The following is a 227682-nucleotide window of genomic DNA, read 5'->3' on the forward strand; positions in this document are numbered from 1 at the left end:
GCTGACAATAGCCACAACGTCCGAATAGGGTCTCGGTTTTTCACATTTCGACTCCTTATTCGGATGTTGTGGCTATTTCGGTCTAATGATGGACGTCCCACGGATCGTCGCGCGTACTAAACCACCGGTGCCACTGCCGGACCGGTGTGTGGACTTTCGCCTCCAAGTCGGGATTCAGCGCCGTCGAGATTTGCCGGAGGATATCGTCGCGGTGGTACGTCACGCAGCTTCCCGTATAGCGCAGCGGACGCCAGCCGCGCAGCACTGCGTCGTTTGTCTTCCACGCGTCGCGAATGGTCTCGGGTTTCCGGGAGTGGTACTCGAAGCCGTCGATTTCTACGGCACATCCCAATTTGGGCAGCACGATGTCCCAGAGATAGGGTCCGATGAAAGCATTGGATTCAGTGTGCAGGCCGAGCTCGCGCAATCCGCGAACGATACTTCTTTCTGCGCCCGAGTCGGTCCCGAGTGCCGCGCGATCGAGGAGCGCCCGCGAGCGTTTCGGGAGGCGAGCAATCGACTCCATATGCTCTTCGAGCCGGATTTTTCCGGGCTGACCGGCATATGCGCGCTCGAGGTATTTCAGGCCCAGCTCGTCGTCATCTATGCATGCGACCGCGAGAATTGGGTAGTGAATGCGTGCCTTGCTGTGGACGTCGTTCGCAAGCTGCGTTGTGCGGTGCGCAACGAAGAACTGCGAGTGGGGAAGAGTTTCTGAATACGCGACGTGGAGCGGCAGCGTCAGCGGCTTTCCATGAGCTATCTGTCCTGCGGTGATCCCAGTGAGAACGAGGTCCGGCGTCCGGTCTTGAAGGATGACAGCTAACTCCGCCGCTGTGGGCGTGCGGCTCAGATACAAGCCTCTGCAGATGGGCACGGCCTTGCCGTTCTTGACAAGCGTGCGCAGCTTCGAGCGGCTGAGCTCCGAAAGGACGAGGTCATCCATGATAATCCCCCTTGAATGTGTGGTCCCCGTCCCGGAGCTTAACCTACTCGGCGGGATCGCGCAGTGCGTCCGTCCCCTTGAAAAATTTCCGGGTCCAGCGTTCGTCCTCGTAACGCGCGGGCACGGCGCCGGCGAGCAGTGGTTTTGTAAGCGCCGCAAACTCCGGTGAGCCCTCTACAGGAAGCTCAGTATCGGAGGCGATGAGAATGATGTTCCCGTAGCGGCGGCCCTTGAGCATCGGCGGATCCGCGATGACGGCCACATGAGAGAAGACCTGCGCCAGGCCGGCCAGCTCCGCCTTCGCCACCCGCAGCGAGGAGTGGTCGCCGCAGTTCGCGACATACAGGCCGCCCGCGCTCAGTGCCGAGTGAGCCGCCTCGAAGAACTCGACCGTGGTGAGAGGACGCGGGGTTGTGGAACCCGCGAAGACGTCGCGGATGATGACATCGCAACGCCCCGGCGGGAAGCCGAAGGTCACCGCGCGCGCCTCCCCGGCGCGGATCTTGACGGTGGGGGCAGACGGGATATCGAAAAGCTCACGCACCAACTGTCCGAGCTTGGCATCAAGCTCTACCACGGTGTTGTGCGAGTTAGGCCAGACGGAAGCGAAATAGCGCGCCAGCGAGCACCCCGCGCCGCCCAGGTGGACGAGTCGGCGACTAGGAGCCAGCGACTCGACAGCCGCAGCGATCCAGCGCATGTACTCGAACTCAAGCTCCTTCGGTTCATCGATCACGATGTGCGAGGACGGCACGCCGTTGACGTTGAGGATATACGCGCCCTCCCGGAATGGGTCGGCTTCGACGGAAGCCGAGCCCGTGGAAATCTCGTAGGTGCCGACCCGAGGGTCGGAGGAGTGCGCGCGTTGTCTACCCATGCGCTATACCTTACTAAGGGCAGGCTCGTCGGACGCATGTTAGGTTAGGTTTTTAAGCCTAGACCAGCTCTTATAGGTCGCGCATAATGAATGCATGGTCACTGTTAATTCCTTGCGCGCAGCGGTGCTTGGCGCGAACGACGGCATCATCAGCAATGCCGCGCTTCTCCTCGGCGTTATAGGCTCCGGTGCTTCCGATGCCGCCATTCTCACCGCCGGCATCCTCTCCGGCTACGGCATTTCGGATAGGACCGCGCACAAGGCGGCGCAGGAGATTGGAGAGGGCGACCCGCTCACCGCGCACCTGCAGATTGAGTACGGCCTCGATGGCGAGAAACTCACTAATCCCTGGGAGGCAGCCGCGGCTTCGGGCGCTTCCTTCCTGGCCGGTGCGGCGCTGCCGTTGGCATCAGTGTTCTTCTCCTTCAACTCTGCCCTCGTCGTCTTCGCGACGACGTTGCTCGTGCTGGTGATTACGTGCTTTACCTCGGCCAAACTCTCTGACACGGGTCCCGTGCGCGCGGTACTCCGGCTCGTGCTGGGTGGCGCGCTCGGCCTGGCGGTCACCTACGGCATCGGCGCAGCGTTTGGTGGGGTCGTGGGATAATTTGCCTTAAGGGATAAACTGACCTCCATGCGAGTTCTAGTAGCAATGTCCGGCGGCGTCGATTCTTCTGTGGCGGCCGCCCGCGCCGTGGAGGCCGGCCACGAGGTCGTGGGCGTGCACCTCGCGCTGCACAAGGACGCACAGCAAACCCGTGAGAAGGCCCGCGGCTGCTGCTCGCTTGAGGACTCCGCGGATGCTCGCCGCATTTGCGACAAGTTGGGCATTCCCTTCTACGTGTGGGACTTCTCGGAGGAGTTTAAGGAAGCCGTCATCGGCGATTTCGTGGACTCTTACGCCCGCGGCGAGACCCCTAACCCGTGCCTGCGCTGCAACGAGAAGATAAAGTTCGCAGCCCTCCTGCGCAAGGGCATGGCGCTGGGCTTCGATGCCGTCGCGACCGGCCACTACGCAACCATCGACTCGGACGGCTACATGCGTCGCTCCCTCGACGAAAACAAGGACCAGTCCTACGTCCTGGGTGTCATCACGAAGGACGAGCTCGACCACTGTTTCTTCCCGATTGGGGACACACCCAAGCCGCAGATTCGCGAGGAGGCTAAGCGCCACGGTTTCTCCACCGCGACGAAGCCGGATTCCTACGACATTTGCTTCATCCCGGACGGCAACACTCAGGCGTTCCTGGGCTCCAAGATCGGTCTGCGCCCGGGCATGATCATCGACAAGGAAGGGCACGAGCTCAAGGAACACGACGGTGCGTGGAACTTCACTATCGGCCAGCGCAAGGGCCTCGATATCAAGGCCCCCGCTGCCGATGGTCGCCCGCGCTACGTCACGGACATCGATGCCGCCACCGGCACCGTCACGGTCGGTTCCCGCGAGGATCTTAAGGTCACGCGCATCACCGCGGACCGTCTTAAGTACCTGCACCCGGCCATGGACGGCGAGTTCGACTGCGACGTCCAGGTCCGCGCCCACGGCTCCGTCGTGCGCTGCCACGCCGTCGTCGATCGCGCGAATGACACGATGACGCTCGAACTCGACGAGCCGCTCGACGGCGTGGCCCGCGGTCAGGCCGCCGTACTCTACCTGCCCAGCCCGGACGAGCTCGGCGACATCGTTATCGGGTCTGGCACCATCAACGGGACTAACTAAGCTCCCAGCACGCAGCGGCTGATCAGCTGGTCCAAGGCGCGGACATCGACCTTTTTCCCAACGCTGACCTTGATGCGCCCGGCACGGGTCCACAACTCGAGTTCCGCGTCGAGGTCGATCTTGCCTGCATTCTCAGATGACCACATCGTGATGGAGGAGTACGGCAGTGAGTAGATTTCCTTCTTCTTGCCTGTTAGGCCTTGCGCGTCGCGCACGATGAGCCGCTTCGTGGTGAAGACAGCGACGTCGCGCAGCGTCGTATACGCGGCGATAGCTTCTTCGCCGGGCACGAGCGGCACGTCCGCTGGAATGTCGGTTTCGTCGTTGAACCACCATGTTGCGATACTGTCGTAAGCCATAGCCACCAACCTAACAAAAGGATGCGCACCTATGACCGGTTTCGGATTAGGCCCCATGCCGGGCACTTCCATGTCTGAGGCCGCCGATATCGTGATGGGGGAGACCGGCGCCCTTCCGCATCTGCCGCAGCTGCCGGACCGAGGCCTGGGTTCTGATGCTATCGGCCGCACCGCCGGCCTGCTCGAGACGCTCACCGTCGACCGTGGCCCGCGCTCGTGGCAGATGGCCGCGCGCCCACAGCGCGAGACCCGCCGCGTGTGGGACCGCATGGAACGTGACCTCGACGCCATCGTGGAGGTCTGGGGCGAGCATGTTCCACGCGTGAAGATCCAGGCCGTGGGTCCGTGGACACTCGCCGCCGCTGTTGAGTTGTCGAACGGTCACCGCGTGATTACCGACCGCGGCGCCCGCGAAGACCTGCATGCTGCGCTCCTCGAAGGCATCCAGGCTCACTCCGCGGAGGTAGCCCGCCGCTTCAACGCTGAGGTTGCCCTCCAACTCGATGAGCCTCAGCTTGCCGATGCCCTCGCAGGCCGCATCCCAGGCACCACCGACTTCGACCCAATCCGGGCAGTACCGGAGGAGGTCGCGATCGCGAGGCTGGAGGAGCTCGGCGCGGATTACCTGCGCGCCGGGAATCTCTGGCCGCTGGCCTCGGCGGGCACACTGCTTGTCGACTTCGCGGGACTCGATACGCCAGCGAACCTCGACGGCTTGGGCGAGCACCTCGAGGCCAGCCGCCGTGTGGGCCTGGCACTCGATCCGCGCACCTTCACCGATGCCCGCGCCGCCGCGATCGCCGTGGCCCAGCACGTCGACCGCCTGGGACATAGTCGCGAGCTGCTCGTCACGCACGTCGATATCAACCCGTGGCCCGTCCGGGACGCCGCGCGCGACTACCGCTTCGCGGCTGAGGTCGCGGGCATGCTTGAGCGTGACGCAGGGGACTTATAAAACAGCTGGTAGGCACCAACGCCGATGCGTAGAGTTACGGCGGCGACGAGGATGTACCACGCCCACAGGGCGCCGGGGTTCCAGGCGAGCGCGCGGCCGAAATAGAAGGCGAGCGCGATGTCGAAGAGCGCGTTGGCTAGAAAGTTCAGGAGGGATAGCGGCCGCGTGCGCAGGCGCCAGGTGCTCCAGAGCAGTCCTGCTGAGTAGGCGAGGGCGATACCGATGGCCATCATGCGTGCTCCTTAAATAGCGCGCGGGCAAGGTCTTCGACGCCGGTCATGCCGTCATTGCTGGCGTAGGCGGCGCGGTGCTGCTCGGGCTGGATGATGAGCATCGTGCTGTAGCCACCGGTGCCGCCGTTGTGCCAGTAGGTGCCGTCACTGTTGTCTTCCTTCTCCCAACCGAGATCGAAGTGTCCGTGGTCGCACATCCAGGCGGCGAATTTCGCCATGTCTGCGGCGGTGGATCGAATGCCGCCAGCAGGGGCATCGCCGTCGAGCTCCCACGCTGCGGCGGTGCGGCCATTGGGGGCGAGGCCGCGCGGGGCATCGGCAGGCACGGTGCCGGGGAGCGCGACGTAGGACTCCGTCATGCCGGCGGGCTCAAAGATGCGGGTGCGCACGAGTTCCTCGTAGGGAGTGCCGGTCTTCTCCGCGAGCAGGGCGCCGAGGAGCGCGTAGCCGAAGTTGGAGTACTGCTCCGTACCGCGGTTTTCGAGTTTCGCGGTGCGGGCGGCATCGAGAATGTCTTCGGTTGTCTCACCCGCATAGGGATTTCCGTTTCTGACCATTGTGACGAGACTGCGAAAGAAGTCGGGGTTGGCGAGACGCGGAAGGCCTGAGGTGTGAGTGGCGAGTTCCTTGACAGTGATGTCGGCGGCGGGGGAGTCCCCGAGGTCAAGGACTTCGCCGACACGAGTGTCGCGGGAGAGTACTCCTTCCTCGATAAGCTGCTGTGTGATTTCGACGGTGAACATTTTGGTCACGGAGCCGATTTCAACCTCAGTGTGCTCGTCGGCGCCGAGGCCGCCGAACTCGGGCGTGCCGTCGGTGAGGACGAAAGCGGCGAGTTGATGATGGCCGCGCTCCGCGTGGCTTGTGAGGTCGAGCGTGCCGGTACGACGTGACTCGGTGGCGATTCCGCGGGGCCCGGAGCTGATGAGTACTGCGGCGACGAAGACTGCGGCAACAACGGATGCAATGATTCGCTTATTCATTAGTGGTCCTCTCCTGCGATGATGATGGTCATCAGCGGAATGACGCGGCTGGCGCGGATTTCAAACGTGGACGCTTTGGCTTTGGTAATCCAGCCGGCGGGGCTGAGCTCGTTGAGATGGTGGTAGGCGGTGCTCGTGGAACTCACGATGCCCTCCTCCACGAGGTCGGCTGCCGTCGCAGGGGCCGCGAGGAGACGGCGGAGAATTTCCGCGCGCAGGGGGTGCGCGAGCGCAGAAAGGCGGGTAATGGCGTCAGTCCACGGCTCGTCTGTCACGGCGTGGGTGGGGCGCTGCCATTGGTATTGGTAGCTGCCTCCGCCGAGCTGGACGTCGCCGCCGAAGGCGACGGAGCCATCCGGGATCTCGGGACCGGCTTGAAGGGCGTCAAGGAGCCAGAAAGTGTCGGCTGACGCGGGTTGCTGCTTTGCAGAGGGCTTGTGCTCCAGAGCATCGAGGCGTCGCTCCACCTCGGCGAGGCGCTGTACGAGGTCTGTCATGGTCATGTATTCCAAAATTCCAGAAAATTCAAAAAACTTCAAGAATTATGGAAATTGGGACGCGCTCGTGACAAAAGGAACGCCGCACGGCGGTGAGCCGTGCGGCGTTTGGGGAGGGAGGTTTTCTCGAACGTGAACGTTAAATCGGCTGATTTGGCGCTGAATCTGCTGGTAATCGGGCTGTCGAGAAATTCGAGAAGTTTAGCTAATCATCGGCCACGCGGTGGAAACGTCCGAGGCGTCGCGGCCCTTGCCCTCGAGATACTTCTTAAAGCTCAGACGGTCCTCGTGCCACTTAACGGCTTGGAATTCCATGAGCTCGTCCATGTCCATCTCGGTCAACTCCGGGAACTTGCGGACCTGCTTCCAAGCAACGCGGGCGGCAGCGAGGGCATCGGCAGTGGCTTCGTGCGCATTGCCGATCTCCACGCCGTAATGGGCGGAAACATCCGTCAAAGTGCGCTTGCCCTTGCGGAACTTGTCCATGACGCGGTCGATAACGAAGGGGTCGAAGACCGGGCCGTCGACCGTGAAGTCGCCGGTGAGGGCGCGCAGCACCGAGAGATCATATTGCGCGTTGTAGACGATGAGCGTGAGTCCATCAGCCCAGGCCTGCTTGATTGCAGAAACGGTTTCGGCGAGGACTTCATCGTGCGGGCGGCCCTCGGCCTGGGCCTTTTCGGTTGTAATGCCGTGGACTGCGGCGGCTTCCTCAGGGATCGGCACGCCCGGGTCGGCGAGCATCTCGCGCGCGTCGACGTCGCGTCCATCAATGCGCACGAGCGCGGAGGTGACGATGCGGGCTTCCTTGGGATTAACGGAGGTGGTCTCGAGGTCGAAAGAGAGCATGCGGCTGGCGTCGAAGTTCATGGTTTACACCTTAGCGCCCCGCCTCGACATGAAGACAGGAACGTCAAAACTGCCGGACATGAGACTGCGATCGCGAGGTGAGAGTGCCAGCGTATCGTCTCGCGGATCCTCTGGGGACACTCCCACGATCTCATAGAGAAGAAAGTCATTTTGCGCGCAGTAGTCATGCACGAAGCCGGATTCGTCCGCGTCGTCGAACGCTAGTATCCAACGCTCGAAGCTCCGACGGACGCCATCATCAAGATGGAGCTGACGCGCGTGTGCAGTTCCGGCTTGTGGGCCTACAGTGGCCTCGGTGGCGAGATTCAGGATCGCGTTATGGGACACGAATACGTCGGCGTCGTTGAAGAAGTTGGGGCTGAGGTCAAGAACGTCAAGGCCGGCGCTCTCGTGGTTGGGCCCTTCGTCGCCTCGGACAACACGTGCGAGATCTGCCGGGCGGGCTATCAGTCGTTCTGCACGCACGTGTAGATGGTTGGCGGCGTCGGCACCCGGGCCGAGTACGCGCGCATTCCGCACCTGATCGAGCTCATCAAGGATGGCACCATCGACCCCGGCGTGGTCTTCGGCCTCGAATTGCCGCTTGCCGATCCCGCTACGGCTTACGCTGCCATGGACGAACGGCGCGCGACGAAGGCGTTGCTGAATTTCTAATGGTCGTCCGCGCTAGCATTGCCCGTAGTGATAACGGCACATGGCGATAAGCACGGCATCGTCGGTGACTTTAAAGACCAGGCGATGTTCATCGGTGATACGCCGTGACCAGTAGCCTACAAAATCATGTTTGAGCGGTTCCGGCTTTCCGATGCCCTCGTTTCCGTTGCGCTCAATGTCCTTGATGAGGGCATTAATGCGCTTGAGGACCTTGCGATCTTGGGTTTGCCACCATACGTAGTCCTCCCACGCGTTGTCGTCCCAGACGAGCTTCATGGAGGCTAGTCCTCGACGAGAGCGTGCTCGGTTCCGCTGCCGTTTTCTAGGCGCTCAATTGCATCGAAGAGGCGGCGGGCATTGGCAGGAGAGCGCATAAGATAGGCGGTTTCCCGAAGTGAGTTGTAATCATCGAGCGAAACAATAACGGCTGATTCTTTGCCGTTTCGAGTAATGATGACCTCTTCTCGGTCATCCACGACGGAATCGAGTACCTCGGCATAATGAGCTCGAGAATCGGAGTAAGTCATGGTGCGCATCGTAAATCTCCTTAACGTCTGGGATTGTACAAAAAATTGTACGTTTGCTCTTTTTGTGCGTCAACTGCTGCTGTCAAGTTCGTTAGACTCGGCACTAACGATGAGGGGTCCGGGAGTGATGCGCGGTCGAGACTCACCGTGCGAGAGCGGGATAGTCGAAGGCATCTCCGTTGACGTCGACTTTGAGGAGGACGTTGACGTCCCGTGTTCCTGACTCGTAGCGCACGGAACTCTTGGTTGCTGAGGGAGAGTAGTGGTCGCTTGCGATGACGCGCAGAGAGGCATATCAATCCACGCCATGATGAATGGCGTGCGGACAACGTCGTCCTCAAGCCGGCCGAGCCACCGAATGGGCATCCTGTTCGTCATTGGGCAACGTCCCAAATCGATGTCTAATGCGCTGGAGAGATCTACTCCAGCGTCGAGTCCTGACGCAGGGAGTCCCGTGGGCTGATTGCCTGAAGCCGCGATGGAGGACGACCAATTATCCTTACCCTGCACGGTGGCGCTGAAGCTGAAGTGCGAGGTTGTCCAATTAGACGGTGCCGTGAGCTGCCAACGCGCAACGTATTTGTCTGTGAGTTGTAGGCCTTGGGCGCGGAGCACCACCGAGAAACTCGATGTCGTAGTTGTCAACCTGTTGGCTGTCGATACGGCTGCGCCACGTGTAGGAAACCATGTGGCAAAAATACGTGAACCTTTAAACCGTAGCCGTTCGTGCCTTGACCTTGACGCGACGTCATAGTTTATAAAAGCCTTATGAGGATCTCTGAAGTCGCCCGAGCGCTAGGCTGTAGTGTTCGCACCATTCGTCACTATCACCAACAGGGTGTGGTTCCGGAACCTGAGCGGAAAGCGAATGGGTACCGGGACTACTCTCTTGCGGACCTCGCGGCTCTAGTGAAAGTTCGACAACTGGTCGTGGCAGGAATTCCGCTCAAATCCGTGGTCGTTGATTCCGAAGACGAGTTGTATGATGCCGCACTTGCCGAAATTGATCGCAAAATTGTTGAGCTAGGTGAGCAACGTGTCCGGCTCCTTCGACTCAGGGACAATCCACCGATGCCGGCACCTCGTGAGCTTATGGCTGAAGTGGAGAAGGTGCTTGCAGCCGGTGGATTGTCGGAACAGGACATTGCACAGGAGATCGATGCGTGGAATCTCATGTCCTATTCGGGGGTCGCCACCGACCAGACGTGGCGAGTGCTCCAAGCCAACGTTCACTCGGCAGAGTGTGTTTCCGCAGTGAGGCAGCACCACCAGCTGTGGGTACAACTGGGGGAAACCGAGCCTGGCCCGAAGTGCGATGCGCTCGCGGAACAGTGGTTTGCAGCCTATTCCGACGGCGTCATGAACGGGATTATTGAGACGTTAACCCCGGGGTATTTAGACCTCCAACCGAACGACATCGCAGCACATAATGGACAGGTGGTGGCGCTGGAGTTGATACGGCGATGAAAGCCCGTGCAGTCCTTATATCAGTACTCTTCGGCACTGTTCTTGCGGTAGAACTATTCATCGTTGTCGCTGGGCTCGGACAAGGATCCGAGATAGTCGCGGGATTTATTGCTCTCGAACTTTTTCTTGCAGGCCTCTTTCTCTTTGCCAATCGTGACAAGGATTTGGTGCCAGTTCGGGCAGTGAAATCGGAGCTTCAGGTGCTGACGACCGGTGTCTTGCTGCTTCTGCGACAACGACGCTACTCGGGAGTGGCCCTTGATTCGTATCGCGGGTGGTGGGTAATTCCGGCTGCGGTTACAGGTGCAACGGGGATTGAATGCATTGCAATCGAGCTCCTGGTGCCGTGGGTCTGGCTGCGCGCAGTCATCCTCGTAGTTTCCCTCTATTCGCTCGTCTTGCTGTGGGGCGTGTTTGGGGCAGCTTTCGTCTATCCACATTTCGTTGATGGAGACCTCGTACTGCGGCATGCGGGGCGAGATATCGCACGTATCGCCCCAAGTGCAGTCGCGAGCATCGTGCAGTCGCGTGGCTATTCACATGAGCGGCACGCTGTCGACGTAGATACATTGATTCTAGGGAATGGCGATGGGACGAACATCCATATCGAGCTGGCGTCTCCTGTGCTTGTTTCAGCACCGAGATGGCCGTGGCAAAAGGAACATGCCGTATCGATCAACGACGTGCGGGTCTGGTGTGATGCTCCGGCAGAAGCAGTCGCGACCATTGTGCGAAGGATTGGTTAGTCCGAACAGTTGAATCAAGCGGCTCTCGAACACTGCCTAGTTGGCGCGTACGATACGTATTTTGATCGGCGGAACCCCGGCGGATGTGGCATGAGCTGACATGGAACGAAGACATCGAGGCACATATCGCTCGGCACAATATCGTTCCGAGGGAAGTAGAAGAAGTTTTAGGCTCGCACCCCAAGAAATATCTCGATGGCCGGAATGAAATCATGCTTGTTTCGGGACGACCAATGTTGGCAGATACGCCATGGTGGTACTAGCTCGAAGCGAGCGACGGTCGCGAAATGATTTTTCTGCGGAAATTGAAATGTCGGCTGATAGCGAGCCTGAGAACGGTGCACACGATAAAGCAGGCCATAATGCTGCGGAGCCTATGAGCGCCTTTACGGTCAGATTGCCAACGAGCGTTTCTAACAAGGTTCGTGACATTGCTGCACAACGCGGTGAAACCACTGGCCTAGTACTCAGAGTAATTTTCGAAACAGCAGTTGCCTACGCTGTCGATGATGACGCAACTATTTCTGTTGCAGAGCTTCGAAAGCTTATTGCTACGGCTACAGATTCGGAAAGTTTGTGGGAGCGTCCCGCGGTGTAAAAAAGATGCCACGGGAGGCCGATGTAGTTCGAAGTCATGTCCGCCACTTCACTAGACTGTCCCTCGTGACTAACCCAGTTGATATCCAACGCGAATGGTCCGAGCTCGCCCAAGAGGTGCGCCGCCACCGCGAGCTCTACTACAACGATCAGCCCATCATTCCGGACGCGGACTTCGATGCGCTGTTCCGTCGTCTCCAGGAGCTGGAGGCCGAGCATCCCGAGCTGGCCGTGCCGGATTCGCCGACCCAGGAAGTGGGCGCGGCACCGGAGGGCGCAGCGGATATCGAGCACCTCGAGCGGCTCATGAGCCTGGATAACGTCTTTAGCGAGTCCGAGATGCAGGACTGGCTGGACCGCACCCCGGCGAAGACGTACCTCACCGAGTTGAAGATCGATGGTCTGTCTATCGACCTGGTCTACCGCGACGGAAAGCTCACGACTGCCGCCACCCGTGGCGACGGCCGCGTGGGCGAGGACATCACGAACAACGCCCGCGTTATCGAGGATATCCCGCACGAGCTCACAGGCACCGAGGAGTATCCGGTTCCGGCGCTTGTGGAAATCCGCGGCGAGGTCTACATGCGCCCGGAAGAGTTTGGCGCGATTAACGAGGAGCGACTCTCCGACGGCAAGCCGGCGTTTGCCAACCCGCGCAACGCGGCGGCGGGCGGCCTGCGCATGAAGGATCCTGAAGACGTGAAGAAGCGTCGTCTCCACATGGTCTGCCACGGCATCGGCGCGCGCGAAGGCTTCGCGCCCACGAGTCAGCACGACGCCTACAAGGCGATGGAGGCCTGGGGCCTGCCGGTCTCCCCATACACGGAGCAGGTGACCTCCGCCAAGGATGTCCAAGACCGCGTGAAGTATTGGGCGGACCATCGCCACGACGCCATCTTTGAGATGGACGGCCTCGTGGTCAAAGTGGACGACTTGGCTTCGCAGCGCGCGCTGGGTGCGACGTCGCGCGCGCCGCGCTGGGCGATTGCGTACAAGTACCCGCCGGAGGAAGTGACCACGAAGCTGCTCGGCATCGAGGTCGGCGTGGGGCGCACCGGTCGCGTGACCCCGTACGCCGTGATGGAGCCGGTGTTCGTCTCCGGGTCGACGGTCTCGCGCGCCACGCTGCACAACCAGTCCGAGGTCAAGCGCAAGGGCGTGCTCATCGGGGATACCATCATCATCCGCAAGGCCGGCGAGATTATTCCGGAGGTTCTCGGACCTGTCGCCGAGAAGCGCGACGGCACCGAGGAAGAGTGGCATTTCCCGGCTAACTGCCCGTCCTGCGGCACGAAGCTCGCCCCACAGAAAGATGGCGACGCAGACTGGCGCTGCCCGAATACCCGCAGCTGCCCGGCGCAGCTTTCCGCGCGTCTGGAATACTTGGCTTCCCGCAAGGGACTTGATATCGAGGCGCTCGGTGAGGAAGCAGCTCGCGACCTCATCGAATCCGGTGTGCTCCACGACGAAGGCGATCTCTTCGACCTCGACGAGGACAAGCTGCTGGGAACCAGCGCTTATACGACCAAGGCCGGCAAGCTTAACGCGCCGGGCAAGAAGCTGCTAGAGAACCTGAAGACCGCCCGGAACGCAGATTTCTGGCGCGTCCTCGTCTCCCTGTCCATCCGCCATGTTGGTCCTATCGCCGCGCGTGCGCTGGCCACGCGCTATGGCTCGATGGAGGCTCTGCGCGCGGCGCCGGTGGAGGACCTCGCGGAGACCGACGGCGTGGGCGGCATTATCGCAGAGAGCTTCAAGAGCTGGTTCGACGTCGACTGGCACCGCGAGATCGTGGAAAAGTGGACGAACGCCGGCGTGTCCATGGAGGTCGCCGAGACCGACAAGAAGGAGCAAACCCTCGAGGGGCTCACCATCGTCGTTACCGGAACCCTGGAGAACTTCACGCGCGACAGCGCCAAGGAAGCTATTCTCACCCGCGGTGGTAAGGCCTCGGGCTCGGTGTCGAAGAAGACTAACTACGTTGTGGTTGGCGAAAACGCTGGCTCCAAGGAGCAGAAGGCCCGCGACTTAGGGCTCACGATCCTCGACGAAGCCGGCTTTCAGAAACTATTGGACACGGGCGAGGCCTAAACCCACTACAGTGTTGTCCATGAAGATTGCGGCATTCGATATGGACGGCACCGTCTACATCGATCACGCGATCGCGCCTGAAACGGTCCAGGCCATCACGGACTGGTGCGCCGCGGGCAATCTCGCGGTCTCCGCGACGGGCAAGTCCATCGACTCGGTCCGCCGCGCGCTCGAGCCCTTCGGCGTCGACATGGACTACCACGTCCTCTACAACGGCACCGTCATCACGGACGCGGACTACCAGGTCCTCTACGAGCACCACTTGGACGCAGAGATCGTCAATGAGGTCGCCGCGCACCTCGAAGGCACACCGGGGCTCAACCTGTATTGCACGACGCTCGACGGCGCGGACGGCATCGTCACGCAAGGCATTCCGGAATCCTCCAACGCCTTCATCCAGTGCCCGCGCGTCGTCTCTCGTGCGGAGCTCGAAGACGAAAAGGTCGTGCTGCTCTCGGCCTACATGCCGGACAATCAGCCGCTACAGAATCAGATTATCCCGTGGATCAACGAGCGCTACGACGTCTCGACCTCGCTTAACACCGGCTTCTTCGACATGATGCCGCCCGGCCATACCAAGGGCACGGGCCTGACCTGGCTCCTCGAACATCTCGGCCTGCCCCGCGCCGAGGTTGAGCTCTTCACCTTCGGCGATAGCTTTAATGACCTGCCCATGCATGAGCTTGCCGATGCCTCCTTCACCTTCCCGCATGCACACCCCGACGTACAGGCTCGCGCTCATCACGTGGTTGCCGACGTACCTGCTGGTCTGCGACTCGCCAGAGCGGGGCTCTCAGCGTCCGGAGGCGACTGAGTCCTCCGTTTATTGCGATGCTTGCGTCGAAAGCCCCGGAGTGATCCTCGCGCGACATGCGCATATCACCGGGGTGGTGCTTCTTCCGTCGCGATGAGGCTTACTCGGCGAGATTCGTCGTTAGCGTGTCGAGCTGCTCCACCTGGCCAAGGATCGTGCAGTCCGGATCCGTGCGGTCGGGCAGGAGCGCCGCGGCCTCGTCGGCCGAGGCCTCACACAGGGCGTAGCCGACCCACAGGTGTTTTGCTAAGGGGAACGCGCCGTCGCCGACGCCTGCCGCAGTGTGCGTCGAATTGCGGACCCACAATGGCCCGGCGATTTTAGGGTTTTCGGAGCTGATGCAGCCCTCGGTGTCCTCGAGATAGGCGAAGGCGGCCACTTTCTCAATGAACTTTTGGAAGGTCTGAGAGACGGTTGTGGCGTTCGTCTCTTGGCTGAGGAACGAAATCCGTAGGTAATTGAGCTGACCCGGCATCCGCTCTGGTGCGGATTCCGGGAGTTTCACACTGGGGCTCTGAGAGACTTGGCCAGGGAACACCGTGGGTTCGTCGTGGTCCTCGAAGAAGAACTTCTCGTGCACGCGATCGAAAATTTTATCGTCGTCGCTGTTGTAGCGCACTAGGCTGCGCAACTCGAAGAGCTCCATCTTTTGCGGCTGTGTGAGACGGTAGAAGGCGGCCTCGGAGCGCAGCTCCCACAGCGTGTAAGGGTCATCGGTGACTGGGCGCGGGTGTGTGGACTGGGCGAGGACGGCGGCATCGGCAGCGTTCGCTCGAGTGCGATAGAGCTCATAGGCTTCCGTGAGCCGGGCGGGCGGTGCGACAAACAAGGTGGTGATCAGGACTGCATCCATGATCCCGAAGCTAACATGCCGGTGGCCCGAGCTGATACAGTCTTAGGTGTCCGAATTATCGAACAAAGGAAGACCAGTGAACAGCGAAGTGCTTGTCAAGTAATCCGCTGAAGCGCCGAGGCACGGCCTTCAGCTTGTACACCAACTGCTGAAAGGCTCACTCATGGCTGCCAACTTCTTTCATTCCGTCGTCTCTACGGATCATCTTTCTCTTACCTGGCCAGACGGAACCCAGTGCTTCGCAGAGGTCTCCGTGGATATCAATCGCCGCGTGACAGCGATTGTCGGCGATAACGGCTCTGGGAAAAGCAGTTTCCTCAAGATACTCGCAGGCGAGCTTATGCCGAGCTCCGGTTCGTTCCGCGTGCCCGAACGCCGTGGATATTTGCCGCAACATGCATCAGTGGAAGGGCACTCGGTTCTTGACCTCTTGGGTATTCGGGACATCGTGGAAGCTCTGGAGCGCATCGAAAGCGGTGGCGTTGATGAGCACGATTTCGAGCTGGTCGAGGGGCACTGGGATATTCGTGAGCACGCAGAGACGGTACTGTCCGATGCTGGAATTTCCGAGCCTAAGAATCTGTCGCGTGCTGCTCAGTCTCTTTCGGGCGGCGAAGCCGTCAAGGTCGCGCTTGCTGGATTGCAGCTGCGCACGCCGGAGCTGTATTTGCTGGATGAACCGACCAATAATCTCGACCGCGCAGGCCGTGAGGCTGTGTATGAGTTTCTGGCCAGATCGACGGTACCCGTTGTGGTGGTGAGCCATGATCGCGAGCTGTTGAGCATGGCAGACGAAATTATTGAATTCTTTGCCGGCCGTGTGCGTAGTTTCCCCGGGAATTATTCGGCGTATGAATCGGTGATTGCCCGTGAACAGGAGAAGGCGGTACAGGCCTGGACGGAGGCACGGTCGCAACGAAAGCAGGCTGTGCGCAAACGCCAAGAGATGGAAACTCGACTCGCGCGTGATGTTCGTCGCGGAAAGAAGTTTGCTGCGTCGAAGCGTAAACCTGGTATGGCGATGGGGCTTGATAAACAACGCTCGGAACGATCGGCAGCGCGCCGTCACTCGTCGCACGCCGCGTCGGTGGAGGACGCGCGGCGCGAGGAATACGAGGCACAATTGCGCATTCGCGATGACGCTTCAGTGTTTCTTCACTTGCCGGAATCGCGATTGCCACAGGGAACGAAGGTGGTGGAGCTGACTCCGCGTGGGGGAGAACGCTCGCTCATCGTTACCGGGCCCGAACGACTTCGGCTGAGCGGGGCAAATGGTTCCGGAAAGACGACGCTCCTCCGAACCATAGCGGGTGATGCGGATGCAGCTGCGCGGTCCAATTTCCAGGTGGCCTACGCACTTTCCGACATTGGCTTCGTCCGACAACTCATCACTCTGCCTGCTGAGAACACCGTGTGGGACGTGGTTCGAGCGGCAAACCCGGAAGCCGATCCGCAGCGGCTTCGGGACCACCTCGCACAGTTGCTCTTTATCAACGACGATGTTTCCAAGAAGTGCGGCGAACTGTCGGGCGGCGAGCGATTCCGTGTGGAAGTCGCGCGGACGTTGCTGGCCCAACCGGCGCCGCGGCTGTTGCTCCTCGACGAGCCAACGAACAACCTAGACCTGAGCACGGTGCAGTGGTTGGTGGACACACTCGCAGGCTTTGAAGGTGCACTCATTGTGGTGAGCCATGACGAGAAATTCTGTGAAGACATTGGACTCGAAGGGTGGATTGACCTTTAACTTCATTCGCGTTGAGGCGGTTGGAAGCAGGAAATCGAGACTGAAACGTAATTGCATAACGGTGTCATTTAGTCGAAATGCTTGTTAGCGTGTCTGACGTGAACAACGACGAAGTCTTCGACATCGAACAGGAATCGGTTGCGCATCCCGTCCCCACCGAGGATGCGGAGGAAGAGGAATCTGAAGAAAAGCGCACCGGCTGGCACTGGGTGATTCCAGTTGAGCTGGTAGCCGCACTAGTTTTCGCGCCGTGGATAATCAGCGTGCTGGTCCCTGCTAACGCCGCTGGATGGACGGTCGTTGCTGCTTATCTTGTGCTCACGGCGGTGTTGTCGTTCGTTGACGCGCGCGGATTCCGTCCTTCGTGGACGCTGCCCATTCTTGTTGGTGTCGCGACGTGGGTGGCGTCGCGGATGTACTTTAACGACGGAGCGTGGATCTACATTCCGATCTTCATGGTCGTCGCGTGGGGTTTGGGCAAGCTTGGTGGCAGGGGAACGAGGTAGTCATGGAGACGTGGAGCCTTAATCACCCCGATGTAGGCCTTATCGAGGTCGAGCGTGGTTATGACGCGGAATTCAAGGAGCTCGATCCGTCGTGGCCGCAGGCCGTCCCGACTGGCGACGACGGGAATCCGACTCCCTATACGGATCCGCCTCTCGATGCCGATCTGCGCGAGCGCCTCAAGGCGTGGGCGTCCAGCCCACCGGTGCGTCTACGTGTGAAGGTCGACGGGGACGTGTGGGGAAGGTTTGATTCCGCATCGAACGGCCGGATACCGCTGCGCCGCCACAGCGGAAAGAAGCTTTCCTCAATGACCACGTCCGGCACCGCGCGCACGAAACCGCATCTTCGCGTGCAGACCAACATGTTCGGCGAGCTCCTCGACGTCGATTACCGCAACGGGACAGAGGTCGTGGAGTTCGAGCCGCCCGCGGGCTCGCGCGGGGCCAAGCGTCGCGCGGCAATGGAGTCGTCGACCTTCAAGCGCGTGGCGTTTCCCATTGCGACCGGTTTGGGCAAAGGCGGCTGGGCGCTCGCCGTTCTTGTACTCGGGCCGATCGTCAAACGATTTATCGGGTGGCTGCTGAGCTTTATCCCCGATGTTGATTTTCCGGACTGGCAACTGCCCTCGCCGCCGGCCGTCACACTGCCCGTGCCGCATTTCCCGCACATCGATCTGCCGACTATCCCCGTACCGGACTGGGAGTTCCCGGAGTTTGATATACCCGCGTGGCTCGACTTCCTGCTCGAGTACACGAAGATTTGGGTGCCGATTGTCTTGGGCATCATCTTCGCCATCACGGCGGTACGCAAGCACCGGAAGTCGGAGCAGAAGAAGGCGCAGTGGTCGGAGCCTGACGCGGATCGTGAAGATGGTGCCGAGACTCTCGAGGCCGTGCGGGGCGAGGGGCCGCACGGTGACAGTGCGCGGCGTGACGCCGACGAGTGACGTTGCATGTGCTCTTTTCTCCTGGCAGTAACGATTTGTCAAGAGCTTCACGAATCGTTAAGCGCTTGCTACTATGGAAAGTGAAGGTATGGTTCGATAAGGAAAGGGGCAGATCATGGACACTCGGGAAGGCGGACGTTTTAGCTCGGCGGCGAAAGCCGCTACGCCGCTCGCGCACGTCAATAAGCGTGAAGGCATTCTCTTGCTCGTGTTGGCGGCAAGCTCCGCTGTGCTCCTTGCGGTGAACTTTCAGGCGGCCAATTGGGAATGGGGTGGGCTCATCCGTGCCGTCGTGGTCGCGCTGTACCTCTTCGTTCTGTGCCTCGTAGTTGTGCTGTTGCAACAGGCGAGGAAGGCTCATCCTCGAGGATTTATGACCAAGCTTGTTGCTGCCTTCGGATTTATCGTGGTCTCCTTCCTGTTCTTTGATCTGGTGTGGCCGCGGTGGGTAGACCCGCACGACACGCACTGGTCGGTGACCACGCTTGTCGCGGTGCTCTGCGCTGCGCCTGCGGGGTGGTGCGGTGTCTACCTGCTGCGCAAGGGGGAACTGTGGAGCTAAGCGAGGCACGCCAGGCCCTTGGCACCCCCATTCACTCGCCGGTGCGGCTCAGTGTCATGGCGGCGCTCAATAGCGTGGATTCGGTGGATTATCAGACCCTCAAAGACGAGTTGGGGGTGAGCTATTCGTTGCTCACGAAGCATGCGACGCTCCTTGAGGAGGCCGGCTTGTTAAAGATTTCAAAAGATTTCGAGGGGCGCACACCCGTGACACGTCTTCGACTCACTCGTTCGGGTCGCCGGGCCTTCGCACAGTACCTGGAAGCACTGGACCGCCTCGTGGCGGGGCTTACTTAAACAACGGGGTTATCTGGGATACGGGAAAGCCAGTCATGCAGGGCGGAATCAAGCGGTGGATGCGCCACGCTTGAATAGTTCGTTAAGTATTTCACGTGGGGTTGCGCCGCCGAGGATTTGTCGGGGTGTTTCGTTGAGCTCATTTTGCACCCACGCGACATGTTCGGGTGTGACGGTGGCAAAGTCGGTGCCCTTTTTGTAGAACCTGCGCCTGATCTCGCCGTTGGTGTTCTCGTTGGTTGGTCTCTGCCACGGTGAGTGCGGTTCACAGAAAAACACCTGGCAGCCGTCTTTAATCTGGACTTGTGCTGTGACAGCCATTTCTGCGCCTTGGTCCNATCCGTCGCGCCATGTGCGTCGGTTGTGCGACCAGCGATGCTCATCAACACCGATGACCTTGACCCCGTCGAGGTAGTGCTCGTCGTTGTAGATCAAGTCCTGGACAGCGGCTAAGGCCAAGGCGTTGGTGGTATCCCACCCCAGGCCTAATGACTTGGCTGCAGCGGCAACGCTCATCCGATCTAGGCAGAGTCGTTGCAGTATCCAGCGGGTCACCCTGTCCGTGGTCTTTGAATTGTCGGGCGCGCAGGTAAGGCCCGCGCGGAAGATCTTCTGCAAGCAGCGCTTGTTGGTGCACCGGTAGCGTGGAAGGCGCACATGAAGGCGTGTTGGGTGGCCGACGATGGGCAGATCGACCAGGCTGCGGATGACGTGGTCGCGGAATACTCCAGGCTGACCGCACGTGGGGCATTCATTGATGGGCTCGACGGGCTCGGCTTCGATGACGGTGACATCGCCGTGTTCTGCGGCCCCGGTGATAGTAACTCCTAGTTCTGCGGTGCGGCAGATGGTATCGACGATGACATTTCCGTTAGGCTGCACAGTAGGTCCTTGGTTTGTACGGATGGATTAGACACCCTTATTCCTACAAAGCCAAGGACCCCAATATCTTGTGCCACGCCCGAACCCCCGGCGAACTAATCAATGCACTCTAAAACCGGAAGAGCCCTTTTAGCTGCTCGGTGTTGAGGTCTTTGACCATGTCCTGCAGGGTTGCGACCACGGTGTGTGAACTGTGCTCATCGGGAAGGTGTCCAAGCAGGGTGTAACGGCTGGTGCGCTCTACTAGGGTAATCAGCGCGCTTTTGCCACCTTTACCAATAACAAGGTCGCCCTCCCAGTGCCCGGGAATAGCCCTGTCATCAGCTTCCGGGCTGCGGTGGGTGATCTCAGCACCTTTGATCCAAGGGCGACCGGTTAACACGCCAGCGTTTCGGGCACGACGCTTGCGTGTTGAGCCGCCGCGGATAAGTACGTCTTTAGTCTTCATGACTTCTTCAAGCTCGGCTCGCAGGCTGCCTTTGCCTTGAATGTATAAGGCACTGTAGATCGCTTCGTGGGAAATACGCATGCTTTCATCATCGCTGAAAGCATGCTCAAGCCATGCACTAATGCGCCCAGGTGACCACCTGCGGGCAAGGCAATCGACTACTCCACCCCGAAGCGTTGGGCTTTCATCGAGCTTGCGTAGTTTTGGCCGCACCATCCGACCAGCAGTAGAAACAGCAGCGTTGTGGGCGTTATACCGCAGCTGCTCTGTGCCGTCCTCATCGACGATCTTCCAACCATTACGGGTGATTTCACGAGCGACGACACTGTGGTGCCTATTTATTTTCTGCGCGATGGCTCGTGCCGAATCACCGACACGACATCCCGCTTCAATAGCAACACGGTCTTCAACAGTAAGCCTGCGACCACGCCCTACTAAGGCGTGTTTGTCGAATACGCCGCTAGGAAATCCATCAACGGCTTGAGTTTTCATCGGTGCTGGCATAACAGAATCTTTACCCAGCTTCTTGCCTGTATCTGGCAAAGACACCACCGCCTCATCAGGCGTTCGACGATGTCGCTGCCGGCGTAACTTCGCATACCGCTGCTTCCTTATCCACCCATACACGGTAGAAGGATGCACACCGATAGCATCAGCCACTGTCTGACAGCTCTCACCAGCAAGCACTCGCTCCACGGCCTGGGCACGTTCATCAGGTGACAAGTGGGCGCGTCTAGGCCGCACTTCGATTACACCAGCTTTCTTTAACCTGCTGTGAAGCAAGCCAGTCGATATTCCAACAGTCTGTGCTGCTTGACTGATCGACATACCTGCACGCACCAACCCAACAGCCTCACGGACAAACGGATCACGCAAACGACTCGCACGCCTGCCTGGAGGTTCGACACCTCTTACCCTCAACCAACCGTAAACCGATTCGGGGCCTACACCCACATCACGCGCGACCAGGCTAACTGCCTCGCCTGCCACCACGCGCTCAACAGCAGCATCCTTAACATCCTTCGGAGTCCAACGCGTCACAACTACCTCCCGGTCGAAGTGGCGCATTCACCCCTTGACAGCACGCCCGTTGCCACAACATCCAGGAGTCCAATTGTTTCATGCCGATTTAGAGCACTACTTAGCCATTGTTGAGCGGGTTTATGTTGCGGTGCAGCGGAGTGGAAGGCATAAACGAGAATATTGACATCAGGAATGATCATCGAGTACCGCCCACACAGCTTCTTTGTTGCTGAGATCAACTAGAGCCGGTCCGCCGCAATCGAAGGAGGGCAGGTTAACGGGGGTGTCTTCGGTACTGATGCGGGCTTCCTTCTTGAGGGCAGCGCGGACCGCCTCTTCGACGTATGAGCTCAAAGTGACATTGTTGGCTTTGGCTTGGACCTTCGTTTCTTCAAGGAGTTTCGGCGGGAGGTTTATCGTCGTGCGCATACCTTTAGGGTAGAAAGCATCAAGTCATCATTCAAGAGGTGCAATGATGTATCTGCCTTCAGGAAGCCGTGAAAGGTTGACTGGTGTCTTAATTCAGTGCGAGCGTCAGGATCAGTACTCCGATGGAGAATGCGAGCATGCCTAAGCAGTTGATCCAGAATGCGCTACCGAGGAAGTGGGCGCGGACATGGGCTGCTGCGGCCGCGCAGAAATAGGCGATGACTCCAATCATGGCTGTGATTCCTACGCCGGGGAACCAGAGGCCGGCAATGAGTCCTACGGCGGCGAGGCACTTGATGACAATGAGCGCCCACCACCAGTCCTTGGGGAGTTTGACGCCGCTGAGGCAGGCTTCGATGAAGGGGACTGGTTTGAGGGAGAGGGCGGCGTCGCCAAGCAGAATGGCTGCTAGTAGAAGGGAGGGCCAGGCTGGGGAAGATTCTAGGATCATTGGGTTACTCCGAATGCGGTGTTGAGGCGTTCGATCGATGAGGCGGCTTGGGATGTGAGGTGCTCGGTGTCGTAGATTCCGGCGGCCCAGCCGATGAGTAGGCCGAGGTAGACGTTGTACAGCAGGTCGGCGTACTCGGCCGCATCGGCGCTGCTGAGCCTGGTGCCGAGTCGCAGGGTGATTTCATCGATCAGGAGCGTTTTGAGTGCGGTGAGCGCTTCGCCTTGATTGCCTTGTTGGATGAGTGCTGCGCCAAAGGCGCGGGAGAGCTCTTCGTGGCCGGTAAACATCTGGAGGAAAGGTCTCAGGACATCGAGAAGGCTATCGGATTGTCCCCGGATGTCATCGTGGAGTTCTGAAATGTGTTGGCCAATGGTGCGGATGAGCAGCGTTTGTTTGTCGCCGACTCCCATGACGGTTCCCACGCTAACGCCAGCTTCGGATGCGATAGTCCGGATGCTGGTGGTGGCGTAGCCCTGAGTGAGGAAGAGTTCGTAGGCGGTGGCTAGGACCTTGCTGACGGTGCCAGCTTTGGCGGCCGAGCGCAATGAGTGAACGTGTTCAGTGAACATGTTCAAAAGGGTAGCTCTTGATGGTTTCGAGGTCAATGACGCCGAAGTGTTGACGGTTGGCGCTAGGCCAGCGTGGGGAAGACGCGGTCGCGCAGCAGGTGTGCAAGCTCGCGGTCGGGGGCTGCTGGGTTGACCCAGGCGGTGTCGCCGATTTCGGCGGCGGCATGGGGTTCGTCGGCGGTGACGGTGCGGGTGTAGGTGAAGATGGTGCCGACGACGACCTCGCCCGGTTCGTTGGCGGCGGGAGCGTCGAAGGTGCCGAGTTTGTTGAGGCTCTCGGCGTCGAGGGTGAGGCCTACTTCTTCGGCAACTTCGCGCAGGGCGGCGTCGACAAGCGCCTCGCCCGCCTCGGGCTTGCCGCCGGGCAGTTGGTACTTGGTGGAGGACTTCTTGCGCACGGTAAGCACGTGGCCTTGTGGGTTGCGGATGACGACGGCTGCTACTTCAATCATGGCTGCTGATTGTAGGCGGCCTAGAGCAGCGGCAGGAGCACGAGGGCGAGATTGAGTGCGATGACCAGCGCGGCAAGCGTCCAGCCCACGGCCATAGACCAGGGTTTCGCGGCGAACTCACCCATGACGTCCCGGGAGCCGGCATAGCGGAAAAGCGGGATGATGGCGAAGGGGATGCCCAGGGAAAGAAGTGCCTGGCTGACCACCAGTGCCATAGTGGGGTCGACCCCGCAGCCGATGATGACCAGCGCCGGGATGAGCGTGACCAGGCGGCGGACTAGTAGGGGGACCTTGATGTGAAGCAGGCCGTCCATGATTTCGGAGCCGGCGTAGGCGCCCACTGACGTCGAGGCGAGGCCGCTGGCCAGCAGGCCGATGGCGAAGAGAACGCCGGCCAGCGGGCCGAGGTGGCTGGCAATCGCCGTGTGGGCCCCGGAGATGGTCTCTGTGCCGTCCACGCCGTAGAGGGCCGAGCCCGCCAGGACCAGCAGGCCCACGTTGACGAGCCCGGCGATGGACAGCGCCACGGCGATGTCCGCGCGGGTGCCGGCCAGCACGTGGGGGATTTCCAGGTCGGGGTAGCGCTGCTTGGTCAGGGAGGAGTGTAGGTAAATGGCGTGCGGCATGACGGTGGCGCCCAACATGGAGGCGGCCAGCAGGATGCTGTCCTTGCCCTCTAGGCGGGGGATGAGGCCGCCGGCCACGTCGGCGGGGTCGGGCGGGGCGATGGCGAGGCCGGCAAGGAAGCCGATGCAGATGACCAGGAGCAGGCCGATGACAAGCCCCTCGAACCACTGGTTCTTCTTCTGGAAGATGAGGAGAATGATGGAGACCGCGCCGATGATGAGCGCGCCCGCGAACAGGGGGAGGTTGAAGAGGAGTTGCAGGGCAATGGCGCCGCCGATGACTTCGGCGAGGTCGGTGGCCGCGGCGATGAGCTCGGCCTGGGCCCACATGCCTAGGCGCGCGCGGCGGGAGAGACGCTCGCCCATGATTTCCGGCAGGGAGCGGTGGGTGACTAGGCCCAGTTTGGCGGAGTGGTACTGGATGAACATGGCCATGAGGTTGGCCACGACGAGTACCCACACCAGGAGGTAGCCGTAGTGGGAGCCGGCGCTGATGTTGGCGGCTACGTTGCCGGGGTCGACGTAAGCCACTGCAGCAACGAAGGCGGGGCCGGTGAGGCTGATTAAGGTCTTACGCATAGGCATCTCCATACCAAAAGTTCAACTACTTGAAGTCTAGCTTTCATCGCCATATGTTCAAGCCAGGGGTTCCCGGCGAGCTCGTGCTACGCCTCCCGGGTAGTGCTTCTCCAGCTCGCTTTCGACGTCGCGAAAGATGTGCTCGCACAGCTCGTCGAGTGGGGACTTGAGCGTGATGCCGTGGTGCGTGAGCTCGGAATAGGAGCGCATGTCCGGGCTGTAGACGCGCAGGCTTCCGCCCATGAACGAGGATTCGATAACGACGTTTCCGAAGATGAGGCTAGTGAGCTTCTTTTCCTCCATGCCGTCAGACTAGCGAAAACACGCGGGGAGTCGTCCGTTGCGGGTTGCTTCGCCCGTGCTCGGCGGTACAAGGGCGCGTGCGACGTCCATAGGAGTTCTTCCATTTCTACGGCGGGCCACATGAGGAAGAGCGTCAATGACGAAACGATCGAAGGCGATTGAACTTCGATCGTTTAAGACATTATCCGATCGTAGCGGTGCGCGCCGCGATCGGATACTTATTTCACAAAAGCACCCAAAATCGTGCCCAAGTGCCCCAAGTGGTCGACCTCGGAGGCCAAGTAGTCGGGTCCGCCTACTCGGCCGATGACCATGACGAGGCCGGTGTTGCTGAGCGGAGTGGCGGCCAGCGCCGAATCGAGAAGGGCCCAGGACTCCGGGATCCAGTCTTCGCGTTCAGGGTGGAGGACGCGGGCGCTGTCCACAGCAATGGAGGAGGGGATGGTGCCATCGTCCTCGGGGGCGGCATCGGAAGCAGCAATGCGATGGATGGGCTCATTGTTGTCGATAACGATGGCCCACGTGGAGGTGAGCGCTTGCGGCATGGCGGCGCAGACCTCCTGCATGGCGGCGGTCGTGTCATGCTTCGCGGCGACGCGGGCGAGCAGTGAGATCTGGCCGCGGCGGTCGACGGTGCCGCTGAAGGGGCGGATGGAGTCGATCTCGACGCCGTCGACCTCGTTGGCGGCGGTAAAGAGGACGTCTGCCATGGTGCCGGCGGGCAGCTCCACCACGATGTCATCGGTGACGGAACCCTCGGGGGATGTCTCAACAATATCCACCGACTGGATGTTCGCGCCGGCGATGCCAAATGCCTCGGCGAGCTGGCCGAGGCTGCCGGGTGTGTCGGGAAGGATGACTCGGATAAGGAAGGACATGGCAAACTTTCGATGGATTTGGGCGTTCCGCCCCATGGTACTCGTGTCGTGGATCACTCCACAAGGAATTGGTCCAACCCTATGGGTGAGGGGAGTGAGCGCCCCGTGCCGCCGCATGCTGGACAGTGCAGTAACATGGTTGCCTAGCTACACAGACGTATCTGAATTAAAGGATGGAGTTCGCGTGTCTGAGATTTCGCGTGAAGAGGTCGCGCACTTGGCCAAGCTTTCCCGCTTGGCTTTAAGCGACGAGGAGCTGGAGCAGTTCGCCAGCCAGATCGACAAGATTGTGGACTCGGTCTCGGCCGTGGGCAAGGTCGATGCTGAGGGCGTGGAACCTATGAGCCACCCGCACTCCGTGGACGCGCCCATGCGTGAGGACAAGGTCATTCGCTTGCTCAACGCCGAGCAGGCCCTGGACCAGGCGCCGGCTCGCGAAGACGATCGCTTCGTCGTTCCGCAGATTCTGGGAGGAGAGTAAATGTCGACTTTTATCGCACCTACTGAGGGGATTACCTCCCTTACCGCCGCTGAATTGGCGGAGAAGATTCACTCCCGCGAGCTGACCTCCCGCGCGGTCACTCAGGCTTTCCTCGATCGCATCGCGGAGACCAACGGCGAGCTCAACTCCTTCCTCCACGTCGGCGCTGAGGAAGCACTTGCTGCTGCCGATGCCGTCGATAAGGCCCTCGACGCTGGTGAGGCCCCGGCCTCTGCGCTGGCTGGCGTCCCGCTCGCGCTCAAGGACCTGCTCGTAACGACCGATGCCCCCACGACCGCGGCCTCCAAGATGCTGGAGGGCTGGATGTCCCCGTATGACGCGACGCTCGTGAAGAAGCTGCGCGAGGCTGGCATCCCGATCCTGGGCAAGACGAACCTCGACGAATTCGCCATGGGCTCCTCCAACGAGAACTCTGCCTACGGCCCGGCCCACAACCCGTACGACACGGACCGCACCCCGGGCGGCTCCGGCGGCGGCACCGCGGCGGCCCTGGCTTCCGGCCAGGCCCCGCTGGGCATCGGCACCGACACAGGCGGATCCATTCGTCAGCCGGCCGCCCTCACCAACACCGTGGGTGTGAAGCCGACCTACGGCACCGTCTCGCGCTACGGCCTCATTGCTGCGGCGTCCTCCCTGGACCAGGCGGGTCCGTGTGCCACGACCGTGCTTGATACTGCGCTGCTCCACGAGATCATCGCCGGCCACGACGCTTTCGACGCCACCTCCGTGGATAAGCCGGTTGCCCCGGTTGTCGCCGCCGCCAAGGAAGGCGCCAACGGCGACCTCACCGGCGTCAAGGTGGGTCTTATCAAGCAGTTCGAGCGCGACGGCTGGCAGGACGGCGTCATGGAGGCCTACCACGCCGCCGTGGAGCAGCTGCGTTCCCAGGGTGCTGAGATCGTCGAGGTTGACTGCCCGCACTTCGACGACGCTCTCGCTGCGTACTACCTCATCATGCCGTGTGAGGTCTCTTCGAACCTCGCTCGTTTCGATGGCATGCGTTACGGCCTGCGTGTTGGCGACGACGGCACGCACTCCTCCGAAGAGGTCATGTCCATGTCCCGTGCCGCCGGCTTCGGCCCCGAGGTCAAGCGCCGCATCATGCTGGGTACCTACGCCCTGTCCGTCGGCTACTACGACGCGTACTACCTCCAGGCGCAGCGCGTGCGTACGCTCATCGCCCAGGACTTCGCCAAGGCCTTCGAGGTTGCTGACGTCCTCGTGTCTCCGACCACCCCGACCACGGCCTTCAAGCTGGGCGAGAAGGTCGAGGATCCGATGGCGATGTACAACTTCGATCTGTGCACCCTGCCGCTCAACCTCGCCGGCGTGTGCGGCATGTCCGTGCCGTCCGGTCTGGCTTCGGACACCAACCTGCCCACCGGCCTGCAGATCATGGCGCCGGCGTTCCAGGATGACCGCCTGTACAAGGTGGGCGCCGCGTACGAGGCTGGCCGCAACAAGTAGGCCTTAACGCGCATCAAGCCCCCAGTTCACACTGTCCACACTATGAACTGGGGCTTTCGTCTAAGTCCTACTGCGCTGCGTCGTGCTCGCGCGCGTACGCATTGAGTGTTCCTTTTACTGGTGGCGTCACTGCGCCCAGTTCTACAAGTCCGGGCACGGCATGCACGTGCCTTTGTTAGGGTAGGGGCCACGTAGACCTTAAGGAGGAGATCGTGTTCCGCGCGGCCCAAATCGTATCCCTCGTGTCGTTTGTCGCTCTTGTGACGTTGTTTGTACTGGCGGCCAAGGGGCTCTTGCAGACGACATCGGCTAGCCCGGTTATCTTGGTGTCCATCGCCGCGGTGCTGGTGGTTTCCACAACGGTTATGGGAGTCTTGGGGCTTCGCGCGCGGAGGGACAACCACCCCCGCGATTAGAAATGCTCATTTGAGTTAGGGTAGCCTTTGCTTCTAGTTGAACCTAGAGGAGGCACCATGAGCGCTGAGCAGCAACCTGCATCCGCACCGATCAACCCGTCGCCTGAGTGGACTGAGGGATTCAAAGCCGGGTATGCCGCCGCCTACGCCGAAGGCTATCGTGAGGGCATGGCGGCGGGCCGCGCCGATCTCTATGCCGCCTCCTACGCGGACCGCAAGCGCGCGAAGCACGATGCTAAGGCGCGCCGCTACCAGGAGAAGGAAGAACGGCGCGCGCAGTTCCTTGCAGCGGGCTCTGTCCAGCAGGAGTCACGGCCCGAACCGCCAAAGAAGAAGGGTCGCACAGCCATCGAGGCGACGATTACGGGCAAGGAGCAGATCTCGCCCGACATGGTGCGCCTCTTTGCGACGGCGCCGGGCATCATTGGGCGTGAGCTCGATAAGACAGACCACTACATCAAGATCCTGTTTGTCCCGGAGGGTGCCGATTACTCCTGGCCCTTCGACCTGGGGCACATCAAGGACACGCAGCCCAAGCACCTGCGCCCCGTAACCCGCACGTACACGCTGCGCACCGTGGACACGACGACGGGCGAAATGTCCATCGACTTCGTACTCCACGGCGACACGGGCTTGGCTGGTCCGTGGGCGCGCGACGTCCAGGTGGGCGAGAGCTTCGCCTTTGCTGGCCCCGGCGGCGGCTGGGCGCCGACGGCCGACTACGACCACTTCGTGCTCGCCGGTGACGAGGCGGCTGCCCCCGCGGTTGCCGCGGCGCTGGAGAAGATTCCGGCGGGCTCGACGGCGGTCGCTTTTATTGAGGTCGAGGCACCGGGCCACGAAATTCCTATGCCGGAGAACCCCGAGTCCGAGGTCCGCTCCGTCTACCGCAACGGAGAGATGCCCGGCACCGCGCTTTCCGATGCCGTCCGTACCTACCAGGTCCCAGATGGCAACATCGGCTGGTTCGTCCACGGCGTGGCTGAGATGATCAAGTCGCTGCGCCGCTACCTCTTTGTTAACCGCGGCGTATCGAAGCGCGACGCGTCGATCTCCGGGTACTGGCGCCTGCGCATGACCGAAGACGAGTGGCAGGCCTCCAAGCGGGACTTTGTCGCCGAGCTGGAAGTCGAAGAGGAAGCCGCCACGCGCGAGCTCTAGCCCACGACGGCAATGTTCCGAAAGCAATAAGCCCTGGTCGCGAAAAATGAGGATTTTTCGTGACCAGGGCTTATTGCTATTGGCATAGTGCCTTTGTGAGGAGGCTAAGGATGAACGTGCCGCGGCAGGCGCCAGACAAGGAGCGCGCCGACAGTGACGGCAATCCCGCCGAAGACGAAAAGTCCCGGGAAGGGGGCCGAAACATACCCGACTGCAGCGTAAATCACCTTACTCGCGAGGAGTGCGAGCCAATAGACGAGGACAAGCAGAGCGAACAGTGCGAGGATTTGCGCTGGCAGGCCGCGAACGCGCAAGCTCGCGAACAAGAGACCAGTCCCGGCCCCCATGTACCCCGCGAGAAGATAGGTGACGATGAAGCCGAGGACGGTGAGGGCGATGAGGCGCCAATCAGGTTGGGCAGCGGCGTAATCGACGTGCCCGTCAGGTAAATAGACCTCTGGTGTGGAATCGAAATAGACCTCGAAGGAGCTGTCGACGGGAACGCCAATTCCTTGCGCGACGTAGTGCGCGGCCGCAGCGATGATGCCGAATACCACTGAGCCGCAAATGATGACACCGTGGGTTGCGCGTTGCCATATCTTCTGTGGCATGTCGAGGCTGCGCAGCGTGCGAAACTGCGTCGCGGTGAGAGTTGCGAATACGCCCCAAAGGAACGCTGACCAGATAATCCAGCCAGCCGGGTTGATAGTGACGGCGTGGTAGTCGCGGGGAATGAAGTAATCGCCAATGGCGAGAACAATGATGAGAATGCCGAAGACGAGGGGTAGCGGTCGCTGGGCGGCAAAAAGAGTGGGCATGATAGGGCTCCTTAGTGCTTGGCGGCGGTGACGATGGAGTCGATGAGCTGCGCGTCGTCGGGGTGTTCCACTGTTACGGTGGCGGGCAGATCGGCTGGGGCATGAGTGGCGCGAACGAGCGCGCGCGTCGTTGGGCCGAGCGTCTGGCGGTCGAGGACTTCGGCGTCTAGTTCCTTAATGGCCGCGTCAACGGCGCTGGTTTCTCCGGTGAGCGAAGGGAATAGCGCGCGTTGCTCATCGAGTTGGACGGGGCCGGTGGCGATGCCGGCCTGAAGGATGACGAGGGCATCGGCAAGCCCGGCGAGGTCCTCGGCGCGATGCGACGAGATGAGGAGCGTCCAGTCCGAGGTCTGTGCAGCATGGTCGATGAGTATCTCACGCAACGTGGAACGAGTCGGGGCGTCGAGGCCGTTGAAGGGCTCATCGAGCAGCGTGATGGGAGTGCGGGCCGCAAGTGCCGTAATCACGGCGAGGATCTGTCGCTGGCCGGTCGAGAGCTTAGAACACCGCGACTTCTCTGCCAGGTCGAAGCGCTCGAGCAGGTTTCGGGCGTAGTCGAGGTCGAGCGCGCCTCGTGCACGCCGGGCGATATCGAGATGGTCGGCCACGGTCCAGCCAGCGAGCGCAATATCGTGCCCGGTCCGAGCGAGGGCGGTCGTCGCGCAGTCGACCGTACCGTCGGACGCCGGTAGATGCCCCGCAATGACCCGCATGAGCGTGGTCTTTCCGGCGCCATTGGGGCCGATGACTCCGTAGAGTCCGGGGGCAAGCTTCAGCGAGTCGGCGCGTAGGAAGTCTTTGACGTGGACGTCGTCGAGCGAAATGGTGTTCACGGCTGGTCTCCTTCGGCACGGATGAGATCGATGAGTTCTGTCTGAGATAGGCCGAGCGCGCGAGCCTCGGCGAGAAGGGGTGCGATGAAGTCCTCGCGCAGTGCTGAACGGCGTTGTTTCTGGACGTGGTCGCGGGCCTCGGGCGTGACGAACATGCCGAGCCCGCGCCGCTTTTCCAGCAGTCCTTCATCGTGGAGCACCGTGAGCGCCTTGGCAGCTGTGGTCGGGTTGACCGAGTGGAACGCGGAGAGCTCGTTGGTGCTCGGGGCGCGATCGCCGGGGCCGAGCTGGCCCGAGATAATCATGTCCCGAATGCCGCCAGCGAGCTGTTGATACAAGGGGCGGGAGTCGCTCATGGAGCCTCCTTTCGTTGTGAGTGTTAGGGAAAGGTGTTTGGGTTAGGGGGTTTACCACCTATGTGGGTAACCTTAGAGAAAAGAAGACCCGCGGTCAAGAGGAACCGCGGGCGTGGGGCTAATACATAAGCGGCGTACTGATGCGAAGCCCCACCGTGTCGCCAACGTCGGGCCGCGTGGTGGTTGAGGCGCGGAAGGTCGTGTCGGCTCCGACCTGGGCAGTGACCGAGAAACGGTTGTATTCGAAGAGCGCCGAGGTCACGATGGCATCGACAGCACCGGGAGTGCCGGGAGCGGTGAGCTCGACGTGGGAAGGCAGGACACCGACGCACGAGATGTCTGCGGAATCGGGCGCGGGCCACGAAAGACCAAACGAAGGACAGATCACCTCGTGTGCGTCGCGGTGGGCGTCGAGAATTGTGGCATCCGCGATGAACGCGGCCACTTGGGGACTCGCGGGGCGGGCGAGAAGTTTCTGCGGTGTGGCAACTTGCTGGATGCGGCCCTTGTCGAGAACCACAATCCGGTCCGCGATGGCCAAGGCCTCGGCGCGATCGTGGGTGACGTGGACCGTGGTGAGACCTTCGCGACGGGTGAGCGAGACGAGTTCGCGGCGCAGAGAATCACGCAGCGGCTCGTCGAGGGCGGAGAGAGCCTCGTCCAAGAGCAGCACGGTGGGATCGGCGACGATGGCGCGGGCGAGTGCGACGCGCTGGCGTTGTCCGCCGGAAAGGCTGACTGGCTTGCGGCGGCCGAAGTCGCCGAGACCGACCAGTTCGAGTGCACGGTGGACGCGGGCGCTGCGGTCTGCATGGCCGACCTTGGCCATTTTCAGCGGGTAGGCCACGTTGTCAGCGACGGACATATGTGGCCATACGGCGTGTTGCTGGAAAACCATCCCCATACAACGACGCTCCGGCGGTGTGTTTGAGATGTCCTTTCCATCGATGGAAATGGTGCCGGAGGTCGGCTCGAGGAAGCCCGCGATGGAACGCAATAGCGTGGTCTTTCCAGAGCCCGACGGGCCGACGAGTGCGATGAACTCATTGGAGTCAACGTCGAGCGAGACGTCGTCGAGGCCTTTGGCGCCATCGCCGAAGTCGACGGTGAGATGGGAAAGCGTGATGGATGACATGAATGTCCTAGTTCTTCAGACGAGGCGGACGGATGGTGAGCGCGAGGCCGACCACGCCGATGAGTGCGAAGAGCAACGAGAGCGCAGACGCTTGGTTGTAATTGCCGGCCTGTTGGAGGTTGAATACCTGCACGCCCAGAGTGGTGGTACCAGGTGAGATGAGCAGAATGGACACTGTGAGCTCGCGTACCGCAGTGATGGCGACGAGGACGGCGCCGGAGATCGCGGCAGGAATCGCCATGGCGCCTGTGGTGGATAAAAGAGCCCTAACTGGTCCAGCACCGGAGATGCGAGCGGCCTCCTCGACGGCAACAGGCGTGTTCTGTAACGGCGCGCGCACCGCTTGTAGCACCAGAGCCGTGAACGCACAGACATAGGCAAGCAGGATGATCCATACGGTGTTGTAGAGCTCGGTGTAGTGCCCGACGATGAGCCAGGCGACGCCGATGATGAGGCCAGGCAGCGCCGTGGGAAGCAGCACGAGCAGCGTCATCGCGGTATTGCCGAACAACCGAGTGCGCGTGACAAGTAGACCAATGAGCCAGCCCAGCACGCCGCAGATGAGCGCGGCGCCGAGTGCGAGCAGAGCGGAGTTGGTGAATCCATCGATGACGCGGGGATTGGACAGCGCCTTGGAGAAGTTGCTGAGCGAGATGGTGTCGAGCGTAAACGGCACGCCTGGGGCCGGGAGCAGAGCCCGGTAGGCGAGTCCGAGGATGGGCCCGAGCGTAACTGCGAGTCCAACCACCCAGCCGACGAGAGTGACGGGCCAACGCGCCGCGCCCAGCCGGAAGCGGTGTGACGTGCCCGTGTCCTGCAGCTTGGACGCCGCCCACATAGCAACGAGGTAATCAGCGATGACCGCCCCCAGACCGAGGAAGAGCAAAACCACGCCGACGGTACAGACCACCTGGAGTGGATTGTCCACGGTTCCGGAGTCCATGAAGCGATAGATCATCGTGGCCAGGGTCTCGAAGCGGGCAGGCGAACCGAGGATGGAGGGGATGCCGAAGTCAGCGAGGTTGGCAACGGCAGTGAGCGTGAATGCTGAGAGCAACGCGGGACGTAGCAGTGGCGATGTGATGGTGCGTAGCACGGTCCACGTCGAAGCGCCTGCGACGCGCGCGGCCTGCTCAAGATCGGCGGGAATGGAACGCAGACCCGCGGAGACAATGACATAGACCGTGGGATAGGAATGAACCATGAGCAGGAAGGTCACGCCGTCCGCGCCATAGATATTCCACACATCATGGTCGAAGATCTTGTTGAAGCCCTGTGCCGGCCCGAAGAGCTGCATCCACGCAATCGCGCCAATAAACGGCGGAACAAGCAATGGGGAAAGCAAGAACAGGCGGAGAACACTGGAACCCGCCGCATCAGTACGGTCAAGAAGAATAGCGATGATGGTGCCTATAACCACGGCCCCGACAGCGGAAAGCACTGTTGAAGACAGTGAGTTCCAGGCGGCTTGACCAAGCCCTTGATCAAACAGCAGCGGGATCTGGTTGCCGCCCATCGCAAGGGATACGACAAACGCGAGAGGTGTGGCGAAAAGCCCGAGGACTATCAGCCACACCCCGCCCCGCAACAGCGATACGGAAGAGCGCACGTTACTTCACAGCATTCTGGAAGAGCTCAACCGCGGCATCCTTATCGCCGGTGATGGTCTTCAGATCCTGATCCATGAGTTTGATGTCCTTGAGCTCCGGGGTACCCTCCGGGGTGCCAACGTCTTGGCGCACCGGCAGGTAGGACTGCTCGACGGCGAGCTTCTGGCCCTCTTCGCTCAGCAGGAAGTTGATGTAGGTCTGGGCGGCTTCCTTGGCTTCAGAGTCTGCGAAAACGCCAGCGGGCTCCGTGATATAGGGAACGCCTTCGGTGGGGTAGACGGTTTCCACCGGAGAGCCGTCGGCAGCGAGGTTACGGATGAGGTAATCCACGACCACACCAGCCGGGCGCGAGCCGGAAGCGATTTCCTGGGAAGCCGGGCCGTTGGACTCGGCAATCATCGGAGCGTTCGCGCCCAGCTTGGTGATCCATTCCTCGCCCAGTGCCGGGTCGTTCTTCCATACCGAAGTATTGAAGGCTGCCGCGCCGGAGACGGCTGGGTTCGGCATGACGAGCTTGTCCTTGTACTTCGGATCTGTGAGATCTGCCCAGGACTTGGGTGCGTCTGCTTCGTCGATGACATCAGTGTTGTACGCGATAACCGTGGGGATAATGCGTGTGCCCACGTAGAGGTTCTTCGAATCCTTGGCTTGGTCAATAACTGGCTCAGCATCGACGTCGGTGAGTTCCGCGAGATCGCCGGCTTCGGCATACTTTTCGAACGTGGCGGCATCGGCAGCCCAGAAGACATCCGCGCCGATGTCGCCGGATTCCTTCTCCGTGGCGATGCGCGCGTTAAGGTCGCCCGTACCCGCGCGGTAGACTTCCACCTCGATGTCGGGATTGGCTTCCATGAACGCCGCGTTGATTTCGTCGACCTTTTCTTCCGGCTCTGATGTGTAGACAGTGATGGTTGTCTTCTCACCACTTGCTGCAGAGTTATCCGATACCCCTTTTTCGGACGCAGGTTCTGCGCAGGAAGCTAACAAGGTGACGGCTGAGAAGGCCGCACAGGCAGTCAGGAAGCGAGGCATAGACATGAAAATCCTCCAGGGAGAGTGATAGTCGAGATTAATGACTCAAAGATCAAACCCCGTGAAGGTGAACAGTGGCTCGCGACCGTATGAATTATGGATGAATTCGTGTTACCTAGCTAGCGAATGTCGGACAGGGAGTACGCAGCGCCAGCGGCAGCACCGGTGACGGCGAGGACAGCTGGCCACGCACCGATCTTCTTAGCCAGCGGGTGTGAGGCGCCGAAGGCACCAAGATAGATGGCGGACAGCGCCGTGGTGGTGATTGGATCGGTCTTGGCGAGCCAGCTGCGGCCGGCCCAGAGACCAGCGGCGCCGAGGACAACGCCGCCGAGCGGGCGGATGCCGGTTTCGCGTGCGGTGAGCCAACCGCCGATGAGGCCGAAGGCGACGGTGGTGGCGGTGGAGACGGTCTGCGGTTTCTTAATGTCGATGGATCCCATGGCACACAGTGTAGGCGCGGCCGCGACCACTTGGGGCGGCTTCGCTAGACTCGCGGGCTATGACCGTGCCCACATTTGCCTCTCACTCTGAAGTCCCACCGGAACGCGACGCGTGGCGTGCGATGTTCGCGCTTTCGCTGGGATTCTTCGTCTCGCTGCTCGACCAGTCGATGATTGCGGTCGCCCTGCCGGGCATCCAGCACGGACTTGAGGCAACGGTGGGTCAGGTGATGTGGGTGAGTTCCATCTATCTACTCGCCGTCGTGACCCCGCTGCTCTTTACCGGGCGCTTGGGCGATATCTATGGACAAAAGAAGATGTTCCAGTTCGGTATTGCCCTGTTTGGCGTCGGTGCGCTGGCCTGCGCGTTGGCGCCTAATATCGGGTTTCTCATCGCGGCGCGAGGGCTGCAGGGACTCGGTGCTTCATTGCAGATGCCGCAGACGATGGCCGTTATCAACCGCATCTTTGCGCGCGAGCGCCGCGGGCATGCGCTTGGCGCGTGGGGGATCATCGGCTCCGTCGCGTCGCTCGCGGGCCCGCTGCTTGGTGGTTTCGTTGTGGGCGCTTTTGGCTGGCAGGCGGTGTTCTGGGTGCACGTCCCGTTTGTCATTGCGGCCATCGTGCTTTCGCAGCGCTGGGTCCCAGTGCTGGCGACCACGGCGCGCCGGATGGACTACGCGTCCGTCGCGGTCTCGTTCGTGGCGCTTGCGGCACTTGTCTACGGCATCCAGGAAGGCCCGGGGACCGGCTGGGCTGGCTGGGTCTGGGGCCTGATGGCCGTGGGCATCGGCGGGCTTGTGGCATTCGTGTGGCTGCAGTCGACGGCAGGGAAGCGCGGTACCGAGGCGCTCGTGCCTCTGCCGTTGTTTAACGACCGTAACTACTCGGCCGGGTCTTTGGCGATTGTGGCCATGGGATTCATGGTGGCGTCGATGATGCTGCCGGTGATGATGTGGCTTCAGGAGGTCAAGGGCCTGGGCGCTGGCACGGCGGGCATGATTGTCGCGCCGATGGCGATTATCTCGCTGGCAGTGTCGCCGATGGCGGGCGCACTGGCTGACAAGGTGGATCCGCGGCGTCTCGCCACGACCGGTTTCGTAGTGCTGATCGGAACGCTCATTGGGATTTGTGTGTTGATGCGCTCTGACGCTGGGGCATGGTGGCTGTGCGTGCCCATGGCGCTGTTGGGCGTCGGGCAGTCCTTTATCTGGGGCTCGAATGCCGCGACGACGATGCGCGATACTCCGGCGCCGCTCATGGGCGCGGCCTCGGGTGTCTACAACACCTCGCGGCAGGTGGGCTCCGTGATTGGCGTGTCAGCGGTGTCCGCGGTCGTGCAGTCGGTGGAGGGCTCTGGCGGCATGGCGAACTCGCTGTTCGTCATTGTCGCGGCGCTGGTTGTGGGACTTATCGCATCCTTGTTCTTCAGAGACACGTTGGCAGCTGCTGCACGATAGGCGCCAGCGCGGTAAGTTGGAATCTATGCGCCTTGCAGTACTTACCTCCGGTGGCGATTGCCCCGGTCTCAATGCCGTTATTCGCGCCGTCGTGCGCACCGCCTCCAACGAGTTCGGCGACACCGTCGTCGGCTACGAGGACGGTTGGGTTGGTCTCATGGAAGACCACCGCCGTGACCTCTATGATGATGCGGAAATCGACCGTATCCTCCTGCGCGGCGGTACCATCCTCGGTACCGGCCGCCTGCACCCGGATAAGTTTAAGGCGGGCATCGACCAGATAAAGGCCAACATGGCTGACGCTGAGGTAGACGCGCTCATTGCCATCGGCGGTGAAGGCACGCTCAAGGGCGCGAAGTTCCTTTCTGACAATGGCATCCCGGTCATCGGTGTTCCGAAGACCATTGACAACGACGTCAACGCCACCGACTACACCTTCGGTTTCGATACCGCGGTTTCCGTTGCGACGGACGCCATCGACCGTCTGCACACCACGGCAGAGTCCCACAATCGTATCCTCATCGTCGAGGTTATGGGCCGCCACGTGGGCTGGATTGCGCTGCATGCCGGCATGGCCGGTGGCGCGCACTACACCGTGATTCCTGAGGAGCCGTTCGATATCGCGGATATTACGAAGGCGATGGAACGCCGCTTCCAGATGGGTGAGAAGTACGGCATCATCTGTGTGGCCGAGGGCGCTCTGCCCAAGGAAGGCACGATGGAGTTCCAGGAAGGCGGCGTTGACCAGTTCGGCCACCAGACCTTCAACGGCATTGGCCAGGTCATTGCCAGCGAGATTCACAAGCGTACGGGTTATGACGTGCGTACCACGGTGCTTGGCCACATCCAGCGCGGTGGTACCCCGACTGCGTACGACCGCGTTTTGGCGACGCGCTATGGCGTTCACGCTGCGCGCGCCGCACACCGCGGCGAGTCTGGTATGTGTGTTGCGCTCCACGGTGAGAACATCGACCTCGTTCCGCTCGAAGACGCAGTGGGCAAGCTGAAGATCGTGCCGAATGGCCGCTATGCCACGGCGCGTGCGCTTTTCGGATAAACATTTCACAGCTTCGTCGAAGGCCGCTTGAGGATTTTCTCAGGCGGCCTTGTGCATGTCTGCTTGGTCATGTTCCAAAATGTGAGATTGATTTCTCAACCTATGGGCGCTAGTGTTCATTCCATGAGCACGCAGAGTGATTCCCGACAGGTCGCCGCGGCCACTCCGGCGACGCAGACGACGGCAGCGCAGGACCGTGCCGCGCTTATTGCCGCGCTCGGTTTCCCGGTGCTCGTGATTATTGGCGGCATCGTGGGCTACCTCGCGCCCGATACTGCGCATTCGTTCGCGTCGTGGGTCACGTCATTGCTGGGCGTCATCATGTTTGGCATGGGTCTTACGCTGCGTCCCGTCGACTTCGTAGTGGTGGCCAAGCGTCCGCTGCCGGTGCTCATCGGCGTCGTCGCACAGTTCGTCATCATGCCGCTGGTCGCTGTGGTCGTCGTCAAAGTTCTGAACCTGCCGGCGGGTATCGCGGCGGGCGTCATCCTCGTGGGCTGTGCGCCTGGCGGTACGAGCTCCAACGTCGTGTCCTACCTAGCCCGTGGCGATGTTGCGCTGTCGGTGACGATGACATCCATCTCGACGCTGCTCGCGCCGGTGTTGACGCCGCTGCTCACGCTGTGGCTGGCGGGGGAGTACATGCCGGTGAGCGCGGGCTCGATGGCCATGTCCATCGTCAAAGTCGTGCTGGTGCCGGTCGTCGGCGGTCTGCTCGTGCGCATGCTCGTCCCGAAGATCGTGGAGAAGATCCAGGCAGCGTTGCCGTGGATCTCCGTGGCGGCGATCGCAGCTATCGTGTGCATCGTGGTGGGCGGCGCGCACGACAATATCGCGACTGCGGGTGCGCTGGTTCTCGCGGCCGTCATCCTGCATAACGGCTTTGGTTACTTGCTGGGCTACCTCACAGGTAAGTTCACCGGCCAGCCGGTGACGGTGCGCCGCACGATGGCGGTTGAGGTGGGCATGCAGAACTCCGGTCTGGCGACCTCGCTGGCGAGCGCCTACATGAATCCGCTGGCGGCGCTGCCGGGTGCGGTGTTCTCCGTGTGGCACAACCTGTCCGGCGCACTGTTGGCAGCAGGCTGTCGTTGGTCGGACGCGCGCAAGGCCTAGGCCCTAGGTCAGGTGGACCTCGACGGTAGGGATGTCAGAAGAGACGAAGTTCGTGGCCTCGGTGATGCTGATGGGCGGCTGGCCCTCGCCGAAGGAGAGTGTGTCGCCGGGCTTGAGTAGCGGGCCGCGGGCGGCGTAGTCGATGAGGTTGGCCATGCGGTAGTAGAGGTCCGTCGGGTCGCCGGTAAAGCCTTGAATCTGGATTTCCGGGTGGCCGAGGGCCGGCATGCCCACGGTGCCCGCGTTGATGGTGCGGCCCTCGCCGGGCGTGATCCATGCCGTGGCGAGATAGTGTGGGGCTTCGTCGCGCGCGACGGCCTCGGCATAGATATCGGGCTGGGCGATGACGCGGCCCAGATCGTTGCGTACGCCCACGACGCCGGGCAGCGTGCAGAGCGCCGCGGTGGCCTCGGCGAGGATGCGCAGCTGGGCGAAGACACCCTCGCGCGACTCGTTGTCTGTGCCAGGAAGCGCGGGCTCGACCTGGGCGATGCTTACGATGGAGCGTACCTTCGTCGGATCAAAGCTTCCCGTGAGAATGGGGTGCGCGATGGGAGCCGACTCGCCCACCATCGTGCCGGCAGTTTGCGCGAAGGCGATGGTGGCCACGTTGTTGATGGCCACGGAGAAGGCCCCGTCATCCTTGGGCGCCGGGGTGAAGGAACCGAGGCGCGGACCAAAGTAGTTGGAGAGCGCGGTGCGGATCTTCATCATGACGTCGGCCTCGCTGTCGAGGAGGACGAGCGTAAAGCGTTGACGGGCGAGGTGGGCGCGGTTGACGGCAAAGGGAGTAGGCACGGCGGATTCCTTCGAAGCTAGACGGCGGGCAGAGTAAGAGCAGGGACGTCCTTGCCCACGACCCACGTGGACTCGACGAGCGTGCGGGGCTGTTCGCCCTCGGCCAGAAGCACTGTGGCGCCGGCGGTTGGGGGATTGGGGGACAGGGCGGCATCGGCAAGCTGGGTGAGGCCTTGGAAGAGCTCCATGGGGCCGGTGCTGCCGGGCGCGACCTGGAGCTCCGGCAGGCCGTAGCGGTGCAGGCCCATGGTGTAAGCGCCGTAGCGACCGTCTTCCTCGTAGAGCCAGACCGGGGCGAGTGCGTAGGACAGCGGGCCCTCGTCAACGGCTGCTCGGAAGACGTCGGCGTCGACTGTGGCGGCCGCGCCCGTGTTGTGAATGGCGAGGGCGTCGGGAACGAGCGCGGCGGTGAGGCGCGCGTGGATATGGGCGAACTCGACGGGGCTGACCGCGAGGTTCTCTGTGGCGTAGGTGATGACGACGACCATGCCGGTGGCGTCTTTAAGGTGCGGGGCGCTGGCGCGTGCCAGCAACGGGTGGCCGGTCTGCGCGTCGGGGAGGACGGACTCCGTGCGCCGGATAAGGACGAGGTAGTCGTTCTCCACGAGGGAGAAGAGGCCGGTGCCTTCCTCGACCTCCGCGGGAAGCTCGAGAAGCTGGGCGTCGAGAGCGTTCAGCCTTTCACTGATCTGGTCGAGGGTGGGCAGAGTGGGGTAGAGACCCAAAGCGAGGCGCGGTTCCATGGCGCCCAGATTATGCGAAGAGCGCCTGTAATGCAGCCGTCGCGTGGTCAAAGGTAATTCTTTCCTGCTCAATGCGGAGACACCCGGTGGAGGAATGCTCGGTGAGCCAGTCGAGGCAGTGGTGCTCGGCGGGCGTGAGGTGGGTGAGGGCGGAGGTGGAGGGGCGGGGCTCCTCGACGGCGAGCGCTAGATGTCCTAGGCAGAGGAGTCGAATTTGAGACGAGTCAGGGTGTGCACATTCGCCGTCGCGGCAATGTTTCCTGTGCTTAGCGTCATGAAGATGAGACTATCGGAGGGGGCCGACATGAGGCAGCGGAATAAGCAGAGAAGTGGACCTGTGTTCGAAGTTCGATCCGCATGGCGCCTCGCGTCGGGCGACGTATTAAGATAGCCCCCATGACTGCTGCGATGTATGACCTGATGGACTACGACGAGGTCCTCGAAAAGTTTGAACCGGTGATGGGCATGGAGGTCCACGTCGAGCTCAACACGAATACGAAGATGTTCTCTACCTCCGCCACGAACTTCAACGCGGCCCCGAACTCCAACGTGGACCCGGTCTGTCTGGGTCTGCCGGGCGCGTTGCCGGTTGTCAACCACGATGGCGTCGAGGGAGCCATGAAGATTGGCCTGGCGCTCAACTGCAAGATTGCAGAGTCCTCCCGCTTCGCGCGCAAGAACTACTTTTACCCGGACCAGCCGAAAAACTACCAGATCTCCCAGTACGATGAGCCGATTGCGTACGACGGCTACCTCGACGTCGTTCTTGAGGACGGCACCGAGTGGCGCGTGGAAATCGAGCGCGCCCACATGGAGGAAGACACCTCCAAGCTCACCCACATCGGTGGCGCGGACGGCCGCATCTCCGGCGCAACCTCCTCGCTCGTGGACTGCAACCGTGCAGGCATCCCGCTTATTGAGATCGTGACCAAGCCGATCATCGGCGCGGGCGAACGTGCCCCCGAGGTCGCCAAGGCCTACGTCGGCGCCCTGCGCGAGCTCGTCGCGGCCCTCGGCGTCTCCGATGCCCGCATGGACCAGGGTTCCATGCGTGTCGACTCCAACCTCTCCCTGCGCCCTATCGGCCAGGAGGAGTTCGGTACTCGTACCGAGACCAAGAACATCAACTCGCTGCGCTCCGTCGAGCAGGCCGTGCGCTTCGAGATGCAGCGTCAGGCGCAGGTCCTCGAAGACGGCGGCACCATCGACCAGGAGACCCGCCACTACCAGGAGGTCGACGGCACGACCTCCAAGGGCCGTCCGAAGGAGACGGCGGAGGATTACCGCTACTTCAATGACCCGGATCTCCCGCCGGTGAAGGTCTCCCGCGAGTGGGTCGAGGAAGTCCGCAAGACCCTTCCGGAGATGCCGTGGATCCGCCGCGCCCGCATCCAGGAAGAGTGGGGCCTCAAGGACGAGGAGATGCGCGACCTCGTTAACGCCGGTGCACTTGACCTCATCATCGCCACCACCGAGTCTGGCGCGAAGCCGGACGAGGCCCGTTCCTGGTGGGTCTCTTACCTCTCCGGTAAGGCTAATGAGGCCGGCACGGAGCTCGCCGCCCTGGACATCACCCCGGCCCAGGTTGCCCGCGTCATCGCTCTTGTGAACGAGGGCAAGCTCACCAATAAGCTGGCCCGTCAGGCCGTCGACGGCGTCCTGGCCGGCGAGGGCGACGTCGACGAGGTTGTCGCAGTTCGCGGCCTTGAGGTCGTCCGCGACGACGGTGCCATCGAGGCCGCTGTCGACGAGGCACTTGCCGCCAACCCGGACATCGTCGAGAAGTACAAGGCTGGCAACAAGAAGGTCACCGGCGCCATCGTCGGTGCCGTCATGAAGGCCACGCGCGGCAAGGCTGACCCGGCTCAGGTCAACCAGCTCATCGCGAAGAAGCTGGCTTAAAGCGTAGAGCTTTCCCGTGCCACCGCTGCGGCGGTGGCATTTTTATTGGGAACACTTTCCATTATGCGAGGTCACAGGCTATTTCTGTACCCTCGATTGCATGACAATTTCTACCAAGGTCCTCCAAAAGACCTCTCCTGATGCCCCCTTTAAGGTCGCGACCATCGAGCGTCGCGACCCGCGCGCTGACGATGTCGTCATCGACATCAAGGCTGCGGGCATCTGCCACTCCGATATCCACACCATTCGCAACGAGTGGGGCGAGGCGCACTTCCCGCTTACCGTCGGCCACGAGATCGCCGGCGTCGTCGCGGCCGTCGGCGAGAACGTGACGAAGTTCAAGGTCGGCGACCGCGTCGGCGTGGGCTGCCTCGTCAACTCTTGCGGTGAGTGCGAGCAGTGTCGTAACGGACAGGAGCAGAACTGTCTCAACGGCAACGTGGGCACGTATAACTCGGAGGACGTCGACGGCACGATTACTCAGGGCGGCTACGCCCAGAAGGTCGTCGTCAATGAGAACTTCGTGTGCACCATCCCGGACTCCATCGACTTCGATCACGCCGCACCGCTGCTCTGCGCCGGTATTACGACCTACTCGCCGCTGGCCCGTTGGGACGTCAAGCCTGATCAGAAAGTCGCCATCGTGGGCCTGGGTGGCCTTGGCCACATGGGCGTGCAGATCGCCGCGGCCAAGGGCGCGGACGTCACCGTCATCTCGCGCTCGACTCGCAAGGAAAAGGAAGCCCTGGAGCTCGGTGCCAACCGCCTTCTGGCTTCGGGCGACGATCCGGACTTCTTCAAGAACCACCGTGGCGAGTTCGATCTCATCCTGTCGACCATCTCCGCGCCGTACTCGCTCGACCAGTACCTGGGCCTGCTCAAGCCGCGCGGCATCATGTCCGTCGTGGGCTTGCCGCCGGAGGAGATGGGCATCCGCATGAACCGCCTCATCGGCGGCGGCAAGGTGCTCACCGGTAATAACATCGGCGGCATCGCCGAGACCCAGGAAATGCTCGACTTCTGCGGCGAGCACGGCATCGGCGCCGTCATCGAGAAGATCGGCGTGGACGACGTCGACGCCGCCTACGACCGCGTGGTGAAAGGTGACGTGAAGTTCCGCTTCGTCATCGACACCTCCACCTTCGACGCCTAAGAATTCCACGCTCATGCCCGGCTCCGGCCGGGCGTGTTGCGTTTTCACAGCTGCCCGGACGTACCGTGGAGTTGTCGCACCATGTGCTGAAGGATTTCAACAAAGCAGGGGAGTCCGTCCTCGCTGAGATGGCTCTCGCGAAGGAAAAGTCCGATGCCCCGCTCGATAAGGCCCTCGCGGCTTTCGATACCGACTTCGCGAGGAGCGTAAAGGCCGAACGCGCCGCTCGCGTCGAGGGCTTCCGCCAAAGCGTCCGCGACGCTTTCGGTCGCCTCTCAGCCTGCGTCGGCTTAGCTTTGGGTTTATGGCGCCTTGGACGTCGTGAGAAGGCCCGAAGCGCCATAAACCCAAAGCCAAGGAGGCAATGCGCGCCCGGCTGAAAGCTGGCTGTGGGTTCTTATTGTTTCGGCCCGTGCAGCGTGGCCTGAATTGATAGAACCCACAGCCGCGAGTCGCCTCATCCAAGCCAGAGAATCGTGGTCTACCCCACGCTAGTGCATAGATGCAGGAAATCTCACCATTCCACAACCGGCGCGGGGGAGTAGCCGGGGGGGTATTGTGGATGGCGATTGCCTTCCGCCGAGGGGTGCGGTGTGAGTGCATGGAGAACTGCTGTCAACTAAAGGAAAACGTGTCTTTTAACAAGACAATCGGTATCGCATTATCATTCGTCGGCTTGCTCGTCGGCGCTGGATTCGCCACGGGACAGGAGGTGGTCCAGTACTTCACGTCCTTTGGTGTGAGCGGCGTATGGGGCATCATCGTCGCAGGCCTCATCATGGCCTTGGCCGGCACGGTGTTCCTCCAGCTGGGTTCGTACTTCCATGCCTCGGCGCACTCGGACGTATTCCGCCACGTCACGCACCCGATTATCTCGCGGTTCCTTGACGTCTGCGTCATCTTCACGCTGTTCGCCGTCGGCTTGGTCATGCTCGCCGGCGCGGGCTCGAACCTGTCCCAGCAATTCGGCATTGACGCGTGGATAGGCTCGGCTATCATGGTCGTCCTCGTCCTTGTCGCGGGCATGCTCGACGTTGACAAGGTCTCGCAGGTTATCGGTGCGCTTACCCCGCTCATCATCATCGCGGTCCTCGGCGTAGGAATTCACGCCCTGCTGAATATGCCGGCCGATCCGGTCGAGTCGATGAATATCGCAGCCCAGACGGAAAGCCCCATTAACAACTGGCTGGTCTCCGCGCTCAATTACTGCGGTCTTGCGCTCATCCTCGCCGTGTCCATGTCTCTCGTCATTGGCGGCGACAACATCAGCCCGCGCGAGGCAGGCTGGGGCGGCCTTATCGGTGGCATCTCCTATGCCATCCTCATGGGCATCGCCGGATTCGTGCTGCTCATGCGTCCGGACGCCGCGGGCTCGGATATCCCGATGCTCACCCTCGTCAACGAGATCAACCCCACGCTGGGTCTGCTGATGGCCATCACCATTTACCTTATGATCTTCAACACGGCCATCGGCATGTTCTACGCGCTGGGCAAGCGCCTGACCTCCACGCGCCCGCACCTCTACCGTCCGGTCTTTATCGTAGGCACGCTGGTTGGCTTCGCCTTCTCCTTCGTCGGCTTCAAGGAGCTCATGGGTTCCGTCTACCCGGTCCTTGGCTACTTGGGCATCGTCATGGTCGCCGTCCTTGTCGCCGCGTGGCTCCGTGGTCTGTCCAAGATTCAGGACGAGTCCATTCGCCGCGACCGCATCCGTGCGTTGCTCGCGCTCAAGCTGCACCCGGATAAGGAATACGACGAGAAGTTCGACGAAGAAATCGGCCAGCATGTGGTCGACTCCAACATGGAGGACGAGGCCCTTTACGAAGAACTCGTCACCGAGGTGACGGAGAAGCTCGATGCCGATGAGGACGTTGATTTCTCCCTCGACGATTTCGACGAGGATGCCCACGATGTCACGGATTACACCGAACTCGACGGCGTTGAGGAAGGACGTTCCGACGAAGAAATCGCGGAGTTCCTCGAGGACACCGTCAAGAACATCGACGAAGAGCCGACTGCTTCCAAGTAGTCGTTAGAGGCCGACCGTAGGGTTCCCAAGCATGGGCCCTGCGGTCGTTTCGCATATAAGGGCACAATGGGCAGCATGGATGACTACACGCTCGCCGCCGACCGCTATGACGACATGACCTACCGCCGGGTTGGCACCTCCGGCCTCAAACTCCCGGCCCTGTCTTTAGGCCTGTGGCGAAACTTCGGCCACGACACCACCCTCGACGCCCAAGCCGCCATCCTTCGCGCGGCCTTCGACCAAGGCATTACGCACTTCGACCTTGCGAATAACTACGGTCCCGGTCCCGGCGCCGCCGAAGAGAACTTCGGACGCCACTTCGCCAGGGACTTCCAGCGCCACCGTGACGAGATGATTATCTCTACCAAGGCGGGCTTTGAGATGAACCCCTCGCCCTACGGCACAGGCGGTTCGCGCAAGTACCTCGTGAGCTCCCTCGACGCCTCGCTGCGCCGCCTGGGCCTCGACTACGTGGACATCTTCTACCACCACTGCCCGGACCCCGAGACCCCACTCGAGGAGTCTCTCGGCGCCCTGCGCGACATCGTGGCGGCGGGCAAGGCCCTCTACGTTGGAATCTCCAAGTACGACGCGGAGCTCACGGCCGAGGCCGCGGACTTCATGGAGGAGGAAGGCTGCCCGCTCCTTATCCACCAGCCGCGCTACAACATGCTCGACCGCTGGGTGGAGGAGGATGGCCTCCTCGAGGTCGCCGCCGACGCAGGCTTGGGCGTCATCTGCTATTCGCCACTGGCGCAGGGGCTTCTCACGGATCGCTACCTCGACGGCATCCCCGCGGACTCCCGTATCGCCCGCGCTCCCGGCAACGGTGCGCTTGAGGCAGACTGGCTTTCCGATGCCGCCTTAACCTCCCTGCGTGCACTCAACGACATTGCAGGTGAACGCGACCAAACGTTGGCACAAATGGCACTGGCCTGGATTCTGCGCGACCGCGGCGAACAGACCGTCACCTCGGTCGTCAACGGCGCCTCGAGTGTCGCCCAACTCGAGTCGAACCTGCACGCACTCGATAACCTCGACTTCAGCGACGCTGAGCTGGAGGCCATCGATTCAGCTCTCGTAACGAACGACGAGAAGTAAACAGTCACCCTCTCATGCACAAGCTCGATCGTGCATGACGGGGCTGTTTTCTTTGTATCTGTGCTTAGTGCAGCAGCAGCTTAAGGGTGAGCCCCGTCATGACGCAGCCAATCGCGAAGTTGATGCCGCGCCACACGTTGGGGCGGGCGAGGACGTGGTCGAAGCGCTGGGATCCGAAGCCGACCAGGGGGAACCAGCAGAAGGACGCGCAGATGGAGCCGGCGGCGAAGACCCAGCGGCCTTGTTCGCCGTATTGGTTGGCGATACCGCCGAGCATGACGAGCGTGTCCACATAGGCTGCGGGGTTGAGCCACGTGAGCGCCATGGCGCCGAGGACCGGCTTGACCCAGGTCGCAGCCGGAGCGGTGCGCACCAGGGTCTGGACGGCGGAGGAAGAATTGGGGGAGGTGGAGGGGGCATCGGAAGGCTCGGTGTGCTCAATGACGAGGGTGTCGCCCTGAGGCTTGAAGGCGTCGCGAAAGCAGAGGTACGTGAAATAGGCGAGGTAGATAACGCCAGCGTACTTGAGGACTGTGAGGACCATGGGATGGCGGTCCACGAGGTAACCCACGCCGACGGTGCCGGCGAGGATGAGGATGACGTCGGAGAGTGCGCAGGCCAGCACAATCGCGCCGATATGGTTGCGTTTAATGCCCATCTTGATGATGTAGGCATTCTGGGGACCGATGGCGATGATAAGCGACAGACCGAGGGCGAAACCGGCGACGAGGATTGACATGCTTTGAAAAGTAGTACGGGGGTTATATGAAGTCCATTTACATCTCCTTCATTCGATTAAGATGAGCTTCATGAACCAGGTACAGGTGGATACGCTGCTTGCCATCGTGGAAGAAGGCAGCTTTGAAGTGGCGGCGGCGGTGCTGGGGATTTCACCCTCGGCGGTAAGCCAGCGCATCAAGGCGTTGGAGTCCGATACAGGACGCGTGCTGCTGCGACGCACGACGCCGGTCGAACCCACAGAGGCGGGCGAAATCCTCGTGCAGACCGCGCGACGGATCGCGTTGGTCCAGGCGGAGGCGCAGGCGCAGCTTGATGCGCGAGTGCGTTCTATTCCGTTATCGGTGGGAGTCAACGCAGACAGCCTGCATTCGTGGTTTCAACCGGTCATCGGGAAGGTGGCAGGGCTGGGCGGTGCGACGTTGCGGCTGCGCGTGGAAGACGAGACGGAAACGCTGGGCATGCTGCGCCGCGGCGACGTGCTGGGCGCCGTGACGAGTGAACATACTCCGGTCGCAGGCTGCGAGGCGTCGCGGCTGGGGACCATGCGCTACTACGCGATGGCCTCGCCGGGATTGCATAAGCGCGCGTGGGAGGAAATGCCGATGGTGCTATACAGCAAGCAGGACCCCGTGCTGAAATCGACGCTCCGCGGGTTGGGTCTGGAGCTGCGGGAGATGCGCGGACGGCGTAACTTCGTGCCTGCCATCGATGCCTACAACGAAGCCGTGCGGGTTGGCTTGGGCTGGGGCATGATCCCAGAAATCCAGGCCGAGGCGCTTCTAGAAAGCGGCGAGCTCGTCGTCCTCGACAACGTGCATCTCGACCTGGAATTGTGGTGGCAGCGCTGGCGCTTGGACTCGGAGATGCTCGATAAGCTCACCGAGTTTGTGCACGAGGCTGCGGCAGAACTGCGTTAGGCGTTACTTGCCTGCGACGGCGGGACCGAAGAGATCAATCTGGAACTGCTCCGGGTTCTTGATGTGCTCGCCGGCGGGAAGCGCGCCGGGCAACGTGGTGCCCTCAGCGAACGGGGCACCGCCGAGGCGGTCGCGGTCGTGCGGCTGCGCCAGCCACGACATGTCCGGACCAACGGGCACGATCTTGGTGGGGTTAATCTCCGTGTGCACCATGTAGTAATGCTGCTTGATCTCGGTGAAGTCGGTGGTGTCGCCGAAGCCCGGGATCTGGAACAGCTCCTGCAGGTAGCCGCGGATATTCGGCATTTCTGCCGTCTTCTCGCGTGAGCATTTGAAATGGCCGTAGTAGACCGGATCGAAGCGGATGAGGGTGGCAAAGAGACGGATATCCGTCTCCGTGATGTGGTCGCCCACCATGTAGCGCTGCGTGCCCAGGCGCTCCTCAACGAAGTCGAGCGCCTCCCAGAGTTGGTTGTAGGCTTTCTCATAGGCCTCTTGGGAACCCGCGAAACCAGCGCGGTATACGCCGTTATTGATGTTGTGGAAGATGTACTCGTTGAGCTTTTCCATCTCCTCGGCGTGCTGAGTGGGGTAGAGATCTGGCGCGCCCGCGCGCTGGAAGTCGGTCCACTCCGTGATGAAGTCACGGACGATCGTGTTGTACGAGTTCGTCACCACGCGCTTCGTGGATTCCTCCACGATGGCCGGCACTGTGATGCCGCGCGGGTAGTTGGGGAAGCGGTTGAAGTAGGCCTCCTGAAGGCGCTTCGTACCGAGTACCGGATCGACCTCGCCGGGATCCAGATCGAAGGTCCAGGAGCGCACGTCGTGTGTCGGGCTGGCTAGACCGAGCGAGAGCGTGTCCTCGAGCCCCATGAGTCGACGGGTGATGACGGCGCGGTGTGCCCACGGGCAGGCGCGTGCCGCGACGAGGCGGTAGTGGCCGGCTTCCATGGGCCAGAAGAACGTGCCGTCGTCCTGTGCGGTCGGCTCGGAGACGCTGGGGGAGATGCGGTCTTCGATGTAGGTGGTGTCGCGGACGAATTCGCCGTCCGGAGAGGCATTGCGCGCGTCGCCGGCCCAATCCGTTGCGGTGTCCTGAGTGGCCATTGCGGGTCCCTGCCTTAAAGTTGCGCCTAAAGTTGTGCATGTGTCAACAAAATATTTAACCTTAGAATAGTCCGAGCTTTCCCGTCGTGCAAAACAACGCCTCGGTAACAATCGGCGCGCCCCACGGCAAACTCCCAGGAACTGCTCTACATTCGGAAAGTATGACCGACAAAAACAGGCCCGATAACGCACGCGACTTCGACGACGTCGACGTCCCGACCTATAGCCCGAGCACCGGCTCCTCGCCTGCGAGCAAGTCTTTCGGCGACCGCGCCCAGCCCCAGCAGGTGGGAGGCTCGCCGGAGACCATTAGCTTTGACTCGGCCGCAAAGAAGCAGCCCCCGGCGGAGACCACGCAGTTCGCGCAGACTTCCGAGGATTACTCCAAGCCCGCTGAGGTGCGCAACGAGACGGTTGACATGGCCGCCCCTACCCAGCACTTCGACCCGAATACGAACGCCGCGCCCGTCGCCGTCGCTGAGGCGGAGGAGGGTCTGACCCCGGAGGAGCAAAAGGCTGCCGATGCCCGTGCCAAGCGTGAGCAGCGGAAGGCTGACCCCCGCCGCGGCACCCTCGACTTCGGCCTCCTCTTCGTCCGTATCGCGCTGGCCCTGTACCTCATCGTCGCCGGTGTTGGCACCTTCTTCGGCCTCGGTGAAGCCCAGGGGCTTTCCGAGCTGGAGACCTCGTTCGCTGGCTACGCCCTGCCGCAGGTCCTCGCCATCGCGGTGCCGACGCTCCAGCTCATCGCCGGCGTCTTCCTGCTGCTCGGCCTGGTCACCCCGCTGGCATCCATGCTGGGCCTGGTTGTCACCGGCTTTGCTGCCATTCATGAGCTTACGCAGTCGAGCGCTGGCCTCAACCTGTTCAACTGGCCGGACGCCATGTGGCTGTCCATCGTCCTCTTGCTGGTAGCCTTCGCCCTGCAGTTCACCGGCCCGGGCGTTATCTCCTTCGACTTTGGTCGCTCCTGGGCTCGCCGCCCGCTGGCCTCGTCCTGGATCTTCGTCGTCATTGGTATCGCTATCCTCGTCGTCGCCTGGTGGTTCGGCGCTGGGGTTAATCCGCTGAGCTAAAAGCTTGGCCGTGTCCCCTTCAAGGCCCGTCGCAGTTCGCTGCGGCGGGCTTTTGCTTTGTCTTGCTTAGCCACAACGTCCGAATAGGCGGCGAAAAATCGAAAATTCTCGACCTTATTCGGGGGTTTTGGCTAATCACCCTCTTGCTTTCCAGAGTGGAAAATGAAACAATTTCCACAGAGGAAAACAAGGAGGAATGATGAACGATGAAGTTCGTGAGGCCCTGGAATACCAGGCCGGAGTTCAGGAAAAGGCACATCGGACGACCGCCGCGCCGGTGTGGATGGCGGTGCTCTTTGGCCTTGTCTACGGCGTTTCCATTTTCGTTCTTGCACTGAACCGAGGAGGGTGGCAGAGCTTTCTCACGATGGGAGGGTTGTTCGTAGTTCTCTGCGTCCTGGCGTGGCAGATTGCCCGTCTGTCCAAGGTGCGCCCGGCTATGCGCCAGGATCCGTTTACGCAGCCGAAGGTGAGCAAGAGTTTCTACGCGGCCCTCAGCTTCATGTTGTGGCCGTTGTTCGTCGACCTCATCAATAACTTCTTTGATCCCATGCCGGTGTGGCCGTGCGTTCTCTTCGGGGCGTGCGCTACGGCGCATAGTGCCTGGATGCTCCGCAGCGGCGCGTTGATGAACCCCGGAGTGCAGTGATGGCGGCGCTTGATCCGGTCATTCACCCGCTCAATCGCTTCAAAATCTGCGCGGCGCTCAACGCGTTTGGGGCGGTTGAGGGGCAGGTCCGCAAGGAGATGAAGTTCGCGGCGCTGCGTGATGAGGTAGGGATCTCGGATGCGACGCTGTCCAAGCAGCTGGGCACGCTCGAGGACCATGGTTATGTCTCACGCTTTCGTGAGTATGGCTCCTCGCGCGGTAAGGACACCGTGTGGGTCATGCTCACCACGGCCGGAAAGTCGGCGTTCGAGGGTCACTTGGCGGCGCTGCGCGAGATGGTCGGGGACTGAGTGCGGGCGAAGCACAGAGCGAAGAGCGTGAAAGCGATAACGGCCAGCCACACGAAGTCATCGACGAGGAACTTCTGGAAGAAGGGCATGTCGTAGACGTCGATTTGGTCGCCGAACCACCACTTGGGCGGGACGGTGAGCAGCATGGCGGCCCAGGCGACGAGGACGGCCATGAGCCCGCCGGTAAGCCACGTACGGGTTTCGCAGACGCGGTAGAAGAGTACCGGGATGATGAGCGCGAGCCATACCCAGTGGTGGGACCAGGAGACGGGGGAGATGAGCAGCATGACGACGGCGGCGGTCATCCAGGCTTCGGTGTCCCAGCCGCGGTGGACGAGGCGGCGGATGAGCAGCGCACCGAGGACGACGGTGAGCAGCGCCGCGGCGAGCCACAGGAGGTTGATAAGCGTGCCGTGGGCCTCGGCGGCCTCTTTGGAGGTAAACAGACGCTGGATGACGGCCTTGAGCGAGGAGTTGGACTGGTAGTCCGTGCCCACGCCGAAGTCGCCGCCGGAGCCCATCTGCAGCAATTTGGTGGAGAAGAACTCGACGAAGACTTGCCAGCGCACCGCGGCGGCGATAAGCGTCGCGATGACGGCCGAGGCGGCTGCGGTGAGGATGGGCTTCCATTCCTTGCAGACCAGGAAGTAGAGCAGGATGGCCAGCGGCGTGATCTTGATAGCGGCGGCGACGCCGATGAGCCAGCCTTGGGGGAGGAAGCGCTTGCGGGGAACAAGATCGGCGACGACGAGCGCCATGACCACGATGTTGATTTGGGCGAAGCCATCGTTGAGGCGGACGGGCTCAAAGTTAAGGCCTAGGGCCCAGACGGGCAGGATGGCCCACCAGATGTCGCTGCGCTTCGTCACGGCGCGGAAGATACCGAAGAGGCAGGCGAGGATCGCGAGGTCCGAAATGACGATCATGATGTCGCCGGCCATCGAATCCGTGATGCCGGAGAAGATGGTGAGTGGCACCATGAACAGCGCGCCGAAGGGCGGGTAAATAAATGGCAGCTTGAGGTCGCCAGCCATCATGGGTTCCGCGTAGACGGACCGGCCGTCGAGGAAGGCCTTCACACCTTCGCGGTAGATGATCATGTCCACTGGGAAGTCCGTCACGAGGACGTGCTGAATGATGGTGGCGAGGCCACCCAGCGCGCCGAGGACGGCGAGGGTGAGGCGGAAGGCGGGATTCTCAAGCAGTTTCATCGCTAGATAACTCTAGGCCATCCGCGCGTGAAAACGGCGAAGCCCTCCTGTCGGGGCAACAGGAGGGTCGATATGCCTAGTTGACGAAGCCGTCGATAACGCGGACGGCGCCGCGGTCAGCGGAAGTCGCCATGTTGGCGTAGGCGCGCAGCGCCTTGGTCACTTGGCGGTCGCGGTTGACCGGAGTCCAGGGCTTCTCGCGGGACTCCTGGGCGTTGCGACGATCCGCGATGACGGTCTCATCGACCTCGAGGGTGAGTTTGCGCTCGTGGATGTCGATGGTGATGGTGTCGCCATTTTCGACCAGCCCGATGAGTCCGCCGTGGGCGGCCTCCGGGGAGATGTGGCCGATGGACAGGCCGGAGGTACCGCCGGAGAAACGGCCATCCGTGATAAGCGCACAAGCCTTGCCCAGGCCGGAGCCCTTGAGGAAGGAAGTCGGGTGGAGCATTTCCTGCATGCCCGGGCCGCCGGCCGGGCCCTCGTAGCGGATGACGATGACGTCGCCCGGCTGGACCTCGTGCTTCAAGATGATGGAGACGGCTTCTTCCTGGGACTCGACCACGCGGGCAGGTCCGGAGAACTTCCACAGTTCCTCGTCGACGCCGGCGGCTTTGACGATGGCGCCATTGGGGGCCAAGTTGCCGCGCAGGACAACGAGGCCGCCGTCGGAGGAGAAAGAGTGGTCCACGGAGTGGATGCAGCCGTTCTCCGCGTCGGTGTCGAGGTTCTCCCACTGGGAGGACTGGGAAAAGGGCTCGGTGGTGCGTACGCCGCCAGGGGCTGCATGGAAGAGCTCGGTGGCTTCATCGATGGCCTTGCCGCCACGGATGTCCCAGTCGTTGAGCCAGCCGTCGACCGTGTCGTAGGCGACGGTATGGACGGACTCGTCGATGAAGCCGCCGCGGCGCAGCTCGCCGAGGATGGCGGGGATGCCGCCGGCACGGTGGACGTCCTCGATGTGGTAGTTGCCGTTGGGGGCCACCTTGGAGATGCACGGCACCTTGTAGGACAGCTCGTTGATGTCCTCGAGGGTGAAGTCGACCTCGCCCTCCTGGGCGGCGGCAAGCGTGTGGAGGATGGTGTTGGTAGAACCGCCCATGGCCATGTCGAGCGCCATGGCGTTGGTGAAGGCTTCCTTCGTCGCGATATTGCGCGGCAGGACGGACTCGTCTTCCTCACCGTAGTAGCGCTGGCACAGATCCATGATGGTGGCGCCGGCCTTCTCAAAAAGCGAACGGCGAGCGGTGTGGGTGGCCAGCGTGGTGCCGTTGCCCGGCAGGGAGAGGCCGAGGGCCTCGGTGAGGCAGTTCATGGAGTTCGCGGTAAACATGCCGGAGCAGGAGCCACAGGTCGGGCAGGCGGCCGCCTCGATGGCGGTCAGCCCTTCGTCGGAGACCTGTTCGTTGGCGGTCGCGTTGATGGCGGTGATGAGGTCGGTGGGTGCATGTGCCACGCCGTCGACGACGACGGCCTTGCCGGCCTCCATCGGGCCGCCGGAGACGAAAATGGTGGGGATGTTGAGACGGAGTGCTGCGTTGAGCATGCCCGGGGTGATCTTGTCGCAATTGGAGATGCACACGAGGGCATCGGCAGTGTGCGCGTTGACCATGTACTCAATGGAGTCGGAGATGATCTCGCGCGACGGCAGCGAGTAGAGCATGCCCTGGTGGCCCATGGCGATGCCGTCATCAACGGCGATGGTGTTGAATTCCTTGGGCACGCCGCCCGCGGCGCGGACGGCCTCGGCCACGATGTCGCCGACGTTCTTGAGGTGGACGTGGCCCGGAACGAACTGGGTGTAGGAGTTGGCGATGGCGACGATCGGCTTGCCAAACTCGTGTTCCTTGGTCCCGGTGGCGCGCCACAGGGCGCGGGCGCCGGAGGCCTGGCGGCCGACGGTGGTTACTTTGGAGCGCAGGGGAAACATGGGGAGTCCTTGTTTATGGTCGGGTGGGTTTAAGCGTCGGGGTGCGTGCGCTTGTAGTCGGCGAATTCTTCCTTGGTGAGAAGAATCTGCTCGCCGTCGCGGTGGATGATGACGACCTTTTCCTCAGCGGCGTACTGGCCGGCGGTGAGAGCGTCGGGGATGCGGCCGCGGGAGGCATCGGAAAGTTTAGGCAGCGAGTTGAACGTGACGCCGGGCAGGCTGTGGTCCTTGCCGGCGGCATCGGAAGCGAATGTGCGGGAACCCTTGAAACCGATGCCGCGGAAGTTATCCCAGTCGAGGTGCACGTTGCCGCGGAAGGCGTAGCCAATATCAATGCCGTCTTCGGAGACTGTGGTGTGGGCTTTGAGAACCCACCAGATCCACAGGACAGGGAAGATCAACAGCCAACCGAGTTGGAGCGGTGCCCACGCGATGCCGATGATGGCGATCATCGCAATGAGCACAATGGCGAGGATATGGGTGCGATCCGGCCTGAAGGTGTGCGCATTCATGTCAGTAGACACTAGTGGACACGGCGGGGAGGTGTGTAACGGGGGCGACCGACCGAGTGTGAGAAATCCGGCTCACCTCGCGAGATATGGGTTTCAATGTATGGAATGGGGGTATCAAGTGGCGGGATAGCCTATCGAGTGTAAGATAGAAACCATGATCATTATTCGACTTCAGCTTGTAGTACCGGACGCGGCGCCTGCCGCAACGGCATAAGTTGTCGTTGATTAGAGCAAGCGCCCTCGCCAGTTGCACACACCGCAACTGAGACGGGGGCTTTGTTGTTGGAGGACCACCCTCATCCTTCACAGATCGCACGGCGCCATACCCGCGGCACCGTAAAAATAAACAAGCTTTGACCCCAAGGAGTAATTGACCGTGGCAGCATCACCGTCGCCGACCCCGGCTTCGCTCGCCAAGTCGACGTCCGGCGCCAAAAGGAGCACCGAGCGCATGACTGGCGCGCAGGCCATCGTCCGCACCCTCGAAGATCTGGGCACTGACCTTGTATTCGGCATTCCGGGCGGCGCCGTGTTGCCGCTGTACGATGCCCTCTATGCCTCGACGAAGCTGCGTCACGTGCTCGTCCGCCACGAGCAGGGCGCGGGTCATGCGGCGGAAGGCTATGCACAGGCCTCCGGTAAGGTGGGCGTGTGCATCGCGACCTCCGGCCCGGGCGCGACCAACCTCGTCACCCCGATTGCGGATGCGAACCTGGACTCGGTCCCCATCGTCGCCATTACCGGCCAGGTGGGCTCGAGCCTGCTGGGCACGGACGCTTTTCAGGAGGCGGATATCCGTGGCGTGACCATGCCGATTACGAAGCACAACTTCATTGTCACGGATCCGCAGGAGATCCCGGAGGCCATCGTCGCGGCCTTCCATCTTGCCGCCACGGGGCGTCCGGGTCCTGTCCTCGTCGACATTCCCAAGGACGTCCAGAACGGCTACCTCGATTATTCCTACCCGCCGCAGCTGGACTTGCCGGGCTACAGGCCGACCACGACGCCCCACCCGCGTCAGATTTCTTCGGCGGTCGAACTCATTGCGAAGTCCGAGCGTCCGGTGCTGTACGTGGGTGGCGGCGTCATTAAGGCCAACGCGCACCGCGAGCTCCTGGAGTTCGCGGAGTACACGGACATTCCGGTGGTGACGACGCTCATGGCGCTGGGTTCTTTCCCGGACTCGCACCCGCTGCACATGGGTATGCCAGGCATGCACGGTACGGTGCCGGCTGTGGCCGCCATGCAGCGTGCGGATCTCCTTATTACTATTGGCGCGCGCTTCGACGACCGCGTGACGGGCGACTTGAACACCTTTGCGCCGGGCGCCAAGGTTATTCAGGCGGATATCGATCCAGCCGAGGTGGGTAAGCTGCGCGAGGTTGACGTCCCGATTGTGGGTGACGCCCGCGAGGTGCTGCTGCAGATGACGAAGACGTACCAAGGCAAGGCGAAGCTCAACCCGCCGGACATCGAGGATTGGATTGCGTACCTGGAGGATATGAAGGAGCGCTTCCCGCGCGGCTGGAAGCCCACCGCGGACGGCAAGCTTAACCCGCAGTTCGTCCTGGAGAAGCTCTCGGAGACCGTCGGGCCGGAGGCTATCTACGTCGCTGGCGTGGGCCAGCACCAGATGTGGTCGGCGCAGTTCATCGACTTCGAGAATCCGCGCACGTGGATCAACTCGGGCGGTGCGGGCACGATGGGCTATTCGGTGCCAGCGGCACTTGGCGCCAAGGCCGCCATGCCGGAGAAGGAAGTCTGGGCTATTGACGGTGATGGTTGCTTCCAGATGACGAACCAAGAGCTGGCCACCGCCGCGGTGGAAGGCTTCCCGTTGAAGGTTGCCGTGATTAATAACGGCAACTTGGGCATGGTCCGCCAGTGGCAAACCCTCTTCTTCGACGAGCACTACTCGCATACCAAGCTGCGCGAGGCCGACCATTACCTGCCGGATTTTGTGAAGTTGGCGGAAGCATTGGGCTGCGAGGCGATTCGCGTGACTACTGAGGACGAGGTCGTGCCCGCTATTGAGCGCGCCCGCGCTATCAATGACCGCCCCGTTGTCATCGACTTCATTGTCGGCGAGGACGCACAGGTGTGGCCGATGATTGCGGGAGGAGCTTCGAACGAGGAGATTCAGTACGCGCTGGGTCTGCGACCGCTCTTTGATGACAACACGTCCGCGGCGGAAGAACCCGCCGAAATCCACGAGGCCCTGGAGGAGGCTTAAATACCATGGCAGCAACCGATATCACTCGCCACACCCTCTCCGTCCTCGTGCAGGACGTGGAAGGCATCATCTCCCGCGTCACCGGCATGTTTTCCCGTCGCGGCTACAACCTCATCTCGCTTGTGTCAGCGAAGACGGAGGTGGAGGGCATCAATCGCCTCACCATCGTCGTCGATGCGAATGACATCGTGACGGAGCAGGTGACCAAGCAGCTCAACAAGCTCATCCACGTCCTCAAGGTCGTGGAGCTCGATGAGGAGACCACTATTTCGCGCGCGATCATGCTCGTGAAGGTCTCGGCTAATAACGACAACCGCGCGCAGGTCGTCGGTGCGGTCGATATCTTCCGTGCTCGCGTTGTCGACGTCGCTCCCGAGTCTGTCGTCATCGAGGCGACGGGCACCCCGGGCAAGCTGCGTGCGCTGCTGGACGTGCTCGAGCCTTTTGGTATTCGCGAGCTTATTCAGTCTGGTCGCGTCGCATTGGGCCGCGGTCCGAAGTCGATGGCGCCCACCAAATAACCCCACACCCACAATTTCCCACCAATTGAGACAAACTGAAAAATTTGTCTCAGATAATGAACACTTTTCGTCTATAGTGTGCTAGAAATAAAGAAAGCACCCGCACGAACCAACAGTAAGGATTGACACTCATGGCAATTGAGACGTTCTACGACGCAGATGCAGATCTGTCCATCATCCAGGGCCGCAAGGTCGCCATCATCGGCTACGGCTCCCAGGGCCACGCCCACGCGCAGAACCTGCGCGACTCTGGCGTTGAGGTTGCTGTCGGTCTGCGTGAAGGCTCCAAGTCTCGCGCGAAGGCAGAAGAGGCCGGCTTCAAGGTCCTCACCAACGCGGAGGCCGCCAAGTGGGCCGACGTCATCATGCTGCTGGCTCCGGATACCTCCCAGGCGCAGATCTTCACCGAGGACATTGAGCCCAACCTGGAGGCGGGCAACGCCCTGTTCTTCGGTCACGGCCTCAACATTCACTTCGGCCTCATTAAGCCGGCCGCTGACATCACCGTCGGCATGGTTGCGCCGAAGGGTCCGGGCCACCTCGTCCGTCGCCAGTTTGTCGACGGCAAGGGCGTTCCTTGCCTCATCGCCACTGCGCAGGACCCGAAGGGTGAGGGTCACGACCTGTCCCTGTCCTACGCCGCTGCTATCGGTGGCACCCGCGCCGGCGTTATCCCCACCACCTTCAAGGCGGAGACCGAGACTGACCTCTTTGGCGAGCAAGTTGTCCTCTGCGGTGGCCTGGAGTACCTCATCATGGGCGGCTTCGAGACCCTCGTTGAGGCTGGTTACGAGCCGGAGATGGCCTACTTCGAGTGCCTGCACGAGATGAAGCTCATTGTCGACCTCATCTTCGAGGGTGGCCTGGCCAATATGAACTACTCCATCTCTGATACCGCTGAGTTCGGTGGTTACGTCTCCGGCCCGCGCATCATCGACGACTCTGTCAAGGCTCGCATGAAGGACGTCCTCAAGGACATCCAGGACGGCACCTTCGTCAAGCGCCTCGTCGCCAACGTTGAGGGCGGCAACAAGGAGCTCGAGGGCATGCGCGCCGAGGTCTCCAACCACCCGATTGAGGAGACTGGCTCCACGCTTCGCGACATGATGAGCTGGGTCAAAGTCGACGCTCACGAGCAGACCGCTTAAGCTCTTCGCACTCAAGCCCTCCTGCGGTCAACGCGGGAGGGCTTTTGCATGCCTGCTTTTGGCTCCGTTTGTGTGAGATATGCCCAGGGATCGCTTTTATACGGGCGGGCATTCCCTTTGCGGGGTACTCTCGGTCACATGGGTTTTACAACGCCAAGCTTTGATCTCACCGACCTGTTCGCCCGCATCGAGCGCGGCGATATTCAGTTGCCCGATTTTCAGCGTCACTACGCCTGGGATGAAGATCGCATCCGCTCGCTCATCGTCACCGTCCTGCGCGGTTACCCGGTGGGCGCGCTCATGGTGCTCGATACTCGTAACGAGCCCATGCGTTTCCGTCCGCGCCCGCTCACCGGTGCGCCGAATACTGGCGTGAACCCGGGCCTGTTGCTCCTCGATGGCCAGCAGCGCCTCACCACGCTGTACCACTGCTTCCGCGGCGAGGGCCGGGTCAATACCAAGGACTTCCGCAATAAGAAGATCACCCGCACCTTCTACGTCGATGTGCGCAAGGCCGTCGCCAACGAGCTCATGCCGGACGAGGCCGTGTTCGCGGTGAATCAGGATGGCATGATGCGCTCGCACTTCGGCCCGGACCTGGACCGCATCCCGGACCGCGCCACCGCGCTGGAGGCTGGCTGCATTCCGGTCGCCGATCTCCTCTTTGAGGACGGCACCAAGGCCCTCTTCGAGTTGGCTGCCTCCGGCGACGCGGAGCTTGCCGATGCCGCCGTGGCGTTCCACAACCGCATACTCCGCCCGCTTGCAGGCTACGACATCCCGATCATCCGCCTGTCCCGCGAGACCGAGCGTGCTGGCGTGGGCCAGGTCTTCGCCCAGGCGAATAGCTCCGGCCTGCAGATGGATGTCTTCGATCTGCTCACCGCGGTCTTCGCCAGCGAGGACGAGAACTTCCACTTGGCAGATGACTGGGCCGAGACCGAGAAGCTGCTGCGTCGCCACGGCGCGCTCGACGCCATCGGACGCACGGAGTTCCTCTCTGCCGTCTCTCTGCTCGCGACCTCGCTGCGCGGACATGCCTCCGGCACGCGCGAAGACATCCTGTCGCTGTCCCTGCCGGAGTACAAGGACGCGACGAAGACGCTGCGCGTGACCATGGCGGAGGTCGCCTCCTTCCTGTCCGAGCGCTGCATTTTGAGCCACGACCAGGTGCCGTTCTCCAAGCAGATCGTGCCGCTGTCTGTCATCCTTGCGCGCCTCGTCTCCGAGCCCGGAGCGTTGTCCACGCAAGAGGCGTGGGACAAGATCAACCGCTGGTTCTGGTCCGGCGTCTTTGGCGAGCTCTACGGTTCTTCCGCCGTGGCGCAGCGCTCCGGCCGCGACGTCGACGAGGTTGTCGCCTGGGTGTTGGGTACCACGGACGTAGAGCCGAAGACCGTGCGTGACACTGACTTCCGCGAATCCCGCCTGCTGTCTGCCGATTCCACGACGGGCATTTTCAAAGCGCTCGACGCGCTGCTCATGGCCCGCGGCGCCCGCGACTGGCGCACCGGCCGCGTCTTCGACAAGAACTCCTTTGCCGAGCTCAAGCCGGGTTTCTTCCCAGTCTTCCCGCTCGCCTGGTGCGAGAAGAACGGCGTCGATCCCGTCCTCGCGGCGTCCGTGCTCAACCGTACGCCCATGGGCAAGCGCACCGAGGTCGTCCTCGAGGGCCGCTCGCCGCAGCGCTACCTGCCGCGCCTGCAGTCCAAATCCATCCTCGACGACGCTGATTTCGACGCCGTCCTCGCCTCGCACGAGATCGACCCGACGACGCTCCACACCTCGGATTGGGAAGGCTTCTTCGCCGACCGCCGCGAGCGTTTCATTGGCATGGTTGAGTATGCCATCGGCAAGCCGGTCATCCGCGACGTTAACGAAAACGACCTGGGCGGCGGTGACGAGGGGCCGAATGCCTTCGTGCGGTAGATTTCTCGCCGCCTGTGCCTGCACGCTGCTCCTCGCGGGCTGCGCGCACGTAGCTGTGCCGACGAATATCACGGAATTGCCGGACTCGGAGATCAACCTCGAGCAGGCCCGCGCACAAAACGTCAACGGCTTCGTGTCGAAGGATTTTGAGGGACACATCAGCGTGCTCACGGACGCGACGGGCGTCGACGCCGTGCACACTTTCTTCCCAGACTCGGAATCGCTCATCATTGCAGAAGATTCCGATGCCGCCGCGCTGCGCGCCGCGTCCCTGTCCGTCGCTCAGCGCGTACCCATGGTGACGTATGCGGAAGACGCGCGCACGGATATCGTGGCGCTCATCAGCGAGCTGGGGGTCTCGCGCGTCGTCCTCATCGGCGACGTGCCGCTGGCCTCCAACACGGCCGGTTCCCTGACTGTTATCAAGGACAATGGGGTCACCCGCGCGATGGGGGAGTTCACCGCCTTCGAGTTCACGAGCCAGGTCATTGCGGACCCGCAGCGCATGGTCGCCGCGGTTGCGAACCTCGATAGTGCGAAGCATATCGAGCTCAAGGCAGCGTGGCAGCCGCTCACGCGCTACGAGGATATCAACCGCGTCGAGCCGCTGCCTGCGCAATCGCGCCGCGACGCCCAGATGGCGCCGATTGTTGTTGCGACGCCCACGACGCCCATTGCCGCGGTCGCGAATGCCGTGGCCTTTGGCGCGTCCGTGCGTGTCATGCCCTCGGGCGACCCGACCGCGTCGAAAGCGGCGTACGCGATGGTGGCGGGTCTAGAAAACGGCCCGCTCGTGGCGTTGGGCAGTGATTTCGGTGATGCTAGCCTATTGTCCGACCGAATTGGACAAGGCTGGCATGAATAGATTACAATTCGGCGTATCTTATACACCCCACTGACATTTCCCTCAAGGGAAAAGAAGGAAAGTAATGTCGAAGCCGGTAGTCCTCATCGCTGACAAGCTCGCTCAGTCCACCGTGACTGCACTGGGAGAGGAGGTGGAGGTCCGCTGGGTCGACGGTCCCAACCGTGCCGAGCTCCTCGCCGCCGTTCCGGAGGCTGACGCGCTGCTCGTCCGTTCCGCCACCACGGTCGATGAGGAAGTCCTCGCCGCCGCGACCAACCTCAAGATCGTCGGCCGTGCCGGTGTGGGTCTCGACAACGTGGACATCCCGGCCGCCACTGCGCGCGGCGTCATGGTTGTCAACGCTCCGACGTCGAACATCCACTCCGCCTGCGAGCATGCCATCGCGCTGCTCATGGCCACCGCCCGTCAGCTTCCTTCGGCTGACGCCTCACTCCGCGGTGCCGAGTGGAAGCGTTCCTCCTTCAAGGGCGTGGAAATCTACGGCAAGACCATCGGCATCGTCGGCTTCGGCCACATTGGCCAGCTCTTCGCGCAGCGCCTCGCCGCGTTCGAGACCACCATCATTGCGTACGACCCGTACGCGAACCCGGCCCGCGCCGCCGCCCTGGGCGTCGAGCTCGTCGAGCTCGAAGACCTTATGGCGCGCGCTGACTTCGTGACCATCCACCTGCCGAAGACCCCGGAGACCACGGGCATGTTCGACGCGGAGCTGCTGGCCAAGGCGAAGGAGGGCCAGATCCTTATCAACGCGGCCCGCGGAGGTCTCGTCGACGAGCAGGCCCTCGCAGACTCCATCACAGCTGGCCACCACCGTGGCGCCGGCTTCGACGTCTACGCCACCGAGCCGTGCACCGACTCGCCGCTCTTCGCGCTGCCGCAGGTCACGGTCACCCCGCACCTCGGTGCCTCCACGGTTGAGGCACAGGACCGCGCCGGTACCGACGTCGCTGCCTCCGTTCTTAAGGCGCTCAACGGCGAGTTCGTCGCGGACGCCGTCAACGTCCAGGGCGGCCGCGTCGGCGAAGAGGTCGCCGGCTGGCTCGAGATTGCCCGCAAGCTCGGTCTCACCGCTGGTGCGCTGCTCGACAAGGCACCGGTGGCCATCGAGGTTGAGGCGTGTGGCGAGCTGTCCACCGAAGACGTCGAGGCCCTGGGCCTGTCCGCCGTCCGTGGCCTGTTCTCCCGTGTCGTTTCCGAGCCGGTCACCTTCGTCAATGCCATGCAGATCGCAGAGACCCGCGGCGTCGACGTTTCCGTGCGCACCAACGCCGAGTCCAAGGGTCACCGTTCCTCGCTGCGCGTGAAGGTCATCGCCGCCGACGGCGACTCCTCGCAGCTCACCGGTGCCCTTACCGGCATCGACGGCGTCGAGAAGTTTGTCCGTATCAACGGCCGCGGCGTCGACATGCGCGCCACCGGCCGCAACATCTTCTTCCGCTACGCGGACAAGCCGGGCGCACTGGGCACCGTCGGTACCGCGCTGGGTGCCGACGGCATCAACATCCAGGCCGCTGCCCTGACTCAGGGCAAGGTTGCGGAGTCCGCAGTCCTCATCCTCCGCGTCGATCGCGAGGTCCCGGAGGCTCTCGTTGGGTCCATCTCGGCGAAGCTCGAGGCTGAGGCCTTCCAGTTCGATCTCAGCGAGTAAACACCCCACTCTGAAAACGGGCGTCACCTTTCATGGTGGCGCCCGTTTCTGCGTGCTACACTGGCTACAAAATCCATCAGGTGAGAAAGGAATCCCGCAAAATGAAACTCGCGGTCATTGGCGGCGACGGCATCGGCCCAGAAGTCACGGCAGAAGCGCTGAAGGTTCTCTGCGCCGTGCGCGACGATATCGAGACGACCGAGTACGACCTCGGTGCGCGTCGCTACCTGCGCAACGGGGAACTGCTCACCGAGGATGATCTGGCCTCCCTGCGCGAGCATGACGCCATTCTGCTCGGCGCCATTGGCGCCCCGGGCTCTGTACCGCCGGGCATTCTCGAACGCGGCCTGCTGCTCAAGATGCGCTTCGCACTTGACCACCACGTCAACCTGCGTCCGTCCAAGCTGTATCCGACGTCGACCTCGCCGCTGGCGAATCCGGGCGACATCGATTTCGTTGTGGTGCGCGAGGGGACCGAAGGTCTGTATTGCGGTAACGGCGGCTCGTTGAGGGTAAATACCCCCCACGAGGTCGCTTCCGAGGTCTCCCAAAATACCCGCTTCGGCGTCGAGCGCGTCGTGCGTGATGCCTTTGCGCGCGCTCAGAAGCGCCGCAAGCACGTCACGCTCGTGCACAAGACGAATGTGCTCGTCAACGCCGGTTCGCTGTGGCAGCGCACCGTCGACGAGGTTGCACAGGAATTCCCAGATGTGACGGTCGACTACAACCACATCGACGCCGCAACCATCTACATGGTGACGGACCCGTCCCGCTATGACGTCATCGTCACGGATAACCTGTTCGGCGACATCTTGACGGACCTCGCTGGCGCCGTGACCGGCGGCATCGGCCTGGCGGCCTCCGGCAATATTGATGCCTCCGGCACCAACCCGTCCATGTTCGAGCCCGTCCACGGCTCGGCCCCGGATATTGCGGGCCAGGGCATTGCGGACCCGACTGCCGCCATCCTGTCGGGCGCCATGTTGCTGCGCCACCTGGGTGACGAGGCGGGTGCGCAGCGCATTGAGAAGGCGGTTGCCGAGGACGTATCCGCCCGCGGCGATGCCCCCATTCGTACGACTGAGGTGGGCGACCGAATCGCCGCCGTAGTCTAGACCAAGTTTTGCGGGAGCGCCCTGTAGTATCAGCCCAATGACTACAGTGCGCTCCCTTCGTACGTTTTCCGCCGCCGTCCTCGCCGCGAGTGCCCTAGCTCTCGGCAGTTGCTCGAGCACGCCTGAGACGCAGACTTCCGAGGAAGTCGCAGCCCCCAGCACCCCCACAGTCGACCCCGACGCGTCATCGTTCTTTGACGCTGCGGAAGAAGCCGTCGTCACGGATAAGGACCAGGCGCTCACCGGCGCCCAGACTGCGGTCGAGAAGGGCATCCCGATGTTTTTCGATGGTCCAGATACCGCAGCGAAATTGGAAAAACTCGGCGTGACCAAGGTCTACACGGCCGGCAACGTGGGGACCTATGAGAATGCGGAGACGCTGGAGCAGGGGGCATCGGCAAGCGAGCATTTTGGGGACATGCAGACCGTTGCTGGCATGACGCCGCCGGAGCCCCGTGACCTCACCGCGCTCGTTACGGCGAAGACTGGATTGGCAGATATTGCCACGGCACGCGCCGCGGGCGCGACCGTGATGCCGCTTGCGGTGGGTGACCCGCGCGTGACGAAGGCGTCCATGGACGCCGTGTCCAAGGGCAACGTCGTGGCGCTGGGCCCGGGGTTTGGCACACAAGAAAACTTTGATCGTAGAGTCGAGCTCGCCGCGAATGGCGAGCTGCCTGGCGGCGGCGGACTCGTATTCCCGGGCCGACGCATGGTGGCGCTCTACGGGCACCCGTCGGGCCCTGCGCTCGGCGTGATGGGCGAGCAGGACCCGGCCGGCTCGGTCGCGAAGGTCAAGGAGCTCGCGGCGCAATACCAGGAGTTCACGGATTACCCGGTTATCCCAGCCTTCGAGGTCATCGCGACGGTGGCCTCCGGCGGCCCGGGACCGGATGGCAACTACTCGAATGAGTCGGACCCGGCGGAGCTGGAGCCCTACGTCGACGCGATTGTGGACGCGGGCGGGTACGCCATCCTTGACCTGCAACCGGGCCGAGCGAGCCTGTTGGAACAGGCACAGCGCTACGAGGACCTGCTCTCGGGCCCCAACGTGGGACTTGCGCTTGACCCCGAGTGGAAGATTGGTCCGGATGAGCTGCCGATGGAAAACGTCGGCCACGTCGAAGCCGCAGAGGTCAACGAGGTCGCAGACTGGCTGGCGGGGTTAGTCTCTGAGAAGAAGCTGCCGCAGAAAGCGCTCGTGCTGCACCAGTTCCAGCAGCAGATGATTCGCGACCGCGAGACAATAAAAACCGACCACCCGGAGCTTGCCTTCGTCCTTCACGCGGATGGCCACGGTCCGACCGGCGTCAAGATGGAGACATGGAACGTCATGCGGGAAGGATTGAGTTCGGACTACTTCATGGCGTGGAAGAACTTCATTGATGAAGACGAGCCCATGCTTACCCCAGAGGGAACATTTTCTGTCGAACCGCGCCCCTGGTTCGTCAGTTACCAGTAATCTAGCTCACTATGAGCCATCCCACCGTCGAGCTTGAGGAGGTCACGGGCTTCCTCGCCCAACACGAACCCTTTTCGCGCCTACCCCATCTCGCCGCGTTGACGTCAGAGCTCAGCGTGCTCTACGCCCGCCGCGGCACGCAGCTGCTGAGGGCGGGCGAACGGGGCGATAACCTCTACATCATTCGCTCCGGCGCGGTGGATGTCATCAGCGAGGAAGGCCAGCTCGTGGACCGCCGCGGGGCGGGGGAGTCTTTTGCGTATTCGACGCTCGTCGAGGATCCAGTTTCATGCTATACCTTTGACGTGGTCGAGGACTGCCTGCTCCTTGTGCTGCCGCGCGCTGCTTTTCAGGCAGTCTCCGCGGAGAACCCGGACCTCGCGCGCTTTTACGACACGGAGGCCCGCCGCGCTTCCCACCTCGCGCACGAGCTGCAGGAGGACTCGACGGAGCTGCTGCGCACGCGCCTGTCTGAGATGACGCTGCGGCCGGTACAGTCTGTGTCTCCCGATGCCACCATCGTCGAGGCCGCCCGCGCGATGACGCAGGCGGAGACATCGTCGCTGCTCGTCCTCGACGACGGCCAGCTGCGCGGCATCGTCACGGACCGTGACTTGCGCACCCGGGTTCTTGCGGCGAACCTGGATCCCTCCGAGCCCGTGCGTCGCATTATGACGGAAAATCCACTGTCCGTGCGCCCCGACGCCATGGCCATGGAAGTCCACCTTCTCATGACGGAGCGCGGCTTCCACCACATGCCGGTGGTCGGCGACCGCGTCCTCGGCGTCGTCACGGATTCGGAGATCGCCCGGCTCCTGCATGCGGATCCCATTTTTGTTGCCGCGGATTTGTCCCGCCGCAGCAGCCTCGCCGAACTCCGCGGCGCCTTTACGGAGGCCGCCACGCTCGCCGTGCGCTATATCGATCGCGGATCGAGCCCCCAGGAGGTCGCGAACATCATTACGATGGCCGCGGACGCCTTGGCCCGCCGTCTGTGCCAACTCGGGGAGCTCGAGCTTGGCCCGCCGCCCGTGCCATATGCCTTCGTTGCGGTTGGCTCCCAGGGCCGCCGAGAAATGGGTCTCGCCTCGGACCAGGACAACGCGCTTGTCCTCGACAGCTCCTATGACGCGGAGGCTCACGGCGAGTACTTCGCGCGCCTGGCCGAGTTCGTCTGCCGTGGCCTCGACGCAGGCGGCCAGTCCCTGTGCCCGGGCGACATGATGGCGATGAATCCCCGCTGGCGCATGACGGTCGTNGCGCCTTCACGCACACCTGGCGAGCCTTGCCGCCCGCCGCGAGCCGCCGCTCACGTTCTTCCGCGGCCTCGTGGTCGAGCGTGACGGCCAGCACGTCAACACCCTCGATATCAAGAAGGGCGGCACCGCCGGCATCGTCCAAATGGCGCGCCTCTTCGCCCTTGCCGCAGGTTCGACAGCCCTCGAGACCGATGATCGTCTTTCCTCGACTGCCGGGAAAAGCGTTTCTGCCGCCGGAGCCCACGAGCTTGCCGATGCCCACTCGGTCCTCCGCGCACTCACCCTCCGCCACCAATCGCTCCAGGTCCGGGCTGGGCAAACCCCGAACTATCGCATCGACCCTGCGCAGCTCAGCCGTCTCGAACGCGAACAGTTGCGCGATGCCTTTCGCATTATCAAGTCGATGCAGAACGCCTTGGCCACCAAGTATCCTGTACGCAATATCTAATTTTTGAGGGAGGAGGCTCGTCCATGCTGACTCGTTTCTTTACGCGTAGAAAGTTGGACCTCGACCCGCCCGAAAAATCCACGCCGCTCGCCAAGGTGGAGTTTCTTGCCGTTGATTTTGAAACCACCGGCTTCGACTCCAGTCGCGACCGCATTGTTTCCATGGGCTGGGTTCCCGTGCGTGGCCAGCTCATCGCGCTTGGTCTGTCTGGCTACCACGTCATCCGCGGCGTCGAGGTGGGGGAGTCCGCCACCATCCATGGCATCACCCACGACGAGTCCGCCCACGGCACTCCGCTTGCCGATGCCCTCGATGCCCTCCTCGCCGCACTCCACGGCCGCGTCCTCCTCGCGCACTTCGCCAGCATCGAGGCAGACTTTCTCGACGCCGCCTGCCTCGAGCTGCGCGGTGAGCTACCCACGCTCACCATTGCGGATACCTTCGCGCTGGAGCGGCGCCGCATGGAGCGTACCGGCGCCGTGCCTCGCGGCGAAGACCTTCGGCTCGCCCGCGTGCGTGAGCGCTATGGGCTACCACGCTACGGCAGCCACAACGCGCTGTCCGATGCTCTTGCCTGCGGCGAACTCTTTCTCGCTCAGCAATCCCATATCAACGCCGCACGCCTCAGCGACGTCGTCACCGAGCGCAGAATTTAATGCATAGCTCTTTCCAGGCGACACAGCTGTTAATCCCACCTTTGCACGTTTGCTAACCCTGCCCTGAGTATGATTGCCTCCATGCGCTTAGGACGAATTGCACACCAAGAAGGACTTTGTTTCGCCATCATCGAGGGCGAGCCCGGCTCGCTCGTCGCGAAGGAAATTTCCGGCACCCCGTTTACCCCGCCGGAGACCACCGGCCGCGAGTTTAAGGAAGGCGAGTTCCGCCTCCTCGCGCCGACGTTGCCCACCAAGGTCGTCGCGCTCGGCCGCAACTACGCCGACCACGTCGCCGAGGTCTTCGCCAAGTCAGCAGACGACCTGCCGCCGACCATTTTCGTCAAGCCGTCCACCGCCGTCATCGGCCCCGGCGCTCCCATCAAGATCCCGGAGTTCGCCACCAACGTCGAGTTCGAGGGCGAGCTCGCCGTCGTCATCTCCAAGGTCTCCAAGAACATCGATCCGGAGCACTGGCAGGACCACGTCCTTGGCTTCCTCATTTGCAACGACGTCTCCTCCCGCGACCTCCAGTTCAAGGATGGCCAGTGGGCACGTGCCAAGGGCATTGACACTTTCTGCCCGCTTGGTCCCTGGATCGAGACCGACATCAACAAGTTCGATCTCGATGACACCAAGATCAACGCCTACCTCACCCACGACGGCGTCCGCGAGCAGAAACAGGACTCCAACACGAACCAGATGATCGTGAAGATGGGCGGGATCCTCGCCGAGATCTCCCAGTCCATGACCCTACTGCCCGGCGACGTTGTCACGACCGGTTCCCCGGCTGGCACCGCGCCCATGGTCCCGGGCGACTCCATCGAGATCGAGATTCCCGGCATCGGTTCGCTCACGAACCCCATCGAGCGCGCCTAGGCACTCCTGCCAGTAGCATCGATGCAATGACACAGCACCATCATCACCACGAGCACAAGGGTCCTGGATACCAGCCCACCGCCGAGGAAATGGAAGCCCGCTACCTCGAGTCCGAGCAACTGTGGTCCGGCAACCCCAACTCCACGCTTGTCGATTACGCGGGCACGCTCAAGCCCGGCACCGCCCTTGACATCGGCTGCGGCGAAGGCGCGGACCTTGCCTGGCTCGCCGCGCACGGCTGGGACGCCGAAGGCATCGACTTCGCGCCTACCGCCGTTGCCCGCACCCGCGCACACGGATTAGCCGCTCGCGTCGCGGACTTCGCCGAGCTCGGCGGCACAACCTATGACTTGGTCTCGGTCCACTACGGAGGGATTCCCGCGACCGCGGAGGCAGTCTCGCTCCTCGAGTCGCTTGTCGCTCCTGGTGGTACGCTCCTCTTCGTCCACCACGAAATGGAATCCGATGAGGTGGCCATGCCAGAATGGCTCGCCGAACAACTCACGCAGCTCGAGGTCGTCGAATTATCCCGCCGCGAACGTCACGTCACGCACGGCGCCGGGGCCATGCACCACAGCGACGTTATCCTTGTCGCTCGTCGTCATTCCTAGTCGGCGAAGCTGGTCTCCTGGGGTTCGGGCAGCGGGATGAGGTTGCGCTCGGTGGCGAGCTGTTCGGTGCGCTGGGCAATGGTCTGGCGCCACCGCTGGGCCATAATCCCCTGCGGCTCGGTCGACTCCCACGTGCCGTCTTCAAACAACCAGTACACAAACCCGGTGACGGGGTCGAAGAGATAATCACACCGGCGGTCCGTCTTGGCGTTGTGATGATGCTGGCATACAGCAATCAAATTATCCGTCGACGTTTCACCACCATCCCCGTACTCCACACGATGGTCGAGCTGCGCGTACTTCGCCGGCACCGTACAGTGCGCGCGACGACACGTCCCATCACGGGCCTCAATAAACGCCCTTTGTGCCGCGGTGGGCACATAGCCTTCTACGCGGTCAGGCCCGAGCTGGCGTTCAATAATCTCCAAGTCCGTGTTATCCAACGTGACCACACCGTGTTCGGGAAGATACGCCATGGATTCACCTTCCGGCTTGAACACGTTGACCACCACGGTTGTCTTCGAGCCGTTCAGGATGAGGTCGACCATGGCCTTGGTAAACGAGCAATTATTGGCGTTGGCGTACTTGCGGATGTTCTCATGGATAGCCTCGGCGTCGACCCCATCCATCCGCACGTTAAGGAATGAGTTCTGGCCGCGGTGGTCCATGCGGTAGCGCGTGCCGTCGTCCTCACAGTCCTCCGGGGTATCGCGCGTGAGGTCGTAGTACTGGTACAAGATTTCGCGGATGACCTTGCGCACACGTGCAGTATCCGGCAACACTTGATTCTTCCGGGTTGGGGTAAACAACCGCACGAGTGCGTCATCGATGAGATGAAACAGATGGTCGTCGACGCCGATGAGCATCTGGCCAATCACCACGAGACGGTTGTCATCGAGATACCAGCCGCGCTCATGATGGGCGGCGAGCTTGGGCAGTGAGGCCATGCGGGCCACCCCGTGGTAGAGCTTCTCAGCGCGGTCGCGTGAGACATCGAGATTGCGGGCAAGGGTGGAAAAGGCGATGTCGACATCATCGCCAGGGGCCGGTAGGACGCGGTGGATGGCCTTCCAGAAGAATTCGTTGCGGATGGCGACGTATTCTCCCAAGGGGCCAGCGGGATTCAAGGGGGCGAAGTAGGGGCCGGTGGGTTCGGTTGGTGGTGGTGGGTTGGTGGTGTTATCGGGAGGAGTGGTCATGTGGGCTACCCCTGTCGGTGAGTGAGAGTGTGAAGTAATGGTTTAGATAGAGTGTTCTAATTCTTACGTTCACAAGCCTACCTACCCCCAGATGTGTTCGTCAATAGTTTCGAATACTCAAATAGGCAAACAAAAAGCCCACCCAGGGGGTGGGTGGGTAGGGCTTAGAGTCCGAGCGCTCGCAAAATAGTGCGCAACTTCGCGGACGTCTCTTCCAGCTCGGCGTTGGCGTCTGAGTCGGAGACGATTCCACCACCGGCCCAGGCGCGTGCCGTAAGTCCGTCGCCCGAGACCTCCGCGCAGCGGATGGCGACCATGTATTCGCCATCGCCCGAGTTATCGCACCAGCCGACGGTACCGGCGTAGAACCCGCGGTCGGATTCGGCTGTCTGGATGACGGATTCGGCGGCATCGGTAGGCGTACCGCAAATGGCTGGGGTGGGGTGGACGAGCGCGGCGAGCTCGAGCGCGGTCAAGTGAGGGTCCTTGAGTGTGCCGACTACCGGTGTGCCCAGGTGCCACATTTCATTGGTCTTCATGAGTTGCGGTGTGAGTGGCGCGTCCAAAGTTTCGCACAGTGGTGAAAGGATTCGGCGCAGATGGTCGACCACAAAGGCGTGCTCCCGGAGATCCTTGGGGGAGCGGGCCAAGTCCTGCCCGGCTAGGATGTCGCGTGCCTTGTCTTTCTGGCGCGCCGCCGAACCGGCCAAGGGGAAAGCGCTCACTGTGGATCCTTGGCGCTTGATAAGGACCTCCGGTGAGGAGCCGACGAGCATGGCGCCCTCGCGGCCTGCCGGGGTGAGGTCAGCGATGAAGCCGTCGCGGTGGTACGACATGTCAATGAGTCGCGCGGCGACCAGTCGGGGGTCGGTGGGTTCGCTGAATTCAATGTCGACTGCGCGCGCTAAGACCACTTTGTCAAGCTTGGACTCTTGAATCGTGGCGATGGCAGCCTCGACGCGACGCAGATGTTCTTCCGGTTCTGGTTCGAATCCGGTGACGCGCGCATTCAGCGTTCTGTTGCGGTAATGCGCGTGCGGTTCCAGCGGGCCGTCCTCGCGGATGATGCTCTCTGGCACCGTTAAGGCAACCCGTGCGCCGCGTTCGAAGGGGAGCGCGCCCACGATTATCTCGACGTCTCCGGACCTGAGCGCTGCGACGGCGGCATCGAGATCGTCAAAGGTCTGCTGGGCACCCTGGGTGCGCACGGAGCCAGTCGCGCGAGAGAGCAGAAAGTCCGGCGCGGTAGAAGGGCGTGAAGAAAACATAGACCTCCAGCTTACTTCGTGGGGGAATTCTTAAGGAATCGAGCGTGTCAGCTGATAAACGAGAAAGAACTGAAACTAAAGTGACGAAAGTGTTTAATGTGAATCTCGTCAAACGGCGCCTCGTTGTGCTTGCAGTGGCCGCCGCTTTGTCCATTGGCATTGTCCCCGCTCACGCGCAGGAAGTCTCAGCGCCGGCTCCCGTACAGGAGCAGCTTGCCGAGGTTCCTACCGCCCCCGCGCCCATTGAAACCCCGGCCGATAGCGCGCCCGCCGGTGAGCAACTGGTTCCCGAGGGAGTGCAGGAAGCGACGCCTGTTGCACCTGCACCGCGGTCCCAGTAATCCCGGTTCAGGAAGACCCCACGGTGAATCCCGTCCAGCCCGTCGCCAACGGCCAGACTGTCTCCGTCGATGTCGAACACGAGGGCAAGCCCCGCCGTTATCTGCTGCGCATCCCCGACAATTACAACCCCGATGACGCCGCGCCCGCCCTCTTTGGCTTCGGCGGCTGGGAAGATAGTCCAGAGAATTTCTCCAGCTACGCCCGCATGTGGAACACCGGTGCCCACGGTGAAGCCATCATCGTCTATCCCGAAGGCTACGAGCGTGCCTGGGAGGCCGCGCCTTACGCCAAGACTCGCGACGGCGAGGACATCCGCTTCATCAAGCGCATCCTTGACGATATCGACCTCGACTACCGCGTCGATCGGTCCCGCGTCTACGCCATGGGCATGTCCAACGGTGGCGGCTTTACCTCCGTCCTGGGCTGCCACGCGCAGGACACCTTTGCCGCCGTCGCGATGGTCTCCGGTGCCTTCTACAACCCGGTTGAGATGAATTGCGTCGATGCCCCCATGGCCACCCTCATCATGCACGGCACCGCGGATAAGATGATGACCTACGACGGCGGCACCCGACACGAGGCCGGTTACCTGCCCGTTCGCACGGTCCTCGGCGGCTACCTCAACCGCAACCGCTGCGACATGACCTTTATGTCGGAGCCCGCCGCCAGCGGTTCCGAGCGCCTCAACTTCAACGGTTGCCAGCAGCCGGTCGAGCTCCTTAAGGTCCCGGCGGACCACACCTGGTTCTGGGCTCCCGATGCCGCCAACGAGGTGTGGAACTTCCTCTCCGATAAGCACAAGTACGTCGTCCCGGCTCCCGCGCCGACGGCGTAGCTCTTACTGCCTATTCCACCCGCGGAATCACTGTTGTGTCCGCGGGCTTTTCTTTCTTTTCTGGCTGCTTCGGACGGCGTACGACAAAGAGAAGCAGGCCGACTCCGAAGATGAGGAAAGCGCCGCCGAAGCCTGCGAGCACGCCTGCCCAGAAGTTGGTGATGTCGCTCGAAGTGCTTATTGGAGTGATCTGGGCCGGGCGAATGGGGTTGCTCTCGGCGGGTTCCGCTGGAGTCTCGGCTTCCTTGCGCGGAGCTGGGGCTGCGGCTTTCTGGGGCTTGGAAGCCGCAGGCGTGGGAGCCTGGATCTTCGACGCAGCGCCATTATTTCCATCCTGTGGGCTTGACTTTACGGGTGCGGGGGCTGTTACATCCGGTACGGAGTTGTCGCGCTCGGTCGGCTCAGCATTCGGAGCGACGTGGGGCGGTGTAGCGCGGGAGGAAGTCGTTTCAGAGAGCGTGGAGGGCCGAGTGCTTGGGGCTGAGGACACTTTGAGGAAGGACTCGGCCTCTTTGTAGGTTTTGTCGAGCTCGCGATCGAGCTTGCCTATTTCTTTGTCGATGCCTTTGATGTCCTTGGCGAGTCTGCGCGGGTCGGTGGATTCCTCCGCGTCGCACGGGGCGCCGACCGAATACTTCACGGAGGCGGTGGCGTCCGCGTCCGCAGTCGCTACGCGGAGCGTGAGCGTGTAGTCGCCGTCCTCGGAGAAATCGATGTCGATGTCCTCCTCGGAATTCGGAGGGACTGTGGTCTCGTCGAAGCGGGTGGTTCCGGTGCCCTTGGAGTCATCGAGCGTGAGAGTGACGGCATCGGAGGAGTCGTTGGTGACGTGGAGCGTCGCGTCGGCTCCGTCGGTGGTGCGCAGCGAGTTGGAATTGGAAATGGTGAGCGTGGCTTCGTCGCCGCAGCGGGGTGCGGCAGCGGCGAAGGGGACGAGTGCGCTGGTGGACAAAACGGCGGCGGTGACGAGCGCTAGGCGGCGCATGACGAAGTCTCCTTTGCAGTACGGAAAGTGGGAAGCAGAGGGCTCAGCGCCCAGACAAGAAGGAAGCAGGCAGTAAGCACGAGAACGATGGTGGCGCCGGCAGGAAGGTCGATGGCCCAAGCGAGATAGATGCCCACGAAGGAGCCGAGAGCGCCAATGAGTGCGGAAAGCGCCATCATGGACCGCAGGCTCGTGGTGAGCAGGCGGGCGGTCGCGGCCGGCGTGATGAGCAGTGCCAGGACCAGAATGTTGCCGATAGTGCCCACGGAGATGACTATGGCGGCGGTGACCGCGAGATACAGAACGACGTCGAGGACCGCGACGGGCAGGCCCATGGCGCGGGCGGTCTCGCGGTCGAGACACGCGGCGGTGAGCTGTGGACCGATGAGAATGACGAGTCCGATGACGACGACGTTGACTGCGACGGCCGCAATGAGGTCGGTGCGCGAAACGCCCGTGAGCGAGCCGAAGAGGAAGCTCGTGAGTGACGCGGTATAGCCGTCGATGCGGGAGATGATGAGCATGCCCAAAGCGAAGGATGCGGCGAAGAAAATGCCGATGATGGAATCCTCGCGGATGTGGCGGCGCTGCGCGAAGACGGCGATGAGCAGGGCGACGGCGCAGCCAGCGACGGCGCCACCAAGGAGCACAGAGGTGTGCAGCGCAAAGGCGACGGCGAGGCCGGGGAAGACGGCGTGGGAGACGGCATCGCCGATAAAGGCCATGCCGCGCAGGACGACGTAGCAGCCCACGACGCCGCACACGCACGCGGCGAGGATCGCCATGATGACGGCGTGGAGCAGGAAGTCGAGGCGCGGGTTGGCGAGGTCAGTGAAGAAATCGAGGAGCGTGACGTCTAGCATGCGACCCCCACGGCAGCGAGGAGAGGCGAGTGGGNGGCCACCCCGTGGTAGAGCTTCTCAGCGCGGTCGCGTGAGACATCGAGATTGCGGGCAAGGGTGGAAAAGGCGATGTCGACATCATCGCCAGGGGCCGGTAGGACGCGGTGGATGGCCTTCCAGAAGAATTCGTTGCGGATGGCCNCGGCGAGGATCGCCATGATGACGGCGTGGAGCAGGAAGTCGAGGCGCGGGTTGGCGAGGTCAGTGAAGAAATCGAGGAGCGTGACGTCTAGCATGCGACCCCCACGGCAGCGAGGAGAGGCGAGTGGGCGGATACTCCGAAGGTGTCGACCCACGGCTGCGGTGTGGCGAGGATGTCGGCCGCGGGGCCATCCGCGATGACGGTGCGATTGAAAAGCACGAGGCGGTGGCACGTGTGGGCAGCCTCGGCCAGATTATGCGTCGACATGAGGATGGACGTTCCCGCTTGGGTGAGTTCCTCAAAGAGCGCGAGGAGCGACTCGGTATTCGGAGCGTCGAGGCCGGTAAACGGCTCGTCGAGAAGGAGGACATCGGGACGCGTGGCGAGAGCACGCGCGATGAGCACGCGTTGGCGTTGTCCGCCGGAGAGCTGCTCGATGGGACGGCGGGCAAACTCCGTGAGGCCAACCAACGCGATTGCTTCTTGTGCTGCGCGATGGTCGACGCGTCGAAGCCAGCCGAACCGGCGCGTGCGGCCGCTCGCGACACAGTCGGCGACGGTGATGGGAAAATCCCACGCAACGTCGTGGCGCTGGGGAACGTAACCCAGCGCGGCGCGCGTGGTGATGGAACCGGAATAGCGCACGAGACCGAGTATTGAGCGCAGGAGCGTCGTCTTGCCTGCACCGTTGGGGCCGAGCAGACCGATGAATTCGCCGGACTCGACCGTCAAGGAGGAGTCCCTGACTACTCGGCGGCCGCCTAACGCGACGGAGACATCGGACGCAGTGATAGCGGGATTAGCCACGGCGAACACCCCGCAGCGCGGCGCCGAGTGCGCCGAGGACGACGAGTGCAAGGACGATGCCCACGGTCCACCAGGCCCACATCGGCAGTCCGGCGAAGCCTGCGGACGCTGTGGTGGGTTCGAAGGGGAGGGAACGGGCGGCATCGGCAGCCTGGGGCGTGGCGGCGTCGGGGCCGACGGCGAAGTTGAGGACGGCATCGGTAGCAAGCTCCTCGCCCGAGGTGGTGGTCGTGGTGAGGCGCAGGCCGACCTTGTGGGCGCCGGGCTCGGTGAACGTCCAGTTGGCGTGGGTGTGCGTGTGCAGATCGACCCACAAGGAGTCTTCGCCGTGCTCGGCGGTGCTAAAGAGCAGTTGGGGCGCCTCGAAGCCGCCATTCTGAAGGAAGAGTGAGAAATCGCCCGGGCCGGAGTGGCCGAGGAACTCGATGTTCACGCCGCGGTCCGCGACCTCGGTCAACGACGGTGCCTGGGTATTCCACCCCAGCCAGGGCACTCCTGCGACCTCGGTCTGCGGGATGACCCATACCTGGGAGCCAGGCTGAGCGCCGGTAAAGGCGAAGTCATTGGTCTCCGGCAGGGTTTGCAGGGCCTTGTCATCGACTGCGAAGACGACATCTTTCGGGTCACGCCACACCGGTGTGGGCTGGGAGTCGTCGCGGGCCTTGAACTGGGCCTGGCCGTCGACGATGAGCGCGCCCATGTCCACGTGCCCGTGGTCGATAACGGCGGCCTCGCCAGACGGGGCGACGGACTCATCCGCGGAGACAACCTGCGCGAGGTCACCCGCCCACGCCGGAGCCGCCGTGAAAGCGAGTGCGCCGGCGAGCAGAAGAGTAGGAATGCGATGGTTCATGATTAGTCCTTTAAACAGTCGTGAAGGGAGCGCGCGTTAAAGCGCATTAGATCGATATAGGTGGGGACGGACGCGTCGAGGGTGTCGCCGTAGATGGTGCATACGCGTCGGCCTGCCGCGGAGGCGGTCTCCCGCAGGGTTTGCGTACTGGCTTCTTCGGAAGGTTCGATAAAGACGGCGGGGACGTCGAGATTCTCCAACGTGCGACGCAACGCGATGACGTCGCGTGGGGACGGCTCGACGGCGGGATTCGGCGTGACGAACCCGGCGCTGCGCACGCCGTAGCCCTGCTCGAGGTATGCGTAACCGTGGTGTGTGGTGACAAGGTTGCGGCGTGGCTCCGGGATGTCGGCGATGAGAGAGCGGATTTCGGAATCCACCCCGCGCAAGGACTCGTTATAGGCACGGGCATGATCGCGGTATTCCGCGCCGTGCGACGGATCGACTTGCGCGAGCTCGTCTGCGATGACGTCGACGTAGGCCATGGCGTTGGCCACGTTGTGCCATAGGTGTGGGTCGACCTCGCCGTGGATGTGTTGGCCGAGCACCGCTTGCGGCAGGAGGTACGTCTCGCTGCCGGGGACGCCTAAGAAGCGATAGGACGGGTCCGGCGGAATCTCCTGCAGGACCGACGACGGAACGGCGATGACACTCGCCGCTGGATCGAAGTCATCGGAGCCATCCCGCAGCACGATGCCGCGGGAAGAATCCGCCGCGATGTCGAGATGGCCCTCATCAATGACATCGAGGTCGGGTGGGGGAGTCACGCCCACCGCTATCGTTATCACTGCGGGTTCGGTCAGCGAGGACGACAAGTGCAAACGGTAGATGCCCGGCGCGCTAAAAGCCCAGGACAGGTGCGTGTGCGCGTTGCCGGGCAGTTCCGTTGAATCAGGACCGCCGTCCGAGGAGTCAAAGAGGACGCGCGGCGTGCCGAATGTCGAGACGACGTACGCCGCAACCGGTCCGGGCCCTTCAACTGAGTCCAAGGAAATGGTGGCGGAATCCCTAGAACCAGCGACGCGCAGACCAAGCCAGATCGCGTCGAGTGCCACGTTTTCCACGAGCGGCACGAGCTTTGCCCCGCGGGTGGACGCTACGTCGGCGACGTCGACGACGGGGCCTGAAGATACGCTATGCACGGAATCCATGAGTGTCTGCGGCTCGAGCAGAAGGCCATTGGCAAATGCGACATCGGCATTGGCTACCTCCCGCGAGGTGCGCAGCGTCGGCTCGAAAGAGTGCGGGTCCTTGCCCGCCGGGATGAGGGTCGTGACGTGCGCGTCCGGCGCAACATTGCGTGCGAGATCCGCGATGATCGGCGTCGTCGCCACGATGCGCAGGCCATCCTCCTGGTCCGGCGCCGTACACCCGCTCAGGCCGAGCGTCGCCGCGAGTATGAGAGCCGCCTTACGCACGGTATCGCCTCCAGGCAAGCAGGCCGACGCCCAGTCCCAGCACGAGCATGCCCACACCGAGCGCGCCCACGCCCCAGGCCAGGTAGCTCTCACTCGAGGCAGCAAGCTTCGTGCCTGGGCGCAGGGTGCCCGATTCGGCACCCGCTTGTTGCACTGCCGCGTCGCCTCCGGAGACGCCTGCCGAGCGACCCGACACAGAATGAGAATCGCCCGAGTCCGTCGTACCGCCAGTCGGTGCGACGCCAATGGAACCCGGCGCGGTTGAGCAGTCGCCGCCGTCTGGGTTGACCTCTGCGCCGAAGTCGAAGTGGCCGGAGCTCAGCGCACCACTAGGCTGTCCGCCGCCCACCGCGAAGTGGAGGGTGGCCTCTCCGCTGACAGTCTCGCCGGCTGTTGTCGTGGCGGTCTGGCGAATGGTCAGCGAGTAGTTGCCGGGCTGGCTAAACAGCCAGTTGGGGTGAACGTGCGTATTTTCTGGAATGTCCACCGCGCCTTGGGCTTGGCCGCCAACGACGCGGAACCATTCGTCGCCGACAATCGTGCCTAGCCCTCCTTGCGTGTAGACCATGACATCGCCGGGGCCGTTAAAGCTCGTGATGTCCCACGTCACCGGGCCCGATGTATATTCGCGCATGGTGGGGTGCTGGGTGTTCGCACCCAGCCACGGCACGCCGGCGACTTGGGTGGAGCCGATCATCCACGCCGGGCCCTGCGGCACGGGGCCGATGTCCTGCGGCAGGTCGACCTTTCCGGTATCTGAGATGTAAAACGTCGCGCCATCCGCGTCGATCCAGGCCGGTGGGCTGACCGTGTCGTCTTTGATCTTGGGGTTCAGCCCCGCCACGCAGGCCGCGCTTTCCGATGCCGCCTCAGGGGCCGGGGCGGACTCAGCCGGGCGAGGAGCGGCAGGACGCGGGGCTGCTGCGCGCGCCTGGGTTGAGCGCGGTGCGGCGGCACGCGAGGGTTGTGCCGAAGTGGAGGTCTGCGTGCGCTTCAACGAACCATGGCTGGTGGACGTGTCGGTGTTGTCTTCGTCGTCTTTGGCGTCGTTGCCGTGGTCGCGGTCCACATCGCGGTCGGAACCGGAAGAATCGCCGACCTCCCACGTGTACGTCACAGAGTTAGAGGTCTTGCCCTTGCTTTCCGCGTGGACTGTCATCTCGTACGTGCCGGGTTTGGAAAACGCCCAGTTTGCGTGACGGTGGGCACCGTAGGGCTGATTGATGGTTTCCCCGCGCGTGAGTTCAATGCTGCCGGAGCCGGTGACTGGCTCGACGTCACCGAAGTTTGAGGTGCGGAAGACGTATACCGAACCGGGCCCGGAGACATCCTCGAAGACCAAGTCGACGTTGTCGAAGCCTGCGCGGCCGGCTGGCTGCGTATCCCAGCCCGGCCAGAGCAACGAGTGGTCCTGGTCCTGCGGCAGGAAGTAGGACGAGCCACCGATGTCCGGGATGCCTTCCGTGACCGAGTTCCATGCTGATTCTTTGACGACGAGCACGACGTCGTCGCCGGAGTGCTCCACGTCGTTGCCGGTGATGTCTTCCTTCAAGCCGAGAGTGAGGTCACCGCCCGGCGCGGTGACGTAGAAGGCATCGACGTGTCCAGTATCGAAGCGTTCGGCGGCGAGAGCGTGCGGTACGCCCGCGACGACGCAGAGCAGCAGCGTGGCCCACACCGCGAGAAAGCGTGTCGTCCGTGATGAAACAAGCATGGGGTTATCCCTTTATGAGAAAGAAGTCTGTGATGTCTGTGTAAAGAGCTGCGCACCGACAGCCCGAAAACGAGCCATCGGTGGAGGGGCAGAGGGCTACCTAGTCGTTAGCGGAAACGTTTAAGCATCTCTTGGACGCGGGCCCAAAGCTCAGCGCCGTGGTCGCGGAAGAATCCGCCGAGCGCACCGAAGACACCGGCGATGACGACCGGAATGACCCAGCCCCAGGGCTTCGCGTTGCTGGAGCCGTCCGCCTTCGGGGCCGGCTTCGGTGCGGGCTTCGGCTTGACCTCGTCCGAAGGCTTCACGTCATCAGAGGGCTGCGGCTCGGACGGCTTGACCTCGTCAGAGGGCTGGGAGTTGTCGAGATCCGACTTGCAGTCCTTGATTGCCTGGTCGCCAACGGCGAGGGTGAGCGTCTGCGGAGCCGAGGTGATCTTCTTGCCGTCCTTGGTGGTGGTGTCGTAGGTGACCTTGAACTCGTAGATGCCCGGCTTCGAGAACGCCCACGTCGTGTGGGTGTGGGTAGCGAAATCGGTCTCGATCGTGTGGTCACCCTTGGTCGAATCCATGAGCACTTCCTGCTCTTGGCCAAGATTGCGACTAATAAACAGCCCCCACGTTGCACCCTCCGGGACGGACTTCGGTTCGAAGTTCAGGTTGACGGTTCCGTTGGTCTGCCCATAGTCGAGGGACTGTGTGTTGTAGCCCGGCCAGATGATGTCGTGGTTTTGGGTTTCCGGAAGCATATAGAACTTCTCGCCAACCTTGCCCATGAAGTCGAGCTTCTTATCGCCCATGCGCTCGCTGCGCTTGACGAGAGCGTTGTCGTGGACAGCGAGCACGACGTCATCGAGCGGACGGTCGACGACGCCCTTGTCCACGAGGGACGTTTCGTCCTCCAACACCGTGGTGAGCTTGTCGCCCTCGCGCATCGCTTTGATGTCCACGTGGCCGTGGTCGAGGAAGTGCTTGCTCGAGCACTTCTTTTCGGGCACAGCCGGTTCGGAGGGCTGCTGGTGTGGCTTAGTCGTCGGTGTTGGGGCTGCTGAAGACGCAGTGGACTCGGATTCGGTAGCACTGCCCAAAGTCCCCTTCGCGTCGAAAGTTTTGCCCCGCTGGTAACTCTTCGCGAGGACGACCGTGCCGGACTGAGCCTTGATGGTCGGGTGGGGGATGACGACAACGCGGGCTTCCTGGCCGTTGTAGAGGTTCTCGTCACCGATCAGGACCTCGCCGTGACCATTGTGGATATAGCCTTCGAAGTCGAGCCCCGCGTATGTGGCGTCACCACCATCGTAGAAACCGCCGCTGATGAATCCGTTGAAGTTCTTATCTTCGGTCTCAACGACGAGCTTGGAGGAGGATTCGCCGTACGGCTCAATGTGAGCGGTGAACTTCGAATTCGTGACGGTCGGCTCTTCCGTGTCTTGTAGCTGGCGCACCGTTGACGCGTCGCCGGTGTGGTCGGACCAGGTCTCCGCTGAATCCTCGGAGGTGACGGCGGCTTCCTTTCCGGGGGTGTAGTGCAGCGGCGTTGAGACCCAGCGCGGGCCATCGTCCGGGGTAAATACAGCCTGGATCTGGGAGTCCTTGGGGCCCAAGAACTCGTCCCACTGTGCAGTACCGTCCTTGACGTCCAGATCTGTGAGGAAGTAGCCGTCGATAAAAAGCGTGAGCGTGCCGTTAGCTTTGTTTCCGGCCTCGAACTTGAGCGTCGACAGGTGCTCATCACCTTCCTGGGACCGCTTTGCCTTGGGAGCCACGCTCAGGGAGTAAGCGGCATCGGCAAGCTCAGCCTGGGAGCCGGGCTTGGCTGCGTCGAAGCGCTCGCGCGTGCTCTGAGTCTTTTCCGCCTTGGGGGACTGGCCGCCTACTTGCACTACGGCGACGGTCGGTTGCGAGGCGATGAGCTTTCCGTCCTTGCCGCGCGCGGTGGTGCGGTACGTCAGCTCATAACGGCCCGGCTTAGAAAATGCCGTGTAGTTGTGGAAGTGACTTCCTGCGGTGAGCGGAATGGACTTCGGGGAGTCCTGAGAAGTGCCGAGCAAACGGTGTAGGCCAGATTCGGAATCAAGATAGCTAAACAGCTCGACGTCGCCGGGGCCATTGACAGAGAGGAGGTCGAGTGACGCGGTGTGATCGCGGAAAGCTTCCATGGGAAGCCCAGCGTCGGCCCCAAATCCCATCCAAATTGGCTGTTGGGATCCCCAGGTAGCAGCCGGAGCGGTGTAGTAAGTCTCGCCTGGTTCGCCAAAAAAGTCGAAGAGGCCATTTTTGGGCAGTGTGAACTGGTATTGATTCCGGCCGTCGCTCCCGTAACCTTTTCCAACCCACGCAACAGTATCGTCCAGGGGAGTCGTTGTGCCTGAGACCTCGGACTTGAGGACGAACGTGTCGTTTGCCCAGAAGGTCTTCGGCGAGTCGACGTGCGCGGCGGTGGCGACGGTGCGGCCGTCGTCCGGGCCGGCGTGCGCGACGGCGGGGGAGACCAGAGCTACTGCGGTGAGCAGAGCGAGAGAGCGAGAGTGAATGCGAGACACGAGGGTCCTTTCTTCAGTTATTTTGGAACGGAGCACACTATAGGTGATGACTTTCATTACCGTTAGTGGATACCCCCGTGAAATTTTTGTGGCCAGCATTTATTGATAGTTGTTTCCATTACGCTTACCCCCGCCTCGTTCTGAGTGTTCGTCCGTGCTGGTCTACCATGGTGGGCATGACTGAGAACGCTAGTGACATTCGGGTTCGATTCTGCCCGTCCCCGACCGGCACGCCCCACGTGGGCATGGTCCGCACCGCCCTGTTCAACTGGGCTTATGCCCGCCACACCGGCGGCAAGCTCATCTTCCGTATCGAAGATACTGACGCCGCCCGTGACTCGGAAGAGTCCTACCAGGCCATCATCGACTCGCTCGAGTGGCTTGGCTTGGGCTGGGACGAAGGCGTCAACGTCGGCGGTCCCGACGGCCCGTACCGCCAGTCTCAGCGCATGGACATCTATGCGGACGTCCTGCAGAAGCTCATTGATGGCGGCTATGTTTACCCGGCGTACTCCACCGCGGAAGAGGTTGAGGAGCGCCACAAGGCGGCTGGCCGCGATCCGAAGCTGGGCTACGATAACTACGACCGCAACCTCACCGAGGAGCAGATCGAGGCCTTCAAGGCCGAAGGTCGCAAGCCTGTGTGGCGCCTGCGCATGCCGGACAAGGACTGGACCTGGAACGATCTCGTCCGCGGCGAGATGACCTTTAAGTCTGAGACTCAACCCGACTATGTGGTAGCCCGCTCCAACGGCGCGCCGCTGTACACGCTGGTCAACCCGGTTGATGACGCACTGATGAACATCACGCACGTCCTCCGCGGTGAGGACCTGCTGTCCTCGACCCCGCGTCAGCTGGCCCTGTATGAGGCGCTGGTCGAACTTGGCATTGCCAAGCAGACTCCGCAGTTCGGTCACCTGCCGTTCGTTATGGGTGAGGGCAACAAGAAGCTGTCCAAGCGTGACCCGCAGTCCAACCTGTTCAACCACCGCGACAACGGCATCATCCCCGAGGGTATGCTCAACTACCTGTCCCTTTTGGGCTGGTCCCTGTCTGCGGAGCAGGACATCTTCTCCGTCGAGGAGCTCATCGCCAACTTCGACGTCAAGGACGTTCTAGGCAACCCGGCCCGCTTTGATCAGAAGAAGCTCGAGGCCATCAACGCGGACCACATTCGCCTGCTCGCTCCGGAGGTCTTCAAGGACCGCCTGCGCGCGTACTTCACCGAGTACACCGACTTCCCAGCCGACTATGACGACGCGAAGTTCACCATCGCCGCGGATCTCGTCCAGACGCGCATCAAGGTGCTCTCGGACGCCTACGACCTGCTCAAGTTCCTCATCATCCCGGATGACAAGCTCGAGCTAGACTCGAAGTCTGCGAAGAAGAACCTCAAGGAGGACGCCGTCCAGCTGCTCGAGGTGGGCATCGCCGCCCTCGAGGGCATCGAGGACTGGACCACCGCCAACATCGAGGCTGCGCTGTCCAAGGCTCTCATCGAGGACTTGGAACTTAAGCCGCGCAAGGCCTACGGCGCCCTGCGTGTTGGCATGTCCGGTCAGCAGGTCTCCCCGCCGCTCTTCGAGTCCATGGAACTCTTGGGCAAGGAGTCGACCATCGCGCGTCTCAAGGCTGCCTTGGCCGTGGCGCCGTACCAGGCGCCCGAGACTTAAGAGCTTGCCGATGCCCCCGCAACCTTCCGGTTGGCGGGGGTTTCGCGTGTTTTAATCGGCGACGACGTATTCCCACTGGGGGTCGGGGATATGTCCGTCGCGCAGCTCGAGCAGTGCCAGGCCATGCGCCATGGCGGTGTAGCTCAGCCCCAACTGCGTATTGTTGTCGGCCATCCAGTGGAAGGGCTCGCGCGCCCAGCCCGGCAAGTCCCTGGGCAAGTACTCGCGCGGGAAGAGTCGGCCCGTCATGAGCTCGTAGAGATAGGGGTTCTCACGGAAATAGTCGCGGTGGGCGGCGAGGACCCCTGTGGCGCCGTTTTCTTCCCATCCCTCGCGCAGATGCTGACCGTATTCGCTGAGTGCCTCTGTGGCGACGAGAGCCGCGATTTCCTCCATACCGGAGACGTGCTTGTAGAGACTCGGCGCCTTGATACCGATTTCATTGGCGATGTCGCGAATAGAAATCTCTGGCCACCCGTAGTCCTGTAGGAGCAGGCGGGCGGCGGTGACAATCTCGTCCGTACGGCTCATGAACGTATCTTTCTTCCGGCGGGCGATAGATTCTACGCGTGCCCGTGTAACAATGAAGCTAACACAATTAGCCACGCGATGTCACCTTGAGAACTTGGTCTGACCTGCCGATTTGTCACACGTGCCGTTCCTGCCTATAGTTATATCTCGTCGCACAGAGCGAGTCACTTACACCGACAAGGTGAAAGAGACAAGCACTTGATGACAATGGCCTATGGTGTAATTGGCAACACAACGGTTTCTGGTACCGTCATTCTAGGTTCGAGTCCTGGTAGGCCAGCAGTGTTTACTGCTGGAACAAGCAGTAACACTAGTTCTATGCCCCGTTCGTCTAGCGGCCTAGGACGCTGGCCTCTCACGCCGGTAACACGGGTTCAAATCCCGTACGGGGTACAAAATAGCGAAAGCCTCCAACTTCGGTTGGAGGCTTTCGTCATGCATGGCCTGTCTACTGCGCAGCGTGGTGCTCGCCGACGAGACGCGCGACGTGCAGCGCAAGGTAGCTCACCTCGTCGTCAGTGAGCGGCGCGCCAAGGCGCAGCTCGAGGACGGAGGCGAGGCGGCTGGCGCAGGTTACCGCTTGCGGGTGGGACAGCTGCAGGCTGTCTTTGAGGACGCTCATGCCCTCGTTGAGCTGCCGGCCTTCGCTCACGCGCACGAAGAAGTAGCGCATGTGCGTGATAAAACGTGCGGCGGAAATGGACTGACGGTCGAGTTCGATGTCAAAGCTTGTATCGATGATGTCGAAGAGCTGCCCGAACACGCCCGTCATGCGGTAGGTTTCCGCAAGGTCGTCTGTGTGGAAACCAGCGTTGACCAAGTGCATGGCGATGGCAACGGCCTCGACCTGCGGCAGGTCGAGCTCGAGCTGCTTGTTCACGTGGGCAAGAATCCGCTCTCCGGCCGCGTACTCAGCGGGGTAGAGGTGCTTGACCTCGGCGGTGAGTGGATGCGGCTGGGCGGCGGTGGCGGCATCGGCAGCAACGCGCACCGCAGCGACGCTGAGGTGGTCAGCGAGGGCCACAACGGTGGCCGAGCCTCGATCCTCGAATTCGGCACGGAGCGCGTCATCGGCCGCGGCGAGGAACCTGGGGTCCAGCGCCGCGAGCTGTTGCGCGAGGTTATCGCTATCGCGATCATTTTCGGGCCTGAACGTGCGCGTGACTTTGTCAGTCTTGACCGGCTGGCCAGGCTTCGCTTGGAAGCCCACGCCCCACCCAGTGAGGATGGCTTCCGCGCCGGTCTCGTCGACCGCGAGGACGACGTTGTTATTGAGCACACGCACGACCTTCATCGCTGCAGATTGCCTCTCTTTGGATGGGAACGGGCGGGACTACTTGGTGAGGGACTCGCCGTTGGTGGCGATGACCTCTTTGTACCAGTCGAAGGACTTCTTTTTGTAGCGATCGAGCGTGCCGGAGCCGTCATCGTCGCGGTCGACGTAGATGAAGCCGTAACGCTTGGACATCTGCGCTGTCGATGCGGAGACCAAGTCGATGCAGCCCCACGTGGTGTAGCCGAGGACCTCGACACCGTCCTCGACAGCCTCGCCGACCTGGACCAGGTGCTGGTTCAGGTAGTCGATGCGGTAGTCATCCTCGACAGTGGGGCCTTCGGGGCCATCGACGAGCTTGTCTTTGGCACCCAAGCCGTTTTCAACGATGAACAGCGGCTTCTGCCAGCGGTCCCAGTATTCGTTCATGATGATGCGCAGGCCGACCGGGTCGATTTGCCAGCCCCACTCGGAGGCCACGAGGGTTGGGTTGGGAACGCCACCCACGATATTTCCTTGACCTGCCGTGTCCTTGGCCGGATCAGCGGTTTCGCACACGGACATGTAGTAGGAGAAGGAGACGAAGTCGACCGTGTTGGTAAGGTCGTCACGATCCTGCTCAGTGATATCCAGCTCGACACCGAGGTTCTTGAGCTTGCGCAGGTAGTAACCCGGGTAGTACCCACGGCAGTGGATATCACCAAAGGCAAGGTCATCGTGGCTCTTATCCAGCGCTTTGAGGGCATCCTGTGGATTCGGCGTTAGCGGGTAGCGTGGCACCGCGATGATCATGCAGCCGACCTTGTTGTTCGGGTCTATCTCGTGTGCAATCTTAGTGACACGTGCAGAGCCCACGAGTTCGTGGTGGACAGCTTGGTAAAGCTTCTGCGGGCCAACCTCCTCTGGCGTGCCCTCGAGACCACCGAAGAACGGGAAGTGGAGTACCGAATTAATCTCGTTGAAGGTGAGCCAGTAGTGCACGCGACCCTTGTAACGCTCGAACACGGTGCGGCAGTACTTCTCAAAGAAGTTGATGACTTCACGGTTGGACCACCCGCCGTACTCGCGTGCGATGGCGAGAGGTGTTTCGTAGTGGCTCAGCGTGACGAGGGGCTCGATGCCGTACTTCTCGAGTTCGTCGAGCACGCGGTCATAGAAGCGCAGGCCCTCCTCGTTCGGCTCATCTTCATCGCCGCGTGGGAAGATGCGGCTCCAGGCAATGGAGAAGCGGAAGGTCTTAAAGCCCATCTCACCGAACAGTGCGATGTCCTCGGCATAGCGATGATAGAAATCGATGGCCTCAAGCTTGAGGTTGTCATCCGTGGGGCCTTCCGTGGGCGGAGTTTGCAAGCCATCGGGCATGACGTCTTGGATGCTCAGGCCCTTGCCATCCACGTTGTATGCGCCTTCGATTTGGTTTGCGGCGGTGGCGCCGCCCCAAAGGAAATTCTGTGGGAACATGTATGGATTTCTCCTTGTGATGAGTGCTGGAAGGCAGGACGTTGGTGTCCAGCCTAGGGATAAGTGGATTACTTCGCCGCGCGCAGGCCGGGTTCTCCAGCGACGACCAAGCCAGGCTGTGCGAGGTGCTCGACCGTGCTGAGCTTCTTCGAATTGGTGACAATGAGAAGGGTCGTGGCCTTGTACCCAGCCTTAGCTACCGCGTCGAGGTCCACGTCGACGATGGGCTGGCCAGCTTGGACGTGGTCGCCCACCGTGACGTGGGGCGTAAAGCCCTCGCCGTCCATCTGAACCGTGTCGATGCCTACGTGAACGAGGGTCTCGACGCCACCAGCTGACTTGATGCCGACGGCGTGGCCGGACTTGGGAGCGGCGACGACTTTGCCCGATACCGGTGCGAGCACCTGTCCATTCGATGGCTCGACGGCGATGGATTCGCCCATGGCGCCTGAAGCGAAGACCTTGTCTTCAACCTCGTCGAGCGGGATGACCGTGCCGTTGACGGGGATGAGCACCGTGTCAGACGACGCGTCCTCTGTTGCAGCGGCCGTGTTGTCGTCGCCTTCAGTGGCTTCGAGCTCGGCTGCGGCCTTAGCGGCCTTGGCTTCTTCTTCCCTGCGCTCAGCGCGGGGGAGCAGGATCCAGGTACCGACAAACGCGATGACCATGGCGATAATCGTGCCGATGACGAACATGAGGAAGTTGCCTTCGCCCAGTGCCGCAGGGAATGCGAGCAGGGACGGGAACGTGAAGGAGTTGAAGGACACACCGGCCAGGCCGATGATGATGCCGCCGACAGCACCACCCACGACGCCAGCGTAGAACGGAACCTTGAGTGGGAGGTTGATGCCGTAGATGGCAGGTTCAGTAACACCCGCCAGGATGCCGGAGACAGCGGACGGGCCGGCGAGCTTGCGACGCGCCGGAAGGTGCGACCGGAGTGCGACAGCGGTAACTGCTGCGGCTTGGGCCATTACGGCTGCCTGGAGAGGTGCCATCATCGCGGAATGGCCCAGGTTGGCGATGTCATTGAGGAAGATAGGGACGAAGCCCCAGTGCAGACCGAAGATGACGAGGACCTGCCAGAAAGCACCGAGCAAACCCCCGGCCAGCCACGGAGCGACCTGGAACAGCCAGGCGACGCCAGCAGAAATCCACGCGGCCAGCTTCATAGTCAGGGGGCCTACAGTGAGCAGGACGATGGGGACCATGATGAGCAAGACGAGGACTGGAGTCATGAAGTTGCGCACCGCGGAAGGCAGAATCTTCTCGCAGTAATGCTGCACGTAGCTGGCCAGCCACACGGTGACGATGGCCGGAATGACGGACGAGCTGTAATCCATCGCCGTGAGCGGAATACCGAGAAGCTTGAGGTCAGCGTCAACCGAAGCGAGCCCGATAATGCTCGGGTAGACGAGCGGAGCAACGGTCGCCATGGCGATAAACTCGTTCATCTTGAACCGACGTGCGGCGGTCACTGCGAGGAACATGGGCAGGAAGAAGAACAGGCCGTCTGCCAGTGCAGCAAAGACGATGTAATTCGTGGATTCGGTGTCAAACCAGCCCAGGTTTGTTCCAGCAGAGAGGAATGCTTTGACGAGGGCAATGCCGGCGAGGGGCCACAGGATTGGAGTAAACAGCGAAGAAATGAGCTGGATGAAGGCGTTAAATGCGTTGGGCTTTTCTCCATTGTCTTCATCGGAATCTTCGACCGCTGCGCCCCTGGCACCCTTGGTCGCCATACCGGGTAGCGACACCACGGCGTCATACGCAAATGGCACATCGTTGCCAATGACGATCTGATGCTGGCCACCGGCCTTCATGAGCGCAATGACGCCCGCGGTGTCCTCAATCTTTGAGTCGTTGACTTTACAGGCGTCTTTAATCTTGAAGCGCAGACGCGTGGCGCAGTGGGTCACGGAGCTGACGTTGTCTGCTCCGCCGAGTCCTTCGAGCACTGCCTTGGACAGCGGCTCGAAGTCGGTCTTCGTGGTCATCGTGTACTCCTTGGTGGAAGAGCTGGGCGAAAATGCAAAAAGACCTGAGCCCCACGCGCGCCCTTGAAAGGCGAGCGTGTTGCTCAGGTCTTGCCCCGAACTAAATCGGGTTACAATCCGCGTCCCAGCGTTACTGGAAACCTGTTCTTATGATGCTGCGGAGCGCTCATAAAAGTCAAGAAAAGTGTGGTACTTCACGAAAGTGACGAGATGCCCCATGAGGTGCTCATGTCGGGGGCCTGATTACTGTGTACTGAGAGAAGTAGCCGCACCGCAGTATCCCAGGAGAGACGACGATGAGCGAAGAACGTGAGCCGATGAATGCAGTCCCGAGCAGCAGCCCCGAGCTGCGTACCCAGTTGGCGCAGCAGCTAGCTGAGCTCGTTCCGGAAGCGTTCAGCGACGGCAGGATCGACGTCGCGAAGCTCGGTGAGCTCCTTGGCGAGGATGCTTCCGATGCCGCCGAGCGCTTCGGCTTGTTCTGGCCTGGGAAGAAGCGTGCCATGCGGGCAGCACAGCAGCCCACTACCGCCACGTTGCGGCCCGATAAGGCCAACTCCAAGGAGTGGGATACCACCGAGAACGTCTTCATCGAGGGCGACAACCTGGAAGTCCTCAAGGTTTTGCAGAAGCACTACCACGGCAAAATCAAGATGATCTATATCGATCCGCCGTACAACACGGGTCACGATTTCGTCTATCCGGACAACTTCAAAGAGGGGATTGGCACCTATCTCGACTGGTCGAAACAAGTCAACGAGGAAGGCAAGAAACTCTCCTCCAACTCTGAGTCGGAGGGGCGTTTCCATTCCAACTGGCTCAACATGATGTATCCGCGCCTGAAGCTCGCGCGCAACCTGCTTAGCCAAGACGGCGTCATCTTCGTGAGTATTAGCGATGACGAGTACTCGCACCTAAAGAAGTGCCTCGATGAAATCTTTGGCGAGCTGAACTTCGAAGGCTCGATCCACTGGCGCCGGCGCCACAATCAGCCCAATGACCCCACCAAGCTCATCGGGCTTGTGGCCGAGCACATTCTGGTCTACGCACGGAACTCGGCGCATCTCAAGCGCGCTGGCGTGGGCAAGCTGCCGCTCACGGGCAAATTCACGAACCCCGATAACGACCCGCGCGGACCGTGGAATTCCAAGCCATGGAAGGTGGGTGCAGGCCAAGGCGGTTCCTCGTACACGATTGTTTCGCCTACGGGCGTCGAGTTCAACGAGGTGTGGATGGGCGAGAAGGCGACCTTTGAAAGGCTGCTTGCTGATAACCGCATTGTCTTCACCAAGGGTGGCGACGGCTTGCCGCGCAAGAAGCAATTCCAGTCCGAGCGTGAGGAAAGCGGTCAGTCCGCCACCAACTGGTTCCCGCATGAATTGTTTGGCAGCAACCAGGAAGGCTCCGCAGAAGTCGCTGAACTCTTCGGTGTAAAAAGCATTTTCAGCAACCCCAAGCCCACGAAGCTGCTGCAGAACTTGGTGCGCCTGGGCAATCTGAACGACGGCGATATTGCCCTGGACTTCTTCGCGGGATCCGGAAGCCTGGCGCATGCCGTCATGCAGCTTAATGCCGAGGACGGCGTGCGTCGCCGTACCATTCAGGTGCAGCTTCCTGAACCCACACCGGAGAACTCCGCAGCGCGGAAGGTCGGCTTCGAGGACATCGCGAGCATCTCCCGTGAGCGCATCCGGAGGGCAGGTGACAAAGTGGCCGCCGAGTACGCCGGGGTGATCGCACAACGCGAGGTGCCCCTCGATACGGGATTCCGTTCCTACGTGCTTTCGGATACCAACTTTGTGAAGTGGCAGACGGCGGCGGATACGGACGTGACGACGCTGGAGCAGCACTTGCTAGACCTGCGCGGAAGCGTGGACGACGACGCTACGGTGGATGACATCCTTGCGGAAATCCTCATTAAACAGGGATTGTCGCTCACTGAGAAGATCCGTGACTGCGACATCGCCGGCGCGGGTTATAAGGCCGTGGTTCGCAGCGACGGGGCTGGCGGTGAAGAGGTTGCGGTTTTGGCGTATCTCGACGAGCATGTCACCCCGACTCTCGCGCAGTTGCGTGATGCGGTCGCCATGAAGCCAGTGCAGTTCATCATTCTGGAAGATGCGTTCCAGGGAGACGACGAGTTGAAGACCAACCTCGTCCAGATGTGCCGTACTGCGGGTGTGGATCTCTGGACCGCCTAGGGGTAATGGCAGACCTTTTCGTTCGAACTGGTATGGAGGTACCCCATACCAGGCAGGGGCCACACTATATTTTGCTGCACAAAAGAGGGACTGTGGGTGAATACCAGCTATTAGTTTTGCGAAGGTCTTCCCACGGCGCGGACTGGGGTTTAGGCTACGGGTTGTAAGCAGAAAGCGGACAGAAAGGATGCGAATGGACGAAAGTCAAGCGCATTATTACTCAGACGGTTTCTCCCTGATGTAGTGCGAAAATAGCGGCATAGCCATAATCCACAACTTCTTTTTTAACAACGATTGTACGAAGTACAGGAGCTTAAAAGCACAATGCATATAGGACGAAACGTCGTCCCGGACCAGCGCCACACAACCTAGCTTCTAGCCCTTTTACCTACAGGTTTGCAGCGGAATAACCACTGATTCGATCCGCACCACGGCTCCGCGAAGCTTAAACGAAGTAGCGCACACACGGTCCGGGATTTTTATTGGTTTTCTAGGCCTTTACTTGTGCTGAACCGGGTTGATTTGGGAAGCATGTGAACGATGGCGCGGGCCACGTGCTTTGCGCTTGCTTGCATGTCCACTGAGAGGCATACGGTCCAATCGTGGCTAACTCTAGGGTCCGGATCTGTTGCTGTTGCTACTGTTCGGTGCGTGCCGCTTCTTCTTGCTTGCGCTGGGCTTCGTGCTTCGCGATGACTTCAGCATCGTGACGCAGCGCGTAGTGAATACATCCTTGTGGTTGGAGAGCGCAGGAACCTGTGTTCGCTGGCCACTGGGATGCTGCACTTTCACATTCGTCCTGTGAGTTGTAGGGGGTCGCGTAAGAACCACTTGTATCCATGGTCAGCTTCGTGCAGAACGACTGGATCCTGGTGGCTCGGTTCTTGCGCAGGCGCTGTGGGTTCTGACGTCGCTAGTTCGTTGTGTTCGGTCGTGGGGGCTCTGTCGTTTGGTGTGTTGTGCTGCTGCTCGTTGCCGGAGGAGTCGTCGTGCTTGTTTTCGTCGGGGACTCTTTCACTGTGGTGACGTGGGTAATGGTGACCCGTTCGGACTCGCCCGTGTTGCAAGCCGTTAGCGCCAGTGCGGTGGCGCAGAGGGTGGTGCTGGCACATAGTTTTTCCGTCGCATTTCTATGGTGTGTACTGCGGATTTGGTGGAATGTAGACGCGTCGTTTACTCTTATGAAGTCCGCAGCGAGCCTCGCTTACTGCACAGACCGCGCCCCGTTCGTCTAGCGGCCTAGGACGCTGGCCTCTCACGCCGGTAACACGGGTTCAAATCCCGTACGGGGTACAACGTGGCGGTTTCACGTTTCTGACCTGCAAAGTTCACGAAACTGACAATCGCCGAACGAAATCCCGATTCTCGCCAATGAGAATCGGGATTTTGCTTGTTTTGCGTGATCCTTGGTGCTTAAAAGCAACAGAGATAGAGCGAGTTTTTGGCTCAACGGGCAGTAGCCCACGACCTGTAGACCACGGCCTATACAGGCGGTGGTCTTTGTTGGTCTTTAGGCTGCAGCCGGGGGAGCCTGGGGTGCGACGTTGCCAAACGTGTTCCAGTCAGAAACTCGCTTACACGGCTGAGTTGGAACCGGGTCACTTTTGTCACTGATGTGTACTCCCGGAGGATTGTCGGGTGGGCGTTGTCTGATTCGATGCGTACTGAGGCGTTGCCGCTGCAGGCGTTGAACCAGGCGATCGTGTGCGCCAAGGAAACGGCGGGCCTAATTCACCATTCAGACCACGGCTCACAATATGTGAGTATCGTCTACAACGAGCGCCTGGCTGAGCACGGAATTACGGCGTCTACCGGCACTGTTGGTGATTCCTATGACAATGCTTTGGCTGAGAATGTCAACGGCTCCTACAAGAATGAGCTGATTCATAGGCGCTCATGGGCCGATGTCGTCGACGTGGAAATCGCGACGTTCGAGCGGGTTAACTGGTGGAACGAATCACGGCTCCACCAGAGCCTGGGCTACCGCACCCCAGCTGAAGTCGAAGCCGAATTTCGGGAACACGACCCCAGTCGAGAAATAATGGAAATCAAGGCAAATGCCTAGGAACAAAACCCGGGGCACTTCACGTACTCAACGGCGAGTTCGTAGCCCTGCTTCTCCACGGCCCACGTCACGAGATCTGTCAGGAACAGATTGTCCTGCGCATCAGGGGGCAGGTCGGGGTGGGAGAGTAGCTGGGCTACGAAGTCGGGGATAGGGGTGGTAGGCATGTCAGCCGTGCTTCAACTCGGCTACTAGGGTCGCTGAGTCGCCCATGATCTCGACGGCCTTATCCCTGACAGATTGGCGAACGCGAGGCGAATTGAATACGTCCACAACCCAGCGGTCGAAGATCTCAAGCTGTAGGTCTAGCGACGATGTAGACCACGCTAGATCTGCGAGTTCGTGATAGTCCATGTACTTGGTCTCGACATTGATGCCTGCCATCGTCAGCGGCTCTGTAGGCACGTCGTTGGTTCGAGAGTGGGCTACGTAAATGACTTCCAAAGCGCAGAACTCTGGGTCTGTAATTTTCGACCACTCGTCTTCAACGCGGTGATTAAGACTCGCTTCCAATGACTTCTGGTGGTTTTCAACATAGGCTTTGGTTAAGTGCCCACCATGTGCTTCGAGGGCGATTGAGCGGATCTTGGTCGGGGTGTCCTGCGAACCAGAAACAAACTGGGTGAACTCGACGTCCCCTAACTTCTTACGCGACGTATTGGTAGCATTCACGTGATCTCCAAGGCCATTAGGTCGCCAAGTCGGATCAGTGACAAATGCTAGTGAACTCAGCGCGTCAACGACTCGCTGCTCAATGACACCGTAGGTATTAGTCTCGCGTTCGCAAATCTCTTCCACGATGCTGTGGAAAGCTTGCTGAGGGTTAGTAATCTTGACGTAGCGACGCTCTTCTTTGAGCATGGACAATGTGCGAACCACCCAGGCCCGTAGCACTCGTGCAACCTCGACACCGGCTGCGTGAGGGATACTCTCTAGCAACTCAACCAGAGCGACTAGTGCATGTGCATCGTCTCCGCCACGGTTTAATGCCCACTCTCGGCTTAAGAACGCGGTGGCCTTGGCATTGTTAAGGAATGGGTTGTTCGTACTTAGTTCAAACTTCTCAAAGACATGGTTGGCACTCGTACCACGAGGCACGAACTCATAGAGGCTGCCTGCTGGGTGGTCGTAGTATTCCACGATGAGACTCAGCCAGTACAACATTTGGAAGTAAGGCCAATTGACTTCACTGGAACCCGCTTCGTCAGCAGCTCCTACCAGCAATTCGAGTTGCTCTTCGACATGCGAGTGGGGGACGAACTTGTCCGCCATTGTATCGGCGATTTCGAGGGAGTCGTGCAGCGAAGCATCCGCAAAAAGGAGACCACCATAGTCAGAATCGATCTGCCAGGTCTTGTCGATTTCGTCTTCCTTGGGTGGGACAGCTTCGGCCTCATAGCTGGCTGCGATTATCTGCACAGCTTGGAACGGAACCTGTAGTGACTGGTCGGTTGCTGCGAGTGTGCGAACAATCTGTGAGGCGGAGTAACCTTCAGCTCGTTGCAAGTACCCGATGATTCGAGCCTTCGACAAGAGCAGCTTTGTTACCCACCAGTCTGGGCCTCGCCACTTGTTGCCTCCCTTAGTGATTCGCTTAAATAGGTCGAGATAGGTGGGGCCAGTAATCGAATAGTAATCCTCGGTGTATGCCTCAAGAGCGGCAGTAATTACCGCTTTGAGAAACTTGGACGGCTGCTTTCCGTGTTGCCATTCGTCAACATCATTGTCAATCTGAATGCCGCCGTCATCCACGGTGCGTTTGAAGTCGGCTAGGACAGGCTCAATCCATGCATAGCCAACCTGGGAGTGCGGGCTACGAGGGAGCTGCAGCCCATCGATAGCTAGTTTCAGTGACTGAGGGTAGTTGTCGGTCATGACTCCCAAAATCCCTTTCGGCGAGCGCAGTGTTTCGTCCAAGCGGCGGCGAGAAGGTCGGCAGTCTCAGTAGGGGACAGCCCTAAAGCTTCTCCCCAGGCAAAAGTCTCGTGGAGTCCAAGCTCACGGTTGAAAGATTCGACCTTTGAAATGATGGACTGCTCCGTTCCAAGCTCGCGTGCAAAAGCGGTCTGGGACATTCCCTTTTGTTGACGCAGGTTCGCTAGGTGCTCTACAACCTCGCGGCGGAATGCGTCTACAGCTTTTCCGTTTTGCATAGGGACAGCCTAAGTCACCCCCCACTTCGACAAGTTGCTATTTAAACAAGTAGGATGTCGAGCTATGACGAAATCGAATAGCATCGCCCCCGTTGGTCAGTATTCTGGGTCGGTTGTATCCCTATACTCCGGCGCAGGCGGTCTCGATCTCGGCTTTGCACGAGCCGGGTTTAACGCAGTGTTTGCCAACGACATTGCACCAGACGCAACCCAGACTCATAAGCTGCTCCACACGATTCAGGATCCGCAATGGAAAGATGTGGTGGGCAATCTAGCTGAGGCTGACGTGCATTGCGACGACGTGCGAAATCTCAGCGACAAGTTCTACGAAGGGCAGGCTGATCTCGTTATTGGCGGCCCGCCGTGTCAAGGATTCTCCGTCGCGGGTCGAATGGATCCTAACGATCCTCGTTCACGCCACGTATTTGACTTTCTTGGGCTTGTTGGACGCATCAAGCCGAAAGCTTTTGTTATGGAGAACGTGGCTGCACTCGCACGAAACAAGCGCTGGAAAGACGTTATTGCGCAGCTGCGGGAAGAGGCTGCTCTCAACTATAAGGTTGACCTCGTGGTGCTCGATGCCTCGGAATGGGGCGTTCCGCAGAAGCGACTTCGCATGTTCCTGATCGGCACGCCGCTAGATAGTCCAGACCTTGACTTCTCTACACCGCCGACTCGCGACAACCCGCCGTCTGTCCGGGAGGCACTAGGGCAGCTGCCGACGTATGGAGAGCCGGGGAACGACTCGCTGTGTACAGCAAAAATTACGATGGCAAAGAACCCAATCCTGCGTTTGTCCCCATACGCAGGCATGCTATTTAACGGCCAAGGGCGTGCAATCAACCTTGATCGTCCAGCTCCGACTTTGCCAGCTTCAATGGGCGGAAACCGAACGCCGATCATCGACCAAGACGCCTTGGAGTTTAACCGTCCTGCCTGGATTGAGCAGTATCATCAGCGCTTGTTTGTCGAGAAAAGAAAGCCTTTCACCGAACTCCCGAAAGATGCTCACCTGCGTCGTTTGACCGTGGAAGAAGCCGGCGTAATTCAGACGTTCCCGCGAGACACGCCGTTCCAAGGACAGCAATCTTCAAAGTTTCGACAGATTGGTAACGCTGTACCTCCAATGCTGGGATTTGCAGTGGCTAATGCTGTGGGCAAAGTCTTGTCGTAGGTCTTGCCCTGGCGCTTCTACGCACCTACGATCAGTCACAGCTGCCGTTGCCTAACAAGGGAGGTCGTATGCCCGCTCAGAAGCGTCTCGTGGACACGTATCCCGACTGGCCCGACACTGATCCCGAAGATGTACGCAACGCGGTCCATCGCCGGTTGCTCCTGCTCGCTAAAAGCCTGAGGAACGAGGTCGGCAAAAACGGCTCTGTTCGCTACGTGGCGGAGCGCTCGCATGTCTCACACACCATGATTACCCGCTTCATTCGCGGGGAGTCGATCCCCAGAGTCGATACCATCATGGCGATTGAAGAATTTGTGGAGACGAGTGTGTGGCCGGAACGGGAGACCATAGCTAAGCCCGTCGAGTTGCCGGAGGGATCCTGGACCCGGTAGACCGGTAGGTCATCCCTACGACCTCGAAGCTGTCGAGAGAAAGGGCCGGCGAACATGGCCCTCGAAACCTACCAACCATCCACCATCCCTGCTACCCGCTGGGAAGCGATTCGTGACTTTACTGTAAGCCTTGGGCAGCAATACCGCGACCTGCACCCTGAGATCGCCTACAACCGCTACATGCCTGTCCTGGCGCGCCTGGTCGATGTGGTGTGCAACAGAGATGGCTATGAGCAGGACGTGGAGGTCGTGCTTGACGCTGAGATGATCGAGATGATGATTCGCGATGAGCTTGGCGATCTCTCCGTGTACTCGGCAGGTGACCAGGACGGGCTTAAGGATGGCGAGGAAACCCGACTCGGTACTGATCCGCGCAAAGCAGATACTGACCAGGACGGGCTTACTGACGGATTTGAGGTCGACGACACCGGTACGGATCCTCTGAAGGCGGACACTGACGGCGACGGAGTGGATGACGCGGAGGAACTGGACGCGGGTTCGGATCCGCATATCAAGGATTCGGATGGCGATGGCCTCGACGACTTTGAGGAAATTCAGACCTACGGCACTGACCCACTCTCACGCGATACGGATGCGGACGGCTATAACGACGCCTTCGAAGTGACCTATCGAGCAGTCAAGGAGCTTGATCCGCTGTTTGAGGACGTAGAGGTCTCGAAGCTCACATACGCCAAAGATTTCGCCAAAGGAGCCTTCGCTGGCGATGCCATGCCGGTAGATTCCGTCGCTTGGTTGGCAGGGAACATTCTCGTCGCAGGGGCAGGGTTCATTCCGGGTATCGGCAAATTCATTGCGCATGCTACAGATCTACGAGACTTTTTGGTCTCCGCTATTCATGGTGATTGGGTCACGGCGGCGTTTACTGCAGTAGGCATCATTGGATTTGCTGGAGACGCTGCTTCCATCCCGAAGCGTGTATCGGCTTTTAGCACCACATACCCTGCGCTGGCCGCGAGTGCGGGCACGCTCATTGCAAGGATTCCGAAGCTTCCCAAGCCGGTTCGCGAGAATGCAAGCAAAGGTGTTTATAAGCAGTGGGATTACCTCGTTAAGGAAGGCGCAACTCCCGAAAGCCTTCTCCGCCTGATGAAGGGAGGGCGGGTGAACCTCGACAAGTTAGCGGGATATCGCCAGCGGCCGGGACATGTTGCAACCCCAGCTGTGGAGTTTATGAAAGATGGCCGCGCAGGCGAGGACTATCTCAAGCTCATGCTCGTGAAGAAACGACTCGTGAGGAAGAATATTGAGCCCTCAACCCAGGTCGTGCTGCGGACGTCGGAGTGCGTTGAGGTGAGCAACCGGGCGGTGCGGCGCGTGGATGTTTTCGCTGACGGAATTGCCCACGAATCGAAAGTGGGGCCGGTGGTGCTCACGGAGTCTATTAGAAGGCAAGTCGAATCTGATGCTTACCTCATAGAAACCGGACAGATCAAAGGAGCAACGTGGCACTTTTTCCCCAGCGCCGTATCAAATCAATTGGGTCCGAGCGAGCCCCTTCTCGAATTGCTCGAGAGCAAAGGGATTAAGTACAGCATCGCCTTGCCTCGCTAAATCGGCCCGCTGCTGTCCGCTGCACACGGGGGCGCTCTTCGCTATTGTCGAGACGTATGAACATTCGTGCTGTGACAGAATCCGATATTCCAGGCGCGGCTGCCGTGTTGGCGGCCGCGTTCGCTCATGATCCGTCGTTCGGACGGGTGATCGGAAACCTCGAGAACCCAGAGGAGGCGCTTGACGCGTTGTTTCGGGCGCAGCTGCGCACGCAGTATGTTCCGCGCGGCGTGGCGGATATCTGTGAAGACGAGGACGGGGAGGTGCTCGGGGTAGCGCTCTGGGAGCGCCCGGGCACGACGTTTGGGGCGGGGTCGTATTTGCGGCTGGCGAGCGAATTGGCGCGCGTCTTTGGCACCGGATTGGTCAAGCTCGCGGTGAGCGAAGCACAAGCGGCGAAGTACCATCCAGAATTCCCGCACTGGTACCTCTATACGCTCGTGGTAGCGCCAGGAGCGCAAGGCCAAGGCATTGGTTCTCAGCTGCTGGAGCATGGATTGACGCGCGCAGGAGACGATGCGGTGTATCTGGAAGCCACGACGCAGGGGTCGGCGCGGCTGTATACGCGGTTGGGGTTTGTTCCGCTCGGGGAGATCCCCAGCAAGGACGCAGGCCCCAACGAGCTGGCCATGTGGAAGCCGCCGGTGGTCTAGCTCGCCATGACCTTGGTGCTCGCAATCGCCGCACTGAGACGCTCGTGATAGCCGTCCATGAGGCGACGCAGCCAGAGCCCCAGGATGAGCGCGGGGATGGTGAAGAGGACCAGCAGACCGAGTTCCCGCCACAAGTCGCCCTCATAGGAACCGGAGATGGCCGCGCGCAGCGCGCTGATGGCATGCGTCGCAGGCAGCCAGGGGCTAGCTTTCTGGAAGAACTCGGGCAGCAGCGGCAGGGGGTAGGAACCGCCGGCGCCAGAGACTTGGATGACGAGGAGGACGACGGCGATGGCCTTGCCCGCGTTGTCGAAAGTGACGACGAGGGCGTAGACAAGCATCATAAACACGAGTGCGATCACCCAGCCCACGACGATGAGTTGTATGGGGTGCTGTGGGGCGATCTCGACGAAGAAGATAAGGCCCGTCGTCACGAGCGTGGACTGGATAAGTGCGATAAGCGCCAAGGTGAGAAAGCGGCCGAGGAAGATGGCGTTGCGGCTCATCGCGGTCTCGCCGCGGCGGTAGGTGCGCTCCGCGTTGGCATAGATGAACACACATGCAATGAGCGCGCCCACCCACAAAGCGAGCGTGGTGTAGAACGGCGTCATCGCCGCGCCAAAGGACTTCACAGCGAAGACAGCTTCGCGGTCCAGCCCCAGGGGCGAGGCCAAGCGGGAGGCGGTGAGCCCCGGATCGTCGCCGACGACGCGCGCGAGCTTATCCAAGTCGCCCGTCTGGCGGGCGTCATCGAGCGCGGAATTGATGCGCTCGAACTCGGCCGACTGTGCGGCGAGTTTGTCCGCGAGCGCGCCTACTTCGTCACGCGAGGATTCCAGGCGAGAGGCCAGTGAGTCTGCACCCGCGGCATTCGCGCGGGCGGCATCGAGATCGGAACGCACCGTGGCGACGTCGTCGGCGACCGCCTTGATGGACTGTGACAGCTCAGCGACCTGTGGCTTGAGATCCGTGGTGTAACTCGTGCGGGCGTCTTCGACAGCGCGCGAGGCGCGATCCACGGCGTCGCGGGCGCGTTGCGCTGCGGCCGAGGTGTCCTGTGCACCGGTCTCGAGGGCGGTGGCGGTCGTGTCCAAAGAGTCGGCCATTGCGCGAGCCTGGGCGGCGGCGGTATCGAACTGCGTGGTGGGCAGGGCCAGGCCGGCAAGCGCGCCGCGCGCGGTGTCGAGACCTTCCGCCTGGGAACGGACTTGCTTGGCAAGGTCGTGTAGCTCATTCGGATTGAGCGCGTTGGTGCCCGTCGCGTCGTCGAGGCGGGCGCTTACCGTGCCGAGGCTGGAGGAAGCAGCGGTGAGTGCGGAAGAGAGAGCATCGGCAGACTCGCGCAGCGTCGCGTCGAGATTGACGGGAGAGGATGACTGCGTGGCGGGTGCGGTGGAATCACTCGTATTGGCGCGCGCGAGCAGCGAGTCCGCGCTCGTAGCCAGGGGAATCGCGCCATCGATGAGCCCGGTGAGCGAGCGGACGGTGGCGGACGCCGAGTTGAGGCGTCCGCTGGTGGCCTGCATGCGGGTTTGGATGGTGCTCAGGGCGGACTGCGTGTTGTCCTCGTTGAGGTAGTCATCGAGCGAGGAGAGCAGGCCCAGCCCGACGTCGGACAGGACCTCGGCGAAGCTTTCGTCAATATTATTCGTCACGCCGGTGGCGACCTTGGACGTAATGGATGAGCTTAGCGCGTTCTTCTTCTGGTTTGTATAGAGGTCGAGGCGGGTGGGCTCGGCGCCGTCGAGGTAGAAGGTGAGCATGTCGTCGCTGAAGGACTCGGGTAACACGATGGAGGCGTAATAGTCGCCGGACCTCGTGCCCTCCACGGCGTCGGCGCTGTCTGTGATGACCCAGTCCACGGAGTCGTTGCGCGCGAGCTGGGAAAGCACCTGGTCGCCCAGGTTGACGTTGAGCTTGCCCACATCGGTGACGTGGCCCTTGTCGTTACTGGCCACGGCGATACGGAGATTGCCCGTGTTGCCGAAGGGATCCCAGGAGGCCAAGACGTTGAACGTCGTAAAGATGAGCGGGATGATGAGCACGCCAAAGACGATGAGCGCCGTGATGGTGTTCGTGCGGATGGCGCGCAGGTCGTCGCGCAGGATGGACAATGCGTTACGCATGGGTATCGCCCTCCGGTAGGGATTCGGCGCGCAGATGGCGGCGCAGTTCGTTCTCTGGCAGGCGCGCGAGGTCTTCGGCGCGGGCGAGGGATTGCTTGACGTATTCGAGCGTGAGGATGACGCCGAGGGCTACTAGAGTAACGAGGAGAGAAAGCCCGAAGTAGAGCGACTTGTTGCCAGCATCGAAGTGCGCGATGACGCCGAAGGCGACGATGAGAAGGAACCCCGTCGCGATGGTGATAGTGACGACCTGCGCGTAGTGCCCGCGCACGCCGCGCCAGCGCCCGCCCAAGCCCTCGGTAAACGCCGTGCGGTCCTGGAGAACCACGAGGAGGTCTGCCAGCTTGTAGCGCGAGCCTTGCGCGTGGATTTCCTCGTTCGTGATGAGGCCGCCCGCGGCGAGTTCCTCGTTCACCATCGTGTTGACGTGTGCAAGGCGGCGACGCAGGATGACGCCCGCGATAAAGGCGAGAAGCGCCATGCCGGCGAGCGCTGCGAGGTCGCGCCAATAATGCAGGCTGTAAAAGCCGCCCACGGTCTCGCGCATCATGGAAATGCCGTAGCTAACCGGCAACCACGGGTAGAGCTCGCGGAAGAAGCTGGGCGTCATCTCGATGGGATAGAGCCCGGACGCGCCGGGGATCTGGATGAAAGCGAGCACGACGGCGATGACGCGCCCGATGTGCCCGAACGTCGAGACGAGGAAGAAAATAATGGACAGATACGCCAGCGCGATGAGCGCGGCGGTCGCCACGTAGGCGGCGGGGGAGACGGTCTCGACGCCGAAGGCGAGGTTGCCCACGGAGACGATGAGAGCCTGCGCCACGGCCATGATGCCGAGGAAGAGGTACCGCGCCGTATAGGCCTGTCGCACCGTACGCGCCCCGTCGACCTCCGAGCGGTAGATGATGAGCAGCATGAACGCGCCAATCCACAGCGCGAGGTTGGTAAACAGCGAGCTCATGCCCGAGCCATAGTGCTCGACGGGAAAGACCGAGTGGCTATCGACCTGCGCCGGCGCGGCCAGGAAGCTCGACACAGCGACGGTATCGAGACCGCGCACGGTGGTGAGCGTTTTATCGTTGTTCGCATCCTGCGTGAGCGCCAGGATATCCGTACGCGCTGTACGCAGGGTCGACTCGATGTCGCCCAGGTCCGCATCAAAGGAGGCGAGCACCTGGTCCGCGCCCTGCAGCTGCTTTCCGATGCCCCCAATCAGCTCGCCAGCCTGCCCCACCAGCTCCTCCTGTGCATCAAGCCGCGCGCTCAGGCGCGCGGTGGTGGACTCAACTCCGGCGAGCGCCGCGTCGATGCGCGCCGTGCCAACCAACCCGCCTTGGGCATCTTTCGCCTGCGCGACCGCGTCGTCGAGGGCGCTCGTCGCGGTGTCGAGCTCGTCAAGGCCGCGTTGTGCGTCGCCGCGCAGCCGGTCGATGCTGTCCACGGTCGCCGCCGCTTGGTCATGCGTCGCCCGCAGATCGCCAGCGAATTGTCCAGGCACGATTTTGAGCAGCGCGCCAGTCTGGTCGCNCGCCCGCGGCGAGTTCCTCGTTCACCATCGTGTTGACGTGTGCAAGGCGGCGACGCAGGATGACGCCCGCGATAAAGGCGAGAAGCGCCATGCCGGCGAGCGCTGCGAGGTCGCGCCAATAATGCAGGCTGTAAAAGCCGCCCACGGTCTCGCGCATCATGGAAATGCCGTAGCTAACCGGCAACCACGGGTAGAGCTCGCGGAAGAAGCTGGGCGTCATCTCGATGGGATAGAGCCCGGACGCGCCGGGGATCTGGATGAAAGCGAGCACGACGGCGATGACGCGCCCGATGTGCCCGAACGTCGAGACGAGGAAGAAAATAATGGACAGATACGCCAGCGCGATGAGCGCGGCGGTCGCCACGTAGGCGGCGGGGGAGACGGTCTCGACGCCGAAGGCGAGGTTGCCCACGGAGACGATGAGAGCCTGCGCCACGGCCATGATGCCGAGGAAGAGGTACCGCGCCGTATAGGCCTGTCGCACCGTACGCGCCCCGTCGACCTCCGAGCGGTAGATGATGAGCAGCATGAACGCGCCAATCCACAGCGCGAGGTTGGTAAACAGCGAGCTCATGCCCGAGCCATAGTGCTCGACGGGAAAGACCGAGTGGCTATCGACCTGCGCCGGCGCGGCCAGGAAGCTCGACACAGCGACGGTATCGAGACCGCGCACGGTGGTGAGCGTTTTATCGTTGTTCGCATCCTGCGTGAGCGCCAGGATATCCGTACGCGCTGTACGCAGGGTCGACTCGATGTCGCCCAGGTCCGCATCAAAGGAGGCGAGCACCTGGTCCGCGCCCTGCAGCTGCTTTCCGATGCCCCCAATCAGCTCGCCAGCCTGCCCCACCAGCTCCTCCTGTGCATCAAGCCGCGCGCTCAGGCGCGCGGTGGTGGACTCAACTCCGGCGAGCGCCGCGTCGATGCGCGCCGTGCCAACCAACCCGCCTTGGGCATCTTTCGCCTGCGCGACCGCGTCGTCGAGGGCGCTCGTCGCGGTGTCGAGCTCGTCAAGGCCGCGTTGTGCGTCGCCGCGCAGCCGGTCGATGCTGTCCACGGTCGCCGCCGCTTGGTCATGCGTCGCCCGCAGATCGCCAGCGAATTGTCCAGGCACGATTTTGAGCAGCGCGCCAGTCTGGTCGCGCAGCGTCGTGGCCGCGCGGCTTGCAGCATCAAGGCCGCCTAGCGCCCCGCGCAGTTCGCCCGTGAGCGTGCCCACCGTGGCATTCGCAGCGGCCGTGCCGTCCGCGAGCGCCTCCGTGCCTTCGGCTCGCGCGTCGGTGAGGCTGCGGCCGGTCTCGCCTGCGGTCTCCCGAATGCCTGCGGAAAGGGAGTTGACGCGGGCGAGGGAGGAACGGGCATCGGCAAGCGTGGCGTTGACATCGCGCAGGGTCTGCTGAGTTTGCGCGACCTTGGGCTGGGCCGCGGCCAGTTCGTCGCGCACGCCGGCGAGGATGCCATGCGCATTCTCCAGCGAGTCCGCAGTCTCGCCGAAGTTGCCCGCCGCGCTGTTTCCCGCATCCGTGAGCTTCGCGTTCAGCTCTCCGCCCTTGTCGCGCAGCTCCGAAGTGACGGCCTCGGCGACGGACTCCTTAAAGGTCTGGCCAATGGTCTCCTCAAGCGTCGAGGCGCCTGTGTCCGTGATTTTGGGGGCCACCGCATTGAGCTTTTCGTTAACCTCGTAGTGCAGCGTGGGCTGGTGATACTCACCCTCGAAAAGGCTCACGAAGTCTTGGCTGAACTCGGCCGGGACCGTGACGGATGCGAAGACGTCGCCGCGACGCACGGCCTCGGCCGCCTGGTCCGCGTCCATGAATTGCCAGCCCAGTTTGTGGTTGTCGTGCAGCTTGTCCACGAGCTGTCCACCCACGTTGAGGTGGCCCGTAAGCTCCGAGTCCGCGCCGCGGTCCTCGTTGACCACGGCGACCTGGAGGTGTTCCGTATTTTTATAGGGATCCCAGAACGCGCGCACGTTGAACCACGAGTAGAGCGCCGGCGTGACAAGGACGCCGATGGCGATGATCCATACCGCAGGCGTGCGCCACACACGCGCGAGATCTCTGTGGACGATTGACCAGATTGTTGACACGGCGTAAACGATAGCACTTCCTCCGCTTAAGGCCTGTCTAGGATATGGGCAATGACGATGACGTTGCAGATCGCCGTAAAGTCCTAGGCAGTCTCATGTTTGCACAGATCTTAGGCGGTATCTGGCAGGGCGTGGATCGAAATCGGCCTCCTCATCGCGGTGGGTATGATGTTTGCGGTCGTGCGGCGACGCTAAAACGACAACGCCCGCCTTCGCCGTGGGGACGAAGGCGGGGCCGTGGGCGCCGCTAAGCGCTCGGCTCGTCGCGGAAGGCGACCTCCACGATGGCGCCAGCGAGCGGCAGGTGAATGAGGATGCGGTCGCAGCGCTTTCCCGCTGCCTCGAGAGCGGCGCGATACGTCGCCATCTGGCCCAGGTAGTGCTTCTTCACGAACTCCGCCGGTTTCTGGTTGCCCGGGTTGGACTTGTGGTCGATGAGCACGACCGTGTCGTCTCCGGTGTCGAGGAGCATATCGATCCAGCCCTCGGCGACCTGGCCGTCCGCGAGGTAGCGCATGGGTACCTCGGTGAGCCGCGGCGCATCCGGGTAGTTTTCCGTGAGCCACGCATCCCAGCGCCGACCGGCCTCGACCAAGTCTTTGGCCTCAATGGCGCTCACCCCCCAGCGGCCCAAGATGGCCTCAGCGTGCGCGAGCTGCGCCGCCTCGTCGAGCGCGGTGTAACTCGTGCCGAGGTAGGTGTGGATGGCGTCGCCGACCTTGTTCCAGTCCATCTCGCCGTGCTCGACCAGACGTGCACCCAGCGTTGCGACCACCGCGGTATCCGCTCGGTCCTCCCAGCCCGCCGAGGTCACCAGCGATGCCGCGAAGCGGGCCGCCTTGCGCTCGGCCGTGCGCGTGGACTCGCCGCGCCACTCGGGGAGCAAGCGCTGCTGCTCATTGCTTACCGGTGCGCCGGACTCGTCGTCTTCGCTATAGGTGCGGAAATCCGCGGGTAGGGTGACCGGCTCGGTCGTCGCCGAAGAAATGGCGATGGTGCCCTCTGCATCGTTAGTCGACAGCACAACATTGTTCTTATCGAGAGGATCATGGCTATCCAGCCGTTTCTCAGTGGCTACGAAAACGGTGTGTTCTTTGGAACGAGTGAGGGCAACGTAGGCGAGTCGTTTGTTTTCCTCTGCGGTGCGCTCCTCCCTTTTCTTCATCAGTGGTGTCTTGAGGAAGTGCTCCTTCGACGCCTTCTGAGCAGTGAGGGTGTAGGGCCAGAACATAACGTGACGGCCCTCCAAGGGCGCCTCCAGCGTAAAGGCGCCGCTGTCGGTAGGTTCCGTCCACACATCGGGAGGAAGCTTGTCATTGCTCTTCTTCAATCCCAAGATAACGGTGTGCCAGCCCAATCCCTTGGCGCCGTGCATCGTAGTGACAAAGACGCTTCCGGCTTCTTGGCTGGAACGTGCGACAACGCCCTTGCCGTTGGTTAGACGCTGCTCCGCGTCAAAGTTGCGTAAGAAGTCGGATACTGTGGCTGCCTTGCCAATTCCCTCGCGGTCTGATTCATATATTGTTGCTTGCTCAAGGAACCCCAGTAGCGTGTCGTAGCGGCCAGCTGGAGATGGCGAGCTGGCGATTCGCGCACGCAGATCCAGCGCGTCGATGAGCTCCGTAATCGCGCGCGACGGCGTGAGCTGCCCGATGTGCCGTGCAATCTCATTGACTGCGGCGAGCGAAGGATCGTCCGCCCAGGAGTTCTTCAGCTCCGTACGAGTCTTCCTGTCTGGAGCGGAGGCGAGTTCTTTAAACCACGTTGCGTGCGCAGCATGCTCTGGCATGAGTGTGATGAGCTCAAAGAGCGAAGCTCTGTCCGACCCATCGGAGCAGTAGCGCAGACCAGCAACGAGCAGCATCGCTTCGACTTCCTCGTCGACCGACACGTCTTTGCCAGTTGCAGGAATACCTGCCTGGCGGAGTTCGGCGAGGACTTTCTCGGCGTCTGCGTTGCTACGCACCAGGACAGCAATAGACTGCTTGGGATTTTCAGCGTGCAGCTCCTGAATGCCTTTGACGATGGGTACAGTGAGTTGGAGACCGACCTTGGCTTCCGCATTTGCGTTTCTCCACACGGAGATACGGCCTTCGTGGTCGATATTGCGGCGCCGCTCGCGACGGGCCTCATCGATCTTGAGCGTTACATTCGTTTGATCAGCAAAGGCACGTGAGAAATATTCGTTGGAGAGCTTAAGTGGAATACCGGAACTGCGCCATGACATTGAAAGAGAGTCTTGTTGTCCACCGCCTTCTTCAATGGCGTGTGCGGCAGTCTGCATGAGAATTGGATCGGCGCCGCGGAACCCGTAGATGGACTGTTTCGGGTCACCAACCCAACGCACGTCACCAACGAGTGCGCCAATCTTAAGGAAGATTGCTAACTGGAGCGGGCTCGTGTCCTGGAACTCGTCTACGACCATGACATCGAAGGACTCGCGAATCCATTCGCTCGCTTCGCCATGGGGATCTTGAAGTAGCTTAAGTGCGCGTGCTTCCTGGTCCGTAAAGTCAATGAGACCCGCCTCTCGCTTAGCCTCGGTATAGGCATTCACGCAGTCTCGTGCGGCTTCAAAGGCGATGCGGATGATATCGAAAGTGTCATCACGGAAGGTTTGGAGCTTCGTGATTTCTCCCATGCCGGCGGGAAATTCGTCTGCGAACGTGGTGGTAATCGGTCCAGTCACTTTAGGACCGCCGACTAGTTCACCAGCGGTGAGCTTGAGTGCTTCGCCCCAGCTGACGGCAGCGGGGTTGGCACTTAGCCGCTGGTAGATCTTTGTGCGTTTCGCATGATTCTTTTTGAGCGATGTGACGCTAGTTTTTCTTAGCTTTTCGTCACCTAGCCATTTTTCTTCGGTCGAATCGTCGTTGATGACCTCCATGAGGGAGTCATAAGCTTCCTTCGCACGGCCAACAATCTCCTCAATATCACCTGTCTCATTTCCTAAGTCGAAGTTATCGGCGAAGGCCTGTTGGGACTTGGATATGTGTTCCTCGAGGTCGTTTCGATCGTTGACATCGACGGCGTTAGCGCGTAGTGCTTGTGAGAGCTTCTTCACGGAGTCAGTCCACACACCTTGACCCTCAGTGAGGCCCCCATGAACAGTGCGGCGTCCCGCATAACCTACACGCTTGATCAGGTCACGATGGGCTTCCCAGTATGCTGCGAGTACTTCGTCGCATGCAGTGTCAAATGCTAGTTTTTCGGCATTCTCACTTAGCACAGCAAGCTCCGGCGAGATTTCATTGTGCAGTGCGAACCGACGCACGAGAGCATCAGTGATCGAGTTGACAGTGCCGACGAGAGCCGAGTCGATTTCTTGCGCAGCGACCACTTTTCCCTTCTCGACGAGCTTGACGCTGATGCGGCCAGCCAATTCGGCGGCGGCGTCCTTCGTAAAGGTCGTCGCGATGATGCGTGATGGATCCTTGCCCTCGTCGATGGCCTGAGCCAGGTCCTCAGTGATGCGGAAAGTTTTTCCCGAACCAGCGCTCGCCTGGACGAGAGTGTAATGGGAGTAATTGCCCGTGCTCATTTAGTAGTTTCCCTTCAATCCAGTCAAAACGTCATAGTCGCGGTAGGTGACTTCATCAGGGAAGAAGAACTCTTCGCCTAGTTCAGCCCGTACTTCCGCGGTCAATTTATCGAGCTTGGTTTCGGGGTCCCTGAGTCTTTGATGTGCCTCATCAACCACGGACCCCGCAGCGATGTCGGTGAGTCGTTTAGACAAAAGAAGGAGCGCACGGTTATAGAGCGCCTCAGTGGTTTCCTTATCTTTGCCATCGATGACGATGTGTTTGCGGAATTCCCAATATCCAGTGAAGTCAACGTTGGCGAATCCCACTGACCATGCATAAATCGCAAGCTGCAATGCTTCGTTCTTCTTAACGACGTCTTCGAACTTATTCTTAGACGTCGTGTACTTTGCGTCGAGGACCGAGCGACGTCCCGTTTTCGAATCACTCACGTCGATGTCACGCGAACCATTGAAAGACTCGATAGTCCACTTTCCTCCCGGCACGCCTTCCACGGTGACGTCGAGCGGGATGGAGAACTTGGCTTCGGCCGCGTCGAACTTCCAGCCTTTCTCAACGAGCTTGTCGCGGAACGAGAGGATCGAAAGCACACCGAGGGCGTGGAGTTCTTGTCGACGGGAAGCCTGGCCGGGTGCGTTGAGTTCCACAGCGACTTCACCAATCGCGCGTTCAAGAGCCGCAGAAACTGAATCCTCGGTCCACGTATTGTGGTCTATGGTTTGAAGCAGCTCCAAGGCCCTGTGGAACATGGTGCCGACCATGGCATTGCCTGTTGATGGCCCGCGACGACGGCCCTCGGAAATTCCGAGAGGCTTCGCCAAGATCCACTCCAACGGGCGTGCCAGCAACGTCGCCAATTGCGAGTAGGACATGTGAGTAGGAAGTAGCTGAGTCCCGGGGACAAAGTTCACCTGGGTGAGATCTGGCTGTGAGGGCCAGAGCTGCTTCTCAACAGGGGCGAGTGCGCCCTCAAGGAGGGGCGAAGCGCTTTTAAAGCGTTCGTCGAAGCTCTTGCCTGCCGCGACCTCTTTGGCGACGAGCTGCGCTAGGAGCTGATGTGGGCGAGTGCCTTTTTCTCCGACTACTTGCTTTTGAACGACAGCCACGAGTGAGCGCGCACTGCGCAGCGCCTTTAACTGCCCGCTGGTTCGAAGTCGAGTGATGTCTTTTAGCGACAGCACTCGGCCGTCGAATCCTTCATGCTCTTTCTGAGACCAGGTGTCAATTCCAGAGGCATTATCCGCGAGCGCTCCCCACCACAAAACGGTCGCGCCGGAACGAATATGCGCGGGATCGCCAATGACCTCGAAGTCGTGACTTGCGGCTGGTCGAATGCTCCAGGAGCCTACTCGCCGAGAGACCGCGTCGACGAGATGCTCGAGTTCCCGCTTCGAAATGGCGGAGTAATGAGACAGCATTTTTTCCAGCTGTTTGGCTGCAGTACTGAGTGCTTCGCCATGAGCATTCTGCGCAAACCACATGAGGGCTTCGCGCAATGTATCGATATTGATTTCATCCACGGGTGTGCGAAGCGCAAGGTATCTGTCGATGCCTTTAGCTACTGCCCTTGCCTCGCCCTCGAGCTCGGCTAGGGCTTTGTTCCAATGGTCGACGCTATAGCCGTAGTCGCGGCCGAGCGCCTTTAGAAGTGCTTTACTTGCGTCGGCGTTAAATAGCGCATGCCCGTCGATACGCATGAGCAGTAGGTCGATGATCTCGGGGACCGCGCCAGCGGTCGTCGCTGCAGTTACGAACGCGGAAAGAGCTTGGGCACCACCTCGATTTGAGGACTTGCCTACTGGTGCGAAGCCAGCACGCAGCAGTTCAGCATCAAGGAAGGGCGTGTCTGCAGTGACTAGTAGCTGCGGCACCACGCCAGCAGCACGTTCCTTGCGCAGTTCGCTCACGATGACGTCCGCAGCTTCGAAGTCGTTTTGTGCGGTAACGAAAACCTTCGAGGCGAGTGTTTCGCTTTGCTCTGGTTCCTCAACAACGATGTCGCCAAGTGATCTCAGAATGGATTTCCACACTGGGGGCAAAGCGTCGAGCTTGTCGCGCAGCACGATGCGTTCAATGCCGAGTTTAAGCCCCGGATTCTTGCCCAAAGCACGCGCGACGGCAGGAATGAGATCAGCTTCGCCGGCGATGGGCATGGGACGTTCAGCGGCCTTGAGCGCATCGACTCGTTGTGAGATGCCATCGGCGAGATCACGCGGGTCAATACCTGCAGTGACGAGTTCGTCACGCCAGGTAAGCAGTTGGTTGGCCACTGCCCATGCATCAACTTCGAAGGACGGACGAAGCCACGCTTGATCGTGCTTGAGAAGCTCAGCTAAGCGGTCGCGATAGGCGATGATGCGTTCCGGTTTGTCCAGAACCGGTATCGTCACGCCTAAGCGCGTGGCTAACACGCGGGCTAATCCCGCGGGCCCTACGGTCAATTCCCCGAGACCTGAGGAGGGTGTCCAGGCCGCCCCGTCCAAGCCGAATCCGAATGTGATCTTCATAATGGCATGGTAAGTGCGTTCTGAGTTTTGTGCAGTTTAAATTGCAAGAATTTTCTTTCTAACCCAGCAAGGATAAGGCGTTGGCGATAGGCTAACGAACATGACTACAAGCTTGCGCGCCGGAACCAACTCGAGACTGCATTTTGGACTCTTTGGTGCTTCATTGAATTTGCCTGATTGCTATTCAGCTACCCAAGCTCCAGATTGGCGTGCGGTTCATTTCTCGGTGGCGCTGCCATTGCCCTATGTCGTTGACCAAGATCTTGGCGATGATTGGTTTCAGGGAAGATTCAACGGAATCAAGCGAATTGAAATTGGCCGAGAGTCCCAGCATGGTGCGCACCTTGAGCGCCCAAAGCTTCGCGACAACGAGGTATTTCGTTCAGAAACATATTACAAATACGCGCCGCACTCATTCCATAAGCAAGCAGGACATCAATTTCAGGCGCCGTTCCGTGACTCGGTGGGAGCGAATGTCGTTGATGGCCCGGCGGCAGGCCACCGGATCGACGATGAAAATGCGAGGGCTCTGCGTGTTGATGCCTATAAGTACAAGTTTGCTCCGGATATTACGCGACTAGACGAAGAAGGTTGGATCCCGGATTTTGCGCCGCAGGCTCGTATTGAGCATCCTTCCTCAGAACCGGAAGACTCATTGGAATCCGTCTGGGGAAGTGAGCCAGCGCAGGGGGAGGGGCTGGATATTATCCGGCTTGATGATGACGAAGCGCACCCTTACAGCCAAGCACGTCTCTTGTGCTCCGAGCTCGTTACTTTTCAAGATCCTGAACATCATGTCTCGCATGACTCAAGCTCTGAGAATACCGCCACGACCTTCCTAATTCTGCACTTGGTGGTCGAGAATTGCTCGGCCGCAATGCTCGAAAAGGCCTCACAGTCGATCGCAAAGGTACGAAACCGCGTCAATATTGTGAAATCAGACGCCAAACGGTTAGTCATTCCTGAGAATAAGAAGATGCATGTTGTGCGCGGGACTCATGATAATGATTCGGAGCAGACTTATTCGATCAATCTGTTGAATTACTTTTTTGATCTTACGTTGTCAGTTTTGCCTGCCGCAGAGCGCGGACTGAAGATGGAAAAAGGAGGATACCTTCGCAGGGATAAGTGGCGGTTCAAGGAAGTAACGGACGCGAAGGATAAGGAATTAGAGTTATTACAAGAAGAGTCTGATAGGCGACAGCGTAGCGGCGATAAAGTTGCTCGATTTACGACCGTATGCGCCATTCCTGGTCGCGATATTGCGGAAGTTCCGATGTTGCTAGGAGGGGCTCCGGAAACTGATGAAGATTTGCCGGCGCATCAACGCGAAGATATTCGGCGAGAAATGTGCGAACGTGATGCGTTAGAAAACGGACATCGTTGGCTGCCATCCGATTTGTGGGGTTGGCAGTTGGCGCGTGGTGCCGACAGCTACCATATCGGACTTCCCGCACTCGAGGTTGCGCCGGAAAAGTTCGGCAGGATTGGACTCTATAAGAACTGGAATATTCATTCCTCTCCTGAAGGAATTGCAGTTGTGCGTCGCAGTGCAATTTCCAGAGAGGACCCGGCATTGTGGATGATTACGGGAACTCGTTTTATGGATCTGGCGCTTTTAGTGGCGAGAGCTGCAAAGTATCTTTCGTCCATCAGTAACCGACTTCGTGAGATGAAGTTCGAGGGACTCGATGGCGTGCATACAGAAACAATGAATCTGCAACAACTACGCGGCGCGAGTGACAAATTGCAGCGGCAATTGGACCGATTCCAAGACATCCAACGCGATTTTGTTGTCTTCCGTGATCAGCTGTGGTTTGAAACAGTCCCAGGACGTGAATTGTACACACGGGTGCTCAACGCAATTCAGGATTCAACGGGAGCGCGTCATCTGTATGACGATATCGCCGGTGAGCTTGATATTCGCAAAGAGGTGTACACGACCCGTTTCCAAACCCTGCGTCTGCAAATTGAAGGTGAGATGGGACGTCTGCAGGCTGACCGAGATGAGGAAGCCAAGCAACGCGATGCAGCTGCGAAGCAAAGAGAAATCGAAGACGATAAGCGACGAGAGGATGAACGCGAAGCTCGGGAACAAGAACGTGAGGCTGAACGTTTAGCCCGTGAAGAGGCGAAAGAAGAAGAGGAGAAGAAATATCGACGTGAATCCGAGGAGCGAAGTAAGGCTAACGAGACCTTGAACCAATCGTTGGCATTTGTCGCGGCGATTCTGGCCTTTCCTGCGCTGTTCGACATGATTCCTGGCTGGTCTGATGGAGGCAAGTTCGTGTTGACAGTAGTCGTGGTTGTGGCACTGATCGCCTTTTGGGCAATCCGAACATGGATGAAGTCTCACGCCAAATCAGATCTGGCAGACTCGGAGCCTCTCGACAAGTCCAAGTAACGACAAAAAGGCCTTGTTCCACCTCATGGTGGGACAAGGCCGTGTTTGCTCGAGGATTAGTGCTCGTCGTAGTGGTCGCCGTGTGCGGCGTGGCGGTGGCCATCGTGGATGTAGTCGACGTGGTCGCCGTGGGGGATGGCGACGTGGCCGCAGCCCTCGCCGTGGACGTGGCCAGCGTGGTCCTCAGCGGCGACGTGCTCGGAGGTCTCGCACTCGTCCCAGTGACCCTCGTGCAGGCGGTGGATGTGGCCCTCGTGGGCGTAGTCGGTGTGGTCGCCGTGCTGGAAAGCAACGTGGCCGCAGCCAGCGCCGTGGGTGTGGGTGTGAGCTTCGTGAACTGCATGAGTCATGACGTGACTCCTTATCTTTGGTGCGCCGAAGCGGCGTTGGGGCAGGAAAGGTGGGCGCCCTGCCTGCGTGTTTTCATTACGCTTTCAGTAAACCCCATTTTCATTCCGTTTTCAATTGCGGGGGAGCGAGATTAAGTGTGGCGTTTGTCACAGTTCAGGTGGGGGTGACAGCGAGACCATGTGTAGGCCATGCACTAGGGTCACAGGGGTGAAGATTTCTCGTCGCCTCAAGACCCTGTCCGTCTCCGCTGCTGCTGTTCTCGTCGGCACGCTAGGGGTCGCGCCGCTCGCCAACGCTGCGGCGCCCGCTATTGCCACGCAGGGCCACATCGTTCAAACCTCCGAAGGCACGACGTGCACCATCGGCTACGTCGAAGGCAACCGTGCGTGGACGGCCGCCCACTGTGGTGTCAACGGCCAGGCTGTCTACAACGAGTATGGCTCGCACATCGGTACGCTGCGCTACTTCCGTGAGGAGGGTGCGACCGGCCAGGATATTGCCTATATACAGTTTGCGGCGGGCACGGTCTCTGGTGGCAACCCGGTCTCGGGTGACGGTATCGGATTCAAGCCAGCGGATGGCAACGGCATTTGCGTTACTGGTCGCAACTCGCCGGAGAACTGCGGCACGGTCGTGCGGCGCCCCATGCAGACGGCGGGAATTTACTCGTCGACGGAGCTCTTCAAACAGCATGGTGACTCTGGCGCGGGCGCGTACGTGAAGGGTCAGCCGGGTGTGGTGGGTATCTACTCGGGTACCGCGACGTTTATCCAGGGCGGCAAGCGTCGTGCGTACGAAGACATTGCGTACTTCCCGTCGCCGCAGGAGCGCGCCGGGCTGCCGCAGGGCTACGTGCCGCGCAAGCCTGACCTCGTGCGCCGGGCCAACACGATCCTCGACGTTCCGGCGCTCTACTTCCGCGCGTACCTCGAGCCGGCGGAGGCTATCCTCGCGCTCATCATGGGCGGTTTCAGCCCGGCGGACTTCCGTGGCCTCATGGCAACGCTTGGCATTACTGGCGTGACGATTTAAGGCGGGCTGCATGGAGATTCTCACCCCACGTCTTATGCGGGCGCTCAACGTTGCCACGCGTGTCCACGATGGGCACTACCGCAAGGCGACGGATATTCCGTACGCCTCGCATCTTTTTGGCGTCATGTACCTGGCGAGCAAACAGGGCCTTTCGGCAGACGTAGAGGAAGACGTGCTCATCGCATGTTTGCTCCACGACACGTTGGAGGATGTGCCCGAGAAGTACACCGCGCAGCAGATGGAGGCGGACTTCGGCCCGCGGGTGCTCGACATTGTGCTGGGCGTGACGAAGGATGACACGCTGGGGGACTGGCAGGAGCGCTCGGATGCGTACCTTGCGCACTTGCGTGAGGCCTCGTATGAGTCGGTTGTCGTGTCGGCGTGCGACAAGCTGCATAACTTGAGCTCCATCCTTGCTGACCATGAGGTCCTTGGGGACGAGCTGTGGCCGCGCTTCAACTCGGGTAAGGAGCGCCAGCAGTGGTGGTACCGCGCGGTGCTCGAGGTTGTCGAGCAGCGCGCACCGGAGCTGCCCTTGCTCGTGGAGTATCGCGCGAAGGTGGCGCGGCTCGCCGCGCTCTAAACACCGTTAGAGCAGCGCGCCGAGCCGCTGGGCGGCATCGGAAAGCAAGGTGGCGTATTTATCCGCAGGGGAGGGGCGGAAGCGCTCGGCCGAGCCGGAGATGGAGAGCACGGCCATGAGCGTGCCCGCGGCGTTGAGGACGGGCGCGGAGATGGAGGCGAGGCCGGCCTCGCGTTCCTCGATGGACTCGGAGTAGCCAAGCTCGCGGGCCTTATCGACGTCGGCTTGGCTATAGAGGGCATCGGGAATCTCAATGTCCTCAAACGCCGCGATAATGCGCGCCGCGGAACCGGAGTTCAGTGGCAGCTGGCGGCCGACCGGCACGACGTTGTGGAGGCCGTGCGAGGGTTCCTTGGACGCAATGCACGTACGTGTATCGCCGGTGTGCTGATACAGCTGGATGGATTCACCGGTGGTTTCGAGCAGCTGCTCCATGATGGGGGTAGCTGCCTCGATGAGGTGGTCGCGGTTACCGGGCAGGGCGGGGCCGGCGGTCCAGTGCCCGTCTGCGGTGCGCGTCAAAATACGGTGCGCCTCCAGTGCGGTGGCCAAACGGTGTGCGGTGGCGCGGGGCAGGCCGGTCTCTTCACACAGGTCGCTGAGCGATGAGGGGCGATTGGTGGCGGCCATCATGATGGCCACTGCTCGATCCAATACCTTAATTCCAGAAACTGCGCTATACTCTCCCATATAGTGAAATTTACGTCCCAATTAATGAGATTTCAAGTGGAGTGATTGAAATGTCGGAAAAGCTGACGCTCGCAGAGAAGGTATGGCGCGATCATATCGTGACCAAGGGTGAGAACGGCGCACCGGATCTCATCTATATCGACTTCCAGCTCCTGCACGAGGTAACCAGCCCTCAGGCCTTCGACGGCCTGCGCATGGCCGGTCGAAAGATGCGCCACCCCGAGCTTCACCTGGCCACCGAGGACCACAACGTCCCGACCATTGGGATTAAGACGGGCAACGTGCTCGAAATCAAGGACGAGACCTCCCGTACGCAGGTCTCCACGCTGCGCAAGAACTGTGAAGAGTTCGGCGTGCGCCTCCACTCGATGGGCGACGAGCAGCAGGGAATTGTCCACACTGTGGGACCGCAGCTGGGCATCACCCAGCCGGGCATGACCATCGTGTGCGGCGACTCGCACACCTCGACGCACGGTGCCTTCGGTTCCATCGCCATGGGTATCGGCACCTCCGAGGTCGAGCACGTCATGGCCACGCAGACGCTGTCACTCAAGCCGTTTAAGACGATGGCCATCGAGGTTTCCGGCGAGTTGGCCGAGGGGGTTTCCGCCAAGGACCTCATCCTGGCGATCATCGCCAAGATCGGCACCGGCGGTGGCCAGGGGCACATCATCGAGTACCGCGGCGAGGCCATTCGCAAGCTGTCCATGGAAGCCCGCATGACCATCTGCAACATGTCGATCGAGGCTGGCGCCCGTGCCGGCATGGTCGCTCCAGACGAGACGACCTTCGATTATGTCAAGGGCCGCGAGTTCGCCCCGCAGGGCGCCGACTGGGACGCCGCCGTCGAGTACTGGAAAACCCTGCCCACGGACGAGGGCGCGGAGTTTGACACCGTCGTCCACATCGACGGTTCCTCTTTGACGCCGTTCGTCACCTGGGGCACGAACCCCGGCCAGGGTGCCCCGCTTGCCGATGCCGTCCCGGACCCGGCGTCCGCACCCGACGACAACGCCAAGGCCGCCCTCGAGAAGGCGCTCACGTACATGGATCTGGAGCCGGGTACGCCGCTGCGTGACATCAAGATCGACACGGTCTTCCTGGGCTCCTGCACCAACGCCCGTATTGAGGACCTCCGCGCAGCCGCTGGCGTGCTCAAGGGCCGTCACATCGCTCCGAACACCCGCATGCTGGTCGTCCCGTCCTCCGCGCTTGTCATGAAGCAGGCGGAGGAGGAAGGTCTCGATCGGATCTTCCGCGACTTCGGCGCCGAGTGGCGCACCGCCGGCTGTTCGATGTGCCTGGGTATGAACCCGGACCAGCTCAAGCCAGGCGAGCGCTCCGCGTCCACGTCGAACCGTAACTTCGAAGGCCGCCAGGGCCCGGGCGGCCGCACGCACCTCGTCTCGCCGCTTGTTGCTGCCGCGACCGCCGTGACCGGGCACCTGTCCTCGCCCGCTGATTTGCCCGCCGCCAACTAAAAGGAGAAAGCATCATGGAAAAGTTCGTTACCCACACCGGCACCGGCGTCCCGCTGCGCTACTCCGACGTCGACACGGACCAGATCATCCCGGCTGTCTACCTCAAGCGCGTCACGCGCAGCGGCTTCGACGATGGCCTCTTCGCGAACTGGCGAAAGGACGAGAACTTCATCCTCAACCAGGAACCCTTCAAGCACGGCTCCGTGCTCTTCGCTGGCCCGGACTTTGGTACCGGGTCCTCGCGTGAGCACGCCGTCTGGGCACTCAACGACTACGGCTTCAAGGCCGTGTTCTCGCCGCGCTTCGCGGACATCTTCCGCGGCAACTCCGGCAAGGCCGGCCTGCTCACCGGTATCATGAGCCAGGAAGACATCGAGCTTATCTGGAAGCAGCTGGAGGCCGGCGACACCGAGGTCACCGTCGACCTCGAGGCCCGCACCGTCACCGTGGGCGGCAACGTCTACACCTTCGAAGTGGATGATTACGTCCGCTGGCGTCTCATGGAGGGCCTCGACGACATCGGATTGACCTTGCGCGACGAGCAGGCGATCACTGACTACGAGGCCACGCGCCCGGCGTTCAAGCCGGCGGTGCACTAGACACCGCCCGCCGTCGCGTAATATAGAGGACGGTCATGAACTGCGCCCCGTTTTCCTGACTGGGTTAATTCTAAATGGTTTGGGTCTTTGCAAGGGACTGGTTCCGATATTGCATCGGGGCCAGGTCCTTGAATTGTTCCTGCTGGCTGGTCGCGTTGTATTACGCTCAACATCGGGTCCCGCCGGCATAGGAAACATCCTTCCGTTACTTCGTGCCCTCCATCAAACCCGGGCTAGCTCAGCATACAGTGTGCGTGCCATGTAGACGCAAAAACTCTGTGTGAACAGTCTTTGCAGGTAGTCCATGAGAATCCTGTCGCGTATCTCCATTCAGCCCTGGCTGGTGCGAAGATAGGTAATATCCCCGCATAGCCCAGTGGTGCTGAGCGTGGCTTGTTGGTAGGGGTGTTGTGGAACGGTGGTAGGGCTGGATTCCGACTAGGCGGTAGGGCCGGGCAGCTGGCCTCGTCGGGGCCAGCTGCCGGGCCTCTAATCCGATCGACTACTCGTTGGCGCCATGTGTGGCGCTTGCCAGGTGTTGGCACATGTCGTAGTCGCCGAGTTCGGTGCGCTGTCCGGCCTCAACACCGAAACACCAGTCGCCCAAGTGGCATAAACACTAAATTAACGAGTTTCCCGTCCACAAAACTTGACACAGCCCAAACGAGCTGAACCGCGTCTATGTAGTGTCTGGCGGCTTAGATGGAAAGTATGATTCCGGTGATCGGAAAGCATGCGCTGCGGGGACTGCAGCGGGGGTGATTTTCTTGTAGTCGACGGGCGTCCCAGTGAGTACGGGGCGTCCGCATCGACCACGAAAGGGGTCCGTTGATGTCAACGGATTACCGCGCGATCATGCTCGCGCTTTTACACGAGTAAACTTACGCCGCAATCTCTGCGCGACTGAGATGCTCATCGAAGACAATTCGCCAAGTCCGCTCGGTCTTGGATGTCCACGGCTTCAGTGTTGATGACGTTGCCGGCTTGTCCGACGGGCAACTGGAACCAAGCGCTAAACACTCGCAACAACCAGCTCAAATGTAAAGGTGGGACACAGCCAATTATGCGAAACCCGGGCTATCAGCTATGCCGTTTTGGAGGTAGGTTAGTAGTGCAGATTGAGGTTGACCTGGTTGGCGGCCACTTCATTGTTGATTATAAATCATAAAAGCCTTCCAAAGTGATTCAGTTCACTGTAGTATGTTGCTTGGGTCACAAAAGTGGCCAAGGTCAATTGAAGGAGGGAACGAATATGATTCCGCAGATGTCTGATATTGCGCAACAAATTCTTGAGGAAAATGTTGAGCCAGCTACCGAATCTCAGCTGGGGGATTTTGTCGACGAATACCGTATCCAGAATGCCGCGTGGGAGCACAAGAAGGATTTTTAATCTTTTACTTGTTTGTTTCCTGACGCTGGGCGGGCCCTCAGGGCCCGCCCAGCCCTTTGGATGGAGTTTGTATGCAGTACCTGATTGACCATGGCTTGAAACTTAATTTGACAGGAAAATCTCGCGACTTTCAAACGGCGTATCGCAATACGTTCGACTGTCGTGAAGAGGGATTGGGCGATTACATTCTTATTTTGACGCGCCACGACGATTCTGAAGTCGATCAGCTGTCCTTGTCTCTGGCCGCACTGGGAATCCCGATGGTGCGGTTAAATTCTGATGATGTCAAGGCTGTTACTACAACGGAGGTGTTTATGGATGGAACCATGTCATTGAATGGTTACCATGGACGTCCACGGTTGGTGTGGCGTAGGCACTTTGCACCAGAGGGGATACCAGTGTCGCAGGGGGTTGATCAACTAGAACGAATTTATGTTCAGAATCAGGTGGAAGCGCTAGGCGATACTTTGACTGAAGTGATCGAACGCTCGATAAACGGTGATACTACTGCTCGAACGCGGCTGAATCAGCTAAGGGTAGCACGGGAATGCGGATTTGAAGTCTTATCCAGTTGGATTGGGTTGCAACCTTCGACTCCACTTGGAGCAGCTATTGCAAAGCCAATCGGAACGCATTGGGTCGAATATCCTTCACATGAATTGACGGGAGTAATGCCCAAGGTTGTTGGTGACGGTTTCTGTGCCAATCTGGAGAAAGTACCAGTTCTGCTCCAAGAATACCTTGAGATCGAGTTTGAATTACGAGTCTTTGTTGCGGGTGAAAAAATGGTCGCAATTTCAATTTGGAACTGTGCTGATGCTAGATCCCTTTGGTTGGATAATTCGGGCCTCGAGATGCGGGAGGAAGAGTTAGATCCAAAATTGGAATCGCTTATACGAAACTATTGCGAACGAACCAAAACGGAACTTTGTGCTATCGATTTCGTTGTTAGTGATGGATACTATTATTTTTTAGAAGTCAATGTGCTTTTTGATTGGGTTTTTTATGAGCGTTTGATTGAGGCGAACGTGATCTCGGAGCTGTTTTTGCATTGGATAGCAAAGGAGTTTGCCCTTGTTAATTCCTAGCAACTTTGGTTTTTTGGTGCTTCGCTCGGACGGCTTTATCTGGGATGACCCATTATATAAAGTTCAAACTCCAATTTCGGTTGAGGATTTAGACTTGCTGCGGTCTTATCAAGAGGATCGCTTACTCGGGAAGCTGCCTGATGATTCAGCGCTTGGGTACAGAAAATACGAGAAATTGGTGAATCTTAATGTACTTGTGTTAGTGAATTCGGAGCGTTTTGCTGACGAGAGTAAAGTCATGGATTCTTGGGGCCAGTTGCCTAACCTGTTGAGGAACTACGTCGCTGCGAGCAGGGTTACTTCAGGGTCGGCGCGGATTTCAAAGCAAGCCCATGACTCAGCTTTGTACGAAGATGCTGAGTATTTTGGCATTCCTAAACATTGTTGGGAACTTTCAGACGAGTGGAGCTTGGAGACTGGCCCCGCTGTTTCGTTGAGTGAACCCTTCGGGAATAGGGAGCAAGAGATTCTTTCTCAAATTTCTAGACGGCGACGTTCGGAACGTTTTTTCAACGGCCCTTATGTTCTTAGCTGGGGCCAGTTGTCCACGATTCTTCGGTTCGCCGCGGGCTATCATGACATTCCCGGGATTGGTGGGGAACATGTTCATTTTGGCACGGTTTTTCGGAACGCTCCATCTGCCGGTGGTCGAGGTTCCACCGAGGTTTTTGTGAGGATTGGCCCAGGCATCGACATTGAACCCGGCTATTATCTTTACAATCCAAGACGTGATCAACTTATTTTTCAAGCCGAAATTGACACCCCGGAAGAATGGGAAGTGGCATTGTCGGGACAGAATTGGGTGACGGATGCGCCAGTGCATCTCATATTAGCTGGTGATCCACAACTAATTTCATGGAAGTATAAGTCTCTAAATGCGTTGAAGGGGCTTCTGCTAGACATCGGTCATGTTAGTCAGTTGGTTCTACTAATGGCTGAATGCCTCGGAGTCAGAACTCGTCCTGTTGGCTTATTCCTTGAAGATCGGTTAGAGAAGATTCTTTCTATTGAGCCATCGAGGTTTGTTTTTGGTGTGATAATTGCCTTGGGAAAACCTCATTCCAAAGTTTGATTAATTAGAGCAGTGACGGCTTCTGATTGGCCCAAATTTGGGTCTGTGAATTCCGCTTTCTTAGGAAAGGAATTATTTTTGAAAACTCTCGATTTCCGCCTCTACTGGCTTTCCGATGTCCTCGCCCAAATCACCGGCGTTGCGGCCGGACTCGCGGTCCCGCTTGTCGTGTTTCGGCACACGCAGGACATGGTGGCCACGGGCATCGTGAGCACGGCCTCCGGCATCGCGTCGATGGCGGGCGCCATCGTGGGCGGGACGATCGCCGATAAGTACGCGCGCAAGCCGGTCATCATTGGCTCGAATCTCCTCGCCGGCTTTCTCGCATTCGGACTCGCGTGGACGGCGCTGCCGGGGAATTTTAGCGTCGGGCTTTTTGGCACGCTGCTGTGCGCCTTCATGTTCTGCTATTCCATCGGCCAGGCCTGCGCGGATCCGTCTCTGCCACAGCTTGTCGCCGAGGAGGATATTGCTGCGGCGCAGGGCTTCATCCAAGCTCGTATGCAATTCGCTGGGCTCATTGGCCCTCTCCTCGGCGGCGTGCTCATCGACGTTGGGGAGTGGGTGCCATTCGCGGCGGCGGGCACGGGCTGCCTCGTCGCGGGAGCGTGCTTCCTCTTCATCCGCGCCGACCTTAACCCCGAGTCGCGCGCCACGGAGAATTTCTTTGCCGCGACCGCGAAAGGTTTTGCCATCGTGGGCGCAAGCCCCGTGCTGCGATCGCTCATTACCATGCAGGTCTTCGCCAACGCGGCGCTCAGCGGCGCACTCTTCTTAGCCGTCGTGTCGCTTGAAAATGCCGGATTCACCGGCGTGGTCATCGGCATCGCGCGCTCGGCCATCGGTGTCATCGGCATCCTCGGCGCGCTGGCCACGCGCTTTATTCAGCGGACCTTAGCTTTCCGCACCCTCATGCTCGTCAACACGGGCTTCCTCGCCGCGGCGTTGGCGTGTGCGGCGCTCGTGCATGATTCGCTCGCCGTCGTCGTCCCGCTGGGCATCGCGGTGCTCTTCGCGCCGGCGGCGGGCGCAGTCATCTACGCCAAGCTCGTCGAGCTTATCGACGAACACGCCTTCGGCCGCGTGACCACCATCCAGTCGACGACGGTGACCACGCTCAGCGGTGTGTGGAACACCCCGCTCGGGTACATCACGAGCGCGTGGTCCTTCCTTGCCGGCTTCTGGGCCTGCGCGGGGCTCGCGGTGCTGGGCTTTGCCACCACCTTCTTGTTCAACTCGGCGGTGGCGCGCAGCGAGACTCGTTAACGCACCGGCAGCGGACTCGGCAGGTAGTCAGCGCCCGTGAGCTCGCCCTCGTTGAAGGAGAGCACCCACACGGAGGCCTTCTTCGCCTTGAGGTCGTCGAGGGCGTCCTGCATGAACTTAGGGTTGAGCTTGCGGATGACCGCGGGGATGGTCTCGCCCTGGCTTACGACCACGGAGACACCGCCGCGGTCGATGATCTTCTCGAAGGCCTTGAACGCGGCCTTCTTATCGTCGAGCCAGGCCTCGTCGCCGAGGAGCACGTCGCGGTGGATAGGCAGGTTAAGCTCGGCCGCGAGTGGTGCGGCGGTCTGCTCGCAACGGTCGGGCTTCGCGGAGTAGATGGCGGTGGGGTGGTAGGGCAGCAGCATGGGCACGAGCATCTCGGCCTGGCGGCGGCCTTTCTTATCCAACGGGCGCAAGTTATCGTCGCCGTGCCACTTGCTGCGCTCGTGGGCGCGAGCGTGGCGCACGTAGAGGATGCGCGTGGTCGGCGCGTGCTTCAAACGCTTCTCCGCCTTGTCGAGCACCTGCGTGTCCACCTCGTAGGTGAGCAGCTCGCGGGCTTCCTTGAAGGAGAGCCAGCGGATCTCGTCGACCTCGTCGTTCTTTTCGAACTCGCCGCCGATTACTTGGCCCATCCAGTAGTAGACGACCTTCGTACGGCCCTGCACCGGGTAGGTCACCTTGCCGATGAGCTTGCCCAGCTTGACTTCATAGCCGGTTTCTTCCCAGATTTCGCGCGCGGCGGTGGCGGTGAGGGACTCGCCCGGGTCGACCTTGCCCTTGGCCAGGGACCAGTCGTCGTAGTGCGGGCGGTGAATGACGGCGACTTCCGCGTTGTCGCGCTCGCCGCGCCAGAGCACCGCGCCGGCGGCGAGTGTCGTGCGCTTGAACTCGGCGGCGGGGTCGCGGGGAACGGCCTGGTAGCGGCCAGTGATGAGCATCTCCGAGGCCAGGTCCTTGTCGTCTTCGTGCATCTTCTTTTCAGAGACCATGCCCGTTGCTCCTCCACTAGGGTTGGGTAAATCTTTTAGCGTCTAACGCCTTCTATTTTTACTCACGCCCGGCGCGCACGCAGAACTGCCCCGCCCACGTGTCCTAGGATATGAGGGCAACGTACGTACAATGAGAGGGGAAACAATGGTCAACGTCGCGGTCATGGGCGCCGGTTCCTGGGGCACCACGCTGGCGAAGGTCTTCGCTGACGCCGGCAATGAGGTGCGCCTGTGGGTTCGCCGCCCCGAGCTCGCGGAGACCATCGCGACCACCCGCCGCAACGCGGACTACCTGCCGGACGTAGAGCTTCCGGCCGGCGTGACCCCGCTTACCGATGCCGCCGCGGCGCTCAGCGCCGCCGACGTCGTAGTCTTTGGCATTCCCTCTCAGTCCCTGCGTCCCAACCTTGAGGCGTGGGCCCCGCTCCTGCCGGAGGATGCGACACTCGTGTCCATCTCCAAGGGCGTGGAAACCGCGACCCTGAAAAGGATGAGCGAAGTCATCGTGGACGCGACGGGTGCACGGACAAGCCGGGTGGCCGTCTTGTCCGGGCCGAACCTGGCGAAGGAAATCGCGCAGGAGCAACCCGCCGCGACCGTCATCGCGTGCACGGACGAGGAGCGCGCGAAAGCCGTGCAGGAGGCCATCGCGACGTGGTACCTGCGCCCGTATACGAATACGGACGTCGTGGGCGCGGAGGTGGGCGGCGCGTGTAAGAACGTTATCGCGCTGGCGTGCGGTATGGCCACCGGCCGGGGGCTAGGCACCAATACGCTGGCGACGCTTATTACGCGAGGCCTGGCGGAAATCACGCGCCTGGGCGTCCAACTCGGCGCGGACCCGCGCACCTTCGCGGGACTCGCGGGCCTGGGCGACCTGGTCGCGACGTGCTCCTCGGAGCTGTCGCGTAACCGCACCTTCGGCTTCCGCCTGGGCCAGGGCGGCACGCTGGAGGAAGCCAAGGCCGCGACCAACGGCCAGGTCGCGGAAGGCGTGACCTCGTCCGAGTCCATTTTCCGGCTGGCGCAGGCCGTCGGCGTGGAGATGCCCATCACGCAGGCGGTCTATGGCGTGTGCCACCGCGGCGTGCCCGTATCCGACATGGTCGTGGCCCTCATGGGTCGCACCACGAAGCCGGAGTAAGATTCCACCCCATGACGAATAAGACCCGCGTCGCCGTTGTCTATGGCGGCCGCAGCACCGAACACTCCATCTCCTGCGTCTCTGCCGGCGCCATCATGGCGAACCTGGATCCGGAGCTCTACGACGTCGTGCCGGTGGGCATCACCCGTTCCGGCGCGTGGACCCCGGGTTCGCGCGAGGGCCTGAAGATTGAGGGCGAGACGCTGCCCGAGGTCGTCATGGGCGATGAGCTTACGCTCTCGCTCAACCCGGCGACGCGCGGCCAGATCCACAACGTGACGACCGGCGAGCTCTATGCCACCGTCGACGTCGTCTTCCCGGTTCTCCACGGCCCCTACGGCGAGGACGGCACCGTCCAGGGCCTGCTTGAGCTCACCGGCCTGCCCTATGTCGGCCCGGGCGTGCTCGCCTCCGCGGCCGGCATGGACAAGGAGTTCACGAAGAAGCTCGCCGTCGCCGAGGGCCTGCCCGCCACCCCCGAGGTCATCCTGCGTCGCGGCCGCTCCGAGCTTACCGAGGCCGAGAAAGCCACCCTCGGCCTGCCGGTCTTCGTCAAGCCCGCGCGCGGCGGCTCGTCCATCGGCATCTCCAAGGTCTCGGACTGGTCCGAGCTGCCCGCCGCCGTGCAACTCGCCTACGACAACGACACGCAGGGCGACCCCAAGGTCATCGTCGAGGCCGAAATCGTCGGCTCCGAGGTCGAGGTGGGTGTTCTCGAATACCCGGACGGCTCCCTGCGCGCGTCCGTGCCGGCGAAGCTCAACGGCATCGAGGACTCGGACGAGGGCTTCTACGGTTTTGAGACAAAGTACCTCGACGACGTGGTCTCCGCGCAGATTCCCGCTGACTTTGAGCCTGCGATCATCCAGCAGCTCCAGGAGCTCGCCGTCGCGACCTTCCGCGCCTGCGACTGCAAGGGCCTGTCCCGCGTCGACTTCTTCGTTACGGAGGACGGTCCGGTGCTCAACGAGATCAACACCATGCCGGGCTTTACCCCGATTTCCATGTACCCGCAGGTCTTCGCCGCGGTGGACGTGGATTACCCGACGCTGCTGCACACCCTCGTGCAAACGGCGCTTGCGCACGCGTGATGACATTTGTCATCTCGAAGTGATGACGTAACGCTCTGTTGAGCTTGCCCGCGCGCGGCGATGATAGTCAGCATGAACATCATCGACGTCCACGGGCTTTCGCGTACTTATAAGAAATTCACGGCAGTAGACAGCATAAACTTTTCCGTCGCACCGGGTGAGTGCTACGGACTGCTTGGCACCAACGGCGCGGGCAAGACCTCGACGCTCGAGGTTCTCGAAGGGCTAGCTGCCCCTTCTGCTGGCACCGTCGAGGTCCTCGGCGGCGACCCGCGTCGCGACCGCGCCACACTACGCCCGCGCATGGGCATCATGCTTCAGCGTGGCGGCCTGCCCAGCGGGCTCACGGTCCGCGAGACCATGAAGCTATGGGCGGGCACCTGCTCCAACCCCCAGCCTGCCGATGCCGTCTTGGACCAGGTTGACCTCCTCCATAAGGCCGACACGAAGGTCGGGGCGCTCTCCGGCGGCGAGCAGCGCCGCCTGGATCTCGCGTGCGCCCTGCTCGGCGGGTCTGAGCTTATCTTCCTCGACGAGCCGACCACAGGTCTTGACCCAGAGTCGCGCCGCAACGTCTGGCGCCTGCTGCGTGAGCTCAAGGAATCCGGCGTGACGATGGTTCTCACCACGCACTACCTCGAGGAGGCCGAGTACCTCTGCGACCGCCTGTGCATCTTGCACCGGGGCCGCATCGAGCTCGAGGGCACGCTCGCGGAGCTCGTCGAGACGCGCGCGTCTGAAATCGTCCTCGAGCCGGCCCTCGTGCCGGAGACCCACGCCAGCCAAGCGATCTACGAAGGGGACCGCGTCATCGTCCACACGAACAACCTGGTGACCGATACCCACGGGATCCTTGCCTGGGCACAGGACAATGGCGTGACCTACACGCATTTTGCTGCCCGCCCCGCCACCTTGGAAGACGTCTTCCTCTCTATCGCCGAAGGAGTGAAGTAAATGACCACCCTCATCTCGCCCCGCCGTGCCGTCGCCTTGTCCCGCGCAGAATCCACGCTGTTCCTTCGCAATCCCACGCTCATGGTCATGGCCCTGTTCATGCCCCCATCCATGGCGCTTATCATGTACGGCATTTATGACAGCCAAACCGGAATTGAGCCGCGGTTGGCGGCCGGGTTCGCCTCCGAGATTTTTGTCCTGGCCGCGCTCATGTTCGTGCAGTTCTACTCGGTGCTCTCCGCCATCACGGCCCGGCGCGATGAGGGCGTGCTCAAGCGCCTGCGCACCGGCGAGGCCACCGATGCCGAGATTCTCTCCGCCGTCGCCGTGCCCGGCGCGCTGATTACCATCGTGAGCACCCTGGTCGTATCAGTAGTGCTCAGCGGACTCGCTGGTGGCACGCCTACCGATGTCTTGCGGCTGGTGCTTGCCGTTGGCTTTGGACTTGCGCTCTCGACCGCATTCGCTTTCGTCACCTCCATCTACACCCGCAGCGTTGAGTCCGCACAGGTGACCTCACTGCCGGTTATGGCCATGGCGATGCTCTCCCAGTCCGGCATTCGCGAGATGATGCCTGAGCGCCTCCGTGAACTTGTTGACTACACGCCGTTCGCCGTGATTTCCGACTTCTCGCTGTCCTCCTGGACTACGGAGCCGGTCGGCATGGGGGTAGTCCAGGGCGTGCTCATTCTGCTGGTGTGGACCCTCGCCCTGGGGTACTGGGCCTATTCCTGCATGCGCTGGGACTCCCACCGCTAAAGTATCCAGACGTGAACTTCTTACCAGCCCCGGGAGCGCCGCGCTTTGTGTGGTGGTCCCGTTTGGGGCTGCACATGATCAATGCTGTGCTCGTGGTAGTCGGTGCCAGGAACTGGGGAAGCCTCACCACGCTCCCCGGTGCGGGAGCAGTCGCCGCGTTGGTCTGCACCGCGGCCACCGCCACCGTCGTCATTGAGCGCCTGCCCGAATACAACCTTGCTCCACGCCGCCCGGTCGACGCGTGGCTACATCTTAATTACTACGGCGGCCTAGGGATCGTCGCAGGTTGCCTTGCCGTGGTCACGGTCGGCCCAGCGGAGTGGGCGCAGGCCGCCGCGGGCACGGCCGTGATTGTTGCCTCGATTATTGCCGGTTCTTCGCTGCCGCGCTTTCCGGCGGCGTGGCTCCACGCCGTGGTGCTCACCGTCATTATGTGGCTGTTCCTGGGCTCTGCCCTCGCGGCGCCTCTGTTGATTCTGCCCGCGCTGTGCTACGCCTCCGCCGTGCTTACCCTGTGGTACGTGGGCAGCCTCAAGACCTCGGAGCGCGCCCGGCACCTCGAAGCCGCGCTCAAGGTCAGCGACGAGCGCTTGCGGTTTGCCCAGGAGCTGCATGACACGCTGGGGCAGAACCTCGCCGCGCTGTCTATCAAAGCGGAGCTGGCCCGTGCACTCGTCCGCCGCGGCGACCCACGTCTCGACGAGGAGCTGGAAGAAATCCAGCGCCTCACCAAAGTCTCCATGACGGATATGCGCGCCGTCGTCGATGGCTACCGCCGTGCCTCGCTCGACACGGAGCTAGCAGGTGCCCGCCAACTGCTCGAGGCCGCTGACATTCGCGTCGCGGTTACTGGCGAGATCGCAGACGTCCCGCCGCAGCACCGCGAGCGCGCCGGATGGTTCGTGCGCGAGGCCGCGACAAACGTGCTCAAGCACGCCCGAGCCACGTACGTTGACATCGAAGTACAGCCCAACGCCATCAGCCTGCGCAACGATGGTGCCCACGGGGAGGCTGGCGAAGAAGCCGGGCTGGCCGCCCTGCGCCGCCGCGGCACGGATATCCACACCTATCACGCTAACGAGACCTTCACGGTCGAAATGAGGTTCCATGATTAAGGTCGCCATTGCGGACGACGAAGCGCTCGTCGCGCAATCCCTGGCCACGCTGCTCGGGCTCGAAGACGACATCGAGGTCGTTCGCACCGCCTGCTCGGGTCGCGAGCTCATCGATTGGTGCGCGGTGCACCCCATCGATGTGGCGGTCCTCGACTTGCAGATGCCGGGGCTTGACGGCATCGACACGGCTTCCCAACTTTCCGATGCCGCCGTCCTCATCGTCACTTCCCACCCACGCCCGCAGGCGCTCAAGCGGGCGCTCGCAGCCAACGTGCTGGGTTTCGTGCCCAAGACGTCCTCGGCCGAGCAGTTCGGCTTGGCTATTCGGACGGTGGCGCAGGGAAAGCGCTTCCTCGACCCGGAAGTCGCGGCGCTGGCAATCTCGGCAGGCGAGTCACCGCTCACCGACAGCGAGGCGCGTGTCCTCGAGGCCGCGGGAACGGGTGCCTCCGTCGCGGATATCGCCGCGCAGGTTTGTTTGGCGGCGGGCACGACGCGCAACTACCTTTCCTCGGCGATGGCAAAGACGGGCGCGCAGAACCGCTTCGAGGCTTATACCGTCGCCCGCGAGCGCGGCTGGATTTAGTTCGCGACCTGCTTCGTGGACTTTGTCAACGCGTCGCTCATGTCCACCAAGGCATCTGCGGCGACGTCCTGCGGCACGGACAACGCCACGTTGACGTCGCGGCCCAACGCGAACCACGTTGAGGCGGTCGTGCCGCCGGCCAGCGTCGTGTCCTCGAACCACGGCACGTCGTTGACCTGCTGGAGCTGCGCGCCAGCCTGGTAGCCGGGGGCGTCCTCGACGCCGCAGCGTAGCTCGATGGGCTCGCGGCCGTCCGCGGTCCAGACAAGCGTGTTCTTCGCGGTGCCCTCGGGCAGCTGGTCGAGGCGCGTGTAGTCGCCGAGCTCGCGCGGGGCGGCCTTGAGGAAGGCGGCGCATTCGCCGGGGCCAGTCTTCAGCGAGGCGAGGGCCGCGGGGAAGCGTTCCGGGGCATCACCGGTGAGCGCGCCGAGGTCAAGCCCCGTGGGCTCCTGGTCGTCGAAGGTCGTCACGGCGACGACGGGGGAGCGGTCCGCCGTGTACCACGAGGTGAGGTTCGAGCCCGGCGTCATGTCGCGGACCTTGAGCCACGTCGTGCCATCCACGTCAGTGGTGTGCGCGTACGGGGTGTACTGATAAGGCATGGGCACGCCGCAGCGCAGCGTCACCGCCTCGCCGGAGTTCGTGGACCATGCAGCCACGCCCTCGGGCACGGGGTCGGCGACGCTCGCGCGCGGGTGCCCCATGAACTTCTCGGGCAGCGCGTCGATAAGGGCGGCGCACTCCGCGGAGCCAGACTCGGGCGAGTCGACTGGCGACATGGCGACGGGGGCGCGTTCGATATTCTCGAAGACATACTTCGAGCCAAAGATGACTCCAAAGATCAGCGCCAGCGCGAGTGCAAGAGAAACGTAGATGGCGGTGCGGTTAAATAGTGGGGTCATACCCCATGAGTCTAGAGACGAAAGAAGAACGCGTGAAACTCACCCCGACGCTGGCGGAAATTGGTGAAAAGCGGGTCATCGAGGCGATCACCTCGGTAGCACCAAGCTCCATCAATGGCGATGACGCGGCAGTCCTCCACACGCCCGTTCCCAACCGTCGCACGGTGGCGACCACGGACCTCCTCGTCGAGGGACGCCACTTCCGGCTCGACTGGTCCACGCCGGAAGAAGTGGGCCACAAGGCCATTGTCCAGAACTTCGCAGACATCGAGGCCATGGGCGCGCGTCCGGCCGCAGCCCTCCTCGGCCTTGCCGCGCCTGCCGACACGCCCATTTCCATCGTCCAAGGCATCGCGCGCGGCATCGCNACCGCCAGGCGCTCACGCTCGACCGCGCGCGCCCCGGCCAACAGGTCGTCGCGCACGGCAAGATTGGTTGGTCCGCTGCCGGCCTCGCGCTGCTCGAGCGCTTCGGCCGTGCGCTGCCCGAAGAGCATTCCGAGCTCTGGCCGCTCATCGACGCCCACTGCGCGCCGTGGATTACCCCCGGCCGCGGCCAAGTCGCCCGCGCCACCGGGGTGACGGCGATGACCGATAACTCGGATGGCCTCATCCCGGACCTCAGCACCATCGCCGCGCGCTCCGGGGTAAGCATCGACCTCTTCGCCGACGCCATCAAGCCGGATCCTCTGCTCGTTCAGGCCGGCGCGCTGCTGGGCCGCGACCCGCTCGAGTGGGTCCACGCCGGCGGCGAGGATCACACGCTGCTCGCCACGACGGCCAAGCCGGCCCCCAGCGGCTTTCGCGTCATCGGCGAGGTCGTGCGCGGCGAGAGTGTGACCGTCGACGGCCGACCGTCCCCCTATACGAAAGGCTGGGCCTCCTTCTAATGCACCCCACCTGGGAAAATATCCTTCACGACGTCCCGCGCCCCCACATCGACGGCGAGTTCCTGCCGCCCGCAGCTGACGTCTACCGCGCCTTCGACATGCCGCAGCCCGACGTCAAGGTGCTCATCGTCGGCCAGGACCCGTATCCCACGCCCGGCCACGCCATGGGTCTGGCATTCTCCACCGCAGCAGGCGTGAAACCCCCGCGCTCGCTCGTCAACATCTATAAGGAACTCTACGACGACCTCGGCATCGACGCGCCGCACGACGGGGATCTGACGAAGTGGACCGAGCAAGGCGTCCTGCTGCTCAACCGCGTGCTCACCACCGCGCCGGGTCAGGCGGGCGCGCACCGTCGCCAGGGCTGGGAGGCCGTGACCGAGGCCGCCATCCGCTCGCTCAACCGGAAGCCCATGGTCGCCATCCTCTGGGGCAAAGACGCCCAAGCCTGCGCGCGGTTTATCCCGGATGTCCCGCGCATCGAGTCGCCGCACCCGTCGCCGCTGTCCGCGCGCCGGGGCTTTTTCGGCTCACGGCCGTTCTCCCGTGCGAATCAACTTCTGGCGGACCAAGGTGCCGCCCCCGTGGACTGGCGCTTGTAAGATACGTGACTATGTCTCAACCGGAATCCTTAGACGCGGACGGCCTCTACCACTGGGCGCAGCGCGCCGTGGCGGAGCTCGCCCGGCACCGCGCCGATATCAACGCACTCAACGTGTTTCCGGTCCCGGACGCTGACACCGGCTCCAATATGGCGCACACCATGGAGGCTGCGCTCGCGCAGGCCGACCGTGGCGGTGACGTCGCCGNGCCCGCGTGCACATTCATACGACCGAGGCCGGACCGCTCGTCGAACTCGCGTTTGCGCGCGGCGCCGTGTCGAACCTGCGCCTGGAGGCGCTGCCGGGCGTGCCGGAGGGGGCATCGGAAAGCGTGGGGCGCACGGTGTGGGCTGCGGCTCCGGCCGGTCCCTTGGCCGAGCTCTTCGCGGGCGCGGGCGCAGAGGTCGTTGAACCCGGCCGCGCCGTCGAGGCGAACCCCGGCGATATCTTCCTGGTCAACGGCTCGAAGGGCGACGCCGGGGAAGCGCGCGTCGTGCCCACAGATTCCTACGTCGCGGGCATCGCGGCGCTGTCGGTCTACGATCCCACGAACGCGGACACCGATGCCGTGGTGTCGACCATGCGCGATGCGGCGCGGTCCATGCGGGTCGTGCGCCCGGCGGCGGTGACCTTTGATGCGCTCGTCGTGGCGACGCGCCGTCTGCTCGCCGAGGGCGGGGAACAGGTGACGATCCTCTCCGCGCGCGCCGTGGACGCGACGGCGCTAACATCGAAGCTCGGGGTGGAAGTCATGGCGCTCACGGCCCCGGGGATCGAAACGGAAATCGGAGTGGAGTAGGCACATGTTGGGGTGGCGTGACGACCGGCCGTTGGCAGACGTCTTGCCTGCGGAGGCCGTAAAAACCCTGCGGAAGTCCTTTAAGTTTTCCACGTGTGGCGACCTGCTCGCGCACTATCCGCGCACATACCTGCGCGGCTCGACGGATGTCGGGGCCGGCGGGGCCATCGAGGGCGAGTACGTCACCGTCACCGCGTCCGTCGTCAACGTCACTCAGTCCGAGACGCGCACGGGCAAGCGGGTTATCAACGTGGCGCTCGACAACGGCTTCCAGGCCGCGTTCTTCGGCCAAATGTGGGTCTTCCGCGTGCTGCGGCCGGGCGCGCGCGTGATCATCGCCGGCAAGCTGAAATTTTTCCGGCATACGCCGCAGTTGCAGAACCCCAAGTTCATGCTGCTGGGCAAGGATGCGAAGAAGGCCCAGGGGACGAAGGAGTTTCGGGAGCTGGCGATGTTCGGCTCGCTCGCCGAGCTGCTCGCGGACCGGCCGTGGATTCCCATCTACCCGGCGACGGACAAGGTGAGCTCGTGGTTCCTGCTCGGTGCCATTCACCAGGTGCTCGAGTCGCTGCCGGAGATCCCGGAGCCCCTCGACTACGAGGTGCCGCTGAGCTATGACCAGGCGCTGCGCCAGGTCCACGAGCCGCCCTTCGAGGGCCCGTATATGGCCATCCACCGCTTGAAGTACAACGAGNGGACGGCCTGCGCGCGGCGCTGCTGTCCTCGCTGCCGTTCGAGCTCACCCAGGGGCAGCGCGACGTGCTCGGCGAAATCTCGCACGATATCTCGCAAGTCTTCCCCATGCAACGCCTGCTCCAGGGCGAGGTCGGCTCGGGTAAGACGATGGTCGCGCTGCTTGCGATGCTTCAGGCCGCGGACTGCGGATACCAGTCCGCGCTGCTCGCGCCCACGGAGGTCCTGGCCGCGCAGCATTTCGCGTCGATTTTCGCGCAGGCTCCGGCGGGGGTCAACGTCGTGCTGCTTACCGGCTCGATGAAGACGGCGGCCAAGCGCCAGGCGTTGCTCGATATCGTCAGCGGCGAGGCCGACATCGTGATCGGAACGCACGCGATCATCCAGGACACCGTGGAGTTCTACGACCTGGGTCTCGTGGTCGTCGACGAGCAGCACCGTTTCGGCGTCGAGCAGCGCGACACGCTGCGCGGCAAGGCACAGCAGTATCCGCACATGCTCGTGATGACGGCGACGCCCATTCCGCGCACGATCGCCATGACGGTCTTTGGCGACCTGTCCGTCTCGACGCTGCGCGAGCTGCCCGGCGGACGCAAGCCCATCCAGTCCTTCGTCGTGCCGGAGTCCAACGAGGCGTGGGTCGCGCGCGGTTGGGCGCGCATCCGCGAGGAAGTCGCCAAGGGCCACCAGGCGTATATCGTGGCGCCGCGCATCGAGGAGGCCGGCGGCGTTAAAAAGCTCATGGAGGAACTTGAATTCGGGCCGCTGCGTGGGCTGCGCTTGGCGATGCTCCACGGCAAGATGTCCGATAAAGACGAGGTTATGGCCGCCTTCGCGCGCGGCGAGTACGACGTGCTCGTGGCCACGACCGTCATCGAGGTCGGCGTCGACGTGCCGAATGCGACCATCATGCTCATCCGCGAGTCCGAGAACTTCGGTGTCTCCCAGCTCCACCAGCTACGCGGCCGTGTGGGCCGTGGCGGCAACGCCTCGCTGTGTCTCTTCCACACGCTCGCCGCGCCCGGGTCGGCGTCGTTCCAGCGCGTGAACGCCATTGCTCAGACGAGCTCCGGCTTCGACTTGGCCGAGCTCGACCTCGCCAACCGCAAGGAGGGCGACATCCTGGGCACGCTGCAGTCCGGCGAGCACCGCACGCTGCGGTTGCTCAACCTGCTTACCGACGGCGAGACCATCTCGCGGGCCAGCTTCGACGCCACCGGGCTCGTGGCGCGCAACGAGCAGCTTGCGCGAGAACTCGTTGCGGAGCTCACGGAGGACGAGCAAGCGTATCTCGACAAGTCCTAGCGGAAGCCGTGCGCTAAGGTGTTACGCATGAATATTTGCGCGCCTTTTGCTGGTATCGTGCGCTACCACGTCGCCGCGGGCCAAGCCGTCGAGGCCGGGCAGGTCATCGCCACGGTCGAGGCCACGAAGCTTGAGTCTCCCGTCGCTACGCCTGGGCCCGGCGTCGTCACGTCCTTGGCACACGCGGACTTTGATGACGTCCATGGGGGAGACGTTCTGGCCGTCGTGGGGGCATTGGAAGCAGGTGCGGCATGACGCGCATTATCGCAGGCGAAGCGCGCGGACGCCGGCTCAAGGTGCCCGAGGAAGGCACCCGGCCGACCTCGGACCGTGCGCGCGAGGGCCTGTTTTCTTCGCTCACCATGCGCTGGGGCTTTGAGGGATCGCGCGTGCTCGACCTCTTTGCGGGCTCCGGCGCGTTGGGACTCGAGGCCGCCAGCCGCGGTGCCGACGAGGTCGTGCTCGTCGAGCAGTCTTCCGCTGCCGCCCGCGTCATCCGCCATAACATCGGGGTGGTCAAGCATCCAGGCGTGACGCTCAAGGAAATGAAGGTGGGCACGTATTTGGCGACGGCGCCGCGCGGGTACTTCGACATGGTGCTCGCGGACCCGCCCTATGCGTTTGATGACGTGGACGGGCTCGTGGCCGCCATTGAGCCGGTGCTTGAGGACCGCGCCATCGTGGTCATCGAGCGGCCCGTGGACTCGGCGCCGACGGTCTGGCCTGCCGGGTTTACGGAGACGGGCCAGAAGTTGAAGAAGCGCACGTTTGGTATCGCGCGCATGGATATGGCGATTTTCGACCGAAGCGAACTGGAGGCGAGCAATGACTAAGAAGGCCGTGTGCCCGGGGTCCTTTGACCCGATGACGATGGGGCACCTGGACATTTTCACCCGCGCGAGCCACCTCTTCGATGAGGTGACAGTGCTCGTGACAGGTAACCCGGATAAGCCGTCAGGGCTGTTCACGGTAGAGGAGCGCGTCGCGCTTATCCGCGAGGTCGTGCCGGAGAATATCAAGGTCGATTTCTGGTCGGGCTTGCTCGTGGACTACACCTCGGAGCACCACATCGACACGATCGTAAAGGGGCTGCGTTCCTCGCTCGACTACGAGTACGAGCTGCCCATGGCGCAGATGAACCGTCGTCTCACCGGCGTAGAGACCACTTTCTTGCTCACGGATGAGAAGTACGGCTACATCTCGTCCTCGCTGGCCAAGCAGGTCGCGCAGTTCGGCGGCGACGTCACCGGGCTCTTCCCAGAGCCCGTCCATCGAGCAGTCGTGGAAAAATTCGCGTAATGCTCGTCGCTCTGGGTGTTTTTGTCTCTATCTTCCTCGGCTCCTGTCTTCAGCGCGTGTCTGGCATGGGTATGGGACTCGTGGGCGGGCCGCTGCTCATGCTCTTGCTCGGTCCGGTGCACGGCATCATGGTCATTAACGTGTTGGCGTGTATCAACGCGGCGATGCTCACCTACACCGCGCGCGAACGCGTGGACTGGCGCAAGTCCGGTGCCATTGCCTCCGTCATGGTCTTTGGCTCCATCCCGGCGGCGTTCCTCATTCGCTCCATCGATACCGCACCGTTGCTCGTCATCGCGGGCGCGGCGCTGCTCATCGCGCTCGGCGTGGTGACCTTTGGCAAGAAGTATGTGCCGCACCTGCACGGCCTGGGTCCCATGCTTTCGGCCGGCGTGCTGGGCGGCTTTACGAATACGCTCGCGGGCATCGCGGGCCCCGTCATCACGGTCTACGCGCAGGCGGCGCGCTGGGAGCACTCCATGTACACGGCGACGCTTCAGCCCATCTTCATGGTCGGCGGCGCCATCTCTGTGACGGCAAAACTCGTCACGGGTGCGGGATCGCTCTCACACGCCTCGTGGCTCGTATGGCCGGCGGGCATCCTGGGCATGATTCTGGGCATCGCCATCGGCACGCGCCTGGCTGGGCGCATTCCGCGCGACAAGGCGCACATGCTCTCGCTCGCCGTGGCCGCAGCGGGTGCCGCCGTGGCGATGTTCCGTGGTGTGGGTCAGCTCTAGCTGTTCGCGAATTCCTCCTCGAGCAGTTGCCTTTCTTCTTCCACCCACGCCGCTCTAAGACCCCGCGACCATCCATCTCGTTGACGGCGTTGTGATAGTGGCACGCAATCGTAAGTTTCTCCGACTCGGTCAAGCCGCGTACCTCGTCTGCGATGTCGAGCCCCGGGCCAACAGGCTGGCCAGCTTCCCCATAATGGTCGTGCACCATACACTCAAACGAACGCAGTCCTCCGGCAAGCGGAGGACTGCACATTTTTGTGGAACCCAAAAGATACTGGGGCACAAGCTGCGCGAACGGGGTCGCGGCGGCGATAACTTTACAGCAGGGAGGACAGGAAAGACTTCGTGCGATCGTGCTGCGGGTGGTCGAAGACCTGTTCCGGAGTTCCGTGCTCGAGGACGCGGCCGCCGTCCATGAAGTAGACGGTATCGGCGACCTCGCGGGCAAAGCCCATCTCGTGAGTGACAACGAGCATGGTCATGCCGCCGGCGGCGAGGTCCTTCATGACACGCAGGACTTCGCCCACGAGCTCGGGATCGAGGGCAGAAGTCGGCTCGTCGAAGAGCATGAGCTTCGGATCCATGGCGACGGCGCGGGCAATAGCCACGCGCTGCTGCTGGCCGCCGGAGAGCTGGACGGGGTAGGCATCCGCCTTGTGGGCGAGGCCTACTTGGTCGAGGAGCTCCATGGCGCGCTTTGTGGCGGCATCGGCAGGCTGCTTTTTGACCTGGACGGGAGCCTCGATGATGTTCTCGAGGACCGTGCGGTGGCTAAAGAGGTTGAAGGACTGGAAGACCATGCCGATGTCCTGGCGCTGGCGGGCGGCTTCCTTCTCCGAGATCTCGTAGAGGACGCCGTCGCGCTCCTTGTAGCCGATGATCTCGCCGTCGATGTAGAGGCGGCCAGCGGTGACCTTCTCCAGGTGGTTGCAGCAGCGCAGGAAAGTGGACTTGCCGGAGCCGGAGGGGCCGAGGAGGACGGCAACTTCGCCGGGCTGGACGGTGAGATCGATGCCCTTCAAGACCTCGAGCTGGCCGAAGGCCTTGTGGACGTTAACCGCCTCAATCATGGGAGTAGTCATTTACTTGCCCTCCTGGGTGTCGGGGATGACGGAGATATTGCGGGGGATGGTGCCTTCGGCGTCGGCGAGGGAGGCCAGCTGGCGGGCAGTGAGCTCGCGGGTGGCGCCGCGCTCGAAGTAGCGCTCGAGGTAGTGCTGGCCAACCATGAGGATGGACGTGATGACCAGGTACCAGGTCGCGGCGACGAGGAGGAGCGGGATGGGCTCGAAAAGAGCGGCCGAGATATCCGTGGCGCGGCCAAAGATTTCGTGAGTGTAAGGGATGGCGACAACGAGAGATGATGTCTTGAGCAGAGAGATGAACTCGTTGCCGGTCGGCGGGATGATGATGCGCATGGCCTGGGGGAGGACGGTACGGCGCATGGTCATGGCCCAGCCCATGCCGAGGGCCTTGGAGGCTTCCTTCTGGCCCTCGGGGACGGAGGAGATGCCAGAGCGGACGATTTCGGACATGTACGCGGCCTCGTTAAGACCGAGGCCGAGGACGGCGAGTACAAAGGCGTTGGTCAGCACGCCCTCGAGGGAAATCTCGGCGAAGCCCAGGTTAATGGACTGGTAGAGCGCGGAGAGCAGGCCCCAGAAGACGAGCTGGACGTAGACTGGGGTGCCCCGGAAGATCCACAGGAAGACCCAGGCGACGGCGCTTAAAACCGGGTTGGGCGAGAGACGCAGGACGGCGAGGAGCACGCCGCCGACGACGCCGATGATCATCGCCAGCAAGGTAATGACGATAGTGTGCAGCGAGGCCACTGCGATGCGCGTGTCGAAGAGGTACTGGAAGTACGTGCCCCAACCGTAGGCCTCGTTGCGGGCAGCGTCGATGATAAACCACGCGGCGAGGACGACGAGGAGGACGGCGAAGCACACGCGCCACGGATGGCGCAGCGGGCGCGCCTCGATCTTTTCAGGAGCTGAATTAGGCATTGATCGGCCTTTCGTTAATCATGGCGTGCTCGACGAGTCCTTCGTCGATGCCCCATTGGTGGAGAATCTCGGCGTAGACGCCGGTGTCGATGAGATGTTGGAGAGCCGCTGCGGCGGCGGGGCCGAGCGAGGAGTCCTTGGGAACTGCGAAGCCGTAGGGGGCGGCATCGAAAATTTCGCCGGTGGTCTCCATCTTGCCGTCCGCACGGTTGACAGCCCAGGCGGCGACAGGGGAGTCGGCAGACAGGGCGTCGGCGCGGCCGGTGAGCACGGCGAGCGCCGCGTTGTCGGCCGTGTCGTAGGACAGGATGGTGATTTCGTCCTTGCCTTGCGCGAGGCATTCCTCGCTCTTCGGGCGAACGTCGTCGGTTTCGGAGACCGTCGTGCGCTGCACAGCGACGGTCAAGCCGCAGGCATTGTTGGGATCGACCGGATTATCCGGGCGTTGGACCCACTGGATGCCGGCGTAGAGGTGGTCGATGAAGTCGTAGTTCTTACGGCGTTCCTCGTTGTCCGTAAAACCGGAGCCGCCCATATCGGTCTGCCCGGAGGAAATGGCCGGCAGGATCATGGAGAAGTCCTGCTGCACCGGCTTGAATTCGAGGCCCATGGTTTGGGCCACGGCGCGGGCGAGATCCATCTCGAAGCCCACGATGTTGCCCTCGGAGTCCTTGAATTGGAAAGGCGCGAAGGGCGGGTTGGTGCCGACGGACAGGATGCCGTCAGAGTCGGAGACCATCGCGGCGATCTCGGGGACCGCCTTGACGTCGATCTGCTGCCAGCCGTCGGGGACGGCGGGCTCGACGTTGGTCACGCAGCCTGTCAGCGCGAAAGCGCTCAGCAGAACCGCGGCCAGCGGAAGCGTGTGTTTCATATGTGCAGCCCTTGTCGAAGCTCAAAGTGGAATCCGGCCGCAATGAATGAATTGCGGTGGGATGTATTATTTCCAAATTAGCACGGGGCTGCCGAAACTAAGGGATCAGGCGCATGATTTCGCCGACGATGGAGCCGACGACCACGAAACCGAGAAGCGCGAAGGCGCCGTCGACGAGCACCTGGAGGAATTTATTGGTGGCCTCGTTGTCCGTGGGCGAGACGTTTTCGTCGAGCCACTTGATGTAGGACGAGCCCTTGAGGTTGGACTCGCTGGAGGCGTCCGACTGGGATACCTGAGACGAGGATTGGTCAGCGGCGATGGCCTGCAGCGGGGCGAGGGTGACCGTGGCGGCGGTAGCGATGGCGACGAGAGTGCGGCGCATGGAAACTCCTTGGGGTAAAGCGTCTACAGTCTGGGTCTAACCCTAGCACCGGAGGAGGCGAACGTATGAGGACGTGGATCCTCGTTGCCCTGGGACTCGCCGCGCACGCGGCGCTGGCCGCGGGCGGATGGTTCTACTGGGACGACTTCACACTGCAGGCGCAGGCGCGTGAGACCGGCTGGTGGGAGCTCATGTGGACGCCGCATGACGGGCACCTTATGCCTGCGGGCAGGATCGTGGTCAAGGTGCTGGCGCACGCGGCGTATCTGTCGTGGCCGGCGGCGCTGGCGGCGTTGCTCGTTCTCCAGGCAGGAGCGGCGGTGGCGGTGTTCGCAGGGTTGCGCGAGGTCGTGCGGCTCACGGATGGTCCGACGTGGCGCGTCGATACGGGGCTCGCGGNGGACCAGCCCGCCCGCGCGTACGTGGCCAACCTGCGCGCGGCCGAGGGCCCGGTCCTCGACCAGGACGTGGATTGGAACGTGCTCAGCCCGGCGGTCGCGCCGTACAACACGGTGGCGGCCCTGGCTCCGGAGAAGGTGGCGCCGGCCGTCGAGCGACTCCAGCGCGTCCAGCCTGATGGGACGGTGAGGGAGGCGGAGATGTGGAATATGAGGGCATCGGAAAGCTCCTGCGCGGGGGAGCTGGCCCTCGATGGGCCCTTGATGGACCGCGAGTGGACGGTGCGTCTGAATTATCTCGCGCCTGCGGAGGGGGACATCGCGGTGGCGCTGGACGGCGCGGCCACGACCTTCACGGGGAAGGAGGGTCTGCACCAGGTGTATCTGCACGTCACCGGCGGCGGCTCAACCCTGCGGGTGAGCGCGCCGGCGGGCACGTGCTTCGGCGTGAGCCAGATTGGGCTTTAATTCTTCGCCATGCGGCGGTCGATGAGGATGAAAGCACCGACGATGGCGATACCCGCCGCCATGGCGAGCACAATGCTTCCGATGCCCGCATCCTGGCCTTCGCCGAAGGGCCACAGCGCGCGCAGGGAGCCGAGCATAAAGCCGGACATCGCCATCAGCGTCGGCGCGCGGTGGTTATCGAGCAGGTAATTGAGGAGCTTGACGAAGCCCGCGAGGCCGCACAACGCGCCCGCCATGAAGACAAGCAACGTGGGAATGTGGCGGTCCGAGACTGCGCCGATGATGGGGGCGTAGAGGCCCATCGTAAGCAGGATGAGCGAGCCGGATACGCCCGGCAGGATGAGCGCGCACACCGCGATGGCGGCGGCGAAGAAGACGATGATGAGGCTCGGGTCCTCGTGCGGGGCGGAGGTGAAGCCGGTGACGAAGAAAGTGGCGACGGCCGCGACGATGAGCGCAATCCAGCCCGAGGGCTTCTTCTTTTCTTCCGCGTCGAGCATGGACAGCGGCACGATAATGGAGATGGCGACCATGCCGAAGAAGAGCGCGTTGGACACCGACACCTGGGACTCGACGAAATTGTGGAGGATCGTGGAGAACCCAAAGACGGCGGCGAGCATGCCCACTGCGACCGAGATGAGGAAGCCCCACTCGATTTTCTTGAACTTGCACGAGAAAATGAAGTTGGCGTTGTGCAGGGCGCGCTCGTAGATGCCGACGATGAGCGCCACCGTGCCGCCCGAAATGCCCGGGACGAGCTCGGCCATGCCGATGAGAGCGCCGCGCACGGCGTTGAGTATGTAATGCATGCGCCTCAAGATATAGGGGACAGGTGCACGAAGGGGACTGCCGCGCGGGTGAGTACTGGTGAAACCACCAGGGCGATCTGAAATGCTGCGTCGCGCGGATCCGGTCAGCGCAACCGTGGAGGAGGCGCCGTCTGCTCGTCCTTTGCGTTGATGATAACCGAGCGTACACGGGCTGATATCTCTCCCCAGCGGTTCGCTGGCGGGAGGACTTCTTGGGACATTGAGTCGATTCGTGCGCTATGCATGCACAATCGCCGGCCAGAAATTTCTCTGACCGGCGATGATTGTGCCCCTGGTGAGACTCGAACTCACACTGAACGGGTTTTGAATCCGTTGCCTCTGCCAATTGGGCTACAGGGGCGCACGCGTTTGAAAACGCTGGAACATACTTTAGCGGAATCCGATCCTTGCGTCCTAATCGGTACACCCATCCGGCGGGCAGCAGCCCATGGGCTCTAGGATGGGCCAGGTGACTGACTCAACGACGCCTCGCCTTTTGCTCATCGACGGCCACTCCATGGCTTTCCGCGCGTTCTACGCGCTGCCGGCGGAGAACTTCTCTACGACTGGCGGCCAGCACACCAACGCGGTCTACGGATTTTTGTCCATGCTGGCCAATATCGTGGCCGAGGAGAAACCGGATTCTATGGCCGTGGCCTTCGACGTGGGACGCAAGACGTTCCGCACGGAGATGTTCCCGGAGTACAAGGCGCAGCGCGAGGCCGCGCCGGAGGAGTTCCGCGGCCAGGTTGAGCTCATCCGTGAGGTCCTGCAGACGCTGGGCATTACGACGCTCTCGCGCGAGAACTTTGAGGCCGACGACATCGTGGCCACGCTCGCAACGGAGGCGACGAACTACGACACACTCATCGTCACCGGCGACCGTGACTACCTGCAGCTCGTCAACGACACGACGACGGTGCTCTATCCTATGCGCGGCGTGTCGACGCTGCATCGCTTTACGCCCGCCGCGGTGGAGGAGAAGTACCAGCTCACCCCGGCGCAATACCCGGACTTCGCGGCGCTGCGCGGCGACCCGTCGGATAACCTGCCGGGCGTGCCTAAGGTCGGCGAGAAGACCGCCACCAAGTGGATCCTCCAGTACGGTTCGCTCGACGAGCTCGTCGCCCACGCGGATGAGATTAAGGGCGTGGCGGGCCAGAACTTCCGCGACCGCATCGAGCAGGTGAAGATGAACCGCACGCTCACGCAGATGATCACGGACATGGACCTTGAGGTCGGCCCGGACGATCTCGCATTTAGGGGCGCGGCTGTCGCCGAGGTCGCCGCGAAGTTCGATGAGCTCGAGTTCGGTACTAACCTGCGTGAGCGCGTGTTGGCCGCTATCCCCAACGACGGCGGCAGCGCGCCGGAGGCGCAGCCGGCCGACGCGCCGACAGTGACTGTGGATGAGCTCAACCCCGGCGAACTGGCCAGCTGGCTCACCGGCTCCGCCGGCGAGCGAAAGAGTGGAGTCGCCGTCTACCTCCAAGGCAACGGTCAGCCCGGTCGTGGCGATGCGTCGGCCCTTGCGCTCGTCGATGCGGAACATCACGGCATCCAGCTCGAGCTCGCGGACTTGGATGCCGCGGACGATAAGGCGCTCAAGGCCTGGCTTGAAGACGAAGAAGCGCAGAAGTATCTGCACGACTCCAAGGCGGCGTACCACATGCTGCTGGGCCGCGGCATTGAACTGGCGGGCGTCGCGCACGACACGGCGCTGGCCGCGTACCTGCTGCGCCCGGGTCAACGCACTTACGAGCTCTCGGACGTGTACCAGCGCCACCTGCAGCGCACGTTGGGCACGCCCAGCGATCAACTCTCGCTGCTAGAGGACACCTCGCTCGTCGATTCGGCGCTCGCCATCGCGGAGCTGGCCGTGGCGCTCACGGCGGACCTCGAGGAGATCGACTCGCTCGAACTCTACGCCGACCTCGAGCTGCCGCTCGCGGGCATCCTCGCGCGCATGGAGGCCACCGGCATCGCGGTGGACATGAGTCGCCTGGAGGACCAACTCGAGCTCTTTGCCGAGCAGGTCGCGCAGCAGGAGCAGGCCGCGCGCGAGATTGCTGAAGACGACAAGCTCAACCTCAATTCGCCCAAGCAGCTTCAGGTCGTCCTCTTCGAGACGCTCGATCTGCCGAAGACGAAGAAGACAAAGACCGGCTACTCCACGGCCGCGAAGGAAATCGAGCAGCTTGCCGCGGAGCACCCGCATCCGTTCCTCGACTACCTCCTCGCGCACCGCGAGTACCAAAAGCTCAAGGTCACCCTCGAGGGCCTTATCAAGACGGTGCAGCCGGACGGGCGCATTCACACGACGTTCAACCAGACAGTTGCCTCGACCGGTCGACTCTCGTCCGCCGAGCCGAACCTGCAGAATATCCCGGTGCGCACGGAGGCCGGTCGCAAGATTCGCTCCGCCTTCATCGTCGGCGAGGGCTACGAGACGCTGCTTACCGCGGACTATTCACAGATCGAGATGCGCGTCATGGCTCACCTGTCGGACGACCCGGGGCTCATCGAGGCTTACCGCGAGGGCGAGGACCTCCACAATTACGTCGGTTCGAAGGTCTTCGACGTCCCCGTCGACGAGGTCACGCCCGAGCTGCGCCGCCGCGTCAAGGCTATGTCCTATGGTCTCGTCTACGGTTTGTCCGCCTTCGGCCTGTCCCAGCAGCTGGGCATCCCGGCTGGCGAGGCGAGGACCATCATGGAGGCGTACTTCGACCGCTTCGGCGGCGTGAAGCGCTACCTCTCCGAGGTCGTCGAGCAGGCCCGCAAGGACGGCTACACCGCGACCATTTTCGGCCGCCGCCGTTACCTGCCGGAGCTCAACTCGGATAACCGCCTGGCCCGCGAGAACGCTGAGCGCGCCGCACTCAACGCGCCGATCCAGGGCACGGCGGCGGACATTATCAAGATCGCCATGATCCGCGTCGACCGTGAGCTGCGCGGCATGAAGTCCCGCGTGTTGCTGCAGGTTCACGACGAATTGGTCGTCGAGGTCGCGTCGGGCGAGCGCGACGAGGTCAAGGCCATCCTCGAGCGCGAGATGGATTCCGCCATCGAGCTCAAGGTTCCGCTCGAGGTCTCCACCGGCGAGGGCACGGACTGGGATGCCGCAGGCCACTAACCGCGCGCTCGGCCGCGCCCGCCTCGCCACCCAAGGCCTGAGCACTCGCCGTTGGGCCTCGCCTGCCGATGCCGCCTCCGCCTTCGGTCTCATGCAAGGCCAAGACGTCGCCTCGGCGTTGCTCTCGCTGGAGCTGCGTGGCGGTCAGCTCACCGATGCGGACTGGGCCGAGCTGGTGCGCGGTTATCCCATGCGCAACACGTTGTTCGTGGGGACGCGCGCGGACATGGGCTGGATGACGGACCTCTGCGCGCGGCCGTTCAAGGAACACGTCGGGCAATTCCGCGACGTCCTCGAAGAGATTCCAGAATCCGGTTTTAGCCGCGCCGAGTTTAAGGCCCTGGCCACGCGCCTTCATCCGGAGCTGCCGCAGTACCGGGTGCTGCGCACGCTCATGGAGGAAAACCTCGTCTATTACACGGGGCGGGAGCAGCTCGTCACGCGGTTGCGCCTGCCGGGTCTCGCCGAGGTCTTCGGCGAGACGGAGGCCGCGCGCCGGGCGGCCGTCACGGAGCTCGCCACGCGCTACTTCCGGACGCATGCGCCGGCGACGCTCGATGACTTCGCGTGGTGGTCGAAGCTACCCAAGCGCACCATCGCCGCGGCCGCGCGCGACCTGCCGGATGACCTCGAAGTGCGTGATGGTCAGGTCATCGCCCTTGACGCGCCCGCACCCACTCCGCGCACGGCCTTCCTTCTCGGTGGTTTCGACGAATACATCCTTGGCTACCAGGACCGTCTCTTCGCGATGGACGTGCAGACTCACGAGGTCCTCGTGCCCGGCAACCGCGGGGTGTTCCGTCGGCCCGTCGTCGTCGACGGCCAGGTGCGCGGCATGTGGACGAAGGCAGGCATCGAGGACCGTGGCATCCCGGCTTACGCGCAGCCGAAGCTCCGCCGCGCCTTTAAAGCACTCTAGGAGTGTCGTTCGACCATCGCGCCCGCGAGCAGGTCGAAGGGAGTCTGGCCCACGGCAAGCACGCTGAGCGCCAGGACCGCGACAATGATCTCGGTCGTGTACTGCGCCCAGCCCGCGCCGGTGAGGGTGAGCAGCGGCAGGAGGAGGTATGCGTTGCGCAGCGCCGCGCCCACGACGCCGCGGCGTGTTGCGAGGATCTCGAGTCGCAGAGACCACTTGCCTAGCGAGGTGTTCTTCCACCCCTCGAGGCCTACGCGGTAGGCGAAGAAGACCAGGGGAGTGAGCAGCGCCTCGACGTTGAAGGCCGGGTCGGCGAGTGCAAGCCAGGCCGCGCGCACCGCGATGACAACGACGGCGACGAGGAGGCCGTCGATCCACCACGCCAGTCCGCGGCGCACGAGCAAGAGGGCATTATCACGCATGGTGGATAAGCCTAGCGTTTCTCGTTCACGCAGCAGAAGATGGCGGTTCCGGGGAAGATCTCCCCGCGCAGCGGCGACCACTGGCCCCACGTCGTGGTGAGATCCTCGGGCCACTCCGGCTCGATGAGGTCCACGATGCGGAACGGCCCGTCGGTCTGGAGGGCACGCAGCCACTGGCCCATGGTGCGGTGGAACTCGGCGTAGGTGAGCTCGCCGTCGGGCGAGTGCTCGAGGTAGGCGCCGTCGAAGTAACTCATCTCGGCGGTAAGCGCCTGCGGGTCGTCCGGGAAAATCCAACGCATGGGGTGGGGGACTGCGGCGACGAAGCGGCCTGCGGGGCGCAGGACGCGGGCGGCATCGGCAAGCGCAGCGTCGAGATTTTCAATAAAGGGGAGCGCGCCGAAGGCGGAGAAGACAACGTCGAAGGTGTTGTCGGCGAAGGGGAGGACGAGCCCGTCGGCCTGGACGAGGGGAGCGCCTTCCGGGGCACGGTCCAACATGGCGCGCGAGATATCCATGCCGATGGCGTAGGCGCCCTCGCCACGCAACCATGCGGTACACGGCGCGGAACCGCAGCCGAGCTCCAGGACGCGCTTGCCTCGGACGTCGCCTAACAGGTGGGCGTCGCGCTCGTGCAGCATCTCCGGGCACCAATAGAAACTTGAGAGATACTCAGGATGTTCCGAGTGGTATCGGGCGGCGTCCTGGTCCCAAAATGTCCGATTTGCCTGCGATGGCGTCCGAATAGGCATTGTTTCTCCGATTGTTATTGTCGCGAGCCGCGCTGGCCGCGCGTAGCGTCGATTGTGTGCGGTGGGCGCGTCACCATTGTGTAGTGAGCTGCGAGTATGTAAGATGTTAAAGGCGTGTCTATGCCGCGCGCGCTTCCCGGCTACCGTAGGAGAGTCTCGAAGGGTGCAGCGACGGGATCAAAACCATCCTCCAACTAGTGCAGCTTTGCGCTGGTCGCGGGACGTTTTGAGATGACACGTAAATGTCCATTTACGACCTCCTACACCACATTCGGAGCATTTCTTACATGCCTACTTCTAACACCCCTCAGGTTGCGATCAACGATATCGGAACCGCTGAGGACTTCCTCGCCGCCGTCGACGCGACCATCAAGTACTTCAACGATGGTGACATCGTTGAGGGCACCGTCGTCAAGGTCGACCACGACGAGGTTCTGCTTGACATCGGATACAAGACCGAGGGCGTTATCCCGTCCCGCGAGCTGTCCATCAAGCACGACGTTGACCCGGACGAGGTCGTCGAGGTCGGTGACACCATCGACGCACTTGTTCTTACCAAGGAGGACAAGGAAGGCCGCCTGATCCTGTCCAAGAAGCGTGCTCAGTACGAGCGTGCCTGGGGCGCTATCGAGGATCTGCAGGCCAAGGACGAGCCGGTTACCGGTACCGTCATCGAGGTCGTCAAGGGCGGCCTCATCCTCGACATCGGCCTGCGCGGCTTCCTGCCGGCATCGCTCGTCGAGATGCGTCGCGTCCGCGACCTGGAGCCGTACATCGGCCAGGAGCTGGAAGCCAAGATCATCGAGCTCGACAAGCAGCGTAACAACGTTGTTCTGTCCCGCCGTGCATACCTCGAGCAGACCCAGTCTGAGGTCCGCTCCGAGTTCCTGCACCAGCTGCAGAAGGGCCAGGTCCGCAAGGGCGTCGTGTCCTCCATCGTCAACTTCGGCGCCTTCGTCGATCTCGGCGGTGTCGACGGCCTGGTTCACGTTTCCGAGCTGTCCTGGAAGCACATCGACCACCCGTCTGAGGTCGTCACCGTTGGCGACGAGGTCACTGTTGAGGTTCTCGACGTCGATCTCGACCGCGAGCGCGTCTCCCTGTCCCTGAAGGCTACCCAGGAAGATCCGTGGCGCGTCTTCGCCCGCACCCACGCTGTGGGCCAGATCGTCCCGGGCAAGGTCACCAAGCTCGTTCCGTTCGGTGCGTTCGTTCGCGTCGAAGAGGGCATCGAGGGCCTCGTTCACATCTCCGAGCTGGCTCAGCGCCACGTGGAGGTTCCGGACCAGGTCGTCACCGTTGGTCAGGAAGTCATGGTCAAGGTCATCGACATCGATCTCGAGCGTCGTCGTATCTCCCTGTCTGTTAAGCAGGCAGACGAAGACTACACCGACGAGTTCGATCCGTCGAAGTACGGCATGGCCGACTCCTACGACGAGCAGGGCAACTACGTCTTCCCCGAGGGCTTCGATCCGGAGACCAACGAGTGGAAGGAAGGCTTCGACGAGCAGCGTCAGGCTTGGGAGGCTCGCTACGCCGAGTCCGAGCGTCGCTTCAACCTGCACACCGCTCAGATCGAGCGCAACCGTGCAGCTGCCGCCGAGGCTGCCCAGCAGTCCGAGGCTTCGAACTACTCCTCCGAGTCCGCCGATGCAGCTCCGGCATCGAACGACAACGAGACTCACGGTTCGCTGGCTTCCGATGAGCAGCTCGCTGCTCTGCGCGACAAGCTCGCTGGCAACTAAAGGCTTTACGCCTTTCGCTCGTGCCGGTGTCTAACGCACCGTGCATGAACGAGGCCGCCGTCTGATTGAGGAATCAATCAGGCGGCGGCCTTCGCGCGTCTTGCTATGGCTCGCCACGCGTGAGAAATGCAACGCGCTGCTGTGATCTTTAAGACGCCCACGCGGGGCATAGGCACGTTTGTTCAATAGTGACCTTGCCTTTTGTCTCTGTTAAGCGTGCGTTAAGGCACAATCGGGCGTCTACGGTCTTTTGATCATGCCCGGATTAGAGTAATCTTCACAATGATATAGCCGCACACTGAGTGGTTATCACCATACGTCTCAATGAAGAGGAGTACGCCGTGGCATCGACCAAAGATACCGCGCAGCACATCATCAAAAATATTGGTGGCGCTGACAACATTACGTCTCTGACGCACTGCGCAACGCGCTTGCGTTTTCAGCTTGCTGACCCATCCAAGATTGACGAGAAGACTCTCGAATCTGACAAAGCCGTTCTCGGCACCGTGCACCAAGGCGAGCACGGATACCAGGTCGTCATGGGCGGCGGCGTCGCTGACTACTATCGGGCAATCATTAAGGAGCCAGGCGTCGATCCGTCGGGCGAGCACAAGGGCAACGCACGCGGCCCGAAGATCGGTGCCGACGGCAAGAAGGAGTACGGCGGCATCCGCAAGACCGGGTGGGTCGACTACTGCTTCGAGTTCCTGTCTGACACCTTCCGCCCCATCCTGTGGGCGCTGCTCGGTGCCTCGCTGATTATCACCTTGCTCATTCTGGCCGATACTTTCGGCCTGCAGGACTTCCGCGCCGACATGGAAGACCAGCCGGCGGGCTACCAGCTCATGCATGCGATGTGGAGGTCAGTCTTCTACTTCCTGCCCATCATGATTGGCGCCACGGCGTCGAAGAAGCTGGGCGCGAACGAGTGGGTTGGCGCTGCTATTCCGGCCGCGTTGCTCACCCCGGAATTCATGGGTCTGTCCAATATCGCAGAGACGACCACGTTCCTGGGTGGCGACGCACAGAAGGTCGAGATCTTCGGCCTGCCGCTCATTCTCAACGACTACTCGTCCCAGGTCTTCCCGCCGCTGCTCGCTGCTATCGGTCTGTATTGGGTGGAAAAGGGCCTGAAGAAGATCATCCCGAGCTCTCTGCACATGGTGTTCGTGCCGTTCTTCTCCCTGCTCATCATGATCCCGCTCACGGCCTTCCTGCTCGGCCCGTTCGGCATTGGTATCGGCAACGGCATCTCCAACTTCCTGGCCGCCGTCAATAATTTCTCGCCGTTCGTCCTCGCTATCGTCATTCCGCTGCTGTACCCGTTCCTCGTCCCGCTTGGCCTGCACTGGCCGCTCAACGCGATTATGGTGCAAAACCTCGCCACGCTGGGTTACGACTTCATTCAGGGGCCGATGGGTGCCTGGAACTTTGCCTGCTTCGGTCTCGTCGCCGGCGTCCTCGTTGTCTCCATCAAGGAGCACAACAAGGCCATGCGCCAGGTCGCCACGGGTGGCCTCGCCGCAGGTCTGCTTGGTGGTGTTTCCGAGCCGTCCCTGTACGGTATCGTTCTGCGCTTTAAGAAGACCTACCCGCGCTTGCTGCCGGGCTGCTTCGCTGGCGGTGTCGTCATGGGTATCTTCAACATTAAGGCCAACGCCTTCGTCTTTACCTCGCTGCTTACTATCCCGGCCATGACCCCGGCTCTGGGTTACCTGCTCGGTGTCGCCGTCGCATTCTTCGTGTCCTTCTTCCTCGTCCTCTTCTTCGACTACCGTTCCCCGGAGGAGCGCGACGAAATCCGCGCCCAGATTGCGGCCGAGCGCGAGGCTGAGGGCAAGGAGCCGGTCGAGGTTCTCACTCCGGCTGCCGATGCCGCCCCTGCCGCAGCCGCCCCGGCCGCCGTAGCCGTTGCCGCTCCGGCTTCCGAGGCCATCAATCTCGACTCGCCGCTCGAAGGCGAAGCTGTAGAACTGTCCGAGGTTCCGGACCCAATTTTTGCTGGCGCCAAGCTCGGCGAGGGCATGGCCATCAAGCCGACCGGCAACACGGTCTACGCTCCGGCTGACGGCAAGATCCTCACGGTCCAGAAGTCTGGCCACGCGGTCGGCCTGAGCCTCGATAGCGGCGTCCAGCTGCTCATCCACGTCGGTCTCGACACCGTCGAGCTGGCCGGCGAGGGCTTTACCGTCCACGTCGAGAAGAAGCAGCGCGTCTCTGCAGGCGACAAACTCATCACCTTCGACCATGAGTTCATCGAGTCCAAGGGCTACAACCTCATCACCCCGGTTGTCGTCACGAATACCTCCAAGTTCTTCTCCATCGAGGGCAAGGCCGGCGCGGTGACCCCGTCTGACCAGCTGCTCACGGTCACGCCGAAGGCAAAGTCCGAAGAGTAATCAGCTCGCTTCGCCGCCGCGCTCGTCGCGGCGGCGTTCGCGTTTTTCCTGCCGGTGGCCCGCAGCTGTCGTAGGCTTGAACACCATGAAGCTCATTGGACTCACTGGCGGTATTGGCAGCGGCAAGTCGACGGTCGCGAGGCTGCTCGCGGAACGCGGGTGGAGCGTCGTGGACGCTGACCAGATAGCGCGCGAGATCGTGGAACCGGGGGAGCCGGCCCTCGCGGAACTCGTGGAGGCCTTCGGTGCAGACATCCTCGACGAGGCGGGCACGCTTCAGCGTGCCGAGCTCGCCCGCCGCGCCTTCGTCGACGCTGAGCACACTGCGAAACTCAACGCTATTACCCACCCGCGCATCCAGGAGCGCACACAGGAGCGCTTCGCCGAGGCGCGCGTCGCCGGCGTGGAGTACTGCGTCTACGATATGCCGCTGCTCGTGGACAATGGGCTCGATAGGGACTTGGACGAGGTCCTTGTGGTCAACGTCGACGTGGAGGAGCGCGTGCGGCGTCTCGTCGCCCACCGCGGACTCGACGAGGCCGACGCCCGCCGCCGCATCGCGCAGCAGGTGCCCGACGAGGTGCGCCTGGCCGCGGCGACCTACGTCATCGACAACAACGGCGTGCTCGAGGACTTGGCACTCCAGGTCGATCGCGTCGCCGCCGCCATCGAGAAGGCCGAGTAACGCACCCGCATTGCTGCCCGACGAGTCTCGCTGCCGCGGCCGATCCTTGTCCCCTCCGCTGCGAAAAATGCGGCAACCGCGCGCCTCAGTCCGAGGACCGGCGGCGTGCGGTGTGCGCGTGAAGAAGCGAAGAAAGGCTACTTGCCTTCAGCGACGACGTCGCCGACGACCTTGACGCTGATATCCGCCGATGGGTTGTTCACGGCGTAATCGAGGTCGGTACGCATGACGTAGGTGTTGTAGTCGCCCCACGTCGACAGGACGTAGTAGAGGTTCTGGTCGTCGAGCTTCGGCAGAATGAAACCGCCGTAGAGCTGCGGGACATCGTGGCCGGAGATGAGCTCACGCGGCGCGGACCATTCGCCCTCGGGCGTATCGGCGGTGCGCATGACGAGTGCGTACTTGGCGGAGTCTAAGTACAGCGCCACGTACTTGTTGATGTACTTGTTGTAGACAACGGACATCTCGCCGAGCTTGCCAGGGTTCGAAGGACCGAAGACCGGCTCCAGGTCGCGGCGATCGGAGCTCCAGCTGTGGCCGTCCCAGTACTCGAAAGCAGACTCGGACGGGAACTCGCTTTCCTTGGCGCGGGAGAGATACGCGGTGCCCGCGCGGCCGTTCGGGGTGGAGTAGCGGTAGACGTAGCCGTCCTTGTCCGGGGTCTGGAGGAACGCGGACATCTGGAGCTTCTCGTTGCCGGTGTCGTAGCCCTTGCGGCCCGGCAGGATGATGTCGTTTGTGGCGTGCTCGTTGACGCGGGTGGAGTCACCGACGACGGACCAGGTGCGGCCGTCGTCCGTGGATTTCATGGTCGCAGCGTAGTTGGTGACCCACGGTGCATCTTTCGGCCATTTCTTGACGGACATGTAGTCGATGTAGTGGGTGCCGTTGATTTCGATGCCGGCGGTGGGGATGGTGGTGTGCTCGACGCCTGGGTTCTTCTCCGAGGAGATGAACTCGCGGGCCGTGCCGGAGCTCTGCCAGCCGTCGGAGGTGAGCGCCTGGTGGAGGCTCACGCCGTCGCCGTAGTTGAAGTCGCGGGTGCGCAGCAAGACATTGGAGCGCCAGCCGTTGCCCGAGCCGCTGCAGGAGAAGGTGTCGCCAAAGGCGAGGTACATGCGCGGCGTATTTTCTTCCGAGTCATCGAGGTAGGCGATGCCCAAGTCCGTGCTTGTGATACCCCACTTGCGGTCCGTGCGGTCCGGAGAGGAGGGGCCGGTGAGGAAGTGCATGGAGCGCGTTGGGCCCTCAGCCGTGATGAGCTGCTTGGCGACGCCCGTGGACGTTGCTTGCTTGACGGCGTCGGCCTGGGCGGGGCTGAGCGAGGAACCGCCGAAAGAGGAGCCGGCGAAGGAACCGAGGAGATCGGCAGCAGCATTGGCCTTGGGGCTTCCCACCTGGGAGGTGGACTGGGACGTGCACTGCTCCGCCTGCGCGACCGGAGTGGGTGCAAGGGTAGTAAACGGCAAGATGGCAATCGCTGCCGCGGTCGTAGACAGCTTGAGGAGAGAGGACTTCTTCATGGAGCCTTAGTCTAAACGTTTTGCGGCGCGAATGTTCATGTTGCCGCTGTGAGTTGTTCGCTGTGAGTTGTTCATTGTGGGGGATGAAGGTCCAGGGCCAGAGGAACGTGGGATTGTGGGCTTTTCAATAATCACACGGCCGTCGAGCTGCTCTCCGCCCTGCGCACCGGGACCTTTTGCCTCGCGGACTTTCGGCGCTCGTGCGTGCCGGTGGGTGAGGCGGCATCGGAAAGCAGGTGCATGGATGGGGAAGTCGAGGCCTGTGTGGCGCTCGGGGCGCACGCGAGCCAGCCGGTGGCGGATCGACGCCGTGTGGGAAGCCACAGGCGAGGCGGAGCGCTGGCCGCGGGCGATGCTATCGGCTAAGCCTGAAGGTGCGCGGGCGCTAGACTGGGCGGCATGGCTTTTGCTGCTGAACACCCCCTGCTTCCCGAATCCGAGCACCGCGTCGTTGGCGACATCGAGCGCAGAGAGAAGAAATTCGAGGTCGTCTCCGAATACAACCCGTCGGGCGACCAGCCCGCGGCGATTGCGGAGCTCGACGAGCGCCTGAGCCGCGGCGAGCGCGACGTCGTCCTCATGGGTGCGACCGGTACCGGTAAGTCGGCGACGGCCGCGTGGCTCATCGAGAAGCAGCAGCGCCCGACGCTCATCATGGCGCCGAATAAGACGCTCGCCGCGCAGCTGGCCAACGAACTGCGCCAGTTGCTACCGAATAACGCGGTGGAGTACTTCGTCTCGTACTACGACTACTACCAGCCGGAGGCGTATATCGCGCAGACGGATACCTACATCGAGAAGGACTCTTCGATTAATGAGGACGTGGAGCGTCTGCGCCACTCGGCGACCTCGGCGCTGCTTTCGCGGCGTGACGTCGTGGTCGTCTCCTCGGTGTCCTGTATCTATGGCTTGGGTACGCCGCAGTCCTACTTGGACCGCTCGGTGGTGCTCGATGTCGACGATGAGGTGGATCGCGACCGCTTCCTGCGCCTACTCGTGGATATTCAGTACGAGCGCAATGACGTTGGTTTTACCCGCGGCACGTTCCGCGTTAAGGGCGACACCGTGGATATCATTCCGGCCTACGAGGAGCGCGCAGTGCGCATCGAGTTCTTTGGCGATGACATCGACGGTCTCTACTACATCCACCCGCTCACCGGCGACGTCATCGAGCAGGTCAACGAGGTCCGCATCTTCCCCGCGACGCACTACGTGGCGGGCCCGGAGCGCATGGCGCGCGCGGTCGAGGACATCAAGGCGGAGCTCAAGGAACGCCTTGAAGACCTAGAAAACCGCGGCAAGTTGCTCGAGGCCCAGCGCCTGCGCATGCGCACGGAGTACGACCTCGAGATGATCGAGCAAGTCGGCTTCTGCTCCGGCATCGAGAACTACTCGCGACACATCGATGGCCGCCCCGCGGGCTCGGCGCCAGCGACGCTGCTCGATTACTTCCCAGAAGACTTCCTTACGATCATCGATGAGTCCCACGTCACCGTGCCGCAGATTGGCGGCATGTTCGAAGGCGATATGTCGCGTAAGCGCAACCTTGTGGAGTTCGGCTTCCGCCTGCCTTCGGCGGTGGATAACCGGCCGCTCACCTTCGACGAGTTCGAGGAACGCGTGGGACAGACCGTCTATATGTCGGCGACGCCGGGCAACTTCGAGCTCACCGCATCCGACGGCGAGTACGTGGAGCAGGTCATTCGCCCGACCGGCCTCATCGACCCGAAGGTCACGGTGCGCCCGACCAAGGGCCAGATCGACGACCTCATTGACGAAATCCGCACCCGCACGGAGAAGAAGGAGCGCGTGTTGGTCACGACGCTCACTAAGCGCATGGCCGAGGACCTCACGGACTACCTGCTCGAGCACGGCATTAAGGTACGCTACCTGCACTCCGATATCGATACGCTCCAGCGCGTCGAGCTCCTGCGTCAGCTGCGCATGGGCGAATACGACGTGCTCGTGGGCATCAACCTTCTGCGTGAGGGCCTCGACCTCCCGGAGGTCTCGCTCGTGGCTATCCTCGACGCGGATAAGGAAGGCTTCCTGCGTTCCACGACGTCGCTCATCCAGACCATCGGTCGCGCCGCGCGTAACGTCTCCGGCGAGGTCATCATGTACGCGGATAAGGTCACTGACTCCATGGCCGAGGCCATCGAGGAGACGGAGCGCCGCCGCGAGAAGCAGATTGCGTACAACAGGGAACACGGTATCGACCCGCAGCCGCTGCGCAAGAAGATCGCGGACATCCTTGACCAGGTCTACGAGAACGCGGATGCTGCCGATGCCGCCGAGGGCGCGGCGGCCGCGTCCGACCCGGCGTCCATGGTGGAGCGTCCGGATGTTTCGTCCATGGCGACGGAGGAGGTCCAGAAACTCATCGACGACCTCACGGCGCAGATGGGCGAGGCAGCGCGCGAGCTCAAGTTCGAACTTGCCGGCCGCCTGCGCGATGAGATCATGGATTTGAAGAAGGAGCTGCGCGGTCTCAAGGAGGCGGGCATCTAGCGACGGATGTCGCGCGCAGCAGCTGGCGCGGCAAAAGCTCGCCGCGGGTTCGTGCGCGCGTTTATACTCAACAGTAGTGTGTGACGAATCGCACCATGAGTGGGGCGCCGTCACTTTTTCTCAAGTGTTGATGTGAAAGGAATTCTCTCATGCGGTATAAGACTATTGCGGTGGGAACGGACGGCTCTGATACCTCGCTGCGTGCCGTGCGCACCGCTGCGTCGATGGCGGCGGCGTACGACGCGGAGCTCATCATTGTCTCCGCGTTCGGCAGCCACGAAAACGTGGGCACGCGCTCGGGCGGAACTGCGGAAACGCCGATTATCTCCGAAGACATGTCGCAGACCTTCCTTAAGTCTGCCCAGGATGTTGCCGCGGAGGAGGGCGCGAGCAAGGTGCGCATTATCGCGAAGTCCGGCGACCCGGTGGCGACGATGCTCGAGGTGGGCAAGTATCACCGGGTTGACCTGCTCGTGGTGGGCAACAAGGGGCGCAATTCTGTGCGCGACCGCGTCATGGGGTCCGTGGCGACGGAGCTGATGCGCAAGGCATACGTCGATGTCGTTGTGGCGCACACAACGGAGGATCGCTAAACCTGCCAAATGGGGCTAGACTGGAACATCGACTGAGATCCCCCTCTATGAAAGGCCGCCATGAGCGATTACAACAAGATTGTCGTCGGTACCGATGGTTCCAAGTCCTCCCTGCTTGCAGTGGAGCGCGCAGCCAAGATGGCTGCCGCTTTCGATGCCACGCTGATTATCGGCTGCGCGTACTACGAGAACAAGGAAGAGGCGTCCAAGACCCTGCGTCAGGACTCCGTAACCATTCTGGGTGACGACAAGGCGAAGGCAAACCTTTCCGCAGGTCGCGAGCATGCAGAGAAGTTCGGTGTGAAGAGCATCGAGACCGCCGTGCGCCCGGGCACCCCGGTGCAGGCCCTCATGGCCATCGTTAACGAGTTTGGCGCCGACCTCCTCGTTGTGGGTAACCGCGGCATCAACTCCCTGACCGGTCGTCTGCTGGGCTCCGTCCCGGCCGACGTTGCTCGCCAGTCCGACTGCGACGTGATGATCGTCCACACTGTCAACTAAGACGGTGGCCGCGCCGAGCGCGCCGCGAACAGAAAGCCGGCCGGACTGAATTTTCGTTCAGTCCGGCCGGCTTCGTCGTGTCCGGTTTTAGAAACCAAGGTGGAGAAACACCGGTTTAGAATTCCCTCGCGCGGTAGGCCTCGAAGAGTTTGTTGCCGTCCGCGCCCTGGATGAAGGGGAGGGGGCCGAGCGCGGAGTCGCGTTCGTCCACGAGCGGGGTGAGCGAACCGTGGGAGAGCAGCTGCTCGCCCGGGGTGAGATTGCGGATAGCGATGGCTCGGACGCGGTCTGGGTGCTCCTCGGCTGCGTCGCCGTACGTGAGCGGGTCGTGTTGGCCGTCGTCGCCGACGAGAATCCACTTAATCTGCGGGAACGCAATGAACAGGTTGCGCAGCTGGACGCGCTTGTGTTCCTTGCCGCTGCGGAACAAGCCAGTGGGCGTGGGCCCCCAGTCCGTGAGCAGCATGGGGCCCTTGGGCAGGCCATTGTGCTCCAGGAAAGTCTCGAGGGTATCGAAGGTGTTCCAGGCACCGGTGGACAGGTAGATGACGGGCGCGTTGGGGTGGTCTTCGCGTAGCTTCTCGTAGAAGCGCGCCATGCCCGGTACCGGCTGGCGGGTATTTGTGCGCTTGACCCAGGAGTTCCAGGCGGCGGTCATGGCGCGAGGCAGCCAGGTGATGAGCACCGTGTCATCGATATCGCTTACAATGCCGGCATCCTGGTCGTCGCCGACGATGAGAACCTCCGCCGTCGTGGGCGGCTGGTCAGTGGGGATACCAGCGTTGGGATCTGCGAGGACCTCGATGGTCACGTCGTGCCAGCCGGGTGTGAGTCCGTGCCCATGGAGCTGGACGTCCACGTAGCCCTGGGCCGTGGAGTGCGTCGTGGCGGAGGCCTCGCCCGCGGTCACGCGGACGGGGATGCCGGGGGCTTGGACAGTGAAGAACTGCCGGTAGCCGCGCTGTGCCCACGCCTCGTTCTCGGGGGCTGCGGGATCGCCGTAAAGCACGCGGCCCAGCACGTGGACAGTCTCTTCGGAGCCATAGCCCTTGTAGGCAGTGACCTGAGGAAGCCAGCCACGCGCGGCGCTGCGCCGCACGTTGTAGTCGTTGATGGTGCGTTCGGCCTTATGGACGATATCTGAGAGTGCCATGGCCCCAGACTACGGAATCTCGCCCGACCGTGTCCCTCGGCTGCGTTAGCTTTCGGGGACCTCGGCGGGCAGCGGGCCGACGACGGTGAGCGTCTGCGTCGCGCGGGTCACGGCGACGTAGAGGTTCTGCCAGCCCTGTGGCGAGGCCTCGACAATGGCCCGCGGCTCGACGACGGTGACGTGGTCGAACTCGAGGCCCTTGACTGACTCCGCGGTGGCGGCGGTGACCACGGCGTGAAGGCGGCCTTCGGAATCGGTGAATGAAACTGTCTCGGAGCCCACCGCGTCTCNACCGTGAGCGCGTGGTGGCGGAACCGGGTGCCGACGAAGGCTTCGAGGGTTTCGGCCCAGGAGTCGACGCCTGCGGGGGAGCCGGTCTGCGCGGTGTCGCCGACGAGCGTCATCCAACGCGAGGGGCTGCGGCGGAAGACCATGCGCCACTCCATGGGCGTGAGCTCCTGGGCTTCGTCGATGATGACGTGGCCGTAGGCCCACGTGTGGTCAGCCTGGGCGCGCTGCGCCGTCGTGCGGTGGTCGCGGACCTCCTGGCGGCGGGCGAGGTGCTCAGCGTCGATGACGTCGGCAGCGGAGAGGATTTCCGCGTCAAACATGTCGTCGTCGTTATCTGTGGAATCTGACGAGGACAGGATGTCGAGGGCGTCCTCGGCGTCCGCGATCTGCTCGCGCCACGCGCGGTCTTCGGCCTCCTGCTGTTGCTGAGGGTCGGGCATGCCGATGAGGACGGCGAGCTCGTCGAGGAGTGCAGCATCGGAGGCGCTCCACGCCTCCGCGTCGGCGCGGTAGAGCGCCTCGCGCGTCTCGTCGTCGTAGTCGCCCGCGGCGAGGTCGATGGCGTCGCGGTCGCCGAGGAGCTCCGCGAGGACCTGCGTGGGCGTAAGCTCCGGCCAGTGCTCGTCAATGAAGTCAGTGACGACGCGGGTCTCCGCGAGATCGTCGTGGAGCTGATCGATGTCCGCCTGGCCGAGGAGGTTCTCGCCGCCGAGCGGGTCAGCACCGATCTTGTCTGCGAGTTGGCGGGCGAGCTGATCGATAAGGTGTTCCGCGAAGGCGCCGCGCGCGTCATTGTGCGGGCGGCGCGAGCGCCGTGCGCGGGTGCGCGCGGCCTTGACCATCGCCGGTGTCACAGTGAGGTCAAGGCTATCCACGCGCAGGGTCGCGGCTGATTCGGGGAGCGTTTGGTAGGCGCGCACCGCGTTAGTGAGAATTTCAACCATGGCCTCCGAGCCTTTTACTTCGCGGGCGTCGAGCGACTCGGGTTGCGTGCCCTCCACGCCGGGGAACATCGAGCCCACGGTGGCGAGCACGACGCCGGTCTCGCCGAGCTCGGGCAGGACGCGCGAAATGTAATCGAGGAACGTCGGGTTCGGCCCGATGATGAGCACGCCGGTGCTAGCGAGCAGATCGCGGTGGTTGTAGAGGAGGTAGGCCACGCGGTGGAGCGCGACGGCGGTTTTGCCGGTGCCGGGGCCGCCCTCGACGACCATGACGCCGCGTGTGGCGTCACGAATGATCTCGTCCTGCTCGCGTTGGATGGTCTCGACGATGGAGGCCATGTGGCCCGTGCGGGCGCGCTGCAGTGCGGCGTGGAGGGCGGACTCTCCAGCGACGTCGCTGGAGGCGGCACGGCCAAGCTCGGCGCCGGAGAGCACCTCGTCGTTGATGCCGGTGACGGTGCGACCCTTCGTCCGAATGTGGCGTCGGATGGTAACACCCTCGGGCTGGGCCGTGGTCGCGAGGTAAAAGGGGCGGGCCATGGGCGCGCGCCAGTCGAGCAGCAGCGTACGGTAGTCGTCCTCGCGGTCGTCCAGGCCCATGCGACCGATGTAGCGGCGGTCGAGGCCTTCGGGCGTTGGGTTATCGCCTGGGGCGTCGATATCGATGCGGCCGAAGACCAGGCCGAGCTGCGCGAGGTTGAGCTTGTCCAGCTTGCCCTGGAGGGCGTGGTACTCCGTCTCGCGGCGCACGAGGGCGTCCGAGTCCGGGTTCTGCGGATCGACGTCGAGCATGACCTTGCGCAGGCGCTCGTTGGAGGCGGCGACTTCGTCGTCAAGGCGTTGGAACAGGCCGTCGACATACGCCTGCTCGGCGCCGATGGCGTGGGTGGTGGCGTCGAGATGCTGGGAAGAATCTGGGGATGAATTCGGCATGAGGCAGACTCCTTGGCGTGACGCGGACATAGGCGGCGCGAGTGCGCCGGCATAAGAAATGCAGACGGATAAGCATACGCCTGTGCGAAGAAAAACGCGGCACGCGGCGAACGACGTGGTGTCGTTCGCCGCGTGGGAGCGGGAGACTAGATGCGGTCGCCCAGCTTCTTCAGGGCCTTAGCGATAGCCTTGTCAGCCTTGGCCTGCAGCTGGTCGGCCTTCTTTGCTGCCTTGCGCTGGTTGCGGGCAACGTCGATCTGGGAGACGGCCTTATCGGCGCGGGCCTGTGCCTTGGAGGCGTTCTTCACCAGAGCCTTGCGGGCGGTCTTCGAGTTGTCCTGGGCAGCGGCGAGGAAGTCCTGGCCCTGCTTCTTCCAGTCATCCGCGTTGTCATCGATGAAGCCCTCTACGGCCTCACGTGCGTCCTCGACGTAGGACTTGGCGGTGTCGAGGAAGTTACGGCCGGCCTTCTCCCAGTCGTCGCGGTTGTCGTCGACGTAGGCCTGAGCCTTCTCCGAGGTCTCGGTGAACCAATCCTGGGCCTGGGAGGAGAACTCCTGGGCGCGGTTGGAGACGTTGTCTGCGAACTTCTCGGACTCGGACTTGGTGGGTAGCGCCGCCTGAACCTTCTTAGAGGTGCGCTTGGTGACATCCTGTGCGCGCCAGCGCAGGGACGGGTTGCCCTCCGTGTCCTGGGTGAGGATGGCCAGGGCGCCGAGGAGCGCGGCGTTGGTGACGAAACCGTTGCGCTGGGATTCCTTCTCGGCCTTATCCTTGGCCTCCCAGAAAGCATTGCGTCCCAGGAGGGTCGCCAGCTGGGTAGCAGCGAGGATACCGGCCGAGGTGCGCGGGGCCTTGCCGAGGGCGAAGAGGGAACCAGCGCCGACCTTAGCGCTGCCCAGCCCGCGGGCAACGAGCTCCGGGTCGTTGGGGATGTAGCCCTTGTACTGGGCCGGCACGACCGTGCGGATCTTCTTGAGCAGCGACTCGGTCTCCTTGACGTGGTCCGAGGTGTTGCGCAGCGTGTCGACACCGTCCCAGACGAATACGGAAGCCAGCGCGGGGCGAGCAATCTTGCGGATCATGCCTAATTTCTCCTTGCGGTTTATTGGATTACTAACTAGTGCCTAGAGTACGCGGGATTACTGCGTGACGGGGCGAAAAACACAGGGGTGGGGTGAACCGAATGGCCTACCAGCGGCGCTCCCACCACTCAGGCAGGTGCGGGCGCTCGTCGCCCAACGTCGTGGGTTTGCCGTGGCCAGGGTGCACGATGGCCTCGTCCGGGTAAACATCAAAAAGACGCTCGGTTACATCTTTATAAAGACGAACGAAATCATTCTCCGAATTGGTCTTGCCTACGCCACCCGGGAAGAGGCTGTCGCCCACAAAGAGGTTGGTCATGCCGTCTATCGATGCCGCCAGCGCCGCGCCGCCTGGCGTGTGGCCGCGCAGAATAACAATGGGCAGCTCCTCGCCGGCGAAGTCAATGTGGTCGCCGTGCTGCAGCTCGACGTCGACGGGCGCGGGCAGGGCGGGAGAGTCGAGGAAGGCCGCGTAATGCGTGGCGCCGGTCTCGCGGAGGATCTCCTCGAGTGCGCGGACGTGATCCCAGTGGCGGTGGGTGGTGAGGACGGCCTCGATGGTCACGCCGGTATCGCGCGCCATCTGGAGGATGGCCGGGGCGTCATCGGCGGCGTCGATGAGGAGGCCGTGTGTACCGTCGTGAAGCAGGTAGCAGTTGTTGTCCATCTCACTGACGGAAATATGTTCTAATTTCAGTGCGTTAGTCATAGTGACAACCCTACGGGTATTTTTAAAGTTCGGAGCACAACCCAACCGGGCCGCCCCTTCTCGCGTCGCGCGGGAACGGGATGACGCGCCCGCTAAGAAGGGAAAGAAAACTAGTGGCAGATCGCCTCATCGTCCGCGGCGCCCGCGAGCACAACCTCAAAGGCGTCGACATCGACATCCCCCGCGACAAGATGGTCGTCTTTACTGGCTTGTCCGGTTCGGGAAAGTCCTCACTCGCGTTTGACACCATCTTCGCGGAGGGCCAGCGCCGCTACGTCGAGTCGCTGAGCTCCTATGCGCGCATGTTTTTGGGCCAGATGGACAAGCCGGACGTGGAATTTATCGACGGTCTCTCGCCGGCGGTGTCCATCGACCAGAAGTCGACGAACCACAACCCGCGTTCGACGGTGGGCACGATTACGGAGGTCTACGACTATCTGCGCCTGCTTTTCTCTCGTGCGGGCACGCCGCACTGCCCGGTGTGTGACGCCGTCATCGAGCGTCAGACCCCGCAGCAGATCGTTGATACCGTGCTGGAGAACGAGGAGAAGCTCAAGTTCCAGGTCCTCGCGCCCGTTGTGCGCAAGCGCAAAGGCGAATTCGTCGACCTCTTCGCGGACCTGTCCGCGCAAGGTTTTTCCCGCGTCCGCGTGGACGGCGAGATCCACCAGCTCACGGATCCGCCGAAGCTGAAGAAGCAGATCAAGCACACTATCGATGTGGTCGTCGACCGCCTGCAGGTCAAGGCCTCGGCGAAGCAGCGCCTCACGGACTCCGTGGAGACCGCGCTCAAGCTGGCCGATGGCCTCGTGACCATCGATTACGTGGACAACGAGGAGCTCACTCACACGTACTCGGAGAAGACCTCGTGCCCCAACGGGCACACACTCACCATCGAGGAATACGAGCCGCGCGCGTTCTCCTTCAACGCGCCCTTCGGCTCCTGCCCGGCCTGCGACGGCCTGGGCACGCGCCTCGAGGTGGACACGGAGTTGCTCATCCCGGACCCGGACGCTCCTGCCACGGAGGCCATTCAGCCGTGGCATTCCTCGCCGAACTCCCGCTATTTCGTAAAACTTGTCGAAGGCCTGGGCAAGACGCTTGGCTTCGACCCGCAGACCCCGGTGAGTGAACTTACCGAGGAGCAGCGCCACGCGCTCATCTATGGCACGGACGTGGAAGTCAACGTCCGGTATAAGAACCGCTACGGCCGCACCCGCAACTGGACCGCGCCCTTCGAAGGCGCCGTGGGCTTCCTCGAGCGCAAGCTCGAGACCGCGGATTCCGATTCGCAGAAGGACCGCCTCCTGCAGTACACGCGCCGCGTCGCCTGCCCGACCTGTGGCGGCACGCGTCTCAAGCCGGAAATTCTCGCGGTGCGCCTGGAATCCACCGCGCATGGCGAGCAGTCCATCGCGGGTCTCACGGCGCTGTCCATCGAGGACGCCGCGGAGTTTCTCGACTCGCTCGTGCTCGGATCCCGCGAGGAAATCATCGCTGGCGCCGTCCTTAAGGAAATCCAGGCCCGCCTGCGCTTCCTCCTCGATGTGGGGCTCAACTACTTGACGCTCGACCGCGGCGCTTCCACGCTGTCTGGCGGCGAGGCCCAGCGTATCCGCCTCGCCACGCAGATTGGCTCCGGCCTCGCCGGCGTCCTCTACGTCCTCGATGAGCCGTCCATCGGCCTGCACCAGCGCGATAACCAGCGCCTCATTAAGACCCTCAAGCGCCTGCGCGACATCGGCAACACGCTCATCGTCGTCGAGCACGACGAGGACACTATCCGCGAAGCCGACTGGCTTGTGGACGTCGGTCCGCGCGCCGGCGAATACGGCGGCGAGATCGTCTACCAGGGCGAGCCGGCCGGCATTGAGAAGGTCGAGGACTCGCTCACAGGCGCCTACCTCTCCGGCCGCCGCGAGCTCGCCGTGCCGGATCACCGCCGTGAGATCGATAAGGACCGCACGCTCAAGGTCGTCGGCGCCCGCGAGAATAACCTCAAGGGCATCAACGTGGAAATACCGCTGGGGGTCATGGTGTGCATCACCGGCGTCTCGGGTTCGGGCAAGTCCACCGTCGTCAACCAGATTTTGGCGAAGACCCTGGCCAATAAGCTCAACCGCGCCCGCCAGGTGCCGGGCCGCGCCAAGCGCGTCGAAGGCATCGAGCACCTGGACAAGCTCGTCCAGGTCGATCAGTCGCCCATCGGCCGCACGCCGCGCTCCAACCCGGCGACGTACACGGGAGTCTTCGACAAGATCCGCAACCTCTTCGCCGAAACCCAGGAGGCGAAGGTGCGCGGCTACAAGCCGGGACGCTTCTCCTTCAACGTCAAGGGCGGCCGCTGTGAGGCCTGCCACGGCGACGGCACGCTCAAGATCGAGATGAACTTCCTGCCGGACGTCTACGTCCCGTGCGAAGTCTGCGGCGGTGCGCGCTACAACCGCGAGACGCTCGAGGTTCACTACAAGGGCAAGAACATAGCCGAGGTCCTCGACATGCCGATTTCCGAGGCCGCCGAGTTCTTCGAGCCGATTACCTCCATCCACCGTTACCTCGCCACGCTCGTTGACGTGGGCCTCGGCTACGTGCGCCTGGGCCAGGCCGCGACCACGCTCTCCGGCGGCGAGGCCCAGCGCGTCAAGCTTGCTTCCGAGCTGCAGAAGCGCACCAACGGCCGCACTATCTACATCCTCGACGAGCCAACCACCGGCCTGCACTTCGAGGACATCCGCAAGCTCATGCTCGTCATCCAGGGGCTCGTGGACAAGGGCAACTCGGTGGTCATCATCGAGCACAACCTGGACGTTATCAAGGCTGCAGACTGGATTGTCGACATGGGGCCGGAGGGTGGCGCCGGCGGCGGCACCGTCGTGGCGCAAGGCACGCCGGAAGACGTCGCGAAGGTGGAAGAGTCCTACACGGGACAATTCCTCAAGGAGTTGCTGCCGCACTAGCCCGCGGCGTGCTTTAGACTCATGCGAATGAAAAAGTCGTTTCTGTGCGCAGGACTCATCCTCCCGCTCGCCGCATGCTCGCCAGCGCAGGAGCAGCCTTCCGATGCCCCCGCAGCCGCCGCTGGGGCCTCCGCCGCGGCGTCTGTGTCGGGCGAGTCAGGCCGCGCGGGGATTGAACGGCGTCTCGACGACCTCGTGGCCGACCTCGTTAAAGAACACCACGGTGCGGAGGTGGGCATCGCGCTCACGGATGCGCAGGGTACGCTCGCCGCCGGTGCGCCCGGCAAGGGCCCAGCGTGGTCCACCATCAAGGTTCCCATCGCTATTACCGCGCTGCGCGACGGTGCGACGACCGACCTCGTCGACGCAGCGATCACAGAGTCCGATAACGACGCGGCCTACGCACTGTGGTCCAAGGTGAAGTGGAGCGAGGACAACGCCACCGCCGCCATCGACGAAGTGCTCGCCGAGGGCGGCTCGAAAGCCACGTGGCAAAAGCCGGACGCGAACGGCGACGTGAGTTTTGGCTATGCCGAATGGCTCATCAAGGATCAGGCGACCTTTGCGGCGCACCTCAACTGCGTGGCCGATCACAAGCAGGTCTCGCGCGCAATGGGCGATATCGTCGAGTGGCAGCAGTATGGTCTCACCGCACTGGACAACACGCGTGCGAAGGGCGGCTGGGGCTTTGACGAGGACAGCGGACGCTATACCCAGCGTCAGTTCGGTGTCCTTGACGTGGGGGACACGAAGTCAGACGCGCATGGCTCCATCGGTATAGCGCTCACCGTGGTCTACAACGATATGGATGACTTTGGTTCCGAGCAAGACGCCTACGACGACGCGGTCAAGGCCCTTGACGACGCAGCGGGCGACCTCAAGGACATGATTTCCGAGGGTATCGACGACGGAACGCTCACCCCAGTTCACGACTGCGACGGCTTGCCGCGTGCACATGCAACCTCTGCGCCGGAGCACGCCTCGGAGAAAGGGGCATCGGTAAGCGCGGCGACGAGTTCCGAACCCGCCAGCTCGAGCCGTAGGCCAGCGGCGAACTCGGCGCGGAACTAGGCGGCGTGGCGAATTTGGTTCCGCGGGTCGGTGGTGTTAGTCTTAGTTCCACTACCGCCCGCAGAACCTTCCAGGAGGTCTCGGGTCACAAGCGGAGTTTCTCCCACCTGATGCCGCGTCTCACGCGTTGGCTCAAGGTAAAAGGGTCACCAGGCTTTCGGGTTTGGCAATTCTTTCGAGAGCTCCCGGCTGTGCACGCACAGACCGGGATTTTCGTTTGTGGTCGAGGTAGGCACACTACGAATCATCTTTATCAAGGAGACCACAATCAGCGCTGAAGCTCGCATTAATGAGCGTATCCGAGTGCCCGAGGTCCGACTCGTCGGCCCGGGCGGTGAACAGGTGGGCATCGTCCGTACCGATGATGCTCGCAAGCTCGCTTATGAAGCAGACCTAGATCTGGTCGAGGTTGCACCGAAGGCCAAGCCGCCGGTCGCCAAGATCATGGACTACGGCAAGTACAAGTACGAGCAGGCCCAGAAGGCTCGCGAGGCTCGCAAGAACCAGCAGCAGACTGTGGTGAAGGAACAGAAGTTCCGTCCGAAGATCGATGAACACGACTACGAGACCAAGAAGTCGAACGTGGTGCGCTTCCTGGAGAAGGGTTCCAAGGTCAAGGTGACCATCATGTTCCGTGGCCGCGAGCAGTCGCGTCCGGAGCTGGGTTTCCGCCTGCTGGAGCGTCTCGCCGAGGACGTCCAAGAAGTTGGCGTCGTCGAGTCGCGCCCCAAGCAGGATGGTCGCAACATGACCATGGTTTTGGGACCAGTCCGCAAGGGCAAGAAGTAGAACGAACAGAACTTTCGGGAATTAAGGACTTAACTCTCATGAAGCAGAAGACCCACAAGGGCATGGCCAAGCGTATTAAGGTGACCGGTTCCGGCAAGCTGCGCCGTGAGCAGGCTGGTCGTCGCCACCTGCTCGAGGGCAAGCCCTCCAAGCAGACCCGTCGCCTCAAGGGCGAGAAGGATGTCGCTCAGAACGACATCAAGCGCGTTAAGCGCCTGCTCGGCCGCTCCTAATAGCGCCGAATCAACCCACACTCAATAAACCACTAGATTTTTTAAGGAAGTATTACTGTGGCACGAGTCAAGCGCTCCGTTAACGCTAAGAAGAAGCGTCGCGCAATCCTCAAGTCCGCTAAGGGCTACCGCGGCCAGCGTTCCCGCCTTTACCGTAAGGCCAAGGAGCAGTGGCTGCACTCCATGACCTACGCTTACCGCGATCGTCGCGCCCGTAAGTCTGAGTTCCGCAAGCTGTGGATCCAGCGCATCAACGCTGCTGCCCGCATGAACGACATCACCTACAACCGTCTCATCCACGGCCTGCGCCTGGCTGAGATCGAGGTTGACCGCAAGATCCTCGCTGACCTTGCCGTTAACGACTTCGAGGCATTCTCCGCTCTCTGCGAGGCCGCTAAGGCTGCGCTGCCGGAGGACGTCAACGCTCCGAAGGCTGCCTAATTACTTAGGCTGAAGCTTCTTATGCCTCCTTCCACGTTTCTCGTGGAAGGAGGCGTTTGCGTTGTCTAAGCAGGCTTGTAAGGAAACACGCATGAAGGCAAAGAGTTGGATGGGGGCATTGCTCGGAGCGTGGGGCGGATTCGCTGGCGCGCCCGTGTGCTTTTAAGGCGTTGCGTTGGAACACTCAACCGATGCGGCTCGCAGCTTTGGGTTTATGGCGCCTTGGGGCCTCCGTTTGGGCCTGAGGCGCCATAAAACCAAAGTTGGCGTCGTGTGGCAGTAGCGCGCTATGTCTGGCTCGGGGTTGCGCCCGGCGCGGCTCCGCGAGCGAGGAGGTTGGAAGGGGCTCTGGCGTGGCTGATAGATTTGGGGGCATGAACCTCGACTTCGATAATGCCTTTACTGAGCGCACCCCGCGCATCGTCAACGCCGCCAAGCTGCACCGTTCCAAGGAGCGCAAGAAGGCAGGAAAGTTCATTATCGAGGGCGAAAATGCCGTCGACGCAGCAGTGTCGACCGGCGCCGCCACGGATATCTTTGTCACCGAGGCCGCCGCGCAGCGCTTTGACTATATCTTGACGGCCGCTGGCTACATGGACGTCTACGTCCACCCGATTACGGATAAGGCGGCGAGGCATCTGTCCGATACCGCAACGACCACGGGCCTCTTCGCGCTGTGCAAGCCCGTGTTGTGGTCCGCCGGCAAGATCCTCGCTGGCAAGCCGCGGCTGGTCTCCGTGCCCGTGCTGACCTCCGAGCCAGGCAATGCGGGCACGCTCATCCGTACCTCGGACGCGATGGGCGCGGACGGCGTCATCTTCGCGGGGGAGACGGTGGACCCTCTGGGCTGTAAGGTGGCGAGGGCATCGGCAGGCTCGCTGTTCCATGTCCCCGTCGCGCGCGAGCAGAACATTAAGGACGTGCTGGGACAGCTGCGAAAGTCCGGCATGCAGATCCTCGCTACGGCGGCCGATGGGGAAGTAGACCTTGCGGAGGCGGACCTCACCCAACCCACCGCTTGGCTCTTTGGCAATGAGGCCCACGGCTTGGGTGAGCTGCTCGAGGAAGCTGACGTGCGCGTGCGCATTCCCATCCGGGGCCGCGCTGAGTCCCTCAACCTCGCGACGGCGGCATCGATTTGCCTGTACGAGTCTGCGCAAGCGCTGAATTCTTCAGGCGCCTAACGCGTCGCTTGTGCGCCGTGCGCTTGCTCTTGACAACCCCCAAGTCGCTGGGGCGGGGGCCGTGACCCTCTGCGTCATTGCCGCGGAAGTAGCTGGTGGCTATGTGTGGCGGAAGATGACGTACCACGCCCGCCGGGACCGTTCTACTATGCCTGTGCACGGGGCGCCTATCCCGGTTGCCTGTCGGACTATTGAACTGCGCTAAGATAGCGGGCGTTAGTTTTCGCGCAAGAAGAAGGTTTTAAGGCACGTGTCCGACACTCCTCAGATCGAATTGACCGAAGCTGCGCTGGGCGCGGCTGCCGAATCCGCCATCGCGGCCTTCGACGCCGCTACGACGCTCGATGAGCTCAACGCCGCTCGCCGCGAGCACCTGGGTGACCAGGGCTATATCCCGCGGGCCCGCATGTCGCTGGGCCAGCTGCCGAAGAACGAGCGCAAGGACGCCGGCAAGGCCGTCAACATGGCCCGCGGCCGCATGGAAAAGCGCTTCGCACAGGTCAAGGAGGTGCTCGAGGCGCAGGCGCGTGAGGCACAGCTCAAGGCCGAGACCGTTGACGTTACGGTACCGACCACTCGCGCACAGACCGGTGCGCTGCACCCGATTACGACGCTGTCCGAGCGCATCGTCGACATCTTCATCGGCATGGGCTGGGAGATCGCGGACGGTCCCGAGGTCGAGGCCGAGTACTTCAACTTCGACGCGCTGAACTTCAAGCCGGACCACCCGGCCCGTACCCTGCAGGACACTTTCCACGTCTCGACGGCAGGATCCAAGCAGGTTTTGCGCACGCACACCTCGCCGGTGCAGGTGCGTACGATGCTCTCGCGCGACGTTCCGCTGTACATCGCCTGCCCGGGCCGCGTGTTCCGCACGGATGAGCTCGACGCGACGCACACTCCGGTCTTCCACCAGGTTGAGGGTCTTGCCGTGGACAAGGGTCTGACCATGGCGCACTTGCGCGGCACGCTCGACCACCTGGCCAAGGTCCTCTTTGGTCCGGAGACGAAGACGCGCATGCGCACCAACTACTTCCCGTTCACCGAGCCCTCGGCCGAGGTCGACGTCTGGTTCCCGAACAAGAAGGGCGGCGCCGGCTGGATCGAGTGGGGTGGCTGCGGCATGGTCAACCCCAACGTGCTCCGCGCCGTGGGTGTGGATCCGGAGGAGTACACCGGCTTCGCGTTCGGCATGGGCCTGGAGCGCACCCTCCAGTTCCGTAACGGCCTTACTGACATGCGCGACATGGTCGAAGGCGACGTTCGTTTCACCCTGCCGTTCGGCGTGCAGGCATAACCAAGAACCCAGAAAGGAAGAAAAGAACAATGCTTATTTCTCAGAGCTGGGTCACCCGCCTGCTGGATGCAAAGAACCCGGGCTGGTCCGTTACCGCCGAGGACCTCGACGCTGGCTACGTCCGCGTCGGCTTCGAGACCGAGGGCTACGAGCACCTGCCCGAAATCAAGGGCCCGCTCGTCATCGGCCGCGTCGAGTCCTTCGAGGAGCTCGAGGGCTTCAAGAAGCCCATCCGCTACTGCCAGGTCAACGTGGGCGACGCCAACGGCACGGGTGAGTTGCAGGGCATTATCTGTGGCGCCCGCAACTTCCGTCTCGGCGACTACGTCGTCGTCTCGCTTCCGGGCGCGGAGCTGCCCGGCGGCTTCAAGATCGCTGCGCGCAAGACCTACGACCACATCTCCAATGGCATGATGTGCTCGGCCGCGGAGCTCGGCATGTCCGAGAACTCCGCGGGCATTATCACCTTGGGCGAGGAGGTCGCTGACCTCGTGGGCCAGGACGCCCGTCCGGTTATCGGACTCGACGACACCGTCTTCGACGTCAACATCACGCCGGACCGTGGTTACGCGCTTTCGTTGCGTGGCCTCGGCGGAGAGGTTGCCTCTGCCTTCGGCCTCGAGTACGCCTGCCCGGCCGAAGATCCCTCCGTCGTGGGCATCGATGTCTCCGGCGTTCCGGCACCGAGCGGTGAGCTCATCGATGTCGACCTCAAACCGGAGACCAAGGCCGTGCGCTTTGGCCTGCGTAAGGTCAGCGGCATCGACCCGAACGCCCGCACGCCGTTCTGGATGGAGCGCGAGCTCATGCTGTGCGGTCAGCGCCCAGTCAACCCGGCGACGGACGTGACCAACTACGTCATGCTCCTGCTCGGCCAGCCCATGCACGCTTTCGACGCGAACGCCATCGAGGGTAACCTCGTCGTGCGTAACGCGCAGGCGGGCGAGAAGTTCGAGACCCTCGACCATGTGAAGCGCGAGCTTGACGCAGAAGACGTCGTCATCTGCGATGACAATGGCATCCAGTCCCTCGCGGGCGTCATGGGCGGTACCAAGTCCGAGATCGCGGACGACACCACGGACGTCTATTTCGAGGCCGCGAACTGGGATCCGATCACCGTGGCGCGCACCTCGCGCCGGCACAAGCTGTCCTCTGAGGCGTCGCGCCGCTTTGAGCGCGGCGTGGACCCGGCCATCGTCGAGGCTGCCCTCGATATCGCCTGCGCGCTGCTGGTGCAGATCGCCGGCGGCACCATCGAGTCCGGCCGTACGCTCGTGGGCGAGGTTCCTGCGCGCGAGCAGATCACGCTGCGGGCCGCGAAGCCGGCCGAGTACGCGGGCGTTGACTACTCGCGTGAGACCGTCATGAGCCGTCTCTACGAGGTGGGGTGCGAGATCGAGCAGTCTGGTGAGAACCTCCTGGTCACCCCGCCGACGTGGCGCTCCGACATCACGATGGACGTCGACCTCATCGAGGAAATCCTGCGCCTCGGGGGTCTGGAGGATATCCCGACCATCCTGCCGACCCCGGTGGGCGGCCGCGGTCTCACCCCGGCTCAGAAACGTCGCCGCGCCATAGGCCACGGCCTGGCCTACGCGGGCTACGCCGAGGTCATCCCGGCGCCGTTCGTCCGCAACGACACCTTCGACGTGTGGGGCCTGGACGCTGATGACGAGCGCCGCAAGACCGTCGAGGTCCAGAACCCGCTCGAGGCCGACAAGGCTATCCTGTCCACGACGCTGCTGCCGAACCTCCTCGAGACCATCGCTCGCAACGTCGCTCGCGGCCGCACGGATCTGGCCCTTTACGGCCTGCAGCAGGTCTCCTTCAAGCGTGCGGATGCTTCGCCGATGCCGTCGGTCGAGTCCCGTCCGTCCGAGTCCACGGTCGAGGAGCTGCTGGGCACCCTTCCGTACCAGCCGCTACACGTCGCGACGGTCGCTTCCGGCAACATTGAACACGAGGGTCCCTGGGGCCAGGGCCGCGCGTACACCTACGCCGATTCCATCGAGTCCGCACGCCTCGTCGCGCGCGCCGCTGGCCTGGACCTGGCCGTTGAGTCGGCCTCCGAGCTGCCGTGGCACCCGGGCCGTTGCGCCGCCCTCAAGGTCGCGAACGCGGACGGCACGGTTGCTGCCGATGCCCCCATCGTCGGCTACGCCGGCGAGCTCCACCCACAGGTCGTTGAGGCCTTGGGCCTTCCGGCCCGTACCTGCGCCATGGAGCTCGACGTCACGGCGCTGCCGCTCGAGGAGCGCTTCCCGGCGCCGGTGCTCTCCGCTTTCCCGGCGCTGCACCAGGACATCGCCCTTGTCGTCGACGAAGCGACACCGGCCGAGGACGTGCGTCGCGTGATTGAAGAGGGCGCGGGCGACTTGCTCGAAAACGCTGCGCTCTTCGACGTCTTCCGTGGAGCGCAGCTGGGCGAGGGTAAGAAGTCTCTGGCCTTCACGCTGCTCTTCCGCGCGGGCGACCGCACGCTCACCGATGAAGAGGCCAACGAGCACCGCCTCGCCGCGGCCGAGCTGGCCAAGGAGCGTCTCGGCGCTGAGATGCGCGCGTAGTTACGTTTGCGTCTGAGGAACGGCACGACCATGTCGATGGTCGTGCCGTTTGCCTGTCGTGGGCGGAGCCGAGCGTACGCGCCTGTGGTCGACCATGGCACCGGAGCGCGGGCGGAGTGCGTTGCGCTGTCTGTGCTGACGGAATGTTGTGTGCCACGGAGCGGTGTCCAGTGAGGTGTTCGACGAAATAATGTTGCACACAGGGTGATGCGGATCATATTTTGGGAGTGGAATTGTTTCCCAAACTCAAGGACCTATCATGACCCATCGCTTCTTTTCCTCTTTGGCCCGCAGGGCAGCCGCCGTCCTCGGCGGTACCGTGCTGGCCAGTGCGCTGTTGGGAGCCCCGGCTGCTCAGGCGCAGAATCTGCGCGGCCTGTCGAACGCGGACGGCAGCATTCAGTGTGAATACGGCGACGTGGGTGGCACGTACATCCGCTGCCACAGCCCGGGCGCACGCGCCACGCGCACTGAGTGCAATCCACCCAACTATCTCGTTCCGCGCGTTCAGTATTCCAACGGTGAGTCGTGGGCGGACTGCTTCAATCAGGGGCTGTCGGTGACGAACTTTAAGAAGCTGCGCCCGGGCGAGGTATTCCAGTTCAAGGAGCTTGCGGTCATCGCTGACCTGCAGGGTGGCCTGCACCTGGTGAGCCCTAGTGGTTACGCCGGTTACGTGGGCAAGACGGCTATTGATGATGCCTCGGGCATGGGCAAGGTGTCTTCCCGCGCTGTCTAAGGAAGCGCATCGGGCCGACACCGCGCCGCTTCGAGTGGCGCCGCGTGCGACTCGGGGCGGTGCGTCGTGCGGCGTGGGGGATTCGGTCGGGGGAAAGAAATAGCGCCTGCATAATTTACAGTCGATTGCATATTTGCTAGGATGTCTCCATGGCTATCACAGTTGCAGTTGCAGGCGCCTCCGGTTACGTCGGTGGCGAAGTCTTGCGCCTTCTTTTGAATCACCCGGCGTACCTGTCGGGTGAGCTCGAGATTGGCGCCCTGACCGGACACTCCACCGCGGGGGAGTCCGTGGGCGCGCTTATGCCGCACCTTCCGCAGCTGCGCGAGCGACGTATCGTCGATACGACTGTCGAGAACCTCGCCGGCCACGACGTTGTCTTCTTGGGTCTGCCGCACGGCCACTCCGCGGAGATCGCCAAGACGCTGGGGGAGGAGGTTCTCGTCATCGACTGTGCCGCGGACTTCCGTTTGAAGGATAAGGCGGCCTGGGACGCCTACTACGACGGCGAGTACGCGGGCAGCTGGCCCTACGGCATCCCGGAGATGCCGGGGCACAGGGAAGCCATCGCGCAATCCAAGCGCGTGGCCGTGGCCGGATGTTTCCCCACGACCACAACGCTGGGTGCGTTGCCGGCCGTCGCCAAGGGGCTCATCGAGCCGGACATCTCGGTAATCGCCGTGACCGGCGTGTCCGGCGCGGGCAAGAAGGCCTCCGTGGCGCAACTGGGCGCAGAGACGATGGGCAACGTGCGCGCGTACAAACCGGGCGGCTCGCACCGCCACACGCCGGAGATGGTGCAGAACCTCTCCGAGTACTCGCAGCAGGGTCCAGTCGCCGTGAGCTTTACGCCTGTGCTGGCGCCCATGTCGCGCGGCATCCTTGCGACGATCACAGCCAAGCTTGCCCCAGGCGTGGACGCTGCGGCGGTGCGCGCAGCATACGAAGAGTTCTACGCAGACGAACCGTTCTGCCTCGTGCTGCCGGAAGGCCAGCAGCCGGAGACCCAAAACGTGGTGGGGTCCAACATGGTCCACATCCAGGCGCACGTCGATGACATCACGGGTCGCCTCATCGTCACGGCAGCGCTCGACAACTTGTGCAAGGGTACCGCCGGTGGCGCGGTGCAGTGCATGAACCTGGCGCTCGGCCTGCCGGAGACCGCAGGGCTGCCGCAGGCGGCGGTGGCCCCCTAAAGGGGCGGATTGACGATATTGAGCCAACTAGATGCAGGGTGAAGAGGAAAATAGAAACATGACTATCGGTGTACTCGCAGCGCAGGGTTTCGCGGCCGGCGCGACGACGGCAGGAATCAAGCCGTCCGGAAAATCAGACATGGCGCTCGTGGTCAATGAGGGCCCGGAATTCAACGCCGCCGGCGTCTTTACGCGCAACCGCGTCAAGGCCGCACCCGTGAAGTGGTCGCAGAAGATTATTGCTGATGGATCGCTCCACGCGCTCGTCATCAACGCAGGCAACGCGAATGCGTGCAACGGCGCTCAAGGTGACGAGGACGCGCAGGCGATGGCCGAGGCCACGGCGCAGGCGCTAGGCGTTGATGGCACGGACGTCGCGGTGTGCTCGACGGGCCTCATCGGCGAGCCCATGCCTATGGACAAGGTGCTCGCGGGTATCGAGTCCGTAACAAAGCTCGGCGCGGCGGGCAACGACGCCGCGATGGCAATTATGACGACGGATACGGTCTCTAAGGAAGTCGGTGTCGAAGGCAACGGGTGGACCCTCGGCGGCATGGGCAAGGGCGTGGGCATGATGGCGCCAAACCTCGCCACCATGCTCGTGTGTCTCACCACGGACGCGAAGGTGACGCCGAAGGCTCTGCGTGCGGCGCTGGAGGCGGCATCGGCAGTAACGTTCAATACCTTGGACGTGGACGGCTCGACGTCGACGAACGACACCGTCATCATCATGGCCAACGGTGCGTCCGGCGTGGAACCTACCCAGGAGGAGCTCAACGCGGCGGTACTCGAGGCCTGTGCCGGCCTAGCCGACATGATGCAGGCCGATGCCGAGGGCGTGACCAAGCGCGTGAAGATCACCGTCGAGGGCGCCGATTCGGACGCCGAGGCGCTCAACGCCGCGCGCACCATTGGCCGCGACAACCTGTTTAAGTGCGCGATGTTTGGCTCAGATCCGAACTGGGGCCGCGTACTCGCAGCCGTGGGCATGGCGGATGCCGCCATGGAACCGGAGAAGATTTCCGTCTTCTTCAATGACCAGCCGGTGTGCGTGAACTCCACTAGCGCGCCTGGTGCCCGCGATGTGGACCTCTCCGGCGAGGATATCGACGTGCGCGTCGACCTCGGCACCGGCGGACCGGGCTCCGCCTTCGTGCGCACGACTGACCTCTCCCACGCCTACGTCGAGATCAACTCGGCGTACAGCTCCTAAGGCGGCCGATACCATGATGAAAGGTCTTACCGATCAGGATCGTGCGACAGTCCTCTCTGAGGCACTGCCGTGGCTTCAACACTTCCGCGACAAGATCGTCGTCGTGAAGTACGGCGGCAACGCGATGGTGGACGACTCGTTGCGGGAAGCATTCGCCAAAGACATGGTTTTTCTGCGCACCGTGGGCGTCAAGCCCGTGGTCGTTCACGGCGGCGGGCCTCAGATTTCCCAGATGCTGGCACGCACGGGCCTGGAAGGCGAGTTCAAAGGTGGCTTTCGCGTCACCACTCCCGAGGTTCTTGAGGTCGTACGGATGGTGCTCTTTGGAAAGGTGGGCCGCGAACTCGTGGGGCTCATCAATTCCTACGGCCCCTATGCGGTGGGCACCTCCGGCGAGGATGCCGGGCTCTTTACCGCCGAAAAACGACTGGTAGAAGTCGACGGGACTCCCACAGATATCGGCCAAGTCGGCGATATCGTTGACGTTAATCCAGCAGCCTTGATGGATATCATCGATGCGGGCCGGATTCCGGTGGTCTCGACGATTGCGCCGGGCACCGACGGCGAGGTTTACAACATCAACGCTGACACCGCAGCGGGTGCGCTGGCCCAAGCAATCGGCGCGGAGCGCCTGCTCATCCTCACCAATGTTGAGGGCCTCTATACCGACTGGCCAGACCGCGATTCCTTGGTGTCCAAGATTGAAGCGGCGCAACTCGCGTCCCTGCTGCCGCGGCTCGATTCGGGCATGATCCCCAAGATGGAGTCGTGCCTGCGGGCCGTCGAAGGTGGCGTCGCCGCTGCCCACGTCATCGACGGCCGTTCGGCCCACGCCGTGCTCCTTGAGCTGCTTACCCCCGGCGGCATCGGCACGATGGTGTTGCCCGATGACTACAACCGCAACGAATACCCCGACGGAACCATCTTCAGGAAGGACGATCGCGCATGAGCGACAACAACAAGGGCCTCGTAGCCCGGTGGGGCGACAACCTCATGGACAACTACGGCACGCCGCCCATTGGCATTGTCTCCGGCTACGGCTCCATCCTCGTAGGCGAAGACGGCAAGGAATACATCGACTTACTCGCCGGCATTGCCGTCAATGCGCTGGGACAGGCACACCCCAAGGTCGTTGAGGCCGTCACGGAACAGATCTCTACGTTGGGTCACGTGTCTAACCTCTTCGCGTCGCAGCCGGTTATCGACGTGGCGGAAAAACTGCGGGCTCGTGTCGGAGATACTTCTGCCCGCGTTATCTTTGCCAACTCCGGCGCCGAAGCCAACGAGGCGGCCTTCAAACTCGCGCGTCTGACTGGCCGCCGGCGCATACTGGCCGCTGAACACGGTTTCCATGGCCGCACGATGGGCTCGCTCGCGATGACGGGGCAGCCCAGCAAGCGGAAGGCCTTTGAACCGATGCCCGGTGGAGTGGAGTTTTATCCCTACGGGGATATCGACTACTTGCGAAAGCTCGTAGAGATGAACCCCTCGGACACCGCAGCTATCATCCTGGAACCGATTCAGGGCGAAACCGGGGTCATCCCGGCGCCGGAGGGCTTTCTCCAGGGGGTGCGCGCTCTCTGTGATGAAAATGGGATGCTCATGATCGTCGACGAGGTGCAGACCGGAGTCGGCCGTACGGGCGAATTTTTTGCGCACACGGCGGCCGGGGTTAAGCCCGATGTCATCACTATGGCGAAAGGGCTCGGCGCCGGGTTACCTGTTGGCGCGTGTATAGCACGGGGAGCGGCAGCGAAACTATTCACGCCGGGATCGCACGGTACGACATTCGGCGGAAACCCGGTAGTCTGCGCAGCGGCCAACGTTGTACTGGACTTATTGGACGAGGACTTCTTGGCAGAGGTAGCGCGCAAGGGCGAGCTATTTGTGCGTGAGCTGAGCACAATACCGTATATTATGCAGATCCGCGGACGAGGGCTTATGCTGGGAGCCGTATTAAATGCACCCGTGGCCAAGCAGATTGTCGCGAAGGGGCTTGAGCACGGACTCATCCTCAACGCGCCGGCAGCTGACGTTATTCGTTTGACGCCGCCGCTCATCATCACCGACGAGGAAATTACTCGGGCAGCCGCGGGACTGGCAGCCGTTGTCGAGGAGATTGAAAAGGAGGAAGCCTAGACCATGCGCCATTTTCTCGTAGACGATGATCTGTCGCCGGCGGAGCAAGCAGAGGTGCTCGACCTTGCTGCACAGATGAAGGTGGACCGCTTTGCGCACCGCCCTCTCGAAGGCCCGCAGTCGGTTGCCGTGCTCTTCGATAAGACATCGACGCGCACTCGCTTCTCCTTTGAAGCAGGTATCGCGGAGCTGGGCGGCCACGCTGTTGTGACCAACACTGGATCGACGCAAATGGGCAAAGGAGAGACGCTGCAAGACACGGCGGCGGTGCTCTCCCGTTATGTTTCGGCCATTGTGTGGCGCACCTATGACCACGCCAATTTTGCGGCTATGGCGGAGACTACGCGCGTGCCGCTCATCAACGCGCTGTCTGAGGATTTCCATCCGTGCCAAATCCTCGCCGACTTGCAGACGATCCGTGAGAACTTTGGAGCCACCCAAGGGTTAAAGGCGGTCTACCTCGGCGATGGCGGCAACAACATGGCCAACTCGTACATGATTGGTTTCGCCACCGCCGGTATGGACATCGCTATTGTCGCGCCACCGGAGTTCCAACCCCGCGCAGAGTACGTGCAGCGCGCCGAAGCGCGAGCGGAGCTTACGGGGGCGACCGTGACGGTTACGGAGTCGCTTGACGCCGTTGCAGGTGCCAATGTTGTGATCACTGATACCTGGGTGTCGATGGGACACGAAAATGACGGGATCGACCGCCGGACGCCGTTCCTGCCGTACCAGGTCAACGGCGCTGTCATGGACCGTGCGGCGGAAAACGCCATCTTCCTGCATTGCCTTCCGGCGTACCGCGGCAATGAGGTGGCGGCCAGTGTCATCGACGGCCCGCAGTCGCGGGTATTCGACGAAGCAGAAAATCGCCTGCACGCGCAAAAAGCCGTGCTTGCGTGGCTGCTTCGCCACCAAAACGATTAACAAACGAGGAGATCAACCCCCATGCCCACCAACCCGGCCAATCGCAACGCGCGCCAAGCAAAGATTTTGGAAATCCTTGATCGCTCGCGCGTGACGAGCCAGGTGCAGTTGTCTGAAATGCTGCTCGAAGAAGGCATCGACATCACGCAGGCCACGCTGTCGCGTGACTTAGATGAGCTGGGGGCCAAGAAGGTCAAGCGGGACGGTGGTCGCTCGTTTTACATGGTGGGTGGTGAGCTCGAGCAGTTCGATGACCAGGTCAATGGACCGCGGGAGAAATTGCGTCGCATGCTCGATGAGCTCGTCACCACCACGGATCACTCAGGCAATATCGGCATGCTGCGCACACCCGCGGGCGCGGCGCAATACCTGGCGTCCTATATCGACCGTGCTGGGATTCCAGATGTTGTGGGCTGTATTGCTGGCGATGACACGATCTTCATCCTGGCTCGAGATCCGATCACTGGTGAGGAATTGGTGCGCAATTTGGTGCGTAATTAGTTGATGTTTTAGCCCTGCTCCCGCGCTGCGCCGCTGTCCGGCTCCCGCGGGTGGCAGGGCATGAGTGCCTCCACCGTCATAGACCATTTTCCGCGGTCAGGCGGTTGCACAGTGCGCGCGCAGTCATCATCGAAAGGGAGTGTTTTACATCCCGCATACGTTTCGTATATTATCGAGTCTATTGTATTATTTCCACAATCTCGCAAGGAGATAGAAACCATGACTGCACGCGTTGTGCTCGCGTACTCCGGTGGCCTGGATACCTCGGTCGCCATTCCGTACCTCGCTAAGATGACCGGCGGCGAGGTCATTGCCGTCTCGCTCGACCTAGGCCAGGGTGGCGAGGATATGGAGTCCGTGCGTCAGCGCGCACTGGACTGTGGCGCCGTGGAGTCCATCGTCGTGGACGCCAAGGACGAGTTCGCAGACAACTACTGCCTGCCGGCCATCCAGGCCAATGCCATGTACATGAAGCAGTACCCGCTGGTCTCTGCTATTTCCCGCCCGCTCATCGTCAAGCACCTCGTTGAAGCTGCCCAGGAGCACGGCGGCACGCATGTCTCCCACGGCTGCACTGGTAAGGGCAATGACCAGGTCCGCTTCGAGGTCTCCTTCCGCGCCCTCGACCCGTCCCTGGAGATCATTGCACCGGCGCGTGACTACGCCTGGACTCGTGATAAGGCGATTGCCTTCGCTGAGGAAATCAAGCTGCCCATCGAGCAGTCTGCGTCCTCGCCGTTCTCTATCGACCAGAACGTCTGGGGCCGTGCCGTCGAGACCGGCTTCCTCGAGGACCTGTGGAACCCGCCCACGAAGGATCTCTACGCCTACACCGAGGATCCTGCCCTGGGCAACGCCCCGGACGAGGTCGTCATTTCCTTCGAGGAAGGCAAGCCTGTCGCCATCGACGGCAAGAAGATGACCGTCCTGCAGATTATCGAGGAACTCAACCGCCGCGCCGGCGCTCAGGGCATCGGCCGCCTCGACATGGTCGAGGACCGCCTCGTGGGCATTAAGTCCCGCGAGATTTACGAGGCACCGGGCGCCATCGTCCTCATCAAGGCCCACGAGGCCCTCGAAGACGTCACCGTGGAGCGCGAGCTCGGCCGCTACAAGCGCCTCGTCGACTCCCGCTGGTCCGAGGAGGTCTACGACGGTCTGTGGTTCAGCCCGCTCAAGCGCTCCCTCGACGCCTTCATTGGCGAGACCCAGAAGACCGTCTCGGGCGATATCCGCATGGTTCTGCACGCGGGTACCGCCACCGTCAACGGCCGCCGCTCCTCCCAGTCGCTGTACTCCTACGATCTGGCCACCTACGACACGGGCGACACCTTCGACCAGACCGCAGCCAAGGGCTTTGTCCAGCTTCACGGCCTGTCCACCCAGATCTCCAACCAGCGTGACCGCGAGGGCGGTTTCCCCACCGGAAAGTAGGTTCACATGGAGCAGCACAAGACGAACGAAGGCGCGCTGTGGGGCGGCCGCTTCTCCGGCGGCCCGTCTGAGGCCATGTTTGCCCTGTCCGTGTCCACGCATTTCGACTGGGTGCTCGCTCCCTATGACGTGCTGGCCTCCAAGGCCCACGCCAAGGTCCTGCACAACGCCGGTCTGCTCACGGACGAGGATTTTGCCACCATGCTCAACGGGCTCACGCAGCTCGGAGAGAAGGTCGCTTCGGGCGAGTTCCGCCCGCTGCCCACAGACGAGGACGTCCACGGCGCCATGGAGCGCGGCCTCATCGATATCGTTGGCCCCGAGGTCGGCGGCCGCCTGCGCGCGGGCCGTTCCCGCAACGACCAGGTCGCCACCCTCTTCCGCATGTGGGTCCGCGACGCCGTGCGCGACATCGCCATCCAGGTCACTGAGCTTGTCGATGCCCTCTCGGCCCAGGCCGCAGCCCACCCCGATGCCATCATGCCGGGCAAGACCCACTCCCAGGCCGCCCAGCCCGTCCTGCTTGCACACCAGCTGCTCGCGCACGCGCAGCCGCTGCTGCGTGACTGCGAGCGTATCCAGGATCTTGACAAACGCCTGGCCATCTCGCCCTATGGCTCGGGTGCCCTGGCGGGTTCCTCGCTGCACCTGGACCCGGAAGCCATTGCGGAGGAGCTCGGCTTCGACTCCGCTGCGGAGAACTCCCTTGACGGTACGTCCTCGCGTGACTTCGCGTCCGAGACGGCCTTCGTCCTGGCTCAGATTGCGATCGACATGTCGCGTCTGGCGGAGGAGATCGTCTACTGGTGCACGCCGGAGTACGGCTATGTGACTCTCGACGACGCATGGTCGACGGGCTCGTCAATTATGCCGCAGAAGAAGAACCCGGACGTCGCCGAGCTCACGCGCGGCAAGACCGGCCGCCTCATCGGAAACCTCACCGGACTTCTGGCAACCCTGAAGGCGCAGCCACTCGCGTATAACCGCGATTTGCAGGAGGACAAGGAGCCCATCGTGGACTCCGTGGCGAACCTCAACCTGCTGCTGCCCGCGTTGACCGGCCTAGTCTCTACGTTGACCTTCCACGAGGACCGCATGCGCGAACTGGCCCCTCGTGGTTACACCTTGGCCACTGACTTGGCCGAGTGGATGGTGCGCCAAGGGGTGCCGTTCCGTGAGGCACATGAGGCATCGGGAGCATGCGTGCGCATCGCCGAGTCCCGTGGCGTTGACCTTATCGAGCTGACCGATGAGGAGCTCGCCAGTGTCGACGCGCGACTGACACCGGCTGTACGCGAGGTACTTACTATCGACGGTGCGGTTGCGTCGCGCTCAACGAAGGGCGGCACCGCCGGTGTCCGCGTCGCCGAGCAGCGAGCCAATGTCGATGAACTTGCCGCCGACTTTCGGTCGTGGGCCGCCACCCCGGTGATACCCCACAAGTAAACGGCATATCCCCCGTACGTGGGGGTTAACGATAGTCCTATTGAAAATGGCCCAGCACGTAGTGTGCTGGGCTTTTTTGTGTCTCGCTACTCTGTGTCAAGTGAGACACGACTTAAAATAAGTGAAACCAGTCACTGAAAAGCGTGCTTTTCGTTACTCTTCTATGTCGGCGAAGGTTTTCGCGAAGAAATTTACTAACTGTCTGTGAAGGTACACCGCATGTCTATAACTTCTCGTCCGGCGCCCTCAGAAGAGGGACGCGCGGTCTTTGACGCTGAGGATCATGGTCTTCAGCAGGGAATGGGCAAGCGCCAGCTGCAGATGATTGCCATCGGCTCCGCCATCGGCACAGGTCTTTTGCTTGGCTCAGGTAGCCGTCTGCAAACTGCTGGCCCCTCGCTCGCCATCCTTTATCTCATTTGTGGCTTCTTTGGCTACATCATTCTCCGGGCCCTCGGCGAACTTATTGTCTACCGCCCGAGCTCTGGTTCCTTTGTTTCTTACGCTCGTGAGTTCTATGGAGAAAAGGCCGCCTTCGTCACGGGGTGGCTCTATTGGGGCAACTGGGCTATGACCCTCGTTGCCGACGCAACGGCGGTCGCGATTTACATCAAGTGGTTTGGCCAGTACACCACGTGGCTTGATGGAATTCCCCAGTGGACACTCGCCCTCGTCGTGGTCGGTTTCATCTTCTTCTTCAACATGCTCTCCGTCGCTATCTTCGGCAAGCTCGAGTATTGGTTCTCGATGATCAAGGTCGTTGCACTGGTGATCTTCATGCTCATTGCCATCGGCGTCCTCATTCTCGGCCACCCAGAGGGGACTCCCACCGGCTTTAGCCTCATTACGGACAACGGCGGATGGATGCCGAACGGCCTGCTGCCCGCAGTGATCGTAATTCAGGGCGTCGTGTTCGCCTACGCCGGCATCGAGCTCGTTGGCACCACCTCGGGTGAGACTGAGGACGTGCAAAAGCACATCCCGTCGGCCGTGAACTCGGTTCTCTTCCGCATCGTGGTGTTCTACTTCGGTTCTATCCTGTTGCTCACGCTCGTTCTTCCCTACACGGCATACGCCTCGGATACCTCACCGTTCGTCGTATTCTTCGAGTCACTCGGCATCCCGTACGCTGCCGCTATCTTCCAGTTGGTCGTGATTACCGCCGCCATCTCGTCGCTCAACGCCGGGCTGTATTCGACTGGGCGCATCATGTACAACATGTCGCAGGCTGGCTCCGGCCCTGCCTTTGGCAAGCGCATGTCAGACTCCGGCGTGCCCTACGGCGGCATCGTCATGGCTGTGCTCGTCGCACTAGCTGGAGTTTTCCTCAACTACGTGGTGCCCGAAATGGCCTTCGAAATCGTCTTGAACCTCGCAGCTCTTGGCACCCTCGCGTCGTGGGTCGCCATCGTTTTGGCACACCAGCGCTTTGTTCGTCTAGCCGCGCGCGGGAAGTTTACCCGCCCGGATTATCGCTCGCCCTTTGGCGTCGTTGGGGATTGGGTGACGGTGATCTTCGTAGGCATCGTCCTCGTGCTCATGGCCTTCGACTATCCCATCGGCTCCTATACGCTGCTCGCGACCATCGGCCTCATTCCCGTCTTCGTTGGCCTGTGGTTCTTGTGGCGTGACCGCATCAACGCCATCGCGGAGGAGCGCAAGCGCACGCATCTGCCAAGCTTCCGCTTTACGGCGGATCCGCACCAAGATCTGCACCCGAAGCGGTAACATCTTGCTTCGGCCACGCTGAACACATTTTGACTTTGAGAAAGGACTCATTTCCCCAATGATGATTAAGTTTGTCGACGTGACCAATATGGCCCGCTGGATCCAGCGTGATGGAGTTGAAAACATCATCACCGGCATGGTCGACTACCTCGAGCGCGACTACAAGCGCTGGGCTCGTTTCGACAAGATCCCGCGAGTAGCTTCGCATACGCCCTTTGGCGTAATCGAGCTCATGCCGACGTCCGACGGCGAGGAATACTCGTTCAAATATGTCAACGGCCATCCCTCCAACCCCGCACGCGGTTTCCAGACCGTGACTGCTTTTGGAGTTCTTGCGGACGTAGATAACGGTTATCCGACCTTCGAAGCGGAGATGACCCTTCTCACTGCCTTGCGCACTGCTGCAACGTCCGCGATGGTGGCAAAACACCTCGCCCGCCCGGATTCCAAGCGCATGGCCATGATCGGCGCTGGCTCTCAATCCGAGTTCCAGGCCTTGGGCTTCCGCGGTGTCCTCGGCATTGAGGATCTCACCATCTATGACATTGACCCAGCGGCGGTAGAGAAATTCAAGCGCAACCTCGAGCCGCTTGGCTTCAACATCACGGTGTGCTCGAGTGTTGATGAAGCAGTGGTAGGTGCCGACATCATCACCACATGCACGGCCGACAAAGCGCAAAACCAGATCTTGGCCGAGCGTCACGTCGCCCCCGGCGTGCACCTCAACGCGGTGGGCGGTGACTGCCCAGGAAAGACGGAGCTCGAGGAAAAGATCCTTGATATGTCGAAGGTGTTCGTCGAGTTCCCCGAGCAGACCCGTATCGAGGGCGAAATCCAGCAAAAGCCAGCAGACTTCCCAGTCGTCGAGTTCTGGAAGGTGCTTACCGGCGAAGAGACAGGTCGCGATAATCCTGAGCAGATTACGTTGTTCGATGACGTCGGATTTGCCATCAATGATTTCTCTGCGCTGCGCTATGTGCGCGATGCAGTTGCGGGGACGGATCTAGAATCTGAGATCGACATCATCGCTAATCCCGACGACCCAAAGGATCTCTTCTCACTCGTTGCCCACGTCCCAGCTCCGCTCTGATCTGGTCTGACCCGGGTCGTACCGGATGACTGGTGCGACCGCTCGAGGGGGTGAGTACGCCGCGCGTGCCTGACGCAGTCTGCGCGCGGCGTCCCGTGTACCCTATGAAGTTATGAGTCTCGATCCGAAGTTGCTAGAGGTCCTTGTTTGCCCGCAGGACAAGGGCCCTTTGACGTATCTGGAGGACAAGCAGGTGCTTGTCAATGAGCGCAAGGGGATTGCCTATCCCATCGAAGATGGCATCCCTGTCATGCTCGTCGATTCCGCCATGGCCTGGCCACCGGACGCCGCCTAGGCGCGAAATTTTCCACACGTCACAGCCGCGCACAGCGGCTACTTCGAAGAGAAAGATCACACTTCCATGAACATCATTGATGAGCTGCAGTGGCGCGGCCTCATTAATCAGTCCACCGACCTTGATACGCTCCGTGAAGCGTGCGAGAACCCCATCACGCTTTACTGTGGGTTCGACCCGACGGGCGATTCCTTGCACGCCGGCCACCTTGTCCCAATGATCATGTTGCGGCGTTTCCAAAAAGCTGGACACCACCCGCTGGCGCTGGCCGGTGGCGCAACCGGCTTCATTGGTGATCCCCGCGACGTGGGGGAGCGCTCCATGCTCTCCGAAGAAACCATTCAGCACAATCTCGAGGCCATTAAGAAGCAGCTGCGCCGCTTCGTCGACTTCGACGGTGAGAACCCCGCCGAGATGGTCAACAACGCTGATTGGACTGCGAACATGTCCGTCATCACCTTCCTGCGCGACGTGGGTAAGAACTTCTCGCTCAACACCATGCTCGACCGTGACACGGTCAAGCGCCGCCTGGAGTCCGACGGCATTTCCTATACGGAGTTTTCCTACATGCTGCTCCAGGCCAACGACTTCCTCACGCTGCACCGCGAGAAGGGTTGCGACCTGCAGATCGGCGGCGGCGACCAGTGGGGAAATATCGTCTCCGGTGTCGACCTTATCCGTCGCGTGGACGGCGACAAGGCCCACGCCCTGACCGTTCCTCTTGTCACCGACGCGCAGGGCCAGAAGTTCGGCAAGTCCACCGGTGGCGGCAAGTTGTGGCTCGATGCGGAGAAGACCTCCCCGTACGCCTGGTACCAGTACTTCCTCAACGCCGGTGATTCCGTGGTCATCGACTACCTGCGTTGGTTCACCTTCCTCACCCAGGAAGAAATCGCCGAGTACGAGGAGAAGGTCGCCAACGAGCCCTTCCGCCGCGAAGCCCAGCGCCGCCTGGCACAGGAGATGACGAACCTCGTTCACGGAGAGGATGCCACCAAGGCTGTAGAGCTCGCCGCCCAGGCTCTCTTCGGCAAGGCCGAACTCACCGAGTTGGACGAGGCCACCCTTGCCGGTGCTCTCCAAGAGACCACCGTCGCCGAGATCGCCGCTGGTGAACAGCGCACCATCGTCGATCTGCTCGTCGCCTCCGGTCTCGCCGACTCTAAGGGTGCGGCTCGCCGCACCATTAAGGAAGGCGGTGCCTACGTGAACAATGCACGCATTGAGTCCGAGGACTGGGAGCCGGCCGACGAGGATCTGCTCCACGGTTCCTGGCTCGTGCTGCGCCGCGGTAAGAAGAACTTCGCTGGTGCGAAGCTTGCCTAGCTAGCACAGCTGCAAGGTCGTTGGCTGTGGTTTCCACAGATTCACCGCCCTAAGTTCGTCCCCCTCGCCCTCGTGACGTGGGGGACTTCGTCTTTAACCTGCAGATTTGTGGGAAACAACGGAGCTGTGTAGATTATTCCAAGTCGCCGCGGAAACGAGGTGACAACGACATGAACTGCAGGTTGACAAGCCTTAAAGACTTGCACTACAGTGAGTGTTCGACCGCTTCGAGAAGGGGTATCCCGATAGGATGAAACTTTTTGAGTGCGGATGATGTTTGAGAACTCAATAGTGTGCCAAGTACTTTTTATTTTTGTCTGTTTCAGATGGTGTGAGTGCTGTTTGTGCTGGCTTCTCTGGATGAGGGGTTGGTTGGTGTGTGCCGGGTGGCGTTGTTCGAAACACGCGTCACTGTAAACTTTTAAGTTTGTTTATCGGTGCATATGTGAACGGTTGTCGCATTTGTTTGTGATGGTTGCTGGCCCCTCTTTTGCCCCGTCGGGTGTGGGGTCAGTGTTGTTTATTTTATGTAATTTTTGGATATGCCAGGTCATTGCCTTATTCGTTGTTTGGCGATGGGGTTGTGGCGTTGGTTTGTTCTTTTGCTTTGGTATTGGGCTTTTCACGGCCTATAAGCCTTTATCGGATTTTTTCTGATTGGTTTTTGTGGAGAGTTTGATCCTGGCTCAGGACGAACGCTGGCGGCGTGCTTAACACATGCAAGTCGAACGGAAAGGCCTGGTGCTTGCACTNGCGTCACTGTAAACTTTTAAGTTTGTTTATCGGTGCATATGTGAACGGTTGTCGCATTTGTTTGTGATGGTTGCTGGCCCCTCTTTTGCCCCGTCGGGTGTGGGGGTCAGTGTTGTTTATTTTATGTAATTTTTGGATATGCCAGGTCATTGCCTTATTCGTTGTTTGGCGATGGGGTTGTGGCGTTGGTTTGTTCTTTTTGCTTTGGTATTGGGCTTTTCACGGCCTATAAGCCTTTATCGGATTTTTTCTGATTGGTTTTTGTGGAGAGTGGGAGAGTAAGTTACCGCCGACATAAAAACAACAAACAACAACTACATAACACGCAGCGAGGACCGAAAGACAAAAAGTGTCTTTCGGCCCTCGCTTCTTTTACGCGTTTTACAGGGACGCCGCACACCCTCTTCACATGACAAGCCCGTCTAGGCGCCGGCGTGTCATTGGTGAAACATGAACGAGTCACAACACTCTCTTCGGTTTGTAGACGACTCATTCACACTTCAACGCACGTAGCGGGTAAGTCGCACCGGCCCGGCGGCAGTCCTTGGTAATGTTCTAGCGCTCCATGCGTTAAAGGAGGGCCGTGGCTCGGATTGTTTTGGTTTCGTACTTGTGACGTAATTGCTCTCGGAGTAACCGCTCGCCATTTCGATCCGAGGGATGGTTGATGTACTCAAGTTCGCCAATTTCAGGCGACGGGAGCTCATTGAAATACTGCCGTTTCTTTAGCTGGTTCCCGCGGTGGCCGCTAGGGTTTTGTTCCCGTAGCGGGTAGTATGGCTGGGTATTTGATTGATTCATCGAACTGGAAAGTGCAAGGCTATATGTCTGACTCCAACAGCTACGGGCGCCGCGATGGCGATCGCCGTGGCGGTAAGCCACAGGGGAAGTTTTCTGGCCGTAATGGCCGTCGCGACGAGGGTCGCGGGCGTTCGTCGTTCGGCTCCGGGCGCGATGATGACAACCGTCGTGACCGCCGTGAGGACGGCGAGCGCCGCGGATACCGTGGCGATCGTAATGAGCGCCGTGATGACCGTCGCGGCGGCCGTAACGATCACCGTGACGACCGACGTGGTGGTCGCAACGACCACCGCGGTAATGGCCGTCGTGACGACCGCCGTGGAGGTGGCCGTCGCGATGACCGCCGTGATGAGAAGAAGCGGAGTCACTCGCCGCAGCGTTCGGGCTTCCGTGAGGAACGCATCAATCGTCGCCAGAACGACCCGGATGTCCCGTCCGATATCGATATGAACGAGCTTGATCCTTCGGTGCTTCAGGACCTGAAGTCGTTGTCGAAGGATAATGCTGAGGCGACTGCTAAGCATATGATTATGGCTGCGATGCTCATGCAGGACGACCCGGAGCTCGCATTGCGCCATGCACGTGCGGCAAAGGATCGCGCGGGTCGTGTGTCCGTGGCACGCGAGATCAATGGCGTTGCTGCCTACCACGCAGGTGAGTGGAAAGAGGCTCTGGCGGAACTGCGTGCGGCACGCCGTATTTCCGGCGGCCCGGGCATGCTTGCTGTCATGGCGGACTGCGAGCGTGGGCTCGGCCGACCGCAGAAAGCTATTGAGCTTGGCCGCAGTGAAGAAGCCAAGATGCTCGATCGCGATGGCGAGATTGAGCTCGCTATTGTCGTTGCTGGTGCACGCCTTGATATGGGGCAGGCGGAAGCAGCCGTGGTCACTATCCAGCGCGCACGCCCGGATAAGGCGGCACGCGGCGGGAGCGCTGCTCGTTTGAGCTACGCATACGCCAACGCACTGCTGGAGGCTGGTCGTACGGACGAAGCTAAGGAATGGTTCAAGCACACTGTCGCGATCGACGAGGACGAAGCGACTGACGCCGCTGATCGTCTCAAGGAACTGTAATGAGTCTATTGTCCACGCATGATGCCTTGTTGCTCGACTTAGACGGGACAGTCTGGGAGGGCGGCGTCGCTCTTCCCGGTGTCGCTGACGTGCTTAACGCCTGTGGCGTCAAAGCCATTTACGTGACTAATAACGCGTCGCGTGCGCCTGAAGAGGTGGCGTCGATGTTGCGCGCTATAGATATCCCGGCCGATCCAGAGCATGTTCTTACCTCTGCGCAGGCGGCAGTCTCCCTCGCCTCACAGCACATCAAGGCAGGCTCCAAGGTGTTGGTGGTCGGTGCGGACTCGTATAAGAAGCTTGCGCGCGACGCAGGTTTTGAGGTCGTTTCTTCGGCAGACGACAAGCCGGTGGCGGTTCTCGAAGGCATGAGCAAGGACCTTGGGTGGCGCGAACTGTCTGAGGCGGCGCTGGCTATCCGTGCGGGCGCGCAGTTCTTTGCATCCAACCTAGACACCTCGTTGCCTACGGAGCGCGGTCTTGCAGTGGGCAACGGTGCACTCGTCGCGGCTATTACGACGTCGACGGGCGTGGAGCCGCTGTCTGCGGGCAAGCCCGGCCCTGAGATGTTCATTCAGGCCGCTAAGATGATGGGCTCCTCGAAGCCTTTGGCTGTCGGTGACCGTCTCGACACGGATATCTTGGGCGGCAATACCGCTGCGATGGACACCTTCCACGTGCTTACCGGAGTGAGCGGCCCGATGGCTCTTATCGAGGCGCCGGAGAAGCACCGTCCCGATTACATTGGCGCGACACTGGCAGATCTGGGTCTCAAGCGGGCAGAAGCACGTCCGGGTGCGCAGGGTGGTTTCACGGCCCGCGTCGATGGTTATGATGTCCTGCTTGAGCATGGAGATGAGGGCGCTACACCGACGCAGGCGCTGCGTACCGTGCTCGAGGTCGTCTGGGCGCTGCCCAAGCCGCCACGCTACATCCAACCGCGTTCTGAGGCAGCGGAGCGTGCGGTCAAGGCGTGGTGGTGATGCCTGCACCAACTCCAGGGTCCATGCCTGGTCATCGGCCCGCCCCGAAGCCGCATGATCCGCACTCGGTGGTGAGTCCTGAGTCCGTCGACACGCGTGTCGGTGATATCTTGGGCGAACCGGCAGCGGATCTGCGCGAAGAATTTGAACAGCTTGATCGCGCGCACACGGTGCTGCGTGACGTACTTCAGGAGAACTAATGGCCCTCAAACGCCGCCGTCTCGACGCAGAGCTCGTGCGCCGCAAGATTGCGCGTTCACGTGAACAAGCCGTCGACTGGATTAAGGCTGGTCGCGTCTACGTCGGGGGCTTCCAAGCCAAGAAACCAGCGACCATCGTCGAGCCTGAAGTCTCCATTCGCGTTGAGAAGGCCGAGGAAGACGATTGGGCATCGCGCGGCGCACACAAGCTGTTGGGCGCGCTGGAGGCGTTTGATGTCTCGGTTGACGGGCTGCGGGTGCTCGATGCAGGGGCATCGACAGGCGGTTTTACGGACGTGCTCCTGCGCCATGGCGCGCGGGAGGTGCTTGCCGTTGATGTGGGCTATGGACAGCTACTGTGGCGTCTGCAGAACGACGAGCGCGTCATGGTTCTCGACCGGACGAATATTCGTAACCTCACGCTTGAGGTCACGGAAGGGCCATGCGACGCGATGGTGGGCGACCTATCGTTTATCTCGCTCAAGTTGGTTCTGCCCGCCATTGTGGAGTGCTTGAACGATGGGGCATTCTTGCTCCCGATGGTCAAGCCGCAGTTCGAGGTGGGAAAGGACCGCTTGGGGCACGGTGGCGTGGTGCGATCGCCGGAGCTACGGGCAGAGGTCACGGAAGAAATCGCTGCCTTTGCCCGGACCCTCGGACTAAGCTGCAAAGCAGTGGCTGCGTCACCGCTACCGGGTCCGAGCGGAAACGTTGAGTATTTCCTCTGGCTGGTCAAAGACGGTGGAACGACGCATCCAGATGCCGAGGCTTTGCACGACATGGTTGTGCGGGCCATTGAGGAAGGACCCCAGTAATGACCGCAACGCCGGACCGCACGCAGGACGCGCAGCGGACGATTTTGCTTGTGCCGCACACCGGGCGCGAAGACAATGTCGCCTCCATGCGTCGCGCTGCGGAATTGTTGCGCGACGCGGGGATTACGGTGCGCGTGTGCGCGACGCCGGCACCGGGCGTCGATCTGTCGGGACTGGATCTCGTTCCGCACGAGCCGGCCTCGGCCGAAGGGTGTGAGATGGTGCTCGTCTTGGGCGGTGATGGCACCTTCCTGCGCGCCGCAGACTTGGCGCATGCGGTGGACATCCCGGTTCTGGGCATCAACTTGGGCCACGTGGGCTTCCTCGCTGAGTGGGAGGCGGAGTCCCTGGAACAGGCCATCGAGCGGGTGATCTCGCGAACCTACCGCATTGAGGATCGTATGACGCTCGACGTTGTCGTCTATGACCGCGCCGGCAAAGAGATCGGACGCTCGTGGGCGCTCAACGAAGCCAGCGTGGAAAGCCTCGACCATTCGGGAGTGCTGGACGCCGTGCTGGAAATTGACGCCCGCCCGGTGTCGTCCTTTGGGTGCGATGGTGTGCTTATCTCGAGTCCCACGGGGTCTACGGCGTATGCCTTCTCCGCTGGTGGACCAGTGTTGTGGCCGGAGCTCGACGCCATTCTCGTGGTACCCAACAACGCGCATGCCTTGTTTACCAAGCCTTTGGTGGTCTCGCCGCAGTCGCGAGTTGCCGTGGAATCCGAGTCGTCGACGTCCGAGGCACAGGTGAGCATGGACGGCTTTCGGCGGTTGGATATGCCTGCCGGCGCGCGCGTGGAGGCCGTGAAGGGTGAGCGCCCCGTGCGCTGGGTGCGTCTCGACAATCAACCCTTTACGGATCGTCTGGTGAGCAAGCTCCGGCTGCCTGTGGCGGGGTGGCGCGGCCCGCAGCGCGGCGGCGACGACTACTCGGTCTAACTCGTTGCCGGACGTGGGCGCGGACGTGTGGACGCTTCGAACACAAATACGATAGACTACGGGGCATGCTAGCAGACATCACGATCGAGAACCTGGGCGTTATCGAACGCGCCAGCGCGGAGTTGTCCTCGGGATTGACCGTGCTTACCGGTGAGACCGGTGCAGGTAAGACGATGGTGGTCACTGGTTTGCGCCTGCTTGCGGGCGGACGTGCAGATTCCACGCGTGTGCGCCAGGGCTCGAAGAAGGCCTCGGTGGAAGGCACATTTGCCGTGGATACGGCGGCGCCGGATATTGCGCAGGCGGCCGCGACGGTCGTGGAGGACGCGGGCGGCTCGCCGGATGAGAACGGCGAGTTTATCGTGGCGCGTACGGTCTCGGCTGCGGGGCGTTCGAAGGCGTACCTGGGCGGACGTTCAGTGCCGGCGGCGACGTTGGGGGAATTCTCGTCGCTCGTGCTTACGGTCCATGGGCAAAACGATCAGCTGCGGTTGCTCGCGCCAGAACAGCAGCTCGGAGCCGTGGATCGGTCGGATCCGGCGGTCGCGCCGCTGCGCGAGGCCTACGCAGAGTCATTCCGTACGTGGCGTGCGTTGGCCAAGGACTATAAGACGCGCACGGAGTCGCGGCGCGAGCTGGCACAGGAAGTGGACCGGCTTCAGTTCGCGGTCGATGAGATCGATGGCATGCACCCGCAGTCGGGTGAGGACGTGGATTTGGTCGAGCGCATTCGCAAGCTCCAGGACGTTGATGGTCTGCGCGAGGCGGCCACGGTCGCGTTGGGGAGCATCGACGGGCAAGAGGGCTTCGAGGAAGATGCGGCCTCGTCCTTGTTGGGGCAGGCGCAGGCGCAACTGTCGGGCGTGGAGGATAAGCAGCTCAAGGCGTTGGGGGAGCAGCTGGCGGAAATCACGTCGCGCTTGGGCGACATCGCCGGTGAGCTTGGCGCGTACCTGGCAGATTTGCCTGCGGATCCGGAGGAACTGGAGAGGTCGCTTACGCGGCAGCAAGAGCTGAAGACACTCACCCGGAAGTACGCGCCGGATATCGACGGCGTGCTTGCGTGGCGGGATCACGCGAACGAGCGGTTGGCGTCTATTGACACGTCCACGGAGGCGCTGGAAGAGCTGGCCAAGCAGGTCAAAGCGGCGGAGTCTGAGATGATCGCGCACGCGGCGACACTGACGGCGGCGCGTGAGGACGCGGCGCGGCGCCTGGGGGATGCCGTGACGGCGGAGCTCAAGGGGCTGGCCATGGCGTCCTCGGAGTTCACGGTCGCGGTGAAGGACGCCCGGTATTCGAGGACGGGCGCGAACGAGGTGGAGCTGCAGCTCAATGGCCGGCCGCTGGCGGCGACGGCATCGGGAGGCGAGCTCTCGCGCGTCATGCTGGCGCTCGAGGTCGTGCTTTCGGCGAATACGGAGGGCACGACCATGGTCTTCGACGAGGTCGACGCTGGCGTGGGTGGCCGCGCCGCGGTGGAGATTGGACGCCGCCTGGCGCGGTTAGCGACGCGCAATCAGGTCATCGTGGTGACGCACCTGCCGCAGGTGGCGGCGTATGCGACTACGCACCTCCACGTGGCGAAGGATATGTATACCTCGGGCGTGAGCACGCTCAGCGAGAGGGAACGCGTAGAGGAGCTGGCGCGCATGCTCGCGGGACTCGACGGCACGGAGACGGGGCGTGCGCACGCGCAGGAGCTCTTTGACCGCGCACAGGCGGAAGTCGCGGAGTTCCGGCAGGAGAAAGCGAATAAATAGGCCCGAGCCGGGGATGCTGCCGCGCGCCTCCCACGCTGGGAGGCCTAGAAGTGGGACAATCGCGCGCATGAGTTTGTTTTCTCGCACTACCGACGCACCCGGTGTCACTGGCACCCTGCGCGATTGCACGCCCGGCGGCAAAGGACTGAAGAAGTTCGGCGCGGGGGACTTCGCCGTGGTCGACGCCGCGAATATCTCTCGTCAGGAAGCCCAGCAGCTGGTGGACTTGAAGCCGGCCGCGGTCATCAACACCGCGGAATTTAGCACCGGTAGCATTCCCAATTACGGACCGCACATGTTGCTCGACGCCGAAACGCAGCTCGTGGAGGGCGTGGGCCCGCAGTTCCTCGAGGCGATGAAGGACGGGAAGAAGGCGCGTCTCACTGATGACGGCACTGTCTATCTGGGAGACAAGCAGATTGGCTCTGGCACCGTCATCGAGCGCGGCCAAGCGCAGGCGCGCTTTGCCGAGGCCGAGCGCAACCTCATCGACCACATGGAAGCCTTTTTCGGCAACTCAATCCAGTTCATCCACTCGGAAGGCCCGCTACTTATCGACGGCTTGGGTATTCCGGAGTCGGGTGTGGAGATGCGCGGCCGCAAGGTCATGGTCGTCTCGCCCAGTGAGGACCACCGCGCCAAGGTGAAGTTGCTGCGCAACTTCATTCGCGAATACGAGCCCGTCATCGTGGGCGTCGACTCCGCAGCAGACTCGCTCGTGGAGATGGGCTACAGCCCGGATCTCATCGTGGCAAACCCGGAGACGGTCAAGGCGGAGACGCTGCGTTCGGGCGCGCGCGTCATCTTGCCGGCCACGCCGGACGGCACGGCACCGGGCCTGGAGAAAATTCAGGACCTGGGGGTGGGTGCGATGACCTTCCCGTCCGCGACGGATTCCTCGACGGACCTGGCGCTGCTGCTCGCGGACTTCCAGGAAGCGGACATGATCGTGCAGGTAGGAGGCTCTGTCGACCTCGACGATATCTTTGCGGACAAGGCACACGCGACGCCCGCGGCGTTGCTTGCGCGCATGAAGACGGGCACGAAGCTCGTCGACGCGGACTCCGTCATTACGCTGTACACGGCACCGGCAGGCGGAAGCCTGGGCTGGCTGTGGGCGTTGCTCGGCATCCTCGTTGCGCTCGCCGTCATCGTGCTCATCGCGGGCTTGGGCGGGGACGCCTCCTTCGGCGAGAACCTCTCCGCCACGTGGTCCAACCTCACCGAGACGGTCGCAGGATGGTTTAACTAATGCCACAGCGATTCTCTTCTTCTGGCCCGGTCATCGCAGGCAGTGGCTTCGGGGTGGCCGTGGGCGTGGCTATCGGCGCATTCGCGCTGGGCCCCACGGTCGCGGGTTCTGCGGGTGGCGATGACGCCGTGCGCGATGAATTCCGCCAGGTCGTCCAGGACAACCAGGTGCTGCAGGCGCAGTCCAAGTCCGGCGACTCGGTCGTCTCCGAGCTCTCGCCCACCATGGTGGATGGCAGCCTCGCTGGGCGCCCGGTGCTCGTCATGACGACGTCGAACGCGCAAAGCAATGAGGTCGACGGCATCAAGGCGCTGCTCGCCTCCGCGGACATCGAGGACGCCGGAACGATTGACTTGGCGGATGCCTTCTTCGATCAGTCGCGCGCGGACGAGCTCAAGTCGCTTATCGCCAACACGCTGCCCGCCGGCGCGCAGCTGTCCACCAAGCAGCAGGACATGGGCACCCACGCGGGCGAGTCCCTCGGCGCTGCGCTCTACATGGATCCGGAATCCACGCAACCGCTGGCCTCCGTCGCCGACCGCGCGACGGTGCTCCAAGCGCTGCGCGATGCCGGATTCATCGACTACGAGGATGGGACCATTCTGCCCGCCCAGGCCATCGTCGTCATCGACGGCAAGACGTCGGGCACTGCGGGCGATGAGTTCAAGTCCGATAACCTTTCTGCCATGCTCACGGCCTTGAATAAGACGGGCCGCAACGCCGTGCTCGCCGGAAGGATAGAGTCGACGTCGGATGAAGGGGTCATCGGCAAGCTCCGCTCCGCGAAGGGCAACGAGGTCTCCACGGTCGATTCCATCGACCGTTCGTGGGCGCGCATGGCGACGGTGCTCGCGGTGCGCGAGCAGCTCGACGGCGGCCACGGGGCCTATGGTGCGGCCGCAGATGTCGATGCCGCCGCGCCGCCGCTGCCGAATGCCGCCAGCTAACCTCTGGAAAGGATGACAGGCAATGTCGCATGAATTTAAGACTCTGCGCTCGGAGCTGCTCCTTGACGCACCGATTATCGCGGTGCGCCGCGACGAGGTCGTCATGCCCGACGGCCACGTGGCCAGCCGCGAGGTCGTTGAGCACTTTGGCGCCGTGGCCATCGCCGCGGTGGACGATCAGGGACGTATCGCGATGGTCAACCAGTACCGCCGCTCCGTCGACCGCCACCTGCTTGAGCTGCCCGCAGGATTGCTCGACATCAAGGGCGAAGACGAGCTCACCGGCGCCCAGCGCGAGCTGCAGGAAGAGGCCGGGCTTGCCGCTGAGCAGTGGGCGACGCTTGCAGACCTCGTTACCTCGCCGGGCTTTTGCGAGGAGGCCGTGCGCGTCTTTCTCGCGCGCGATCTCCACGAGGTGGAGGCGCTCCACGCCGTGGGCGACGAGGAGGCAGACATGGACTTCCTGTGGCTGCCGCTCGAGGAGGCCGTCGCGAAGATTCTTTCCGGTGAGATCGTCAACTCCATCGCCGTGGGTGGCATCCTCGCCGCGGATCGCGTCATCAACCATGGCGGAGCCACCCGGCCTGCCGATGCCCCCTTTGACCTGCGTCCCCAGTCCCTCGCCGCGCGCCGCCAGGGCCCGGACATGAAGAAGCTGTGAGTTCCTCTCAGCTAGACCTGCCCGCGCATCAGAGGGAACCGTCGACCCCGGCCCAGCGCATTGCCGCGACGTGGCTTAACCACTTGGCCGTCGAGCGGGGCGTCTCATCCAATACACTGAGCAACTATCGGCGCGATGTGCGCCGCTATCTCGGCTGGCTCGCCGAATCTGGGATCGAGGATCTCGGCGACGTCACCCGCTCCCATGTCGAGGCCTACCTCGCGTGGCTGCGCTCCACCATGGCGGCATCCTCGGCCAATCGAGCCCTCGTGGTCGCGCGCGGCCTCCACAAATTTGCCGTCGCCGAGGGCGTGCTGGGCCTTGACGTCGCCTCGGAGGTCTCGCCGCCCGCCCCGCCGCAGCATCTGCCGGATACTCTCTCGGTCGACGAGGTCGCACGCCTCATCGAATCCGTCCCGGACGGGGAGGCCGCGAGCCCCATCGACGTGCGCGACCGGGCGCTGCTCGAGCTGCTCTATGGCACCGGCGCCCGCATCTCTGAGGTCGTCGGCCTGGCCGTCGACGACATCCACGACGCACTCGAATCTGAGCCCGGCACGCCCGGCGTCCTGCGGATTACCGGTAAGGGCAACAAGGAACGCCTCGTGCCCGTGGGCTCCAAGGCGCAGGCCGCCGTGCGCGCCTATCTCGTGCGTGCGCGTCCCGTGCTGAGCGGGGGACGTACGCCCGCGCTCTTCCTCAATACCCGGGGCAACCCGCTCACGCGGCAATCCGCCTGGGCCGTGCTGCAGACCGCCACACAGCGCGCCGGACTCGACGCGAAGGTCTCGCCACATACCTTGCGGCACTCCTTTGCTACGCACCTGCTCGAAGGCGGCGCCGACGTGCGTACCGTCCAAGAACTCCTAGGTCATTCCTCGGTGACGACGACGCAGATCTACACGCACGTCACAGCCGATGCGCTCCGTGAGACCTGGCGCACGGCTCACCCGCGCGCCTAGACCGTAGTTTCCGGGCCGTTCGCTGCGACGGCTAGACTGGGCCCGTTCATCTTCTGTTCATCGTCCACTGGCGCGGCACATTGAGTACCGCGTCGACCATAAAGGTTGTGATCCCACCCGTGCCGACGACTTCTCACTCCGTGTTCCTGTCCTCGCGCCGCCATCTGGCTGCCGTTTGCGCCGCCGCGGTGCTTACCGCTCCGGCTCTCGCCGCTCCGGCCATCCTCGCGCCGCTTGGCGAGTCGCCCGTTCCCGCGGCCTCCGCGCAGATTCCCGAGGGCATGACTCCGGAGGCCGTCCAATCCATGCTCGCGACTCCCGTGAGCGTCGCCGCGGGCCAAACTACCACGGTCTCCCTGCCCGTGCCTGTCGAAGCCTCCTATTCCGGCGGCGGATGGTCCGTCTCGGCATCCGGCGGTTCCGCCACGATTACCGCCCCCGCCGAGGGCGGCCAGGTCTCCATCCCGGTGAGCTACCAAGGCTATTCCGGCACCATCACGCTCGTCTCGACCGCGCCGGAGAAAGCCGACGTCGGTGGCACCGGTAACGGCGGAAACGGCGAGGGCGGCAGCGACGGCGCGGAAGGCGCCGGCAACGACGCTTCTGTCAATGGCTCGGGCGGTGAGGGCACGCAAGGTGACAACGGCGCTGGCGGCTCCGAGGGCGGCAGCGGTTCTGCCGAGGGAACGAACGGCGGCGCCGCGGGGGATGTGACCGGTGGTGAGGCTGACGCGAACCTTCCCGTCGTGCCGGGGGAGAAGCCCACACGGTCGGCGGCGAGCCCCGCTGATGCCTCCGCAGCCGAGCACATCTACCTCGAGTCGACCATCAAGGACAACGTCATTACGGCCCAGATGGACGTGAGCCAGGCGCTCGATCTCTATAACCGCTTCAAGGACATGGACCGCAACAGCGTGACGCTGCGCTATATCGACGCGGACGGCAACATCATTGAGGGCGTCCAGCGCGATATCAATACCACCGCGCGCACCCTGACGCTGACCTACCCCGAGGGCCAAGCACCGGACAACCCGTTTATCATGCAGCTCATCCGTGAGGATGGCTCCGGCGTGGTCGCGGACGTCACCCTGCGCGACCCGCACTACGCGTCCGCTGACCATGTCACGCGCGAGCAGCTCGAGGAGGAACAGGCTGCGCATGATTCGGCGGATTCCTCCAACACCAAGCTCATCGTTGCCGGTGTCGTCATCGTCGTCCTCATTGTGGCGCTCATCGCCGCCCTCGTCGCACTGGCGCGCAAGCGCCGTTCCGCGCGCTCAACGACTCTATAGTCTAGCCTTTACCCTTTACTTTCCGGAGGCTTTGAGGGTTATGCGTCGTGGTTGCGCGGCGGCGGGTACGCTGTAAGATACGTCAAAGGGAAATGACACGGCTGTAAGACGGCGCGCCGACGGGCATGCTGGCAGCCCCGCCGGTGGGCGATGCATCGGTAGAAGTCAAGGAAGTAGGTGTGACTATGAGTGAGGACGGCCTCTTCGACGCCTCCGAAGTAGAGGTGGGCCTAACTGGTCGCCCGGTGCGTGAGCTCCCGGAGCCGGCCCCGCTGGAGTCCCACGGTCCCGCAACCATCTTGTCCATGTGTAATCAAAAGGGCGGCGTGGGTAAAACCACCTCGACCATTAACCTGGGCGCGTGCCTCGCGGAAGCTGGACGTAAAGTCCTCCTCGTTGACTTGGACCCGCAGGGCGCATTGAGCGCCGGCCTCGGCCTTACGCATGACGAGATTGAAGACACCATCTACGACGTTATGCTCGACAATCAGGTGTCCATTCACTCCGCGATTAAGCGCACGCCCATCGCAGGCCTTGACCTTGTTCCCGCCAACATCGACTTGTCCGCGGCGGAGATTCAGCTCGTCAACGAGGTCGGCCGCGAGCACACGCTCGCCCGTGCGCTGCGCCCCGTGCGCCGCGATTACGACTTCATCATCATTGACTGCCAGCCGTCCCTTGGCCTGCTCACCGTCAATGCCTTGGCCTGCTCGGCGGGCGTCATCATCCCGATGGAGTGCGAGTTCTTCTCCTTGCGCGGCCTGGCACTGCTCACGGACACGGTGGAAAAGGTCGCCGAGCGCATCAACTTCGATCTGGAGATCCTCGGCATCCTCGTCACCATGTATGACCGTCGTACCAAGCATGCCCGCGAGGTCATGTCGAGCGTCGTCGACTACTTCGGAGACAAGGTCTTTGACACCGTCATCACGCGCACCGTCCGTTTCCCGGAGACGTCCGTCGCCGGCGAAGCAATCACCACATGGGCGCCGAATTCGCAGGCGGCGAAGCAATACCGCGACCTCGCCCGCGAGGTCATCGAGCGCACCTCGAAGTAGTGAACGCTACTCATCCCCTTGCGCCTTCTCACGCACCCAACCAGGAGGCCGTCCAGCCGGAGATCACCGGCTTTCGCATCGCCCTGAAGAACTTCGAGGGGCCCTTCGACCTGCTTCTGCAGCTCATCTCGTCGAAGAAAATGGACGTCACGGACGTCGCGCTCTCCGAGGTCACTGACGAATTTGTCGCCTACACCCGTGCGCTCGGCGCCACGGCTGACCTCGACGAGACCACGGAGTTTCTCCTCGTCGCCGCGACCCTTCTCGATCTCAAGGCCGCGCGCCTCTTGCCCCGCGGCGAGGTCTCTGACTTGGAAGACTTGGAACTCCTCGAGACCCGCGACCTGCTGTTCGCGCGCCTGCTTCAGTACAAGGCCTACAAACAGGTCGCAGACCTCATGGCGCGCTGGCAGCGCGAAGCGCGCCGCAGCTATCCCCGCGCGGTGGGCATGGAGGAACAGTTCGCGCAGCTGCTCCCGCCGGTCGCCCTAGGTCACACGCCCGCGAGCTTCGCTGAGCTTGCCGCCAGCGTCTTTCGTCCGAAGCCGCCCGAGGGCGTGGCGACGGGTCACATTCACCACGTGGCCGTCTCCGTACCCGAGCAGGCAGGAAAGATCCTCACGACGCTCAAGCTGCTGGGGCAAGGCAACTGGATGTCCTTTACCGCGCTCACCCGTGACTGCACCGTGTCCATGGAGGTCGTCGGCCGCTTCCTCGCGCTGTTGGAGCTCTACAAAGCGAAGGCCGTCGACGCGCAGCAGGAGGAGTCGCTCGGACCCCTCGATGTTGCATGGACTGGCCTCGACGTCGACCCGGCCGTCGTCGCGGCGGCTAACTGGGATTAGACTGCGAAGCCATGGATAGTTCCCAGCCGCGTCCCGCCTTGCCGCTCATCTCGCAGCAGCGCTCGCGTCTCGAGTCGATTCTGCTCGTCCTCGACGCCCCCGCGTCCGTCGAGGCTTTGGCGCGCGCCCTCGAGCTGGAGCCCACCGTGGTAAGTGACCACCTGCGTGCCATTGCGAGGGAATTCGATGAGCGTGGCTCAGGGTTCGACCTCCGTGAAACAGGGGAGGGCTGGCGCCTCTACACGCGCAAAGACAACGCAGAGGCCGTCGAAGGATTCCTCCTCGACGGCAGCCAGACCAAGCTTTCTCGTGCCGCGATGGAAACCCTCGCGGTCGTCGCCTACCGTCAGCCCGTCACGCGTGCGCAGGTCGCCGCCGTGCGTGGCGTCAACGTGGATGGCGTCATGCGCACACTCACCCTGCGCGGACTCATCCGCGAGATTGAGCACGAGGGCCTGGCCCACCAATACGAGACCACGGAGCTCTTCCTTGAACTGCTCGGCATCGACTCGCTACAGCGCCTGCCAGACCTGGCGCCGCTGCTGCCGGATGTGGACTCCATCCTCGAGGAGTACTAGCACCCGACAATCCGCGAATACCACGGCCAGACTATTCGGGGGTAGGATGGCCTGCGGTAAACAAAGCGTTTCCACGTCCAGCGCCCCGCGAGCAGGAGCTCGCGAGATTTCAACCGGAATGAACAAGGCGCCAGGCGGCAACTGCATACACAAGAAAAGGACACGTGATTATCGTGACCCCACCCGCTCGCCGCGACGGCACACCGGACAAGAAGCAGCGAGCCAGCGACATGCTGGTCTCGAATGCCAAGCCGGCCCGCCGCCAGCACGTGAAAAAATCTGACCGCACCAAGAACTCCACCGCTGACTCCGTCGCGCGGGAACTCGGCGCCGACTGGTTGGTCGACGGTGACGCCCAAGGCGCCGCGAACAATGGAAAGGGGGAGCGCCTCCAGAAAGTGCTCGCCAAGGCTGGCGTCGCTTCGCGCCGCCACGCCGAGATCCTCATCGACGCCGGTCGCGTCGAGGTCAACGGAAAGATCATCATGCAGCAGGGCGTGCGCGTCAACCCGAATGTCGACGTTATTCGAGTTGATGGCGTGCGCATCAACGTCAATGAGAACATGCAGTACTTCATTCTCAACAAGCCGCGCGGGATGCAGTCGACCATGCATGACGACATGGGCCGCCCGTGCGTGGGCGACTTGGTCTCTGACCGCGTGGCGGCGGGCCAGCGTTTGTTCCACGTGGGCCGCCTTGACGCGGACACTGAGGGTCTGCTCCTGCTCACCAACGACGGCGAGCTTGCCAATCGCCTCATGCACCCGAAGTACGGCATTAAGAAGACCTACCTCGCCACGGTGCTCGGTGAGGGGGGCAACAAGTTGGTCAAGCAGCTCAAGGACGGCATCGAGCTCGATGACGGCCTGGCCAAGGCCGACTTCGCGCAGATTGTGGATAAGAACGGCGGCTACTCCCTCGTGCGCGTCGAGCTGCACGAAGGCCGCAAGCACATTGTGCGTCGCATGCTCAAGGAGGCCGGCTACCCGGTCCAGCGCCTCGTGCGCACCAAGCTGCACACGGTGCAGCTTGGCGAGCTCACCCCGGGTGCATTCCGCGCGCTCAACTCGAACGAACTGACCAGCCTGTACAACGCGGTGGAGATGTAAATGCTGAACAATATGCCTAACAATGGACTCATCGTGGCCGTCGACGGCCCGTCTGGCACCGGCAAATCCTCCACGTGCCGCCAACTGGCCAAGGAGCTTGATGCCAAGTACGTCGACACCGGCGCCATGTACCGTGTCGCGACGCTTGCCGTCCTGCGCGCGGGCCTGGACCCCGCCGATACGCAGGCCGTTATTGCCGCGACCGCAGACCTGCCGCTCGAGGTTTCCGATGATCCGGATTCCAAGCAGGTACTGCTCGCCGGTGAGGACGTCTCCAAGGTCATCCGCGAAGACGAGGTGACCCGCAACGTTTCGGCCGTCTCCGCCATCCCGGAGGTCCGCCAGAACCTGGTCGACCTGCAGCGTAAGCTGGCAGCCCAGGCGCATCGCGCCATCGTCGAGGGCCGCGACATTGGCACCGTGGTGCTTGCCGATGCCCCCGTGAAGATCTTCCTGACCGCCTCGGCGCAGGTCCGTGCGCAGCGTCGCTACGACCAAAACGTCGCCGCAGGCATTCCCTCTGACTTCGACACCGTGCTCGCCGACGTCGAGCGCCGTGACGCCGCGGATTCTTCCCGCGCCACGTCGCCGCTGCGCCCGGCCGAGGACGCCGTCGTGGTCGACACGTCCGAGCTCACGCTGCAGGAGGTCCTGCAGCGTCTCACCGCCATCATTAAGGAGTCCGCGCGTGGCTAAGAACACCAACACCGGCGGCCAGCCGGAGGAATTCGAGACCGAGTTCCACTACCCACAGGGCAAGATGGAAGAAGAAACCGTCTCCTCGAGCCAGAAGTGGGCATCGTCCGACTTCGATGTCTCGGAGTTCGACTTCGACCTCGACGAGGACGCGAAGGAAGTCGCAGTCGTCGACGGCTACGAGGGGGTCGACGATGATGACTTCGATGAAGACTTCGACGCCGAGGACTTTGACGAGTCTGAATTCGGCGAGGCCGACTATGGCGAAGACTACGAGGACGACCTCACGGATGAGGAATGGGCCGAGATCGAGGCCGCGTATGGCGTCAATGCTGACGGTCACGTCGAGGAGAACCTTTGCACCGTGGCCGTCGTGGGTCGCCCTAATGTGGGCAAGTCCTCGCTTGTCAACCGTTTCCTCGGGCGCCGCGAGGCCGTCGTCGAGGACCATCCGGGTGTTACCCGCGACCGTATTTCCTACGTCGCCGAGTGGAACGGCCGCCGTTTCCTTGTCCAGGACACCGGCGGATGGGACCCCAACGTCAAGGGCATCCATGCTGCCATCGCGCGCCAGGCTGAGGCCGCCATGGAGACCGCTGACGTCATCGTCTTCGTCGTCGACACCCGCGTGGGCATCACGGAGACTGACTCTGTCATGGCGAAGAAGTTGCAGAAGTCCCAGGTTCCCGTCATCCTCGTGTCCAATAAGTTCGACTCGGACAATATGTATGCGGACATGGCGGAGTTCTACGCGCTGGGGCTTGGCGATCCGTGGCCGGTGTCCGCACAGCACGGTCGCGGCGGCGCTGACGTCCTCGACGAGATTCTGCGTCTCTTCCCGGACCAGCCGCGCCACCCGTCCATCACCTCGGGTCCGCGTCGCGTAGCGCTCGTGGGTAAGCCGAACGTGGGCAAGTCCTCACTGCTCAACAAGTTCACCGGCGAGGAGCGCTCCGTCGTCGATAACGCGGCGGGCACCACCGTCGACCCTGTTGACTCGCTCGTTCAGCTCGACCAGAAGCTGTGGAAGTTCATTGACACGGCAGGCCTGCGCAAGAAGGTCAAGAACGCCCAGGGCCACGAGTACTACGCGTCCCTGCGCACCCGCGGCGTCATCGACGCCGCCGAGGTCTGCGTCATGCTCATCGACGCCTCGCAGGAAATCTCGGAGCAGGACCAGCGCGTCCTCAACATGGTGCTCGAGGCCGGCAAGGCGCTCGTCATCGCGTTCAACAAGTGGGACCTCGTTGACGAGGACCGCCGCTACTACCTGGACCGCGAAATCGACGAGCAACTCACGCACCTGCCGTGGGTCACCCGCGTGAATATCTCAGCAGAGACCGGCCGCGCCCTCCAGAAACTGGAGCCGGCCATGCTCGCGGCCCTCGAGTCCTGGGACCAGCGCGTGTCCACCGGCCAGCTCAACACATGGCTGCGCGAGGCCATCGCTGCGAATCCGCCGCCGATGAAGAACAACCGTCTGCCGCGCGTGCTTTTCGCTACGCAGGCGGGCACGCAGCCGCCAACTATCGTGCTGTTTACCACGGGCTTCCTTGACGCTGGCTACCGTCGCTACTTGGAGCGCAAGTTCCGTGAGCGCTTCGGCTTCCACGGCTCGCCGGTGCGCATCGCCGTCCGCGTTCGCGAGCGTCGCGATAAGCGCAAGCGCTAGCTTCTAGGGCGGGGTAACGAATCCTCCTCACTGTGCCGTCACTGGGCGGTGGAGTGAGGGGGATTATTCGTCTTTGGTGCGGCGCATACTGGGTATAACAACCGGCGCTCGTTGGTAGGGTATTGGCCTACGAAATGTCCGAAATGTGGTGTTGGCCCCAGTGCAGCGCCTGAATAGCAGTATGTGCGTTATGCTGCCATTATAGTTCATGCAGCCTCTCAATCCGGAATCCTTCCGGTGTGACTTTTCCCGCCTGTGTTTACTTATGTCTGGTTATGTCCGGTCGCATAAGATGAAGCAAGTACACAGTTTCATTCTCAGAACCTTCAATGAGTTCGGAAGGGCGCGTCATGCTTGCCTCCATCCTTGACCCGACCTCGGGTCTCGCGATCGTTCTCCAAATTATTGTCATCCTCTCCGCGCTGCTACTTGGCACGCGCTACGGTGGCCTGGGGCTCGGTCTCATTTCCGGTATTGGCCTCGTCATCATGGTCTTCGTCTTTGGCCTCAAGCCAGGCGAGCCCCCGGTATCGGTCATGCTCACCATCATCGCGGTTATCGGTTGCGCGGCCACGCTGCAACAGGCCAGAGGTCTAGAGGTGATGATGCAATTCGCCGAGAAAATCTTGCGCGCTCACCCCGAGCGCATCACCATTCTCGCCCCGCTCACCACGTGGTTCCTCACCGTGCTCTGCGGTACCGGCCACGTTGTCTACACCATGTTCCCGATCATCGAGGACATCGCGCTGAAGAAGGGCATTCGTCCGGAGCGTCCGATGGCCGTGTCCTCGACCTCGGCCCAAATGGGTATCACCGCGTCTCCGGTGTCCGTCGCTACGGTGTCCCTCGCGTCCATCATTGCGGAGAATGCGGGCGTCACCGGCGTCTCGTACTCCATCCCGCAAATCCTTATGGTCGCCATCCCCGCCTCGCTCAGCGGCGTTATCCTTGCCGCGCTGTGGTCGCTGCGTCGTGGCAAGGACCTCGACAAGGACGAGACCTTCCAGGAGAAGATGAAGGACCCTGAGTTCGCACAGTCCGTGCAGTCTGCGGGCCACTCGCTGCTCGGTGAAGTCTTCCCGGCATCGGCGAAGCGCTCCGTCGCCGTCTTCCTCACCGCCATCGCCCTCGTCGTCATCCTCGGCGCCTTCGACGTCCTGCGCCCGTCCTTCCCGGGCGAGGATGGCGAGCTGGAGAAGCTGTCCATGAACCTGGTCATCCAGATGGTTATGCTTGTCGCTGGCGCTATCATCCTCATCTTCTGCAAGGTCGACAACACGAAGATCGCCACGACTCCGGTCTTCAAGGCCGGTATGACCGCCGTGTTCTCCGTCTTCGGCGTTGCCTGGATGGCGGATACCTTCTTCGAGACGCACATCGATGCACTGGAAAGCGCCCTGGGCGGCATCGTGCAGTCGGCTCCCTGGGCCTACGCCATCGCGCTGCTCATCGTCTCCAAGCTGGTCAACTCCCAGGCCGCGGCCCTCGTAGCCATCGCGCCTATCGGTCTGTCGCTGGGCATCGACCCCGCCGTCATCGTCGGCTTCTACGGTGCGGCCTACGGCTACTTCATCCTGCCGACCTACCCATCAGACCTCGCCTGCATCGGCTTCGACCGCACAGGAACCACGCACATCGGCAGGTTCGTCATCAACCACTCGTTCATCATCCCGGGCTTCATCTCGGTGCTCACGTCCTGCGTGGTCGGTTCCTTGCTTGCTACCGTCATCCTCTAAGTTAGCTGGCATTGATACGCCGCGCGCACGTCGGTGCCGCGCGGCGTTCGCTATCCCACGGGCCCGGCGCGAAGCGCGAGGCGATTGAGACGTGCTGTGCGCTGCCTAGGACGCCCGCGTATAGGCGAAAGCGTCCGTGCGATAGGGAATCTCGAGCTGCTGCCCGGGCTTGAAGCCCATGTGCTCGAAGAGATACCAATTGAGGTTGTGCGTCATGCGCTCGTGAACCTCCTCGCCGTTGCGCAGCCAGTAGGAGCGCGTGTGCATGAGTCGGTGCAGCTGCTCCGGGGTAAGCGGCATGGACCAACGCAGACGGCGTTCCTCCGCGAGCACCCACGGGTCGTCGATGGCGGGGTAGAAGCCTTCTTTCTGAATATCTCCGGAGTGCATGATGCGGGCCAGACGCAGGACCCACGGGTCGGAGTGCACGTCGAGGGTGTTCCATGCAAGCACTACGCGCCCGCCTGGACGCAGGATGCGGTCAAACTCGGCGCTGGCGCGGGCAACATCGACCCAATGCCACGTCTGGGCACAAGCGACGGCGTCTAGGGCGGCATCGGAAAGCGCGGTGGCTTCAGCAGTGGCCCGCCAGACGGGAAGCCCCAGCCCGGCGCGCAGGACCCTGCACATATCGGGCGAGGGATCGCAGGCGAGCACCTCGGGATTGGTGAGCGTCGCCGTGAGCTTTCCCGTGCCGGCGCCGACGTCGAGGACGCGACCAGCATCAGCGATAAGTGCGGCGACCTCGGCGGGGTAGACGGGACGCACGTCGGCATACTCATCCGCGCCGCTGGCGAAGGCACGAGCGGAGGCCTGACGGTGCGCGGTAGTGCGGAACTTCGGCGCAGACTTCTCCGAGGGCTTGCGGTAGCTGGGGAAGTTCTCCGGGGCAGGGTGGAGTGAATCAAAAGACATCGTGTACACAATCTAGCCGGGCGCGTGGCGGGCGGTCTATTAGACTTGTTCGTTATGAGTTCTCTCCCCGCGCCCGATGACAAGCGGTGGCTCATCAAGACGGTTCTGCTGCGCAAGCGCCGCACGATGTCGGCCGCCGTGCTCATGTCGCTCGGCTTCGTCACTAATGGTTTAACGCCGGTGCTCGTGGGGCGCGCGATCGATGACGCCATCGCACGGGGTTCGCTGGGCCACCTGGGGCTCTGGCTTATGGCCCTTGCCGCGTCTTTTCTCATCAACGGCCTGGCGAACTGGTGGGCACGCAACCTCTTCTCGCTCGCGATGCTCGAAGTGGGCCACGTTCTGCGCATGGCTGTCACGGATCGCATCCAGGATCCGCGCGGGATGGCGGGTCCGCGGCGCACGGCGGGGGAGCTGCTTGCTATCGCGTCAACAGATGCGCAGCGCGTGGGGGATGCGGTATTCATGACGGTCTTCCCAGTTGCTGAGGTGACCTCGATTATCTTTGTTGCGACGATGGTCTCCGTGGTCAATCTCCCTTTAGGCCTCGCCGTGCTCGTGGGCGGGCCTATCGTGGTGCTCATCTCTCTGCGCGCTGCGAAGCCTTTGCGGCATCGCTCGGGTGCGCGGCAGGCGGCGCTCGCCAAGGCCGCGGCCACGGCGACGGACGTGGTACAAGGCCTGCGCATTCTGAAAGGCCTCGGCGCCATCGACACGGTGCGCTCGCGCTACGCGGCGGTCTCCGATGCTGCCTATACGAAGACGGTCGCCGCAGACGGCGCCCGGGCGAAGCTCAACGCGACGACGGAAACCGTGGGCGCCGTCTACGTCGTGCTCGTGGCGCTGGCGGCGGGCAGCCTCGCGCTGAAGGGCTCCATCACGATCGGCGAACTCATCTCTGTGGTGGGTCTGACCCAGTTCATCATCACGCCGATGACGATGTTGGGGAAGAACATCGCCTCGCGATGGGCCAATGCGCAGGCCTCGGGCAAGCGCATCCGAGCGGTGCTCGGCGCGGGATTCGCAGAGCATCCAGAGGTGGAACTTCCCGCGTTGCCGCGCGGCGTCACGGTCGTAGACGCACCTGCGCCGGAAGGCCTGGAGTACCTGCCGCACGGGACGGCCGTCGTGGCGCCACACCAGTCGGACCTGTTCGAGGGCAGCGTGTTGTCCAACGTGCACGAAGACCCAGAGAAGGCGCGCGAGGCACTGTGGGTCGCTGCTGCGGACGATATCCCCGGCGGGCCGGAGCGTGAGGTGGGCGAGAACGGCGGCAACCTTTCGGGCGGCCAGCGCCAGCGCGTGGCGTTGGCCCGAGCCATTGCTGCCGATGCCCCCATCCTCATCCTGCAAGACCCCACCACCGCCGTGGACTCCGTGACGGAAGCCATCATTGCCGAGCGCGTGGCCGCCCATCGCGCCGGGCAGACGACGGTCATCTACACCTCGGCGCCCGCGTGGCAGGCCGTCGCTGTGGACGTCACCGCCGATGTGCAGGAAGCGGAGGCATAGCCCATGGCCTTGAGTTTCCCTACTGCCGCGTGGCCGGACGTCCGTCGCGTTGTGGGCCGCCATGTTGCGCAGGTCCCCAGCGCCAAGGGCCAGTTCGCCGCGGCGGTCGNACGTCCGTCGCGTTGTGGGCTGCCATGTTGCGCAGGTCCCCAGCGCCAAGGGCCAGTTCGCCGCGGCGGTCGCGTTGCTGGCGGGTGGCTCGGTGGCCACTATCTTTATTCCTATTCTGCTGGGGCGGATCGTAGATGCCGTCATCGCTGGCGGCGGCGCGAACCTTCTCGCCCTCGGCGTGAGCCTTGCCGTCTGCGCCTTGTTGGGCGCGGCGCTGTCTGCGGGAGGATTCTATCTGCTCTCCCGTATCACGGAGCGCGTGATCGCCAACCTGCGCGAAGACATGGTGGGTACGGCTCTGGGCCTGCCCACGCATCGCGTCGAGGAAGCCGGCACCGGCGACCTCGTCTCGCGCTCCACGGATGACGTGGCGGAGCTTTCGGCCGCGGTGACGGAGACGGTGCCCGTGCTCTCTAGCTCGGTCTTCGCCATCATCACGACGGCGGTGGCGCTCGTCTCGCTCGACTGGCAGTTCCTCCTCGTGGTTGTCGCGGCCGCACCCATCTACTACTTTGCGGCACAGCGCTACCTGCGCGTCGCGCCGGGCCGGTACGCTGCGCAGCGCGCCGCCATGGCCGATCGCGCCCGGCGGGTTCTCGAGGCCATCCGCGGACGGGCGACTGTGCGTGCCTTCGGACTGGAGGAACGCACGCACGAAAATATCCGCGCAGCCAGCCAGGACGTCGTCGATTACGGCTTTAGCGCCCGGCGCACGCTCATGGTGCTGCAGTCGTGGCTCACCACCGTGGAATTCGTCATGGTGACCACGGGCCTGCTCGTTGGCTTCTGGACGGTACGCACGGGTGCCATGACGGTGGGCGCTGTCACGGCGGCGATGCTCATGCTCATCCGTCTGCGCGGCCCTCTCATGGGACTCATGCGTGTGCTGGACACCATTCAGTCGGGCTACGCGTCGCTCGCGCGCATCGTGGGCGTGGTCATGGACCCGCCACAGCCCACGCCGCCCGCGGGTGCGCCGAGCAAGGTGGGCGAGGTGTGCATGGATCACGTCTCCTTCAGCTACGGCGAGGGCTGGGCCGTGGACGATATCTCCATTCATCTCCACCCGGGCGAAATGGTGGCTCTCGTTGGCGCGTCCGGCGCGGGAAAGACCACCGTTGCGGCGCTCCTCGCGGGCCTGCGCGTCCCCGATGAAGGCACGGTGACCGTCGACGGCGTGGAGGTCTCGCACCTTTCGGATACCGAACGCGTCGCTCGTTTGGCAATGATCTCGCAAGACGTGCACGTCTTCTCCGGAACGTTGCGCGAGGATCTTCAGCTGGCGCGGCCGGATGCCACCGATGAGGACATGCGCGACGCGCTGCGTCGGGTGCGGGCGGACTGGGTGGAGCACCTCGTCGATGGACTCGATACCGAGGTTGGCGCGCAAGGCATCCAGCTCGAACCTGTAGAGGCACAGCAGTTGGCGCTGGCGCGTATTTTGCTGCTCGACCCGCGCGTCATCGTCATGGACGAGGCGACGGCGGAGGCCGGTTCCGTGGGCGCGGGTGCGTTGGAAGAAGCCGCGGATGAGGTCACGCGCGGGCGCACGGCGCTCGTCGTGGCGCACCGGCTTGACCAAGCCTCGCAGGCGGATCAGATCCTCGTCATGGAAGACGGACGGGTGAGTGAGCGGGGCACACATGCAGAGCTGGTAGCGTTGAACGGTCGATACCACGAACTATGGCAGGCTTGGCAGAAAGGACGGACGAGCTCTTCGTGATTATGAGCAGGACATCCGGGAGCTCGCGCACACGGACACACGCGGGCGCGGCGCTGAGCGTTCTCGCTGCTTGTGGTCTGTTGGCGGGATGCGGCGTTGGGGATGGTTCGGATGAAGGACTCACCGATCCCACCGCCGTGACGACCACGGGGGCGACGCAATGGGAGCCCAGCCTCGGCATCCCCGCCTCCTCGCCGTTGGCGGGACCGGAGCCGGGGGAGTCGAAGACTATCAACCTGCCGTCGGGTCGAACGTTTATCCTCCACGTTCCGGAGAACTACGATCCGTCGCGTGCCTGGCCCGTGGTCTTAAGTTTCCACGGCTGGGGCGAAACGGCCTCCCAGATGGAGGCGTACACCCGGTTTGATTCCTCCGAAGCCATCGTTGCGTACGCACAGGGAACGGATAAGGCATGGGCGCCGGCTCCCTATGCGAAGACGAGCGGCGCGGAAGATGTCGCGTTCGTCCAGCAGATCGTGGACTCGCTGCGCGCAACGTACGCAGTCGACGACGAACGCATCTACGCCGTGGGCATGTCGAACGGGGGCGGTTTTGCGGCCTATCTCGCGTGCCAGATGCCGGAGTATTTCCACGCCGTCGCCAGCGTCTCGGCCGCGTATTACTCGAAGATTCACGATGGCTGTAAGTCGGCCGCGGAGAGCGAAAACGAGCACTACGGCGAGCCCCTACCTGTGGGGCGCCTTGATCTCCACGGCACCGACGACCCGATCGTGTCCTACTTTGGCGGAACCCGTCACGGTGCGACATACAACCCGGTCATGGAGGTCCTCGCGATGGACCAGAAGCGCAACCAATGCAGCGACCAGATCTCCACGTCGCGCCTAGCTTCGAACTCGTTGCTCATGCAGTGGAAAGGCTGCCGCGCGCCGCTGGTGCACATCCGCATTGGCGGCGGCAATCACGTCTGGCCTGGCGGTTCCTACGATAAGTCGCACGTCCTGCCGGAAGGCTTTGCTACCGATGCCGTCCTCGACTTCTTCGCCATCCCCGGCCGCGCGACCGGCACTGAGGACTCGGCGAATAAGCTCTAGAAGCGCGTCGTGTCTACGGTGGGCTCGGTGGGCTCGACAGCCCAGACGGTGACGGACGCGCCCGCGGCCACTGCCGCCGCCTCGAAGCGCGCAAGACAGAGTGCTGCGAGGTCCTCGTAGCCTGCTCGGAATGCGGCGGAGTCTTTCTCCGTGGGCTGTGGGATCTGGACGAGCTGGACGCTGCGGGTCCCGCCGTCGGCGGCATTGAGCTCGAAAACCGCTTGGGCGGTCGTGCCGGAGCCGGCGAAGAAGTCGAGCACGGTGGCATCGGAAGGCCCGCACAACGCGATGAGGTGCTGGACGAGACGCACCGGCTTCGGGAAATCGAAGATGCCGCGCACGCCCAACGCTTCTTCGACGTCGCGTCGGCCGGTGCGGGTCACTCCAAAGCGCTCGCCGTCAAGAATGGAACGCGGACGGGCGCCGCGGCTCTCATAGTTCTTCGTGTAGACGAAGCCGCGGCGGAAGACCAAGTCATCGTGGCGCTCGGCGACCTTGTCGCGACCCCAGCGCCAGCGCGCTACCTTGTTGCGACCCGCGGGCTGGTCCGGCCAGTACTCTCTGCCGTCCGGGCCTGCAATGGGGAAGTCGAGGGTGGGCAGGTAGCCCAGCGTCTTCGAGTCGAGGCGCACGAGCGAGTACCGCCCACGTTCGTCTTCATGGTTATAACGCGTGGATTTCGCGGCGCCTAAATCGAGATTGAAGCCAGGGTTATCGAGGGACTTGGCGTAGACGAGGATGTATTCGTGCTCGACGACGGCGTAGCGCGAGTCATTCTTGCCGGTACCGGCCTTCTTCCAGATGAGTTGGCCGGCGAAGCATTCCTCGCCGAAGATTTCGTCGGCGACCTTGCGCAGGTTGGCCACCTCGTCCTCGCCGATGGAGATACAGATGAACCCTGAGTCCTTGAGCAGCTCGCGCGCGAGCACGAGACGCGGGTACATCATGGACAGCCACTCCGCATGCCAACGGCCATGGTCCGCGGCGCGGAATTCGCGGCGGCTGCGGTAGTTATCCCGATAGATGAAGTCGCGTCCCGTGTTGTACGGCGGGTCGATGTAGATGACGTCGATGCCGCCGCCCCCAGCCTGTGGCGCGTCGCGCAGATGCTTGAGGACGTCGAGGTTATCGCCCGCATAGAAGTGATGCGGGCTTGTGGTGCTCGTGCGCTGGCGCAGGCGCGTTGAGGTGGGGCGTGTTGCTGCGGCCACGGCCTCGTCCTTGCCGGGCCATACCAGCCCGAAGAAGGAGGATGACATGGGCTTTAAGGATAGTCACTAGCGCATATGAGTGGGCTCTGCCACGCGTGACCTCGCCGTAATGTTCTGCCGCAGCTCGTAGAGGACCCTGTACGGAGGCTGGCAATCCTAAGGTTTTCTCATCTTTAGGTGGCGAGGCCTGGGTGGCGTCGCTACGGTGGGTATCACACCCGCTGCGATGGTGGGCGTAAATAATTTAGCAACGAAAGGATTTTTATCATGGGCATCTTCGACAAGGCCAAGGACGCACTGAACTCCGACAAGGGCGAGCAGATTTCTGACCAGGCCCTCGACAAGGGCGCCGAGTTCGCGACGGGCAAGCTCGGTGAGGACAAGGCTGACCAGATTAACTCCGCGCGCGACAAGGCCGACGAGCACATCGGCAAGCAGGGCGAGTAAGCCCTCACACGCTCTTCCGCGACAGCGCCGGCTCTCCACCAATAATGAGGAGAGCTGGCGCTTTTCGTTTGTGTGAAACGACAGCTCGTTGCGCACAACGCGTGGTCGACAAAGCCCGCGCTCTGTGTTGGACAGAGCGGGCGCTTCATTGAGTGCCTGTCCCGGTTCTATGGCCGCAAGCCGTGGGTTAAGGGACAGAGAAGGGCATGCGGACGAAATCTTGGAGGATTTCCCGTATGACTAATGTGCGATACACGGATGCCCTTCTCTGTCCCTTAACCCCAAGCCGTGTGGTGTGCCAGAAGGCTAAAACGACAATGACCGGAGCACGCTGTTGTGCTCCGGTCTAGAGTCTTTTGCGAAACTACCCACCCACCTGCAACGACCCGAACCACAGCTATGGTTTCCGTCGGTTTCCGTTCCCGGTTCCGTCGGCAGGTGGGCCGGGGCGGTGTCGGAGGTGGGGGCACACCACGTGGTTCGTCCCCAGTCCTAGCCCCTATCCGCGAGAGGGACAGGATAACGCCACGACCGGAGACACACCCCGCCGCCAAAGTCACAAGCAAGTTTATGTTGCTGGAGGTCTACGCGACGCGCTTAGCGCATACGCTGTGACAGCCCATAGCGCGGAGCCAAAACCACCGCGCCCCTTGTTTAAGGAAGAGCCTGATTACTCGGGGATCTCGCTGAGTTGGGCCTCAATCCGATCCAACCGCTCGGTGATGTTGCGTAGGTGCTCCACGATGAGTTGGTTGGAACCATCGATCGCCGTCGCCGTTTCGCGTCGTGCGCTGGTGACGGTGCGTACCACCCAGACGGTAAGAGCAACGAAGATCGCGAGTGGTAGTGCGGCGGCGAGGATGACAAGAAATACGGTAGCGGTAAGTGTCACGAAGATTCCCTTTTCTGTTCTTGATTAATCAGGTGCCTAATGTGGTCTGGAGTTACTTCAAGCTGAAACGGAGCGACCCAGTAGTGCTTCCTCACTCGGCTCTCTCCGAGCTGTTCCAGGCCACTCTCGATGAGTCCAGCAGCTTCCAAGCGGTTGAGGTGCTGGTAGAGCAGTGGCCGAGACATCCCGAGTCGGCGGGCCAGCTCACTGACATGGGTCGAATCCGTCTCTAGGGAGGCGATAATTCGCAACCGAGGCTCACTTCCGAGAGCACTGAGCATCTGAGCGAGCCGTGCTGCGTCCATCATCCCTCCGTATCGTAATCGAACGATGTCAGGTGTAAGTATATGCTTACAGTCGGCGGTGTGCAAGTTCTGCCGGGTCTGGCGGAGACGCTGCCCGACTTAAGACGTGGCCGGTGTCCCATCACGTCCCCTCTTCACCCTCCCCAAGAAGAAACCCAGCCGCAGCACACACCACAGCTGGGTTCCTTCATGGCTTACAGCGTAGCCAGCAGTGAAGCGTCCTGGGTTTAGTTCCTACCTCAGCTAAGGAAGGATTGAACTATGCCTAGAAAGTATTCCGTCGAGTTCAAGGAGAAGGCGGTCCATCAGATCATCGAAATGGTCCGCCTGGAGTCTTGCTCACTCCAACGCGCCTACACGGAGGTCGGTGAGCTCCTTGGAGTATCTCACCACACGTTGCGGGCCTGGTACCGTGACAGCGCTTCAGTACGTGATGACTCTGACGCTTCAGGCGGCGAGACAATGGAAGAAGAGCTTGGGGCGTCTGCGCCGTGAAAACCGCGAACTAAAACGAGCAAACGGGATTCTTAAGACAGCTTCGGCTTTTTCGCAGCGGAACTCGACCGACCCACGACCAAATGATCTCCTACATCGACGCGTACAAAGATCAGTTTGGGGCCCGGGCCCATCTGCAGAGTTCTAAAACAGGCAGATCGTGGATTCATCACCTCTCGTGGCTACCGCAAGGCGACCACTCGTGTTCCCAGCGCAAGGACCTTAAGCGATAGCCTGCTTATCCCAGAGATACAGCGTGTGCATGCGGAGAATTTCTCGGTCTACGGCATCCGCAAAATGTGGCACGCGATGAACCGTGAAGGCTTTCATATCGGCCGCGATAAGACTGCACGACTGATGAAGCTAGCAGGTGTTTCCGGCCGCCGACGTGGGCGAACCCCTGTGACAACGATTAGCCCGAAGACACCGGATCATCGCCCGGACCTTGTGTGCCGAAACTTCCGTGCGCAGGCACCAGGCAGGTTGTGGGTTGCCGACATTACTTACGTTCGCACCCTGTCAGGATTCGCCTATACCGCGTTTGTCGTGGATGTATTCAGCCGAAAAATTGTTGGTGTTGCTACACGCTCGACGATGCGTACCGATGCGCTGCCCATGGAGGCTTTGGAGCATGCGTTAACGACTGCAGGACGAATCCATGGAAACCAGTTAATTCACCATAGTGATCGGGGCAGCCAGTATGTGTCACTGAAGTATTCCACTGCGCTAGCGGAATCCGGAATCCGTCCGAGTGTGGGAACAGTCGGCGATTCTTATGACAATGCTCTAGCCGAAACAGTCAATGGTCTCTACAAGGCTGAACTGATTCATGCCCGGGGCCCGTGGACGTCGGTCGGAGAAGTCGAATTGGCCACCTTGCGGTGGGTGCATTGGTGGAACACCAAGCGGCTTCATGAAGCTTTGGACTACGCTACCCCACAGGAAGTAGAAACCGAGTACTATCTCACCCAGCCCATCAACACAGGGCCGTAAAAGAAGCGGAACTAAACCCAGGACGCTTCACCACACTTGTTGCCGGAGTCATCCGCGACCAAGGCCCATATGCACAGCCACACCTGATTATGGGCATGGCCTTCGACCGGCCCAGCCACAACCCTGCGATCCGTGGGTTGGAAGCCATGCGGCATTTAACGGATGATCCTGAGACACCTAAGGGCACAGTGGTGGGCGATCGTGCTTACTTCGCGGTGGCTAAGACCAAAGACTTCCATGAACCACTGCGCAAACTCGGCTATACCCTGGTGGGAGACTACAGAACCAATCAGCTGGGAAAGCGCGGATCCTATGAAACCATGGGGTTAGTTGAAGGCCACTGGTATTGTCCTGCCATGCCGAAACCTCTGGTGGAAGCCACCGAAGACTTCTATGCCGGACGTGTTGATGAGGCCACCTACAACCAGCGGATCAACGAGCGCCGCGCCTTTGCCATGCGGAGAAAAGGCAAGAAGCTCTCCGGTGAGAGCCAGATGTTTATGTGTCCGGGACGAGGTAAAGGAAAGACACTGGCATGTCCCTTGGTGGAAAAGAGTCAGCGCCAGGACGCGAGAGACAGAGGACTACCCTCCATCTCCGGGCCAAATCTATCTACCGCGCGCAAGGCAAAAGGAAAGTGCTGTACCAATAAGGTCTCGGTAACCATCCCGAATAAGGAGGGAATGCGCTACCGCCAAACTGGCCCTGCTTTTAAGACACCGGAATGGAAGAAGGTGTATGGCACGTGGCGCAATGTGATTGAAACCCGCAACGACTATGTAAAGAACAATCGTGGTGGTGCTGCTATTGGTGACCATACGAGAAGACCTGTACGCGGTTTTGCTGCGGCCTTCTTCTATACAGCTCTTGATGTGGTCGCGGCCAATGTATCTATGATTCGGCGTTTTCTTGGCCGGGTGGATCGGGATGAAAAGACTCCGCCTCCTGACTCTGGTAAACCTGTACCGCCGCGCGATCCGGCGCGCGAGAAGGCAAGCCCGAACGCACCGCCTGCGCGCGAGGCGGCTTAAGACCAACTGAATACTTTTATCCATCTAGCTCGGAAAACCGATAAAGGGTTCCGGGCTAGAAGTCGTTTTAGAGGGGACGAACCATGTTGTGTTCCTTATTAGTCAACGACTGGAACAGAGCGAAAACGACTAAACCCACCGCATCTAAGCGGTGGGTTTATCTGTCGGAGACGGTTTCGCAAATGATTTAAGCTAGATTCGCAAAACCGTCGTCTAGTGCTGTCGGGCTAACAGGATTTGAACCTGCGACCCCTACACCCCCAGTGTAGTGCGCTACCAAACTGCGCCATAGCCCGTCCGTCGCTGGTGTTAGCGACTGGTCTAGATTACACCACGGCAGTTCGCTGACACAAAAGTGCCGCTAGGATACCTCGCCGGTGGAGTAGAACCACTGGCCATCGCGCTTAAAAAAGCGCGAGCGCTCCCGCTGCGAGCCCTTGGCGGAGCCCTTGTAGAAGGCCTCGAACTCGACGACGCCGGTGTCGTCAAGGAGTCCGCCGCCCTCCGTGTCGAGGACGTCAAGGCGGTAGAAGCGGATGGTGGTCTCCTTGAGCTGGAGATCATAAGGGCGCGTGTCCGGGTCCCACGTGCGTAACAGGTACTCCTCGTCGCCGGTGACGAAGGCGCTAAAGCGTGAACGCATGAGGGTCTCAGCCGTGGGGGCGTCGGCGCCCTTGTGGTACTTGCCGCAACACTCGCCGAAGGTGAGGCCTGTGCCGCAGGGGCAGCGGGCGGCATCGGCAAGCGGGTGCAGGACGAGGGGAGTGGAAGCCATGAGGAAAATAGTAGACGCCCCTGCCCGGCGCGCCGACATGTGGTGCGGGACAGGGGCGTGGGGACGCGGAGTGGTTTAGGGCTCCACGTCGACGATATGAGTATGGCCAATGAGGGTGTCAATCCCGGCGCCACGGGCAGTGGAGCGCAGCTGGGCGCACTGTCCTTCGCTGATATCGCCGGTGATCTCAATGCGGCGCTCGAAGGTTGAGTCGTGCACGTGCGTGACCGTCACCGAGATATCTTCGATCGCCTTGTCGACCTTGGCTGCCTTGGCCGCGTCGATGAGCGACTGGTGGGTGCCTGTGGCGATGGCGGACATGAGCAGGCCCTCAGCTGTGATGCCCTTGCCCTTGCCGCCGTTCTTGCGCGAACGGTCTGCAAAGACGGACTGGTTATTGGAACGCACGACCACGCCCACCTTGGTGCCGATCGCGGTGTGCGTGACGGCGGAGTCCGGGGAGACGTCTTCGGGCTCGCTGTCCGGGATGATGAACTGCTCGGCCCAGCCGCCAATGAGATCGGCAGCGCGCGCGGCGGCGTCTTGCTTGGTGAGCAGGTGGTCCGCCTTATCGAGCGCCACGAGGGACTTGGGGTAGCGCGTGGACAGGAAGATGTTCTGCGCGTTATCAATGCCCACGGTCTGGTCGATGGGCGAGTGCAGCACCATGAGAGGCTTGCGTAGTCGCGAGAGGTAGGTCACCGGGTTGGTATCTGCGAGGTCCTCGAGGAAGTGGCGGGAAATGGTAAGCGCGCGGCCGCCGAGAGTGACCTCGACTTCACCGTTGGCGTCGACTTCGCCGATCTTGTCTGCATAGTGAAGCACCGAGTGTGCCGGGTCAAACGGTGCGCCGAGCGTGGCGATGGCACGTAGCGAGTCGATCTTGCTGCCGGCGGCCAGGGATGCGGCGCCGCCGAGGGAGTGACCCATGAGTAGCTGCGGGGCGCGGTAGTTCTCCGTGAGCCACTCGGCGGCCGCGACGATATCCGCGACATTTTGACTAAAGCTCGTCTCTGCGAAGTTGCCCTCGGACTGGCCGAGACCCGGGAAGTCGAAGCGCAGCGTGGCGATGCCGAAGTTGGTGAGCTGCTTGGCTGTGCGCGCCGCACCCGGGGTGTGGCGCGAGCCTGCAAAGCAGTGCGCGAAGATGGCGAAAGCCTTGGGCGCTGAATCAGGGAAGTCGATGGTTCCCGCCATCGCGGTGCCGGCACTCGAAGGGACAGTCACATTCACGGATTGCATGGATTCCACAATAGCGGGCACGAGCGAACTCGTGCGAGCGAGCGTGCGGCACACGAAGTGTGCGCGTAGATGTAACTCATAGCACGCTCGCCCCATGCTTCCGCCCAAGCCGTGGGCTGCGGCGGCTAGAGTAGGAGAGATACTAATTCATCTTTCCCGTGAATGGGCCGCCCGTGCGATCGCAGCGGCCGCGCGGTGAGCGGCGACGTCAAGCATGAAGGAGGCCCCGCATGGGTGCATTTGGCTGGTTCTGGAAAGCGATGGGTGCGCAATCCGAGCGCAANCTGGCGCAGCTCAGCGACGCCGAGGTCGCGCAGCACGCGCGCGACGCCGTGCGTGACGGCGCGATCGCCGATAAGTCAGCCTTCCTCGCCGCGCTTGCCGTCGCGAGCGAGCGCCGCCTGGGCATGCACCCCTTCAACGTCCAGTCCCAGGCCGTGCTGCGTCTGCTCGAGGGCGACGTCATCCAGATGGCCACAGGTGAGGGCAAGACCCTCGTGGGTGCCATGGCCGCCACCGGGTTCGCACTTACAGGCAAGCGCGTTCACCTCGTCACCGTGAACAACTACTTGGCCGAGCGCGACGCGGAGTGGATGCGCCCGCTCGTCGAATTCTTTGGCCTCACAGTTGCCTCGGTTACCGAGAAGTTGGACCAGGACTCCCGCCGCGCGGCCTACCGCAGCGACATTATCTACGCCCCGGTCAACGAGCTGGGCTTCGACGTGCTGCGCGATAACCAAATCACGGACCGCTCCCAGACCGTCCAAGCGCGCGCGGATGTCGCGCTCGTCGACGAGGCAGACTCCGTGCTCGTCGACGAGGCTCTCGTCCCGCTCGTGCTCGCCGGTAACCGCCCGGGCGAGGCCCCCACAGGCCACATCACGAATGTCGTCTCTCGCTTGCGCGAGGACCTGGACTACACCATCGCCGAGGATGGCCGCACCGTGGCGCTCACCGACGACGGTGCCGCGCGCGTCGAGCGCGAGCTGGGCATCGACTCCCTCTACTCGGAGGAGAACATCGGCACGATCCTGGTCAAGGTCAACTTGGCGCTCCACGCCAAGGCCCTGCTCATCCGCGACATTCACTACATCGTCACCGACGGCAAGCTGCAGCTTATCGATGCCTCCCGCGGCCGCGTCGCAGACCTCCAACGGTGGCCAGACGGCCTGCAGGCCGCCGTCGAGGCCAAAGAAGGCCTTGAGGTCTCCGAGGGCGGCCGCATCCTCGACACTGTCACGCTCCAGGAGCTGATGCGCCGTTACCCGCTCGTGTGCGGCATGACTGGTACCGCCGTCGAGGCGACCGACCAGCTGCGTCAGTTCTATGACCTTCACGTCTCCGTCATCGACCGCAACAAGGAGCTGCGCCGCTTCGACGAGGCGGACCGCATCTACGCCACAGCCGAGGAGAAGAACAAGGCGATCGTCGAAGAGATCATCGCCATCCACTCCACTGGCCAGCCGGTGCTCGTGGGCACCCACGATGTCGCCGAGTCTGAGGATTTGGCCGAGGTCCTTCGCGAGCGCGGAATCGACGTCAATGTCCTCAACGCAAAGAACGACGCGGAGGAAGCACGCATCGTCGCCGAAGCCGGCGATATCGGCCGCGTGACGGTCTCCACGCAGATGGCAGGCCGCGGCACCGACATCAAGCTCGGCGGCGCGGATGAGGGCGATCACGACACGGTCGCGGACCTCGGCGGCCTCGCCGTCATTGGCACGACCCGCCACCGCACGGCGCGTCTCGACAACCAGCTGCGTGGCCGTGCCGGGCGCCAGGGCGATCCCGGTTTGAGCATCTTCTTCGTCTCCCTCGAGGATGACGTGGTCCGTCAGGGCGGCGAGGATGAGTCGCTGTCCGCGCAGCCCGGGCCGGACGGGCGCATCGAGTCCAAGCGCGTCTCCGACTTCATCGCTCATTGCCAGCGCGTGACGGAAGGCCAGTTGCTGGAAATCCACGCCCAGACGTGGAAGTACAACCAGCTGCTCGCGGATCAGCGCATCATCATCGATGAGCGCCGCGCCGTGCTTCTCGACACGGACCAAGCGTGGAAAGAATTCCAGCAGCGCGCGCCGCAGAAGGCCGCCGCGCTGGAAGCCCTGCCGGAGGAAACCCGCGTCGCTGCCGCGCGCGAGATCATGCTCTATCACCTCGACCTCGCGTGGGCCGACCACCTCGAGCTCATGGACGATGTCCGCGAGTCCATCCACCTGCGTGCCATCGCGCGCCAGACGCCCATCGACGAGTATCACCGCATTGCTGTGCGCGAGTTCAAGCAGCTGGCTCAACGCGCGGTGGATCAGGCGGTGGAGACCTTTAACGACGTCCTCATCGACGAGGACGGCGCACACCTTAACGATTTGGGTTTGTCGCGTCCGAGTGCGACGTGGACGTACATGGTTTCCGATAACCCGCTGTCCGGTTCTGGAAACTCCGTCATGAGCAGCATCGGAAACATCTTCCGTTAAATTAAATAGCTCCAACGGCGCCGCCGAGCGAGGCGGATCGCTATGATTGAGAGCAGTTAACTTTTGGTCCGAAACATCGGAGGTAATAATGAGCGAACATACTGGAACCCCGGAACCGCAGGTGGAAACCACTTCTGTCTTCCGCGCAGACCTTCTAAAGGAGATGGAATCCGGCGCCGCCACCGATAACACCGTGACGGGTGCGGACAACCTGCCCGCCGGCCAGGGCCTGCTTGTTGTCAAGCGTGGTCCCAACGCGGGTGCGCGCTTCCTCTTGGACCAGGAGACCACCACCGTGGGCCGCCACCCGGAGGCAGACATCTTCCTCGACGATGTCACCGTTTCCCGCCGCCACGCGGAGTTCCGCATCAAAGACGGCCAGTTCGAGGTCGTCGACGTGGGATCCCTCAACGGCACCTACGTGAACCGCGAGCCGCGCAACTCACAGGTTCTCGAGGTGGGTGACGAAATCCAGATTGGTAAGTTCCGTCTGGTCTTCATCGCCGGCAAGAACTAATCTAGACAAAAACGCGTAGCGCGGCGGTCCGGCACACTTGGCCGTCGCGCGGCGTATTCGGCTTCCCGCGCACTGCGTCGCCCGTGCTTGTACCACCGGCTCGGCGTAGCGCCACCGCATAGTAGCGGCGCGAAGTCATACCCCTTAGTTAAGTAGACAATCCCGAGAGATACGGCGAGTTATAAACCAGTGAACGCAGTAGCACGCGACCAAGGCTCCGCGGCATTCCGCACGCAGCCCAAGGCAGGAGTGAAGAAGGCTAAGACCATGTCTATTGGCGTGGTGTTGCAGACACTTAATCAGCAGTTCCCTGACGTCACCGTGTCTAAGATCCGCTTCCTGGAGTCCGAGGGGCTTATCACACCGCAGCGCACGGCCTCGGGTTACCGCCGCTTCACGGAGTCCGACGTTGACCGTCTGCGCTTTATTCTGCAGACCCAGCGTGACAACTACACGCCGCTCAAGGTCATCCGTGAGCAGCTCGAAGCTATGGATTCCGGCCAGGTGACCGCCATCGTGGGCGCCAGCCTCGGCGAGACCCTCGTGCGCGCCGACCAGTTCCGCGCCCCGGCCCTGACGCGGCTTACCGACGCCGATGTCGCCGCGCAGGCCGGCTGCACCGAAGAAGAGGTCGCCTCCCTCGCCAAACTGGGCCTCATCACGCCGGACGAGTCCGGCTTCTTCACCGCGGATGACGCCGCCGTCGTATCCACGGCGCTCGCACTCAAGGCTTTCGGTTTTGATGAGCGTTCGCTCAAGACGCTGCGCAACAACGCACGTCGTCAGGCTGACCTCATCGCCCAGGCCGCCACTCCCGTCGCCAACGGCAAGTCGGATACCGCGCGCCAGAAGGCCGAAGAACTCTCTCAGCAGATGACCGCGCTCGTGGTGTCTCTGCACGGCACGCTGGTGAAGACGGACCTGCGCAACGAGTTCAACGCCTAAACGCTCGCTCTCGCCGCTGTTCGTCGTACCCGCTTTCCTTTAGGGAGGAATCATGGCCACCGTCGCACTTGCGCTCATCGACATCGTGTTGGACGTCACCGAGGACTTCAGCTGCATCGCTCTGCAGCCTGAAGGCCAGCAGCGTGTCGTGCCCATCTGGACCACGGGCCAGGAGCCGCGTCTCGCCGCCGCGTATGTCAAGGGCTATGAAGGTCAGCGCCGCCGCGCCATCGATGCTCTCATTGACGTCTTCGACGACCAGGGCGGCGTCGAGGCCATCTCCCTGTCGACATATAACGAGGGAGTCTTCCTCTTCGATGTCGTCTCTGCCAGCGGCAGCAGCGTCGAGGTGTCAGCCTGCGACGCCATTATCCTGGCGGACCGCTTTGGCGTCGACCTCACCATGGACGAGGAGGACTTGGCTCAGGTCGCTATCTTTACCACGCCTGAGGCACTCGATGAATACTTAAGCTCGTCCTACCCACTCGAGATTCAAGCGGACCAGCCTGCGACGCAGGGGGACGCCAAGAGCACCTCGGCTTCGGGGGACCCGCAAGCCGACGCCGACTTCGAAGCGATGATGCGCTCCCTCGGCATGGAAGACGAGGACTTCGGCGAGACCGACTAAACGCGCCGAAGGCCAATCAAAGGGCGAAAGCACTGGTCCGAATCGCGTCAGGAAGCCGACGCGCACACTATTCACACCAGTCACACGCGCCACGGGGGTAACACCTGGGGGTAATCTGTGAAAGAAATTTCGCCGATGTAATGACACGCCTGTGACTCGTGGTGCAGAGGTTTATTCCAAGGTCTAAAGTTCTACTTAAGAGTTAGACGCCGCCCAGTCGACGAAGAACGGTTGACTAGGCGGCGTGAGTGGAATTTAATAAGTCCTAGGACTTGACTCGCCAGCTGCAATTCTGGCTGAGACAAGGATCGCTAGGCCTAGACCAGTGGAGAATACCGTGAGCAATACCGAAGACAATCAGCTGAAGGAACGGGCAGTGCAAGAGTCCCTCTTCGACCTCGGCCCGGACGAGGAAGTGGGCTACCGCGTCCCGATCGCCTGCCAGGTCGCCGGCATCACCTACCGTCAGCTTGATTACTGGGCACGCACGGACCTGGTCAACCCGTCCATCCGCACCGCACGCGGCTCCGGTTCGCAGCGTCTGTACTCTTTCAAGGACGTCCTCGTCCTCAAGATCGTCAAGCGCCTGCTTGACACTGGTATTTCGCTGCAGAATATCCGTTTGGCCGTCGAGGGCCTGCGTGACCGCGGCGTGAACGACCTCGCTGAACTCACCCTCGTCTCCGACGGCACGACCGTTTACGAGTGCCGCTCCAACGAAGAGGTCATCGACCTTCTCGCCGGTGGCCAGGGCGTCTTCGGCATTGCCGTGCCGGGCATTGTCAAGGAACTTACCGGTACCATCTCCAACTTCCCGTCCGAGCGCGTCGAGCCTGTCGATGCCCCAGTGGCCGAGGTTGTTGGTCTCGACGAGCTCGCTGCTCGCCGCCAGCGCAAGACCTCCTAAGGCAGCGCTTCAAGCGTAACCCCGCCGTCTATCCACGCTCACGGGATAGACGACGGGGTTTGTGCTGTCTTGTGCGACGGTGTTGTGTACAGCGGTCTCGTTCGTGCATGGGCATGAATCGGGAACCCGCTCCACGTCGCAGGAAGGTAGAGGGCAACAGTGTGATCGGCGCGCGCCGCCAGCGCGTGCGTTCGGCAACGTCGATTCATCGACGACCAAGAAGGGCACCGGCCCCGCGTGAGGGGGGCCGGTGAAAGGAACGGAGGCTGGGAAGCCACGTAGGCACGTGGTTAAACGCCGGAGGCGGTGGCGAGAGCCTTGGCGGCGTCGTTCGGGGATGCTGTGGCGTAGGAGGCTGCTGCCTTAGCCAAGGCCTCATCCTTGTCACCGCTGATCTGGACTACGGAGAGCTTCACATTGTCGCTGCGGACGTCGTCGAGTGCCGCGGTGAAGGCGGCGTCGTCCATGTCCTGGGCGGTGCCGGTGGTGACCAGGACGACGCGGGCGCCCTTGCCAGTGGCGTTGGCTTGATCGCGGGCGGTGGCGAGTGCCGCGAGGACAGCGCTTCGCGTTTGCGGGACGCCACCGGTTCCGAACTGTGTTGCGGCGGCAGCTACGTCACCAGCGGCACCGAATCCGACATTGTCGCGGTAGCCGACTGTTGCGGTGGGCGAGAGCGGCGAGGAGTAGTTCCACAACGCGACGGATTGGCCAGCGGCGCCGAGCGCTTGCGCGGTGTCGGCGAGTGCGCCAGCGACGGCACCATAGTTCGGTGCCATCTGGTCGGACGTGTCGAGGAGGAAGAGCGTGTCGGCCGGCGCTGCAGGTGCGTGTGCGGCGCTGGGCTTCTCACTCGCCGGGGCGGCGCTGGAAGGAGCTGCCGAGGACTCGGAGGCGTCCTTGGACTCCGCCGCAGACGAAGAATCAGGGGAGTCCTGTGCTTCCTTCTCGCTGGCAGGTGCTTGAGAAGCGTTGTCGTCTGCGGGCCCTGCGCTGGAGGAAGCTGCGGCGGGTGCGGCGGAGGTGGACCCTTCATCGGAGCCCCCGCGCAGCAGCCAACCGATGCCGAAGACGAGGGCGGCGACGATGAGGATGGCCAGCACAATGATCCACCAGGCCACCGAATACGTACCTTTACCGTTTGAATGACGTGCCATGAGTGAGTGCTGTCCTTCCCGCCTGAGGTCTGGCCGCATGTGCGACCCATTACACAATGGCTAAAGTGTAGCGGCGCGCGCGGCGTCAACGAGTGCGACAAGCCGTTGACGAAGCGGATTCCCCTCCGCCGCGAGTGCACGCTGGCGATGGACGTATTCTGCCTTGCCTTCAGAGGTCTCGATGGGCACGACGCCAAAGCCCCACTCACGGCAATCGTAGGGCGATGCCTCCATGTCGAGCGTACGTGCCTTCACCGCGAGGTCGAACGCCTCAAGGAAGAGTTCGCCGGGGACGAGCGGGCCGAGTTTCCAGGCCCACTTGTAGAGGTCCATCGTCGCGTGGACGCAGCCGGCCTGGTCGTGGTCGGGCTGACTCTC

204 protein-coding genes, 5 tRNA genes and 10 pseudogenes (1 of these 219 running past the window's edge) are annotated in these 227682 nt (G+C 62.1%); 135 read left to right on the forward strand and 84 right to left on the reverse strand.

All coding sequences use genetic code 11. The annotated features are described in order from the left end of the window. Positions 1-82 precede the first annotated feature (82 nt). Together BN9444_RS07345 and BN9444_RS07350 are read right to left on the reverse strand one after the other, a co-directional pair. The gene (locus tag BN9444_RS07345; RefSeq protein ID WP_068801678.1) at positions 83-946 is read right to left on the reverse strand and encodes a PDDEXK family nuclease; all 864 of its coding nucleotides are present in this window, start codon (positions 944-946) and stop codon (positions 83-85) included. Between the two features lie 43 nt (positions 947-989). Then, on the reverse strand, positions 990-1823 hold the full coding sequence (locus BN9444_RS07350; protein ID WP_066490983.1) for a spermidine synthase: 834 nt from the start codon (positions 1821-1823) through the stop codon (positions 990-992). Positions 1824-1917: 94 nt separating this feature from the next. Here BN9444_RS07350 and BN9444_RS07355 point away from each other — a divergent pair, with 94 nt between their 5' ends. Together BN9444_RS07355 and mnmA are read left to right on the forward strand one after the other, a co-directional pair. Next, positions 1918-2430 (forward strand): VIT1/CCC1 transporter family protein, encoded by a 513-nt coding sequence (locus tag BN9444_RS07355; protein WP_068801679.1) that lies wholly within the window; start codon positions 1918-1920, stop codon positions 2428-2430. A 27-nt stretch (positions 2431-2457) separates the two neighbouring features. Beyond that, positions 2458-3543, forward strand: a complete 1086-nt coding sequence (gene mnmA / locus BN9444_RS07360) for a tRNA 2-thiouridine(34) synthase MnmA (RefSeq protein ID WP_068801680.1) — start codon at positions 2458-2460, stop codon at positions 3541-3543. On the opposite strand, the gene BN9444_RS07365 is transcribed toward mnmA, so the two are convergent. After that, a complete protein-coding gene (locus tag BN9444_RS07365; protein ID WP_066490995.1) occupies positions 3540-3902 on the reverse strand; it encodes a PH domain-containing protein in 363 nt (120 codons plus the stop codon). The two genes, mnmA and BN9444_RS07365, sit on opposite strands and share 4 nt — an antisense overlap. A gap of 31 nt (positions 3903-3933) precedes the next feature. On the opposite strand from BN9444_RS07365, the gene BN9444_RS07370 reads away from it, so the two are divergent. Next, positions 3934-4857: a uroporphyrinogen decarboxylase/cobalamine-independent methonine synthase family protein gene (locus BN9444_RS07370; RefSeq protein ID WP_068801681.1), complete on the forward strand. Its 924-nt coding sequence runs from the start codon at positions 3934-3936 to the stop codon at positions 4855-4857. Here BN9444_RS07370 and BN9444_RS07375 read toward each other — a convergent pair. The 4 genes from BN9444_RS07375 to BN9444_RS07390 all read right to left on the reverse strand — a co-directional run bounded on the left by BN9444_RS07375 (position 4800) and on the right by BN9444_RS07390 (position 7440). Further along, positions 4800-5090 carry a hypothetical protein gene (locus tag BN9444_RS07375; RefSeq protein WP_141628778.1) on the reverse strand — a complete coding sequence of 97 codons (291 nt, stop codon included), beginning with the start codon at positions 5088-5090 and terminating at the stop codon, positions 4800-4802. The two genes, BN9444_RS07370 and BN9444_RS07375, sit on opposite strands and share 58 nt — an antisense overlap. Next, positions 5087-6073, reverse strand: a complete 987-nt coding sequence (locus BN9444_RS07380) for a serine hydrolase domain-containing protein (RefSeq protein WP_068801682.1) — start codon at positions 6071-6073, stop codon at positions 5087-5089. Before BN9444_RS07380 ends, BN9444_RS07375 begins: the two co-directional genes overlap by 4 nt. Then, positions 6073-6570: an ArsR/SmtB family transcription factor gene (locus BN9444_RS07385; protein WP_068802167.1), complete on the reverse strand. Its 498-nt coding sequence runs from the start codon at positions 6568-6570 to the stop codon at positions 6073-6075. The genes BN9444_RS07380 and BN9444_RS07385 overlap by 1 nt, the downstream gene beginning before the upstream one ends. A 201-nt stretch (positions 6571-6771) precedes the next feature. Further along, on the reverse strand, positions 6772-7440 hold the full coding sequence (locus BN9444_RS07390; RefSeq protein WP_066491007.1) for a 3'-5' exonuclease: 669 nt from the start codon (positions 7438-7440) through the stop codon (positions 6772-6774). 234 nt (positions 7441-7674) lie between these two features. Here BN9444_RS07390 and BN9444_RS07395 point away from each other — a divergent pair, with 234 nt between their 5' ends. After that, entirely contained in the window at positions 7675-7911 is a 237-nt protein-coding gene (locus BN9444_RS07395) for an alcohol dehydrogenase catalytic domain-containing protein (RefSeq protein ID WP_309473687.1), read from the forward strand. Next, on the forward strand, positions 7912-8094 hold the full coding sequence (locus BN9444_RS07400) for a hypothetical protein (protein WP_066491012.1): 183 nt from the start codon (positions 7912-7914) through the stop codon (positions 8092-8094). It abuts the gene before it with no gap. A gap of 12 nt (positions 8095-8106) precedes the next feature. On the opposite strand, the gene BN9444_RS07405 is transcribed toward BN9444_RS07400, so the two are convergent. From BN9444_RS07405 to BN9444_RS15550, 3 genes are read right to left on the reverse strand one after another with little or no spacing between them, the layout of a single operon-like run. Next, positions 8107-8370 carry a Txe/YoeB family addiction module toxin gene (locus BN9444_RS07405; RefSeq protein WP_066491014.1) on the reverse strand — a complete coding sequence of 88 codons (264 nt, stop codon included), beginning with the start codon at positions 8368-8370 and terminating at the stop codon, positions 8107-8109. Positions 8371-8375: 5 nt separating this feature from the next. Next, positions 8376-8630, reverse strand: coding sequence for a type II toxin-antitoxin system Phd/YefM family antitoxin (locus BN9444_RS07410; protein WP_066491016.1), 255 nt, complete (start codon positions 8628-8630; stop codon positions 8376-8378). Between the two features lie 60 nt (positions 8631-8690). Then, positions 8691-9239: a putative glycolipid-binding domain-containing protein gene (locus BN9444_RS15550; RefSeq protein WP_196131145.1), complete on the reverse strand. Its 549-nt coding sequence runs from the start codon at positions 9237-9239 to the stop codon at positions 8691-8693. Positions 9240-9389: 150 nt separating this feature from the next. Between BN9444_RS15550 and BN9444_RS07415 the strand changes: the two genes are divergently transcribed. From BN9444_RS07415 to BN9444_RS07430, 5 genes are all read left to right on the forward strand, one after another. Further along, positions 9390-10088, forward strand: coding sequence for a helix-turn-helix domain-containing protein (locus tag BN9444_RS07415; protein WP_077210060.1), 699 nt, complete (start codon positions 9390-9392; stop codon positions 10086-10088). Further along, positions 10085-10834 (forward strand): hypothetical protein, encoded by a 750-nt coding sequence (locus tag BN9444_RS07420; RefSeq protein ID WP_066491022.1) that lies wholly within the window; start codon positions 10085-10087, stop codon positions 10832-10834. Before BN9444_RS07415 ends, BN9444_RS07420 begins: the two co-directional genes overlap by 4 nt. A gap of 250 nt (positions 10835-11084) precedes the next feature. After that, positions 11085-11432, forward strand: a complete 348-nt coding sequence (locus tag BN9444_RS14260; RefSeq protein ID WP_141681519.1) for a hypothetical protein — start codon at positions 11085-11087, stop codon at positions 11430-11432. Between the two features lie 65 nt (positions 11433-11497). After that, on the forward strand, positions 11498-13522 hold the full coding sequence (ligA, locus tag BN9444_RS07425) for an NAD-dependent DNA ligase LigA (RefSeq protein ID WP_066491024.1): 2025 nt from the start codon (positions 11498-11500) through the stop codon (positions 13520-13522). A 19-nt stretch (positions 13523-13541) separates the two neighbouring features. Beyond that, the gene (locus BN9444_RS07430) at positions 13542-14336 is read left to right on the forward strand and encodes an HAD hydrolase family protein (RefSeq protein ID WP_068802168.1); all 795 of its coding nucleotides are present in this window, start codon (positions 13542-13544) and stop codon (positions 14334-14336) included. A gap of 100 nt (positions 14337-14436) precedes the next feature. On the opposite strand, the gene BN9444_RS07435 is transcribed toward BN9444_RS07430, so the two are convergent. Next, complete coding sequence (locus BN9444_RS07435) at positions 14437-15189, reverse strand: hypothetical protein (RefSeq protein ID WP_068801685.1); 753 nt, start codon at positions 15187-15189, stop codon at positions 14437-14439. A gap of 163 nt (positions 15190-15352) precedes the next feature. On the opposite strand from BN9444_RS07435, the gene BN9444_RS07440 reads away from it, so the two are divergent. The 5 genes from BN9444_RS07440 to BN9444_RS07460 all read left to right on the forward strand — a co-directional run bounded on the left by BN9444_RS07440 (position 15353) and on the right by BN9444_RS07460 (position 19244). Then, positions 15353-16933: an ABC-F family ATP-binding cassette domain-containing protein gene (locus BN9444_RS07440; RefSeq protein ID WP_068801686.1), complete on the forward strand. Its 1581-nt coding sequence runs from the start codon at positions 15353-15355 to the stop codon at positions 16931-16933. Positions 16934-17031: 98 nt separating this feature from the next. Continuing rightward, positions 17032-17439, forward strand: coding sequence for a DUF7977 family protein (locus BN9444_RS07445; protein ID WP_141681520.1), 408 nt, complete (start codon positions 17032-17034; stop codon positions 17437-17439). Positions 17440-17441: 2 nt separating this feature from the next. Further along, positions 17442-18386, forward strand: coding sequence for a hypothetical protein (locus BN9444_RS07450; RefSeq protein ID WP_068801687.1), 945 nt, complete (start codon positions 17442-17444; stop codon positions 18384-18386). A gap of 115 nt (positions 18387-18501) precedes the next feature. Continuing rightward, entirely contained in the window at positions 18502-18948 is a 447-nt protein-coding gene (locus BN9444_RS07455) for a hypothetical protein (protein WP_068801688.1), read from the forward strand. After that, positions 18939-19244, forward strand: a complete 306-nt coding sequence (locus BN9444_RS07460) for a winged helix-turn-helix domain-containing protein (protein ID WP_066491060.1) — start codon at positions 18939-18941, stop codon at positions 19242-19244. The genes BN9444_RS07455 and BN9444_RS07460 overlap by 10 nt, the downstream gene beginning before the upstream one ends. Positions 19245-19292: 48 nt before the next feature. Here the strand turns inward: BN9444_RS07460 and BN9444_RS15140 are convergent. The 11 genes and pseudogenes from BN9444_RS15140 to BN9444_RS07510 all read right to left on the reverse strand — a co-directional run. After that, positions 19293-19580 (reverse strand): annotated as a pseudogene (locus BN9444_RS15140) (IS30 family transposase); the annotation flags it as partial. Positions 19581-19583: 3 nt separating this feature from the next. Beyond that, positions 19584-20126: pseudogene (locus BN9444_RS15145) on the reverse strand (transposase family protein); the annotation flags it as partial. Positions 20127-20253: 127 nt separating this feature from the next. Beyond that, a pseudogene (locus BN9444_RS13870) lies at positions 20254-21173 on the reverse strand (IS30-like element IS1513 family transposase); the annotation flags it as partial. 19 nt (positions 21174-21192) lie between these two features. Further along, a pseudogene (locus tag BN9444_RS15475) lies at positions 21193-21642 on the reverse strand (helix-turn-helix domain-containing protein); the annotation flags it as partial. 141 nt (positions 21643-21783) lie between these two features. Beyond that, positions 21784-22026, reverse strand: coding sequence for a YlcI/YnfO family protein (locus BN9444_RS07480; protein ID WP_005292604.1), 243 nt, complete (start codon positions 22024-22026; stop codon positions 21784-21786). 88 nt (positions 22027-22114) lie between these two features. Then, complete coding sequence (locus BN9444_RS07485) at positions 22115-22477, reverse strand: DoxX family protein (RefSeq protein WP_005292602.1); 363 nt, start codon at positions 22475-22477, stop codon at positions 22115-22117. Beyond that, positions 22474-23049, reverse strand: a complete 576-nt coding sequence (locus BN9444_RS07490) for a TetR/AcrR family transcriptional regulator (RefSeq protein ID WP_068801689.1) — start codon at positions 23047-23049, stop codon at positions 22474-22476. Before BN9444_RS07490 ends, BN9444_RS07485 begins: the two co-directional genes overlap by 4 nt. A 62-nt stretch (positions 23050-23111) precedes the next feature. After that, a complete protein-coding gene (locus tag BN9444_RS07495) occupies positions 23112-23501 on the reverse strand; it encodes an NUDIX hydrolase (RefSeq protein WP_005292595.1) in 390 nt (129 codons plus the stop codon). A gap of 20 nt (positions 23502-23521) precedes the next feature. Further along, positions 23522-24706, reverse strand: a complete 1185-nt coding sequence (locus BN9444_RS07500) for an Nramp family divalent metal transporter (RefSeq protein WP_011272788.1) — start codon at positions 24704-24706, stop codon at positions 23522-23524. Positions 24707-24763: 57 nt separating this feature from the next. Then, the gene (locus tag BN9444_RS07505) at positions 24764-25009 is read right to left on the reverse strand and encodes a hypothetical protein (RefSeq protein ID WP_068801690.1); all 246 of its coding nucleotides are present in this window, start codon (positions 25007-25009) and stop codon (positions 24764-24766) included. A 218-nt stretch (positions 25010-25227) separates the two neighbouring features. Beyond that, positions 25228-25887, reverse strand: coding sequence for an ACT domain-containing protein (locus BN9444_RS07510; RefSeq protein WP_068801691.1), 660 nt, complete (start codon positions 25885-25887; stop codon positions 25228-25230). A gap of 184 nt (positions 25888-26071) precedes the next feature. Between BN9444_RS07510 and gatC the strand changes: the two genes are divergently transcribed. From gatC to BN9444_RS07530, 3 genes are all read left to right on the forward strand, one after another. Continuing rightward, positions 26072-26368, forward strand: a complete 297-nt coding sequence (gatC, locus tag BN9444_RS07515) for an Asp-tRNA(Asn)/Glu-tRNA(Gln) amidotransferase subunit GatC (RefSeq protein WP_066493333.1) — start codon at positions 26072-26074, stop codon at positions 26366-26368. Further along, positions 26369-27856, forward strand: coding sequence for an Asp-tRNA(Asn)/Glu-tRNA(Gln) amidotransferase subunit GatA (gene gatA, locus BN9444_RS07520; protein ID WP_068801692.1), 1488 nt, complete (start codon positions 26369-26371; stop codon positions 27854-27856). Between the two features lie 473 nt (positions 27857-28329). Then, positions 28330-29433 carry a siderophore-interacting protein gene (locus BN9444_RS07530; RefSeq protein ID WP_338078338.1) on the forward strand — a complete coding sequence of 368 codons (1104 nt, stop codon included), beginning with the start codon at positions 28330-28332 and terminating at the stop codon, positions 29431-29433. Positions 29434-29537: 104 nt separating this feature from the next. Here the strand turns inward: BN9444_RS07530 and BN9444_RS07535 are convergent, their stop codons facing one another. From BN9444_RS07535 to BN9444_RS07565, 7 genes are all read right to left on the reverse strand, one after another. Continuing rightward, complete coding sequence (locus tag BN9444_RS07535; RefSeq protein ID WP_066493339.1) at positions 29538-30251, reverse strand: hypothetical protein; 714 nt, start codon at positions 30249-30251, stop codon at positions 29538-29540. 11 nt (positions 30252-30262) lie between these two features. Beyond that, complete coding sequence (locus BN9444_RS07540; protein WP_066493343.1) at positions 30263-31084, reverse strand: ATP-binding cassette domain-containing protein; 822 nt, start codon at positions 31082-31084, stop codon at positions 30263-30265. Next, the gene (locus BN9444_RS07545; protein WP_066493347.1) at positions 31081-31440 is read right to left on the reverse strand and encodes a GntR family transcriptional regulator; all 360 of its coding nucleotides are present in this window, start codon (positions 31438-31440) and stop codon (positions 31081-31083) included. The genes BN9444_RS07540 and BN9444_RS07545 overlap by 4 nt, the downstream gene beginning before the upstream one ends. A gap of 118 nt (positions 31441-31558) precedes the next feature. Beyond that, entirely contained in the window at positions 31559-32575 is a 1017-nt protein-coding gene (locus tag BN9444_RS07550; RefSeq protein ID WP_066493349.1) for an ABC transporter ATP-binding protein, read from the reverse strand. A gap of 7 nt (positions 32576-32582) precedes the next feature. Beyond that, a complete protein-coding gene (locus BN9444_RS07555; RefSeq protein WP_068801693.1) occupies positions 32583-34184 on the reverse strand; it encodes an ABC transporter permease in 1602 nt (533 codons plus the stop codon). 1 nt (position 34185) lies between these two features. Beyond that, the gene (locus BN9444_RS07560; RefSeq protein WP_066493351.1) at positions 34186-35223 is read right to left on the reverse strand and encodes an ABC transporter substrate-binding protein; all 1038 of its coding nucleotides are present in this window, start codon (positions 35221-35223) and stop codon (positions 34186-34188) included. 113 nt (positions 35224-35336) lie between these two features. After that, positions 35337-35660 (reverse strand): hypothetical protein, encoded by a 324-nt coding sequence (locus BN9444_RS07565; RefSeq protein WP_066493352.1) that lies wholly within the window; start codon positions 35658-35660, stop codon positions 35337-35339. Positions 35661-35719: 59 nt separating this feature from the next. Between BN9444_RS07565 and BN9444_RS07570 the strand changes: the two genes are divergently transcribed. The 3 genes from BN9444_RS07570 to BN9444_RS07580 all read left to right on the forward strand — a co-directional run bounded on the left by BN9444_RS07570 (position 35720) and on the right by BN9444_RS07580 (position 39293). Then, positions 35720-37120: an MFS transporter gene (locus BN9444_RS07570; protein ID WP_068801694.1), complete on the forward strand. Its 1401-nt coding sequence runs from the start codon at positions 35720-35722 to the stop codon at positions 37118-37120. Between the two features lie 25 nt (positions 37121-37145). After that, entirely contained in the window at positions 37146-38177 is a 1032-nt protein-coding gene (locus BN9444_RS07575; RefSeq protein WP_066493356.1) for a 6-phosphofructokinase, read from the forward strand. Between the two features lie 123 nt (positions 38178-38300). Further along, positions 38301-39293 (forward strand): bile acid:sodium symporter family protein, encoded by a 993-nt coding sequence (locus BN9444_RS07580; protein ID WP_068801695.1) that lies wholly within the window; start codon positions 38301-38303, stop codon positions 39291-39293. A gap of 3 nt (positions 39294-39296) precedes the next feature. Here the strand turns inward: BN9444_RS07580 and BN9444_RS07585 are convergent, their stop codons facing one another. From BN9444_RS07585 to BN9444_RS15555, 3 genes are read right to left on the reverse strand one after another with little or no spacing between them, the layout of a single operon-like run. Further along, on the reverse strand, positions 39297-40091 hold the full coding sequence (locus BN9444_RS07585; protein ID WP_066493358.1) for a DUF4261 domain-containing protein: 795 nt from the start codon (positions 40089-40091) through the stop codon (positions 39297-39299). 17 nt (positions 40092-40108) lie between these two features. After that, a complete protein-coding gene (locus tag BN9444_RS07590; protein WP_068801696.1) occupies positions 40109-40834 on the reverse strand; it encodes a hypothetical protein in 726 nt (241 codons plus the stop codon). A 10-nt stretch (positions 40835-40844) separates the two neighbouring features. After that, a complete protein-coding gene (locus BN9444_RS15555; RefSeq protein ID WP_082723344.1) occupies positions 40845-41048 on the reverse strand; it encodes a Wadjet anti-phage system protein JetD domain-containing protein in 204 nt (67 codons plus the stop codon). A 182-nt stretch (positions 41049-41230) separates the two neighbouring features. Here BN9444_RS15555 and gatB point away from each other — a divergent pair, with 182 nt between their 5' ends. The 4 genes from gatB to BN9444_RS07615 all read left to right on the forward strand — a co-directional run bounded on the left by gatB (position 41231) and on the right by BN9444_RS07615 (position 47019). Continuing rightward, positions 41231-42736 carry an Asp-tRNA(Asn)/Glu-tRNA(Gln) amidotransferase subunit GatB gene (gatB, locus tag BN9444_RS07595; RefSeq protein WP_068801697.1) on the forward strand — a complete coding sequence of 502 codons (1506 nt, stop codon included), beginning with the start codon at positions 41231-41233 and terminating at the stop codon, positions 42734-42736. Positions 42737-42836: 100 nt separating this feature from the next. Then, positions 42837-43889, forward strand: a complete 1053-nt coding sequence (locus BN9444_RS07600) for an NAD(P)-dependent alcohol dehydrogenase (RefSeq protein ID WP_068801698.1) — start codon at positions 42837-42839, stop codon at positions 43887-43889. Between the two features lie 631 nt (positions 43890-44520). Further along, positions 44521-45918 carry a YkvI family membrane protein gene (locus BN9444_RS07610; protein ID WP_066493374.1) on the forward strand — a complete coding sequence of 466 codons (1398 nt, stop codon included), beginning with the start codon at positions 44521-44523 and terminating at the stop codon, positions 45916-45918. 75 nt (positions 45919-45993) lie between these two features. Then, positions 45994-47019 (forward strand): aldo/keto reductase, encoded by a 1026-nt coding sequence (locus BN9444_RS07615; protein ID WP_068802171.1) that lies wholly within the window; start codon positions 45994-45996, stop codon positions 47017-47019. A gap of 64 nt (positions 47020-47083) precedes the next feature. Here BN9444_RS07615 and BN9444_RS07620 read toward each other — a convergent pair whose 3' ends face one another. Continuing rightward, positions 47084-47758 (reverse strand): LysE/ArgO family amino acid transporter, encoded by a 675-nt coding sequence (locus tag BN9444_RS07620; protein ID WP_068801700.1) that lies wholly within the window; start codon positions 47756-47758, stop codon positions 47084-47086. Positions 47759-47828: 70 nt separating this feature from the next. Here BN9444_RS07620 and BN9444_RS07625 point away from each other — a divergent pair, with 70 nt between their 5' ends. Continuing rightward, entirely contained in the window at positions 47829-48677 is an 849-nt protein-coding gene (locus BN9444_RS07625; RefSeq protein WP_066493433.1) for an ArgP/LysG family DNA-binding transcriptional regulator, read from the forward strand. Positions 48678-48680: 3 nt separating this feature from the next. Here BN9444_RS07625 and BN9444_RS07630 read toward each other — a convergent pair whose 3' ends face one another. Next, positions 48681-49787 (reverse strand): glutathione S-transferase family protein, encoded by a 1107-nt coding sequence (locus tag BN9444_RS07630; protein WP_066493378.1) that lies wholly within the window; start codon positions 49785-49787, stop codon positions 48681-48683. 161 nt (positions 49788-49948) lie between these two features. Between BN9444_RS07630 and BN9444_RS07635 the strand changes: the two genes are divergently transcribed. The 3 genes from BN9444_RS07635 to BN9444_RS07645 all read left to right on the forward strand — a co-directional run bounded on the left by BN9444_RS07635 (position 49949) and on the right by BN9444_RS07645 (position 51823). After that, positions 49949-50863: a DoxX family protein gene (locus tag BN9444_RS07635; protein ID WP_068801701.1), complete on the forward strand. Its 915-nt coding sequence runs from the start codon at positions 49949-49951 to the stop codon at positions 50861-50863. Between the two features lie 199 nt (positions 50864-51062). Further along, positions 51063-51512 carry a hypothetical protein gene (locus BN9444_RS07640; protein WP_141759184.1) on the forward strand — a complete coding sequence of 150 codons (450 nt, stop codon included), beginning with the start codon at positions 51063-51065 and terminating at the stop codon, positions 51510-51512. Continuing rightward, positions 51512-51823 (forward strand): transcriptional regulator, encoded by a 312-nt coding sequence (locus tag BN9444_RS07645; RefSeq protein ID WP_066509565.1) that lies wholly within the window; start codon positions 51512-51514, stop codon positions 51821-51823. Before BN9444_RS07640 ends, BN9444_RS07645 begins: the two co-directional genes overlap by 1 nt. On the opposite strand, the gene BN9444_RS07650 is transcribed toward BN9444_RS07645, so the two are convergent. The 3 genes from BN9444_RS07650 to BN9444_RS07660 form a co-directional block, all read right to left on the reverse strand. Continuing rightward, a complete protein-coding gene (locus BN9444_RS07650; RefSeq protein ID WP_068801702.1) occupies positions 51787-53034 on the reverse strand; it encodes a glycosyltransferase family 87 protein in 1248 nt (415 codons plus the stop codon). The two genes, BN9444_RS07645 and BN9444_RS07650, sit on opposite strands and share 37 nt — an antisense overlap. A 76-nt stretch (positions 53035-53110) precedes the next feature. Continuing rightward, positions 53111-54964, reverse strand: coding sequence for a dihydroxy-acid dehydratase (gene ilvD / locus BN9444_RS07655; protein ID WP_068801703.1), 1854 nt, complete (start codon positions 54962-54964; stop codon positions 53111-53113). Between the two features lie 29 nt (positions 54965-54993). Continuing rightward, a complete protein-coding gene (locus BN9444_RS07660; RefSeq protein WP_066493399.1) occupies positions 54994-55476 on the reverse strand; it encodes a PH domain-containing protein in 483 nt (160 codons plus the stop codon). A gap of 370 nt (positions 55477-55846) precedes the next feature. Between BN9444_RS07660 and BN9444_RS07665 the strand changes: the two genes are divergently transcribed. The 12 genes and pseudogenes from BN9444_RS07665 to BN9444_RS07720 all read left to right on the forward strand — a co-directional run bounded on the left by BN9444_RS07665 (position 55847) and on the right by BN9444_RS07720 (position 70253). Next, positions 55847-57709, forward strand: a complete 1863-nt coding sequence (locus BN9444_RS07665) for an acetolactate synthase large subunit (protein ID WP_082750207.1) — start codon at positions 55847-55849, stop codon at positions 57707-57709. 5 nt (positions 57710-57714) lie between these two features. Next, a complete protein-coding gene (gene ilvN / locus BN9444_RS07670; RefSeq protein WP_066493401.1) occupies positions 57715-58230 on the forward strand; it encodes an acetolactate synthase small subunit in 516 nt (171 codons plus the stop codon). A gap of 131 nt (positions 58231-58361) precedes the next feature. Beyond that, the gene (gene ilvC, locus BN9444_RS07675) at positions 58362-59378 is read left to right on the forward strand and encodes a ketol-acid reductoisomerase (RefSeq protein ID WP_066493403.1); all 1017 of its coding nucleotides are present in this window, start codon (positions 58362-58364) and stop codon (positions 59376-59378) included. Positions 59379-59516: 138 nt separating this feature from the next. Then, a complete protein-coding gene (locus BN9444_RS07680; RefSeq protein WP_066493406.1) occupies positions 59517-61307 on the forward strand; it encodes a GmrSD restriction endonuclease domain-containing protein in 1791 nt (596 codons plus the stop codon). 55 nt (positions 61308-61362) lie between these two features. After that, the gene (locus tag BN9444_RS07685; RefSeq protein ID WP_066493410.1) at positions 61363-62172 is read left to right on the forward strand and encodes a hypothetical protein; all 810 of its coding nucleotides are present in this window, start codon (positions 61363-61365) and stop codon (positions 62170-62172) included. A gap of 64 nt (positions 62173-62236) precedes the next feature. Then, positions 62237-63823, forward strand: coding sequence for a phosphoglycerate dehydrogenase (gene serA, locus BN9444_RS07690; protein ID WP_068801704.1), 1587 nt, complete (start codon positions 62237-62239; stop codon positions 63821-63823). A 101-nt stretch (positions 63824-63924) separates the two neighbouring features. Beyond that, positions 63925-64938, forward strand: coding sequence for a 3-isopropylmalate dehydrogenase (locus BN9444_RS07695; RefSeq protein ID WP_066493414.1), 1014 nt, complete (start codon positions 63925-63927; stop codon positions 64936-64938). Positions 64939-64975: 37 nt separating this feature from the next. Continuing rightward, complete coding sequence (locus tag BN9444_RS07700; RefSeq protein ID WP_068801705.1) at positions 64976-66400, forward strand: hypothetical protein; 1425 nt, start codon at positions 64976-64978, stop codon at positions 66398-66400. Positions 66401-66411: 11 nt separating this feature from the next. Beyond that, positions 66412-68107 (forward strand): annotated as a pseudogene (locus BN9444_RS07705) (putative nucleotidyltransferase substrate binding domain-containing protein). A gap of 23 nt (positions 68108-68130) precedes the next feature. After that, a complete protein-coding gene (locus tag BN9444_RS07710; RefSeq protein ID WP_066493424.1) occupies positions 68131-68763 on the forward strand; it encodes an exonuclease domain-containing protein in 633 nt (210 codons plus the stop codon). Between the two features lie 81 nt (positions 68764-68844). Further along, positions 68845-69642 carry a fumarylacetoacetate hydrolase family protein gene (locus BN9444_RS07715; protein ID WP_181734630.1) on the forward strand — a complete coding sequence of 266 codons (798 nt, stop codon included), beginning with the start codon at positions 68845-68847 and terminating at the stop codon, positions 69640-69642. Positions 69643-69668: 26 nt separating this feature from the next. Then, complete coding sequence (locus tag BN9444_RS07720; protein WP_068801706.1) at positions 69669-70253, forward strand: class I SAM-dependent methyltransferase; 585 nt, start codon at positions 69669-69671, stop codon at positions 70251-70253. Here BN9444_RS07720 and BN9444_RS07725 read toward each other — a convergent pair. Both BN9444_RS07725 and BN9444_RS07730 read right to left on the reverse strand, forming a co-directional pair. Then, positions 70250-71452, reverse strand: coding sequence for an HNH endonuclease signature motif containing protein (locus tag BN9444_RS07725; RefSeq protein WP_141681523.1), 1203 nt, complete (start codon positions 71450-71452; stop codon positions 70250-70252). The genes BN9444_RS07720 and BN9444_RS07725 overlap by 4 nt on opposite strands. A 164-nt stretch (positions 71453-71616) precedes the next feature. Further along, entirely contained in the window at positions 71617-72720 is a 1104-nt protein-coding gene (locus tag BN9444_RS07730) for an isochorismate synthase (protein ID WP_066487618.1), read from the reverse strand. Positions 72721-72809: 89 nt separating this feature from the next. Here BN9444_RS07730 and BN9444_RS14270 point away from each other — a divergent pair, with 89 nt between their 5' ends. Then, positions 72810-73061 carry a hypothetical protein gene (locus tag BN9444_RS14270; RefSeq protein ID WP_141629279.1) on the forward strand — a complete coding sequence of 84 codons (252 nt, stop codon included), beginning with the start codon at positions 72810-72812 and terminating at the stop codon, positions 73059-73061. Positions 73062-73084: 23 nt separating this feature from the next. Beyond that, positions 73085-73897, forward strand: coding sequence for a CE1 family esterase (locus tag BN9444_RS07735; protein WP_233423563.1), 813 nt, complete (start codon positions 73085-73087; stop codon positions 73895-73897). Positions 73898-73907: 10 nt separating this feature from the next. Here the strand turns inward: BN9444_RS07735 and BN9444_RS07740 are convergent, their stop codons facing one another. From BN9444_RS07740 to BN9444_RS07775, 7 genes are all read right to left on the reverse strand, one after another. Continuing rightward, a complete protein-coding gene (locus BN9444_RS07740; protein ID WP_068801708.1) occupies positions 73908-74882 on the reverse strand; it encodes a hypothetical protein in 975 nt (324 codons plus the stop codon). Further along, positions 74870-75745 (reverse strand): anchored repeat-type ABC transporter permease subunit, encoded by an 876-nt coding sequence (locus tag BN9444_RS07745; RefSeq protein ID WP_066487612.1) that lies wholly within the window; start codon positions 75743-75745, stop codon positions 74870-74872. The genes BN9444_RS07740 and BN9444_RS07745 overlap by 13 nt, the downstream gene beginning before the upstream one ends. Before the next feature lie 268 nt (positions 75746-76013). Continuing rightward, a complete protein-coding gene (locus BN9444_RS07755) occupies positions 76014-76733 on the reverse strand; it encodes an anchored repeat-type ABC transporter ATP-binding subunit (RefSeq protein ID WP_068802173.1) in 720 nt (239 codons plus the stop codon). Then, positions 76726-77586 (reverse strand): choice-of-anchor M domain-containing protein, encoded by an 861-nt coding sequence (locus BN9444_RS07760; RefSeq protein WP_066487609.1) that lies wholly within the window; start codon positions 77584-77586, stop codon positions 76726-76728. The genes BN9444_RS07755 and BN9444_RS07760 overlap by 8 nt, the downstream gene beginning before the upstream one ends. A 2-nt stretch (positions 77587-77588) precedes the next feature. Next, positions 77589-79004 (reverse strand): anchored repeat ABC transporter, substrate-binding protein, encoded by a 1416-nt coding sequence (locus BN9444_RS07765; protein ID WP_084759279.1) that lies wholly within the window; start codon positions 79002-79004, stop codon positions 77589-77591. Further along, complete coding sequence (locus tag BN9444_RS07770; protein ID WP_068801711.1) at positions 78997-80718, reverse strand: TIGR03773 family transporter-associated surface protein; 1722 nt, start codon at positions 80716-80718, stop codon at positions 78997-78999. The genes BN9444_RS07765 and BN9444_RS07770 overlap by 8 nt, the downstream gene beginning before the upstream one ends. Before the next feature lie 107 nt (positions 80719-80825). Further along, positions 80826-83261, reverse strand: coding sequence for a choice-of-anchor M domain-containing protein (locus BN9444_RS07775; RefSeq protein ID WP_068801712.1), 2436 nt, complete (start codon positions 83259-83261; stop codon positions 80826-80828). A 167-nt stretch (positions 83262-83428) separates the two neighbouring features. Here BN9444_RS07775 and gltX point away from each other — a divergent pair, with 167 nt between their 5' ends. Then, complete coding sequence (gene gltX / locus BN9444_RS07780; protein ID WP_084759281.1) at positions 83429-84934, forward strand: glutamate--tRNA ligase; 1506 nt, start codon at positions 83429-83431, stop codon at positions 84932-84934. 51 nt (positions 84935-84985) lie between these two features. Here the strand turns inward: gltX and BN9444_RS07785 are convergent, their stop codons facing one another. Beyond that, positions 84986-85465 (reverse strand): TetR/AcrR family transcriptional regulator, encoded by a 480-nt coding sequence (locus BN9444_RS07785; protein ID WP_066510448.1) that lies wholly within the window; start codon positions 85463-85465, stop codon positions 84986-84988. A 208-nt stretch (positions 85466-85673) separates the two neighbouring features. On the opposite strand from BN9444_RS07785, the gene BN9444_RS07790 reads away from it, so the two are divergent. Together BN9444_RS07790 and BN9444_RS07795 are read left to right on the forward strand one after the other, a co-directional pair. After that, positions 85674-85745 (forward strand) — tRNA-Gln (locus BN9444_RS07790). 40 nt (positions 85746-85785) lie between these two features. Beyond that, positions 85786-85858: transfer RNA gene (locus BN9444_RS07795), tRNA-Glu, on the forward strand. Positions 85859-85913: 55 nt separating this feature from the next. On the opposite strand, the gene BN9444_RS07800 is transcribed toward BN9444_RS07795, so the two are convergent. The 3 genes from BN9444_RS07800 to BN9444_RS07810 form a co-directional block, all read right to left on the reverse strand. After that, complete coding sequence (locus BN9444_RS07800) at positions 85914-86759, reverse strand: PRD domain-containing protein (RefSeq protein ID WP_068801713.1); 846 nt, start codon at positions 86757-86759, stop codon at positions 85914-85916. 39 nt (positions 86760-86798) lie between these two features. Continuing rightward, positions 86799-88199: a glycoside hydrolase family 1 protein gene (locus tag BN9444_RS07805; RefSeq protein ID WP_066487586.1), complete on the reverse strand. Its 1401-nt coding sequence runs from the start codon at positions 88197-88199 to the stop codon at positions 86799-86801. 68 nt (positions 88200-88267) lie between these two features. Continuing rightward, positions 88268-90196: a beta-glucoside-specific PTS transporter subunit IIABC gene (locus tag BN9444_RS07810; protein WP_068801714.1), complete on the reverse strand. Its 1929-nt coding sequence runs from the start codon at positions 90194-90196 to the stop codon at positions 88268-88270. Between the two features lie 296 nt (positions 90197-90492). Between BN9444_RS07810 and BN9444_RS07815 the strand changes: the two genes are divergently transcribed. The 3 genes from BN9444_RS07815 (at position 90493) to BN9444_RS07825 (ending at position 94462) form a co-directional block, all read left to right on the forward strand. After that, on the forward strand, positions 90493-92397 hold the full coding sequence (locus tag BN9444_RS07815) for a site-specific DNA-methyltransferase (protein WP_068801715.1): 1905 nt from the start codon (positions 90493-90495) through the stop codon (positions 92395-92397). Between the two features lie 1220 nt (positions 92398-93617). Next, positions 93618-93690, forward strand: a tRNA-Glu gene (locus BN9444_RS07820). A gap of 289 nt (positions 93691-93979) precedes the next feature. Continuing rightward, positions 93980-94462 (forward strand): transposase, encoded by a 483-nt coding sequence (locus BN9444_RS07825; protein ID WP_420888719.1) that lies wholly within the window; start codon positions 93980-93982, stop codon positions 94460-94462. On the opposite strand, the gene BN9444_RS14520 is transcribed toward BN9444_RS07825, so the two are convergent. The 3 genes from BN9444_RS14520 to BN9444_RS15560 are packed head-to-tail and all read right to left on the reverse strand — an operon-like array spanning position 94459 to position 96615. Beyond that, positions 94459-94629 carry a hypothetical protein gene (locus tag BN9444_RS14520; RefSeq protein WP_154666906.1) on the reverse strand — a complete coding sequence of 57 codons (171 nt, stop codon included), beginning with the start codon at positions 94627-94629 and terminating at the stop codon, positions 94459-94461. The genes BN9444_RS07825 and BN9444_RS14520 overlap by 4 nt on opposite strands. A 1-nt stretch (position 94630) precedes the next feature. Next, complete coding sequence (locus tag BN9444_RS07830) at positions 94631-96337, reverse strand: hypothetical protein (RefSeq protein ID WP_068801717.1); 1707 nt, start codon at positions 96335-96337, stop codon at positions 94631-94633. Beyond that, the gene (locus BN9444_RS15560) at positions 96334-96615 is read right to left on the reverse strand and encodes a helix-turn-helix domain-containing protein (RefSeq protein ID WP_068801718.1); all 282 of its coding nucleotides are present in this window, start codon (positions 96613-96615) and stop codon (positions 96334-96336) included. The genes BN9444_RS07830 and BN9444_RS15560 overlap by 4 nt, the downstream gene beginning before the upstream one ends. A gap of 64 nt (positions 96616-96679) precedes the next feature. On the opposite strand from BN9444_RS15560, the gene BN9444_RS07840 reads away from it, so the two are divergent. From BN9444_RS07840 to BN9444_RS07855, 4 genes are all read left to right on the forward strand, one after another. After that, complete coding sequence (locus BN9444_RS07840; RefSeq protein WP_068801719.1) at positions 96680-97789, forward strand: DNA cytosine methyltransferase; 1110 nt, start codon at positions 96680-96682, stop codon at positions 97787-97789. Between the two features lie 68 nt (positions 97790-97857). Next, positions 97858-98181, forward strand: a complete 324-nt coding sequence (locus BN9444_RS07845; protein WP_068801720.1) for a helix-turn-helix domain-containing protein — start codon at positions 97858-97860, stop codon at positions 98179-98181. Positions 98182-98235: 54 nt separating this feature from the next. Next, positions 98236-99753 carry a hypothetical protein gene (locus BN9444_RS07850; protein WP_068801721.1) on the forward strand — a complete coding sequence of 506 codons (1518 nt, stop codon included), beginning with the start codon at positions 98236-98238 and terminating at the stop codon, positions 99751-99753. Positions 99754-99809: 56 nt separating this feature from the next. Continuing rightward, positions 99810-100406, forward strand: coding sequence for a GNAT family N-acetyltransferase (locus tag BN9444_RS07855; protein WP_068801722.1), 597 nt, complete (start codon positions 99810-99812; stop codon positions 100404-100406). Here BN9444_RS07855 and BN9444_RS07860 read toward each other — a convergent pair. The 5 genes from BN9444_RS07860 to BN9444_RS07880 all read right to left on the reverse strand — a co-directional run bounded on the left by BN9444_RS07860 (position 100403) and on the right by BN9444_RS07880 (position 112198). Continuing rightward, positions 100403-102532 (reverse strand): YhgE/Pip domain-containing protein, encoded by a 2130-nt coding sequence (locus BN9444_RS07860; protein ID WP_068801723.1) that lies wholly within the window; start codon positions 102530-102532, stop codon positions 100403-100405. The two genes, BN9444_RS07855 and BN9444_RS07860, sit on opposite strands and share 4 nt — an antisense overlap. Continuing rightward, on the reverse strand, positions 102525-104033 hold the full coding sequence (locus tag BN9444_RS07865; protein WP_199872858.1) for a YhgE/Pip family protein: 1509 nt from the start codon (positions 104031-104033) through the stop codon (positions 102525-102527). The genes BN9444_RS07860 and BN9444_RS07865 overlap by 8 nt, the downstream gene beginning before the upstream one ends. Then, entirely contained in the window at positions 103993-106149 is a 2157-nt protein-coding gene (locus BN9444_RS07870) for a YhgE/Pip domain-containing protein (protein WP_084759284.1), read from the reverse strand. Before BN9444_RS07870 ends, BN9444_RS07865 begins: the two co-directional genes overlap by 41 nt. A gap of 247 nt (positions 106150-106396) precedes the next feature. Then, positions 106397-109690: a UvrD-helicase domain-containing protein gene (locus tag BN9444_RS07875; RefSeq protein WP_068801726.1), complete on the reverse strand. Its 3294-nt coding sequence runs from the start codon at positions 109688-109690 to the stop codon at positions 106397-106399. Next, a complete protein-coding gene (locus BN9444_RS07880; protein WP_068801727.1) occupies positions 109691-112198 on the reverse strand; it encodes a PD-(D/E)XK nuclease family protein in 2508 nt (835 codons plus the stop codon). A 100-nt stretch (positions 112199-112298) separates the two neighbouring features. On the opposite strand from BN9444_RS07880, the gene BN9444_RS07890 reads away from it, so the two are divergent. Next, complete coding sequence (locus tag BN9444_RS07890) at positions 112299-114602, forward strand: hypothetical protein (RefSeq protein WP_141681524.1); 2304 nt, start codon at positions 112299-112301, stop codon at positions 114600-114602. A 56-nt stretch (positions 114603-114658) separates the two neighbouring features. Here the strand turns inward: BN9444_RS07890 and BN9444_RS07895 are convergent, their stop codons facing one another. Further along, positions 114659-114952 (reverse strand): hypothetical protein, encoded by a 294-nt coding sequence (locus BN9444_RS07895; protein WP_068801730.1) that lies wholly within the window; start codon positions 114950-114952, stop codon positions 114659-114661. A 208-nt stretch (positions 114953-115160) separates the two neighbouring features. Here BN9444_RS07895 and BN9444_RS07900 point away from each other — a divergent pair, with 208 nt between their 5' ends. Beyond that, complete coding sequence (locus BN9444_RS07900; RefSeq protein WP_066484654.1) at positions 115161-115985, forward strand: chymotrypsin family serine protease; 825 nt, start codon at positions 115161-115163, stop codon at positions 115983-115985. 10 nt (positions 115986-115995) lie between these two features. Beyond that, positions 115996-116568: an HD domain-containing protein gene (locus BN9444_RS07905; RefSeq protein WP_068801731.1), complete on the forward strand. Its 573-nt coding sequence runs from the start codon at positions 115996-115998 to the stop codon at positions 116566-116568. 6 nt (positions 116569-116574) lie between these two features. On the opposite strand, the gene BN9444_RS07910 is transcribed toward BN9444_RS07905, so the two are convergent. Next, positions 116575-117258 (reverse strand): IclR family transcriptional regulator, encoded by a 684-nt coding sequence (locus tag BN9444_RS07910; protein WP_066484643.1) that lies wholly within the window; start codon positions 117256-117258, stop codon positions 116575-116577. A gap of 50 nt (positions 117259-117308) precedes the next feature. Here BN9444_RS07910 and leuC point away from each other — a divergent pair, with 50 nt between their 5' ends. From leuC to BN9444_RS07930, 6 genes are all read left to right on the forward strand, one after another. Further along, positions 117309-118739 carry a 3-isopropylmalate dehydratase large subunit gene (leuC, locus tag BN9444_RS07915; protein WP_066484630.1) on the forward strand — a complete coding sequence of 477 codons (1431 nt, stop codon included), beginning with the start codon at positions 117309-117311 and terminating at the stop codon, positions 118737-118739. 14 nt (positions 118740-118753) lie between these two features. Further along, complete coding sequence (gene leuD, locus BN9444_RS07920; protein WP_066484628.1) at positions 118754-119338, forward strand: 3-isopropylmalate dehydratase small subunit; 585 nt, start codon at positions 118754-118756, stop codon at positions 119336-119338. Between the two features lie 1252 nt (positions 119339-120590). After that, positions 120591-120728, forward strand: a complete 138-nt coding sequence (locus tag BN9444_RS14525; RefSeq protein ID WP_154666909.1) for a hypothetical protein — start codon at positions 120591-120593, stop codon at positions 120726-120728. A gap of 71 nt (positions 120729-120799) precedes the next feature. Further along, positions 120800-121816, forward strand: coding sequence for an ATP-grasp domain-containing protein (locus BN9444_RS14275; protein ID WP_141681525.1), 1017 nt, complete (start codon positions 120800-120802; stop codon positions 121814-121816). After that, a complete protein-coding gene (locus BN9444_RS13590; RefSeq protein WP_082750238.1) occupies positions 121803-122888 on the forward strand; it encodes a SagB/ThcOx family dehydrogenase in 1086 nt (361 codons plus the stop codon). The genes BN9444_RS14275 and BN9444_RS13590 overlap by 14 nt, the downstream gene beginning before the upstream one ends. A gap of 78 nt (positions 122889-122966) precedes the next feature. Beyond that, the gene (locus BN9444_RS07930) at positions 122967-124154 is read left to right on the forward strand and encodes an MFS transporter (RefSeq protein WP_066484621.1); all 1188 of its coding nucleotides are present in this window, start codon (positions 122967-122969) and stop codon (positions 124152-124154) included. On the opposite strand, the gene BN9444_RS07935 is transcribed toward BN9444_RS07930, so the two are convergent. Further along, the gene (locus tag BN9444_RS07935; RefSeq protein WP_066484618.1) at positions 124151-125149 is read right to left on the reverse strand and encodes an NUDIX hydrolase; all 999 of its coding nucleotides are present in this window, start codon (positions 125147-125149) and stop codon (positions 124151-124153) included. The genes BN9444_RS07930 and BN9444_RS07935 overlap by 4 nt on opposite strands. A 145-nt stretch (positions 125150-125294) precedes the next feature. Between BN9444_RS07935 and BN9444_RS07940 the strand changes: the two genes are divergently transcribed. The 6 genes from BN9444_RS07940 to BN9444_RS07965 all read left to right on the forward strand — a co-directional run bounded on the left by BN9444_RS07940 (position 125295) and on the right by BN9444_RS07965 (position 130798). Continuing rightward, the gene (locus tag BN9444_RS07940) at positions 125295-126293 is read left to right on the forward strand and encodes an NAD(P)H-dependent glycerol-3-phosphate dehydrogenase (RefSeq protein ID WP_066484614.1); all 999 of its coding nucleotides are present in this window, start codon (positions 125295-125297) and stop codon (positions 126291-126293) included. A gap of 11 nt (positions 126294-126304) precedes the next feature. Then, positions 126305-127384 carry a D-alanine--D-alanine ligase family protein gene (locus BN9444_RS07945; RefSeq protein WP_066484610.1) on the forward strand — a complete coding sequence of 360 codons (1080 nt, stop codon included), beginning with the start codon at positions 126305-126307 and terminating at the stop codon, positions 127382-127384. 63 nt (positions 127385-127447) lie between these two features. Continuing rightward, the gene (locus BN9444_RS07950) at positions 127448-128338 is read left to right on the forward strand and encodes an ABC transporter ATP-binding protein (protein ID WP_420888720.1); all 891 of its coding nucleotides are present in this window, start codon (positions 127448-127450) and stop codon (positions 128336-128338) included. Continuing rightward, positions 128339-129097, forward strand: coding sequence for an ABC transporter permease (locus tag BN9444_RS07955; RefSeq protein ID WP_066510380.1), 759 nt, complete (start codon positions 128339-128341; stop codon positions 129095-129097). Positions 129098-129108: 11 nt separating this feature from the next. Beyond that, the gene (locus BN9444_RS07960) at positions 129109-130212 is read left to right on the forward strand and encodes a sensor histidine kinase (protein WP_199872859.1); all 1104 of its coding nucleotides are present in this window, start codon (positions 129109-129111) and stop codon (positions 130210-130212) included. Beyond that, positions 130205-130798: a response regulator transcription factor gene (locus BN9444_RS07965; RefSeq protein ID WP_068801735.1), complete on the forward strand. Its 594-nt coding sequence runs from the start codon at positions 130205-130207 to the stop codon at positions 130796-130798. The genes BN9444_RS07960 and BN9444_RS07965 overlap by 8 nt, the downstream gene beginning before the upstream one ends. Here BN9444_RS07965 and BN9444_RS07970 read toward each other — a convergent pair. After that, entirely contained in the window at positions 130795-131700 is a 906-nt protein-coding gene (locus tag BN9444_RS07970; protein WP_068801736.1) for a DUF3515 domain-containing protein, read from the reverse strand. The two genes, BN9444_RS07965 and BN9444_RS07970, sit on opposite strands and share 4 nt — an antisense overlap. A 5-nt stretch (positions 131701-131705) precedes the next feature. Between BN9444_RS07970 and BN9444_RS07975 the strand changes: the two are divergent. The 9 genes and pseudogenes from BN9444_RS07975 to BN9444_RS08010 all read left to right on the forward strand — a co-directional run bounded on the left by BN9444_RS07975 (position 131706) and on the right by BN9444_RS08010 (position 138027). Beyond that, positions 131706-132589, forward strand: a pseudogene (locus BN9444_RS07975) (AIR synthase related protein). Further along, positions 132589-133191, forward strand: coding sequence for a uracil-DNA glycosylase (locus BN9444_RS07980; protein ID WP_066484584.1), 603 nt, complete (start codon positions 132589-132591; stop codon positions 133189-133191). The pseudogene BN9444_RS07975 and the gene BN9444_RS07980 overlap by 1 nt, the downstream one beginning before the upstream one ends. Positions 133192-133202: 11 nt before the next feature. Continuing rightward, positions 133203-133397: pseudogene (locus tag BN9444_RS15565) on the forward strand (DAK2 domain-containing protein); the annotation flags it as partial. Positions 133398-133405: 8 nt separating this feature from the next. Beyond that, a complete protein-coding gene (locus tag BN9444_RS07985; RefSeq protein WP_068801737.1) occupies positions 133406-133990 on the forward strand; it encodes a hypothetical protein in 585 nt (194 codons plus the stop codon). A 4-nt stretch (positions 133991-133994) separates the two neighbouring features. Then, positions 133995-135988 (forward strand): annotated as a pseudogene (locus tag BN9444_RS07990) (ATP-dependent DNA helicase RecG). Positions 135989-136015: 27 nt separating this feature from the next. Then, positions 136016-136243 (forward strand): acyl-CoA carboxylase biotin carboxyl carrier protein subunit, encoded by a 228-nt coding sequence (locus BN9444_RS07995; protein ID WP_066484565.1) that lies wholly within the window; start codon positions 136016-136018, stop codon positions 136241-136243. Next, complete coding sequence (gene rsmD / locus BN9444_RS08000; protein WP_066484562.1) at positions 136240-136821, forward strand: 16S rRNA (guanine(966)-N(2))-methyltransferase RsmD; 582 nt, start codon at positions 136240-136242, stop codon at positions 136819-136821. The genes BN9444_RS07995 and rsmD overlap by 4 nt, the downstream gene beginning before the upstream one ends. Continuing rightward, on the forward strand, positions 136814-137287 hold the full coding sequence (gene coaD, locus BN9444_RS08005; RefSeq protein ID WP_066484558.1) for a pantetheine-phosphate adenylyltransferase: 474 nt from the start codon (positions 136814-136816) through the stop codon (positions 137285-137287). Before rsmD ends, coaD begins: the two co-directional genes overlap by 8 nt. After that, positions 137287-138027 (forward strand): sulfite exporter TauE/SafE family protein, encoded by a 741-nt coding sequence (locus BN9444_RS08010; protein ID WP_068801738.1) that lies wholly within the window; start codon positions 137287-137289, stop codon positions 138025-138027. The genes coaD and BN9444_RS08010 overlap by 1 nt, the downstream gene beginning before the upstream one ends. Before the next feature lie 317 nt (positions 138028-138344). Here the strand turns inward: BN9444_RS08010 and BN9444_RS08015 are convergent, their stop codons facing one another. The 6 genes from BN9444_RS08015 to BN9444_RS08045 all read right to left on the reverse strand — a co-directional run bounded on the left by BN9444_RS08015 (position 138345) and on the right by BN9444_RS08045 (position 143328). Next, the gene (locus tag BN9444_RS08015; RefSeq protein ID WP_066484552.1) at positions 138345-139109 is read right to left on the reverse strand and encodes an amino acid ABC transporter ATP-binding protein; all 765 of its coding nucleotides are present in this window, start codon (positions 139107-139109) and stop codon (positions 138345-138347) included. Next, entirely contained in the window at positions 139110-140033 is a 924-nt protein-coding gene (locus tag BN9444_RS08020; protein ID WP_068801739.1) for an amino acid ABC transporter permease, read from the reverse strand. After that, positions 140026-140907, reverse strand: a complete 882-nt coding sequence (locus tag BN9444_RS08025; RefSeq protein ID WP_068801740.1) for an ABC transporter substrate-binding protein — start codon at positions 140905-140907, stop codon at positions 140026-140028. The genes BN9444_RS08020 and BN9444_RS08025 overlap by 8 nt, the downstream gene beginning before the upstream one ends. A gap of 97 nt (positions 140908-141004) precedes the next feature. Next, positions 141005-141292, reverse strand: coding sequence for a hypothetical protein (locus tag BN9444_RS08030; RefSeq protein ID WP_066484536.1), 288 nt, complete (start codon positions 141290-141292; stop codon positions 141005-141007). 862 nt (positions 141293-142154) lie between these two features. After that, positions 142155-142967: a DUF368 domain-containing protein gene (locus BN9444_RS08040; RefSeq protein WP_068801742.1), complete on the reverse strand. Its 813-nt coding sequence runs from the start codon at positions 142965-142967 to the stop codon at positions 142155-142157. Between the two features lie 287 nt (positions 142968-143254). Further along, positions 143255-143328: transfer RNA gene (locus tag BN9444_RS08045), tRNA-Leu, on the reverse strand. Positions 143329-143427: 99 nt separating this feature from the next. Between BN9444_RS08045 and polA the strand changes: the two genes are divergently transcribed. After that, positions 143428-146103, forward strand: coding sequence for a DNA polymerase I (gene polA, locus BN9444_RS08050; protein ID WP_066484518.1), 2676 nt, complete (start codon positions 143428-143430; stop codon positions 146101-146103). Continuing rightward, complete coding sequence (locus BN9444_RS08055; RefSeq protein ID WP_066484515.1) at positions 146087-147022, forward strand: DNA glycosylase AlkZ-like family protein; 936 nt, start codon at positions 146087-146089, stop codon at positions 147020-147022. Before polA ends, BN9444_RS08055 begins: the two co-directional genes overlap by 17 nt. Here the strand turns inward: BN9444_RS08055 and BN9444_RS08060 are convergent. Then, positions 147019-147444: an RDD family protein gene (locus tag BN9444_RS08060; protein ID WP_066484507.1), complete on the reverse strand. Its 426-nt coding sequence runs from the start codon at positions 147442-147444 to the stop codon at positions 147019-147021. The genes BN9444_RS08055 and BN9444_RS08060 overlap by 4 nt on opposite strands. Positions 147445-147455: 11 nt before the next feature. Further along, on the reverse strand, positions 147456-148196 hold the full coding sequence (locus tag BN9444_RS08065; protein ID WP_066484504.1) for a class I SAM-dependent methyltransferase: 741 nt from the start codon (positions 148194-148196) through the stop codon (positions 147456-147458). A gap of 287 nt (positions 148197-148483) precedes the next feature. On the opposite strand from BN9444_RS08065, the gene rpsA reads away from it, so the two are divergent. From rpsA to coaE, 3 genes are all read left to right on the forward strand, one after another. Continuing rightward, positions 148484-149941 carry a 30S ribosomal protein S1 gene (rpsA, locus tag BN9444_RS08070; RefSeq protein ID WP_066484734.1) on the forward strand — a complete coding sequence of 486 codons (1458 nt, stop codon included), beginning with the start codon at positions 148484-148486 and terminating at the stop codon, positions 149939-149941. A gap of 341 nt (positions 149942-150282) precedes the next feature. Continuing rightward, positions 150283-152340 (forward strand): glucose PTS transporter subunit IIA, encoded by a 2058-nt coding sequence (locus BN9444_RS08075; RefSeq protein ID WP_068802175.1) that lies wholly within the window; start codon positions 150283-150285, stop codon positions 152338-152340. Positions 152341-152425: 85 nt separating this feature from the next. Continuing rightward, the gene (gene coaE / locus BN9444_RS08080; protein WP_068801743.1) at positions 152426-153025 is read left to right on the forward strand and encodes a dephospho-CoA kinase; all 600 of its coding nucleotides are present in this window, start codon (positions 152426-152428) and stop codon (positions 153023-153025) included. A gap of 137 nt (positions 153026-153162) precedes the next feature. On the opposite strand, the gene BN9444_RS08085 is transcribed toward coaE, so the two are convergent. Continuing rightward, on the reverse strand, positions 153163-154548 hold the full coding sequence (locus BN9444_RS08085; protein ID WP_066484499.1) for a DUF4185 domain-containing protein: 1386 nt from the start codon (positions 154546-154548) through the stop codon (positions 153163-153165). 399 nt (positions 154549-154947) lie between these two features. Between BN9444_RS08085 and uvrB the strand changes: the two genes are divergently transcribed. From uvrB to BN9444_RS08100, 3 genes are all read left to right on the forward strand, one after another. Further along, entirely contained in the window at positions 154948-157059 is a 2112-nt protein-coding gene (gene uvrB / locus BN9444_RS08090; RefSeq protein WP_066484494.1) for an excinuclease ABC subunit UvrB, read from the forward strand. A gap of 149 nt (positions 157060-157208) precedes the next feature. Further along, a complete protein-coding gene (locus tag BN9444_RS08095; RefSeq protein ID WP_066484488.1) occupies positions 157209-157652 on the forward strand; it encodes a universal stress protein in 444 nt (147 codons plus the stop codon). Positions 157653-157712: 60 nt separating this feature from the next. Next, complete coding sequence (locus BN9444_RS08100; protein WP_066484484.1) at positions 157713-158153, forward strand: universal stress protein; 441 nt, start codon at positions 157713-157715, stop codon at positions 158151-158153. 115 nt (positions 158154-158268) lie between these two features. On the opposite strand, the gene BN9444_RS08105 is transcribed toward BN9444_RS08100, so the two are convergent. From BN9444_RS08105 to BN9444_RS08120, 4 genes and pseudogenes are all read right to left on the reverse strand, one after another. Beyond that, positions 158269-159306: an App1 family protein gene (locus tag BN9444_RS08105; RefSeq protein WP_068801744.1), complete on the reverse strand. Its 1038-nt coding sequence runs from the start codon at positions 159304-159306 to the stop codon at positions 158269-158271. Between the two features lie 45 nt (positions 159307-159351). Next, a pseudogene (locus tag BN9444_RS08110) lies at positions 159352-161474 on the reverse strand (HelD family protein). 146 nt (positions 161475-161620) lie between these two features. Further along, positions 161621-162559: a DoxX family protein gene (locus tag BN9444_RS08115; RefSeq protein WP_066510325.1), complete on the reverse strand. Its 939-nt coding sequence runs from the start codon at positions 162557-162559 to the stop codon at positions 161621-161623. Positions 162560-162665: 106 nt separating this feature from the next. Further along, positions 162666-163268, reverse strand: coding sequence for an MBL fold metallo-hydrolase (locus BN9444_RS08120; protein ID WP_068801745.1), 603 nt, complete (start codon positions 163266-163268; stop codon positions 162666-162668). Positions 163269-163381: 113 nt separating this feature from the next. On the opposite strand from BN9444_RS08120, the gene uvrA reads away from it, so the two are divergent. The 39 genes from uvrA (at position 163382) to BN9444_RS08310 (ending at position 207975) form a co-directional block, all read left to right on the forward strand. Further along, positions 163382-166225: an excinuclease ABC subunit UvrA gene (gene uvrA, locus BN9444_RS08125; protein ID WP_068801746.1), complete on the forward strand. Its 2844-nt coding sequence runs from the start codon at positions 163382-163384 to the stop codon at positions 166223-166225. 27 nt (positions 166226-166252) lie between these two features. Next, the gene (locus tag BN9444_RS08130) at positions 166253-167296 is read left to right on the forward strand and encodes a serine hydrolase (protein WP_068801747.1); all 1044 of its coding nucleotides are present in this window, start codon (positions 166253-166255) and stop codon (positions 167294-167296) included. Positions 167297-167515: 219 nt separating this feature from the next. After that, on the forward strand, positions 167516-168085 hold the full coding sequence (gene infC, locus BN9444_RS08135; protein ID WP_141629043.1) for a translation initiation factor IF-3: 570 nt from the start codon (positions 167516-167518) through the stop codon (positions 168083-168085). 38 nt (positions 168086-168123) lie between these two features. Then, positions 168124-168318: a 50S ribosomal protein L35 gene (gene rpmI, locus BN9444_RS08140; protein ID WP_066484451.1), complete on the forward strand. Its 195-nt coding sequence runs from the start codon at positions 168124-168126 to the stop codon at positions 168316-168318. Between the two features lie 57 nt (positions 168319-168375). Further along, the gene (gene rplT, locus BN9444_RS08145; protein WP_066484446.1) at positions 168376-168759 is read left to right on the forward strand and encodes a 50S ribosomal protein L20; all 384 of its coding nucleotides are present in this window, start codon (positions 168376-168378) and stop codon (positions 168757-168759) included. 374 nt (positions 168760-169133) lie between these two features. After that, positions 169134-169943, forward strand: a complete 810-nt coding sequence (locus BN9444_RS08150) for a TrmH family RNA methyltransferase (protein ID WP_066510321.1) — start codon at positions 169134-169136, stop codon at positions 169941-169943. 250 nt (positions 169944-170193) lie between these two features. Then, the gene (pheS, locus tag BN9444_RS08155; protein ID WP_068801748.1) at positions 170194-171240 is read left to right on the forward strand and encodes a phenylalanine--tRNA ligase subunit alpha; all 1047 of its coding nucleotides are present in this window, start codon (positions 170194-170196) and stop codon (positions 171238-171240) included. A gap of 29 nt (positions 171241-171269) precedes the next feature. Next, positions 171270-173804, forward strand: a complete 2535-nt coding sequence (pheT, locus tag BN9444_RS08160) for a phenylalanine--tRNA ligase subunit beta (protein WP_068801749.1) — start codon at positions 171270-171272, stop codon at positions 173802-173804. Positions 173805-174063: 259 nt separating this feature from the next. Continuing rightward, positions 174064-174543 carry a hypothetical protein gene (locus BN9444_RS08165; protein WP_141681527.1) on the forward strand — a complete coding sequence of 160 codons (480 nt, stop codon included), beginning with the start codon at positions 174064-174066 and terminating at the stop codon, positions 174541-174543. Positions 174544-174692: 149 nt separating this feature from the next. Continuing rightward, a complete protein-coding gene (argC, locus tag BN9444_RS08170; protein ID WP_066510307.1) occupies positions 174693-175739 on the forward strand; it encodes an N-acetyl-gamma-glutamyl-phosphate reductase in 1047 nt (348 codons plus the stop codon). A gap of 58 nt (positions 175740-175797) precedes the next feature. Further along, positions 175798-176952 carry a bifunctional glutamate N-acetyltransferase/amino-acid acetyltransferase ArgJ gene (gene argJ / locus BN9444_RS08175; protein ID WP_066484418.1) on the forward strand — a complete coding sequence of 385 codons (1155 nt, stop codon included), beginning with the start codon at positions 175798-175800 and terminating at the stop codon, positions 176950-176952. A gap of 13 nt (positions 176953-176965) precedes the next feature. Continuing rightward, positions 176966-177901, forward strand: coding sequence for an acetylglutamate kinase (gene argB, locus BN9444_RS08180; protein ID WP_066510304.1), 936 nt, complete (start codon positions 176966-176968; stop codon positions 177899-177901). Further along, the gene (locus BN9444_RS08185) at positions 177898-179091 is read left to right on the forward strand and encodes an acetylornithine transaminase (protein ID WP_066510302.1); all 1194 of its coding nucleotides are present in this window, start codon (positions 177898-177900) and stop codon (positions 179089-179091) included. The genes argB and BN9444_RS08185 overlap by 4 nt, the downstream gene beginning before the upstream one ends. Positions 179092-179094: 3 nt before the next feature. After that, positions 179095-180018, forward strand: a complete 924-nt coding sequence (gene argF, locus BN9444_RS08190; RefSeq protein ID WP_066510300.1) for an ornithine carbamoyltransferase — start codon at positions 179095-179097, stop codon at positions 180016-180018. 21 nt (positions 180019-180039) lie between these two features. After that, positions 180040-180519, forward strand: coding sequence for an arginine repressor (locus BN9444_RS08195; protein WP_066484402.1), 480 nt, complete (start codon positions 180040-180042; stop codon positions 180517-180519). Positions 180520-180738: 219 nt separating this feature from the next. Continuing rightward, positions 180739-181953, forward strand: coding sequence for an argininosuccinate synthase (locus tag BN9444_RS08200; RefSeq protein WP_066484400.1), 1215 nt, complete (start codon positions 180739-180741; stop codon positions 181951-181953). A gap of 6 nt (positions 181954-181959) precedes the next feature. Beyond that, the gene (gene argH, locus BN9444_RS08205) at positions 181960-183399 is read left to right on the forward strand and encodes an argininosuccinate lyase (protein WP_066484398.1); all 1440 of its coding nucleotides are present in this window, start codon (positions 181960-181962) and stop codon (positions 183397-183399) included. A 219-nt stretch (positions 183400-183618) separates the two neighbouring features. Continuing rightward, positions 183619-185127, forward strand: a complete 1509-nt coding sequence (locus tag BN9444_RS08210; protein ID WP_066484395.1) for an amino acid permease — start codon at positions 183619-183621, stop codon at positions 185125-185127. A 61-nt stretch (positions 185128-185188) separates the two neighbouring features. After that, positions 185189-186217: an ornithine cyclodeaminase gene (locus BN9444_RS08215; RefSeq protein ID WP_066484716.1), complete on the forward strand. Its 1029-nt coding sequence runs from the start codon at positions 185189-185191 to the stop codon at positions 186215-186217. Positions 186218-186329: 112 nt separating this feature from the next. Continuing rightward, positions 186330-186512 (forward strand): Trm112 family protein, encoded by a 183-nt coding sequence (locus tag BN9444_RS08220; protein ID WP_066484388.1) that lies wholly within the window; start codon positions 186330-186332, stop codon positions 186510-186512. Between the two features lie 66 nt (positions 186513-186578). After that, entirely contained in the window at positions 186579-187838 is a 1260-nt protein-coding gene (gene tyrS / locus BN9444_RS08225; protein WP_066484386.1) for a tyrosine--tRNA ligase, read from the forward strand. Positions 187839-189415: 1577 nt separating this feature from the next. Next, the gene (locus BN9444_RS08230; RefSeq protein ID WP_082723252.1) at positions 189416-190465 is read left to right on the forward strand and encodes a tetratricopeptide repeat protein; all 1050 of its coding nucleotides are present in this window, start codon (positions 189416-189418) and stop codon (positions 190463-190465) included. Continuing rightward, the gene (locus BN9444_RS08235) at positions 190465-191448 is read left to right on the forward strand and encodes an HAD-IIA family hydrolase (RefSeq protein ID WP_066489238.1); all 984 of its coding nucleotides are present in this window, start codon (positions 190465-190467) and stop codon (positions 191446-191448) included. The genes BN9444_RS08230 and BN9444_RS08235 overlap by 1 nt, the downstream gene beginning before the upstream one ends. After that, complete coding sequence (locus BN9444_RS14280) at positions 191448-191648, forward strand: hypothetical protein (RefSeq protein WP_141629264.1); 201 nt, start codon at positions 191448-191450, stop codon at positions 191646-191648. The genes BN9444_RS08235 and BN9444_RS14280 overlap by 1 nt, the downstream gene beginning before the upstream one ends. Next, the gene (locus tag BN9444_RS08240) at positions 191648-192463 is read left to right on the forward strand and encodes a TlyA family RNA methyltransferase (RefSeq protein WP_066489234.1); all 816 of its coding nucleotides are present in this window, start codon (positions 191648-191650) and stop codon (positions 192461-192463) included. The genes BN9444_RS14280 and BN9444_RS08240 overlap by 1 nt, the downstream gene beginning before the upstream one ends. After that, positions 192463-193404 (forward strand): NAD kinase, encoded by a 942-nt coding sequence (locus BN9444_RS08245; protein WP_066489232.1) that lies wholly within the window; start codon positions 192463-192465, stop codon positions 193402-193404. The genes BN9444_RS08240 and BN9444_RS08245 overlap by 1 nt, the downstream gene beginning before the upstream one ends. A gap of 65 nt (positions 193405-193469) precedes the next feature. Beyond that, positions 193470-195167 carry a DNA repair protein RecN gene (gene recN / locus BN9444_RS08250; RefSeq protein WP_066489230.1) on the forward strand — a complete coding sequence of 566 codons (1698 nt, stop codon included), beginning with the start codon at positions 193470-193472 and terminating at the stop codon, positions 195165-195167. A 67-nt stretch (positions 195168-195234) separates the two neighbouring features. Further along, positions 195235-196419: a putative cytokinetic ring protein SteA gene (gene steA, locus BN9444_RS08255; RefSeq protein ID WP_066512870.1), complete on the forward strand. Its 1185-nt coding sequence runs from the start codon at positions 195235-195237 to the stop codon at positions 196417-196419. After that, positions 196419-197366 carry a copper transporter gene (locus tag BN9444_RS08260; protein ID WP_066512866.1) on the forward strand — a complete coding sequence of 316 codons (948 nt, stop codon included), beginning with the start codon at positions 196419-196421 and terminating at the stop codon, positions 197364-197366. The genes steA and BN9444_RS08260 overlap by 1 nt, the downstream gene beginning before the upstream one ends. A gap of 22 nt (positions 197367-197388) precedes the next feature. Then, on the forward strand, positions 197389-198027 hold the full coding sequence (locus BN9444_RS08265; RefSeq protein WP_066489221.1) for an NUDIX domain-containing protein: 639 nt from the start codon (positions 197389-197391) through the stop codon (positions 198025-198027). A gap of 59 nt (positions 198028-198086) precedes the next feature. Further along, on the forward strand, positions 198087-198989 hold the full coding sequence (xerD, locus tag BN9444_RS08270; protein WP_066489255.1) for a site-specific tyrosine recombinase XerD: 903 nt from the start codon (positions 198087-198089) through the stop codon (positions 198987-198989). 119 nt (positions 198990-199108) lie between these two features. Continuing rightward, entirely contained in the window at positions 199109-200281 is a 1173-nt protein-coding gene (locus BN9444_RS15380) for a hypothetical protein (protein WP_255356868.1), read from the forward strand. A 185-nt stretch (positions 200282-200466) separates the two neighbouring features. After that, positions 200467-201339, forward strand: coding sequence for a ParA family protein (locus tag BN9444_RS08280; protein ID WP_066489215.1), 873 nt, complete (start codon positions 200467-200469; stop codon positions 201337-201339). Then, the gene (locus BN9444_RS08285; RefSeq protein WP_066512849.1) at positions 201339-202184 is read left to right on the forward strand and encodes a segregation and condensation protein A; all 846 of its coding nucleotides are present in this window, start codon (positions 201339-201341) and stop codon (positions 202182-202184) included. Before BN9444_RS08280 ends, BN9444_RS08285 begins: the two co-directional genes overlap by 1 nt. An 11-nt stretch (positions 202185-202195) precedes the next feature. Next, positions 202196-202762, forward strand: a complete 567-nt coding sequence (scpB, locus tag BN9444_RS08290) for an SMC-Scp complex subunit ScpB (protein ID WP_066512847.1) — start codon at positions 202196-202198, stop codon at positions 202760-202762. Between the two features lie 173 nt (positions 202763-202935). Next, positions 202936-203871: a pseudouridine synthase gene (locus tag BN9444_RS08295; protein ID WP_066489252.1), complete on the forward strand. Its 936-nt coding sequence runs from the start codon at positions 202936-202938 to the stop codon at positions 203869-203871. Next, positions 203872-204567, forward strand: a complete 696-nt coding sequence (gene cmk / locus BN9444_RS08300) for a (d)CMP kinase (protein ID WP_066489203.1) — start codon at positions 203872-203874, stop codon at positions 204565-204567. A 64-nt stretch (positions 204568-204631) separates the two neighbouring features. Further along, on the forward strand, positions 204632-206239 hold the full coding sequence (der, locus tag BN9444_RS08305; RefSeq protein WP_084759330.1) for a ribosome biogenesis GTPase Der: 1608 nt from the start codon (positions 204632-204634) through the stop codon (positions 206237-206239). A 350-nt stretch (positions 206240-206589) separates the two neighbouring features. Next, positions 206590-207975, forward strand: coding sequence for an anaerobic C4-dicarboxylate transporter (locus BN9444_RS08310; protein WP_066512842.1), 1386 nt, complete (start codon positions 206590-206592; stop codon positions 207973-207975). A 105-nt stretch (positions 207976-208080) separates the two neighbouring features. On the opposite strand, the gene BN9444_RS08315 is transcribed toward BN9444_RS08310, so the two are convergent. After that, on the reverse strand, positions 208081-208890 hold the full coding sequence (locus tag BN9444_RS08315) for a class I SAM-dependent methyltransferase (protein WP_068801751.1): 810 nt from the start codon (positions 208888-208890) through the stop codon (positions 208081-208083). A 54-nt stretch (positions 208891-208944) separates the two neighbouring features. Here BN9444_RS08315 and BN9444_RS08320 point away from each other — a divergent pair, with 54 nt between their 5' ends. The 3 genes from BN9444_RS08320 to BN9444_RS08330 all read left to right on the forward strand — a co-directional run bounded on the left by BN9444_RS08320 (position 208945) and on the right by BN9444_RS08330 (position 213288). Continuing rightward, positions 208945-210402, forward strand: a complete 1458-nt coding sequence (locus BN9444_RS08320) for an ABC transporter transmembrane domain-containing protein (RefSeq protein ID WP_068801752.1) — start codon at positions 208945-208947, stop codon at positions 210400-210402. Positions 210403-210463: 61 nt separating this feature from the next. After that, on the forward strand, positions 210464-212236 hold the full coding sequence (locus tag BN9444_RS08325) for an ABC transporter ATP-binding protein (RefSeq protein WP_068801753.1): 1773 nt from the start codon (positions 210464-210466) through the stop codon (positions 212234-212236). Between the two features lie 137 nt (positions 212237-212373). Beyond that, positions 212374-213288: a CE1 family esterase gene (locus tag BN9444_RS08330; RefSeq protein WP_233423565.1), complete on the forward strand. Its 915-nt coding sequence runs from the start codon at positions 212374-212376 to the stop codon at positions 213286-213288. Here BN9444_RS08330 and BN9444_RS08335 read toward each other — a convergent pair. Further along, positions 213285-214547, reverse strand: coding sequence for a site-specific DNA-methyltransferase (locus tag BN9444_RS08335; RefSeq protein ID WP_084759285.1), 1263 nt, complete (start codon positions 214545-214547; stop codon positions 213285-213287). The genes BN9444_RS08330 and BN9444_RS08335 overlap by 4 nt on opposite strands. Before the next feature lie 219 nt (positions 214548-214766). Here BN9444_RS08335 and BN9444_RS08340 point away from each other — a divergent pair, with 219 nt between their 5' ends. Next, positions 214767-214946 carry an antitoxin gene (locus tag BN9444_RS08340; protein WP_066489179.1) on the forward strand — a complete coding sequence of 60 codons (180 nt, stop codon included), beginning with the start codon at positions 214767-214769 and terminating at the stop codon, positions 214944-214946. A 670-nt stretch (positions 214947-215616) separates the two neighbouring features. On the opposite strand, the gene BN9444_RS08345 is transcribed toward BN9444_RS08340, so the two are convergent. Further along, on the reverse strand, positions 215617-215838 hold the full coding sequence (locus BN9444_RS08345) for a hypothetical protein (protein WP_005323143.1): 222 nt from the start codon (positions 215836-215838) through the stop codon (positions 215617-215619). After that, positions 215835-216146 carry an ArsR/SmtB family transcription factor gene (locus BN9444_RS08350; RefSeq protein ID WP_005323142.1) on the reverse strand — a complete coding sequence of 104 codons (312 nt, stop codon included), beginning with the start codon at positions 216144-216146 and terminating at the stop codon, positions 215835-215837. The genes BN9444_RS08345 and BN9444_RS08350 overlap by 4 nt, the downstream gene beginning before the upstream one ends. A gap of 258 nt (positions 216147-216404) precedes the next feature. Between BN9444_RS08350 and BN9444_RS13595 the strand changes: the two are divergent. Next, a pseudogene (locus BN9444_RS13595) lies at positions 216405-217631 on the forward strand (IS3 family transposase). Positions 217632-217726: 95 nt separating this feature from the next. Continuing rightward, the gene (locus tag BN9444_RS13600; protein ID WP_230384225.1) at positions 217727-218662 is read left to right on the forward strand and encodes a hypothetical protein; all 936 of its coding nucleotides are present in this window, start codon (positions 217727-217729) and stop codon (positions 218660-218662) included. A 222-nt stretch (positions 218663-218884) separates the two neighbouring features. On the opposite strand, the gene BN9444_RS08360 is transcribed toward BN9444_RS13600, so the two are convergent. The 3 genes from BN9444_RS08360 to BN9444_RS08370 all read right to left on the reverse strand — a co-directional run bounded on the left by BN9444_RS08360 (position 218885) and on the right by BN9444_RS08370 (position 220679). Continuing rightward, positions 218885-218958: transfer RNA gene (locus BN9444_RS08360), tRNA-Pro, on the reverse strand. Between the two features lie 65 nt (positions 218959-219023). Then, the gene (locus BN9444_RS08365) at positions 219024-219437 is read right to left on the reverse strand and encodes a YchJ family protein (protein ID WP_066487997.1); all 414 of its coding nucleotides are present in this window, start codon (positions 219435-219437) and stop codon (positions 219024-219026) included. Between the two features lie 75 nt (positions 219438-219512). Further along, positions 219513-220679: an alpha/beta hydrolase family protein gene (locus BN9444_RS08370; RefSeq protein ID WP_066512230.1), complete on the reverse strand. Its 1167-nt coding sequence runs from the start codon at positions 220677-220679 to the stop codon at positions 219513-219515. Positions 220680-220909: 230 nt separating this feature from the next. On the opposite strand from BN9444_RS08370, the gene secA2 reads away from it, so the two are divergent. The 5 genes from secA2 to BN9444_RS08395 all read left to right on the forward strand — a co-directional run bounded on the left by secA2 (position 220910) and on the right by BN9444_RS08395 (position 226147). Beyond that, entirely contained in the window at positions 220910-223150 is a 2241-nt protein-coding gene (gene secA2, locus BN9444_RS08375) for an accessory Sec system translocase SecA2 (RefSeq protein WP_068801754.1), read from the forward strand. 88 nt (positions 223151-223238) lie between these two features. Beyond that, on the forward strand, positions 223239-223667 hold the full coding sequence (odhI, locus tag BN9444_RS08380) for an oxoglutarate dehydrogenase inhibitor Odhl (protein WP_066488016.1): 429 nt from the start codon (positions 223239-223241) through the stop codon (positions 223665-223667). Between the two features lie 267 nt (positions 223668-223934). After that, the gene (gene ftsR, locus BN9444_RS08385) at positions 223935-224612 is read left to right on the forward strand and encodes a transcriptional regulator FtsR (protein ID WP_082723232.1); all 678 of its coding nucleotides are present in this window, start codon (positions 223935-223937) and stop codon (positions 224610-224612) included. 52 nt (positions 224613-224664) lie between these two features. Next, on the forward strand, positions 224665-225240 hold the full coding sequence (locus tag BN9444_RS08390) for a bifunctional nuclease domain-containing protein (RefSeq protein WP_066488027.1): 576 nt from the start codon (positions 224665-224667) through the stop codon (positions 225238-225240). 337 nt (positions 225241-225577) lie between these two features. Continuing rightward, positions 225578-226147 carry a MerR family transcriptional regulator gene (locus tag BN9444_RS08395; RefSeq protein ID WP_066488192.1) on the forward strand — a complete coding sequence of 190 codons (570 nt, stop codon included), beginning with the start codon at positions 225578-225580 and terminating at the stop codon, positions 226145-226147. Positions 226148-226437: 290 nt separating this feature from the next. Here the strand turns inward: BN9444_RS08395 and BN9444_RS08400 are convergent, their stop codons facing one another. Together BN9444_RS08400 and BN9444_RS08405 are read right to left on the reverse strand one after the other, a co-directional pair. Next, positions 226438-227304 (reverse strand): vWA domain-containing protein, encoded by an 867-nt coding sequence (locus BN9444_RS08400; RefSeq protein ID WP_068801755.1) that lies wholly within the window; start codon positions 227302-227304, stop codon positions 226438-226440. Between the two features lie 60 nt (positions 227305-227364). Then, positions 227365-227682, reverse strand: partial view of a 3-methyladenine DNA glycosylase gene (locus BN9444_RS08405; RefSeq protein WP_068801756.1) — the final stretch only. 570 nt of this gene lie beyond the right edge of the window; only the last 318 of its 888 coding nucleotides appear in the window; the start codon falls outside the window, past its right edge — the gene reads right to left on this strand; its stop codon occupies positions 227365-227367.

The organism is Corynebacterium phoceense (assembly GCF_900092335.1).
GTDB lineage: Bacteria > Actinomycetota > Actinomycetes > Mycobacteriales > Mycobacteriaceae > Corynebacterium > Corynebacterium phoceense.

Excerpts from the sequence above, each read along its gene's own strand:
- BN9444_RS07600 (WP_068801698.1), top strand. The coding sequence starts at position 42,837 with ATGACAATTTCTACCAAGGTCCTCCAAAAGACCTCTCCTGATGCCCCC.
- BN9444_RS07970 (WP_068801736.1), bottom strand. The coding sequence starts at position 131,700 with ATGACCCCACTATTTAACCGCACCGCCATCTACGTTTCTCTTGCACTC.
- BN9444_RS07380 (WP_068801682.1), bottom strand. The coding sequence starts at position 6,073 with ATGAATAAGCGAATCATTGCATCCGTTGTTGCCGCAGTCTTCGTCGCC.
- gltX (WP_084759281.1), top strand. The coding sequence starts at position 83,429 with ATGGTGGGCATGACTGAGAACGCTAGTGACATTCGGGTTCGATTCTGC.
- BN9444_RS07740 (WP_068801708.1), bottom strand. The coding sequence starts at position 74,882 with ATGCGCCGCCTAGCGCTCGTCACCGCCGCCGTTTTGTCCACCAGCGCA.
- BN9444_RS08310 (WP_066512842.1), top strand. The coding sequence starts at position 206,590 with ATGCTTGCCTCCATCCTTGACCCGACCTCGGGTCTCGCGATCGTTCTC.
- BN9444_RS07410 (WP_066491016.1), bottom strand. The coding sequence starts at position 8,630 with ATGCGCACCATGACTTACTCCGATTCTCGAGCTCATTATGCCGAGGTA.
- mnmA (WP_068801680.1), top strand. The coding sequence starts at position 2,458 with ATGCGAGTTCTAGTAGCAATGTCCGGCGGCGTCGATTCTTCTGTGGCG.
- rpmI (WP_066484451.1), top strand. The coding sequence starts at position 168,124 with ATGAAGCAGAAGACCCACAAGGGCATGGCCAAGCGTATTAAGGTGACC.
- argC (WP_066510307.1), top strand. The coding sequence starts at position 174,693 with ATGGCTATCACAGTTGCAGTTGCAGGCGCCTCCGGTTACGTCGGTGGC.
- scpB (WP_066512847.1), top strand. The coding sequence starts at position 202,196 with ATGGATAGTTCCCAGCCGCGTCCCGCCTTGCCGCTCATCTCGCAGCAG.
- BN9444_RS08200 (WP_066484400.1), top strand. The coding sequence starts at position 180,739 with ATGACTGCACGCGTTGTGCTCGCGTACTCCGGTGGCCTGGATACCTCG.
- BN9444_RS07455 (WP_068801688.1), top strand. The coding sequence starts at position 18,502 with ATGGACACTCGGGAAGGCGGACGTTTTAGCTCGGCGGCGAAAGCCGCT.
- BN9444_RS08220 (WP_066484388.1), top strand. The coding sequence starts at position 186,330 with ATGAGTCTCGATCCGAAGTTGCTAGAGGTCCTTGTTTGCCCGCAGGAC.
- BN9444_RS07535 (WP_066493339.1), bottom strand. The coding sequence starts at position 30,251 with ATGCCCACTCTTTTTGCCGCCCAGCGACCGCTACCCCTCGTCTTCGGC.
- gatB (WP_068801697.1), top strand. The coding sequence starts at position 41,231 with ATGACTGCTGCGATGTATGACCTGATGGACTACGACGAGGTCCTCGAA.
- BN9444_RS07830 (WP_068801717.1), bottom strand. The coding sequence starts at position 96,337 with ATGACCGACAACTACCCTCAGTCACTGAAACTAGCTATCGATGGGCTG.
- BN9444_RS07405 (WP_066491014.1), bottom strand. The coding sequence starts at position 8,370 with ATGAAGCTCGTCTGGGACGACAACGCGTGGGAGGACTACGTATGGTGG.
- steA (WP_066512870.1), top strand. The coding sequence starts at position 195,235 with ATGAGTTTGTTTTCTCGCACTACCGACGCACCCGGTGTCACTGGCACC.
- coaE (WP_068801743.1), top strand. The coding sequence starts at position 152,426 with ATGAAGCTCATTGGACTCACTGGCGGTATTGGCAGCGGCAAGTCGACG.
- BN9444_RS07845 (WP_068801720.1), top strand. The coding sequence starts at position 97,858 with ATGCCCGCTCAGAAGCGTCTCGTGGACACGTATCCCGACTGGCCCGAC.
- BN9444_RS13600 (WP_230384225.1), top strand. The coding sequence starts at position 217,727 with ATGGCCTTCGACCGGCCCAGCCACAACCCTGCGATCCGTGGGTTGGAA.
- BN9444_RS08010 (WP_068801738.1), top strand. The coding sequence starts at position 137,287 with ATGCTCGTCGCTCTGGGTGTTTTTGTCTCTATCTTCCTCGGCTCCTGT.
- BN9444_RS07510 (WP_068801691.1), bottom strand. The coding sequence starts at position 25,887 with ATGTCCTTCCTTATCCGAGTCATCCTTCCCGACACACCCGGCAGCCTC.
- BN9444_RS07420 (WP_066491022.1), top strand. The coding sequence starts at position 10,085 with ATGAAAGCCCGTGCAGTCCTTATATCAGTACTCTTCGGCACTGTTCTT.
- BN9444_RS14260 (WP_141681519.1), top strand. The coding sequence starts at position 11,085 with ATGGTGGTACTAGCTCGAAGCGAGCGACGGTCGCGAAATGATTTTTCT.
- BN9444_RS08105 (WP_068801744.1), bottom strand. The coding sequence starts at position 159,306 with ATGGCACTCTCAGATATCGTCCATAAGGCCGAACGCACCATCAACGAC.
- BN9444_RS07660 (WP_066493399.1), bottom strand. The coding sequence starts at position 55,476 with ATGAATGCGCACACCTTCAGGCCGGATCGCACCCATATCCTCGCCATT.
- BN9444_RS08150 (WP_066510321.1), top strand. The coding sequence starts at position 169,134 with ATGAACCTCGACTTCGATAATGCCTTTACTGAGCGCACCCCGCGCATC.
- BN9444_RS07545 (WP_066493347.1), bottom strand. The coding sequence starts at position 31,440 with ATGAGCGACTCCCGCCCCTTGTATCAACAGCTCGCTGGCGGCATTCGG.
- BN9444_RS07980 (WP_066484584.1), top strand. The coding sequence starts at position 132,589 with ATGCACCCCACCTGGGAAAATATCCTTCACGACGTCCCGCGCCCCCAC.
- recN (WP_066489230.1), top strand. The coding sequence starts at position 193,470 with ATGCTAGCAGACATCACGATCGAGAACCTGGGCGTTATCGAACGCGCC.
- serA (WP_068801704.1), top strand. The coding sequence starts at position 62,237 with ATGTCGAAGCCGGTAGTCCTCATCGCTGACAAGCTCGCTCAGTCCACC.
- BN9444_RS07720 (WP_068801706.1), top strand. The coding sequence starts at position 69,669 with ATGACACAGCACCATCATCACCACGAGCACAAGGGTCCTGGATACCAG.
- BN9444_RS07560 (WP_066493351.1), bottom strand. The coding sequence starts at position 35,223 with ATGTCTATGCCTCGCTTCCTGACTGCCTGTGCGGCCTTCTCAGCCGTC.
- tyrS (WP_066484386.1), top strand. The coding sequence starts at position 186,579 with ATGAACATCATTGATGAGCTGCAGTGGCGCGGCCTCATTAATCAGTCC.
- BN9444_RS07570 (WP_068801694.1), top strand. The coding sequence starts at position 35,720 with ATGACCGTGCCCACATTTGCCTCTCACTCTGAAGTCCCACCGGAACGC.
- BN9444_RS08215 (WP_066484716.1), top strand. The coding sequence starts at position 185,189 with ATGATTAAGTTTGTCGACGTGACCAATATGGCCCGCTGGATCCAGCGT.
- BN9444_RS07430 (WP_068802168.1), top strand. The coding sequence starts at position 13,542 with ATGAAGATTGCGGCATTCGATATGGACGGCACCGTCTACATCGATCAC.
- BN9444_RS07345 (WP_068801678.1), bottom strand. The coding sequence starts at position 946 with ATGGATGACCTCGTCCTTTCGGAGCTCAGCCGCTCGAAGCTGCGCACG.
- BN9444_RS07805 (WP_066487586.1), bottom strand. The coding sequence starts at position 88,199 with ATGTTCCCACAGAATTTCCTTTGGGGCGGCGCCACCGCCGCAAACCAA.
- BN9444_RS07635 (WP_068801701.1), top strand. The coding sequence starts at position 49,949 with ATGACCGACAAAAACAGGCCCGATAACGCACGCGACTTCGACGACGTC.
- BN9444_RS08085 (WP_066484499.1), bottom strand. The coding sequence starts at position 154,548 with ATGAAGAAGTCCTCTCTCCTCAAGCTGTCTACGACCGCGGCAGCGATT.
- rpsA (WP_066484734.1), top strand. The coding sequence starts at position 148,484 with ATGCCTACTTCTAACACCCCTCAGGTTGCGATCAACGATATCGGAACC.
- BN9444_RS07965 (WP_068801735.1), top strand. The coding sequence starts at position 130,205 with ATGATTAAGGTCGCCATTGCGGACGACGAAGCGCTCGTCGCGCAATCC.
- BN9444_RS07390 (WP_066491007.1), bottom strand. The coding sequence starts at position 7,440 with ATGAACTTCGACGCCAGCCGCATGCTCTCTTTCGACCTCGAGACCACC.
- BN9444_RS08130 (WP_068801747.1), top strand. The coding sequence starts at position 166,253 with ATGAAAAAGTCGTTTCTGTGCGCAGGACTCATCCTCCCGCTCGCCGCA.
- BN9444_RS07680 (WP_066493406.1), top strand. The coding sequence starts at position 59,517 with ATGGGTTTTACAACGCCAAGCTTTGATCTCACCGACCTGTTCGCCCGC.
- ilvC (WP_066493403.1), top strand. The coding sequence starts at position 58,362 with ATGGCAATTGAGACGTTCTACGACGCAGATGCAGATCTGTCCATCATC.
- BN9444_RS08095 (WP_066484488.1), top strand. The coding sequence starts at position 157,209 with ATGCGGTATAAGACTATTGCGGTGGGAACGGACGGCTCTGATACCTCG.
- BN9444_RS07785 (WP_066510448.1), bottom strand. The coding sequence starts at position 85,465 with ATGAGCCGTACGGACGAGATTGTCACCGCCGCCCGCCTGCTCCTACAG.
- BN9444_RS07480 (WP_005292604.1), bottom strand. The coding sequence starts at position 22,026 with ATGCGCACGACGATAAACCTCCCGCCGAAACTCCTTGAAGAAACGAAG.
- BN9444_RS07630 (WP_066493378.1), bottom strand. The coding sequence starts at position 49,787 with ATGGCCACTCAGGACACCGCAACGGATTGGGCCGGCGACGCGCGCAAT.
- der (WP_084759330.1), top strand. The coding sequence starts at position 204,632 with ATGGAAGAAGAAACCGTCTCCTCGAGCCAGAAGTGGGCATCGTCCGAC.
- BN9444_RS07895 (WP_068801730.1), bottom strand. The coding sequence starts at position 114,952 with ATGACTCATGCAGTTCACGAAGCTCACACCCACACCCACGGCGCTGGC.
- ftsR (WP_082723232.1), top strand. The coding sequence starts at position 223,935 with ATGTCTATTGGCGTGGTGTTGCAGACACTTAATCAGCAGTTCCCTGAC.
- ilvD (WP_068801703.1), bottom strand. The coding sequence starts at position 54,964 with ATGTTTCCCCTGCGCTCCAAAGTAACCACCGTCGGCCGCCAGGCCTCC.
- pheT (WP_068801749.1), top strand. The coding sequence starts at position 171,270 with ATGCTTATTTCTCAGAGCTGGGTCACCCGCCTGCTGGATGCAAAGAAC.
- argJ (WP_066484418.1), top strand. The coding sequence starts at position 175,798 with ATGACTATCGGTGTACTCGCAGCGCAGGGTTTCGCGGCCGGCGCGACG.
- BN9444_RS07615 (WP_068802171.1), top strand. The coding sequence starts at position 45,994 with ATGGATGACTACACGCTCGCCGCCGACCGCTATGACGACATGACCTAC.
- BN9444_RS07500 (WP_011272788.1), bottom strand. The coding sequence starts at position 24,706 with ATGCGTAAGACCTTAATCAGCCTCACCGGCCCCGCCTTCGTTGCTGCA.
- BN9444_RS08165 (WP_141681527.1), top strand. The coding sequence starts at position 174,064 with ATGACCCATCGCTTCTTTTCCTCTTTGGCCCGCAGGGCAGCCGCCGTC.
- uvrB (WP_066484494.1), top strand. The coding sequence starts at position 154,948 with ATGGCTTTTGCTGCTGAACACCCCCTGCTTCCCGAATCCGAGCACCGC.
- BN9444_RS08065 (WP_066484504.1), bottom strand. The coding sequence starts at position 148,196 with ATGCCTATTCGGACGCCATCGCAGGCAAATCGGACATTTTGGGACCAG.
- BN9444_RS07580 (WP_068801695.1), top strand. The coding sequence starts at position 38,301 with ATGAGCACGCAGAGTGATTCCCGACAGGTCGCCGCGGCCACTCCGGCG.
- BN9444_RS08280 (WP_066489215.1), top strand. The coding sequence starts at position 200,467 with ATGAGTGAGGACGGCCTCTTCGACGCCTCCGAAGTAGAGGTGGGCCTA.
- BN9444_RS07890 (WP_141681524.1), top strand. The coding sequence starts at position 112,299 with ATGACTACAAGCTTGCGCGCCGGAACCAACTCGAGACTGCATTTTGGA.
- polA (WP_066484518.1), top strand. The coding sequence starts at position 143,428 with ATGGGCCAGGTGACTGACTCAACGACGCCTCGCCTTTTGCTCATCGAC.
- BN9444_RS07590 (WP_068801696.1), bottom strand. The coding sequence starts at position 40,834 with ATGGAACCGCGCCTCGCTTTGGGTCTCTACCCCACTCTGCCCACCCTC.
- BN9444_RS07625 (WP_066493433.1), top strand. The coding sequence starts at position 47,829 with ATGAACCAGGTACAGGTGGATACGCTGCTTGCCATCGTGGAAGAAGGC.
- BN9444_RS08370 (WP_066512230.1), bottom strand. The coding sequence starts at position 220,679 with ATGCAATCCGTGAATGTGACTGTCCCTTCGAGTGCCGGCACCGCGATG.
- BN9444_RS07645 (WP_066509565.1), top strand. The coding sequence starts at position 51,512 with ATGGCGGCGCTTGATCCGGTCATTCACCCGCTCAATCGCTTCAAAATC.
- BN9444_RS08400 (WP_068801755.1), bottom strand. The coding sequence starts at position 227,304 with ATGGCACGTCATTCAAACGGTAAAGGTACGTATTCGGTGGCCTGGTGG.
- BN9444_RS07855 (WP_068801722.1), top strand. The coding sequence starts at position 99,810 with ATGAACATTCGTGCTGTGACAGAATCCGATATTCCAGGCGCGGCTGCC.
- BN9444_RS07715 (WP_181734630.1), top strand. The coding sequence starts at position 68,845 with ATGCGCTTAGGACGAATTGCACACCAAGAAGGACTTTGTTTCGCCATC.
- BN9444_RS14525 (WP_154666909.1), top strand. The coding sequence starts at position 120,591 with ATGATTCCGCAGATGTCTGATATTGCGCAACAAATTCTTGAGGAAAAT.
- BN9444_RS07400 (WP_066491012.1), top strand. The coding sequence starts at position 7,912 with ATGGTTGGCGGCGTCGGCACCCGGGCCGAGTACGCGCGCATTCCGCAC.
- BN9444_RS07850 (WP_068801721.1), top strand. The coding sequence starts at position 98,236 with ATGGCCCTCGAAACCTACCAACCATCCACCATCCCTGCTACCCGCTGG.
- BN9444_RS07725 (WP_141681523.1), bottom strand. The coding sequence starts at position 71,452 with ATGACCACTCCTCCCGATAACACCACCAACCCACCACCACCAACCGAA.
- BN9444_RS08320 (WP_068801752.1), top strand. The coding sequence starts at position 208,945 with ATGAGTTCTCTCCCCGCGCCCGATGACAAGCGGTGGCTCATCAAGACG.
- BN9444_RS07450 (WP_068801687.1), top strand. The coding sequence starts at position 17,442 with ATGGAGACGTGGAGCCTTAATCACCCCGATGTAGGCCTTATCGAGGTC.
- BN9444_RS08100 (WP_066484484.1), top strand. The coding sequence starts at position 157,713 with ATGAGCGATTACAACAAGATTGTCGTCGGTACCGATGGTTCCAAGTCC.
- BN9444_RS07530 (WP_338078338.1), top strand. The coding sequence starts at position 28,330 with ATGAGCGCTGAGCAGCAACCTGCATCCGCACCGATCAACCCGTCGCCT.
- BN9444_RS07875 (WP_068801726.1), bottom strand. The coding sequence starts at position 109,690 with ATGAGCACGGGCAATTACTCCCATTACACTCTCGTCCAGGCGAGCGCT.
- BN9444_RS07435 (WP_068801685.1), bottom strand. The coding sequence starts at position 15,189 with ATGGATGCAGTCCTGATCACCACCTTGTTTGTCGCACCGCCCGCCCGG.
- BN9444_RS08015 (WP_066484552.1), bottom strand. The coding sequence starts at position 139,109 with ATGACTACTCCCATGATTGAGGCGGTTAACGTCCACAAGGCCTTCGGC.
- BN9444_RS07910 (WP_066484643.1), bottom strand. The coding sequence starts at position 117,258 with ATGGGAGAGTATAGCGCAGTTTCTGGAATTAAGGTATTGGATCGAGCA.
- BN9444_RS08040 (WP_068801742.1), bottom strand. The coding sequence starts at position 142,967 with ATGCATTACATACTCAACGCCGTGCGCGGCGCTCTCATCGGCATGGCC.
- BN9444_RS14520 (WP_154666906.1), bottom strand. The coding sequence starts at position 94,629 with ATGCCTACCACCCCTATCCCCGACTTCGTAGCCCAGCTACTCTCCCAC.
- BN9444_RS08060 (WP_066484507.1), bottom strand. The coding sequence starts at position 147,444 with ATGCGTGATAATGCCCTCTTGCTCGTGCGCCGCGGACTGGCGTGGTGG.
- BN9444_RS07710 (WP_066493424.1), top strand. The coding sequence starts at position 68,131 with ATGCTGACTCGTTTCTTTACGCGTAGAAAGTTGGACCTCGACCCGCCC.
- BN9444_RS08115 (WP_066510325.1), bottom strand. The coding sequence starts at position 162,559 with ATGATCCGCAAGATTGCTCGCCCCGCGCTGGCTTCCGTATTCGTCTGG.
- BN9444_RS08340 (WP_066489179.1), top strand. The coding sequence starts at position 214,767 with ATGGGCATCTTCGACAAGGCCAAGGACGCACTGAACTCCGACAAGGGC.
- BN9444_RS08185 (WP_066510302.1), top strand. The coding sequence starts at position 177,898 with ATGAGCGACAACAACAAGGGCCTCGTAGCCCGGTGGGGCGACAACCTC.
- leuC (WP_066484630.1), top strand. The coding sequence starts at position 117,309 with ATGTCGGAAAAGCTGACGCTCGCAGAGAAGGTATGGCGCGATCATATC.
- BN9444_RS07770 (WP_068801711.1), bottom strand. The coding sequence starts at position 80,718 with ATGCTTGTTTCATCACGGACGACACGCTTTCTCGCGGTGTGGGCCACG.
- BN9444_RS07495 (WP_005292595.1), bottom strand. The coding sequence starts at position 23,501 with ATGATTGAAGTAGCAGCCGTCGTCATCCGCAACCCACAAGGCCACGTG.
- BN9444_RS07565 (WP_066493352.1), bottom strand. The coding sequence starts at position 35,660 with ATGGGATCCATCGACATTAAGAAACCGCAGACCGTCTCCACCGCCACC.
- BN9444_RS08210 (WP_066484395.1), top strand. The coding sequence starts at position 183,619 with ATGTCTATAACTTCTCGTCCGGCGCCCTCAGAAGAGGGACGCGCGGTC.
- BN9444_RS07375 (WP_141628778.1), bottom strand. The coding sequence starts at position 5,090 with ATGATGGCCATCGGTATCGCCCTCGCCTACTCAGCAGGACTGCTCTGG.
- BN9444_RS07760 (WP_066487609.1), bottom strand. The coding sequence starts at position 77,586 with ATGAACCATCGCATTCCTACTCTTCTGCTCGCCGGCGCACTCGCTTTC.
- BN9444_RS07955 (WP_066510380.1), top strand. The coding sequence starts at position 128,339 with ATGACCACCCTCATCTCGCCCCGCCGTGCCGTCGCCTTGTCCCGCGCA.
- BN9444_RS15560 (WP_068801718.1), bottom strand. The coding sequence starts at position 96,615 with ATGCAAAACGGAAAAGCTGTAGACGCATTCCGCCGCGAGGTTGTAGAG.
- BN9444_RS14280 (WP_141629264.1), top strand. The coding sequence starts at position 191,448 with ATGCCTGCACCAACTCCAGGGTCCATGCCTGGTCATCGGCCCGCCCCG.
- argB (WP_066510304.1), top strand. The coding sequence starts at position 176,966 with ATGATGAAAGGTCTTACCGATCAGGATCGTGCGACAGTCCTCTCTGAG.
- coaD (WP_066484558.1), top strand. The coding sequence starts at position 136,814 with ATGACTAAGAAGGCCGTGTGCCCGGGGTCCTTTGACCCGATGACGATG.
- BN9444_RS08335 (WP_084759285.1), bottom strand. The coding sequence starts at position 214,547 with ATGTCATCCTCCTTCTTCGGGCTGGTATGGCCCGGCAAGGACGAGGCC.
- BN9444_RS08025 (WP_068801740.1), bottom strand. The coding sequence starts at position 140,907 with ATGAAACACACGCTTCCGCTGGCCGCGGTTCTGCTGAGCGCTTTCGCG.
- BN9444_RS07440 (WP_068801686.1), top strand. The coding sequence starts at position 15,353 with ATGGCTGCCAACTTCTTTCATTCCGTCGTCTCTACGGATCATCTTTCT.
- BN9444_RS08195 (WP_066484402.1), top strand. The coding sequence starts at position 180,040 with ATGCCCACCAACCCGGCCAATCGCAACGCGCGCCAAGCAAAGATTTTG.
- cmk (WP_066489203.1), top strand. The coding sequence starts at position 203,872 with ATGCTGAACAATATGCCTAACAATGGACTCATCGTGGCCGTCGACGGC.
- BN9444_RS07355 (WP_068801679.1), top strand. The coding sequence starts at position 1,918 with ATGGTCACTGTTAATTCCTTGCGCGCAGCGGTGCTTGGCGCGAACGAC.
- BN9444_RS07490 (WP_068801689.1), bottom strand. The coding sequence starts at position 23,049 with ATGTTCACTGAACACGTTCACTCATTGCGCTCGGCCGCCAAAGCTGGC.
- BN9444_RS08120 (WP_068801745.1), bottom strand. The coding sequence starts at position 163,268 with ATGACTAACGCACTGAAATTAGAACATATTTCCGTCAGTGAGATGGAC.
- BN9444_RS08365 (WP_066487997.1), bottom strand. The coding sequence starts at position 219,437 with ATGGCTTCCACTCCCCTCGTCCTGCACCCGCTTGCCGATGCCGCCCGC.
- BN9444_RS07650 (WP_068801702.1), bottom strand. The coding sequence starts at position 53,034 with ATGAAACTGCTTGAGAATCCCGCCTTCCGCCTCACCCTCGCCGTCCTC.
- odhI (WP_066488016.1), top strand. The coding sequence starts at position 223,239 with ATGAGCGAACATACTGGAACCCCGGAACCGCAGGTGGAAACCACTTCT.
- BN9444_RS07385 (WP_068802167.1), bottom strand. The coding sequence starts at position 6,570 with ATGACAGACCTCGTACAGCGCCTCGCCGAGGTGGAGCGACGCCTCGAT.
- BN9444_RS07505 (WP_068801690.1), bottom strand. The coding sequence starts at position 25,009 with ATGGAGGAAAAGAAGCTCACTAGCCTCATCTTCGGAAACGTCGTTATC.
- BN9444_RS07935 (WP_066484618.1), bottom strand. The coding sequence starts at position 125,149 with ATGGTCTCTGAAAAGAAGATGCACGAAGACGACAAGGACCTGGCCTCG.
- BN9444_RS08265 (WP_066489221.1), top strand. The coding sequence starts at position 197,389 with ATGTCGCATGAATTTAAGACTCTGCGCTCGGAGCTGCTCCTTGACGCA.
- BN9444_RS07905 (WP_068801731.1), top strand. The coding sequence starts at position 115,996 with ATGGAGATTCTCACCCCACGTCTTATGCGGGCGCTCAACGTTGCCACG.
- BN9444_RS07800 (WP_068801713.1), bottom strand. The coding sequence starts at position 86,759 with ATGAAGGTCGTGCGTGTGCTCAATAACAACGTCGTCCTCGCGGTCGAC.
- argH (WP_066484398.1), top strand. The coding sequence starts at position 181,960 with ATGGAGCAGCACAAGACGAACGAAGGCGCGCTGTGGGGCGGCCGCTTC.
- BN9444_RS07550 (WP_066493349.1), bottom strand. The coding sequence starts at position 32,575 with ATGTCATCCATCACGCTTTCCCATCTCACCGTCGACTTCGGCGATGGC.
- BN9444_RS07575 (WP_066493356.1), top strand. The coding sequence starts at position 37,146 with ATGCGCCTTGCAGTACTTACCTCCGGTGGCGATTGCCCCGGTCTCAAT.
- BN9444_RS08315 (WP_068801751.1), bottom strand. The coding sequence starts at position 208,890 with ATGTCTTTTGATTCACTCCACCCTGCCCCGGAGAACTTCCCCAGCTAC.
- BN9444_RS07640 (WP_141759184.1), top strand. The coding sequence starts at position 51,063 with ATGAACGATGAAGTTCGTGAGGCCCTGGAATACCAGGCCGGAGTTCAG.
- BN9444_RS07810 (WP_068801714.1), bottom strand. The coding sequence starts at position 90,196 with ATGACCACGAAGACCGACTTCGAGCCGCTGTCCAAGGCAGTGCTCGAA.
- BN9444_RS08260 (WP_066512866.1), top strand. The coding sequence starts at position 196,419 with ATGCCACAGCGATTCTCTTCTTCTGGCCCGGTCATCGCAGGCAGTGGC.
- BN9444_RS07940 (WP_066484614.1), top strand. The coding sequence starts at position 125,295 with ATGGTCAACGTCGCGGTCATGGGCGCCGGTTCCTGGGGCACCACGCTG.
- BN9444_RS08350 (WP_005323142.1), bottom strand. The coding sequence starts at position 216,146 with ATGATGGACGCAGCACGGCTCGCTCAGATGCTCAGTGCTCTCGGAAGT.
- BN9444_RS07620 (WP_068801700.1), bottom strand. The coding sequence starts at position 47,758 with ATGTCAATCCTCGTCGCCGGTTTCGCCCTCGGTCTGTCGCTTATCATC.
- BN9444_RS08235 (WP_066489238.1), top strand. The coding sequence starts at position 190,465 with ATGAGTCTATTGTCCACGCATGATGCCTTGTTGCTCGACTTAGACGGG.
- BN9444_RS07370 (WP_068801681.1), top strand. The coding sequence starts at position 3,934 with ATGACCGGTTTCGGATTAGGCCCCATGCCGGGCACTTCCATGTCTGAG.
- rsmD (WP_066484562.1), top strand. The coding sequence starts at position 136,240 with ATGACGCGCATTATCGCAGGCGAAGCGCGCGGACGCCGGCTCAAGGTG.
- BN9444_RS07815 (WP_068801715.1), top strand. The coding sequence starts at position 90,493 with ATGAGCGAAGAACGTGAGCCGATGAATGCAGTCCCGAGCAGCAGCCCC.
- ilvN (WP_066493401.1), top strand. The coding sequence starts at position 57,715 with ATGGCAGCAACCGATATCACTCGCCACACCCTCTCCGTCCTCGTGCAG.
- BN9444_RS14275 (WP_141681525.1), top strand. The coding sequence starts at position 120,800 with ATGCAGTACCTGATTGACCATGGCTTGAAACTTAATTTGACAGGAAAA.
- BN9444_RS07840 (WP_068801719.1), top strand. The coding sequence starts at position 96,680 with ATGACGAAATCGAATAGCATCGCCCCCGTTGGTCAGTATTCTGGGTCG.
- leuD (WP_066484628.1), top strand. The coding sequence starts at position 118,754 with ATGGAAAAGTTCGTTACCCACACCGGCACCGGCGTCCCGCTGCGCTAC.
- BN9444_RS07700 (WP_068801705.1), top strand. The coding sequence starts at position 64,976 with ATGACTACAGTGCGCTCCCTTCGTACGTTTTCCGCCGCCGTCCTCGCC.
- BN9444_RS07880 (WP_068801727.1), bottom strand. The coding sequence starts at position 112,198 with ATGAAGATCACATTCGGATTCGGCTTGGACGGGGCGGCCTGGACACCC.
- BN9444_RS07365 (WP_066490995.1), bottom strand. The coding sequence starts at position 3,902 with ATGGCTTACGACAGTATCGCAACATGGTGGTTCAACGACGAAACCGAC.
- argF (WP_066510300.1), top strand. The coding sequence starts at position 179,095 with ATGCGCCATTTTCTCGTAGACGATGATCTGTCGCCGGCGGAGCAAGCA.
- gatA (WP_068801692.1), top strand. The coding sequence starts at position 26,369 with ATGTCGACTTTTATCGCACCTACTGAGGGGATTACCTCCCTTACCGCC.
- BN9444_RS07695 (WP_066493414.1), top strand. The coding sequence starts at position 63,925 with ATGAAACTCGCGGTCATTGGCGGCGACGGCATCGGCCCAGAAGTCACG.
- BN9444_RS08240 (WP_066489234.1), top strand. The coding sequence starts at position 191,648 with ATGGCCCTCAAACGCCGCCGTCTCGACGCAGAGCTCGTGCGCCGCAAG.
- BN9444_RS08020 (WP_068801739.1), bottom strand. The coding sequence starts at position 140,033 with ATGCCTAATTCAGCTCCTGAAAAGATCGAGGCGCGCCCGCTGCGCCAT.
- BN9444_RS07730 (WP_066487618.1), bottom strand. The coding sequence starts at position 72,720 with ATGTTTTCTTCACGCCCTTCTACCGCGCCGGACTTTCTGCTCTCTCGC.
- BN9444_RS07485 (WP_005292602.1), bottom strand. The coding sequence starts at position 22,477 with ATGATCCTAGAATCTTCCCCAGCCTGGCCCTCCCTTCTACTAGCAGCC.
- BN9444_RS08245 (WP_066489232.1), top strand. The coding sequence starts at position 192,463 with ATGACCGCAACGCCGGACCGCACGCAGGACGCGCAGCGGACGATTTTG.
- BN9444_RS08055 (WP_066484515.1), top strand. The coding sequence starts at position 146,087 with ATGCCGCAGGCCACTAACCGCGCGCTCGGCCGCGCCCGCCTCGCCACC.
- BN9444_RS08230 (WP_082723252.1), top strand. The coding sequence starts at position 189,416 with ATGTCTGACTCCAACAGCTACGGGCGCCGCGATGGCGATCGCCGTGGC.
- BN9444_RS07415 (WP_077210060.1), top strand. The coding sequence starts at position 9,390 with ATGAGGATCTCTGAAGTCGCCCGAGCGCTAGGCTGTAGTGTTCGCACC.
- BN9444_RS07350 (WP_066490983.1), bottom strand. The coding sequence starts at position 1,823 with ATGGGTAGACAACGCGCGCACTCCTCCGACCCTCGGGTCGGCACCTAC.
- BN9444_RS07745 (WP_066487612.1), bottom strand. The coding sequence starts at position 75,745 with ATGCTAGACGTCACGCTCCTCGATTTCTTCACTGACCTCGCCAACCCG.
- BN9444_RS07860 (WP_068801723.1), bottom strand. The coding sequence starts at position 102,532 with ATGCGTAACGCATTGTCCATCCTGCGCGACGACCTGCGCGCCATCCGC.
- BN9444_RS08030 (WP_066484536.1), bottom strand. The coding sequence starts at position 141,292 with ATGCGCCGCACTCTCGTCGCCATCGCTACCGCCGCCACGGTCACCCTC.
- BN9444_RS07995 (WP_066484565.1), top strand. The coding sequence starts at position 136,016 with ATGAATATTTGCGCGCCTTTTGCTGGTATCGTGCGCTACCACGTCGCC.
- BN9444_RS07945 (WP_066484610.1), top strand. The coding sequence starts at position 126,305 with ATGACGAATAAGACCCGCGTCGCCGTTGTCTATGGCGGCCGCAGCACC.
- BN9444_RS08390 (WP_066488027.1), top strand. The coding sequence starts at position 224,665 with ATGGCCACCGTCGCACTTGCGCTCATCGACATCGTGTTGGACGTCACC.